Here is a 230,686-nt window from a genome sequence, read left to right as displayed (position 1 = left end):
TCATCGCATCAAAAAGCAAAACATTTTTTCCACGACGTTTCGCCGCTTCGGCGATTTCTACACCAATATACCCAGCACCAATAACCGCAACATTATTAATCCCGTCGGTGCTTAACAGCTGATCAACCGCTTGTCCATCCTGGAATCGTTTTAAGAAATGAATGTTCTCCAAATCTCGACCAGGAACCTTTGGAGAAATTGGCACAGAGCCCGTTGCCAAAATCAATTTATCATAAGCTTCGACAAAGTTTTCTCCTGCTTTTGTTGAACAATGAACTTCTTTTTTATCATAATCAATTCGATCAACGGTTGTTTCCATAAAGATTTTAGCGCCTTTAGCTTCAAAATCTTCTCGTTTTGTATAAAATAAATTTTCATAAGAATCGATTTGTCTCCCTACCCACAAGGCAGTTCCGCAGCCTAAATAGCTGAGATTATTATTGCGATCAATCATTACTACTTCTTGGTCCTCAAAATTGTCCAAAAGTGTGTTTGCCGCAGCGATCCCAGCATGGTTTGTTCCTACTATTACCGTTTTTGTCATACATTTTCCCCCTTGAGTTTGCAATCGTTTTCAATACATAATAATTGTAGCATACTTCACATGGAGATTTCATCAAAAGAAAAATCCTTTTTATTTATCTCTCGGACATTTATTGAAAGGTTTTGCTAATTTGATCGTTACTTAACACAACAAATACTCATATATAGTAGAATAAAGAAGAGAACACTTCCAAAGAAAGCGAAGGAGAACAAATGACCCCACAATTAAAACAGCATCATCTTGATTTACTCAATAAGTATGGCTTGTTGGATCACCAATCGGTCTGCGAAGTCCAACAATTCAAATCTGGTGAGACGATTTTTTCTCAAGGCGTCGAATATAAATATATTATGATCGTTGTATCTGGTAAAGCCAAAGTTTGTACAAGTGCCCCCAGCGGAAAAGATTTAGTGTTGGCCTATTACCTATCTAGTGGGTTGATTGGTGATGTTGAATTAATGTCCAACACGACTTATGCCACTGCTTCGGTCATTACCCTTTCCCCTTTCGAAGTCATTATCGTTCCATTTCAAGATGATCAAGATTCGATTTTTAAAAATTTGACATTTATGACCACGTTAGCCAAAGGGCTGTCAGAAAACTTAATTAACAGCTCGCATAACTATACGTCGAACGCCTTATATTCCGGTGAACAGCGATTATGTACCTATATCTTACAAGGCTCCTATAAGAATTATTTTTTCGATAATCTGACAGATGTGGCCGCTACGATTGGGATTAGCTATCGGCATTTGCTGCGCTTACTGAATAAGTTATGTGATGATGGTATTTTAAAACGGGAAAAACGGAAATTTCAGATTACTGACATGGAACAACTTAAATACCGATCTTCTGAAGCAGAGTATTTCAAAATAAATCATTGATAAAATACCCATCCGGCGCAAGCTGAAAAAGCGTCAGATGGGTATTTACTATTAAAAAGCGCGACCTTCAGTGACGTGTTGAACAATACTTAAAGAAATACTCAGAGTTTCCAGCCTTAAAAACTTTCTTGTAGATATTTAGTCAAATCGTTTACATACGTTTTCTGTTGCTTTTTTAGATAGCTTTTAACAAACGGTCTCAGGTAAATTTTTTTAGCCTGAATCGCTTCAGTAAAATGGATTTTTGTTTTGTGATCACTTAAGGAGAAAAATTCACCTGTCCATTTTCCTTTCATATTTACATTCTCCATCTCAAATGCGTAAAACTTCATGGGTTCAAAACCTGTGATTGTGAAGGTCGTGGGGAAATCTTGAGTAGTGTACTCAACGAAAACCTTCTGATCTTCGAGAACTTCAACTTTATTCAGATCACTTCGCCACTTTGTGTTTGTCATTGAAGTGACCACCTGCCAAACTTTTTCTATATCAGCATGAAAGATTGCTTCGATTCTTGCAGTAGTCAAAATTATCCAACCCCTTTATTATCATTTTACTGTACTGGACATAGTAAAACCTCTCAGTTTTGATACTAATTCTGCGTGTTTTAATAAGGGTGGATTGACCGTTCTTGGACTTACCAAACTTCATGAATAAATTTATTTCTTCGCTCGGCGTTTCTTTGATAGTTCTCCGGATTTCTTTGGTAGTAATCTTGGTGTTCAGCTTCAGCAGGATAAAAAGTTTTTGCAGCCTCGATGGTTGTTACGATCGGCTGATCAAACCTTCCACTTGCCTGCAAGCTGTCTCGACTTTTCTCAGCAATTCTTTTTTGTTCTTCATTAAAATAAAATATGACCGGACGATAACTGCTGCCACGATCTTCAAACTGACCAAAAGCATCTGTCGGATCTGTTTGCTGCCAATAAATTTCTACTAATTCTTGATATGAAATGAATTCTGGGTCGTAAATAATTTCTACCGCCTCAGTATGGCCTGTATCGCCGCTCTTTACTTCTAAATACGTTGGATTTTCTTTCTCACCGCCAGTATAACCAGAAATCACTGATTCAATTCCCGGCAATGAATCAAAGGGTTTGACCATACACCAAAAACAACCTCCTGCAAAAATTGCTCGCTCCATCTTTCTCACCTATCCTTTACATTTATTCATCCACAGGGACGATGGACCCGCCCCATTTCTTTTCAATCCATTGTTGAACCTTGGCTTCATGCAATGTTTCAACAATTGTTTTAATGTCTTTATTGTCCTTATTCGTCGTTTTCGTCGCGACAATATTCACATATGGCGAATCGTTTTGTTCGATCATCAAGGAATCCTTCACTGGATTCAACCCTTTTTCGTAAGCAAAATTAGAATTAATCGCGACTAAATCCCCTTCATTATTTTCATAGGCTGAAGTCAGTAATGTCGGATCCACACTATGATCAAAGACCAGATTTTTAGGATTTTCAGTAATATCCTCAAAAGTTGCCTGATCAATTTGTATCCCAGGTTTAATTTTGATCAACTTATTTTTTACAAAAATATTTAAGACTCGGCCCCATTCAGAGGGCACATTTGAAACAATCACTTTTGCCCCATCGGGAATAGCAGCAATTTTCTTTATTTTGTGTGAATAAATGCCCATTGGTTCAAGATGGATCGCCCCCACATTTGAAAATTGATACCCATTTTCTTTCTTTTGCAAATTGAAGTATGGAACCGTTGAAAAATAATTCGCATCGATGTCTCCATTCTCCAATGCCTTATTTGGCAAAACATAGTCATCGAACTTGACGATCTCTAATTCGATCCCCTTCTTCTTCAACTCCGGCTTAATATGCTCTAAGATTTCTGCGTGGGGCGTCGGTGAAGCACCAATCTTTACCTTATCCGTCTTCTCAGCTGAACCCGAGCCGCAGGCAGCTAATAAAGTCGCACAACCTAACACCAATAAAACCAAACCAATTTTTTTCATACAAACACTCTCCCAATTTTTTTGACAAATAAAAAAAATATTCATCCCTTTACCTATCAGCATCCTGATAAATAAAGGGACGAATATTTTCGCGTTACCACCCTTATTCGTATTATTCTCACAAATAATACCTCAACGGTACAAACATACCCGGCGATGTAACGGTCGCTTCCCGTCCAGCTTGCGTGAACAAACTAGAGGCTCAGAGCTCATCTTCATTGATTTTCCACGATCCCTCTTTTCACCTGCCGAGGGTCTCTTTAATCGTCTATTAGTCAATTACTCTTCTCTTCAATGCTTCATTATTGATTTACGTTATTCTAATATAAACAATCTTGCTTTGCAACAAAAAAAGAGCGAAAACTCCTCAACTTTTAAATTGAGGAGTTTCACCTCTATCGTGTTACCTGTGGCAAAGTCACAAGCTCTGTCAGCTCATTGATAATAATATCCGCTTTACTCTGATCCATAAAGAACCCTTGTTTCAAAGCAACCGTATAAATACCCGCCGCTTTAGCCGCAGCAATCCCTAATGTTGAATCTTCCACAGCTAGGCAATCATCACAGGCTAAGGCGTCGCGACTGATCAAATAGATTTCCGGATTAGGTTTGCTTTCCTTTAACTCTTCCCCACTAATAGTATATGAAAAATAGCGTTCCAATTTGCAGTCGGATAACATTTGATCAATTTCTTTGCGTGGGGATGACGAGGCCAATCCAATTGCGATATTTTCTACTCTCAATTGTTCTAATACTGAGGGCACGCTTTCTCGAATAGCCTTTGAAAAATCAATTCCGTGTTGCTGTTTGTAATGAAGGTACTCTCGATGAAGGCGATCACGTGTAATTTCATCATTAGGAATCAGCATTTCCCATGTTTGTTTTTCCGAGTTTCCTACATAATCTTCAAATTTATCAGAGCCTGGTTGAATGCCTTTAGACTTAAAAAAATCCATTCGACGTTTAAAATAGAAGGGTTCACTATCAATTAGCACACCGTCCATATCAAATATTACTGCTTTTCTCATTCTCTCACCTAGTCCTTCACAATATCATTTAGTAAGCGAAGCTCTAACAAAGGAAGCTCAATCGTATATTCCTTCTCAACCTCTTGAAATGCTTGATGGATCAACTCCATATTATGTCCCTCTTTTTGAACATATTCTTTGATATCTGCTTGTTCATCTACACTTTCTTTGCGTAAAATACGTTCGATCATTGAGCAGCAGTGCATGTAAAGCAAGAACAATTGATTGTTTGAAAATTCGATCCCCATTAGTTTTTCGAGTTCTTTGACAGCCTTTTGTACCAATCTCAAAACTTTCGTTGCATCAAGGATCGTTAAATTTTCTACGATCTTGTTAATTGAGAAATTAAAAATCAATTGACTCTTGAAGGCTTCACTATCAATGTCGACTTGTTCATGCAATAGTTCCGCAAATTCTGAAACGGCTTCTCCGTTGATTAATTGATCCAAACCAATGTATGGGACTTGATTGATTTTCGGGTTTTCTGTCCCAACGATCATCAAGACATCATACAGCTGAAATGGAGTCTCATACATTTTATTCTCAGCTAATTTTTTATAGTCATAAGGCAGGATGGTCAATTCCTTTGCAGAATCACCTAAGCACTTCTGTAGGATTTCTTGGATTTGAGTGGCGCTTCCTATTCCTGTATAACAGCAGGTAATGATCGCTTTTTTCTTATTTACCTCTGGGATGATCAGTTGCTTTTGTATACGGTTTTCGACAGTAATCGCCTCACAAACTTCGGTGACACTGTTGCCGTTAACAATATGTTCTCCGACTTCCAATACAAGCGGTGTACTGACATTATCAATAATAACCAAAGGACTCTTAATATGATTTGAAAGACGTTCCCCCAATTGATTGAAGGAACCCATATCTACTAGTAGGATCAATCCTGAATCTGTACGATAATCATTGATATAACGAATAATCTGTGTTTCAACCTTGTCTAAGGTGATATTGATGGGCATATCATAGGCCTGAAACACATTTTTCCCTAACATCCGATTCACGACATTCGCCAAACTGCTGGCCGTCGAATAGCCATGGGCTAGTACGATACATTTTACGTCATTCGGCAGGTCGCTGATCTGTAAACTATAAAAATAAAAGGTCACAAAAACAATATCTTCATCCAATAATCGCTGATCCAACTGCTGGGATAAATAGCTCAATAGCTTTTTAGCATACCAAAATGGCGTTTCTAAAAATGAATCCAGGAATTCCATCAGCTCATTTTTTTGTTCCTGCCAGCCATAATCACTATCTAAAATATCTGTATTATCCTTTAGATAAAGATAGCTTGCTAAAGAAACAACCCGATTGCCATCCTGTTCAAATCCATAGTTCTCATACATCATATCCAGTGTTTGTCGAATATGATAAGTCAGCACGGAATATAAAGACTCTTCCTTTTCATACGTTCCTTGAAAAATAAATTCGTCCATCATTCGTGTCACACGACTAACAGTATCCTCAATGAATTCTTGCGGCTGACTCTCTTTTTTCTGGACCTTTTTAAATTCTGATACGACTTCATCAAAAAAATTACGAAGCAGTTGTGTCTCTTTGCTTTCCAAGTGAATTTGCTGAGTCGTGTTGGGTAGGTATGTGCGATCTGACATTTTCTTCTTTGGTTTACTAAACTGTTCTTTGAATTTCAGATTGTACTCTAGTGGCAGATCCTTTAACCGAACAAAGATCGTCTGACTATTCTTCTGATGCACATAGGCATTTCCACAGGCGTATTTGATGATATTCTTGATTTTCCCGACATTTCCTTCTAAATCACTATTTAGCAAGAAATCAATCATTTGATAAGAAACCTGCAGCTCCTTATCCAAAATGCTGCTTTCTGAAATAAAGAAGGAATCGATCAAGCGCAGCCGCTCAGATTGCGGCCGATTTTGAAATTTGGGTAAGGTAACAATAACTGGTAAACGCCTCAAAAAGGTGGGTAAGAAAGCGGAATAAACGTTCTCCGTCGTTGCAAAAATCAAGCGGACATTCGCTTTTCTTCGAATACTGGTGTCTCCCATGGGTGAAAATTCGCCTGTATCCATGAAGGTAAACAGCTTCTCTTGCCCTTCTTCAGATAAGCGATGAACTTCATCTAAAAATAAGATGCCGCCATCTGCCTTTTCAATCAGTCCATTATGCTCATGGTCCGCTCCTGTGAAGGCTCCTTTTGTATGTCCAAACAACGCGGAGGATAATAGCTCTGGATTATTAAAGTATTGAGCACAATTATAGGCGATAAATGGAGCATTTGATTCTATCACCTGTTGTTCCTTGGCGTATTCATAAATTTTTTCTGCCAAAAAAGTTTTTCCTGAACCGCTTACACCCATCAATAGAATCGGTAATCCGTTATGAGGATACAAGACAGCCGTCTTGATTTGATCGATCGCTTCCTTCAAGCTGCCATTCGCACCGATGATTTCTTCAATGGCATTCCCACGATCTTGTGCAAATAATTCCTTGATCGATTCGTACTCCGCTTTGTCTATCTGAATAGAAGCGTTTTCTAATGCTCTTCTATGTAAAAACAAAACAGGATAGCTTTTTATCTTTATCAGTTCTCCCTCACGAAATGCTTGATTCAAATAACTGCTGATGGTACTACGATTGAGTTGCAGTGATTCAGCAATCTTATAAGCTGAAAACGCCTCTTCTGATCCTTCTTTGAGATTCATCGTTAACTCATATAAATAGTCATCCAGTTCCTTTTTCATTCTCATCACCTGCTTTTCATCGATTTTTGTACCCTCAACTTTATTTTATAGCATTTTCTTTATCTAAGGGATTCATTTTTTATAAAACGAAAAAACCGAGATAAAGTATCTCAGTTTTTTCGCAAAGTTTTTTTGCGACTAGTAAGAAAGTTTCCACATATAACGACGTTTTGTAAGAGGATGTTCTCTCGCATAGGACAGTTCTTCAGCATAGACTCTGAATACTGCTGTGATTACAAATGGGTTGAAGTAATCTAAAACTTCTTTTTCAACAAAAGCGGATAAGCCGTAATCTAATGCATCGACAACTTCTGTTTTTGCATCAAAACGATCTAAGAAGGCTAAGGCGCGTGAATCAATCGCCCGTGTCTTTCCGTCGTTCATCAATAGGATAAATGGAACGTCCTTATCAACGATCTCAAACGGGCCATGGAAGAATTCTCCTGCATGGAAAGTACCCGAATTGATCCATTGCATTTCCATCATCAAGCAAACGGAAGAAGAATACGCTACCTCATGAGTGGCTCCGCTACTCATGATATAAATAACTTTTTCGTCTTTAAAGCGTTGCGCAAATTGTTTTGCTGCTTTACGCGCTGATTCTGCACTTTCCTGAGCTAGATCATAAATCTTGGCAAAACCGTCCATCATTTTATCGTAGTGTTCATAGCCTTCCACCTGATTTAATAACTCAACCGCTAGTAGTAAGCAATAACCTGTTTTTTCAAGTTTCGTTGCATAGTTTTCAGCAAACCCATGATAAATAACATAATCTGCATCTTTTGTTAACGGTGCGTCAACGATTCGTGTTAAACTAATTACTGTAGCACCTTTATCTTTGGCAATTGCATTAGCTTCTACTGTTTCTGGAGTTGCACCTCCAAGTGAAGCTGAGATCACCACCGTGTTCTCATCGACCGAAGTTGGTGTCGCAAAGTTGAATTCGTTGGCTGTGTAGTGGCTAATGCGTAATTGTTTCGCATTTTGGTCTAAAAAGTATTTTGCTGGATACAAATCTGCTTTTGACGCCCCGCAGCCAACGAAAACAACGTGTTTCACTTCTGTTTTCCCTACTATTTCTTTGATAATTTCTTTTGCTTCCATCGTTGAATTCATTTTCTGAATTCCTCCTCAGTTTTCTTTTTTTATTTAGAGAAGCATCACTATGTTTTTCCTTTCCATAGCTTCGCTCCAACTACCTGATTTAAACGAAAATCCCTAAAGCGCTTAAAATTAATCCGCCGACAATACAAATCAGCAACATCACACTTGTGTTGACCTTCTTTTGCAGCAACCAATACATGAGCATCGTCAAAGCAAATGGCAGCATCTGCGGCATAATATTGTCTAGGACATCTTGCAATACAAACGTCTTCCCAAATTTAATTGGCGTAGTGATTCCGATCATGCTGGCGATCATTGCCCCAATAACCATCAAACCGATAATGGAACACACATACATCACGCGGTCCATTAAACCGCCTTCATATAATCTCGTTAAATACTTATTCCCCATATTGTACCCAAATTTCCCGCCATAATAAGTTACTAGAAAAGAAGGAACAAATGAAATGATCATCGCTAAGATCGGTCCTAAAATACTGCCTTGCTGCGCCAAATTAATTCCCAAGCCAAAGGCCAAGACACGAACGGTTCCTTGGAAGAAGGAATCCCCGATACCAGATAATGGACCCATTAATGACGTTTTAACCGAGTTGATCGTATCCGGATTAAATCCTTCTTGATCCTCATAGTATTGCTCTTCCATTGAAGCTGCTAATCCTAAGACAAAGGCACTTGTCTGCGGTGTACAGTTGTAATACAGCATATGACGTTGGTAAGCTTCCTTCTTCAAGTTTTCATCCTTTGGATCCTTGTAGATACGGTCCAATGTTGGTGCAATCCCGTATAAGAAGCCCATATTCATCGCACGTTCATAGTTCCAAGAGTCTTGAATGGCCCATGAGCGCCAGAAAAATTGCCAATATTTACGACCATTTTGATCCTTTTCTTTTGCCATTTTCTTAACCTCCTTTTATAGATCATCCAGTGCGTCAGGTTCCTCAGCGGTACCACCGCCGCCACTGCCACCAGATTTATTCGCTTCAATTTGATACATCACAAATGCGACAATTCCAGCAAATAGTGCCACGCCGGTAATTCCTAAGCCCGAATAAGCAGTAATCAGGAATCCTAAAACCAAAAACGGCATCATTTTTTTAGACAGCATCGTTTGCAACAGTAGAGCAAACCCGTAGGCTGGCAACAATTTACTTGCTAAGCTTAAGCCATCAGTGATCCACTGAGGAATCGCATCCACAATCGACTTAACTAAGTCCGTTCCAAAATAAATGGCTAGGAAGATCGGGACAAAATACATTAAGGAATACAGGATGGTTCCCCATACAATATGGATATGTTGCACCCTTTTGAACTTTCCTTCCTCAATTAACGAATCGGCTCGGTGGGTCAAACTAGCCAAAACCGTTCGCATCAAAATTCCCAATAATTGCCCTAAAATTGCGATCGGAATCGCAATGGTCAAAGCTGTCTCTGCATTTGAACCAGATAAAATTGCAAAAGCCGTTGCGATAACTGCACCCAATGTCATATCTGCAGGTACGGCAGCTCCGACCTGAACGACACCTAATGAAATCAATTCAATGGATGCCCCTACTAGCAACCCTTTCTCCAAATCCCCTAACGCCAGACCAACTAAGGTCCCAACAATTAACGGCCGTTCGAAGTTCAGTCGCCCCAACAAGCGGGAGTCTAACATGACAAACACACCAATCAATCCTAAAACTATTGATTGAACCAACATTTAAAGCCCTCCTTTTAAATTAATTTATTTAAATCCTCTGATTTAGAGGTTGGTATCTGCTGCATATATTGTTTCACACCCATCTCCTTCAATTTTCTAGCTTCCTGCTGCTCCTCTTCATTCAAGAAAATCGCACTGCCAAACTGCTTTCCATCATTGGTTTTTGGTATCCCGCCATAATTGATTTCCTTGATTTTAGGATAGGCCTCGCAAAAGGCTAATGTCTCCTTCGTATTTCCGAAAATCAGCATAATGTTTTCGTTCAATGTTTCTACTTTTGGCATTTTTGACAAGGCCTCTTCAACAGTAAAAATGTTCAATTTTACACCAGTCGGTTTTGCCAGATTTAGTGACATTTTCTTGAATTCATCCGTCGCTGCTTCTTTATTGATTACGATAATGCGGTTGATTCCCTGTGACTTGGTCCAAGAAAATACTACTTGACCATGTAATAAACGATAATCAATTCGTACAAGCTTAATCATAAATCGTCCCCTCCAATATTAATTTTTGTTGTTAATAGTTGTTTGCAATCAATCATTCCTTGTCGGCTTTCCTCAAGAATCGCTGCTAGCTGATTTGACTCAATCTTACCAGCTTGCGTCGCAATGGAAATTACCAAGGGTAAATTCATCCCTGCAAATAAATGAAGCTCTGGATGCTCCTGTTGAATCGTTAACAAATCATTATTGACACTTCCACCGAAAATATCCGTTAAAATGTACACATCTTCATAACCGATTGTTTGGAGTAGACGCTCTACTTGATTTTTGATCGGCTCATCCTCATCTCGAAACGCTGAAAGAGCAAAAATATTGCCTTCATCACCGATAATCATTGACGCAGTCTGCTTCAATCCTTGTGAAAACTCTCCGTGGCTTGCTAAAATAATCTTGTTCATTCCCTATCCTCCTTATAACTGTTCTCACTTTTATATAAAGCAAGTAGCGTGCCATTTTTTGATAGAAGCCACAAACCCTTTATTATCAACACTTTATCAAACGCTTTCAACACATTGTTTGATAGGACAAATAATGTGGGCAAGAGTGTTGGAAGGACTTCTATCTATAGAATCAGAAAACTTCTACAATACACTTCATTGCAAATATAAAGGAATGTGTTTTATTTCTTCTATAGTATAGTAGGAGAAAGAAGGCGCTCAGCAAATCGAATTTGATCTGCTGAGCGCCTTTTTGATTAGTTGTATTGTGCTTTCCACATATAAGTACGTGTCATATAGTCCTTTTTGATCTGGTAAGCCAATTCCCTCATAAATACATTGTTTAAGATTGGAGAGAAAAGCAAATGATTGAAATGCTCACTCACCTTCGGGTCAAAATGATTCAGACCAATGTCACGAGCATCCAATTGGAATACTTTGCTTCCGCCAAATTCTTCTAAGAAACGTGCAGCTCTCTCGTCATTTGATCGACTGCCCCCTTCACCGATAAGCAAGAAAACAGATGTTTCTTCATCAATCACTTCAAACGGTCCGTGGAAGAAATCACAGGAATTGACTGTTGGGGAATCAATTTGCAGCATCTCCATAATGTTGCATATAGAGAAAATATACGCTGCGCCAAAAGTTGCGCCGCTGCCCATGACATGGATAGATTTTGAGTCACGGTTTTTCATCGCCCACTTGATCGCTTTCGTACGAATATCTGCTGCCGCTTGTTTATAGATTTTATCCACCGCTTCAAAACTCTCCAATGCCAAACTCATATGTTCATATCCTTCAACGACATCCATCGCCAGCATCGCTATTTTTAACCCATACGCGGCATTCGTCTTCGAAAAATCGCTGCTGTCTACCGCGACAGAATCATAAGCAACTTTGTAATCACAAACCTCTGTTAATTCTGACTCATCGACATATAATGCCAAGGAGGCTGCCCCAAGTTCTTTCGCAAGTTTTGCCGCTTCGATCGTCTCCGGCGTGCCCCGCATTGAACAAACAACAGCTAAAGTATTTTCTCCAACAAAAGCTGGAGGGGCTTTAACAAATTCATTACTAGTAATATTTTTCGAGCGAAGCGTCGTTGCCTCTTGATCCAAAAAATAGTGTCCTGGATAGAATCCTCCATAGCTTCCACCTGCTGCCAACCAAATAACATTTTTGATGCCACCCGTTGCTTTCTTATTTTTTTCGATTTCCTCAATCATTTTTCTTAGTTCCATACTATCTCCTCACTTTCATTATTAATCCTATGCGTCTTATCAACAAGACAAGTTTAATACGTGTTACGAAATTTGTCAATACATGTTTATAATGTTTATTCAAACTTGTATTGAAGTTGATATATAGATCGCATTTGCGTATAATATAAGAAAAGGTGGTGTAGAAATGGCTCAAAAGATTATTAATGAAACAAAACCTCTTTATTTGCAGATAAAAGAAACCATCCTTAAACAAATCAAGGAAGGCGAATTGAAGCCCGGCGATAAATTACTTTCAGAAGCACAATTTCAGAAAAGCTTCGCTGTCAGCAGAATTACTGTACGAAAGGCGATTGACGAGTTAGTAGAAGAAAACTATTTGATGCGCCTTCAAGGAAAGGGGACATTTGTTAAAGAACAGGCTGAAACTCAACAAAAATCCTTATCACTAACGCAAGTTTGTCTAGAACAAGGGAAAAAGCTGACTTCTGAAGTGATTTCAGTTATCGAATGTCCTGTACCCACAGATTTCGCTGATTTATTCAACTCAAAAGAAGCTATTTTAGTTGAGCGTCTTCGTAAAATTGATGGGGTGCCGATTATGTTGGAAAAAAACTACCTCCCATTAGCTTTTACTTTTTTATTGGACACTGATTTGTCCGGATCGCTATACCAAGTACTTGCTTCTTTCAGTATTGATCCTCAATACAAAGGGCTAAATCAAGTAGCAATCAGTCAACTGACCGATCAAGAAGCCAAATTATTTAATGTACAAAGTGGGCTTTCTGTTATTCACCACAAAGGAACCGTTTATGATTCAAAAAACCAGTTAGTTCTCGCTTCAGAAGAGCTCGTTCGCGTGGATCTTCCTGATTTATTTAAATATTATCTATAAAAAAGTGGTGCGCTTCTTTTTATCAGAAGCGCACCACTTTTTTCAAATCAACTTTTGTTCCTTCTGAATCGTTACTATTCTTTGGATAAAGCATCTTCGACCGCTTTAATGATCGTCACACTACTTTGGGTAGCGCCGCTAATAGCATCCACTTTCAAACTCTGTTCGTCAATAATTTTGTTAACGATTTGTTCACCATCTTTGCCTAATCCGGTCATATGATCTTCAATTTTGATTGATGCTATCTTCCCTTCATTGACAAGCACATTCACTTTCGCTGAAACTGGGCTGATCTTAGCTGTTCCTTCATATTCTCCATTTGCTAGTTTCGCAACATCTACGTTCTGAATGGTTACTTTCTTTAATGTTTCTTTTGTTAAATACGAAGCGCCAACTTTCACACATAAAACAACGATCACAAGAATAAGTAATACAATAATTAATTTCTTTCCCATTTTCCGACTCACTCCTTTAAGGTATCCGTACCAACTCTGCTAAATCAATATAATCTGCTTTTCCTTCACTAACTACTGCTTCGATCGCTTTTTCAATATCCAATTTTTCCTCCTCTTCCTTCTTTGCGCTGCTTTTACTAATCATTTTTATGATTAGCTTTTCCGGTAGTTTCAATTGTTCTTTTACTATTCTTCCTCTTAAATGAACATGCTCCGCGTCTGGAAAAAATTTGACTATTCCTTGTTGAATTTCCTCCAGCTTTTCCTGATCGTAAATTGAAGTAAGCCCAACTGAGATAATTACGAGGGATTGGTTTTCTGTTACTTTCTTTTTCACTTCCTCCAAACCTAAAATATTTCCAGCATAAACGCTGCCAAAATAATAAACCCTATCTACAGATGCAAGTTCCATCGATGTGAGATCAGTATATTCTAGGATTGGGTAGTCATTTTCTTTGGCAAAAGCTTTTGCATAGATTTCTGAACTCCCCTTTTTTGTTCCATAAACGACTATATTTTTCATCGCAATTCCTCCTTTTTGCCTTCCATCGACTCTAACGCTTCTAGTTTCTCTACTCCTGCGTACATTTTCATAAAGATAGAGAAGAAAAGTTCCAACTCTTCATCTGAATATTCGGCAAAAATAGCGGTTAATGCGCTTTCATGCAGACGACTAACTGATTGAAAATAATCCTCACCTTTATCCGTCAAAAATAAATCCATTCGTCGTTTATCACGTTCACTGCGGGATAGTTTTAGCAGCTCTTTTTTTTCTAGAGCAACTGCTAATTTTTTTACATTTTGCCTTGAACAGCCTAAAAGCTCACCGCAACTTGTCAGATCCAAGGTTCGACCGGGTGCCTGCTTGATCATGATCAGGACCATAAATTGTTTAATTGTCACAAATGGATCTACCTTATCAAAGGAGGTTTGCAGGCGATTGCCAAGAATAAACATACTTGCAAAAATTGCTCGTTGCTGGTTATCACGTCCCTCCTTAAAGGCTTCGGTTAAACGTTCAATAGACATTACCCTTCCTCCCACTTCTCATAATTAAGTAACTTGTTACCTATATTCTACATTGAGTTGAAATGAGAATCTATAGTCCTTAGGTCTTATTTTAAGAATAAAAGAAAACAATCATAAGAAAGCCCTTTTATATGATTTTTTGATTTTTTTAAGATTTTATATATAATTATGCTCAATAAAAATGTATAATAAGATCATATAAAGCATTTTACTTCTTAGGAACGCCTGAAATTTTTTCCTTTAGGGGGAAGTTAATTGAAAAATTCAATCATTAATATCGATAAACGCCATAAAGATATTTTAGACATACTAGAAAAAAAGGAGCATATGACTACACTAGAACTATCTGAAGCTCTGGATGTCTCCCTTAGTACCATTCGTCGAGATCTGCATTTATTGGAAGAAAAAAATGATATCATTCGCAAGTTTGGCTATTGTATCTTTAATTACGAAAATAAACCGGACACAGAGCAATCCGGTCCGGTTCGCATCAAACAAGCCCTCGCTCAAGAAGCCAGCAAATACATACATGATTATGACACAGTCTTCATCAATTCTAGCTCCACCGCGATTAAAACTGTGGACTATTTACATTCTGAGCACTTAACAATCATTACGAATAATTTAAAAATCAATTATGCTACTCAAAATCCCGAGTACAATTTTGTCTTAACTGGAGGGGAAATGCGTTTTCCTAAAGAAGCTTTAGTTGGGGATGTGGTTATCAATCTTTTATCTTCCATCAATGCCGATACCTGTGTAGTGGGCTGTAGTGGAATCGATATTGAAAATGGGGTAACGACGAAATTCATGAATGAGGCAACCATCAATGAAATGATGGTTCAAAGAACAACTAGATGCAAGATTTTGGTTGCGGATCATCGCAAAGTAGGACAAACATCAAAATTTAAAATGGCAGATATTTCTGCCTTTGACTATTTGATTACAGATCAATTCAGTTCAGAAGAGGTTTTAACTAAGATTCAACATATGGGGGTCACTGTCGTTCAAGTCACTTAAAGGAGTGTCATTCTTTGGGAAAAACAAGACAAGTTTTGCTTTCCACTGATCTTATTTTCATTTTCTTATTCACTTATGGCTGTTCAATTACTCTTGCCGCTTTTTTTCTAGCTAGTCCGCAGGATTTGTTAGTGGGCATGCAGCATATTGTTCGCTCACCTAGTAATTTGATTACAGATTATGTCCACATCGCTGGTGTGGGTTCCGCATTTTTAAATAGCGGCTTATTGACATTAAGTAGTCTTTTTCTTTTACGGAAGCATAAGCACCATTTTTGTTCGTTAACTGTTTCTGTCATCATGATGCTATCCGGCTTTTCTTTTTTTGGAAAAAACATTGTCAATTCAGCCCCAATCATTCTAGGCTGCCTGATTTATTTGAAGATTCATCATTCAGGACGACAAGATTTATTGGTAATGGGCCTGTTAAGTACCTGTCTTTCACCTATTGTGAGCACGATCTATAGCGCACCAAATCATTCATTGCTTTTAAATATAGTCATTGCATTGATTACTGGTTTGTTGATTGGTTACACAATTCTTCCGATTTTTGAATTTTTGAAAGTCCACACTAAAGAGTTAAATCTTTATAATATGGGGTTCTCTGCTGGTTTTATCGGTGTCCTTGGAAACTTGATGACAAGAAATGTTTTAGCGATTAAAATTGTCCCACATGCGTTATCCTTCGAACATCATCAGCCGCTTCTTTGGTTTTTGATCGCCTTATTCACGTTTCCACTGCTCATTTTTCTTTCCTTCTACAGAAAAAATGCCGCACATTCGAAGCATCTGCTTCTGGATCTAAAAAAAATCGCGCGCTTTTCACTCTATGGCTATTTGGCCATTATTTTTACTCTTATGCTAAGAGTGCCATTAAGCGGAATCTTGGTGGGGGCTATTTTGACCTTTGCGGGCTTCAGCATGTACAACTTCAAATTTCGTTATTTCTTTTTTCCTGCGCTAGGTGTTTTTCTTACCGCTTTACTTCTATATCAAGACGCGGCCACGACCAACAACATCGTGATTATTCTTTTCGCCAGCACACTTTCACCAATGACGCGAAAGTACGGGCTGCTGACAGGTACACTTTCCGGCGGAATATTTTCCTTGATTACTAGAAATACCCAGTACTTGACTGCAGGCATCAACCTATACAATTGTGGATTTGCAGGTGGGATTACCGTTTTATTAATGGATTTTGTTCGTGTTCAATTTTATAAAAACAGTAAATTAAAAGTGTATTTTCAGTCTCTGCATTTAAGAATCATCCATGTCGAAAAACAACTGGTAACCAAGTGGATGAAAAAGACAGGAACGCTCTTTTTCAAGTCCAAGATTACAAGAGACGATCAATCTTAACGTTTGAACCCATTCTATAAAACTCTATTAAGTAGCTTAGTTAGCTGCTTTTTTTGAGTGAGGTATCAGGGAAATGGAAGAATCGAAAATCACCCGCGGAAATGAAATCGACTCTTATCAGCCTTGATTCATACTAAATATTCGTCTTCACCAGCGTTTTTTGAATCGGCCCAATCGTTGCCAAGACTTCCTAATAGCGCCAAAGGGTGATGCTTTATTCTTCTGATTTGCCTTTTCCTCAAACTTTATGAATAGTTCAATACACATTGGATCTGTTTCCTGATTGAGTTGGGCATCTAAGAGATGTCCCTTCTCAGGTATAACTGTTAAAACAAAAGAATGCAGCTGTTCTTGTGAAAAATCACGAATTGTCGTACCTGTTGGCAGACTCACTACTCGTTTTAATACACTTGGTTCAATCATTTTTTCTTCAACCATAGTCAATTTAGGCTCAGTCAAAGAGCTAACGCTAGTATCTTCTAATCCTTGATTGTACACTTGTGCTTCGATTTCATCCTCTTCTTCGTCACTGGAAAGTTGTTCCGTACTTTCATACGTGGCTTCTTCACTCGTAGTATCGAAAATAATGGTTTCTATCTCTTCGAAAAAGCTTGCTGTGACTAATTTATCAAAAAGACGAGCACCTTTTTTTCTGAAAAGTTTAATGGTCGTCAATTTCTCTAAAGAGGCTTTGATTTGCTCTGGCGGAAGCTCAGTATTTGCATCGTTCACTCGTACGATATGTTCTTTCCCAAAACTATTTTCAAATGTTGCGGCCAATTCTACCAAATCTTTCCTTCCCTTCTCGTTAGATTTTTGTGATATTCGCTCAAGAGCCTACTAGTCCTCTTAACGGTGTCATAATCACTTGGTTCATTACTTTTTCAACCTTTTCTTTGATAAATGATTTTGCTGCGAATAAGTGCAAGTAGACTAGTTTCCATTCTTTTGAAGAAAAATATTCCTTAAAATAAACATAATAGCGACGCAAAGTACGAGAAGTTTTGCTCTTTAGAAATATTCTGCGTACAAGTCCTTTCATAAAGAAGGAGAAGTCCTCTCCACCAAGCTCATCTCGAACTTGAAGCGCTACCAAAAATTGGATCGTCGACTTGGCATCACGAGTATCCTGATAATAATGATTCATACGTTTTTCAATCGTCTTTGGTTTAAGACTAAAAAGTTGTTCCGGGGTAAATAGCGGTTTTTTCATTATCGATAGCTCCTTTTTTCTCTTTTTTCAGTGATCACGCAATGACTATAATCCTAAAAAAACAGCCTTGTCAAATGACATTTTTCTAAAAAATGGTTTTTCACAAGCGGAGAAACTTGGGATACTAAGCATTCGAAACCAAAAAAACTCTTTTTTTAATTTGAAATAAACGAAAAAAGCATAAAGCGTTCAAGTGTGTTATTTATTCTTTTTACCCCTTTTTTGAGAAGGTTCATGCTTAGATATCAACTATACGTTCTTCTAGTCCTTCAAATTTATCTGTTTATCCTTTAACTATTTCTGGTATTTTACTTTTGTCATCATACTTCTAAAAATAAATCCGCACATAAAAAAGCATGACCCTTAAGAATCATGCTTTACTGGTTTAATAACATTATTTAGGCGACAAGCTCCCCAATTTGAGAATTTCCTTTTATTCCTGATTCAGCCAACTTATCATATACTCAAAATGATGTTGGTTTGGCTCGATGATGTCCTGATGAGCCATCTGAGGGAGAATAAGCAGTTCAATATTATTCTTACTTAACAAATTCTTTTTAAAATAATTCAAAGTGGTTTCCACGTCTACTCGTACATCGTCGCTCCCATGAATAATTAAGCATTTCTCTACTGTTAATGGTAGATGCTCTTGAGGAGAAGCCTCAAGGAGCTCTTCTGCACGCGCGCTATTTCCAAAATATTCCGTAACTGCATCATCACCTAGTTCATTTTCATTGGTGTAAATTAGATCGGTTACTGGTGCTAATGCAATCACCTTATGCTTCTTCTCTGCATTCAAAAGCGCCAATTGTCCACCAACAGAATGACCAATCAGAACAATATCATAAGCTGGATACAATAGTTCTATTTTTTGAATCGCAGTTTTCACATCATTTAGAGGGGTAGGCCATGGATTCTTTTTTCCGCGGCGATATTCAATATTGCAAACTAAATAGCCCTGCGCAACGAAAAAAGTTTGCATCTTGGTTAATGTCTCCAAACTTTTTTCCTGTCTCCAATACCCACCATGAATCAGAACAATTACTTGATTCTTCTCCATGACTTCAGGTTCAGCGATTTGAATAACGCAGTCTTCTTCCTTTTGATAGGGATATTTTTTCAACGTTCTCACCATCCTATTGATCGTTTTCGTATCTTAAGTAAATTGTACCATGCTTATTGGATTAAAGTGGCTTTCTCATAAAAAACTAGGTTACAGCCAAATGGACTTTTGACCATAACCTAGATGCTGAACGTTTACTTTATCCCTTTTTGTTTCTGATAAAGCCAACAAGTCGCGGCGATTGAATTTACTTTATTCTGTAAAGCATCGGTTCTTGAGGTCATAATAAAAGGTTCCTGAGTACCTACAATCATGGATGCCGTTTCAAATCCTGCGTAAAAGTGAAGTGCTTTGCTTAAAGTGTTGGCCTCTTGCAAAGAAGAACCTACAAGGATATCTGCTGCTCCAGCCACTGAGCTGTGGATTCCTTTAATGTCAGCTGCTTCTTTCGAAATCGCATTATCCAGTGAAAGCGGGCCATCAATCACACAATCTTTTATTTGTCCTCGGTTATTCATTTGGACTAGGATTGCTCCCAATGTTGTATCAGGCATTTTTTCGCTGACAGTCTCCACTGCGCTTAATAATGCGACCTTCGGGTGAGAAATACCGAACGAATGCCCCACAGAAACAGCGTTCTCAATGATATCCTTCTTCACCGATAAATTTTGCTCAATATTAATCGCGCAATCCGTTAAAAATTTTAAAGTATGGGTATGATCTTGAAAGATCGTTATTTGACTAATTCGTTTGATTCTTTCGAAACCTTCTGCTTTGTTTAGAATCGCTCCCATAAACTCAGAAGTATGCAGCAATCCCTTCATTGGAATATCCGCCTGCTGCTCCTTAACCATTTTTATTGCTAGCTTAGCAGCATGCTTCGACTTTGGTTCATTGATGATATCAAAGTTGGCAGATTCTATTCCTCTTTTTTTCAAAAGCTCTTGAATACGACTTTCGTTCCCGATTAAAGTAAAAGTTGCGATTCCCTCTTTTGTTGCTCGATCTGCCAATAAAACCTCTTCCTCATCTGCCATCGCAATGACGATTTTTAACGGATCTAGTTCTCGTATTTTTGCATGCAGTTCCTTGAATGTTTTTATTTGCATCGTATCACCTGCCTTATTTATACTCTTTTACTTCAATATCACCTGAATAAGCCGGTATACATACGGCGCTTAATGCGTCAAGCTCATCAATATCCGGTTTAACAAAAATCGGAGCCATCCACCAAACATGTTTCTTAACAAAATCGACAAAGCGTTCAGAATTTGCTAATCCTCCAGTGATACCAATCGCATCAGGCTGCTCCCTCATTGCGGCGGCAGCTGCACCGATAGCTTTAGATACTTGAAAGGCCATTGCCTCAAAAACCTCTTGCGCTTGAGTGTCTCCCTTCATTATCCTTCTTTCAATTTCTTCTCCATTGTTTGTACCTAGATGAGCCATTAAACCGCCACCGCCATTTAACATATAGTCTAATTCGTCATTGGTATATTTCTCTGACTGAATCATTTTTTTCCAATCTGCTGCTGGAAGTGTCCCACTACGATCCATTCCAAATGGCGCATCCCCATCTAAGCCATTTGTAATATCGATTACTTTGCCTTTTTTATGGGTTCCACAGGAGATACCCGATCCGAGATGGGTAATGACGATATTGATTTCCTCATACTTCTTATCCATCTTGGAAGCAATAAATCTGCCGAAAGCTTTATGACTTAATGCTTGAAAATAACTGTGACGAGCGATTTGTGGAAGTCCTGTATAGCGGGCAATCGGAATCATTTCATCTACACAAGGAGGGTCTGCAATCAGAGCCATTTTCCCATTTTCCTTCGCAAAATCCAAGGCAATCCCACAACCTAAATTGCATACATGCTGCCCATAATCTCCCGATCTCGCATCAGCTACCATCGCTTCATTCACTTCGTAGACGCCAGATTCCAGTGGCTTTACTGACGGCCCCCGAGAAATGAATAACTCAATATCATGAATCGAGAGTTGATGATTCTTTAGAAAATCAAGAATTCCTTGTTTTCGATAATCGTACTGCTCCCAAATCCTTTTGTATCCTTCAGTCTCTTTTGCAGGATGGCGAATCGTGTCGCTTAAAATCTTTTTATTTCCAACATAAATGGCAACTTTTGTAGAAGTTCCTCCTAAGTTCATTATCAATGCTTTCATCTCAAGCAGCCAACTTTCCTATTTATTGAAAATCTGCGACTAATTCTCTAAATTCTGCTTCATTTAATGTTCGATGGAGGGCAATTCCTTTGGCCTTCACAGCCATTAACAGATCCATTTTCTTGTCTTCTTCAACAGTCAGATCATAACGTTCTAACCAAACACGCAAATTGTCTTTTCCTGATTTCTTTCCTAAATCCAAGACTGGTTCTCGGTTACCTACAAGATCCCAACGATAAGGCAGCATAACAAGAGGATCCGACTTACGTGCATTTTCCCATAAGCTAGATGGCATTCCCGTTTCCCAACCAAAAATCGCATCACCGACTACTGGTGCCGTCGGATTGATAGGTTCGCGTGCCAAACGAGCCACTGTATCCGATAAATCTTTCAATTTAGATAAATCCAAGCCCGTGTCTTGTCCATATAATGCTTCCAATGACAAAGCTACTTGCTCAAGCTGTGCTGATCCAGCTCGTTCACCAATACCATTCACTGTAACGTGAACTGCCGAAGCACCTGCTGATAAACCAGCCAAGGAAGTAGCTGTTCCTAATCCGAAATCATCATGGAAGTGACACTCAATCGGGGTGCCTGGAAAACGCTCAATTAATTGTGAAATTCTCAAACGTGCACCTTCTGGTGATAATGCACCAAAGGTATCAACTAATGCCAGAGAATCCATATGACCACCGCCATCAACAATTGCTTGAACAGTGTCCATCAGAAAGTCCATGCTTGCACGTGAGCCATCTGCCGGGAAGAATAGTACCTTTAAGCCCAGTTCGTGTGCCTTTGCTGTTGCCTCGATCGCTGATTTTATCGCTTTTTCCGCGCCCCATTTGATTCCTTTAGCAAGTAAATGTTCACTTCCAGGAATTTCTGCAACTACACCATCTACTCCACATTCTTTGGCTAATTCCATATCCTTTACCATATTTCGAACAAAACAATAAATATCCGCCTTCAATCCCAAACTAGTGATTTCTTTGATAGCGTCCGCATCTTCTTGAGTTACAGCTGGGGTTCCCGCTTCAATCCGATGAACACCTACCGCATCCAATTTTTTGGCAATTTCAACTTTTTCTTCTTTGGTTAAAACAATCCCTGGTTGTTGCTCACCATCACGAAGCGTCGTATCTAAAAATTGGATCTGATCAACAAATTTGAATTGATTTGTCACCTTTTCATCATAATTTGAGGGACTTACCCACCATTTTCCTTCTTCTCTAAAACCCATCTACTTTTCCTCCTTAATTCTTTATAATAGTTTTATTCTGATAACTCAATTTCAGTAGAAATCTTATTTTTCTGATATTTGTATAATTGATAAGGTAATATAACTAAAAATGGAATTTCAAAAAGCGGAATATTGATTCGGCCAATAATTCCGTAGGCAGTTGTAACGATTTGCGGAATACCAGCTCGTCCAAAATAGAAAGCCAAAATCGTTAAAATGCCTACAAGTAAAATTCTTCGTGCATTATAGCTAGAATTTTTCCAAACTTTGTGAACAAGCAATTGATAACGTTCAATCATCCCATATAAGTATCCGGCTCCAGTAGATAAAACTGCTAGGTAAGCAATTGCCGTATACAACAAACGCACCGTAAAACCTGCTCCAATAATATGATTTAGACTCCATAGAGTAGGTAAATCTTCCCCTGCGACATTTGGCATCCCCGCCGCAAAAATAATATTCATGGCAATTGTTGAAATAAATACCATCAAACTCCCGAGAACCGCTGTTCCTATAGAGTGCTTTCTCGTTTTCACCTGTCCTTTGGAAGCAGGGATCACCGCATCTATAAAGGCGACCATAATGTTGATGTAGAGAACGATTTGCATGAGAACTTGTGACATTGGCGCATTCATCGTTCGATTAGCCACATAAGTACTTATCCCTTCCCAAGAAGCAGGGACACCTCGCACTGCGATATAACTAATCAAAAGGATCAATGCGATAGCAATGAAGGAAGCTGAACGTAAAACAATTTTCTGTCCAGCAAGAATCAACAGAATCACTATTCCAAAGGTCAAGAGCCCCATTGCCACAGCCGAAACCTTAAAAAAATCTGACAGTAAACGTCCTCCAGTAGCAAAGGTCAATGCAGAAATCGTAATACAAGCCAGTATTGCTGAAAATTCTTTGACATTAGCAAAAAAGAAATTGAACTTTCCAAAAACACGGTCATAAAAAGAACGGAAATCATAAAGTTCAAAGGTGCGACAGTACTCCAGCACAAGGTAGCAAATCACTCCTGCGATAGTTGTCGTAAAAAGCGGACCAATAAATACCCCTAGCCATGACTGTCCTACGAAGAAACTGACAAGCTGCGCTCCGCCTGAAAATCCCGGACCAATATAAATCCCGAACCAGACAGAGGCTAATCCAAAAGAAACGAGCAAACTTTGAAACGTGCTTTCTTTTTTTTCCATTTCGCTGCTCCTTATAAATTCAATGCCTTCTTATTCAAGATATTTGGTGGGTTCTTTCCTTCCAGTGCGTCTACTGCCGTTTGTGCTACCGAAGCAAAGAGTTCTTGATTTGCTTCAGCAGAATTATAGGCGATGTGGGGAGTAAGAATCACATTCTTCATTCCCACTAATGGGTTTGATACATCCTTCATTGGTTCTTCCGCCAGTGTATCTAATCCAGCACCTCCAACTTTTCCACTTTTTAGCGCGTCGATGAGATCATTGGTAACAATCAAACCACCACGAGCAGCGTTGATCAAAATAATGCCATCCTTCATCTTTTTGAATGCTTCAGCATTGATCATACCGGCTGTATCTTTCGTTTCAGGAAGATGCAGAGAGAGGATATCTGACTGTGCATACAAGGCATCAAGTTCAACCTGTTGGACCCCATTTTCTTTGAAGACTTCTGCTGAAACATATGGATCATAGGCGATTACGGTATAACCCAAACCTTGAAAATTACGAGAAATTTGTCTTGAGATATTTCCAAAGCCAACTAATCCAACTGTTTGAGCAGATGGACGACGCATTTTCTTCCCAAGTTCTTGATTCCAGACCCCTCGTCCAACAGCATCATCAAAATGTTTTAGTTGTCTAGTTAATGCTAGGGCCAATGCTGTCGAATGAATGGCAACTTCGGAGATACAATAGGTGGTTACGTTACAAATTCTGATTCCCATTTTATTTGCGGCATCCATATCAAACTCATTGACACCAATCCCGTAACGGATCATCACCTTACAGTTTGTTAACTGACCGATACTTTTTTCAGTCATTTTCGTCGCTATGTTTAAAATAGCGTCTGCATCACTATACTTTTCGATTACTTCGTCTTCACTTTGACAAGTTCCCATAACAAATTCAAACCCAGCATCCTCAACAATCTTTCGTTCAATGGCATAATCGTATCCACTAATCACCTGTGAATCCAACAGTACAACTTTCATAAAAAAGCCTCCCTTTTTTCGAAAAAGAATGATGAAATGATTCAATGAACTTTGCGCAAAGTATTTATGAATACGTTTTCAAAGACATCGTAAGGTATTTTCTTAACTTTGTAAACACCTTTTTACAAGTTAAGAAATTCACTAACAATAAATGGAATTCCTGATTTTAAAAAAATAACCTCTTCTCACTCATAACAATGACACAAAAAAGCTAACTAGATCGAGAGATATCATCTTTTCATCTCTTTGTGAAAGAACATCTCGAAAGACATTACATCCGGTAATAAAGAACAAAAAATAATTATCGTATTTCGCTTTTTTCTAGATGTTTCTTCCCGTTTATAAGGTTCGTTGACAACGATAGTCAAACTACTTTAAAATTAAGAGTGCCTTAGAACACAAAAAATCGTAACTATCTAAATGACTACCCGATAACTAAATTTGTTAGTTTGAATAAAGGAGCTCTTCGATGTTAACATCTAATAATATTTACTTTAAGATACAAGAAGTTGCCAAAATACTTGAGGTCGTCCCAGCTACTATTAGAAATTGGGAACAAAACGGTTTTTTTACTGCTAAACGAAGTGAAAATGGCTATCGAATCTTTGACCAACATGATATCGAAATGTTAATGAAAATAAAAAATTGGTCCGTAGACATGAAAATGGGAACACAGGCCGTGAAAATGATGGTAGATTCGTACAGCTTGAACGAAGCAAATCCTTCCGAAGAGAACGCCTTAACTAAAAGTTTTCTCAGTGAAAAATGGAAAGAAAGCCGCCAAGCTCAGAGTAAAACAATCAAGGAAGTTGCCGACGCGGTTGGAATCTCTACTTCCTATTTATCAAAAATCGAGAATATGCAGGTAAATCCCAGTATCGAGGTATTAAAAAAAATTGCTGATTATTACGGGGAAAATGTTCTTTATTATATTTCAACTGATCCTGAAGAAACCTCACAGTTGGTAAAAAAGGAGCATCGTGTTCAAATAATAGACGAAGAAGGCGGTCTATCCATTGAAAATCTGTTAAATCAAAATAATTCTCGACTCTCTTTTATGCTTTATACACTGCAGCCTGGATCGAAACGACCAACGCTTCAGCCCCACCCGGGAAATGAAATCGTATTCGTACTGTCTGGCAAAGTAACATTTACCATAGGAGAAAAGACCGTTTATTATCTAGAAGAAGGGGACTGCTTAAGTTACAGCTCAAAAGAAAATCACAGCTGGTGCAATGAAAGTCAGGAAGAAACCCAATTACTCTGGTTTTATGAAAGGATCGCTTGACATACTTTTGCTTTATATTTGTAAAAAAAGATCTATCTACGGTTATAACCGTTTAGATAGGTCTTTTTTCTTTCAATTTATTTCGGCCATTTCCTATATGAAATATCCAAAATTTGTAGATTAATTATAATTTCTAAATTTCTATTTTTATATTAACTATTTATTGATAGAATAATTGAAAGGAATATTGGAAAGGAGAAAATTATGCGTGGAACTATTTCTTCTGATCGTCGTGTTTATCACTTCGAGTCCCCCTTCTTTCTGCAGGGAGAAAATGGCTTAACGATTAGTCAGCTGCGAGCGCTCTTCATCAAAAATCTATTAAATAATCCGCGAGCAAAATACGTCACTGAGAACTATGCCCTTGAAAAGGATCATCGTCGAATCAGCATTTGGCGGAAAGATGGCAAAACTCTTTCTGAAGAAGAGTTGCTAAAAATCGATACCATCGTGCCTCAAATCTTTGAAACACATTAATAATGACTTTAAAATAATAGACTATTAAAAAGCATATGCGTGAAGTGTATCCTCATGCATGTGCTTTTTTGATCAACAAAAAAGCTCGACTCCTCAAAATGAAGATAATCGAGCATTACCAATTAATTTTCCTTTTTCAAAAGCGTCAAAAACTGTTCGCCATAGTTATCAAGTTTGCTCTTCCCTACCCCTTTAATCTGCAAGAATTCTAAGGAAGTTTGAGGCTGTTTTTCCGCCAATTCTGTTAGCGTTTTGTCTGAGAAAATAACGTATGGCGGTAGATTTTTTTCTTGTGCCAGTTGTGAACGCAGGCTTCGTAATTTTTCAAAAAGTTCATCATCCGCCACTAATTGCTTCACTGGTGCCTGCTTACGATAGACTTCTTTTTTGCCTAGCAGCACTGAGATTCCTTGTTCAGACACAGAGAGCAATGGGTATTGCCCTTTTGATGGGACCAGATACTGTTCTGCAGTGAGGTAATCGATCAAATTAGCTACTTCCTTTTGAGAATGCTCCTTCATCAATCCATATGTGGGCAACTCGTGAAACTTCCACTGATTTATTTTTTGATCATTTGATCCAGTCAAAACTTTGGCAACTAGCGCTTTGCCGAATTTCTCACCCATTCGCTTCACACAGGACAACACCTTCTGCGCTTCGATGGTAATATCGACCTGCTCCCGCTCATCCAGACAATTACTACATCTGCCACAATCCGGCTGATCTTCTCCAAAATACTTTAAAATATAACGCTGCAAACACAGCTGCGTGTGTGCATACTGATTCATCTCGCGTAGCTTAGTATATTCATTTTGCTGATACGTAATTTCCGATTGAGATTGCTCAATAAAGTAATGCTGAATTTGAATATCTTGAGGCGCATACAGTAAGACAGCCTCACTGGGTAAGCCATCCCTTCCGGCACGACCAGCCTCTTGATAATAAGACTCCAAATTACCAGGGATTTGTGCATGAATAACGAATCGTACATTGCTTTTATTTATTCCCATGCCAAAAGCATTTGTCGCGATCATTACTTCGATCCGATCAAATAGAAAATCTTCCTGATTCTTCAATCGCTCATCTGGAGTCAAGCCACCATGATACTTTCCTACAGCGAATTCTTGATGCTTCAATAAATGATATAAGCGATCAACTTCCTTACGAGTAGAAGCATAAATGATCCCAGATTGTCCTTTGTTCAATTTTAAATACTCTAGCAAATAGAGATCCTTTTGTTCCTTTACGACTTGAAAGGCCAGATTTTCACGAGCAAAACCTGTTTTCACTTCATTCTCTTTTGCAATATGCAGCAAACTAGAAATGTCCTCTGCTACCTGAGGTGTCGCCGTGGCAGTCAAAGCAATGATTGTTGGCTGCTGGTCAAAATTTTCAATCGTTTCTGCCAACTTTAAGTAGCTCGGCCGAAAGTCGTGTCCCCACTGTGAAATACAATGAGCTTCATCCACCGCTAACAGCTCAATGGGAACGTAACGTAATAACTCACGAAAGTCCGCTGATTCCAAACGTTCAGGCGCAACGTATAATAATTTGATCTCACCACGAGCCGCTTGCCGCAAGCGATCATTCATTTCTGAATTGGATAACGTACTATTGATAAAAGCCGCTGGAATTCCTATCTCATTCAAACTGTCTACCTGATCCTTCATCAAGGAAATCAAGGGAGAAATGACGAGCGTCAACCCTTCCAAAACCAATGCCGGCAGCTGATAGCAAATAGACTTCCCGCCACCAGTCGGCATGATGCCCAATACATTTTCCTTTTGCAGAACTTTTTGAATAATTTCTTTCTGGCCGCTTCTAAATTGCGTATAGCCAAATTTTTCTGCTAATAGTTCCTTCATTCGATCCATGCTGATATCCTCTCTCTAACTGTTGGTTCTACTTAAAAAATAATATGTACTGAAAAATGAGGCGACGGAGAGTCTCTTCCGCCGCCTCAAAAAATATGCACTATCGAATGTGAAAAATCTTTTTATTTCTTCTTCGGTTCATCCTCATCCATTTTCAGAACGGCCATGAAGGCTTCCTGAGGGACTTCGACTGAGCCGATTTGTTTCATTCGTTTTTTACCTTCTTTTTGTTTCTCTAGCAATTTACGCTTACGGGAAACATCCCCACCGTAACATTTCGCCAATACGTTTTTACGTAAAGCCTTGATATCAGTACGAGCAACAATTTTTGTTCCGATTGTCGCTTGGATAGGCACTTCGAATTGTTGACGCGGAATCAACGTTTTTAACTTATCAACGATTGCACGTCCGCGTTCTTGAGCAAATTCACGGTGAACGATAAAACTTAAAGCATCGACTTTTTCAGCGTTTAACAGAATATCCATTTTCACTAAGCGGCTCTCGCGGTAGTCCGCCATTTCGTAATCCAATGAAGCATACCCTTTAGTGCTTGATTTTAATTTATCAAAGAAATCAAAAACGATTTCTGACAATGGAATATTGTAGACTACGTTTACCCGATAATCATCTAAGTAATCCATCGTGATAAACTCTCCACGTTTACGCTGTGAAAGCTCCATTACCGCACCCACGTAGTCATTTGGAACCATGATATTTGCCTTAACAAAAGGTTCTTCCACGTTTTGAATTTTAGATGGATCAGGAAAATCAGACGGATTATCTACCACTAATTGTGTGCCATCTGTTAGGTTTACGTGATAAATAACTGATGGAGCAGTTGTGATCAATTCCAAATTGAATTCACGTTCCAAACGCTCCTGCACAACATCCATGTGCAACAAACCTAAGAAACCGCAACGGAAGCCGAATCCTAAAGCTTGAGAAGTCTCTGGTTCAAACTGCAACGCCGCATCATTTAATTGTAATTTTTCCAGTGCTTCCCGTAAATCATTGTAGCGAGACGTATCGATTGGGTACAATCCGCAGAATACCATCGGGTTCATTTTGCGATAACCATCAAGGGCTTTTTCCGCTGGATTATTGGCAAGGGTAACCGTATCCCCGACACGAGTATCTTGAACAGATTTGATGCTGGCGGTAATATAGCCAACATCCCCCACCATTAAGTAATCACGCTGGACTGCTTTTGGTGAGAAAACACCTACTTCGGTTACATCGAAGGTTTTTCCGTTACTCATCAATTGAATTTTATCACCCGGTCGAACAATACCGTCAGTGATCCGAACATTCAAAACGACACCACGGTAGCTGTCGTAGACCGAGTCAAAAATCAAGGCTTTAAGTGGTGCTTCTAAATCACCGCTTGGTGCAGGGACATTTGTTACGATTTGTTCTAAAATTTCGCTGATACCAATTCCCGTTTTCGCGCTGGCTAAAACAGCGTCTTCGGCATCAATCCCAATTACGTCCTCGATTTCTTTGCGCACGCGTTCTGGGTCAGCGGCTGGAAGGTCGATTTTGTTGATAACAGGCAAAATCTCCAGATCATTATCTAAAGCTAAATAAACATTTGCTAGTGTTTGTGCTTCGATTCCTTGCGCTGCATCAACAACTAAAACGGCTCCTTCACAGGCAGCTAAGCTTCGCGATACTTCATAAGTAAAATCGACGTGTCCTGGTGTGTCGATCAAATGGAAAATATAGGTTTGTCCATCATTAGCTGTATAATGCAACTCAACAGCATTTAACTTAATCGTAATTCCCCGCTCACGTTCAAGATCCATTGAGTCTAACAACTGCTCTTGCATTTCACGGGAACTTACAGTATTGGTTTGTTCTAAGATTCGGTCAGCCAGCGTAGATTTGCCGTGATCGATATGAGCAATGATCGAAAAGTTTCGAATCATTTCTTGGCGTTTCTTCATTTCTTCTATATTCATCAAAGTTCCTCATTTCTTTTAATCAGCACTGTCAATTATACCAACGTTTCTAGTAGAAAAAAAGTCTTTTCCCCTATTTCTCAAAGTCGGTAAGAGAAAAATAATCTTGCTTTTGCTATACTTAGAATGTAATCCAAAATCAGCATTCAATTCTACTTCATGCTTTAGCATGTTAGTAGAATGACATACGTGGTGAACATCAGATTTATTTTTCCTCAGAAAAATAATTACATTAATAGGAACTAGGAGATGAAAGAATGGATAGTGACTTTAAGAAAAACTTAGTCTTGAAGCCAGTGGGTGAAGAACATTTAGCGCAGTACGATGAATTACTCAGCTATGTTTTTCAAGTAACCGAAAGTGATATTGAAAACAGCGGCTATGAAAATAAACGGGAAATGGTTCGAGCGAAGAAGCCTGTATTGGAACAATCAAAGGTTTTTGGCTGGTTCCACGAGGAAAACTTGATTTCTCAGATCGCTATTTATCCCTGTGAAGTTAATATTCACGGAAAATTGTTTCAAATGGGTGGCGTGACTGGGGTCGGGACGTATCCTGAATATGCCAATCATGGATTGATGAAGGATTTGATCGAAAAAGCCTTGATCCAAATGCGGGAAGACCGCCAATGGATCTCCTATTTGTATCCATACAATATTCCCTATTATCGTCGCAAGGGCTGGGAAATTATGTCGGACAAACTCAGCTTCAAAATCAAGGATACTCAATTACCGAAACAAGTTGATCTGCCAGGCATCGTTGAACGCAAGGAAGTCGATGATCCAGATGTTTACCAGGTGTACCACGAGTTTGCTTTAAACAACCACGGGGCTATGATTCGCAAGGAGCTTAACTGGGAAGAATATTGGCGTTTCGAAAATGAGGAAGAACGGATCGCTGCGATTTATTATGATGCGGATAAAAAACCGACAGGGGTACTTTTTTACTGGATCTCAGATGAAGTTTTCCATATTAAAGAAATGTTTTATTTGAATCAAGAAGCACGAAACGGTCTGTGGAATTTTATCAGCGCTCACTTCTCCATGGTCTACTGGGTAAAGGGAGATATTTTTAAAAATGAACCGCTCTCCTTCCTGCTCGATGATAGCGAAATAACAGAAACGATTGCACCTTTCTTCATGGCGCGAATTGTCGATGTGAAGGAATTCTTGTTGGAATATCCTTTCGAAAAACCAGTAGAGCCCTTCTATTTTGTCGTCGATGATCCGATTGCGGAATGGAACAATGGGGTATTCGCTCTTAGCTGGGATAAGAACGGCAAATTGCATCTTTCAAATGAACCGAAAGGCAAGCGAGTTCGTTTGAACATTCAAACATTAACTTGCATGCTGATGAATTACCGTCGTGCTGCTTACCTTGCACGGATCGAACGGCTGGATGCCGACAAAAAGGCGATTGAATTATTAGAATCAACAATACCAGATATGGAGGCTTATTTTAGTGACTACTTCTAAACATATTTATTTTGCTGCACCTTTATTTGCGCAAAGTGACCTATTTTATAATCAATATTTAGTTAAAAAAATCCGAGAGCTTGATGACAACCTGACCATTTATTTGCCACAAGAAAACGAAGGAATCAATGACAAATCGGCTTATGCGGACAGCAAAATGATCGCTCTAGCTGATACTGATGAAGTATTAAAAAGTGATCTGATGGTGGCGTTATTAGATGGCTTAACAATTGATGCGGGTGTCGCTTCAGAAATTGGTGTCGCTTATACAAAAGGAATTCCTGTGATTGCTTTATATACGGATTCTCGGCAACAAGGCGCGGACAATCAGCAAAAAATTGACGCGCTAAGAACGCCAGCAGAGAATCAATTTCATTATTTAAATCTCTATACAGTGGGCTTGATTAAATTAAACGGTACAATCGTTAGCAACGAAGAGGCTCTATTAGAAGCCATCAAATCTTATTTAGAAGGTAGTGATTTCCGTGACTTATAAAAAATATCGGCTGGCTTTATTAATATTCGGTACCCTTTGTCTTATTTATAATATTTTTGAATTTGTTATTGGTAAATACTCCACGAAACAAGGAGTCATTTTTGTAATTGAATGTTTAGCAGGGATTGCACTGATCTTTTTACCTGAAATAATAGAAAAGCTTTTTAAAATTGTTTTACCTGAGAAAATCATTTATTTCTATTGGTTCTTTTTAGTGATCTCGGTCTTTCTAGGAACATCGCTGCACATGATTTCCATCATTTCTTTCTGGGATAAAATTTTGCATACGGTTAGTCCAATGGTCTTAACCGCGATGGGCTATGGACTGCTTGGTTTCTTTATGAAGGATGCGGACATCAGTAAAACTTCCCCTTGGTTGTTCTTGCTGTTTGGTTTTGCCTTTGCCGGTGTTTGTGGTGTCTTCTGGGAGTTTTGGGAATTTCTCTGCGATACTGTTGCGGATATGAATCTTCAGCGGTATGCAACTTCTGCAGGCGAACTATTGGTTGGCCGAGCTGCTTTGATGGATACGATGGGGGATCTTTTAACCAATACGATTGGTGCGGTTCTCATGGGTATCTATGCGAGGATTCAAAGTCGCGGCAAGGCGGCTTATTTTGAAGAATATCGCTTAAAGAAAATTAGTAAATAAAAAGGTTCAAAACCGAGCACTATCGGTTTTGAACCTTTTCTACTTTTCATCTGGATGAACGTTCTCTTTCATCGTATAGGAATCTAGCACTATTTTGATAATTCCAGTTCGTTTGAGCATGCTCTCTGGAATCTCGTCGAAAGCTGCTCCCTTTGCGGCATGATCCATTAAAACATGCAAGGCTTTTCTTTTCTCTTCCAAATCCTCCACTATTTCTGCTTTACCAAAGCCTATCAAGCTTTGATAAGCATAGGAATAGGTCGCTGCATTCATGGTTCCTTCCACAAGCCTATGATTCCCATCAAGCTCAACAGCTACTCTGGGGTCATTCTTAATCATCGACACCTTTTTCCCTTCAGTAGCACCATGAACAAAAAGTGTTAGTTGATCGTCCTCCCACTCATAACCATAGTTAACCGGTACAACATATGGATAGTCCTCTCCGTTCAACGCAATTCGCACAACCTGCGCTTCTTCTACTAAATTTTGGATTGAAGTCCTATCGGTTACTTGTCTTTTTTTTCTGCGCATAATCAGCCCTCCACCTTTTCCATTTCTTTAGTCTAATCATAATAGATTAGAAAATAAAAAGAAATCTTTTTTTTAGTTAAAAAAACTGAAAATTGATAGACTGGGGTTTGTCTTTTTTAGTAGGAAAAACCTTTTCTAATCAACGATTTTCCTCTTTTTTTGTGTGATTTTTTGTACTAAAATAGCTACTGTAATTATTTGAAAATTTGCTGAAAATGAAAGGCGTGTCGATTTTGATTGAAACTGTCGTGTTTGATATCGATGATACTATTTACGATCAACAAGAACCATTTCGCAAGGCGGTCCAAAAATTATTTCCTTTAGTAAGTGATGAGGATATGCTTCCCCTTTACACTCGTTTCCGTGTACACAGTGACGCAAACTTTAACAAGGTCATCACACAAGAATGGTCACTGGAATATATGCGGTCTCATCGAATTAGCCAATCCCTGAAAGATTTGGATTATCCTCATATTACAGAGGAGGAAGCACTTATGTTCCAAGAAGTCTATGAAGCTGAACTTGACGCGATTACCATGCATCAAGAAGTGGAAAAAACTCTCGATTATTTGAAAAATAAAAAAGTCCCCATCAGCATCATTACGAATGGCCCAACGGATCATCAATACAAAAAGATTTTACAGCTAGGACTATTAAATTGGGTAAACGAAGACAATATCATCATTTCTCAAGCGACGGGTTACGAAAAACCTGACGTGGAAATATTTGAGTTAGGGAAAAAACAATTTGACTTAAACCCTGAATGCTCTTTATATGTGGGGGATAATTTTAATAACGATGTCATTGGATCAAAGCGTGCGGGTTGGCAATCTCTTTGGCTAAACCATCGCAACCGCCAATTACCAAAGGGAACATCGCAAATTCACGATATTGAATTAACTTCTTTCGATCAATTGTTACCAACATTCCAACACATTTTTGCATAGAAAAAGGCACGGATGATTTCCGTGCCTTCATTTAACTTAAGTAAAGCGATTGACTACCCATTCTTTGATAAGTTTTTTCAAAGTCCTGTCGGTCAACGATTCGATTTTTATAACCATAAGGATCATTCACGTACACGTGATCTTCATCTACTCCGGTAACAACAACCGCATGACATAAAGGGGAAACACGCACCTCACCGCTAGTCGTCTGCCATGTCATAAAATCACTGGCTGTTGGTACCTCAAAGTCAACTGTTGTGACTACCCAAACAGGAGTGCCCGCTTGAATAAGGTTTACTAATTCAGAAAAAGACGTGTCACTGCTAGCAACAACTTCCTGATTCGTTCCAACGATTTCCTCTGCTACTTGAGCAATTGGTTCCACTGCTACACCCATTGCGTCGTAGCCTTCATAGATATTTCCCACAAACCCTTCGTGAGGATTGCCTCGAATGTCTTCTGCTTCATTTTCATAGACAGGGACATAGTTCAACAAGCCTGCCAGTTCGTTCTTATCCGTACCGTAATCGTAAAAATTCAACAACATAGATAATGCTGTGATTTCACAGCCATTTTCCAAAGGAATACTGCCTGTATTTTGGTTTTCTAAAGGAACGTCGATCAATGATTTGGTCGTACTTTGATTATCAGCAAGTAAAATTTCTGATGGCGCTGTCTTTTGTACGTCGCTACTGTCTGCTTGTGATTGCTTATCCTGATAAAAGAAGAACAAGCATCCAGACAGAAGAATACATAGAAGGCATATCCATTTAAATAAGCGTTTGATCTTACTCACCTCACTCTTTTATTTCTCTTGAAGTAAGTATCTCGAAACGAGCTTAAATGAAACTAAAAAAAGTTGTCAAAAACCATTCCTAGTTTTTGACAACTTTTTTATTGATGATCTTCATCGTATTCCATCTTACGGTATTTTTCCATCTTTTTACTGAACAATACACCGTTTGAAGGTGGCGTGTAAGTGATAGCATTGGCCCCCGCTTCAATCGTTGCTTCGATCGTTTCCTCATCTGGACCACCAGTCGCAATAATTGGCAGTTCTGGATAAGTTTTTCTGAAATGCTTAACAGCTTCTACAGTACCTTTACCAGCGCTGATATTAATAATCTCCACCCCAGCAGCAAGCTTTTCTTCAATTTTAGAATACTTTGAAGTGACCGTAGCGATTACCGGAACATCCACAACGTCATAAATTGCTTGAATCGTTTCCACCGGTGTCGGTCCATTGACTACCACACCTAAGCTTCCTTGTGATTCCGCAAACATTCCCATGTAGGCGGAGCGTGCTCCATGAGTCAGTCCACCCGCAACACCAGAAAACACTGGGATATCCGCTGCTTCAATAATACTTTTCGTTATTGCTGGATGCGGCGTAAAAGGATAAACAGCAATTACTGCATCCGCATCCGTGTTTCGAATAATCGCGATATCTGTCGTAAAAATGATCGAACGAATCAATTTGCCAAAGATACTGATCCCTGACGCATTTTTAATTACTTTCGGTACACGAACGATATCTTGACGTAATTCAGTCATAATTTCAGGTACATATTTATCTGCCATTCAAACTCATCTCCCAATCAACTTCATAAGTTAATTTTACTATGAATGATCGTACTGCTCCAAGTTATATGTTTCGATGACACTGATAATCTTACTCGCATAATCTGGATCGGTCGCATAGCCGGCAGATTGAAGCGCCTGAGCGGCTTGGCGATAATCCGTAGCCGTCAGTACACCGGCATAAAGTTTGGGATCCCAATTCGTTCCGTTAACAAAAAGCATCGTATGATCATCTAAGGATTCATTCCAAGAATTATACACCTTGAATTCTCCTTGAATGGTGATCCATTGCTCATTCACATATTCTTTTGTTTCTAAACTGACTTTTGGTTGATTCCCTGATGCTTTGATCCCAAAAAGATTTTTATATTGACTGGCAAGCTGAGATTGCCCCCAATTGGACTCTAGAATGGCTTGACCTAAAATAATACTAGGCAAAACACCATATCCCTGCTGCAGCTCTTTCGCATGTGGGACCAACTGATCAATGAAATCCTGACGGGACAAAGTTTCTTCCTGTTGCTCTTTCTCAACCCCAAAATCAGATAATGTATGTAAAGAAAAAACGAAAGCTAACCCAATAACTAAGATTCCCGCAAAAATTAGCGGGATCGAAGTTTTGGTCTTTCGTTTTTTGTAGGTTTTTTTAGGCATAGTAGCTCCTTACTTGGCTGACAACTGTTTCAAAAACTCTTCCAAAGTTAGGTCGTGCTTAGTGATATACTCTGCATTTTCCTTACCAACATAGCGAATATGCCAAGGTTCATAAGTAATGCCGGTAATATCTTGCCGATCCTTTGGATAACGAATGATAAAACCATATTTTGGTGCATTTTCAGCGATCCATTTAGCTCCTGGCTGATCCCCATAGGAAGCATCCAGTACCTGTGTTTGATAGGTATTGTACCAATCTTGATCAACGATATCGACAGCCAGTCCTGTATGATGCTCACTATAGCCAGGTTCTGTGATGGTTTCCTTAGTTTTAGCAATTGCCTCTTCTTCGGTCATTCCATTTCCACTCACTAAGCCATTCACATTCGTATCAAATACTTCTTTTTGAGATTCTACCGATCGGAAAGCAGAGATAATGACTAAGGGAAAACCAGCTTTCGTTGCAGCTTCGGAAAAGTCTTCGTAATCTGCGGCGATCCGACTGTCGACTTGATGACTATTATCTGACAGTGTAGCTAACTGACTTTCAGCGACTTCATTTTCAATTTTGTTTTTAGGACCTACCAAGACAAGATTCCAGTCCTTTGCATTCGAATCAGGCAATGCTTTTTGCACAGCATTTTTCTTTTTTGACGATGTCGTCTTTTTTTCGAATGAGTAAGTCGTGGCTGTCGCTTTTTTCGCATCCGTTTCTGCAGGTGCACTATAAAAAAGCGAATAGGCGGTCATTCCAAACATAATAATGACTGAAAGTAGTCCTACTGTTTTTTTCAATGTAAAAATCCTCTCGTTAATCGTCCAATGACGTATAGGTTTCCGTTAAGTTCTCATTGACCCAATCCAGCAGTGCGGTTTTCTTATGTGCACTGGCAATTTGATTTTGAATATGAGCGGGTAAACGAAAGCTTAGTATATCACTATAACCCCAATTATCATAATCAATCGTTACGCGCAAGTCGATAAAATCATGGTTCTCTTCTTCATTTTTATTTTTAAACGGAATCATCTCCACTTGGGCTAATCCGCTGGCAATCCATTTCTGTGCAACGATCGTTTTCATTTCACGATATTCTGCAACTGCAGTTGGACGTTTTTCGGGGAACAAAAAGGTTTGTCGAATGACCTTTTGACTTAACATCCATTCGTAATCACTAAAAAGATTTTTAATCTTTTGATTCGCCTCGGGAGATAGATTATTCTGTCCCGCTTTCCATTGCTGCCATTGAACCTCATTGACGCCTAAATAATCCTGATAAAAATCTTGTTCGCTATGAAATTGTTCAAAAATTGCACTCATCACTAAATCCAAATAAATTTGATTCACGAAAAATCCCTCCTCTCTTATTCTACTGAATTTTTAGAAAAAATACAGTCCTTTGGCAAATGGATTGAAATATTTTAATATTTACTGCTATACTTTGAACAAAGCTTGACGCTTGTTTCGATTTTTTTTAATTTTCAATAAAACCGAAATTAAAAGCTCAAAGCTCAAACGAATACTAGGAGGAGCATTATGACTGACTTACAATGGGGAATCATTGGACTTGGCGGCATCGCTCATGATTTCGCTGAAAACTTTAACCAAACGACCAGTAAATTAACTGCCTGTGCCTCACGTACTTTAGAAAAAGCCGAAGAATTTGCGAAACAATACGATTTGCCTAAAGCTTATGGCAGCTACGAAGAATTGTTAGCAGATGATGATATTTCTATTATATATATCGCGGTACCAAATCGCCAACATTATCAACACATTATACAAGCTCTGAAAGCGAAGAAGCATGTCCTTTGTGAGAAAGCGATCACCATGAATTTACAGGAATTACAAGAAGCCATCGAATTGGCTGAACAACAGCACGTGATCTTAGCAGAAGCGATGACCATCTTTAACATGCCCTTATATCAAGAGCTTCACGCATTGATGGATAGTGGACGATTAGGGAAACTAAAAATGATCCAAGCCCCCTTTGGCAGCTACAAAGAACCAGACCCCACCAATCGTTTCTTCAATCCCGATTTGGCTGGCGGCGCGTTGCTGGATATCGGCACCTACGCTGTATCCTTTGCTCGCTGGTTCTTATCAGAACAACCAGAGGTGATCGCTTCAACGATGATTCCCTTTTCAACAGGAGTGGACGAACAATCCGTGACGATCCTGCAAAACCAAAAAAATGAGTTAGCGACAATTAGCCTGACCTTCCAAGCGAAAATGCCTAAAAAAGGGATTGTTGCTTTTGAAAATGCCTATTTAACCGTGGATGAATATCCACGAGCTGATAAGGCAGAGCTCGTTTTTAATGACGGAACAAAAGAATTGATTGAATCTGGCTTTACAGGAAATGCCATGAACTACGAAATTGAAAACATGGTAAACATGATCAACGGTGATCTTCCGAATAAATCCCTCTTCTTTACGAAGGATGTTATCGATATTTTGGATCAGATGCAGCAAAAGTGGCAGCAAAAATAATTTTCTTCCAACAAAAGGTATTGCTTAGACGATGCCTTTTGTTTTTTTGTCAAACTTCCGCTAAACTATTCTATATAAAGAGAAGAAAGAGGGATAAAACGTGCAAATTGGTCGCTTTCGTTTAGGTATGCGAACGATAAAAACTGCTTTAGCGGTTATGCTGTGTATTCTTTTGTTCCATGTGACCGACCGCGGATCACCATTGATCGCTGCTTTGGCCGCGGTTTTCTCCTTGCGACAGGATTTGACTACAAGCATTTCCTTCGGTCGTTCGCGGGTACTAGGAAATTCGCTCGGCGGTTTATTGGCATTGATTTTTTATTATGTCCAAGCTTTTTTTAAAAATGATTTTTATGTTGAATTATTTTTACTCCCCCTGCTGGTGATTTTAGTCATCGTAATCTCGGATGGGCTCAATAATAATTCAGGAATTATTTCTGCGATCGCTACGATGCTTCTGATTGCTTTGAGTATTCCTCAAGGAGAATCGTTTATCTATGCGTTGAATCGTGTATTAGATACTTTTATTGGAACGATCATTGGGATCTCTCTAAACGGAGCGATCACACCTCAAACAGATGAAAAGGAAAAACAAATCAAAGAAGACCTCGTGGAGCTGCGAAAGAAAGAAGCCGATTTAAATAAGATGCTCTATGACGTTCGCAAACAAATAAAAGATCAGTCTCAACAAAAATGAGACTGATCTTTTATTATACTAGTCATTTGCCTTCAATGCTTCGATCATATCGATTTTCTTTAATCGGAAGTACATGATTACGCCTACCACTAATGTGAAAAATAGTGTAATCAAACTCGCGTAAATGTAACTCAACGGTTGAATGTCCGGCGAAAACATCGTCATGTCCAATTCAACTGTCTGCAAAATATAGCCATGTTCGATTTTTCCCAGCAATGAGCCAAAAACAATCCCCATGAACGTCAGCAAAATATTTTCACGATAAACGTACCGAACAACTTCATTATCGTAAAATCCCAAGACCTTGATCGTCGATAATTCACGAATACGCTCTGAAACATTGATATTCGTCAAATTATAGAGAACGATAAATGCCAATAACCCGGCTGATACAATCAATACCCACATGATGATATTTAGACTTTTCACTGTATCCTTCAGCGTATCACGAGATTTGGACATGAAGCTTACATTGGCGATTTCTGAACGCTCCATTAACTTCTTCGCCATCTGGTCTTCTTCCTGTTGACCAGGATTTTTAGTAAACAATAAAAGATCCGTATTATATACCGGCTTCTTGGCAAAAACTTTTTCATAATACGTTGGTGTCATATAAATAAAGTGTCCCACATAGTTTTCGGCTATCGCAGCTACTTTCACCGTATATTCTTTTCCCGCAATAGATTGAATCGTTAATGTATTCCCCTTTTTTATCTCAAACAGTTTGGCAAGCTTCTCATTAATAATGACTCCATTGTCTGTAAGGGCGTCGTTCTTTCCCGTTTTTCGTTCCCTAAAAGACACAAAATTTGAAAGCTGCTGCTTTTCTTTAGGGACGGATAGACTGATTTCTTGTTTTGAGACACCCTCTTTTTGCGCAGTAAACGTTTCTAATGAAACAAATAGATGATCTTGAAAATCAGAGAAAGTTTCTAGCTGTTTGACATAACTCTGTTCTTCTGATGCTGAAGGTTCCTCTTTAAAGACCGTGGTCCCTTGATAATGCCACAGCTTGTCAAATTGCAGTGTAACAATATCGCCGATTGAATCCCGTAAACCAAATCCCGTAATAATCATCGACATACAGCCAGCAATTCCTATTACGGTCATGAGCATTCGCTGCTTATAACGAAATAAATTACGTAAAGTAACCTTTTGACTAAAGGAGAGTCGACGCCAAATGAATGTTACACGCTCTAAAAAGATTCTTTTCCCCTTTTTAGGCGCTTTGGGCTGCATTAAAATTGCAGGAGTGGCCTTCAAATCATATCGTAAAACGATCCATGCCGATCCTACTGAACAAGCTAAAGCGACGGCAAAAGCAATCAATGTATACTCTAAGTACCAGGGGGTTACTACATTTTCCAAATTGTACAGCTGCCCATAGGCATTAAAGATAATTTTCGGCAATACATAAAAACCGATCCCCAGTCCTAACAGTGTACCCAATCCTCCAGCCAACAAAGCATAAAGCAGATATTTTTCTGCGATTTCTCCGTTTCGGTACCCTAACGCCTTAAATGTCCCCAATTCATTTCGCTTTTCCTCTACCATTCTAGTCATTGTCGTCAGTGTGACCAAAGCAGCAATTAAAAAGAAGATCCAAGGAAATACCGAAGCTAACGATGAAATGCGCTGGGCATTGTCTTCATATTCGCTATATCCCGGATTATCAGAACGAGCAAATAGATGGTACTCAGGTGCAGGCAAGGAGTCGATTCTTTGCTGTTGTTTCTCCAGCGAGTCCAACTGCTTTGGCAGCTCAGGATTTATTCTGGTCAATCCCAAGACTTGTTCCGGTGATAGCTCCTCTATGTTTATGCCTGTTTGTGCTTGAAAGTTTTCCTTTTCTTGATCTAACAGCTTTTGCTGCTGGTTCTTTCTCTCCTTCAAACTAGATGTGGCAATTGGTTTCAGCTGCTCTTTTAATCTCTTTTGTTCTGATTTGAATCGCTTCTCATACTGCTTTGAGTAAGCCGATTGATTTTTTAGATCCGTAAAGGCGACTAGCGCTTCTGAGAATACTGGTTGAGTAAAGTTTTCTGGCAAAATAAAGGCAAAACAATCGATCGACCCTTTTCCGACTGTTGTGTTTCCACGTGAGATATTCTCAATAAACTCTGGACTTTTAACAAAACCCACGACAGTATATTCCTGTCGTTTAAAGGCGTTAGATGGATCATCTGCAGCAAAATTGAATGTCTTATTAAGCTCGTAGCCTTTTTCTTTCGCAAAATCATCTAATACAATTTCATCTGCTTTTCTAGGTAAACGGCCTTCTGTCACAACTAAACGATTCAACGTTTGCTTAGAGTCATAGCTAAAAATTCGAAAAACCTGGTTTTCTTGGCTGAGATTAATATCTTGAAAATAACGCCCCTCTATGGTCGTGCCTTTTATTCCTTGTAATAAATTAATATCCTTATCTGTCAATCCCATTGAAGAGACGATACGTGTATCGGCCAAGTTCTGCTTTTTATAATAGTTAGCGGCTGTCTTCAGCATGTCTGGTCCTGTAGCACGCAGTCCAACATAAAAAGCGACACCTAAGAAAATAATCCCTAAAATTGAAAAAAAACGCGTTTTAGATTGTCCAATCTCACGCCAATTGGAACGTCGTATCGCTTTCCTCATGATCATCACCTCTTACCACTGAATATCTTCAATCGACTGAGGCTGTTCATTCAGTTCTTCACTTCGAACCCTAGCGTCATTGATTCGAATCACTCGATCAGCCATTGGTGCGATTGCCGAATTATGTGTGATGATTACGACCGTTGTACCGTTTTCACGTGCAGTATCCTGCAAAATTTTCAAAATTTGCTTCCCAGTTTCAAAATCCAATGCGCCGGTTGGTTCATCACATAAAAGCAGTTTTGGTCTTTTGGCTAGTGCTCGAGCAATTGTAACCCGTTGTTGTTCCCCGCCAGATAATTGGGCAGGAAAGTTATCCATCCGTTCTCCCAAGCCCACAGATTGTAGCACAGCTTCAGGCTCCATCGCGTCGGCTACGATTTGAGAAGCTAGTTCAACGTTTTCTTTTGCTGTTAAATTGGGAACCAAATTATAAAATTGAAAAACAAAACCAACATCATTTCGGCGGTAAGTGGTTAATTCCTTATCACTGAAAGCCGCAATATTTGTGCCATCTACCACCACTTTTCCCTCATCACAGCTATCCATGCCGCCTAAAATATTTAACACCGTAGACTTCCCTGCACCACTTGGTCCGAGAATCACCGCTACTTCGCCTTTTTCAATTGAAAAATTGATTTTCTCATTTGCTTTAATAACTGTTTCGCCCATTTTATAATGTTTGCTCTCATCAATTACATCTATATAAGCCATTCTATCTCCCCTTACTGACAAAGCTGATTGAAAAACTTTTTTCTTTTTAGTTTAACATAGCGAGAAAAAAAGCCAACGATAGATATCGTCAGCCTCTTAAATTTTTTAGTGATTGAAAATGACAGTTTTTGAATAGATAATAGAGAAAAGGAGGCGTCAACATGAAGGAATGTATCGAATGCTATTCAGCGAATAATCGTGCAACACCGATACTCGGAAAAAGAGAATGCTTAGAAAAACATGAACAGTATATTTGTGGTACTTGCGGCAGGTGTATTTGTCTACAAAAGGACCCGAAGCGTCAATTACGCAGAATAGATTTTCCATTTAAAAGTCTAGCGATTGCAAAATTGTATTTACGAGCGGCTGATTATCTGCAGCAAGCTCCTTGTGGAATTTACGAAGTGATCAGTGAATCCAAACGAAAATCCTATAAAATCTTTTTAGATGATGAGAGCTACACCACCTATTTAGCCAACCATAAGAAAAAATATACCGAGAATAAGCAGGCGCTCTATCGCCAAACTCACTTTAAAGCATTTGCCGGTACTGAAATAAGAAGACTGACCCAACAAGAAATCGATAGGTATTTAACGGAAGAATAATTCTTTTTTGTAAGCTGTCCTTGAAAAATCCTAATATCTTGATTGACTAAGAAGCTAGATTTATTTATCATTCTTCTTCGGCTAGAGGAAAAGCAGCATTTAGCTGTTTTAAATCCGCATAATCTACGTCTCTAAGCTCATAGCCGGTGTGAAAAAGTCTCTGTCCTTCAACTGAGACACATGGAATCAAACGATCTTCGAAAGTCCCTTGTGAGAACCACTCTGAGGCTAATTCAAAGAAACCACCCTCTGGATTTGCTTGCTTCATTGTTCCCGATTTGCTGATAATAAATGGGTGAATATCAATATAGCCATGGTTTGGATGATAAAGCTCTGCACGCACTGGTCGTTGATCCATTATTTGTTCATATCCTAAATCAATCAACTTTTGCACTAGCAGCTCCTCTTGGTCAGCATCAAAATCAACATCTATGTCTCTATGGGGCCTTGTTTGTTTACCAATAAGTACATCAATGCCCCATCCCCCTTCGATCCAGTAACGAATACCCATCTCGTTTAACAAATCAACAATCATAAGAAAACTGTCTTTGTCTGCGATAGAAAGCTCTTCTTTATCCGATGCCATTTTTTCCCTCCTACTTTTTTCTCAAGCAACTTTAACATGCTGAATAGAATGCTGCCATTAAAGCTTGATTTTCCGGTGTAGATGCATTGAAAAATTCTGGATGCCATTGCACCCCGTTAACAAATGCTGCCTCTTTTAACGAAATTCCTTCAATCACCCCATCTGTCGAAACGGCGGTGACTTCAAGGCCTTCGCCTAAATCTTTGATTGCTTGATGATGATAGCTGTTTACGCCCAACCTTGACCGTTGCCAGATGCGATGAAGCATCCCGCCCTCAATTAGAGATACTTTGTGTTGCTCCCTCGCATAAGGAACAACCATCTGATGATTAACAACTGTCGGATGGTCATTCGTCAAGTCCTGATAAAGCGTCCCTCCGAATAAAACATTTAACAACTGAGCGCCTCGACAAATTGCTAAAATTGGCTTCTTTTTAGCTATGGCTTCTTTCATAAGGAAACACTCCATTTCATCACGACGAAAAGATTGTTCTCCACAGACAGCTTGTTTTTTCTCTCCATAAAGACTTGGGTCTATATCCTGCCCACCTGTAAAAAGAAAGCCGTCGCAGATAGTAAAAAAAGAAGCTAAAATTTCTTTATCTGTTGTCAGCGGTAAAATCAACGGAATGCCACCATTTTTTTCGACTAGTTCCAAATAACCTGGCAGCATCCAAATACTTTTTCTTTCATTATCATATAAAGGCATTACACCAATCGTTGGTCTCATAGGCTCCTCCTGCTAAGTTCTTCTCTCTAAACAATAACTTTTGATGAAAATTTTACCAGATTAACAATGAAAGAACAAAAAAACTCGGCCAAAATGACCGAGTAAAGTGACCAAGTTTATATGAATGAATTAAGCGTGATAGCGTTCAACACCATCAAGGTACGTAGCGACTAAGTCCATAGTAGGTTCTAATACGATGAAGTCAGCTGCGCGTCCTTCAGCGATCATCCCGCATTTATCGTCAATCTTACAGCTAACTGCTGGAACATAACTTGCCATCATAATCGCTTGTTCCGGTGTTGCAATGTCCCAATCAACCACATTTTTAATCGCTTCTTTAAGTTTTAAAATACTTCCCGCTAAATTACCAGATTCAAGACGAGCAGTACCTTCTTTTACGACTACTGGAAATTCCCCTAGATTGTAGTTGCCATCAGGCATTCCGCCTGCCATCATACAATCAGTAATCAAGGCAACATGATCATGACCAGCTTTTTCCATTAATACTTCAGCCGCTTGAGGATGCACATGATGGCCATCACAAATCAACTCTGAAAAGACATGTTGCAAGGTTAGTAAAGCCCCAACCATACCAGGTTCGCGATGGTTTAGACCACGCATCCCGTTGTAGGCATGGACAAAGACACTGGCTCCTGCTTCTACGGCTTCTTGTGCTTCTTCTAAAGTAGCGTTTGAATGGCCAAGAGATACGACAACACCTTCATCAGTCACTGTTTTAACGAATTCTCTAACACCTTTGCGTTCAGGTGCTAGTGCAATTTTCTTGATCAACCCGCCTGACGCTTCTTGCCATTCATGGAATGTGTCCAAATCTGGATCACCGAAGTAGCTAGGGTTTTGTGCTCCCTTATGTTCTTCGGTAAAGAATGGACCTTCAAAGTAAATCCCTTGAATCTTCGCACCATCAACCTCTTGGTATACTTTACCAATGGTTTCTGCGACATCTTTTAGTCGTTCTTTTGAAGAAGTTAAGGTAGTTGGTAAGAAGCTGGTTACACCACATGATAGCAGCCCTTCAGACATTACTTTAATTCCTTCGGCATCATTATCCATTACATCATGATTTTTATATCCGTGAATGTGTGTATCCACTAACCCAGGAGCAATCCATTTTCCCGTTTGGTCAATAATTTCTGCTCCTTCAGGTTTTTCTTTCGTATATGTTCCAAAAATGCCATCAGTGACATCTAAATAACCTGCGCCTTTAACACCAGAGTTTAAAAAGAATTTGTCAGCATAAATAAATGTTTTCATTGTGAGCTCTCCCTTTTTGTCTTAGTACCTTAAAGTTACTCCTGAATGGCCAATAAGTCAAGAATGGTGTAGACCATTCTATAAATCTTTTAGCTTTTCGATGGCTCTCAGCATCTTTCTATAATTAATCACTGTGTGAAACTCATCTCGGGCCTCTAGCATCAAAATTTTTAATTCTAAGAGTTCTCTCAACTTGTAATAGCTACATTGCTGCCGATTCCACTTCAACCCCATATCAACGACTTTTTCAGCAAGGTCCAAGCGTTCGTGTTTCACTAAGAAAGTGCCATAGTTCACAAAAAGATTACTGAGCTCACTACGTTCAGAATAATCAGCCATCATCGTCTGGAATAACTCAAAGCTTTGATTGTAATAATTTTGCGCTTCGTTTACTCTGCCTAAAACAGAATTCATTTTACCAGCAAAACTCAAGAGTAAGATTCGACTATCAAAATAACCGTCATATTTTTTTGAGACGCAAATCGAAAGTCCTTGTATAATCTGTTCTAAAGCCGCTTCTGGTTCTTTATCAATAAAATACGCACAGACGCCTTTAAAAAAGCATGCTAGCTGTCTATCTTTATCTAAATGAGTAATTTGACGTTCATCCAAATACTCTAGTGTCGTTCGAATTTCTAAATATTTTCCGGTTCGCAAATACATAAACATTTTGTTAAAATACTTGCGCAGAAATAATTCTTCCGGTAAGAAATCTAGCATCAATTGATCAATCGTGATTCCTAGTCGATGACATAATTGTTGAATCACAAAAATATTCGGAATCTCTTCATTGTTTTCAATTCGACTCAAAACACTTTGGGAACAAATTCCTTCAGAAAGATCTTTTTGTGTCATGCCATGTTCTTTTCTGAACTCTTTTAAGACTTGACCAATCGCTTCCATTACTGTTTCCTCCAAAATATGCATATTCACATTTTAATAAGTTTATTTTATCTGATGACGAATTGACAAGCAACTCTTGCGATCGAAAAGCACCAAAGGTTTCTTCTAAAACGAACAGATGTAAACGGATTTTTTAAAATTAACATTAAAAAAAGGATGTACCATCATTGGTACACCCAAGTGCGGCGAATGGGACTCGAACCCACACGAGATTGCTCTCACATGATCCTTAGTCATGCTTGTCTGCCAATTCCAACACCACCGCAGAATTCCTTTTTATGATAGCGATACAAAATGAAAAAGTCAATACCTATACAATCGTTGTGTCGTAAACGTAAGTAATATTTCCCTTCAATCCCGCAATCCCTCTAAAAAATTTTTTATCCTCTTGCTTGATCCACGCTTCACGAAATAAGAAAAATTCATCACGTGTTACCTCGATTTTGTCAATCTCTCCAGCTCTTAATTGGCGAATTTTTTCCTCGAATGGGTTCATGTTTCTTGTTCTCTCCTATCTTCATAAAAACAACAGAAGGACGCCCATTGGCACCTTCTGCATTAATCGTGAAAATACTTGCTATTTTCGATATTAGAATTGTCCTCTTGCATAATCCCTCGTAACGAGCGATCCAAACGTTGCCGTGAATTCTTTCTATCTATTGCCGGTTGCTTTTCTTCATTATCTGGCGCAAATAGAATATACGACTGACGCGATTTTTCCATCCGCTGCATCAATTCTCTCGGTGAGATTGCATCAGCAGGCTCATCAGGAATCAAGGAAGAAGGAACAAATTTAGGCGAAAACGGTGTTGCGCTACGGCCATTTCTTGTATTAAACGTTGACTTAGGCTTTGTCGTCCCTTTTGGCTTTCGCTCTTCAAACAAATTAACTTTTTTGGATTCTTTTCGATCCCCTTGATACATCGGTAAGTGAGCTTTGTGATGATCCAGCTCTCTGCGTGGCTCTTCATCTAAATTTACACGTCGCGTCCGTTTGTTCTTTGGTAATTGTCGGTCAAAGATATCCTTTGCCTCTAAGCGATAACTTGTAATTAAGTCATCTTGTCCATCAAACAAGACACGTTGATTCGTCTGTACTAATTTCACACCTGCTTCATCGTCAAAGGCAGGAAAGCGGCTCTTTTTTCTGCTATACGTTTGCATACAATCATCCTCATCGTTCTGATATAGCATAGTTTAGCATAAATGCTGAAAAAATGCTTTTAAATTCCTAACCTATAAGAAAATCTCCCACTCATTAGATCAATTTGAGTCATACACAAACAAACTGCCATTTGGAGCCAATACCTCACCCTCTAAGATACGATCCAACACCTCATAATCCCCTTGATAGGCACGTGGACTTGATAACTCTCCAACATTTAGGCTTTGTTCCTCATCAGATAAATTGAGTGCGTAAATGACATAGGCCTGATCCGTATATCGAATGATCCCGAATATTTGCTGTGTTTGCGAATAGAATGGGAAAAATTGCCCTTGCTTCAGCACATCATATTTCTTTCTACGCTCAATCCATTTTTGACAATTTTTAAACAATCTAGGATCAATGCTATTCCACGGGAAAAACTTACGATTATCCGGATCCTTCCCGCCGGTCAGCCCGGCTTCGTCGCCGTAATAAACACAAGGAATGCCTGGCATCATGAACATTAATCCCCAAGCCTGATCCATCGCTTCGACCGAACCATCTAACATGGTCAAGATTCGTTCCGTATCGTGTGTGCCAATATTATTCAACTGATTGTAGTAAAAATCAGCCGGATAATTTTCTTGGTAACGAATCATCTCTTCGCAAATATCCTGCAATGATCGTGATTGATTTAGTAAATCTAAAATTTGTTGTCTGAGTGGATAATTCATTACGCCTTGTAAATGATCACCAAACACATACTTTCGTCGAGTGTCATAGGCAATTTTGTTCGATGCATCCTCCCAAACCTCACCGATTAGAATCTTTTCTTGATACGCCAAAAGATTTTTACGGATACCAGCAATAAAATCGTCAGTTAATTCATCTGCAACATCCAACCGCCAGCCATCAACGCCCATCGAGGTCCATTTAGATAGAACACTGTCTAAATCGCCATAAATGAATTCCTGATAACTTGGATTATCCTTACGTACCTCTGGCAGATCGGATACTCCCCACCAAGATTTATAATCATCCGGATAGTGGTTAAATGTGAACCAATCAAAGTAGCGACTCTTAGGATCGCGAGCTGCGCCAGTATCCTCGCCATATAAACCAGAAATATTGAAGTACCGACTGTCTTTTCCTACGTGAGAAAATACTCCGTCTAAAACAACCGCGATTCCCGCCGTATGTAAAGCAGCGATCAAACTACGAAAATCTTCCTCAGTTCCCAAGACACTATCCACCTTGAAATAGTCATTCGTATCATAGCGATGATTAGAGGTCGCCTCAAAGATTGGATTTAAATATAAAGCGGTGATCCCAAGTTCTTGTAAGTAAGGAATTTTTTCTTGAATTCCTTTAAAGTTCCCACCAAAAAAGTCCCATCGAGCAATCTCATTTTTCTGATTCTTAATATAAAAAGGTTCATCCTCTTCAGTTGCATAGATAAATGAATTTTTTTTTGGCTGATTGATTTTACGATCGGGATTGCCATTGGCAAATCGATCAGGAAAAATTTGATAAAAAACAGCGTTTCGATACCATTTTGGAGAAATCTCTGGTTTTTGGTAGCACGTCAGTTGATAAGGTACGACTTCGCGTTCAGAGCCATAGATTCTTCCTTCGCCGCCATGTCCTTTAAATCCGTAATACTGAATCGTTTCGTAGCCATCCGTTTCATGGATGACTTTAAAATAATAGAAATACAATCCCCAGCCCTGATCCATTGTCGTTTGAAAATGAAAGCGATCCTCAGAAGCCGGCTCCATTGGAAAAATTTTTTGTCCCACTGAGCTTCCTTCTTTACGCACAATCAAAAAGACCTTCGTATTTTGCTGTTCCGGAACCGACAGCCAAATTTTGACCGTCGTCCCTTCCTGAACAGCACCAAAAGGTTGTTTGTATCGTTCCAGCCATGGATTAAAGTAAATATGAGTCATGTTGTGTCACACCTCGATCATCTTCATGAGCAAAAACGGGTTCTATTTGCCAAATGTCATCTGCATAACGCTGAACGGTATTATCTGAAGAAAAGCGTCCTGCATTGGCTATATTTCGTAAGCTTATTTGTCGCCAACGACGTTTGTCTTGATAAGCCTGATTTACAGTTTCTTGTGCCAAACAATAATCTTCAAAGTCACGTAAAACAAAGAACTCATCATTGTACTTAATCAAGGAATCAAAGATTTCTTGACCCTCTGCAAAAATATTCGGAATCGTACCATCTATTAGAGTTTTTACCACTTTGTGTACCTGTGCGTTTTCTCGATAAATGTCTGCGGATGAATAATTTTTATTCTCGTAATATTGATAAACCTCAGACTCGGTCAAACCAAAAATAGCAATATTCTCATCTCCAACAGCATCTCGAATTTCAACATTTGCGCCATCCAATGTCGCGATTGTCACTGCGCCATTCAGCATAAGCTTCATATTTGAAGTTCCAGAAGCTTCTTTAGACGCCAAAGAAATTTGCTCACTGACATCTGCTGCTGGAATAATTCTTTCCGCCAAGCTTACGTTATAGTTTTCCAAAAAGATGACCTTTAATTTATCCTTGATTGTTGTATCTTGGTTGATTAAGCTCGCTGTTTCATTGATTACCTTAATAATAGATTTTGCATAATGGTAACTTGGAGCTGCCTTTGCACCAAAAATAAACACGCGAGGTTCAATCGGTAATTCAGGATTTTCTTTCAACTCTAAGTACAACTTAATGATATGCAGTAAGTTTAGTAATTGACGTTTATAAGCATGCAGTCGTTTGATTTGAACATCAAAAATCGCATGAGGATTGACTTCAACGCCGCAATGTTTTTGAATATAGTCTGCTAGACGTTGCTTGTTTTCCAATTTCGCTGCCGCAAGCTTATCAAGCACCTGGTCATCTTCCTCATAATTTAATAGCAAACGCAGGTCACTTGGCTGCTTTCTCCAAGTATTACCAATCGTTTCGTCTAATACTTTACTTAGCGAAGGATTTGCTAATTGCGTCCATCTTCGCATCGCAATCCCATTTGTCTTGTTATTAAATCGAGCTGGATATAATCGATAAAAATCATGCAAAACGACGGACTTTAGAAGATCGGAGTGTAATTTCGCCACACCATTCGTTGAATGCGAGCCTATGATTGCAAGATGGGCCATATGAACCTGGCCGCATTGAATGATTCTTGTTCGTTGTATCAAATCAAAATCATGCACGCCAGTCATTTCCTCAACGAAACGACGGTCGATCTCTTCAATGATCTGATAGATTCTTGGACACACGCTTTTCATCATATCAATCGACCATTTTTCTAAAGCCTCAGCCATGATCGTATGATTCGTGTAGCTCATCACCTCTTGAGTTAAGTTCCAAGCACGTTCCCAACCCATTTTTTCTTCATCAACTAGCAGTCGCATAAATTCCGCCACACACATAGCAGGATGTGTATCATTGATATGAATCGCAATGTATTGATTAATTTCGTCCATCGGTTTCTTCAATTGTTTGTAGTAACGCAAAATACTTTGAACACCTGCTGAGACAAAGAAGTACTCCTGTGACAATCGCAGCCTTCTTCCGGCTTCGCTAGAATCATCTGGATACAATACTGAAGTCAGATCCTCCACAGCACGACGATCCTTTATACTACGGTATCGATCCTCTTCTTCCGGCGATATTTCTACAGACCATAAACGCATGGTATTGACAATACCATTCTGATACCCAAGCATCCCGGTATCATAAGGGACCGCTCGAAGCATCATCCCACCTTGATAATTCGGAACTAGATTGCCGTATTCATCATGACTCATGTATACATCGCCACCGATACGCACATCTACCGCTTTACTCTCTTTTCGAACTTCCCACAAATTACCTTTGTGCAGCCATTCATCTGGCAACTCCACTTGATAATTGTCAACAAAGCGTTGTTTAAAAAGACCATACTCATAACGGATTCCATTCCCATTGCCAGGAAGCCCCATGGAGGCAATCGAATCCATAAAGCAAGAAGCCAGACGACCTAACCCGCCATTTCCTAACGCCATGTCCGGTTCAACCTCAGCTAAATCCTCTAAATCAATATTTAACTCAGCGAGCCCCTCCGTGACCATGTCTAACCAACCCATGTTTAAAAGATTACTTTTTAACATTTTTCCTGGTAAAAATTCAATAGAAAAATAATATGCTTGTTTTTGATCTGCTTCTCGATAATCTTTCCATGTTTGCTGCCAATTTTGTGAATATGCCGAAGTCATTAATGAACCCAATGTTTGGTAAAGTTCGTCTGGGGAAGCGTCCGCAACACCCATTGCAAATTTTTCAGCTAGACGGCGACTGAATGATTGTTTAAATTCTGTTTTATTCATATTCTCATCTCCAACCTACACTTTTTAAGCTATGTATTATACATACTACATATAATACATCATAAATGAAAATTTAATGATAAAAAAGCCAAAATCAATCGCCACAAGGCTTAGATTCTGGCTTTTCGAATCTTATATTCCTTCGTACAACTCTAAATATTGCTGACTAGATTCATCCCAACTGAAGTCCCGAGACATTGCCTCAGTCATCATTCCTTGCCAAACCGCTGGATGATCCTGATAAAGTTCAATGGCCTGTTTCAACGCATTCATTAAATAGAACGGTTCAAAAATGTTAAAACCAAAGCCTGTCCCTTCACCTGTAATCGGATTGTATGGTTGAACGGTGTCTTTCAGGCCGCCAATCTCGTGGACAATCGGCAATGTACCATAACGCATGGAAATCATTTGCGAAAGCCCGCAAGGTTCGAAGGCTGATGGCATCAAGAACATATCAACACCGGCATACACTTTCTGAGCCAATGTTACATCAAAGTCAATATGGATGCTTGCTTTATTCGGATATTTTCCGCCATAATAGTGGAACTGATTCTCAAAATTCGGATCCCCTGTTCCAATCAAAACCAACTGTACATCAAATTGCATTAAGTTCTCCATCTCTTCTAGAAGTAAATGAAACCCCTTTTGGTAAGTCAAACGACTGACAATCCCAATGACAGGAACATCCGGTCGAACAGGTAAATCCAAGGCTTTTTGTAACTGTACTTTATTTTCTATTTTTCTATCAAGATGTGCTGCATCGTAATTTGCGAAAATTGCAGGATCAGTTTTTGGATTAAAGGCATCATAATCAATCCCATTCAATATTCCATGCAACTTGCCGCTTTCCATTCGCAAAATGATATCCAAACCAGCACCAAACTCAGCCGTTTTTATTTCTTCAGCATAAGAAGGGCTAACTGTAGTCACGCGATCTGCGTACAGAATCCCAGCCTTCATAAAGTTTACGCAGTCATTGTAACGTATCGTGCCATCGTCGTAACGTTCACACCCCATGCCAAATAAATCATATAAAACTTCACGGTCATATTGTCCCTGAAATTCTATATTATGAATAGTCAAAACGGTACGAATTTGATCAAAATTTTTAATCCAACGATATTTTTCCTTTAATAAAAAGGGGATGAAGGAGGTATGATAATCATTCAAGTGCATAACATCAGGAATAAAATCGATTTTTTCAATTAGTTCAATGACCGCTTGCTGATAAAAAGCGAAACGTTCCCCATCATCATAATAACCATACAATTCTGGCCGATTGAAGTAATAGAGATTGTCTAAAAAGTAGTAATCAATCTCATTCATTCGGAGATGCTTTACTCCGCAATACTGTTTGCGCCAGCCAACATAGACATCGAAAGAAAATAAATCCTCTAACTGCTCCTTAAAACGGTCTGGCATCTTTGTGAAAAATGGTAGGACCACTCTTATATCTGTTCCCTTTTCCTTTAAGGCTTTAGGTAAAGCGCCCGCAACGTCACCCAATCCTCCAGTTTTAAAAAAGGGTGCACATTCTGCTGCTACAAATAATGTCTTCACCTTTATTCGCCTCCGTAAACATCACTGATCACATGTGTATTTTTCTTGATGACAACTGGTTGTTCAGCAGAGCCGATAATTTTAATTCCTGGTTCCACTACAACGTTTTTATCTAGGATCGCATTCTTGATATATGCGTTTTCGCGTATACTACAGCTTGCCATGATAATCGAATCCTCAACCTCAGCACCTTTTTCAATTATGACACTTCTTGAGAAAAGGGAACCATGAGCTTTCCCATCAACCAGACAGCCTGTAGCGAATTGACTATTCTTTACTTCAGAAGTTGGAGAATAATAGGTAGCCACTTCATTCTTCAATTTCGTATAAATCTTTTGTTTAGAATACAATAGAGAAGTAAACTTCTTAGGATCTAACATAGCCATATTTGCATCATAATATGACTTAATATCAAAAATGTTACTTAAGAAGCCAGTATATTCATACGCATTTGTCTTCACTTGATTCATTGCTAAAGTTAAGAAATCCACCAATGCTACCGGACCGCCTAGATTTTGCCCTTCCTGTAAGGCATTGATTAACCAATCTGTACGACAAATAAATATTTTCATGCCCAGGTTCAGCACTTCTTCGTTGGTTTTTTCTTCTAAAAAGTTATGATGGCCTGCAATTATGCCGTGTTCATCCACTTCTAAAATTTCATCCTGCCGATAAATTTGTTCCTTCGGCATTTTTTTATAAACAACAGTCATTATACTGTCGCTTTGTTGATGAATTTTTAAAACAGCCTCTAAATCAATATTACATAGCATACGATTTCCCATAAAGACTGTATATTCAGATTTTGATTTATTCAAATAGTCAATGACTGACTCAAAATAGGGCCGGCCTTCTGCTTTCTTTTTCAAGAAATCTTGATAAAAATGGATAAAGTAACGGCTGTCTACACTATCAAGATGCCACTCGCGTCCTCCGCCAATATGGTCAAAAACAGATTTGGTCGTTCCTTGGTTAAAAACCATGTATACAGATTTGATATTCGCATTGATTGCATTTGACAGATTAAAGTCAATCAGACGGTACTTACAATCAAAAGGCAATGTTGCCAACGGTCTCTTTTCAGTTAAAGGTAATAATTCTGGGCACTCATATACGTTCCCCAAAATGGCGCACATTTTATTCGCTCTCACTTGTCAACACTCCAATCACTTCTGAATAGCCTACTACAGCAATCTCTTCTGATCCATCAACGACCGCATCGTCACCAATGATGGCGTTCTCTCCAATAATCGCTTTAGTGATTTGCACATTTTTACCAATCGTTGCACCTGGCATGACGACACTGTCGACTACCTTTGCACCTTCTTTTACCTGAACATCATCAGATAAAATACTATGTTCTACGTGACCAGCGACATAACAGCCATCCACTACCAATGAATTTTTTACATCAGCATTTTCAGTTAAAAAATGTGGCGGTGAAATGGTATTTTTTGCTAAAATCCGCCAGTTTTTATCACGGATATTCAAGCTATGCTCAGGATCAATAAACTCCATACTAGCTTCCCAAAGAGAATCGATTGTACCAACATCTTTCCAGTAACCGTCAAAGCGATACGCAAAGACATTCTCTCCACTTTCTAAGTAGGCAGGAATTACATGCTTACCGAAGTCTAGCATTTGATCATCCTTTTTATAACTGTTTAGCAATACACTGCGCAAGCGACTCCAGTTAAAGATGTAAATGCCCATTGAAGCTAAGTTGCTCTTTGGTTCTTCTGGTTTTTCTTCAAACTCAATAATTCGATCATTTTCATCAGTATTCATGATTCCGAAACGAGAAGCTTCTTCAATAGGGACCTCAATTACCGCAACTGTTAGTGAAGCATTGTTCGCTTTATGGTCTTCAAGCATCGCTTCATAGTCCATCTTATAGATATGATCACCAGACAGGACTAAAACATACTGAGGATCCATTTGATCGATGTAGTCCATATTTTGGTAGATTGCATGAGCTGTTCCTTCAAACCATTTACTCCCATCATTGCTAGAATATGGCTGTAGAATTGTTACTCCTGAGTTTAGACCATCAAAGCCCCAGCTAGAACCATTCCCAATATGATTATTTAACGCTAAAGGCTGATACTGCGTTACTACTCCTACATTGTTGATACCTGAATTAATGCAATTACTCAACGTAAAATCAATAATTCGATAGCGACCGCCAAAAGGGACAGCAGGTTTTGCAATTTTTTGTGTTAGTTTACCTAGACGAGAACCCTTCCCGCCGGCTAAAATCATTGCTAAAATTTCTGTTTTCATTTTATTTGATGAAGGACTTTCCTCCATCGACCTCCCCTCTATTTCTTGCGTGTGTTGATTTTTTCTGGTTTCAATATGATGGCACCTAAAGCAGGGACAGTTGTTCTGATCAACTGGCCGTACTCCTTAAATTCAATTGGTTCGCTTTGACAATCCTCATTATGCTTTGTCCATGTTCCGCCAAATTCTTTCATCTCCGTGTTCCAAACCTCTTTATAAGTCCCCGGATAAGGCACACCTATATGAAAATCTCGGCGTTCTACTGGAGTCATATTTAAAATGACAATTAAGAAATCTTTTTTACGTTTTCCTTTTCGCATAAAGGACAAAATTGATTCTCCCGTATTATCCGCATCAATAATTTCGATCGTGTCATAGGAATCCTCTAGCTCCCATAAGGCTGTTTGATTTTTATAGAAATCATTCAATTCTGCAGTAAAATGCTGCATCGAATGGTTCATTGAATCATTCAAATCCCTCCATTCAAGTCCCTCATCAAACTTCCACTCTAGAAACTGACCCCATTCACTACCCATAAACAATAATTTTTTTCCTGGATGAGTCATAAAATAAGTGTACAGGTTTCTCAACTGCGCGAACTGTTTGTACCGATCTCCCCACATTTTATGCATAAGACTCTTTTTCCCGTGAACAACTTCATCATGTGACAGTGGCAAAATAAAATTCTCCTGCATCATATACATAAACGAAAAAGTGACCAAATTGAAATTGTCTTTCCGAAAAACAGGATCCATTTCATAAAAACGTAAGACATCGTTCATCCATCCCATATTCCATTTAAAATCAAAACCTAATGAGCCACTCTCGATCATACCGGTCACAGGTGTTTCAGATGAGCTCTCCTCTGCGATCATTAAGACATTCGGATGAGCCAATTTGATGACAGCATTCAGTTTTTGTAGGAAATAATACCCTTCAAAGTTTCGATTGCCTCCCTCATGGTTTGGTGTCCACGGTCCATCATCATAGTCGCGATAAATCATACTTGAAACGGCATCTACTCGGATACCATCAATATGGAACATTTCAATCCAAAACATCGCACTAGAAATCAAAAAGCTTTGAACTTGTGGTTTTCCCAAATCAAAATTTATGGACCCCCAACGATTGTTCTTCGCCCGATCAGGATCTTCATACTCAAACTGCGGTGTCCCATCATAATAAGGCAATGTATCATCATTAATACAATAATGACCCGGAACCCAATCAACAAAGACTCCGATATTATTCAAATGACAAGCTTCAACAAAATCCTGAAACTCCGCCGGCGTCCCATAATAAGAGCTCAGTGCAAAATAACCGATTAATTGATAGCCCCACGAACGACCTAATGGATGCTCCATCAACGGCATAAATTCAACATGGGTATAATTCATTTCTACTAGATAAGGGACTAATTCTTCTTTTAACTCAGCAAAACTGTAGGGCGTTCCATCTTCATGATGTTTCCATGAGCTAGCATGCATTTCATAGATATTTAATGGTCGCTTAAACGCATTTGTTCGTTTATTGCGTCCGCGCCATAAGCCATCTTTCCATTTTTTTTCAGGAAAGCTATATAATTCTGCGGCATCGCCAGGTCTTTTTTCAAATCGGACAGCGAAAGGATCTATTTTCAAGATTTCCCGACCATTGGCTTGCTTAACCTTAAATTTATAAAGGTCTCCTTCTTTTGCGGTATCCGATTGTACTTGCCAAATTCCGCTAACTTCATCCTTCTCCATTGGCAAATCCTGCCAATCATTGAAATCGCCAACGAGAGACACAGCAAGCGCATTGGGTGCCCAAACTCGGAAAACGAATCCTTCCTTTACTTGATGTGCACCCAATAAATGTTGTGCATAAAAATTTTCTCCAGACAAAAATGTTCTCTTCGCATCTTCAACTTGTTGCTTTGCCACTTGTTTAGTATTTTCCATGAGAACCACCTTTTTCGAATGAACGACAACGCGTCCCTATATTACATTTTAATGTGCAAAGTTTAATAATAAAAACACAGCTTGTTCTATTATAATAACACAAACCTTTTTAAAATAACGTATCAAGCGTTTTACATATTTTCCTTTACATTATTAAATGCCCCTACCTAACATTATATTATAATAAGAATTAAAATAGAAGGTAAAAATTTCATTTCTTTAAAATAAATCAGTTTTTCGTCAATAAATAACAATTATTATTTGTTTAATCTGTTTTTTTGACAAATAAACATGAAATCTTTTTATCCTTTTTTCCTTTTATTTGCCTTTTGACAAAATAATCGTTAGGCTGATGAGAATAGGACAAAACGCACACTAAAAACACCTATATGGGTAAAAATCACAGAAAGAAGGCGATTACATAATGATTGATATAAAAATGCTTGCGATGATCTTTCTTATCAATTTTTGTTACGTTACACTGAATACTCTCCGTTTTATGCTTACAATGAAAGGCTATCGCATTTTAGCGCCCTTAATGAGCATGGTTGAGATTACAATCTATATACTTGGACTTTCAATGGTATTGGATCGTTTAGATAATCCGATCAATCTCCTGACTTATGCTTTAGGTTACGCGATTGGGATTAGTGTTGGGATAAAAATTGAAGACAAATTGGCTCTTGGATATATGATGGTAACCGTGATATTACCAACAAATACAGATCAAGAAGCCAGTCTTCCTCGCATTCTGAGACAAAACGGCTATGGAGTCACCCAGTCATACGGCGAAGGTTTAGAGGGTGGACGAATGGTGTTAGAAATTTTATCTCCACGTAAAACTGAGCGCACACTTTACACCCTCATCAAGGAAATCGAAAGTCGAGCCTTCATTATTTCTTATGAACCCAAATATATATCTGGAGGATTTTGGACTAAAAAAGTACGAAAACGTCAAAAAAACAGCTTGAAGCCTTAGCGTCAAGCTGTTTCTTTCCAAAGAAATTGGATTAATTTTTCTTCTAATTTTGCACTTTTAGTGATTGAGGAGTGTCCACCGCTTTTTCCTTTAACGGTAAGCTCCTGATAGCCCTTAGCGTGCTTTTGAAACAATGTGCGTAAGGCAAAAGCGCTATGAGTCGATACGGACCCATCACTTTCTGTCCCGTCGTTTAAATCCCCGGCAACAGCCAAAACACGAATATTTGAGGGCAATTGATTCATTGCTCTATCAAAATACTGATAGATCGGTGTTTCACCGCTTGGCCCCTCTTCTGTTAACTCATAAGCAAAAATCTCTTCCGTGTCCTCAGCAATTTCTAAATCATTAAAGGGCGCAGCAACTGCGACAAACTTTTCAGTTGTTGGTGTTTTATTCCCTGTGTATTCCAGCAAATAACGTAACGAAGAAACACCGCCCATAGAATGGCTGACTAAATTAACCCGCGTGACGCCTTGTTCATACAAATAATGCATTACTTTGCTGATCCATTGACTTTGAGTGATTTCATCCGTAACATCTTTGGCAAAAAGCACCATAATAGTTGGATTGTCATTTCGGCTTTTTAGTTCACCTTCAACAGACAATTTACCATCTGCTTGAACTACGATCGTCATTTCACGTTTTGCAACATTCTCACGTTCAATTCGTCGCAGTAGCGGGCCAAAGGAAAATGAATTTCCTTCATACCCGTGGATAAAAACAGTAGGAACATTAGAATAATGAATAGCCTTTTGTTTCACTAGTGTCCCAGGACTGAAGTAGCGCACTTTTGCATAATAAACCCCTCCAAAAACTAATAAAAAACTAACCACCAATATGATCCCTTTGATTATTCGCTGCATGCTATTATGCCTTCTTTTTTATCATATACGTAAAACTTTCTTTTCCTTTTAATAGTTGTTCCGCCAGTTGTCGCCCGAAAAAGAATTGTTCTTTCTTATTCATCTCTATTTCAATATCTGCCAGCTGTGTTCGATCAACGCATGGAATTGCTACTTGCCATTCTGGCTCAGCGACAACTACTTTCGTCTCAACCAAGATATCTAAAAAAATCGATGTTCTCTTAGGCTTTTTCCTTAACAGCACTCGTTCAAGAACCAACTCAATTTGATTACTAAAAAATTCAGTATTCACATCACCAAGTAACGGCGCTAGTTTGGGAAACTTATCCGGTTGATCCACGTTGCTAAAATAGTTCGGTAACGTTTCCGATAACTTTTCTCGATGATTGATTGTCGCCAGTCGGAAGCTATCGGTTTCTAATCGATTCAGTGTCGGCAAATCATAGTTAATGGCGATTATCTCATTGATGTCGTCAAGCCAAAGCACCTCCCCTAGCCAAACCAGTAATTCTTCAATAGAGTATCTACCAGCCATCTTTTCTATGAACATTTCGACCTTTTCAGTGGTTGGATATTCTTTTAGTGGAGCTAATGACAATTGATACCGTCGATCTTCGCGAGAGATAATACTATTAGCAATCAAAAAATCTAAGTCCTTATCTAAACGCTTTGCACCAGAGAATTCTTTTCGAATGTCACGTAAGATTACAGGCTCTTGCAATTGTTGGAAATAGTTTAAGAGGTTTTGAATATCCTGACGTTTTAATTCTTGTTGAATTTTTTTATCCCGTGTATAGATGTTCATCGCACTGTCCTTTCTAGTTAGAGAATTTTTAAGATTTCAACAAATGGACTGCCTATTGCGATTGTTTTAGACCGAATTAAAGGAAAACAGTTCATGTCCCTTCGTATTATAATCCTTCTTAAAAAATCCCACAAAAAAGTGGACCTTCAAAAGTCCACTTTTTAATCATTCATATTATTTATCAAATGCTTCTGTCAATTGAGGAACAATTTGTTTCTTACGGGAAACAACTCCTGGTAGAAATGCTCGATCGTTTTCAAGTTTTACGTTAAATGCTTCTGTAACCTTTTCTCTTGGTTCGCCAGCAACTAATAATTCAGAATCAGAATCTAGCACATTCGTAACAAGCAACAAGAACAAGTCATAGCCATTTTTTACATTCTCAGATAGCATAGCATCACGCAACGCATCTTGACGAGCAAAAACTTCGTTCAAATCAACAGTATTAACTTGAGCGATTCGAACCGTTTTGTCAGCCATAGGAAATGATTTGGCATCTAAGTCTAACAATTCTGCTTCAGACTTATTACCCAAATTGGTTCCAGCTTTCAATAAATCTAACCCGTAGCTATCTAAGTCAACTCCTGCAATTTTAGCTAATTCTTTAGCTGCATCAATATCCTCTTGTGTACAAGTAGGTGATTTAAATAGTAACGTATCCGAAACGATCGCTGATAACATCATACCAGCAATTTTTGCAGGAACGGCAATATTATTTTCCTTGTATAACTTCAATACGATTGTTGAAGTACATCCAACAGGTTCTGCACGATAATAAAGTGGGTTCGCTGTTTGGAAGTTTGCTACTCGGTGATGGTCAACCACTGAAAGAATGTTTAATTCTTCAATATCTGCCACGCTTTGTTGGAATTCATTGTGATCAACTAGCATTACGTCATTCGTCTCAGCCGCGACCTTTTCTACTACACGCGGAGCTGTCAAACCAAAATGATCTAGAGCAAACTGTGTTTCTTCATTTGGTGTTCCCAATGCAACTGCTTCAGCATCCACACCTAACTCCTTTTGTAGGTTTGCGTATGCAATCGCTGCTCCAATCGCATCTGTATCAGGATTTTGATGTCCAAAAATTAAAACTTTTCCCATAGTTGATTCGCTCCTTTAAATAAGTTCTTCTTTATCATATCAAAAAAAAGGAAAAGAGCAACAACATACCGCCTTTTCCTTTTATAAATATTTAAACTTCTATCATTTTCAAAAAAATCGGACACCATCTGCCCGATTTTCATTTTTAGACTTTAGTTTTTAAATAGCCTTTATAATCTTCCGTATGCAACAATTTTTTCGCATTCTCCACTCGATCATCTGTCGGTGGTTCAATTCCTTCTAATGGATACTTCAGGCCCATTTCTTCCCATTTGTACTTACCCATTGTGTGATAAGGTAAAATCTCAACTTTATCTACGTTGTTCAACGTTTTAATAAATTTATCTAATCGAATTAAAAATTCGTCATAGTCACTTCTAAAAGGTACTAATACATGGCGAATCCAGACAGGCTTGTTGATATCTGACAGATATTTCGCCATCTCTAAAATATTATCGTTGCTTTGACCAGTCAATTCTTTGTGCTTTTGATTATCGATTTGTTTGATATCAAATAGTACTAGGTCGGTATATTGCATCAATTCTTCAAATTTTGAGAAAAATGGTTCTTCAAATGTAAAGGGTTTGCCGCAACTATCTAGCGTTGTATTGATTCCCATTTCTTTGGCTTTTTTGAACAAGTCAATCAAAAAATCAATTTGCAATAAAGGTTCTCCACCACTTACAGTGATTCCCCCTTTTTTTCCCCAATAGCTCCGATAGTTCAACGCCTCTTTTAAAATATCATCAGCCGTTCTTTTTTTTGCTTTCGGATCATTGATTTTCCAGGTGTCTGGATTGTGGCAAAATTGACAACGCATTCGACAGCCCTGCATAAAGACGATAAAACGTACACCAGGACCATCAACCGATCCAAAACTTTCGATTGAATGGACATTTCCGACAATAGGTTGTTCAGTCATAGTAGACATAAACAGTCCCTCCCTCAATATATGTAATTTTTTTAAGTGTTGTTTTTCACTATGTTTCTATGCCTTGTAGCTCATTAAATGTATAAGAGAAAATAACTTATACTAGTTACACTTTTTATCTATTTTGAATCTGATGCATTGTACCATTCAAATTTTTAAAACTCACATCATTCTTGATTAAAATGATGAAAAGTAAGGCGAATAGACTTCCGTCCATCCGCCCTTACTATACATTCAATTACTAAAGTCAGCAACCTACATTTTTGCGTGGAATGTACGGCTGATAACATCCTCTTGTTGTTCACGAGTCAAGTCGATAAATTTAACCGCGTAACCAGAAACCCGAATCGTAAAGTTTGCGTATTCTTCTTTTTCTGGATGTTCCATAGCATCGAGTAATTTTTCTTTACCAAAAACGTTTACGTTCAAGTGATGTGCTCCTTGATCAAAGTAGCCATCTAAAACGTTTGTTAAGTTTTCAATCCGTTCATCTTCATCATGACCTAATGCATCTGGGTTAATACTTTGAGTATTTGAAATACCATCTAAAGCATATTCGTAAGGCAATTTAGTCAATGAGTTAAGTGAAGCCAACAGACCGTTTTGTTCAGCGCCATAAGATGGGTTAGCCCCTGGAGCTAGCGGCTCACCTGCTTTACGTCCATCAGGTAGAGTACCTGTTGCTTTACCATAAACAACGTTAGAAGTAATCGTTAAGATTGAAGTTGTTGGTTCTGAATTACGGTAAGTATGATAATGCTCAAGTTTTTCCATAAATGTCTTCAACAACCATACAGCGATATCATCTGCGCGTTCGTCATCGTTTCCGTATTTAGGGAATTCGCCATCAATCTTGAAGTCTGTAACGATTCCGTCTTCATCGCGAATTGGATAAACTTTTGCGTATTTAATAGCAGCCAATGAATCAACCACGTGTGAGAATCCTGCGATCCCTGTTGCAAATGTACGTTTCAAGTCTGTATCCATCAACGCTAGTTCAGCTGCTTCGTAATAATACTTATCATGCATGAAGTGAATCGCGTTCAAAGTATTTACATACATTCCTGCTAACCATTCCAGCATATCATCATATTTCGCCATAACGACATCAAAGTCTAAAGCATCATCTGAATCAATTGGGCGGAAATCAGGTCCAACTTGTGCTTTTGATTTTTCATCAACCCCACCGTTGATCGCATATAACAATGCTTTCGCTAGGTTGGCACGAGCACCGAAGAATTGCATTTCTTTACCAGTTTGTGTAGCAGATACACAGCAGCAGATCGCATAGTCATCTAACCATACTGGACGCATTACATCATCGTTTTCGTATTGGATAGAAGATGTATCAATTGAGATTTTTGCTGCATAATCTTTGAATCCTTCTGGCAAACGAGAAGAATACAACACCGTCAAGTTTGGTTCTGGAGATGGTCCCATATTTTCTAATGTGTGTAAGAAGCGGAAATCATTTTTTGTTACTAAGGTACGTCCATCCATACCCATACCTGCAATAGACAAAGTAGCCCAAACTGGGTCTCCTGAGAACAATTCGTTGTATGAAGGGATACGTGCAAATTTAACCATACGTAATTTCATTACTAAGTGGTCAATCAATTCTTGTGCTTCTTCTTCTGTCAATGTGCCATTTTCAATATCGCGTTGAATATAGATATCTAAGAAAGTAGAGACACGTCCGATAGACATTGCCGCACCATTTTGTTCTTTAATCGCTGCAAGATAGCCAAAGTACGTCCATTGTACTGCTTCTTTCGCATTTTCTGCTGGACGTGAGATATCAAATCCATAGGCTTCTGCCATTTCTTTGATACGTTTTAAAGCTTTATATTGATCGCTGATCTCTTCACGAAGACGGATATCCTCTTCTGTAAATTGACCGTGACCGCAGTTTGCATGATCTTTTAATTTTTCTTGCATCAAGTAGTCAATACCATATAAAGCAATACGACGGTAGTCGCCCACGATACGTCCACGACCGTAAGTGTCAGGAAGACCAGTAATGATCTTCGCGCGACGAGCGGCACGAATCTCTGGTGTGTATACATCGAAAACAGCTTGGTTGTGTGTTTTATGGTAGTCATTAAAAATTTCTGTAAATTTAGGATTTGGAGTATAACCGTAACGTTCAAGTGATTCTTCGGCCATGCGGATCCCACCATAAGGCATAAACGCACGTTTTAAAGGCTTGTCTGTTTGGATACCAACGATTGCTTCTTTGTCCTTCAAGTTTTCGTCGATATATCCAGCACCATAAGCATTAGCTGCAGATACGACATCTGCTTCCATATCTAATACGCCGCCATTTTCACGTTCTTGTTTTTGAAGCTGCTGTAGTTTAGTCCATAATTCATTTGTTGCCTCAGTAGGCTCAGCCAAGAAATCAGCCGTACCTTCATAAGGTGTGTAGTTTGCTTGAATGAAATCCCGTGTATTGATTTCATTTTTCCACAGATGCCCCTTAAAACCTTGCCATGCAGGTTTTTCTGTGTTTTTCATTTTTTCTAGTTCATTTGTTGCAGTTCCCATTTCAAAAGGACCTCCTTAGAATATTAAAAACGTAATTACTACAGGTTTACGAACAAAGTATAACACATAAAATCTTTTATGCAAGCCTTTCCTTGTGAAAGATTAATTAGAAAATAAGATATTTTTGTAATCGTTCGCAAACCCTTGATTTAAAAGCAATTTCGCATTACTAAGCTTTAGTTAAAATTCATTATTCATTGTGTATAAGACGTATTTTGTGATAAAAAAAACGGGTATCTGTTTTAATACAGATACCCAACTGTTTTATTTTTTTGTAGCACAGAAGAACTAATCTTCTATCAATTCTTGAGGGTGCACAACAGAATAAAGTTCGCCTTCCTTTTTCTCATCAATCGTGAACGTACCATTGGAAATACGATCACTGATAGCTACATTTGAAATCTCTAATTCTTTTTCGATTCCTTTGCTCGTCGTAAGAAGAAGCTTTCCTTCAGTATCCGTCGTCATATAACTCAAGCGATGCGGATTTTTCTTTAATTCACGGAAAATCATCAGACCGCGTTTCGCACGTCCTAATTGCGGCAACTCTTGTGCAAGCATCCGTTTAGCCGCACCTCGTTGGCTCAATAATAGTATAGGTGAATCGCCCTCCGATGGTACCAGAGCACCAGCTACTACATAGTCACCGTCTTTCAGGTTGATTGCTTTTACACCAGCAGCTTTCGATCCGACTACTGGTACTTCATCTAATGGATAACGCAATCCAAAGGCACGATGAGAAGCAATAAATACATCCGCATTGCGAACTTCGTCGGTCAAAAATACGGAGACGATTTGATCTGTATCGCTTTTCATTTTCATAGCTGTCGTTGGTCGGCTGCGATAGGTCCGCCAAGGAGAAAATTCGGTCATTCGAGTTTGCTTGATCATTCCCTCTTTACTCATGAAGATAAAGAGTTTGTTTGCATCAATCTCTTTATATGGGAAAGCAGCAATAATCTCTTCGGTCATAGATAAATTAGTGATAGTCTGTGAAATGTGTTCACCAACATCTTTCCATTTCAGCTCAGTAATTTCGTGAACCGGACGATAAATCATATTTCCATGATTGGTTAAAATCAATAGATGATCAAGGGTATTCAGTTTATCAATGAAGATAATAGAGTCGCCATCTTTCATACCATGTTCATCTGGTCGAGACGCATTGTATGAACGCAAACTGCTGCGCTTTAAATACCCTTCTTTTGTTAAGGTAACAATAACTTCTTCTTGAGCGATTAGAACTTCCGTCTCAATCTTGATTTCGGTGATTTCGTCTTCAATTTTCGTCAAACGATCATTTCCGTAATTCTTTTTGATTTGACGTAGTTCTTGTTTCATCACTTTATGCAATTCTTTTTCGCTGTTTAAAATCAAATGCAATTCTTTGATTTCCTTGGCTAATTCAGAAGCTTCTTTTTCTAGTTGAGTGATGTCCGTATTCGTTAAGCGATACAATTGTAAAGTCACAATTGCCTCTGCCTGTTCTTCACTGAATTCAAAACGTTCGACTAAATTATTTTTAGCATCCTTTTTGTCTTTACTACCGCGAATCGTAGAGATTACTTCATCAAGGATTGATAAAGCCTTCATCAATCCTTCAACAATGTGTTGCCGTTTCTGTGCCTTAGCGAGTTCATATTGGCTACGTTTGGTGATCACTTCTTTACGGTGGCCGATGTAACTTACTAAAATATGCTTCAATCCAACTTGCTGCGGCGTCATGTTATCAATAGCAACCATGTTGAAATTATAATTGATCTGCAAATCAGTATTTTTGAATAAGTAATTCAAAATTCCTTCTGCATTTGCGTCTTTTTTCAACTCAACAACCACCTGCAAACCTGTCCGGTCAGATTCATCACGAACTTCGGCGATGCCGTCGATTTTTTTATTTAATCGGATTTCATCCATTTTTTTAACTAAAACCGCTTTGTTCACTTCATAAGGGATCTCATGAATAACAATCTGCTGTTTTCCGCCTTTTAATGGTTCGATTGACGTTTTAGAACGAAGAATTACTTTGCCTTTTCCCGTTTCGTAAGCCTTCTTGATTTCAGCCTTTCCTTGCAGAATTCCTCCAGTTGGAAAATCTGGCCCGGGAATATACTCCATAATCTTTTCTAATGAAGCGTTTGGATGGTCAATTAAATATATCGTTCCATCAATTACTTCCGATAAATTATGGGTAGGAATTTCAGTCGCATAACCTGCAGAGATCCCAGTTGACCCGTTAACCAATAAATTAGGATAAGCAGCTGGAAGAACAGTCGGTTCTTTTTCTGTATCATCAAAGTTCCAGACGAAATCAACCGTTTCTTTCTCAATGTCTTGTAGCATCTCGCCGCTCAGTTGTGACAAACGGGCTTCTGTATAACGCATAGCCGCAGGAGGGTCTCCATCCATCGACCCATTATTTCCGTGCATCTCAATCAGAACCTGCCGTAATTTCCAATCCTGACTTAGACGAACCATTGCTTCATAGATTGAACTATCTCCATGGGGATGATAGTTCCCCATGATATTCCCTACAGATTTCGCAGATTTACGAAATCCCTTATCATAGGTATTCCCATCTTTATTCATAGAGAATAGAATACGCCGTTGAACGGGTTTTAATCCATCTCTGATGTCAGGCAGCGCCCGTTCTTGGATAATATACTTCGAATAGCGGCCAAAACGGTCACCCATTACTTCTTCTAATGTTAATTCTTGAATCGAATGTTTTGCATCCATCTTTGACCACCTCCTACTCGTCGAACAAACTGATTATTTTTACTTGATCAGCTGTCTCATCTTTCTCGTGTTGTTCAGATACTGGCACAGTAGACGTTTCTTCCTTATTGTCCAGTAAGCTGCCATCCTCTTCCAAAGTAAATTGTACATGGTTTTCGATCCATTTACGACGTGGTTCCACTTTATCACCCATTAGGGTCGTTACTCGACGTTCAGCTTGTGCAGCATCGTCAATTCGAACTCGAACTAACGTACGATATTCAGGGTCCATCGTGGTTTCCCATAATTGCTCTGCATTCATTTCGCCGAGCCCTTTGTAACGTTGCAGCATATAGCCTTTCCCAACTTTTTTAGTCACATCTTGCAGCTCGTCGTCGGTCCATGCATACTCGATCACCTGCTTGCGTCCTGCACCTTTGGAAACTTTATATAGTGGTGGCAGAGCAATATAAACTTTCCCTGCTTCGATCAGGGGTTTCATATAGCGATAGAAGAAGGTTAATAGCAATACCTGAATGTGTGCACCGTCGGTATCCGCATCGGTCATAATTATTACCTTGTCGTAATTGCAGTCCTCAATTGAGAATTCAGGTCCAACTCCTGCGCCAATTGTATAAATCATGGTATTAATCTCTTCATTTTTCAAAATATCCTGCATTTTAGCCTTTTCGGTATTGATGACTTTTCCTCGTAATGGCAGAATTGCTTGGAACTTCCGATCACGGCCTTGCTTCGCTGAACCGCCGGCAGAATCCCCTTCGACTAAAAACAATTCATTTTTCGCCGCATTTCGCGATTGTGCTGGAGTCAGTTTCCCAGAAAGGAGAGATTCCCCTTTTTTCCGTTTTTTACCGTTACGGCTTTCTTCACGGGCTTTGCGTGCAGCTTCACGAGCTTCGCGAGCTTTAATGGCTTTACGAACCAGCATTTGGCTATTTTCACTATTTTCTTGTAAATAGAAGCCCATCTGTTCACCAATGACACTATCGACTGCTCCACGAGCAGCAGGCGTTCCTAACTTCTCTTTCGTCTGCCCTTCAAATTGCAGAAGATTTTCTGGAATTCGAACAGATAAAACCGCAGATAACCCTTCACGGAAATCTGAGCCTTCCAAGTTTTTATCTTTTTCTTTTAACAAACCTGATTTGCGCGCATATTCATTGAATGCTTTCGTCATGGAAGTCTTCATTCCAGATTCGTGAGTACCGCCATCTTTAGTTCGTACATTATTAACGAATGAAAGAAGGTTCTCTGAATAACCATCATTGTATTGATAGGAAAATTCAACTTCGATCCCTTCACGCTCGCCAGAAAAATAAACAACCGGCGTTAACGTGTCTTTATCTTCATTTAAATACTCAACAAATTCTTTGATTCCTTCTTCAAAATGAAAGACCTCTGTTACTTTTTCTTCTCCACGCAGATCCGTTAAAGTAATTTTAACGCCTCTTAACAAGAAGGCTGATTCCCGTAAACGTTCTGATAACGTTTCATAAGAAAAATTAAGTGTTGAGAAGATTTGCGCATCAGGCAAGAAGTGTACGGTCGTTCCGTTTGGTTTACGAGTCTTGCCAATTTTCTCTAAAGTCCCTTGAGGTTTTCCACCATCTTTGAACACTTCACGGTATTCCACCCCTTCACGGACGATCGTTACAGTCAACCATTCTGACAAGGCATTTACCACACTCGCACCAACGCCATGCAATCCGCCAGAAGTTTTATAGCCACCTTGACCAAACTTTCCGCCAGCATGAAGAATGGTGAAGATGACTTCGACTGTTGGGATGCCTGATGCATGCATACCAACTGGCATTCCTCGACCTTTATCACTTACTTCCACACTGTTGTCTGGATGCAGGGTCACTTCGATTTCACTACCATAGCCGGACAATGCCTCATCAACTGCATTGTCGACGATTTCATAAACCAAGTGATGCAGACCGCGACTATCTGTCGAGCCGATATACATCCCAGGTCGTTTTCTAACCGCTTCTAATCCCTCTAGTACTTGAATCGAAGCGTCATTGTATTCATTGTTCATCTTAGCCAAGCCTACAACTCCTCATTCCTATTTAACATAATTATTTTTCAAGAAGAAAAATAGATTGCTTGTTCGTACCGGATACCACAAAAACAAAGCTCCTCTAAAAATTATTTTTTACCTATAGATGAGCCCTACTAAGTTCAATGGATCCGTTTCTAAAAGTACATCATTTGTATGATACGCTAAAAAAGCTCAAAAAAAAAGCCTATCCTGTTTCTGAAAAGGCATTTTAAGCTTTTTTTTTAATAAAATCAACTCGAGCATTACGCTTTTTTGTTTAATTCGATCTTCACACACCGATCCATAACGATATCCATGCGTCCTTGATCCTGCAGCATTTTAGCTGCTTCTTCATTGCTTAGACCCAATTGCGCCCAAAAAACTTTCGCGTCGGTCTTCAAAAATTCTTCCGCAACAGCAGGCAAAAATTCGCTTCGTCTAAAAATATCCACGATATCAATCGTTTCCGGTACAGCAGTTAAGCTTTCGACGACTGGAATATCGTTGATTGTCTGACCAGCTAATTTCGGATTTACTCCATATAATTTATAGCCATGTGTTTTTAGAACTTCCGCAATTTGATAACTCGTCTTTTCTGGTTTGTCGCTAAATCCGACAACGGCGATCACTTGCGCTTCGTCTAAGTATTGAAAGATCTTTTCTTGACTAGGATTTTGAAAACTCATTTGATTTCCCTCGCTTAGTTCAATTTATTTACTCACAGTAGTCAGTATAGCATGTGATTAGAATTTGTTCACTCTTTTGAAATCTGATAAAATAGCCTTACTAACAGAGAAATGAGGATTCATATGAAAACCGCTATACTTTTTGTCCTAGCTTACCTTTTAGGCTCTATCCCATCCGGTATATGGATTGGAAAACTTTTTTTCAAGAAAGACATTCGAGAATTTGGTAGCGGCAATTCAGGAACCACCAATACCTTTCGTGTATTGGGAAGAACCGCTGGATTTGTTGTTTTTGCTATGGATTTATTAAAAGGCTCTTTAGCCACCTATCTGCCGATCCTTTTTCATTTGGATATTAATCCTTTATGGTTTGGTTTAGTTGCTGTAATAGGACATACACTACCTATTTTTGCCGGGTTCAAAGGTGGAAAGGCAGTTGCCACAAGCGCAGGAATGCTTCTAGCATTTGCTCCTTTATTCTTTTTCTATTCATTGGTTTTCTTTTTGATCATTCTTTACATAACTAGCATGGTCAGTGCATCGAGTATTGCTTCAGCTATTTTTGTCACACTTTCCTCCATTGCGTTGCCTTTTATTTGGCCCGCTATTTTACCTTCTTTTAACTGGTTATTGACGTTGGTCTGTTTTGCTTTGACCTGCTACATCATTTATCGTCACAGAGAAAATATCCAACGAATCAAGTCAGGAACTGAAAACAAAGTTTCTTTTGGACTGAATAAAAAGGAGAAGTAGATGGAAGAGCAGTTTTTAGATTGGGCAATTGAATTACAGGCTTTGTCACAGGCTGGTTTAACTTATACGAAAGATCCTTTTGATCAAGAACGTTTTGAACGTATTCGCACCATTGCAACTGAAATGTTGGCTGTTCAAACACCGATTCCAATGCCAAAATTACGAAAACTATTCGCCGAAGAAGTTGGGTATCCAACACCAAAATTAGATACTCGTGCCGCCATTTTTGAGAATAATAAGATTTTATTAGTTCAAGAAAAAGATAAGCAATGGGCACTGCCCGGCGGCTGGGTCGATTTCAACCAATCGATTAAAGAAAATGCGGTAAAGGAAACATTAGAGGAAACTGGTTTAACAGTTATACCGCAAAAAGTAATTGCCATTCAGGACCGCAACAAGCATAATTTACCACGCTATGCTTACAGTGTTTGTAAAATTTTTATTGAGTGCCGCGCAACCGGCGGCAGTTTTGTTGAAAATATAGAGACGTTAAAAACGGATTGGTTTGAAAAAGACTCTCTGCCTCGATTGGCGGAAGAGAAAAATACTAAAGAACAAATTGAACTTTGCTTTAAAGCACACAATGAGGAACATTGGCGTGTGCCTTTTGATTAAGAGAGAAAAAAAGAATGCTTCACCTGACAATCAAAATTGTCAGGCGAAGCATTTTTTTATACGTTAACTCACAGTAATTGAAAACTCTGTTTTAAAATTCCCCTTAGGCGCTAAACGATTCATTCCCTCTTTGTCTTCTAATCGCCCAGTACTATCTACCGTGTCCGCAAAGCCCCACCAAGGTTCAATACAAACAAAAGGTGCCTCATTCGGATATGGCGACCACAGTCCGACATAAGGGATGTTGTTATAAGCTAGAGTTACACTGTGGGGAGACTCTTCACTACCTAAAGTGTAGGCATTTAGACCACGAGTTTCATAAATCAAAGCATCCTCTTTAAATAGATTGTGACTCAATTGAATATTGGTATTGGTCTGTCCAATCGTTTTTTGATCCAAATTTGCAAAAGGACCTTCTAGAGGTATTTTTACACGCGACTTTTGTGGAGAGAAAGCAATGAAGTAATCTTCAAAACTTAAATCATCAGTCATTGGAATATTAAAGGCTGGATGACCTCCTAAAGCAAAAATCATTTCTTCCGTTCCCGTATTTTCAACATTGAAACGAATTCGAACGCCTTCGCCCCATATCTCATAGCTAATCGTCAAATTAAAATCAAAAGGATAAACTTTTTTTGTTTCTTCATCACTTTCTAAAAGAAACGTTGCCTTATCCTTTTTTTGTTCAATGACTTTAAACTCTTTATCACGAGCAAATCCGTGTTGTCCCATCGGATATGTTTGGCCTTTGTATGTGTATTGATTATCTTTTAAGCGTCCTACAAATGGAAATAAAAACGGTGCATGGCGATTCCAGTATTTTGGATCTGCTTGCCAAATATACTCAATATCATTGGCACGTAAACTGGTAAGTTCTGCCCCTTTTTCATTAATCGTTGCCTGTAAAAAATCATTGCTGATTGACACTGACATAAATACCCCACTCCTCGCTTTTCGTTAATTGTAATTGTTCCCATCGATATCATCCAACGATACATTACATTATCCGCTTACTGTATTGAAAACCTTATTCTCAAACAGAATGATTAGACTGACATTTTACTTATGACGGACTAATTCATCCTTGAACAATGGATTTAAAACTTTCAAATAGGTACCTTTCATACCAAGAGAGCGTGATTCAATGATACCTGCAGATTCTAACTTCCGCAAAGCATTAACAATCACTGAACGCGTGATACCAATTTTATCGGCTATATTTGAGGCAGTTAATCGTCCTTCATCGCCTTCTAAAGCATCGAAAATTGCTTTTACAGCCTTTAATTCACTGTAAGAAAGTGTACTGATTGCCATTTGTACAGCTGTTTGGCTACGAATTTTTTCTTCAACATTTAAAAACTGTTGATACAAAATTTCCATTCCAATAACTGTCGCACCGTATTCAGCTAAGACTAGATCATCATCATTGAATGCTCCTTCTGTTCTAGCTAATATAATGGTACCTAATCGTTCCCCTGAGCCAAAGATTGGAATGACCGTCGTCAATCCATTTGGATACAACTCCGCGCGCTCAGTCGGAAAGGCTGTTAGGCTATTAGCCACGGGAATATTCGCTTCCGTTTTAAAAACTTCCTTCATTTCCGAGACATAACTATCTGGAAATTGACGATCCACTAAAAACGACCGAACACGATCAGTGTTAATATCAATCTTTTCATTAAGTCCCAACAATTTTCCTTCTGCACCAATGATATACGTCAATGATCCCAAAATATCCCCTAAAATTCGCGCCATGTTGTTATAAGGTAATTCAGCAGTTGGCTCAAAGGCGTTCTTCTGCTGCATTAACTTATTGATTTGGCGTGTTTTCTCTAATAATGTTTCCACTTTTTCCCCTCCATTTTTTAAAGAATATAACGACTTAAATCTTTATTTTGAGCAATGGATGCTAACTTCTCATCCACATATGCTTCTGTAATTTTAATTTCACCCATTTGCATATCTGGTGCTTCAAATAGCAAGTCTTCTAATAATTTTTCTAAGATGGTGTGTAATCGACGGGCCCCGATATTATCCGTTTCTCGATTGACATCAAAAGCAATTTGAGCAATTCGTTCAATAGCTTCCTGCGTGAAAATAATTTTGACATTTTCAGTCCCAACAAGAGCGACATATTGTTTTATCAACGCATTGTTCGGTTCAGTCAGTATTCTGACAAAATCTTCAGCAGACAAATCACTTAATTCCACTCGAATTGGAAAACGTCCTTGCAATTCAGGGATCAAATCGCTTGGTTTTGAAAAACTAAATGCCCCACTAGCGATAAATAGAATATGGTCAGTTTGAATCGCACCATATTTGGTATTCACCTGTGATCCTTCTACAATTGGTAAAATATCTCTTTGAACGCCTTCACGAGAAACTTCACCTGAATTTTGTTGTGATTTAGAAGTGATTTTATCGATTTCATCAATAAAGATAATACCGGAACTTTCAGCCAACTTAATCGCTGCAGTAGAAATATCTCCTTCATTCACTAATTTGGCTTGTTCTTCTTTTACCAAAAGCTCTTGTGCTTCTTTAACTGTTACTGTACGCTGAACTTTTTTCTCAGGTGTCAATGCGCCTAATGTATCAGACAAGTCAATGCCCATTTGTTCTAAACCATTGTTCATTGGCATTGCCTTTTTCGGTTCAGCGACTTCGATCGTTACTTCTCTTTGATCCAGTAACCCTTTTTCAAGCTGCTCAAGGACGGTTTGACGATTCACTTTTATATCTTCGGTGACTTCTTCCTTCGGTTCAGTTTGCGCTTGATTAAAAATATTCATCATTTGCTCATAGGGATTGTTACTCTGTTTTTGCTCTTTTTTAATACCAGGAACCAATACCTTTACCAGACGCTTATTCGCTCTTTTTAGCGCTTGAGAATATACTCTTGAATATTGCTCTTTCTCTACAATAGTAATCGCGTTCTCAACCAAATCACGTACCATGGATTCTACATCACGTCCGACATAACCCACTTCCGTAAATTTTGTCGCTTCAACTTTGACAAAGGGTGCCTTGACGATCCGTGCTAAACGACGAGCGATTTCCGTTTTACCAACCCCAGTAGGTCCGATCATTAAAATGTTTTTCGGTGTGACCTCCTGCTGCATCGATTCTTCTAATTGCATTCGACGGTAACGATTACGCAATGCAATGGCTACTGATCGTTTCGCTTCATCTTGTCCAATAATGTATTCATCTAAGTCACTAACAATTTCCTTTGGTGTTTTATTGATTTCAGTCATCCTGATTCTCCTTACTCATATCATCTACTGATTTTTTTACTTACATCTCTTCAACGATAATATTATGGTTTGTGAAGACACAAATATCTGCGGCAATATTTAAGGCACTTTCTGCCATTTCCTTCGCGCTCATTTCAGAGTTATGTTTTTTCATCGCACGAGCAGCTGCCAAAGCATAGTTTCCTCCTGAACCGATCGCCAATATCCCATCATCAGGAGCGATTACTTCACCGTTTCCAGAAACCAACAGCATTTCCTCTTCGTTCATGACAATCAACAACGCTTCCAAATTCTTCATAGCCTGTTGTGTACGCCATTCTTGGGCCAATTCCACAGCAGCCCTTTGAAGATTTCCGTTGTATTCATTTAGCTTTCCTTCGAACTTTTCTTCTAGAGTAAAAGCATCGGCTACACTACCAGCAAAGCCCACAACGACTTTTCCATTGTAGATCCGACGAACTTTACGCGCCGTGCCTTTCATGATAACTTGTTCTCCCATTGTTACCTGACCGTCACCAGCCATGGCTAATTTCCCATCTTTTTCGATCGCACAAATCGTTGTTGAATGAAATTGTGATTCTGACATCTTATTCTCTCCTTCGTTGAAAATAACTTTTAAGCTCTTGGATGAAACGAGCGATAACTTTTCTGTAAGCTTTCTTTTGTAACATGTGTATAAATTTGCGTAGTGGATAAATTCGCGTGTCCTAATAATTCCTGCACCGTTCTTAGGTCCGCCCCATTATTCAATAAATGTGTGGCAAACGTATGGCGCAACATATGAGGATGAATGTCACTAGTTAAACTGCTTTTTTTGATTATTTGATTTAGCACGTATTCAATCCCAGTTGACGTAATCTGATCTCCACGATGATTAATAAAAAGATAGTTGTGATCTTTACCGAAACGTTCCATCAAACTTTTACGACCGTCATCAACATACGCTTGAATAGCATCCGACGCATAGGAACCTAACGGAACATACCGATCCTTATTGCCCTTACCATGGATCAGCATAACACTATTGTCAAAATCGATGACAGATAATGTGAGGTTTGCACATTCACTGACACGAAGTCCTGAACCATATAGCACCTCTAACAATGCTCGATTTCGTTGGTCCAAAGGTTTCGTCCCCTCAACACTATCAAAAAGGACTTCTATCTCCTTTTCGTAAAAGAAACGTGGCAACCTCGCATGCTTCTTTTTGAGGTGAACATAAGAAAAAGGGTTCTCTTTAATTTTTTCGTGTTTAAGGAGATATTGATAAAAAGAACGTAAACTAGCAATCTTTCGACTGATAGTATTGCGACTGTATTTTTGATCATTTAAAAACGCCAAATAAACACGAACATCTAAATGATCTACCGCAGTCAATGAGGGGTCTCCTGAATTTTCTAGAAACTGACAAAAATCGTTTAAATCACGTTCATACGCATCCTTCGTTTTCTCTGAATACCCACGTTCTGTTATTAAATAGCCCATGAACTCACGCATTGCTGCTTCATTTTCCAAATTTCATCTCACCTCACAAACATAACACAAATGTAGCATAAGACCTTTTTAAATACAATTGAATTGTCAGAATTTATTGACTTTTCACGAATATACTAACAATTCTTTACAGATATTTCATAATTCCTGTCGAATCAGACAGGAATCCGATTTATTTTGTCTAAATAAAAAATTCCATTGCCGAAGCAACGGAATTTCTTTAAAGATTCATTTCTGATAAAGCCGCTAATGCTCTCTCAGCTAACGTTTCATAGCGAAGTTTCTTATCACGAATTCGTTCTGGCAAACTAGGAAACAAACCAAAATTAGCATTCATCGGTTGGAAATGCTTTCCTTCAGCGTGAGTGATGTAATAGGCCATCGAGCCAATCGCTGTTTCACGAGGAAATTCAATCAATTCTTCCCCTTTTGCCAATCTAGCAGCATTCAGCCCCGCTACTAACCCACTACCAGCACTTTCAACATATCCTTCAACGCCGGTCATTTGACCAGCAAAAAATAAGTCTTCTCGTTTCTTGCTTTGATAGGTTGGCTTAAGTAACTCAGGTGAATTCATAAAACTGTTGCGATGCATAACTCCATAACGTAAAAACTCTGCATTTTCCAAACCAGGAATTAAGCGAAAGACACGTTTCTGTTCTCCCCACTTTAAATGCGTTTGAAAGCCAACAATATTGTACATAGAAGCTGCCGCGTTGTCTTGTCGCAATTGAATAACTGCATAAGGCCGTTTACCTGTTTTGGGATCTTCAAGACCAACCGGTTTCATTGGACCAAACAGCATCGTTTTAATGCCACGTTTAGCCATAACTTCAATTGGCATACATCCTTCAAAGAATTTTTCTTTCTCAAACTCCTTCTGGGGAGCTACTTCAGCTTCAATCAAAGCTTCATAAAAGCGCATGAATTCTTCTTCGGTCATCGGACAATTCAGATAGGCCGCTTCACCCTTGTCATATCGAGATTTTAAATAGACTTTTTCACGATCAATGGTAGCGCCATCTAGAATCGGTGCCGCGGCGTCATAGAAATAGAACCCATGAGAGCCATTATATTCAGCAATTTCTTCAGCCAATGCTTCCGAGGTCAATGGACCTGTAGCGATAATTGTAATCCCCTCTGGAATCTTAGTAATTTCCTCGGAGATAACAGTGACCATTGGATGATTTTTCACTTTTTGAGTGATCAGCTCCGAAAAATTATTGCGGTCCACTGCAAGTGCGCCCCCTGCTGGTACCGCCGTCTCATCAGCAGAAGAAATCACCACTGAATGTAGGCGCCGCATTTCTTCCTTTAGGACGCCGACGGCATTTGTTAAAGCATTTCCCCGCAATGAATTGCTACAAACCAATTCCGCAAAATTCCCGGTATGATGTGCTGGAGTTGATTTAATCGGTCGCATCTCATATAAATTCACAGGGACTCCCGCTTCTGCTAATTGCCAAGCAGCCTCACTGCCGGCTAATCCAGCCCCGATAACATTTACTGTCTTTACCATCTATTCCTCACTTAAATAATTTATTTTTGTACTGCTTCTTCGTAGTCACCATTCACACAGACAACTTGTTTGCCGCCTTTGACTTTCTTCTCAACTAAATAACCACCATCTTTCGGACAAGTCCGGCCAATTGGTTTATCCCAAGAAGTAAAGTCGCAGTCTGGATAGCGTGAGCACCCGTAAAATAAACGGTTCTTCTTCGATTTGCGCTCCACAACTTGTCCCTTATGACAAACCGGACATTCTACGCCAATTTCCTTGATGATCGGTTTGGTATTGCGACAGTCTGGGAAATTACTACATGCGTAGAATTTTCCGTATCGCCCAAGCTTAATGACCATTGGATGCCCGCAGACATCGCAATCAAAGCCAGCGGGTTCATCCTTGATTTGGATTTTCTCAATACCCTCTTCCGCTTTTTCCAGCTCAACGGCAAACGGTTTGTAGAAGCGATCGACTACCTTTGTCCATTCTTCTTTGCCTTCTTCAACCTTATCCAGATCATTTTCCATCTCTGCTGTGAAGTTGACATCCACTATTTGTGGGAAGAAATCGACAATCAAAGTATTAACAATTTCACCCAATTCTGTAGGTTCAAAACGTCGTTGGGTCAATTTCACATAATAACGACGTTGAATCGTATCTAACGTCGGCGCATAGGTTGATGGACGACCCACACCATTTTCTTCCAGTGTTTTGATTAATGTTGCTTCACTAAAACGAGCTGGCGGTTGAGTGAAATGTTGTTTGGGCTCAATATTCACAGATTGAACAACATCCCCAGTCTCAAGCTCTGGCAAGATATTTTCCTTATCCTCTTTGCCATCATCACGACCCTCAATATATACCTGCATGAACCCTTTGAATTTGATCTTTGAACCGTTAGCTATGAAGATAACGCCATTTTGGTTTAGTGTCACTTTCATGGTATCCAGGATTGCCGCAGTCATTTGACTTGCGACAAAACGTGACCAGATTAATGTATAAAGCTTTAATTGATCCTTATCCAAATACTGCTTCATTTCATCTGGTGTCCGCTGAACACTAGTAGGGCGAATTGCTTCATGGGCATCTTGAGAACCCTGAGGATTTTTTGCTTTGCGCGCATGATGCTGAGAATATTCTTTCCCGTAAGTTTTCTCGATAAACTCAGCCGCTTCCGTTTTGGCTGTATCCGAGATACGAGTGGAATCCGTACGCATATAGGTTATCAGCCCAACTGTTCCTTGTTTCCCCAAGGCAATCCCTTCATACAATTGCTGAGCAACCATCATCGTTTTTCTAGTACGGAAATTTAATTTACGAGCAGATTCCTGTTGCATATTACTTGTCGTAAACGGCAACGCTGGATTTCTTTTTCGTTCCTTCTTCTCAACCTTTGTAACTTCATAATCCTTACCATCGATTCGTGAAGTGATCTCTTTGACTGCTTCGGCGTTTGGTAATTTTTTCTTTTTACCGTCTACACCCCAGAAATTAGCTTTGAATTTTTTGGTTTTCTTCTTGAAGTTTCCATCAATACTCCAGTATTCTTCTGGTACAAACTCACGAATTTCTTGTTCACGATCAATAATCATCTTTAGAGCAATGGATTGAACACGCCCGGCACTTAAGCCCTTCTTGATTTTTTTCCAAAGAATAGGTGAAATGGAATAGCCAACTAAGCGATCCAACGCTCGACGGGCTTGTTGGGCATCCACCAAAGAAACATCAATTGAACGAGGCTCTTTAAATGCTGCCTTTACAGCATCTTTTGTAATTTCATTAAATACTACGCGGTTCTTATCCTTCAAATCTAGTCCCAATAAATAAGCGAGATGCCAGGCAATGGCTTCTCCTTCTCTATCCGGGTCACTTGCGAGATAAACTTTTTGCGCTTTTTTAGCCGCTTGTTTCAAGCTTTTAATTACGTCGCCCTTGCCGCGAATTGAAATATAGTGTGGCTCATAATTATTTTCAACGTCAATTCCCATCTTGCTTTTTGGCAAGTCACGAACGTGTCCAACGCTTGCTACCACCTTATAGTTTCTTCCCAAATATTTTTCAATGGTCTTTGCTTTTGCTGGTGATTCCACAATAACTAGGTATTTATAGGCCAAATGTTTTTGCCTCCTCAATTTTTTCTTCTATTATATATTGGTAACTACTGACAAATCGTAGCCTATAATACGCTATTCAAATTTTGTTTGTCAAGTCAGGTCTAACGAATTTTGTTCCACAAATCATACGAATCAAAAATATCTTGTGCTTTTTCTACACAGATAGCACCGTCCTGAATCAACTGATGGCACCCACTGGATCGTCCATCTAATATTGACCCTGGAACCACAAATACATCTTTTCCATAATCTAATGCTTGTTGTGCTGTAATGAGTGACCCGCTGCGCTTTTTCGCCTCTACCACCAATACTCCGCTGCTTAATCCAGCGATGATCCGATTACGCATGGGAAAGTGAAATTTCGCTGGCGTCGTACCATTAGGATATTCACTTAATACTAAATGATTCTGGCTCATTTCAATTTGCAAGTTTCCACTATTTTTAGGATAACAAATATCTAACCCTGTTCCAACCACTCCGATTGTTTTTCCTTGATTGCTGATGGCGAATTGATGGGCGAAGCTATCAATTCCCTTTGCTAGTCCACTAACGATCGTAAATCCGCGTTTCGTAATCTCAGGCATCAACTCCTGTAACACATGATACCCATAATTTGTTGCCTCGCGTGCACCTACAACTGCCAGCATCTTTCGTTTCAATAATGCTAAATCACCTTTATAAAATAATACAAGTGGTGGAGTCGGTACATGCCTCAAAGTCTCTGGATAAACTTCATCTTCAATCGTGATAAACTGGTGCGTTCTTTCTACTTGCTTCAATCGTTCTCCGGACCATTCATTCCAGTTGTTTGGCTTGGTTGATTGTGCTAATAGTCGGATTTCTAATCCATCAAATTGCCACCACTGATGCCGCTTCGCAAATTGATAAATGCGATGTTTCCCGAAAGCTCCAATGCCTTTAGTTAAACTTAAACGTAATAGAAAGTCATTTTTCAAAAAAATCCCTCTTTTCAGCTCTTTATCAAAAAGATACTTAAAAAAGAAGGATTTCATTTTATATATTTTTAATTGGTGCAAAAGTTTTTCGATGAATTGGTAAAATTCCCTGTTCATCAATAGCTTTTAGATGTTCTTTTGTTCCATAGCCAGCGTTTTTAGCAAAGCCATATGCCGGATACTGTTCGCCATACTTTGCCATCCACTCATCCCGATACACCTTCGCAATAATACTAGCCGCCGCGATTGAAACAGATCGGGCATCACCCTTGATGATTTTCTCCTGTGGTAAGCCATTATCCAATACCATTGCATCAATTAATAGGCAATCTGGTGCGATAGACAGTTGTTCAATCGCTCGTTGCATTGCGACCTTTGTTGCCTGATAGATGTTCAACTGATCGATCTCTTCAGCAGTCGCTTCGCCAATGCCGATTGCTCGCGCATTTCGTTTTATTTCCGTTACCAGCTCTTCTCGTTTATGTGCCGAAAGCTGTTTTGAATCATTCAAGCCTAAGATTTCATGCTCATCATTTAGAATCACCGCTGCAGCAACCACAGGGCCAGCTAACGGACCGCGACCGACTTCATCAATCCCACAGATTGCTCGAAACCCTTGAGCTTTCTTCTCGCGTTCAAAAATCGACATTTCTTTGTATTTTTCTACTAAGGCTGCTTGCTTATCCTGCTGCTTTTGCCATTGAGTTAATGCCAATTGAACGCCTTTACGCGTATCCAGACGAAACCCTGCTAAACGAGGATCGTCAGCCGATGTAATAACTTTTAGCTCTTCTTTGATGGCGCTGATTGATAATTTTTCCATTAAACACTTAGCTCCTCAAAACGATCCAGCGTGAATCGACCCAATTTTCCTTGACGAAGCTCAAGAATCAACATTTCACTGGCACGTTCATAATCATCTTTGAATCCTCGTTTTTCTGAAATCAGTAATAATAACTCAGGCAGTTCCATAAATAAATTATCTTCTGTTAATTTATAACGCTCTTTTAATTGTTCTGAATAAAAACGGCAAAAAACTTCTAGCAGATAAAGTGCTAGATCGTCTAGGTGTAGAAGATCATCCTTGATCGCTCCAGTTAATGCTAATTTTTTACCTACGCTTGGATCTTCAAACTTAGGCCACAAAATTCCAGGCGTATCCAACAGCTCTAATTGCGAACCAAAGCGGAGCCATTGCTGCCCTTTAGTAACGCCAGGACGATTCCCCGTACTAGCAATTTTCTTCCCAGCTAAATGATTCAACAAAGTAGATTTTCCTACATTAGGAATCCCTAAAACCATCGCTCGAATGGCCCGCGGCTTCAATCCTCTTTCTTTGTCACGTGCAATTTTATCAGCCAAAACTTTCTTGCTGGCAGGCACGATTTGTTTCACACTCTTATCGTCCTTAGCCGTCAAAGCCAGAACATGATGCCCCTGCTCACGAAAATAGTTTACCCATAAATTAGTTTGGTTTGGATCAGCCAAATCCGATTTATTTAATAAAATCAACCGCGGCTTTTGTTGAACAATCTGATCTAACATCGGATTACGTGAGGATAGCGGCAACCGAGCATCGATCAATTCAAACACAATATCAACAAACTTTAGTTTTTCAGAAACTTCCCGGCGAGCCTTAGCCATATGCCCAGGAAACCATTGAATCGTCATATGTAATTCCTCCTTAAAAATAATGTTCATTCGCTTTATACTTCTATTATATTTATCTTTTATATGGATGAAGAGGCACTATCTTTCATTTCATCTACATTCATTGCCTAGGCTTTTATGTCCACAGGCTATTGTATCATAACTATTTTTTTTTGCATTTATTTTAAGTAACAGACATTTAGAAAATTTTTTCATTGGACAAATAAAAGACGCAAAAGCTTCTAAAAACACTTTTACGCCCCTTAAGTTATTTAGTGTTAAGCTTAAAACGTGTATCCTCTTTAAACTTTTTCCGTGCAGGATTTCCTTCACAGCGAAATACTTGATTATTTTTCAAGTCATAAATTGAAGACCACACTGTATCTTTCCCTGTTTTACGATCATATTGACAGATGAACCCATATTTTCCACCTAATAATTGTTTAGCTTCTAAAAATTCTAGGCTTTGAAAGTTTTTAGACAAATAATTTTCTAATGTTTCGTACCTTTCCTCCGCAAACCAATCATCCTCTACTAACAGTTTCCGAGAAAAAAGTTCTGGTAAATGGAAACTATTTGTTGCACAGAGGTATCCATTATTCTTTAGAAACCGATAGGACAAGGTATCATTCGTGTACTCGACTAAGCAGGCCTCTCCAGAAAGATCGGCTAAAACCAAAGTTCCAGAAGTGCATCGAGGAAGAGTTTCTAATAGCTGCAATGCCTCTTTTACGCTACGACATTTTTCTAATAGAAGGCGTAAAATCATTCCGACATTCATCCCTGGCTTTACACTCTCAGGAAATACTGAAGTTAGAGCAATTGCTAGTCCCCATTGATTAACTCCATCCTCCATCTCAACAAAAGCAGTTGTATTTGCAGAAAAAGAGTAGGAATCTGATTCTTTAAAATCGTACAGGCAGTTCATATATAATTTTTCGATTTCAGTTAAAAAATCACTATTCCTTCCAAGTAAAAAGTTTTGATCATTTTTTACAATAAAGCTTGAACAGTTTGTCACTCGGACAAGTGCATACATTGAAAATAGTACCGCATATAAAAAGTTGGGATCCATTACTTGACCATTAGCTATCCCATCTATCTCGTCAACAATTTCTGGGAAATATTTTTTGTAATATGGCAAGCATTGTTTAGAAAACTCCCTCATTTCATCAGTTATTTCAAAGGGGATATTATCTGCTAAACTTTTATGGTTCTTCTTCAATAATTGCCCCCATTTTTTCCCTATCTCAAAGTGAGTACCTTTGAACCTCCCATGATACATGTGCTTTTGTCTCCTTTATATTCAGATTAGGAGTCGACTTCCTACCTCAAGGATAACTGAATAAAAATTTAACTTCAATGAAATAAAATGAGAACTTTTTTCAATTTTAATTGATTGGTAGACAGAAAAAAAGATGGCGTTCAGCCATCTTTTACGAAATTATTTTAATGTGTGTCAATGGGTAATAAACTGCTTGTGCTTTCCCCAATATATCTTTGCCTTGAACTGTCCCGAAAGACCGACTGTCTTTTGAAATTCGTCGATTATCCCCCAGAACAAAATATTCATTATTCGGCAACTTTTTTTCACCGATTAATTCATTTAATTGAAAATCTGTGGTGTAAGGAGAAACTTGATGATCGTGACTTCGATTATTCGTTAAGAATGACTCCGACATTTTATGACCATTGACATAAAGTTGATCTTTCTCATATCGGATTTCATCTCCAGGCAGACCAATTACGCGCTTGATATAAATCGTTCCATCTGTTTGTTGAAAAACAATGACGTCGAAACGTTTTACTTTACTGAATTTTTCCATTAACACCATATCCCCTTGAGACAAGGTTTGGTCCATTGAGTTCCCAGTAACAGGAACAGGAATTAATAGAAAACCACGGACAATTACGCCAATAAAAAGGGAGATCAAGAAGTATTTAACGCCTAACCACAGGTGGTTTTTTGTCAATAAATTTTTCACTTGCTCCCCTCCCTCGTAACAAAAAATAGTTACTACTCGTTATTTATTTTTTTAACGTTTCTATAGCTTTAGAATAAGCAACATCATTTGCTTTGACAAGTTTAAACACTTTTTCCTGTAAGACATCCACTGTTTTATCATCTAAGGCTCCTGTTGCTGATAAATTATTTTCTGTTTGAATTTCAGCTACAGCATTTTTAGTAGCTTCATTAAACAAATTACCTTCTGTTGGATAGCCTAGTGCCTTAAGCATCGTATTAATATTTTTGATTGCATCACCAGAATCACCGATTCGCCAATTGGACTGCTTCGAAATCGGTGGCAGTTTAGCATATTCAGGATAATCCGCTTCGATGGTTGGGGACACTCCTTTACCTTCTACAGAGGAGCCATCAGGAGCAAACCATTTCATAATCGTTAATTGAACATAGTTGTCCTTTCCAATCGGACTAAGACTTTGAACACTCCCTTTGCCAAAAGTATTCACACCAATAATGGGGTAGTTTTTATTTTTTACAGCTGCCGCTAATAATTCAGCACCATAAGAACTCTCTTGATCGACTAAAAACACTGTAGGTTCTTTGACCTTGAAGCCTTGATCAATTTTCTTGCCAGCTTTATCAATAGAAATAACCTTCTTATTATTCGAAAACTGTGCAATGGTGTCGCCATTTTCTAGAAAATAGCTCGCGACACGTTCAGCCTCGGCGATTAAACCACCAGAATTTTGCCGTAAATCAATAATGAAGGATTTAGCCCCTTCTTTTCGTAGTTCCTCAATAATCGTACGAAATTCCAGCGCTGTCGTTTCTCGAAAATTATCTATTTGAATGGAACCAATTGATTTGTCATTTTTATCGATTGTCCCTTTAACTGTATCCTCCGGGATAACATCTCGTTCAAGGACCACCTCAAATTTCTCTTCCCCTCGTTGAATCAGTAATTTGACCTGCGTTCCTTTTTTTCCACGAATCATACTAGATAATTGGTCTAATGATTTATCCTGCGTTTTTTTGCCGTCGACTTCCAGAATAATATCTTGAGCTTTCAGCTTTGCTTTCTCAGCGGGGGAGTTTTTTACTGGCACTCGATCAATCACTGGTAATCGATTTTCAAGTTGTAGATTTGCACCAATTCCTTCAAAGCTGCCAGCTACTTTGGCGTTCAATTCTTTTGTTTCTTTTGCTGTTAAAAATTCAGACTCTGGATCTTGCAGAGAATCTGTCATTCCCTTTAAGGCCCCCTGAATAAGCTGTTCTTTGTCAACCTTATCAACATAATTCGTGCTGATCAAATCATACAAATCTTGAACATCGTCTAAATCATTTCGTGTAATCTTTACAACGGAATCATTGTCCATTGCTTGTTTTTGGTCAATAAAATGTGTAACTACCGCAGTAATTACGATAGTACAGATGATTGATATTAAAAAAATCGATACTGGTAATGTTTTTTTCTGCAAGGCGCATTTTCCTTTCACCCTTTTTTTCATGATAGCATGCTAGAAAAAAAAGGAAAAGCCTTCCACAACTTTTCCTTCATAATTATTTATTGTTTTCTAAATATTTATCCCAAACCTGATCAAAAAGATCCATCGAGTCTAAATAATCGACGTTAAGTTCTAAATAATCTGTCACCTCATGATAATCTTCTGATTGTTTTGGAAACATGATGTCTTTTGCGACGGCGCCAGCAAATGTTTCAACAGGATCATTTGGATTATGGCCTCTCTGGGTCAAGATATAATGATAAAAACTTCTTCTCATTTGTTTCACCTCGATGACTGTTCTTGATCAATCATTGGCTTTCTTTTCTTTTGGTAAATACAAGCTAAACTGAATATCATCACCTACAAGATCGATATGGTTTGCTTTGATAAACATGCCATTGTTCAGTTTGAATTCATTCAACTTCAAAACGATTGTTTGTTCATCTGGATCTATTGCGACCCATTTAGGAAATTTATACCCACGCTTTACTGTAGCCATTACTTGACTGACAGGCAGGTTCAATGAGCCGATGGATAAATCTCTCGCTTTTAATTGAACATTGCCATTATCCATAACATATGGATCAAAGTAAAGATAAAAATCGACACTGGCTCCCAATATTTTAAATTCGCCCTTTAACATAGCTTGATTTTCTAAATAAAATTCATATTTCACATCTGAACCTTTTTGCAAATCATTCAAAAAGTATTCCATAACGGTATTTAACTTTTTCTTGTTTGTGTTCATCGATAAAACAGGTGACCCTTTAGGTACCGTTGTTTCGCTGCTTGGTGGCAAATTTGTTTCTCTGGCGGTAAACACTCTCACCGTAGAGAAAAGAATGCCTCCTAAAATGATGCCAATTAAAACAAGAAAAGCAATTTTCCAACCATTGATTTTTTTCTTCGATTCTTCCATTAATTGCTCTCCTTTAATAACCACAAATCTTTCGTATCTACTATTTTATCCTTAATCGCCGTTGCCATTAGTTGATAACCTAAATTGTTCGGATGAAAATTATCCTCATCATAAAGTGCATTATTTTTAACTTCAGAACTTGAGCTTGCACTGGTTTCTTCAGTATCTTTTGTTGCGATTCCTTTATAGAGCAGATCGTTTACTGGTACGAAAAAGCAATTTGAAGTTTCTTTTGTTAATCGTTGTGTTTCATCATTCCAGTTATCTACTACTGTCTGCATCGCCTTGATATCTGGGAAATTCAAGTAATAAGGATTATAAATTCCGACAATATAAATTGGTGCTTTTGGGTTTAGTTCCCGCATCTCAACTAAAATTTCGTCCACTTGTTTGCCATTTTTTTTTATGGAGCGATCAAATTGTTTTGCCGTTTTGGCCGTTAGATTTTTTTGAAACGCTTGAAAAAGATCGTTTCCTCCTACAGTCATCGTGATAATATCTGCACTGGCCAAACTATTTCGCAAATCAGAATCCTTCTTCACACGCTTCAGGATTTGGTCACTCCGTTCTCCGGAGACACCATAATTATCCTTTTCGATAGAGGTCAATTCATATTTTTGCTGCAAAGCGTCTGCGACTAATGGAACATAGCCTCCACGTTTCGTCTCATCCCCGACTCCTTCAGTTAAAGAATCTCCCACTGCTACAAAGTGAACAGATTTTTTATAATTCTGATTTTCGTCCCGGACGACATGGAGCCTCGGCTCAGCCTTAGGAATTGTCAAAAAAAGAACCAACAATGTAACTACGGCTGCCGCTAATGGGATCAATATTGTTGAAAATCGTTTCATTTATCTACTCCTCTGTAAAAAAACGCCTCTATTGCTAGAGGCAGGTTCAACTAATCTGTGTAATACATGATCGCAAAAGCTCCAGGACCCGTATGTGTAGCAACAATCGGGTTGGTATGCAGAACGGGAATATGCATATCAGGGAACATTTCCTGTAGTGCCTGTTTGGCTTCATCGATAAAATCTAACTTTCCAGCGTATGAAATTCCTATTTGCTTGACATTGACTTTCGCTAATTCATCCATAAACGCTGCGAACCATTTACTGAATGTCTTCTTGCCTCGGCCTTTTGTGATTGGCAATAACTCACCATTTTCGAGTTCCATGACCACACGCATGTTCAGTACACTGGAAATGACGCCTGCTACTCGACTAATACGTCCGCCCTTCACCAAATTATCTAATGAAGAAATTCCGATAAACAATTTACTGTGGTTCTTTACTCGCTCAACACCGGCTAAAACTTCTTCTAGACTAGCACCTGATTCTGCCAATTTAGCCGCTTCAATCACTTGGAATGCTTGAGATTGATCGATAAATCCACAATCAATTACCGTTACGTTGCTGCTGCTTAAAAAGGTCGCTTGTCGTGCTGCCTCAGCTGTCCCGCTCAATGTGTGGGACATATGAATAGACACGATGGGGCTCCCATCTTTTCCTAATTCATCATACAGCTCTGCAAAATAACCAATCGGAGGTTGACTCGTTTTAGGAAGATTTTTAGCCTGAGCCATCATCTCCATAAATTTCTCTCCAGTTAACTTATCGTCATCTGGATAAACCACATCATCAATCATCACTGATAATGGGATAACTGTAATATTTAATTCATCTCGAACTGATTTTTCAATCGTACAAGAGGAGTCCGTTACAATTTTAACATTTGGCATTCTGATCCTTCTTTCCACACCTAGTTTCAAATTAATTTTAGTATATCAAACCTTATGAAATAAATCATCGTTGAGGCTATTTCTTTATAAATCTTGAAAGAACCGTGTCACTAAGACCCGGCTCTTTCGTAGGTTTCAAAATAATAAAGGTAAGGATTTTTTTCATCTCTCACGCCTTGTTTTCGTTCTGTTAATTGCCATTTATTCCAAAGCATCATTGGAAAATAAGCATCCCCTTCAAAACTAGCCTCAATAAAGGTCCGATAAATCTTCTTACAATAAGGTAAAAATTCTGTATAAATAGCGGATCCTCCAGCAATAAATGTTTCGCCCTCATGATTCTGATCATAGGTAATCACTTCTTCTAACGAATGCATGACGATGACATCTTCAGCTCGATACTCCTTATCCCGCGTTAATACGATTGTTTGTCGGTTCGGTAATGGCCGACCACCCATCCCTTCAAAGGTTTTCCGTCCCATCACTAATGTGTGGTTGATCGTGGTCTCCTTAAAAAAGCGCAAATCATTCGGCAGATGCCACGGCAAATGATTTTCCTTACCGATTAAGCCATTTTTATCCTGTGCCCAAATTGCAATCAGCATAGTGTTCCCCCTAATTTATACCATTTTTTCTTTATTATCCTTCAATGATCTCACTTAAATATTCCCAACGAGTCATCTTTTCTTCTAGTGCCTGTTCAGTCTGCTCTATTTCTTTTTGCAGCTCTTGCAATTTGGTAAAATCATCTCCTTGATGATTCATTTCTTCCGTCAATTGATTTATCTTAGTTTCAAGTAACGCGATATCGTCTTCAATCGTTTCCCATTCTTTCTGCTCGTTATAAGAAAGTTTCTTTTTCCGTTCTTTGATTTGCGGCTTGGCTTTAACGGTTCTTTCTTCCTTAACTGGGGCTTGCTGTGCTAAATAATCCATGATAGAGCCAAAGTAAGAGGTGATTTCACCTTCCCCTTCAAAAATCAGCAATCGTTCAGCAACTTTATCCAAGAAATAGCGGTCATGCGAAACCGTGATTACTGCTCCAGGAAACTCCTCAAGATAATCCTCTAAAACGGTTAATGTTGCAATGTCCAAATCATTGGTTGGTTCATCTAACAGCAGTACATTAGGTTGCTGAATCAATAGTTTTAGCAAATAGAGGCGTCTTTTTTCGCCCCCTGAAAGTTTGCCTATCAATGTACCGTGCATAAATCGTGGAAATAGAAAACGCTCTAAAATCTCTGCCACACTGATTTGTGAACCATCTCTCTGCTTCACTTCTTCTGCGGCTTCCTGTAGATAAGCAATCATTCGCATATTAGGATCTAACGTCTCATTCTGCTGTGTATAATAGGCTAAGCGGACAGTTTCACCAACCTCGACGATTCCATCATCAAGTGGGATTCTTCCAGCTAAAATATTTAAGAGCGTGGATTTTCCGGCGCCATTTTTTCCAGTAATACCCAGTCTTTCCTTTGTTTGAATCAAAAGATCGAAATGGTCTAGGATCGTCTTATTTTCTATTGTGAAAGAAGCTTGTTTCAACTCTAGAACTTTTTTTCCAAGCCGAGTTGTTGCGATATTCATCTCAAGCTGACCATCATTTTTTACTTGATGTAAATTTTCCTTTAAATCTTCAAAACGATTGATCCGGGCTTGTTGTTTTGTCGTACGTGCCTTTGCACCAGCTCTCATCCAAGCTAGTTCCTGTTTGTATAACTGCTTTCTTTTACCTTCTTGTTCCACAGCTACTCGATCTCGTTCCGCCTTTGCAACTAAATAAGATTCGTAATTTCCTTGATACTCATACAGTTGACCGAAAGACAGTTCAAAAATACGGTTTGTCACACGATCTAAAAAATAGCGATCATGTGTAACCATTAAGAGTGAACCAGGATAGCTCTTCAAATAACCTTCCAACCATTGAATCGCATCATAGTCCAAATGGTTCGTAGGCTCATCCAGCAATAACAGATCTGGGGCATCGATTAACACTTGGGCTAATGCCACACGTTTAATTTGTCCCCCTGAAAGTTCACTGATTTTTTTGTCTAATGTCTCTATACCAAGTTTGTTTAATATCGCTTTTGCTTCGCTATCCGCAGTCCAAGCGTCTTGCTTGTTCATTGCTTCTTCAGCCAAAGTAAATGATCGCTGTGCTGATTCACTATTTTCATTTGATAAAGCCAACAATGCTTTCTCGTATGAGCGAACTGTTTGCATTAAAGGATTATCCCCTTGAAAGACTGCATCTAAAACAAGGGTATCTACAGAAAAATTCTGTTCCTGTGCTAAATAACCAATTCGATAATCACTCGCTTTTTCTATCGCTGAAATGTCTCCGTCTCCGCTATCTTTTCCTGCCAAAATGGTTAGCAAACTAGATTTGCCGGTTCCGTTAACGCCAATCAGTCCTATACGATCCTTCTCATGTATCAAAAATGAAATACGATCAAACAGTGTTTTGTCACCAAATGTTTTATACAACTCTGTAACTTTCAATTCTTTCATCTTGAACCATCCTCAAATTTCTCCTCGTTATTGTATCAAAAAAAAGCCGTAAAGGAAATTTTTCCCATACGACTTTTCACGATTATACATATATACGTTTACTTTTTACTGATTACCAGTCAAAATCTTCAAATTGACAAAAGTGATGGTGTCTAATAGGACCTTTGCCGTGGGGACCGCCAAAACCATGTGGACCATGCTCATGAGGAGGCCGAGGCCCATCAAATTCTCTTCCTCCACCAAAATAGTCTTCTGAATCCTCTTCACCTAATTGATTTTTCAATGTCTCGCTTAATTTCTCTACTAAACGTGTCCATTCAGCTTTTTCTTCTTCACTGAAATCTGCAAATAATTCTTCGCCAAAATCAGGTGCCTTTGAAATTTTTTCCGTTTCTTCTTGACCAAGCGTCGTTAATCGAATAATCATAACGCGACGATCCTCTTCCGAGGGTTCTCGAGTAATCAATTCTTTATCTTCTAATTTTTGTAATAATTCACCAACGGATTGAGGCCGCATGCCTAAAACAAAAGTTAGATCTTTTTGACTGATTTCTGGATTCATTTTTAATAATGCAAGAACTCTTCCTTGTCCACGATGAACGCCAAGTCCAGGATTTTTAGCCATTTGGCGATGATAGTAACGTCTCAAATCATGTTGCAATTTCATGAATTGTTCATTCATTTGGTTTTCCATAATTGTTCTCTCCTTTTTATTCAGGTACCTTATATTTATATAATACAGGTACCTGAACAAATAAGCAAGGCTTTTCTTAAAAATATTCTGGTACCTTAATAATTTCTTTGACTATAGATTTCTCGGATCGACAATTTTATCCATAAAAAAAACAAGTACCCGGTTATTGGGCACTTGTCCATTCATTGATTAGAAGTTATCTCCATAGACATCATCCACATTTTTGGTTGGATCAATTACAATGTATAAGCTTTTTGTTTTCTCTGAAACTTTTGTCGATTGATAAACATTGTCCAAGCCTTCATTGTCTTTGTCCTTGTATGGGAAATAGACTGAATCAGGATGTCCAGCTCGATAAATGATTTCCATTCGTTCGATGTCCTCAAACTTACGTGCTCGCTCAAACATGCCTAATTCTAAACCGCCTAAATTAATATCTGTTGTTTGAACATGATCGCCTTCTTGATAAATCTCAATCTTAAAACCTGCACAAGGATGAATTTCTACAAACTCGCTGCCATTAATTCTTCCGAAACTTGTCGTAATTTGTTTGATCCACAAATCGCCAATATAACGGCGATCGATCGTCCATGTTTCACCATTACGAAAATAGAATTTTAACGCTGTCATTTCTCTTGCCATTCTGCATTCTCCTCACTAATGATCTAAAATTAAGTTTAGCATACCTTGAGTAAACGGTCACATGTTGTGCTTCTACTTCACTTTTTTAAGGAAAGCTGCTGTTTCGACAATCACTCGTTGATGCGTTGCTTCGCCAACTAGCTGCTCATCAACAAAGGCCTTGATCGAAAAAGAAACTTTATTCGTATCGATCCTTTCTGACTCTGCTTCCACCTTTACATCTGCTCCAATTGCTGTTGGTGCTATATGCTTAAGGTTCATTGTAAAACCAACACTTGTATAATTAGATGAAAGCTCTGGTGCCAATAGTCGTTTCGCACAATTCTCCATCATCGCTACTAAAGCTGGAGTTGCTAAAACCTCCAAATCGCCTGATCCCATTGATAGCGCCGTTTGTTCCTTTGTGACCTGATAGTATTCCGTTAATTTTTTCATGGCATCTCCTTTTTCAAAAATTCTTCTGCAAAATTCAACAATCGCTCTTTTTCATTCTTTAAATTTCCTTCGACTACCTCACGCTCTAATGTATTTAACGTCATACTAATCCATGGGCCCTTAGGATAATCAAAGTGGTCCATTATTTCATTTCCCTTCACCGATAGATCCTTCAATGAATAAAGGGGCAAATATTGATAAAGTAAGCGTATTTTAGCCAAATTGGGTTCGCGATCAAAATAATAAAGCAAGTATTCAACTGAAAGAGCCAATTCTCGTCCCAATTGATACAAGGTCCAATTGTCCCACTCATATTTTAAACGAAATTGAAGTGCTGGTACCATCTGTGTCACTTCACGAATTAATTGATTCGAACATTTCCATTCTTTCATGAAATGGCGAATATCGGTAATGTTCATGTCCAGCATTGTCATTAGCAAAGTCCATGCCTGCCGTTCAGTCGGAATTGCCGGCCCTCGTAGTTCTGAGAAGTTTAATAGTGCTTCTCCATAGTTTCTTAGACCTGGACAGTAAATGTAGCATTCTGACTCCACAAAAGAACGTAAACCGGCTTCACGAAACGAACCCATCATTAATTTTACAAATTCTACATTGATACGCTCCACCGATATTTTTGCCAACAAAGAGTGGTATTCTTGAATCGCTTGAAATGTTTCAGGTTCTAAAGTAAAACCCAAATGACTAACAAAACGTAATGCACGCATCATTCGTAAAGCATCCTCATGAAAACGCTCGTAAGGATTGCCTACTGCCCGCAATATCTTATTGCGCAGATCGTCCAACCCATCAAAAAGATCAATCACAGTGCCATCAATACCAACTGCTAATGCATTGATCGTAAAGTCTCTTCGTTTTAAATCTTCCTTTAATGAACGGACGAATTCCACATGGTCTGGTCGACGATAGTCTTGATACGTGGATTCTGTTCGAAACGTTGTTACCTCATAGGTCGCTTCTTTAGTAATCACCATGACGGTCCCATGATCAATGCCGACATCAATGGTTCGATGAAAAAGCTCCTTCACTTCAGCTGGAAAGGCACTTGTTGCAATATCCACATCATGAATTGGCTTATTCAATAAGATATCTCTAACGCTTCCCCCGACATAATAGGCCTCGTATCCAGCATTCTGTAATTTACGTAAAATGGGCATTGCTCCTTGAAATTCTAAAGGAAATGCTTCTAATCTCATTTTGACTCACCTTCTGTCAATCCATCTTTACGTTCGAATCTAAAGCGATCCCGCCGATTGAACTTCTTCATATTCTGATCGAAAACTTCTGTTAGATCAATTCCTAGAGAATTCGCCATAATAATTGTGACAAATAATACATCCCCTAACTCTTCTTCAACTGTATTTGGTCTCTCAGAATCCTTTTTCGTTTTTTCTCCATAATGATGATTCACTTCGCGAGCCAGTTCACCCACTTCTTCTGTTAAACGAGCCATTTGACCCAGTGGGGAAAAATAACCTGTTTTAAATTGTTGTATATAATCATCAACTTCTTGTTGCATGATTCTCATTGTCTTTTCATTCATCAAACCACCTCAAACCTATCTTATCAAAAAACAGATTTGTTTCCTATCATGTTGTTGTAACTATCTGAAATTCATGCTATGTTGATTGAGGACTGAAATTGTGTGCCGGATGAGTACACAGCATTTGTTTAAAATCGATTTATACATTCAAAATCAGGAGGTGTCGTATGGAAACGACTATGTCTACACGAATCAAAGAAATTCTATTTATTGTGGTGGGAACAGCCATATATGCCTTTGGTCTAGTGTATTTGAATATTGCAAATCACTTGGCAGAAGGCGGCGTCACTGGTATTACTTTGATTATTCGAGCCCTTTTTGGCATCGATCCTGCTTATACTACCTTGCTTATTAATATCCCATTGATTTTAATTGGTGGGAAAATTTTGGGAAAACGGTCGTTCTATTACACCATCTTGGGTACCGTTTGCCTTTCCGTTTTCTTATGGATTTGGCAAAGAATACCGCTTCAGATTAATTTGGACCATGATCTTTTTATTGTATCCATCTTAGCTGGGCTATTTGCCGGATTCGGTAGCGGGCTGGTTTATCGAAATGGTGGAACCACTGGCGGTGCGGATGTTATCGCACGAATTTTGGAGCAAAAAATCGGGTTTACAATGGGAAAATCTCTATTGGTTTTTGATATTATTGTTTTGATTTGTTCACTGACTTATTTAGATTTGAAACGAATGATGTATACTTTGATCGTCTCATTTGTATTTAGTAAAGTAGTAGATATGCTTTCATCTGGTGGATATGCGGCTAAAGGTGTGATGATTATCTCTAACGAAAGTAATGTAATCGCTGAATTACTGATGGCTCATTTAGAGCGTGGGGTGACTTACTTACACGGTGAAGGTGGTTTTTCATCAGAATTGAAACGCATCGTCTACATTGTCGTATCACAGCAAGAAATCAATGAAGTGAAAAAAATCGTGCACTCTGTCGATGAGAAGGCCTTTATTTTAATTAGCAATGTTCACGATGTCGAAGGAGAGGGCTTCACCTATTTAAAACCTCAACGTCGAAGATTCACTCTGAAGCGAAGCAATTAAAAAGATATCGCAGACAGTGAGCCGACCCCCAAAAGTTAGACCAAAATCTAACTCTTGGAGGTCGGTATTTTTATGGCTAAATATAGTTTTGAATTCAAATTGAAAGTAGTTCAAGAATACTTAGATGGGAAAGGTGGTTATAGCTATTTAGCAAAGATACATTCGGTTGCGGTATCTTTTTATTCGTGTATGGTTAATTTAAGCCTGTTTAGTTCATCTGATAAGATGAGAAAAGCTTCCTTGTCGCCATCTTCTAAGGCCATATCAATTTGCTTTTTCAATAAGTCTACTTGTGCTTCCTGTTCTTGAAATTTCAAATAGTTTTCCACTTCCGTTACGATCTCTTCACTAACATTATCATTCCAAGAAAGTGCGGGATTGTCCTCAAGAACGGATAAATATTGTGCATTTTGCCATGAATTTGGAAAAATGCATTCTAGGTATAAAGGTTGTTGCCAATGCAGACGAATTTCATGAAAAATCTGATCACTATTCGAAAACTGATGTCCCTCAATTGAAAACACCATCGGTTCCTCACGTTGGGTAATGTCTCGAAAAACTAATCCACGTTTTGTTTCTAGCGCCTGCTCGACAATGTGGACATTTCGTAGAATTGCTTCATGATTAATTAAGTAATTCAAAATCCAAATCACTTCTCGACGTTGAAAACTTACATTATTGATCAACCACACGAGAAATTCACGTTTTTCACCTACATCGATCATTTTTCTCACCTCTCTACTCTTCTAATAATGATTGTACTTCTAAATCACCAGGTTCTTGTTGCAAGTAGCTCATTAAAACAACTCGTGCCTGTTCTAATTGACCATCCTCACGTAAAAAGACTCCGTATGCCTTCAAAAAGTCCGGCTCATGAGACAGATCTTCATACGCTTGCTTATAATAGGTGCGAGCCGCATCGAAATCTTCTAGTTCGTTATAGGCCTGCGCTAAATTCCATGCAGCGTAAGGATTATCCTCCTCATCCATCTGGGAAATCATCTCGATCGCTTTATCAGGCTGGTCTTCATTTAGATAAAGGTTACTTAATGTCAACAAAGTTTCATCCATTTTATCGCCTGTTTCAATTGCCTGAATTAACAACTCTTCAGCTTTTTTACTATCACGCAATCGATAAGCGATTTCAGAGGCTAAATGCAGTAGTTCCACTTGATAAGGATTTTCTTTGATTCCTTCCTCTGCAGCAAGCAACGCTTCTTCCAGTAATTCTTCTTCTTTCAAACTATCAGCAAGATAGTAATAGCCACTTTGGTATTGAGGATCAAGTGTAATTAACTCCTGTAAGTAATTAATGGCTTTTTGGTGATCATGCAACTGATAGTAGGTAAACCCTAGTTGGAATAACCGATCAGAAGTATGTTCTTTTTCCAATGCCCGTTCTAAAAATGGGATTGCCTCTTCAAATCCGCCCATCATACTATAGGCTGAACCGATTCTTTCATCAATTGAAACATTCGCAATCTCATCAATGCCCTGCTTTTGAAGCTGTCCATAGTCATTGATGGCCTCTCCTAATTGATTCGCAGAAAAATGTAACTCTGCAAGAGCAAATGTAATCAAAGGTTCTTCTGGTGCAATCGTTTTGGCTTGCAAAAGCTTTGCTTCGCTAACCTCAGGAATACCTAGAACCTGATACAAGTCGGCTGTCACTAACAGACTTTCTAGATAATTTTCACTGTCAGGTTCAATTTTTTCTAAGTACGAGAAGGCTCCATCAATATCATCATTTTCAATCGCAATTTCTGCTAAAGAAAGATAAAAAACATCTTCTTGAGGAAAATCAGTCACTAATTTTTCTAATACTTTTTTTGCTTCTTCTAAAAAACCTAACGCTTGTAATTCTTCAGCTAAACTAGCTAAAATTTCTGGATCATCTTTTTTTAATGCCTCTTCAAACATTAGATTTGCTTCTGTTAAATCTTCATTTTTTAATGCTGCAAGCATTTTTTCACTATAACTTGACATCTATTCTCCCCTGATCTCTGTTACGATTTTTTGATATACTTCAAATGTTTGAAGCAACTCTTTTTGGGTCGGGACTTTTTCCATACCGACTTCACCGATTTGAATTAATCCTGCTAAGGGCTTTTCCTGCGCTAAGGCAATGACTTGCTGCCCGTAATCAGCCAAGGAGATTCCTTCTGGCATCATAATAGGAAATCCTAATCGCACCAACCATATCATAAAATTTTTAAAATTGAAATGAAGATTGCTTGTTGTGACATTCCATGCAACCTCAAATAACAAGCCAAACATCGTCTTCATACTATTGGATAATAATGACCCATTCTCTGTTTGAAAAAAAGCTTTCTCAAATATTTTACCAAAATTACGCAGTTCCTCGCTATTGTCCTGATAGTAATAGATCAGCGTCTCGCTGAAAGCAGAAAAAGAGTGCTGAAAAAGGGCTTCCCGCGTAGGAAAATTCTTGTATAAACTTTGTAAAAAGGGATAATCACAGACTATACCACAACGAATCAAGGTCAAAAGGTCTACCATTTTCCCAGTTTTTTGTTGATCAGCCAAAGTATGATCAAACAGAATGCTTTTTGGTACCTCTTCGATTTCCATAACTGTCATCAAATTTTTATCTGAAACTATCTGATCAATAAAGGACAGACTTTGAGCAAAGGATCTAAGTGATACAGGAAAAAAGCACAGCTCTGCTGAGAGATTGGTAACATGATGAGTAAAACCCAAAAGCTCAATAACCCCTTCGTTTCCGATCCCAAGAAAGATTGTTTCCTTTTGTCGGCTAAAGCGTTCTAAAAAATGAATCAATTCTTGAAAACTTTCCATTGTATTGCAGTACCGATTGTTAGGCGTGATAAACCAGTCATGAGTACTTGTTTTAGGGATAAATTGTCGTAGTTTTTCAGCATACAGATCATAGTATCGTTGATTTCCACAAAATAGAATTTGTTTATTTTGTAAATCTTTTTCACGCATCATTGAAGCGACGGTCTCTCCATAAATAATCTGTGTTTCCTTCTTTTTATTTTGATAGGTTATTTCCATCCCGCTCACCCCGTTTTCTTTATTTTATACTACAAAAAAACCTCCCGCAACAAAACTGCGAAAGGCTATGAGACATTTCATCTCTATTTATTACAGGAATAAAAAAGTATCTGGATTATACCTACAAAAAAATACAGTTCACGTAAGAATAATAGTACTTAGTTATTGACTTTGTGGTGTGTTTTGCTGATTTTGTGTAGTGCCACCGTCCTGATTTGAAGGCGTCTGTTGCCCATTGGATTGACTTGGCTGTACACCTTGTTGATTATCTTGAGGTGTTTGTTGCTGATTATTTTGATCCTGTTGCGGCTGTTGCTGATAGCTTTGCCCTTGTTGGGGTTGTTGCTGATAGTTTTGTCCCTGTTGTGGTTGTTGGTAAGGTTGTTGAACCCCTTGATTTGCTTTTTCTTCCACTTCTGACAGCTCTTCAAAGGTTAACAAGCCATCTCCATTTAAATCTGATGGGGAGTAGCCTTCTTTGATCACACGTTCTCCATTGGATAGAATTCTCAATACGGTTACCTGTTCGCCCCAAGGAGTTGTTAGCACCTGACCAACACTGGAAGTATCAATTGTCTTTGATTCATCTGTCGCCACTGTGGAAACAGATGTCGAATCGTTCAAACTTACTTCTCGTTTGGGAATTGCCTCTTCATCCGAAGATCCATAGAAATACAGTCCGACTAAAACAAGAATCAATAATAGCGGAACAGATACTAGCAATATAATAAAGTTGCGACGCTTTCTTTTCTTATCTTCTTGTTCCAGTAATGCATCTGCTTCTAAAAAAGCTTGTCGCCACTTAGGATCATTTTTTCTTTGTGCAAGAAACTCATACGAATGCCAAGAGTCGTTTTTCTCAACATAAAATAGACGCTCCTTTGACATCGCTTCACCCTCTTTCTTCCCTTATTTTTTCTCCCATTATTGAGTAGTATATCATTTTCTAAAAAGCCATTGAGCTACTCCAAAGAAAAAATAAAAATCTTTTCTTCATTTTATCGTATGTAAAGCCTTTCGTAAAACAAAAAATAAGTTACAAACAGAATGAAATAACGACATCAATAAGAAATAAGTATCAATTAATTTTGTACTCATTTCAGACAAAAAACCGCTGTGACTGTTAAAGTCACAACGGTTTTAGCAGCAAAAATTATTTAACTGCATCTTTTAGCGCTTTACCTGGTTTGAACGCAGGTACTTTGCTTGCTGGAATTTCGATTTCTTCACCAGTTTGTGGGTTACGTCCTTTACGGGCCGCACGTTCACGTACTTCAAAGTTACCGAAGCCGATCAACTGAACTTTTTCACCTTCAGCTAATGCGTCTTGGATAGTTGAAAATACAGCATCGACAGCAGCTGTAGCGTCTTTCTTAGTTAAGTCAGTAGCTGCTGCAACTTTTTCGATCAATTCTGCTTTGTTTGCCATGAATGAATTCACCTCCTGAGAAATGAGTAGTGATGTCTAAACATCAACTGATAACTGAGTGGTCCAGCCATCAGCAAAGAAATATTGATTTGGTCAATATTCTGTTATAACGATAGCATAAGAACCTTATGTTAGCAAGGTTTTTAACGATTAATGGCACAAAATTCATGGTTGTTTTATCATTCAGAGAAATCTGTTGTCACCAAAATAAAAGTATGATAAAATACCTTATTTTCTTCTCCGAGCGATTATTTTTATCGGTGTTCCTTCAAACTCAAATGCCTTTCGAATTTGATTTTCTAAAAACCGTGCATAAGAAAAATGCATAAGTTCTTCTTCATTTACAAAAACCACAAATGTCGGAGGCTTTACCGCTACTTGAGTCGCATAAAAAATCTTTAATCGCTTGCCTTTATCTGTCGGTGTTGGATTAATTGCAACAGCGTCCATAATGATGTCGTTCAATACAGAAGATGGGATACGCAAGTTCTGATTCATGCTGACCTCTTCTATCATCGTTGGAATTCTATTCAAACGTTGCTTGGTCATTGCTGAGACAAAAACAATTGGTGCATAATCCAGATAAGCAAACTCATCACGAATTTCTTCCTCGAATTTTTTCATGGTATTGGTATCTTTTTTGACCAGATCCCATTTATTGACCACGATAATCACACCTCGACCCGCCTCATGGGCATAACCGGCGATTCGCTTATCTTGTTCACGAATCCCTTCTTCCCCATTTAAAACGACAAGAACAACATCCGAGCGGTCAATCGCGCGCATCGCACGCATAACAGAATACTTTTCTGTATTTTCATAAACTTTGCCGCGTTTCCGCATTCCAGCTGTATCAATCATTGTAAATTCTTGACCGTTTTCACCAACAAATTTTGTATCAATTGCATCCCTTGTTGTTCCTTCAATATCTGAAACGATTACTCGGTCTTCGCCTAAAATAGCATTGATTAGTGAAGATTTTCCAACATTCGGACGACCAATTAAACTAAATTTGATAGATTGATCTTCATCATCTTCATTTTCTGCTGGGAAATGTTTGACTGCTTCATCTAGTACATCTCCTAAACCAAGCCCATGGCTTCCAGAAACAGGATACGGTTCTCCTAATCCCAATGAATAGAATTCGTAAATGTCGTTACGCATTTCAGGATTATCTACTTTATTCACCATTAAGATGATTGGTTTTTTACTACGATACAAAATTTTTGCTACTGCTTCATCCGCATCAGTGACGCCTTCTTTTCCACTTGCCACAAGTAAAATCACATCTGCTTCATCAATCGCAATTTGAGCCTGTTGTTTAATTTGTTCCATAAAAGGTTCATCACCAATATCGATTCCACCGGTATCAATGATTGAGAATTCATGATCCAGCCATTCACCTTTTGCATAGATTCGATCACGTGTTACGCCAGGCGTATCCTCCACGATTGAAATGCGTTCCCCAGCGATTCGATTAAATAATGTTGATTTACCGACGTTCGGACGGCCAACGATGGCAATTGTAGGATTTGACATAATTTAATTCCTCGTTCCTAATTACTGTATTAAATTTTTTAAAAAATGAGCCTAATGCTCATAGTATCTACTTTTGTGATAAGTATGTCCTGTTCCAATCCATAGCAGCAACTGAGTTTACTAGGACAAAAACATACTATAAAACTTAGAGCATACTCAAATTGCTAGAATAAATTTCCACAAAATCTATTATCGATTCAACTACATTCTCTTCTACTAATGAACTACTTAGTAGAGCTAGCAACGGCGTTCTTTTTTTCAAATTCTCTTTAGTTTAACCAAGAAAGCTCCTTCTTGCAAGAGAAGGAATCATTTTCACGGATGAATTAATAAGAAAATTAAGTTGTTTCCGTTTGAAGAATTTTCAGATTCTATGCGCATTCAATGATTTTTGCATAAAAAAGAGGCGTGCTTAAACACGCCTCAAAATAGCTAATATTTATTCGTTGTCCTCTGAGTCTTCATTTAAAGCATCGCCTAAGATGTCTCCCATTGTGAAGCCAGTATTTTCCTCAGGCAACTCATAAGATTCTTCTTCTACAGGTTCTGCTTTAGCCTCTTCAGGCTTTTCTTCCAATGCTTTAATTGAAAGTGCTACACGATGCTCTTCAGGATGTACTTCAAGAACTTTTACTTGTACTTGATCCCCTTCATGTAAGACTTCGTGCGGTGTCGCAATATGCTTGTGAGAAATTTGAGAAATATGAACAAGTCCCTCTACACCAGGGAAAATTTCAACAAAAGCACCGAAGCTGGTTAAGCGTTTCACTGTTCCTTCAAGGATTGAACCAGGTGCTGCTTTTTCTTCGATATCTGTCCAAGGACCAGGCAGATTCGCTTTAATTGATAAAGAGATACGCTCTTTCTCTGGATCTACAGAAAGCACTTGAACTTCAACTTCATCGCCTACATTCAAGACATCCGCAGGTTTTGCCACATGGCTGTGAGAAATTTCTGATACGTGAACCAATCCATCAATACCGCCAAGATCAATAAATGCGCCGAAATCTGTAAGACGAGCAACTTGACCCTTAATGACTTGACCTTCATATAGATCTGCTAAAATTTCCTTTTTCTTCTCTGCTTTTTCAGCTTCCACCACTGCTTTATGAGATAGAATCAAACGATTCTCAGAAGGCTCGATTTCAATAATTTTGAATTTCAATGTTTTTCCAGTATACGCTGAAAAATCATCCACAAAGTGATCGTCAATCATTGATGCTGGTACAAAACCACGTACACCTACATCAACTACTAAACCACCTTTGACGCTGCTAGTTACCGGTGCTTCGATAATTTTTCCATCTTGGAATTCTTTTTCGATATCTTCCCAAACCTTTTTCGCATCTAAGCGTCGTTTAGAAAGAAGATAACTACCATTTTCTTTGTCTTTTCCGATAGAAGAGATAACGACTAAATCAAGAATATCGCCAACCTTGACTTCTTCATTGATATCTTCAACAGGTAATGTTGAAAGTTCTTTAGCAGGAACTACACCTTCTACCCCTGCACCTTCAATACCAACGATAACTTGTTTATCTTCTAAGGCGAGCACCTCACCTTTAACAATATCGCCAACTTGAACTTCATGCACACTTTCCATTGCTGCTTCCATGGAAACATTTTCGTTTTCCATCGAATTTTGTTCTAATTCTGTCATGTCGTTTGTCCTCCTTACCAACAATTCTGCGTAAAATACACTACATGTTCTATTTTAGAATAATCCACATGAAAAATAAAGCGATTTCTTCTTTTTTTCTAAAAATTTGAAAGAATTTCGCTTTATTTATCGATTTTATCCAAAATTTAGAAACCTTTTGAGTAAATGACCTCTTTAATCTTCGTTACTACCTGTTCGATCGACATTCCAGTTGTATCGACCAATTCAGCATCTGCTGCTTGAACTAATGGCGAGACTTCTCTATGAGAATCTAAATAATCGCGTTTTGCGATGGCTTCTTTGATTGCCTCAAAGTCCATTTTTATACCCTTTTCCTGATTCTCTTTGTAGCGACGCTGCGCGCGTTCTTCAACACTTGCCACTAAAAAAATCTTTACCTCCGCTTTAGGTAAGACGGTCGTTCCAATATCGCGACCGTCCATTACGACGCCGCCTTTTTGTGCTAATTGACGTTGCGCCTCTACTAACTCTTCTCGAACTTTGCCATGAGCAGATACTTCTGATACCGCAGCAGTAACATCGGGCTGACGAATTGCTTGAGTAATCTCTTCATCATCTGCAAAAACCAATTGTCCATGATTAGATTGTTTAAAAGTAATAGGGTACTGCCTTGTCAAATCAGCTAAAGCAGATTCATCTGAAAAAGCTATTTGATGTTTAATTGCTAAATAAGTAATCGCTCGATACATGGCACCTGTATCTACATATATAAATTTAAAATCATTCGCTAAAATTTTTGCTACTGTACTTTTTCCAGAGGATGCTGGACCGTCAATTGCAATTGAAATATTTTCCATGGTTTGCCTCTTTTCAATAAATAAGCCGTAATCGCTAACGATTACGGCAAGATATTCAAATTATTTAATACGTACCTGTTGACCTGGATCAAAATAGAAGTTGCTTCTGTCCATTCCATTCAACCGAAGAAATTCATCAACAGAAAGACCATATCTTCCAGCAATTTGTTGAGGGCCTTCGCCTGATTGGACTGTACCATATTGGGCATTCGGATCATCAGCTACACTTGAAGATGGCGTTGTTTGTTGTGCCGCTTGAGCTGCTGCCGCCTCTGCTGCTGCCTGAGATTGAGATGCTGCGGCTTGTGCTGCTTGTTGTTCTGCATCGGCTTGTTGTTGAGATTCTTGTGCAGCCTGTGTATCTGTTGAAGCTGTACTTTCTTCAGTACTGCTTTCTTCGGTGCTAGACTTTTCTGTCGAAGATACTTTAGACACCTGCGTTGTACTCTCAGGAGAGGCCGCTGGCTTGTCATTATCACGAGTAATCCAGAAAAAGGCACCGGCTGGAATCAAAATAAGGGCTAACAATAATGCGACTAGAATCGTTAAGAATTTCGTATTTCCGCCACCTTTATTACCACCACCACTACGACGAGACTGGCTGCGTGAATAAGTTTCTTCTTCACTATCAGATTCGTAAATATGTTGATCCCACGGTTCATTATTCGTATCGTTATAGCGATCTTTTCTACTCAATTTCTCTAACCTCCTAAATGCTATCGCCATGTATTATACCATAGCTCAAAAAAAATATGCGTCAATTTTCAATCTTTCATATCATTTTTAAAAATTTTTTGAAATATTTTTTTCCATGGTAACACTGTCGCAATATTTTCCACTTCACTCTTTTTAGTAGATAAAGTAGCTCCGTCATTATCACAACAAATGGGATTTTTTTCATGGAGCGTTTCGTCAAAATAGGTAACTAAAAACTCACGGCGACAAGTGGATAATGAAATGTACTCCAGCATTTTTTGTAATTGGAGTCGTTTTGTCATTCCACGTTGACTCAATAGAGCCAATAATTCGTCACTCTCTTCAGGAAAAAAGTGTTCCCATTTTTTAATTAATGGGTCTTCAAAAACAAGATCACTCATTGTTTGTTTGATTTCAAAAAGCTTTTTTGATTGATTGGTTTGTTCCTGTAAAAAATGATGAATATGTTCGTCCCCTGCTTCATAAAGGAGTGTCGCCTGACTCGCTTGTCCATCTCTACCAGCACGTCCAACCTCCTGTAAATAATTTTCAGGTGAATCTGGTAGATCATAGTGGATAACATATCGAATATTATCCTTGTTAATCCCCATGCCAAATGCATTGGTTGCAATGAGCAATTGCAAATCGCCGGCGATAAACTGTTGTTGAAGTATCCGCCTTTCTTGCCCGCTAAGACCGCCGTGATAATAGGCTACCGAGTGGTTTGACTTAAGTAATTGGTAAAGCTCTTCTACCTTTTTTCTAGTCGCGCAGTAAACGATTCCCGCACCACGCAAAGATTCAACCAATTCTTGTAACTTTTTTAATTTATCTTCCTGATAGACAAAAAAACTTATATTGGGACGATCTACAGAATAAATGTATTCTTCTGCTGCTTTACGAGTGAAGAGCAAACGCTGAATATCTTGTCGCACAGCTTTCGTAGCAGTTGCAGTTAACGCTAAAACCAGGGAAGCCTCTACGAATTTTATTCCATCAGCAAGCTTTAAATATTCTGGTCGAAAATCAATTCCCCATTGTGAAATACAATGGGCTTCATCAACAACTACTAAGGAAAGTTTTATTTCCTGCAACTTCTTTTGAACGTTAGGGGTCAAAAACATCTCTGGACTCATAAAAATAAACTTATAATTATGCGCTTCGCTCAAAACCCATTGCTTTTCCCATCCAGACAGTAAACTGTTCAGCGCGACTGCTCTTTTTTCTCCTATACGTTGGAGTTGCGTTACTTGATCCTCCATTAGAGAGATCAAAGGAGAAATCACAATTACTGTACCTTCTAACAAATACCCTGGTAATTGGTAACACAAAGATTTTCCTGTTCCTGTAGGCAGCATGCCCAATACAGACTTTCCAGCTAAAAGAGTCTGAATGATTTCCTTTTGTCCGGGACGAAATTGCTCGTAATTGAATTTTGCTTTTAAAACTTCTGTTAACTCCATTATTTCTCCCTCATACGATAAATTTGTGATAAACGGAACGTTAAATATGAACTATCGTATTCTTGAAACCGTGCATTGACGATTCGATTCTTATCTAGCTCATTGAAATTGATGAGCTCAAAACTTTTAAAAGGAAAATTTTCATCTATTAATGCCCATTCAATAAAATGATCATTGACAGTCCCTTGTTTTAAATGACGTAATTTTAGTATTTCATCTATTGATTTTCCCGCCAAAAAAAATTGCTTTGTTATTAGCATGCTTTGATTCAGATTTTGTTGATCCAAATTAGAGAGTAACCTAAATATTTCCCCACTATTATCCTGCATGACTTGCGCCAGAAAAAGATCAATTGCATTTTGCTGGTAGAGACTGCTCCATGGTTCTTCCAGCCATTTTTCTGGCAATAACTGATACGCTGTTTTCCCTTGAAACTCTACGCCAGAAAATTGATTCGCCAAAAAATCTGCTTCATTTACTGGTAATTTTTGAAAAATCAGCTCCAATTCCTGTTTAAATTTTACAATCACATCTGCTTTAGAATGAGCCAACCATTTTTTTATTTGCTGTAAATAGTATGGACGGTTTTCAATTGGGAGATAATTTTTTTCATTAAAAGATAAATGACTGATTACTTGTACTGAGAAAAGAATCATGTGCCACATATTCTCCCTCATACGACCATAGCGCAGGTTATTCAGCCCGTAAAAGGGATAGGATTTTTTTTCTAATAGTCTCTGTCCCTCAACGGTTAGTTCTCCGAAACCATCATTTACTAAAATCAATTGTTTTTCAATCAGCCGCTGCAGTTCTTTTTGAAATACTTCTTCTTTTAGATTCGGCAATGCTCCTAAATAAGGCAAATTTTCGTGAAAAAAACCATGGAGTAATACAGAACTGGTTCTTTTACCCACTAATAAATGATATAAGGTAGAGGTTCTTAACTTGTAGCCTGCCTTAAATAACGTTAAAATAAAAAAAGTCATAATATAATCTCCTGTGGAAGGTGAAGTAATGAAATGTGAAATCATTCCTGAGCGCTGCATCGCCTGTGGGTTATGCCAAACAATCGCGCCAGAAATCTTTGATTATACTGATGATGGTCTTGTCCTTTTTATCGGAGAGCCAGAAGCAACTCACGAATTTATACCTGAAGATCAGCAAGCAGCTGTCATTCAATCTGCTAAACGCTGTCCTTCCCATGCCATCCTTTATCAAAAATCATAATAACATAGATAGACAAAAAAAATCTCAGACATTTCATCTGAGATTTTTTTGTATCTTTCTATACGGAATGGTGTTGTGAGGTTAATGTTTTCTTCGATAACCATGGCAACAATTTTGCATGGAGTACTAAGAAAACAGCGCTCACGATAATTCCTTTAAGCACGTTGAAGGGAACGATTCCTACTAAAATATATCGGCCTAACCCCATACCCAGCATTTGTCCTGCTGAAAGTCCAAATGCTTTTAAATAAAGTGGAGTAATAATAAAATAGTTGGCAACACTCATAAAAAGAGTCATCGCTAAAATTCCTAGGCCAAGCCCTAATACTCGTTTTGACGTTGTTTTTTTCCTGAACATTAAGAAAATTGGCAAAGTATACAGCGTTGAGGCAAAGAAGCTAGCAAAGTCTCCGATCATATTATCAACAGAAAAACCAGTCATGGTCAAATGTAATAATGATCGAATAAACGCAGTTACAATCCCAGTTAATGGTCCAAAGATAAACATATTAATCAAAACTGGAATATCACTAAAATCCAGTTTTAGAAATGGAAACATTGGAACAATTGGAAATGCGATGAACTGCAAAATCAACCCCATTGCCGCTGCTACTGCTACTGCTGTCATTTTTTGTAACCTTAAGTTCTTCATCTGAAATCCTCCGTTTCGGAATCATCTTCAACGAACCATTTGAGTGTTCTTTACCACAAAAAAAACTCTATGCTTCAGAAAAAGCATAGAGTTACTTGAATTTAGACTCACCCAAATAAGCTCTATCTTCTTTATCCAGACTGTACTGTCGGTATCGGAATCACACCGATTCGGCTGCTTTCGCAGTTCGCGGACTATTACCGCCGGTCGGGATTTTCACCCTGCCCCTGAAGACGAACCTTAAATTATTTTTTATTGTAAATTCACTATAACAATTTTACTATCAAAAAACAAGTAAATGATTTTGACTATTTCGATTGATTTAATAGTGTGTTGATTTCTTTCGTATTTAAACGTCGATATTCGCCTGGACGTAGTCCCTGCAAAGTTAAGTCCCCATAGCGTTCACGTTTTAATTTTTGAACTGGCAGCCCAACAGCAGCAAGCATATTTTTCACTTGATGATTACGACCTTCATGAATCGTTAATTCAATAATACTTGTCTCCGCTTTTTTATCCGTTGAAAGAATTTCAAATCGAGCTGGTGCTGTCTTCTTACCTTCGATACGAATCCCTTTTGTTAAAGGAAGCAAGTTTCTTTTTTCGGCATATCCTTTCACTTTAGCAACATAAACTTTATCAATTTGATGCTTCGGATGGGCCAATTTCTGGGAAAAATCACCATCATTAGTTAAAAGTAAAATTCCAGAGGTATCATAGTCTAAACGTCCTACAGGATAAATTCTTTCAGGTACGGATGAAAAATAATCTGTCACTACCTTACGATTCTTATCATCTGTGACAGCGGATATCACACCACGTGGCTTGTAAAATAAATAATACACGGGCTCTTCTTGATAAATTGGAACGCCGTCTACTTCAACGATGTCCTTCTTGCCAACTTTTGTTCCTAATTCCTTGATAACCTCGCCATTTACTTTCACTCGGCCATCAGTAATATACGCCTCCGCCTTACGACGCGAGGCAATTCCTGCATGGGCAATAACTTTTTGTAATCTCTCCATTATCATTCATCCTCTTCTTTGAAGCGGTCATAAAATAAATCTAAAGGTTCATTTTCATCCGCTAAATCTTCTTCCATCTTTTGAACATCTGGTAACTCTTCAATATCTTTCAAGCCAAAATAGTCCATGAAATACGCACTGGTCCCATATAGTATTGCCCGACCAGGACCATCAACACGTCCCTTTTCTTCAATTAATTGCCGTGCAACTAGTGTTTGAACTGCCCCGCTTGATTGGACTCCACGTAGTTCATCAATTTCCGATCGTGTAACAGGTTGCTTGTAAGCAATAATCGATAATGTTTCCAAGGCTGCCTGGCTTAGTCGATTGGCCATTGGAGAGCGCGCAAATTCTTTTAACAAAGGCGCAAACTCTTTTTTAGTGCTTAAAACAAAATGGTTCCCAACTTCTAAAAGAGTGAGTGCGGAAGTTTTGCTACTCTCATAAGATTCCTTCAGATCGATAATATTTTGATAGATTTCAGGCATTGGGCGTTTCAAAGTGAAAGCCAACTCTTCCAGACTTATCCCTTCTTCCCCTACTACGAAAAGCATCGCTTCGATTTGACTCAATTGATTCATGCTGCTACTCCTTTAAAGACCAAAATTGGTGCATAAGTTTCTTCTTGAGTTGCTAAGGCTTGGCCCTTTTTCATTAATTCCAATAAGGCCATAAAAGTAGTAATCATCTCATCTTTAGTAAATTGCACAAAAAAAGACTCTAAGGGCAAGCCTTCAGACTCAGATAATTTTGCCAACCTTAGTCCTATTTCATTCACCTTTTGATCAACAGTAATTGTTTCTGTAGACACTGTTGTTTCGATGGGCTGATTTCTCTTCTTACGTTGCAAAACGTCATGCAAAGCTAAAAAGAGGTCAATTGTGTTCAACTGATTCTTTGGTAAAGGCAGAAGTTCCTCTTCATATTCAGAGAGATCCATTGGTGCCTTCGTATAAAATTGACTTCTTTCTTGTTCTTTTTCAGATAATACAGAAGCAGCATATTTATATTTACGGTATTCTAAAAGTTGTTGAACCAAAGCTTCTCGAGGATCTTCGCCTTCCTCATCATCGTAATCAAACGCCAACTCGGGTTTGGGAAGCAGCATTTGACTTTTAATTGACATCAGTGTTGCTGCCATAACCAAATATTCACCAGCAACCTCTAACTCCAGAGTTTTCATTGCATGAATAAAATTCATGTATTGTTCCGTCACTTCCGCAATTGGAATATCGTATACATCAATTTCTAACTGTTGGATTAAATGTAATAACAAATCTAACGGTCCTTCAAAGACGTCTAATTTTAAACTAATCGTTTCCATATTATCCTCGCTTATGCTCTTGCCACTTTGCTAAAAATTCAGAAGTGGCTGGTGTTCCAATAATTCTTTGATCTGGATACATCGCTTGCAGTTCATCCATCATGAGAATTCCCACTCCCTCACCACGATAAGAAGGATTTAGGCTGATATCATGGAGAACAATTTCTTCATCCTCCAATTGACTTACACCAATTACTCCTTGAACATTGTCAGAGTTTTCATCGTAATAACAATAGAGCTGGTAACGATCTTCACCTTCGTATGTATCGATTTCTTTTAGTAAATGTTGTTGATCTTTTAAACTCTCATGAAAACTTAAAAGTCCCATTGCAATCTTGCGTTGATTTTTTCGGTATTGAGTAAGCATTCTTTCTCCTCCTGTTAAGCACGTGGGAAAAACTCTTTATACACTTCGGTCATTCTCCGTTTAGTGATATGAGTGTAAATTTGTGTTGTCGATATGTCGGCATGTCCTAAAAGTTCCTGAACCGTCCGCAAGTCAGCGCCATTTTCAAGTAAATGTGTAGCAAAGCTGTGTCTCAATGTATGTGGTGTAACATCTTTTGTAATCTCTGCTTTAATGACATATTGCTTCAAATTCTTCCATATTCCTTGACGACTCATTCCATGGCCATGGTTATTGACAAACAAGAACATTTCGTTTGGCGTTTTTTTAGTTATTAAGGGTCTAACCTCAGAAAGATAGCGTTCTAACCAGTGAATCGCGTAATCGCCTAGCGGAACTATTCTCTCTTTATCTCCCTTACCGATGGTCTGAAGTAAGCCCATCTCCAAATGAATATCGCCAAGTCTTAGTCCAATCAGTTCACTAACTCGAAGCCCCGTCGCATACATAACCTCCAAGATAGCACGATCTCGAATCCCTAAATCAGTAGTAGTATCCGGTGCTGCAATTAAACGTTCTACTTCTGTCAGCGAAAGAGTTTGTGGAAGCTTTTGCGCTTTTTTGGGGCTATCAATGTGCTGCATTGGATCATGATCGGTATACCGTTCTTGACGCAGAAATTGATGGAACCGACGCAAACTAGAAATCATTCGCGTTATCGTAGTTGACGCCTTTCCCGCTTCAGTCAAGCTCGTTAAAAAGGCCACAACTGTATATCGATCTACTGCTTGCCAATCTGTCACACCTTGATCATTCAAGAAAGATAAGTATTGGTGTAAGTCTCTTTGATAGCTTATCCGAGTATTGTCTGAAAGACCGCGTTCGATCGATAAATAATGCAAATATTCTGTTATTTGTTCATCCATGTTCTCACCACTTTCGCTTTATCATAACAAAAAGTCCCTTGAAATGATAGCACGTATCTTTGCAAGGGACTATATAAATTAATTATAACTTAATCCATTTTCACTAAAATGTCTATGCGTCCTTCTTTTCCTGACAGCTTTGGCAAATACCATGAAAAGTCAAACGATGATCTTTAACAAGAAAATGGTAACGGGATTCTACTACGCGTTCCACATCTCCCAAAAGATCCTCCTCGATCTCCTCTATATTGCCACATTCAAGGCATAATAGGTGATGATGAAAATGCTCCGCTCCCTCTTTTCGAAGGTCATACCGAGCCAATCCGTCATCAAAACTAATTTTATTAACGATGTGCAATTCTGTTAAAATTTCCAATGTACGATAAACTGTCGCCAAACCAATTTCTGGACTCTTTTTTTTGACCAAAAAATAAATTTCTTCGGCAGATAAATGATCTTTTTCATTTTCCAATAAAACGAGAACGGTCGCTTCACGCTGAGGTGTTAACTTGAATCCAGAATCATGAAGTTGTTTTTTTGTTTTCTGTAAAGCCAGGATAGCGTTCAAGAGAACCCTCCTCTATCTAATTTATAATTATTATAAACAATCAGCTATGCTACTACTGTTTTTCTTAGAATTATTATAGTTTATCGCCTTTATTTATGCAAGGACATTCTCAATTAGCTTTTTAAATGAATTTCGCCATCTTTTTGTTCAATCAGTTTTTCCTTTAATAAATGGCCAATCGCACGTTTGAATTGTCCCTTACTTATGCCAAAAGCTTCTTTGATTTCTTCTGGAGCAGATTTGTCCCAAAAAGGTAATTTATGATCCGAGTTTCTTTGCAACATCGTTAAAATCATTGCGGCATCATCATTGATCATTTCATAGCTACGAGGCTTTAAAGACATATTTAAGACACCATCTGGTCTCACACCGATAACCCGTGCCTCCACTACTTCACCTAAACGTGGTTCTTGATACCGCTCAGATGGATGAACAAAACCAATATAGAAATCCTCAGTAATAAGATAAGAACCTGTCACCTTTAATCGATAAACCGTTCCTTTTTTATTTTCGTTTTGCATCTCAGCATTCCCAGAACGACTTAAAGAGTGAAAAATAGTTTCGTCAGCTAATACGCCCCACATCCGATTTTTTTCATCAACCCGTAAGCTAATCATCAAGCGATCACCTTTTTTCGGCCACAATTCTTTCATACTTGGCATTTCATCTAGAGAAACTACCATATCTTTATCTGCTAAGCCAATATTTACAAATACACCTAAATCACGACGGACGTCTGTTACCTCACCAAAAGCGTAATGGCCAATTCTAACCTGTGGAATCTGAGTTGTGAAAATGGCTTCTTTACTCTGGTTTATATAACCGAATCCTTCAATTGTTTCGCCGATTTCATGGGTGCCTTCCTCCTTTAAAAGCTGGAAAGTTACACCATTTTTTTGTACAAGATATTTTTTCTCATTCTCATCAATGATTAATCCGGTAAAAACTTGTCCTAATAGTTCGTTCATATTTATTACTCCTCGCAAAAAATGTCTTATATCATTATTAAAGCTGGGAAGACAGTGTCTCCCCAGCCTATAAATCTTCATCTAATTTGGCCCGTCACCTTTAAACCATCCTGTTTTGCAATTAATTGTCACTAAGTACATGGGCAAGTCAGAGCTGGTATATCCTTGTGTTAACGATGCTCGATTTGAAGTGGCATATAAGTTGTAATACCCTTCGCCGTTTTCAATTTTAACTGGTTCTAAACTATACCCGCCTTCTACGATGTAACCGCGAGAGATACAGGTTTGAATGACTTTTTCTTTGACACCCGGAGCCCACGCATAAGCATCACTGCTGGTATCTCCTGCTTGACTACTATCCGTTGAAGTCGTCTTCTGTGCTTCTTGTGCTGCTCTTTCTTGTTCCTCTTTTTCTCGAGCAGCTTTATCTGCTGCCGCTTTTTCTTCAGCGGCTTTTTTCTCTTTTTCTTTCAACGCTTGATCCACTTTAGTTAGTTCATCTTTTTGTGTTTTAACTAATTCTTGATTCGCCACCGCTTTGATAGCATTATTTGCTGCATTGTATTGATCACGATTTACAGTTTCAATCACATTGCCGTCTTTTAGTAATCCATCCGTCGCTTTTTTCGCACTTTCAATTTTCGTGTACTGATCTTTGGCTTTATTTATAGCTTGATTCATTAATTCATCAAACTCTTTATCGCCTGTGCTGATAGATAAATCAACTGGTTCAGCCGTTTTTAATAAAGGATTGTCTACAATTTTATCTCCGTTAATCGCAGCACTTGTAAACAATTGATTGACTGATTGTTCAGCTTTTTGCTTTGCCACAAGCTGATCATACGCTTTTTTGGTTTCATCATATCGTTTGTTTTCTTTATAGCGAGATAACTCTTCATCAATTTTACTAGTATTGAGAGCTACTTTGTCGTTCGCAAGAAAAACTTGCTTGTCATCTGTATAATAACTTGATATGCTCTCGCCAATTGAATCCAAAGCTTCATTTTCTTTTTTCACAGTCGCAATACGCTGAGCTTCAACTTCTTTTTCGTGGTAGTAATAGTAACCGCCACCAATGCCTAAAACTGCTATCGCAGCTAAAGTAATGTAAAGACTTTTACGGTTCTTTTTAGGGGGTTCACTAACAGACGAAGCATTATCTGGCGGAATAATTCCTTCATTATTAGAATCATCCTCTTGGGTTATATCTGATGCTTCGTAGCCATCGTTCGAGTTGATCGAATCCTCTGAAATGACATCCTCACTAACCGGCAACGTCTCAGTTTCTTCAGATTCGTCATTCACTTCAGAAGATTCATCCGCTGAATCTTGAATGACAGGTTCATCAGCATTTTTTGATATATCAACCTCTTCACTCTCGTTATCAAGTATTGAATCGTTTTCTGTTTTTGTGTTTGTTTCCACATCATCAGATTCCGTCTCATTTACCTTCTCAGTATTTTCAGTCTCAGTGTCTTCTATTTTGTCTTGGTCATCCTTATGTTCACGAATGTATTGTGCCAAAATCGGATTCATCTCAGGAATTTCTTCAGAGTTATTTTTTGAATTTTCTTCTTTCATTTTATCCTCGTTATCCTTAAACATTTTTTGCACAGATTCAATCGGCATATCAGCAAGTTCTGACCATTCTATCGTATCATTTTTGTCATTATTACTGTCTTTAATTTCTTCTTGATCGTTTAACTGTAATGAAAAGCCACACTTCGGACAAGTCGTGCATCCTTCGACTGGTTCAAAACCACAGTTAGGGCATTTTTGCAATGAAATCGGCTCCTTTTTTCAATCATATGCTTTAATCTATCATATGTTTAGGGATGTTCCAAGCAATTTTCGAGTGAATTAATCAAAAATAATAAATTTCAACGCTCGTTTGGATCGCCTATCTTTATTAACATTCGATTTCTTGATAACTTGGATTTCGTGCAACTACCATGGTATTGCAAAAAAATACTCCTCAAGTAATACTTGAGGAGTGCGTCTGAAATTATTCTAAAAAGTCTTTCAATTGTTTTGAGCGTGAAGGATGACGTAATTTACGTAAAGCTTTCGCCTCGATTTGACGAATTCGTTCACGAGTTACACCAAAGACACGGCCGACCTCTTCCAAAGTCCGAGTTCTTCCATCATCTAAACCAAAACGTAAGCGCAGAACATTCTCTTCACGATCAGTCAACGTATCTAGCACATCTTCCAATTGTTCTTTCAACATTTCTGATGCAGCATGTTCAGCAGGACTAGTCGCTTCTTGATCCTCAATGAAATCACCTAAATGCGAATCGTCCTCTTCACCAATTGGCGTTTCCAAAGAAACGGGCTCTTGAGCAATCTTCAAAATCTCACGAACTTTTTCTGTCGGCAAGTCCATTTCAGCACCAATTTCCTCTGGTGTTGGTTCGCGCCCTAAATCTTGTAGTAATTGACGTTGTACGCGAATCAATTTATTAATAGTCTCGACCATATGAACTGGAATTCGAATCGTCCTTGCTTGGTCAGCGATGGCGCGAGTGATTGCTTGACGGATCCACCATGTTGCATAGGTTGAAAATTTGAATCCTTTACGATAATCAAATTTTTCAACAGCTTTCATCAAACCCATGTTTCCTTCTTGAATCAAATCCAAGAATTGCATGCCGCGTCCAACATAACGCTTTGCGATACTTACAACTAGACGCAAGTTTGCTTCAGCTAAACGTTGTTTAGCTTCTTGATCACCTTGTTCAATTAGCAAAGCGAGTTCCACTTCTTCTTCAGCAGTTAGTAATGAAACTCGTCCGATTTCTTTTAAATACATACGAACTGGGTCATTGATCTTAACGCCAGTTGGGGCCGATAAATCTTCTTTTTGTGCGGCTTTCGCAGTTTCTTCATTTTGTTTCAAACTAGCTTTAGAAGGTTCACCATTTTCATCGACGACACTGACACCCGCGTCCTCGACTTTTTGGATCAACTCATCCATTGCATCTGCGCCTAATTCATAAGGAGTCGCCAAACGATTGGTAAGCTCATCATAAACAACCTGTCCCATTGGTTTCTTTTCCTTGATGAAGGCCGCTACAGCTTTTTCATACTCTTTTTTGTTTTTTACATCTGCCATAAAATAAATGCCCCTTTCACTTCTAGGCTTGTTTCAAGCGTTTCGTCAATTCAATAATCTGAACGGTCAATTCCAATTCCCGCTGCTGGTTTCCGTTTTTTCTGGCTTCGAGCTGCTCTTTTTGTCGTTGTTTTATTTCTTCAGCAATGCCAGACTTAGAGATAACCTGCATCAAATCATAGATTTCTCGTTCATTACTATCTTCTGACATGGATATCATAGAGATGTCGATGGCTAACTGCTTCATCTCATTCTCCTTTAAATAGTTCAGGAAGTCCGCTAAAACAAAATTTCCATGAACCATCATATAACTATCTAAGTAAAGAAGCAATTCTTGATACTGATCATGAATGAATTGAAAATCTGTTTGAACCAATTGCTCTCGGATCGAACGCTCATTCATACTACGATATAGTAGCATTCGTTCCGCTTTTTCCTCTTTAGTTAGTACTTTTTTGATTGGTTGGATAGGTACTTGTGAAATTGTCGATTGTTGTTGACGTCTTTCTGTTCGTTGTGTTTGACGAACCATCTGCAACTGTTGTTTCAAACTTTCCCTTGTTAAATGAAACTCATTTGCTAATTGGCCTAAGTACAAGTCCTGCTCAACTGGCGATTGTACTTTTGCCAAATCTTGCATTACGACCTCTATATAGCCTAGACGGTCTGCTTCGTTCTCCAGATTCAATCCTTTTTTACGATACTGCATTTTGAATGCAAAAGGTGTTTGACGACCGTGCTGCAATAAATTCTGCAATTCAGTTACGCCGTATTTTCGCAAATATTCGTCAGGATCAAGTTTTTCAGGAACCGTAACAGTGGCCAAGTTTAGTCGACTGTGTGCGTCTAAAATAGTCAGTGCACGATCAGTAGCAGCTTGTCCAGGATCATCACCGTCATAAGCAATTACTACTTGACCGGTAATCCGTTCAATCGCTGCTATTTGCTGCTCTGTCAAACTAGTTCCCATCGAAGCTAAGCCAATCTTAATATCTGCCTGCCATGCAGCCAATACATCCATAAAGCCTTCAAACAAAATCGCTTCGCCTTGTTTCCGTATTTCATTCCGTGCTTTGTCAAAATTGAAAAGAACCTGCCGTTTGTTGAATAACTCAGTCTCTGGCGAATTCAAATATTTTGGTTGATCATCACCAGGAAAATCTTCTGTTTTAAGTAAACGACCCGAAAAACCAATTGGCTTTCCACGAAAATCATTCAAGGGAAACATGACTCGATGGTAAAATCGATCACTAAAGCTGCCATCTTCACGTCGAATAAATAACCCGCTACGTTCCATTAAATCAGCAGTCACTTTATCTTGCTTAGCTACCTGAACTAAAAATTCTCTCTGATTAGGAGCAAAACCAATTTTAAATTCATTGATCAATTCATCGCTTAATCCACGTTCGTGAAGATACTCTAATGCCGTTTCTCCAACTTTTGTGTTCACTAAGAGATGATGATACAAATCACGCGTCCGCTCATGCAAAGCGATTAATTGCTGCTGTCCCGTTGAAGTTTGACTGATAGGCTCACTGGAGATTTCGATAGCTAAAGGAATTTGCTCTATATCAGCAACCTTTTTTACCGCCTCTGGAAAACTAATCCCCTCTAGCTCTTGTAAAAATGTATAGACATTGCCTCCCTTTCCGCAACCAAAACAATGAAAAATCTGCTTGTCTTCTGCAACTGAAAACGATGGGGTCTTCTCTTCGTGAAATGGACACAATCCTAAATAATTTTTACCAGATTTTTTCAACTGGACATATTGTCCGATAACTTCAACAATATTTGTTTTTTCACGAACCTCATCAATAACTTGTTGGGGAATTCTCTGCACCAAAACTCTCACCCCAATTCCCAAAAAAATATGATAACAGCCGTAAAAAATCGCCCCAATTCATCTTCCGATCAGCGCGATTTTTTTTGACAAACTTATACGTCTACCATTTTAGCATATTTCTTTATTATTACAAGCTTTCTGCTCATTATTTTAACCATTTTGAAACCTTTGAAATAATGTAATGAACCGCTTGTTCATTTGGACAATTTCAGCATAAAACATATTGCCGCCATTTTGGTATAAATAACCACCGTTGTATAAAACTGACTGCATCTGCATATAACGATAAGTATGTTGCTGATCATTTCCATAGCCTGGTGACAAAATATCGCGGGAGTATTCTTCTGCTAACTCTACACTATTTTTTCCTCCATGATCTTGCACGTATTGAATATACTTTGTGCCAAAGTTATATGCTTGAATAGCAGTTTCAAGATCACAGCCAGCTGCTTTAGTCTGTTTATAGCTCTCGGCAAAATGCTTAACACCACTCTCAATACTTTCTTGTTGACTGATAATCTTACCGCGGCTGCCATAAGCACTCTCAGAGCTTTGCATTAAGTCCGTACCTTTTCCTTTTGACTCCGTATACATAATAGCTAAAATAACATCGGTATATTCCCCGACACCTTCCTGATCAGCCAACGTCTGTACCTGGTTCCGATAACTATTCACTGTTTTAGTATTCTTATATGTACGAACTGCAAAAATCCCGCCTATTATAACCGTTAGCAAGATTGCAAGCGTAATAATTATTTTTAAAAATTTTCCAATTATTTTCAACATAAAATCTGCCCAACTATCTTCTTTTTTCTTTATCCATACTACAAGAATTTACTTAACTTTTAAAAGCATAATTTCACAGCTTTATATTTAATTAATCATTCTAAAGATTTCGTTTGGTCTTACAATTAAATTAATGTGCAAGAGTCGAAAAAATCGGTATACTTAATCTTGGTAGGTGATGTTGTGAAAAATGAAAAAAAAATCGCTCAAATGAGTGATGGAACAGAAATTTATTATGAAAAATATGGGCAAGGCCCAGCACTGTTTTTGCTGCATGGTAATGGTGGAAGCGGTAGATACTTTTCGAAACAGTTAAATAGTTTCAGCAAACATTTTAATGTGTATGTCGTTGACAGCCGCGGACATGGACGTTCGACCAACACACAGAAAGAAACAAGCTTTCAATTGATGGCAGAAGATTTAGCTACTATCATGGGGCAAGAAAATATTGAACACGCAGATCTATTAGGGTTTAGTGATGGCGCTAATTTAGCTATGGTTTTTGCACGGCTTTATCCTAATAAGGTTGATCATTTGGTTTTAAATGCAGGCAATACTACTCCGAATGGCGTTCGGATGATCCCTCATCTTCTTAGCTATGTGCAGTATGCTATTGTTTGGGTTGGCGCATTTGTTGATACTGGGATGCGGAATTTCCTTCCTATATTGCGGTTGCTTTTTCGTGATATTGGTTTGTCAACAGAAGATTTAAACCAGATCGTAGCCCCAACGTTAGTAATAGTAGGAAAGCATGACTCCATTAAAACACAGCACTCAATGTATCTTGCTCGTTCAATCCCTAATGCAAATTTCGCCATCGTCTCAGGACAAGGTCATATGTTTGCCCGCAGAAATCCAAAACGCTTCAACCAAGAAGTCTTACAATTTTTAATTGAAAAGGAGTAATTTGGTGAAAACTTTAGCAGAATGGTTCAAAACACATTTAAGCAAGCTAAAATTAATTTTTTTAATTTCAGTTATTATTATTGTCATATTCGAATTATCAAACATCGTGAAGAACATTTCTTTTTCTCGACTATCGACTATCTTTAGCACAATCAGTCCTTGGAATATCCTACTCATGGCACTGATTGGTTTAGTTTCCGTCATTCCAATGATCGGCTATGATTTTACCTTGAATAATATTTTAGGACAGAAACCCAAAAAACTTTATGTTTTTGAAACAAGCTGGTTGGTGAATACCTTAAATAATATTGCAGGTTTTGGTGGTTTTGTTAGCGCTGGTTTGCGATCTGAATTTTATGGCAAAAAAACTTCAGGAAAAAAAGTAGTACAAGCTCTATCCAAAATTTTAGTTTTTACTATGTCTGGATTGTCTATCTATGCCTTGCTCTCTTTTTTCCTTGTTATGTTTGATGATCACAATCAATATTTGCGTCAATATTGGATTTGGTTGATCGGGGGCGGATTATATTTCCCAATTGTCTTCTGTCTTAGTATTTTTGGTAAAGGAGAATATTTAGGGGATCTGAAGAACTCCCATCGTTTAGAATTGATCGGGACATCCTTTTTAGAATGGACTGGTGTCCTCGTCAGTTTTATTTCTACAGGTCTCTTAATGGGCATAGAAGTTAGTATTCGTGATGTTGTCCCTTTGTTTATTGCTGCTACAGTAATCGGAATTGTCTCTATGATTCCTGGAGAACTCGGCAGCTTTGATTTAATGATGATCATCGGCCTTTCTGCTCTAGGCACTCCAAGAGAAACTGTCTTTGCTTGGCTTTTATTATTTCGGTTATTCTACTACTTAGTACCTTTTGCGATTGGGTTAATATTATTTTTCAAAAACTTAGGCACAACAATCAATACGCGATACAAAGGCATTCCTGTTAGTTTACTAAAAGAATTGGCACATAAACTTGAAGGTTTTCTTCTTTATTTTACAGGAATTATGTTAGTTCTATCGGCTACGATTCCCGAAGCATTCATTCGATTGCCTTTTCTGCAACGATTAAATCCGATCCACTCTCGGGTAATCGTCGTTTTCCCAGCAATTTTATTGGGCTTTTTATTAATTGTTTTAGGTAGAGGAGTTTCAGCACGAGTTAAGCGTGCATATATTCCTACAATTATGATTGTTACGTTAACCTTTCTTTACTCATTATTAGCTGGATTTCGTATTTCAACTGGTATTTTTCTCGCCTTGCTTTTGTTATTTGTTATTTTCTCTAAGAATGAGCTATTTAGAGAACAACTGGTTTATTCTGCCGAATGGATAACGATTGATGGCATCATCATGGGTGGGTTAACGATTTTATACATCATTATCGGTGTTTACAACAGCCCTAAAATCCATCATCGTCATCGGTTGCCAGAATTTTTCCTATTTCCTAGTGAACGAATATGGGGTGTAGGCTTTGTTGCAATTTTGATCGTCGCCTTCATTATTTTGTTACTGATTCGTTTTTTAAAAAACAAACGAAGACAAATTGGCGAGCCATTAGATGAACAACGGGTCCAACATATTTTGGAAACCTACGGTGGAAATCCAGATAGTCAACTCGTTTTTCTTAAAGATAAAAAAGTGTTTTATTACAATAATGGCGAGGAAGATACTGTTTTCTTCCAGCTATCAACTTTTAACAACAAAATCTTAATAATGGGCGATCCCTCTGGAAAAACAAGTGATTTCGAAGCTGCTACTGAAGCTCTGATCAATGAAGTAGATCGTTATAACTACTTGCCGGTTTTTTATGAAAATAGCGAAGAAATGGTTATGATCCTTCATGAGTTTGGCTATGATTTTATCAAATTCGGCGAGCGAGCACATGTTTATTTACCAGACTTTACTTTAAGTGGGAAGAAAATGAAGGGACAGCGCTCAAGTTTCAACAAAGTTATTAAAGAAGGCTATCAATTCGATGTGATTCATCCTCCTTTCACAAATGAAACAATCAAACAGTTACGATCCGTCTCAGATGAATGGTTAAATGGACGAAAGGAAAAGGGCTTTTCTCTCGGATTCTTTTCAGAAGATTACTTACAACGTGCGCCAATCGCAGTAATAAAAAACACTGAGCAAGAAATTGTCGCTTTCGCGAACTTTATGCCGACTTATACCAAGAATATCGGAACCATTGATTTGATGCGTCACAGCCCTGAAAAAGCTCCCGGAGGAACCATGGATTTTCTTTTCATCAATTTATTTCAATATATGCGTGATGAAATGGGGATCGAATATTTCGACCTGGGAATGGCGCCTTTGGCCAATGTGGGAACCTCAAGAAAAAGTTTTACTCAAGAGCGAATCGCTTACTTAGTTTATAATTTTGGTTCTCGTTTTTATTCTTTTGGCGGGTTAAAGGAATATAAAGATAAGTATGCGAATAAATGGTTGCCAGAATATGTCTTATATTCGCGAGATAGCTGGATTGGATACGTGATGATAGCGTTACTTATTACTGATAACGCACCTGTTCAGGAAGAAAAAAAATATCGCGGTTTGCGCCGTTTTATTCTCAGAGATTAGCAGCTTCGTAAATGAAGTTGCTTTTTTGTCTTGACAAGCCCGAACAATCTGTCTAGAATAAGTCACAACATAAATTAAATCAGTTTGGGGCGTTTATTATGACTCAATTACTTTCTGCACAACTGAATAATTTTTACTTTAGCTATTTTAGATAAGTTTGTATTCATTTTTCATGGATACAGACGTCCTTGTTTGTATCTATGATGGCTAATGCTTTTAACGCTGACCTATTGCCGCATAGATGAAAATCTATTGTGGCTTTTTATTTTTTTCAAGAAGCTCATTGTAGATTTTCAAATCTATAATGAGCTTTTCTTTTTGCATTGCTCGTCAAAAACCAATATTGGAGGAATTATTATGAACACTGGATCAAAAATTATGATGAAACCAGACGCTATTCAATCAATCGGTAGTTACACTGCTTCTTTATGGACAAATAAAAAAATTGTACTCCTATGCGACCAGAAAGCATTCGATGCTTATGGCTCAGAAATTCTCCAATACTTAACCATTTTTGGTTTTGACGTTCATTCATGTATTTTAAACGAAGTGATTTATACCTCCGATACTGCAAATCTAGTTTATGACTTTCTGACAGAGCAAAACATGACTAAAGCAGATGGAATAATCGGACTAGGTGACGAAGCACTTTGTCAGCTTAGTGGATACGTAGCTTCAACTTATAGCGGCGGAATGTCCATTATTCAAATTCCAACTACTTTGATTGGACAGATTCTTATTTCCAATCAAAGGCAGGCATTTTTACCGAATCTTAAAGCCAAATACTTACAAACGGCGCCCACCAATCCAGATGGTATCGTGATTCATACTGATTTGGGAAATATTGTAGCAAAAGATGAATTAAAGATTGCTCAGAATTTGCTACTACAGTTAGGCGTACCTCAGGATCACGCTTGTCGTCATGAGCTAAGAAAAAAAGCACAGATAATGGACTACCGACTAGATTATAAACAGTTGCTTGTTGAATTACCTATTCCCCTTTCAAATAGTAAACAACTTAGATTTATTATGAATAAAAAAAATATTTTTTCTCAATCAACCTCAAATTTGGATATTGAAAACAATAAAAGAAAAAGAGTCTAGATGGATATATCTAGACTCCTGGAAATAGGACAATCAAAAAATTATTCTTTCTTCAGTTGTTTATTTATTCTTGTTATATCATACGGTTTCCATAGGTCTTCACCACGAGAATCTTCAAGTGGCGTTTCCCCTCTTGCTTTCAAACAGACTGCATGATTAAACTGCGGCGAAGATTGATCAATCTCTTTCTCTACCATAATTTGATGGGACCAATCACAGCCGAAATCATAGATATATTCAAGCTTGACACCTTCATGAAAATCCATATCGATCATACGTTTTGCTTCATCAAACTGTATCATCTCTAGTTCATTGGGACCAATCATTGTCGTTCGATCAACAAAAAAGCTGTGTAGATGACTGTCTTCCCAGCCAAAAGCAACTTGTAAAATCCGATGCAATTGTTGATAAGATAGTTTTGCAGGAATCTGAAGTCTTCGCCAAATCGGCGGTTTGAATCCTTTTAAATCTACACGAATCACGTAGTTTAATGTTTGTTTTTCAGCACGTTTATTCTGAGTAGGAAAGGTTAAAATATTATCTGGCATATGTTTCTTTACCGGGTCTTTAAGGTCGTAATGTTCAATATTATAAGGGTCTTCAACTTCGAAATTGCCTTCACGCCACTCGTCCATAATTGCTAATTTAGTTTTTGACCAATAATTTGGATTGCTCATACGGGTCAAAAAAGCCGTTTTGTTGAGATAGAGAAAATACTGCATGTCTTTGCATTCTTCTTCGGTAATAATTTTTTCATGAAATAAGGCGCTGTAAAGATCAAGTAAGATTTGGTAGGCATAAAAGCTTTCATCAATAAATAGCGGCATATGTTTAGGCATATGGTGAATTAATGCATCTTTGACGATTTCCTCATCCAGCAGTTTATCACTAAGCTTTCCCTTATCAACAAAGCTCAAAAAAAATTCTACCGTGCGAACAAGTCCATCCGGTTCAGCAAGTCCTCCAGCAATAAAATAATGCATCATGTCTCTCGTCATTCGGTCAAATAACTTGTCCAGCTTGTCCATACAAACCTCCTTCAACACTTATTCTCTTATTAATAATAGTAAAAGAAAAAAGAGGTTCAATCAATAGCGAATTGATTGAACCTCTAAGTTTATTCAGTTTATTTCTTTCCGCCAAAGGCATCTTTCACCTTACCAAAGAAACCCTCTTCTTTTTGTTCGCTAACTGTTTGACCGCCAGCTTCTGCAAACGCTCGTAAAGCCTCTCGCTGTTTATCGTTCAAATTCTTAGGAGTAATGATTTTAACCGTTACTTGTTGGTCACCATTCGTGTTCCCTCGAAGTCTGGGTGCTCCTTTTCCACGAAGTCTAAACTTAGCACCTGTTTGTGTTCCAGCAGGGACTTTTAGTTTCACGTCACCGTGAACTGTTGGTACGTTAATTTCATCACCTAAAGCCGCCTGTACAAAACTCAAAGGCAACGTATAATAAATTTCAGCACCATCACGATCAAAGATGTCACTTTGTTTTACTTTAAAGACTACATAGAGGTCTCCATAAGGCCCTCCATTAATCCCAGCTTCGCCTTGATCCGCTAAACGCATTTGTTGTCCATCTTCCACACCAGCTGGAACTTTTACCTTAACAGTATGCGGACGTTTTTCATGTCCAGATCCATGACAAGTTGGACAAGGGTCTTTAATTTCTTTCCCTGTTCCATGACAAACATCACAGGTTTGTCGGCTCATCACACGACCTAGAGGTGTTTGATGTTCTACATTAATTGAACCCGAACCATGACACTTATGACACACTTCTGGTTGGGTTCCAGGTTTTGCACCATTTCCGTGACAGGTATGACATGTTTCTTCACGATTGTATTTGATATCTTTTTCTACACCAAAAATCGCTTCTTCAAATTCCAAATTAATTGAGTATTGAAGGTCAGCACCTTGTCTCGGCGCTTTAGGATCGGCTTGACGAGAACCGCCTCCACCGAAGAACGATTCAAAAATATCTTCAAATCCAAATCCACCCGCTCCGCCAAAACCACCAGCGCCACCGAATCCACCTGCTCCGCCAGCTCCAAAGTTTGGATCTGTTCCAGCATGTCCATATTGATCGTAAGCAGCACGCTTCTGCGGGTCGCTCAGGATCTCATAAGCTTCTGAAATTTCTTTAAACTTTTCTTCAGCATCGGCCTCTTTGTTAATATCCGGATGGTATTGTTTGGAAAGCTTGCGGTATGCCTTTTTGATTTCATCATCCGAAGCCCCTTTTTGTACCCCAAGGACTTCGTAATAATCCCGTTTTGTAGCCATTGGCTTCCCTCCATAATTTCATAGAATCGTTAGTATTGTATCACACTCAAATTCGATACGATACTTTTCTTAGATTTTTTCTAAAGGAATGGCTAATCTTGAAAGAAAAAAGGCCAAAGCGATGACTTTGGCCTTTATCAACGAATCAATTATTTGTCGTCATCGTTAACTTCTTCAAAATCAGCATCCACGACATCATCCGCGCCGCCTTGAGCTGCGTTTGGATCAGCCTCAGCTTGTTGTTGTGCTGCTTGTTCATAAAGTTTAACTGTTAAGTTTTGTACGATTTCGTTCAATGCGTCACGTTTTTCCTTCATTTGTTCGATATCGTTTGCTTCAACTGCCGCTTTTAATTCGTCACGAGCATCTTCCGCTTTCTTAACTTCGTCAGCATCCACTTTGCCTTCTAATTCTTTCAATGTTTTATCAACAGAGAATAGCAAAGCATCTACATCATTACGTAAATCTACTTCTTCTTTACGAGCTTTATCTGCATCAGCATTTGCTTCAGCATCTTTCACCATACGTTCGATTTCATCATCTGATAAACCTGATGAAGATTTAATTGTGATTTTTTGTTCCTTTTGTGTACCCAAGTCTTTCGCAGAAACATTTACAATCCCGTTTTTATCAATATCGAAGGATACTTCGATTTGAGGAATTCCACGTGGTGCCGCAGGAATATCAGTCAATTGGAAACGACCTAATGTTTTATTGTCTGCTGCCATTGGACGTTCACCTTGTAAAACATGAATGTCTACGGCTGGTTGATTGTCAGCGGCCGTTGAGAATACTTGTGATTTGCTTGTTGGGATTGTTGTGTTACGATCAATTAGTTTCGTGAACACACCACCCATAGTTTCAATACCTAATGATAATGGTGTTACATCTAGCAATACTACGTCTTTGACATCACCAGTGATAACCCCACCTTGAATGGCTGCACCCATAGCTACAACTTCATCTGGGTTAACTGATTTGTTTGGTTCTTTTCCAGTTTCTTTACGTACCGCTTCAACAACAGCTGGAATACGAGTAGAACCACCAACTAGAATAACTTCGTCAATATCAGATTGACTTAATCCAGCATCTTTCAAAGCTTGACGAACAGGGGCTTTTGTACGTTCTACTAAATCAGCCGTGATTTCGTCAAATTTTGCACGTGAAAGAGTTGTTTCTAAATGCAATGGACCAGCATCTCCAGCAGTGATAAATGGTAAGCTAATTTGAGTTGAGCTAACGCCAGACAAATCTTTTTTAGCTTTTTCAGCAGCATCTTTCAAACGTTGCATTGCCATTTTGTCTTTAGATAAATCAATACCGTTTGCTTGTTTGAAATCAGCAACTAAATAATCAATGATCTTGTTATCAAAGTCATCCCCACCTAGACTGTTATCACCAGCAGTTGACAATACATCAAAGACGCCATCGCCTAATTCTAGGATAGATACGTCGAAAGTACCACCACCAAGGTCAAATACTAGGATTTTTTCGTCTTTATCTGTTTTATCTAACCCATATGCTAAAGCTGCTGCAGTTGGTTCGTTGACGATACGTTCAACTTCTAATCCAGCAATTTTACCAGCATCTTTTGTTGCTTGACGTTGTGAATCATTGAAATAAGCTGGAACAGTGATAACTGCTTTTTCAACTTTTTCACCTAAATAGTCTTCAGCAAAACCTTTAATGTATTGTAGAACCATTGCAGAAATTTCTTGTGGTGTATAAGATTTTCCGTCTGCTTCTACTTTATAGCCAGCTTCACCCATATGACGTTTAATTGAAGAAATCGTGTTTGGGTTTGTTACTGCTTGACGTTTCGCTACTTCACCAACTTGAATTTCACCATTTTTAAATGAAACGACTGAAGGTGTTGTACGATTTCCCTCAGGATTAGTGATGATTTTAGCTTCTCCGCCTTCTAAAACAGCAACTGCTGAATTTGTAGTACCTAAGTCAATACCAATAATTTTACTCATAATTGAAAATCTCCTTTTCTATTATATGTTTAATTTAGTAGTCTCTATATTTATTGTGCTACGATCACCATTGCTGGACGCAACACGCGATCATGTAGCTGATACCCTTTTTGCAAAACATTAACAACCGTATCAGGTTCAACATCACCCTCCGCAGGAACAGTTTGGACTGCCTGATGCAGATTTGGATCAAAAGCTTTACCTTCAGCTTCGATTTCCGTAATGCCTTCTTCTTTTAAAGCAACTGTTAAACTTTCAAGAACCATTTCAACACCTTTTTTTAAGCTTGCTCCTTGATCATCCGTAACTTCAGTTGCTAGGGCTCTCTCTAAATTATCGATCGCAGGTAATAATTTTTTCCCGAGATCTTGTGAACGATATCGAACTAATTGTTCGCGTTCGTTTTTGTTGCGGTTAGACATATTCGCAATTTCAGCACGAGCTCTTAGGAATTTGTCTTCCATTTCGTTAAACTTGCTTGTTAGTTCCTCAACTTCAGAAACTTCAGGAATATCTATCTCTTCCGCTTCTTTTTCGTTCGAATCATTTTCAGTTGTTTCAACTTCATCTAATTCTTCTTCAACTTCTTGTTTCTTTTCTTCTGCCACTACGCCTACTCCCTTTCTTTTTAGGAATCGTTTCTAGTGATATAAATCCAAAGAACGATAATAATCGTCCAATGCATTTGTCAACTCGTATCGGAATACTTCCAATAAACCGAAAATTTTGGAATATGGCATGGACGTAGGTCCTAACAATGCAATGGTTCCTCGACCATGACCACGTATTTCATAATTAGCCTGAATCATGCTTAGATGATCAAACAAGTCATTCCCCATTTCAGTTCCGATCCGGACATGAATATTATTATCAGAAGGTAATAATAGTTGGGTCAGCTCATCAGAATTCTGCATCAAGGAATACATCGACTTCACGTGGCTGAGATCTTGGTCTGGATTAAAATTCAAAATATTCATCCGCCCACTCACAAACACTTTGTCCTCAAAAGCATCATTCAATACCACATCAAATAGATGACTAATTCCTTCAGTTGTTTGGAAATAACGATGTAAGATCATTGGAATTTCGGTTCTCAACTTTTGATAAACACTTACCAAAGGCTGTCCAACTAAACGATCGTTAATTATTCGAACCATTTTTTCCAAGTCTTGACTATCAACATTTTCAGGTATGCGAAAAACTTGGCTTTCAACATTCCCCTTATCCGTAACGATGATCGCCAAAATCTGCCGGTCATTCAATGGAACGATTCTGAAACCAGTCAATGTTCGATCTTTCATTTCAGGACCTAACGAAAACGCCGTATAGCTTGTAACTTGTGAAAGTATTTTGGCAGATTGTTGAATGATATCATCAATTTCATGGATATCTTTCTTTAACGATCTGCGTATCTGATCTACTTCTTGATTACTCACCTTTGCTGGCGTCAGTAAATGATCCACATAATAACGATAGCCTAATGCAGAAGGAATTCTTCCAGAAGAAGAATGAGTTTTTTCTAGTAGACCCAATTCTTCTAAAGCTTTCATATCATTTCGGATAGTCGCGGAACTTGCTTTTACGCCTTCTTCCATCAAACTTTTTGATCCAACCGGCTGCCCTGTGTTGGTAAAGTCTTGGATGATTAAGCTGAGAATCAGTTTCTGTCTTTCCGTTAACATTCTTCTCATCCTTTAGTTAGCACTCTTTCTTTTTAAGTGCTAACTCGATTATTAATATACCACATCTGCTTTATAAGTCAAGAAAAAAATACAAAAAATTAGCACTCGATATGCGAGAGTGCTAATTGGGTTTGCTCAATAAAAACTTCTCGAAAACGTCATTTCCTCTAAATAAGCCTTGTCGTGTTAAAAAGACGCGTGAATCCGTCTCTACTAAAAGGTTTTGCTCCTTCAAATCGTTAATAACTTCACCATAAATCTCTGACATACTATGGCCGAAACGCTCGAAAAAAACAGCCTTTTCTACACCTAAAATTTTTCTTAAGCCTAAAAACATCTCTTCTTCAATCTGCTCATAAAGAGAGACCTGTTCTTCTTCAAGCACTGGTAATTTTTCTTCATTCAATGATCTCAAATAATGCTGAATAGGTCCGCGATTTTTATAGCGCCGATTTCCAATATACCCGCTGGCACCTGCACCAAGCCCAAAATAATTCTGATTGTTCCAATATACAAGATTGTGTTGACTTTCAAATCCTGGTTTGGCAAAATTACTGATTTCATATTGCTTTCGCCCTGCTTTTTCCATCGCTTCAATCGTTTCCGCATACATTTGTGCTTCTAATTCTTGCTCCGGCAGATGCATTTTTCCGCGCCGTACCCAATTCATAAACATTGTCTGGTTTTCTAAAATTAATGAGTACAATGCGTAATGTGGTAAATCTAATTCCAACGCGCGGGTCACAGTATCCCGAAAACTTTCCAAACTTTGGCCTGGCAGAGCATAGATTAGATCAATTGTCACATTCTGAAACTCTTTTTCCTCTAACAATTGAATGGTTTGATAGACATCCTGTGCTGTATGTTTACGGCCTATTTTTTTTAATAAACGATCATCAAAGGTTTGAACACCCATCGACACTCGATTAACCTCATAATTTTTCATTACATCCAATTTATCAGCGGAAAGATCACCGGGGTTTGCTTCAATTGTGAATTCACCTTCTGTATATGGGAGTATTTCTCGCAAGCCACTTAATAATCGATCTAGCTGTAGAGCGTTCAATGAAGTTGGTGTTCCACCTCCAATGTAGAGTGTCTTCATATTATCGATTGGATTTTGTTCAAGGGTGAAACGCGCTTCCTTTAATAAAGCGTCAATATATTCATCTACAGGCTGACCTTCAAGAAAAACCTTATTGAAATCACAGTAATAACAGATGTGTTCACAAAAAGGAATGTGAATATAAGCTGAAGTTGATTGTGTCATTGTATTCCTCTTTCTTCTATTAAATAGTAACAGAAGTATTCTATCATAATTAGTGTTTTTATTAGTGAACTATAGGATTTAATAATGAATAAGAGGCCGTGACATAAGTCATAGTCTTTAATAGGAAAAAATTGGCGTCCATAAATCAGTAAATGATTTATGGACGCCAATTTCTATGTACCCAAGGTGCCCAGCCGTTTCATTGCCGCTAACTTTCTCATATTCAATGCCATGATAAGGATGCCCGTTTCCTTTTTCACCTTTTCCATGCCTCGAACATGGTACCGAGTGAAATGCAAACAAGCCTTCATCCATCCAAAAACAGGTTCTACGTCAATTTTTCTTTGTGCGTAGATTTTTCCATTTTCAGGTTCTGAAAGCAAGGTGCGTTGTTTGGCTTTAAAATATTCTAACGAAGGATTGACCTTAATGATGCGTGTATTTCCCCCTTGGGTCAACGCTTCTTGAATCACTTCTTTGTTTTCTGTGTATTTCTCTGCTTTGTATTCTTTAAAATCTCGGACAAACCCATCGACTTTATCCGTCTCTGTTCTGTACGCATTGAAATTAAAACGAACACCTTTTGGATCAAGATAATAATCCTCTTGTTCGTTGTACGTCCAATTCATCACTTTTCGTTCGTCCGATTGCCACTTCTTACTCTGTTCTTTCAACATCGTTGAGTAAGGGATCAATGCAGTGTGGTTCGGTAGTTCATCTTCAAGGTACCGATAATTTTGTTCTGAACCATACCCTGCATCCGCGACAATATGCATTGGGAGGCGATTCGCCACGTTCAATTTTTTTATAAACGTGGGAAAGGTTTTGGTATCCGTTGGATTTTGATAGACATCATAACCCAAAATGAACTGATTACTGGTGGCTATTTGAAGATTGAACGCAGGTTTTAATTGCCCATTGCGCATAGGATCTTCTTTGACACGCATAAATGTGGCATCGTTATCTGTTTTTGAATAGCTATTGCGGGCACCACAAATAACTAAGCGCTGTTGATGATCGACCATTTTTTCACGCCGTTCATTTAGTTTTCGTGTTTGTGCTTTTAATAAACGGCGCTGCTGTTTGGCTGGATTTGGTGAAACCTTTCTGGTTTCAAGTACTTCTTGTTCCAATTCTTCTAGCCGTATTTCCAACCTCGTCAGTACTTCATCTATCATATCTAATGTGAGTGAGGTTCCTTCAGGAACGTGACTCGCTAAATGTGCCTCTTTCAGTTCAGACATCAAAGAGACGATCTGCTCACGATTCATTTTGTCATAGTTGAGCGTGGTCTTTTTCCAAACAAAACTGTATTTATTGGCATCTGCGAGGAGCTTCGTTCCATCGATAAAAATCGAATCATTAATCAATTGTCGCTCTCTTAAATAATGGACCAACGAATCCAACCCTTTTTCGATCAATGTTTCTAACTCATTGGAAACACGAAAGCGGGCAATGGTTCGATAGGTAGGCATCTGTTCTTGGGTCAACCAACGAGCCGGTAGGCTTTCTTCTGCCAACTGTTCAATTTTCCGACTGCTAAACACACTACGGGTATAGGCAAAAAGAACCAGTTTTAACATCGCACTCAAATCATAGTTCCGGGGACGACCAAAAAGATAGGAATCCGTGATTTCAAGAGATTCAACGAGTTCATTAATAAACCAAGCAGTGCTGTCTTTTTTTGGAATATAAGAAGTTGTGATATCTAAAGTGAGTTGATTCATGTTATAATTTGTATGCATGATTTTGATCCTTTCGGGGATTGAATGATTTAGAGTACGGGTGCTACCGTACTCTTTTATTTTACCCAAAAAGCACTAGAAAAGGACGTTTTTACGTCGTTTCTAGTGCTTTTTTTTGAGACTTATGTCACAGCCTCCGATTGTAAAAAGCTTACTCCGTCAGAAATTTATTAATCGCTTTCGCATTTACCTCAGAATCAATTTCCAACACACTTCCACTAGGCGTGTCATTATTAAACTCCCACGACTTATCGATTGGAATAGATAGTGTTTCGACTTTTTTAGTGTTTCCAAGAGCAAAGTCTTTTCCAACACTCAAAATCGTACTTTCAGGTAAATTTGTGTCAACATAGCCTAATAATTTTCCAGTAGTTTGCGGTAATTTACTTAATGAAGTTACGCTTGTAACTTGTTGAGAAATAGCGGATAGAACTTGCTGCTGTCTACGAATACGACCAAAATCGCCTTCTTCATCCTCACGGAAGCGAGAATATTGCAACAAAGTATTGCCATCCATTTTTTGTTTTCCGGATTTAATATAGACTTGATCCAAATCTAAATCCTTTTCTGCATCTATAGTTACCCCTTTTGGAAATAAACTATCAATTGCATCCTTAAAATGATCGAAATCAATCGTGACGTAATACTCAATTGGTATATCAAAATTTTCCTTTAATGTTTTTCTCACTAATTCAATTCCACCATATGAATATGCTGCATTTATTTTATCCTTGCCATGATCAGGAATATCTACATAACTATCTCTCATGATTGAAACCAACTTAGGTTGTTCCTTCTTTTGATCATAGTGGGCAATCATTAGTGAGTCAGAACGTCCACGATCTTCTCCACGAGAATCTGTCCCTATAATCAAGATGTTTAAATCATTTTGATCAGGGGCTTCTTCTCCATTAAAGGCAATTGTTTGTTTTGATTGGGCATGTTTTGTTGATTCATATCCCTGCAAAAATGAAAAAATGAGATAGCACTCAAAAACAAGCAAAATTCCTAACACAATTAAGATAACACGTTTGAAAATTTTCATACTAAAATCCTCTCTGCAACACCAAAGAAGTCAAATAATTCTAAACTTCAACTAGATTGATGACCATTCAATTATTCTTCACTCAGTTTATATTAAAATTCTATTCGTTTCTGGATATATTGTTTTTTTTAAGAATTTTTTGATAAAAAAAGACCGTTCGCAAAGAAACGATCTTCAATCATACTCATATATTCCATTTTATAAAAGTGAAAGTACCGTTTTCTACTTCTATCAATGAATAATTTCCCTGATCCACATTTATTTCCCAAAAGTCAAACTCTGGAAAGTATTCCATTAAAATAGTCCGTAGTACGCCAAGATGTCCAACAATAGCGAAGTCTTTCTTTTGGTTCAACAATATTTCAAAAATAGTCAACACACGCCGTTGAAAATCCGAAAATTTTTCAGCATTTTTAGGTGTATATTCAAAGGGTGACGATAACCATTGCTCCCATTCAAGAGGAAAAGCTGAATTAATTTGGTCCGCTGACATTCCTTCCCATATGCCAAAATCCTTCTCGTTTAAATTCCTTAAAGAAAGGATTTTCTTATCTGGAAAAACTATTTGTGCCGTTTCGATTGTTCGCCTTAACGTACTCGTATAAACATTCAAATTATTATTCATTCTTTCGAACTTTTTTGCTAGTAATTTCGCTTGTTCAATTCCTTGATCGTTCAATGATATATCTGTTTTTCCATAAAACAAATGACGTCGATTAAATTCTGTTTCTCCATGCCGCATTAAATATATTTTCATAAGAATCCTCGCATTAAGACCAGTGTTAGCATATACACGCATTGTGAAATTGGGGAAGAAGCTCCCAGTGTGTCTCCGTTGAAGCCGCCAACTTTACTTATCACCAACTTACGATAAAAAAAAGTCATTAGTACAGTTGTCACATAACAGACAATACCAACCTTTCCTAAAAAAAGAACCAATGTTAAGAAAGACAAGAGTTGACATAAGCCTATTTCATGATTTTTTACATTTAGAAAGGTTGTTCCTAATCCTTCTGTGTTACTTCCCGTATAGCTCATTTGATAAAATAGAAGACTGATGCTATTTTTTCCAATAAGATTCAACAGCAAAACAATGACTGCTTGCTGTGTATATTGAAGGTGTGGCACTAGTGTAAAAAAACTGAATAACAAAAATAAATAATAAAAAACAATGGCTAAGACGCCATTACTTCCTACTCTGCTGTCTTTCATGATCTCAAGCATCCGCTCTTTTTGTCGTGATGAAAAAAGTCCATCTGCCATATCTGATAGGGCATCTAAGTGAAAACCACCTGTCAGCATAACATCGAAAAAAAGGATAATAATCCATGAAATACTTGCTCCAAAAAAGTGCTGAATTCCCCAATAGACTATTGCTTCAAGAAATCCAAGCATTAATCCGAACAGCGAAAAAAAACGAACCCCAGAACGCATTTTCATTTCAGGCTCGTCAATTACTACAGGTATAGGTATTCGAGTAAAAAATTGAAAATAGAGAATTATGCTATCTATCATTTGATCTTCATGGGAATACCGGCTATCACTAAGTATGCCTTATCCGCTTCCTTTCCTAAGATTTGATTGACATGCCCTAAAACATCTCTAAACCAACGAGAAAAAGAATTTTCTGGTACAATGCCTAAGCCAACTTCATTAGTTACCACAATTAGATGCGAGGAACTATGTTTTGCTGCGACTAGAATTTTTTCCCATTGAATTAAAAGTTTTGCTTCAATATCTTCCTTCTCTTTTTCAGAAAGCCTAGCAATTTCTTTATCAATGACTTCATAATCTTCACCAAATTGTTCCTTCATTAAGTGAAAGAAGAAATTCGTAGTTAACATCGTCGCACAATCAAGCAAATGAGCCGAAACAGTCTTTTCTTCAATGACATCGGCAACATTCAAATAAGTTTCGCTAGTTGACCAATTTTTAGACCGTCTTTTTTTATGGTGTAGAATACGAATTCTCATTTCCTCGTCCTGTGCTATACAGTTCGTAGCAATGTAGTTGACGTTTGCTTTTGTATCAAGCAAACTTTCGGCAAAAGCTGACTTTCCACTCCGCGCGCCACCGGTCACTAGCGTAATTTCTCCCACAATCGTTCACTCCTTTATGAATTCACCGATTTTCTTTAATTCAGGGTAGCGAGTTAAGATATCTATTTCATCTTTCGATCTTACAGCCAGCAATACGACTGTTGCTGGTCCGGCAGAACAATCAAGCTCTTTTTCTTCTATAAATTCTACATAAAAATCTGATACTTCAGTCATTAGTTCGGCCTCGAAACGAATTCCCTTTGACCCCACAGGAAGCATGTCTAAAACACCACGTTCTGCCTTAAGTGCTTTTACTAAAGGGTAAGAAAAGATATTTTGAGTATTTATTCTTACCATTTCTCCAACAAAGGGTTGCCCTAGTTGTAAAAGACTGCAGGCTTCACTCATTCTGAACGTTTCTTTTTCTGAAGTCGTCTCAGCAATAACTGTAATTCCTAGACTCGTAGTTTTTGTCTCTATGTTTTCCTCCGTACTTCCATTTAGCGGTAAATGGGTAAGATCTGCTTTTTCTAATTCCTTTTTGATCCCTTTGAGCATACGATTCCCAGTTGTTTCATACTCATTACCGACCAAATCAATCACAGCTATTGGTTCTGCTCCAAAACAAAACAATTCCATCAAAGGAACGCGTAAACAATATGCTGCTGTAATTGCCGGATCAATCTCAACGAGATCTTGTTGCTTCTCGCCTATACCCGCAGTTGAATCACAAGCGATCACTAATTTTTTTTCACCGGAAATAGGAATAATAGATAAATCACGATATTTGCTTGCTGGCACGGCTTTCTCACCCTCTTTCCTTAATGTATTGCAATAGACACTCATATAAATGCTGCATATCATATATTTGGGGTTGGACGTTAACAGAATGATGTTCCATTTCTATAACTTTCGCCGTCACAGGTCCAATAGCAGCAATTTTTATACGCTTCCAAAAATTATCCGGTAATTGTTGAAAATCCTTAATTATCTTTGAAAAAGAATTCCATGCTGAAGGACTAGCAAATAGAACATAATCAAGTGTTTCACTCAACAATAACTCTTTCAAGCGTTCTTGATCCCTTACTAAAAATTCATTTTTATAAGTTACCTGTTCGAATACGATATGCCCTCGATTTGTTAATGCATTATAAATTACACGTCTGGCATTAAATGAATGAGGCCAAAAAACACGTTGCTTTGTCTTCACCAAGCTAAGCCATTCTTCAACTAGACCTTCTGAAAATCCCTCTTTTGGTTGAAAGTCTACATTAACATTTAACTCATTCAGCACTTTTTTTGTCTGATTGCCAATCGCGAGCACTTTAGCTTGTTTGTTTAGTTGAGCAAAATCAAAATACTTTACTGCGTTCGCACTGGTAAAAAAAATCCACTCATAGTTTTTCTCTAGACGCTGATGAGGCAAAGGTATTGTTCTATTCAATGGAATAGAAATTATTTCAGTATCTTCTTGCGCAAATTTTTGTCGAATAGCTTCTGGCATCGGTGATTCTCTAGTGTATAAAAGTTTCTTTTTGATCGTTTTTACACTCCTCAATCAATGAAATTGCACCTTGCTGGATCATTTTGTCCGCTACAGCTTTCCCCAAAATTACTGGATCATTCCCCTGCATCGTTTCTTTTAGAATAATTTCCCCATTTTCACTACCGATCATTCCTGTTAATTCATACGTGTTGGCTTTTGGAAGGCTGTAGGCTCCTACAGGAAAAGTACAACTGCCGTCCATGCTATTTAAAAAAGCTCGCTCTGCTGTTACTGCTATAGCTGTTTCTTTGTGCTCCATTTTTTTGAGCATGGTTAGTACTTCTTTGTTATCTTTGCGACATTCCAAAGCTATGGCCCCTTGTCCAATGGCTGGCAGCATAATTTTAGGCGAAAGTTCTTGGTGATAAACACTTTGATCCAAGCCCAGTCTTTCTAATCCTGCTAAGGCCAACACAATGGCATCATATTGACCCTCATTCATTTTGCGAATTCTAGTATCTATATTTCCTCTTATTGGTTGAATGTTAAAATCTGGACGAGCATGTAATAGCTGTGCCTTTCTGCGTAGACTGCTTGTACCAACGACGGCATTTCTAGGCAAAGAGTTCAAGGTATATCCGACTTCCTTGATAATAAGAGCATCCGTTGGTGAATGACGCTTCATCACACAAGCGAGAATCAGTTCATCATGTATCGTCGTAGGAATATCCTTCAAACTATGTATAGCAAAATCAATATTTCCAACACGAAGTTGATATTCCAATTCTCTAACAAAACAGCCCTGCCCACCAATCGCTTGCAAGTTGTGGGTAGCCAAATGATCCCCTTTTGTTTTGATCTTTACAAGTTCTACCTCTACATTCGGGTTATACTTTTTAAAAATAGCTAGAGCTTGTTTTGTTTGTGTCGTCGCTAACTTACTACCTCGCGTTCCTACTTTCAGCTTCTTCATTCTCATCCTTCTTTCATTCAGATAGCTCTTTTCTGAATCATTTTTTTCTATTAAACACAGAGACACTATTTTCATAAAAAATTTCTGATTGCCCAGCCTGATTATTGACCCATCGAGCCAATACAAAAAAGTAATCAGACAAACGGTTCAAAAATTTCAACGCCTCCATGTTTACAGCTTCCTGATGCTCGAATAAATCTACAGCATTCCGCTCAGCCTCGCGAGTGAAACAACGACAAAGATGTAAATTTGCGGCTGCAACAGTTCCTCCCGGCAAAATAAATTGATTAATCTTTGGCAATTTACTCCAATATAAATCAATCTTCTCTTCAAGCCATTTGATTAGTTTTGCTTCAACTTTGTATGGACGTTTTTCCTCAGGAGTGGCAAAATCGCTACCACAATCAAAAATCCATTGTTGAACTTGGACTAGTTCAGCATATAATAAATCTTCTTTCTCTAAGCCCGCAATCGTCAATCCAACTTGAGCATTCAGCGTATCAATAGCCCCATATGTCTGAACACGAGGAGCATTCTTTTTTGCCCTGCCACCACCAACTAGCCGAGTAAAGCCTTGATCTCCGTATCGCGTATAAATACTCATACGGACACCTCCTCCTGACTAATAATTTGATAAATTTTTTCTAAATCTACATTTTCGCGAATCAAATCTGCTAATCTGTCATACTGTTGATTCTTATACTCATCGTAAGGTACAGCAATTTCCTTGATTGCTTGTAATCCTTTCACTTCTCGAGCTTGATTCAACAGTGAACGTCTCCAAGCAGTATTATCAAATACTCCATGAAGATACGTTCCGACAACAAGCTTATCCGAGCTGATAGCGCCATCATATTTTGAAGTCTTCTTACCATTTTCAGAGAAAACGTGGGCGAAGTACTGCTGTTCATAATTTTCTGTTCTGCCCATATGAATTTCGTAGCCGTTAATTATTGTTTCTCCAATTTTGGCCTCTACTCTAGTGGTCGTTTTTTTGGATTCAAAATAAGTCTCTGTATCTAACAATCCAAGTCCTTGGAGACTACCATGAGTAGACTCAATTTGCTGAGGGTCATGCAGCATCTTCCCTAATAATTGAAACCCGCCACAAATACCGAAAATCATCTTACCTTCCGTACGAACACGTTGTATTTCTTTTGCTAATCCTGATTCCTTCAAGTACAAACAATCCTCAAGAGTATTTTTACTTCCCGGCAAAATAACTATGTCAGGGTTGCCCAACTTATCTCCAGGAAAAACATATCGAACAGAGACATCTGGTTCACTTTCTAAGCTCTTAAAATCTGTAAAATTAGACATTTTAGATAGTCCGATTACTGCAATATCTAATTCTTTTTGAGTGTTGTATGAACGATTTACTTTTGATAAAGCAACACTATCTTCATCTTCAATATTTAATTGCGCATAAGGAATAACTCCTACCACCGGAATATCTGTTAAATCCTCGATCATTTTTAGTCCAGGATCTAACAAGGCAATGTCCCCGCGAAATTTATTAATAATGATCCCTTTAATCCTTGCTCTATCTTCTGGTTCTAATAAATGAACTGTTCCGTAAATAGAAGCAAAAACACCACCTTTGTCAATATCTGCCACTAAAAGAACAGGGGCATCCGCAATTTTAGCCATGCCCATATTAGCGATATCACGACTATTTAAATTGATTTCGGCAGGACTACCGGCGCCTTCAAGCACAATCACATCATTTTCCCTTACTAACTCTTGATATAAGTCAGAAATTTTCTCGATTAGTCGTGGTTTGTATTCATGATATTCAACTGCATCCATATCACAGAGAACTTTACCCTTGAAAATAACTTGTGATTTACGATCTGAAGTTGGTTTCAATAAGACAGGATTCATTCGTACATCTGGTTCAACTCCGGCTGCTTCTGCTTGGAAAACTTGTGCACGTCCCATTTCTTTGCCTTGTAGAGTAATGTAAGAGTTAAGCGCCATATTTTGAGATTTAAATGGCATCACCTTTAATCCATCTTGATGAAAGATTCTACACAAGCCAGCAACCAAAATACTCTTGCCAGAATCAGAGGCCGTCCCTTGAATCATTAAACTTTTACCCATTATTTCACCTCGCCTTCAAGTTTTATCTGCATGAATTCTTGTTGATTTTTGACAAGTGGAAACCCTAGTTGCTGATGTACTTTTACTAACCAAGGTTGCTCCAGACCAGCCTGCTTTAATAATTCTCCATCTAAAAAAACTTGATCAGAATTTCCCTCTTGAATAATTGTTCCTTTATCAATCACATATAGGTAATCGCAAACCTCGTACATTAAATCCATGTCATGACTAGATAAAATGATTCTGGTTCCTTGCTGTATTAGTTGAGAAATAATTTCTATCATTTGCTGCTTTCCAGCCGGATCTAGTCCCGAAGTCGGTTCGTCTAGCAGTAGCCACTTTGTTTTAAGCATCAGGACACTTGCAATCGCTACTTTCTTCTTTTGACCGTAGCTCAAGTACTGAACAGGTTTCTTCTTTAAATGTTCAATATTCAGCAGCGAAAAAACTTCCTTCATTCTACTTTCTATCTGAGCCTGCTTAATCCCAAGGTTTTTCAAAGCAAAAGACACATCATCCTCTACGATAGAGTAAAAGATTTGATGTTCAGGTTCCTGAAATACAATCCCAACTTCTTGACGATATTGATATAATGCTGATTTATTATAATTTAATGGACGATTCTCATAGATAATCTCACCTTGATTCGGACGCAACAGACCAACAATTGCCGCAAATAAAGTCGATTTTCCAGAACCATTTGCACCTAAAACCCCTACAGCTTTATGATCGCTAAAATTCAGAGAAAGATGATGCAATACATCTGTTTGATTTTCGTAACTGATACATAAATCGGTTACTTTAAACATTTTGGTTCCTTCTTTCATTTTGAGTATTACAGTGGAAAGTCACCGTCAAAAAATTTCATTTCCAAGGACAAAATCATTTTGTTAAAACGATCAAATGTCTGGAAGAACAACATCTTTATCAAAACGCCCAATGATTGATAGCTGTTTTTCAATCCCTTGAATCCAAACCGCATGTCTTGTGCTCGCTTAATAACTAAAAATTCATTCGCAAAAATGAAAATAAATCGATACATAAGCATCGTCAATTCAATTAACAGCGCTGGAAAGTGCGCTCTTTTCATTACTATTAACAATTGACTAAAAGGGACAGTGAGAATAAAGAAATACGTACAAACTAAACAACTAAAAGATCGGAAGAAAAGTTTTAATCCTATTAAAAGTGAAGAATGCGTTACTCCTAAAAAGTGATTAAACAATGGGATTTCGAAAACGAATCCTTTTGAACTTGAACTAAACGAAAATAAAACAGTCAAAATACTTATCACTAAAAAAGGAGCGGGAACAAGTAACCATTTAAGGTACCTTTTTAGAGTTATCTTAGTAACATAGATAGTAATTGCTCCAATAACGATACTTAATCCTCCTTGAACGATTGGCCGAGTTAAAAAACAGGTAATCAGTAAAAATAAATACAAAATACTTTTTGATGTGGGAGAAATCTCAATCATTCTGTTTTCGTAAGCAATTTTATCAATTAACAGCATTTTTCTTTTTTCCTTTGTAATACCCTAAAATATAGGTAATGATTCCTACGCCTAAGCTCCCCTGCAGAGTAAATAACAAGCTTTCAATCTCACCACTTTTCGGCTCCAATAGCGAATCAAACCATGGGGTATAATTTGGATCAATTTCTGTGATAACCGATTCTGCTTCCCCATCAGAACCGCCAAATTCTCCATTTTTATTGATTAATAGAGCTCCGATCATTAATATGGCAACCGCTACCAAAAGAATAATATTCAAACTCGTTTTAGATTTATTTTTTTCCATTATTCAAAATACCTCCCTCTTGAAAAGGAAAATTTGCTGAAATCAAATTGTAGGCAACAACTGTTAATAGACCTTCGGCAATAGCTATTGGAATCTGTGTTAACATGAAGACTCCTACAAATTTCATAATTGCTCCTACAACACCTGAAGAAGGATCTGGAAAAACAAGACCCAATTGGAGCGACGTGGTAAAATAAGTTGCTAAATCAGCGATGAATGCACATAAAAATAGACTGATTGAATGTGAAACATTGATTTTTTTTAGAATAAGATAAACACCATAGCCTACGAAAGGACCTACTACCGCCATTGAAAAAGCATTAGCCCCCAAAGTTGTTATGCCACCGTGCGCAAGAAGTAAGGCTTGAAAAAGTAGACAAATCGTGCCAAGTACACTGATTACTCCGGGGCCAAATAGAGCCGTTCCAATACCGACTCCTGTCGGATGCGAGGTAGAGCCGGTTACTGAAGGGATTTTTAATGCCGATAGGATAAAAATAAATGCCCCGCTAAAAGCTAACAGAACTTTGTTTTGTGGATTATCTGAGACAGTTCTTCGAATGCTGATCAAACCGTAGATAAAAAAGGGAATGAACGCCGCATACCAGAACAAACACCACCCTAGCGGTAAGAATCCCTCCATAATATGCATAGCATGAGCCTTTTGAGGCCATATTAAAATCATGAGAAGCACTGCAAGAAATAGTCTTTCCATCGTTTTACGGTTCCACTTCATTTTTTTCATCCTTTCAACGTTCTGTTTTTGTAAACAATCATCGTGCTGAAATATGATAAATCATCTTCTGGATTCAACTCGCTTAGACCAATTACTATTTTTTCTGATTCCATTGAAGAATCGCTGACTAGTATTGTTTGTTCCAAAAGATCCAATCTTGTTAAGATTTTTAATACTTTAGGTAAGGCAATGGACACTTTCATCAATACTACTGTTGAAAGTTGCTCTAAAGCCATTTGTAGAGTTGTTTCTTCTGCTGTTGCTGGTAATACGGCGTAACTTTCTTCATCAATGACTAGAGGAATCTGTAAGTGATTTGAAATTTGGCTAAAAGATGAAATTCCTGGTATTGTTTCTGTTTCAACGTGATCTGCTATTCGTTCCAATAAATAACTGTATGTGCTATAAACCATTGGATCTCCAAGTGTAATAAAGGCGACATTTAAACCACTTTTAACATCATTAATAATTTCTTTAGCAATTTCATTCCAAGCCTTTTGCTTTTCATCCCAATCTTTAACCATTGGAAAGTATCGTTGCTTAATTATCGTTCTTTCTCTTACATAAGGAGTCACGATTTGTAAAGCAAGACTCTTTCCTCCTTTTTTGGGTTCTGGAGTGTAAAGACAATCCACCCGTTCAATGACTTCTTTCCCGCGAATTGTCAATAAATCCGATGCGCCAGGGCCAGTACCAACACCGTAGAATTTAGCCATTAGATTTTCCTTTCATTATCATCGCCGCATGTTCAATAAACAGTTCCTGAATTTCAGTTGCTTCACCCATTCCCTTAAGAAATGTCTCAACATGAAATCCAGCTCGTTCTAATTGAGATTTCCAAGAATTTTCGTCATCAGAAGCCATATCATTTGTTGCGTGATCTCCTGCTACTAGCATTAACGGATATAACTTGATTTTTTTATAGCTGCTTTTTTTCAGTCGCTCAATCAATGAAGAGATTTCAGGATAGCTTTCCACTGCGCAAACAAAAATAGGTTTTTCCATTAACATATGATCTAAACAGGCATAAACTGTGAAGGAGGAATGTTGACTTCCATGCCCCATAAGAACCAAAGCCTCGTCTTCATCAAGATTCTTCGCTAATAAATCCAACCAGGCAATAACCTTTTGATAATCTTCTATACCACTTAATAACGGTCGCCCAACTTCTAATTTTTTAAAGTCATTCTTGTATCTCATTGCTTGGTGAAGTGCTTTAGAATATTCACTTCCAGGAATGATGTGTAGTGGTTGAACATATACCTCTTCGTAACCTTTATCAATTAATTGTTGCATTTGTTGATCTACTGTCAAAATGGTTGTCTTTTCTTGTTCTTTGATTTTTTTGATTACTTTATTAGAAGTAAAAGCTCGAAAAACATCACAACTCGGATACGTTTGACTTAGTTTTTTCTCTACAGCCTCAATCGTTTTTTTTCTCGTTTCTGGATAACTTGTACCAAAGCTTACGGCCACTAATGCAGGCTTCATTGCTACATCTCCTCTATTAATTTATCGATCACACTTTTATAACTAGGCTCATTTGTCACAATTACTGGAAGATGGTAGTCTTCAAAAATCGCTTTTGTCTTATTTCCCATCACTACAACTTTTTTCTTCCGAACAATCGCTAATTCTTCCGTAGACAAAGCCGTTAAAAATAATCGAGCGGATTTTGAATTAGGAAAGTACATAAAATCTGTTTCTTGCCACAGCTTAGGTATCTCTGCTGTAATTTTTTCCTCATGACTTATCACCTTTTTGCCTGGAATTCTTTGTTCATTCAGACGCGCTATCTCAAAGGAATCTCCTAAAAATAGTGTATTAGAAGTAACTTGAAACTCTTGCAAACACTGTGGTATACCTTTAAACTCATGATCCGGACGAATCCCTATTCTTTTCAAAGCTGCCCCCGTATGATGGCCTACTGTGACAAAGCGCCAATCCATCAAATTACGCCAATCGATACCACTTATTTTCATGGCTCGAATGAACATCTCAATACTAAGTTGATCTGTAAAAACGATATTTTTAGGCTCAGAAAATTCCATTTTTTCATCAAATATTTGAATACTACTTGCTGGCAGTTCAACAATTTCTGCCCCTAAATCTGATAAACGATTTGTCATATTTCTTTTTTTTGAATAGGGGACTGTAATACTTAATGAAAATAGTGGACGCTCTTCGAAAAAATTCAAGTCTTGTCGGCGGTTTACAACGTTCCCAATCACAATTAAACTCGGTGGTTCCAGCTTTGCATTTTGAGCTTGTTCAAAAATTGTCGCAAGTGTACCTGTTACTGTTTTCTGTTGTTTGCGACTTGCCCACTGAATCACTGCTGCTGGAGTCGTTTCATCCCTCCCATGACTTATCAGTTGATTTGTAATTTCTTGTAAACTAGACATCCCCATCAAAAAAACCAATGTTCCGTCTGCCGCCGCAGCTGTTTTCCAATCCACTTGTTGATCTGATTTATTTAGATGTCCTGTATAGACATGGAAACTTGCAGCTAAATCTCTGTGTGTAATTGGAATTCCAGCATAAGCGAGCCCACCAATAGATGAGGTAATCCCAGGAATCGTCTCAAACGGAATTCCAGCTTTCTTTAGAGATGCCCCCTCTTCACCACCACGACCAAAAACATAAGGATCTCCGCTTTTAAGTCGGACGACATTAAGGTCCAACTTCGCTTTTTCAATCATGATCTCCTCAATCTTATCTTGTGGAACTGGATGATAGTTTGGCTTTTTGCCAACGTAAATCTTCTCACAAGCAATTTTACAGGCATTTAAAATCGCAGGATTGATCAAGCGATCATATACAATCACATCTGCCTGTTCTATTTTTCTTAATCCTTTGACCGTTAGCAACTCTGGATCTCCTAGTCCCGCACCAACTAATGAAATTTTTCCGACCATTTCATTACTCCTTTACTTGATGAACAAGCTCTTCAATAGTTGAAAGCTTATTCGGATAGTTTATCTTTTTACGTCTCAGCACAATACACGGAATATTCAAATCATGACAGGCCTCGACTTTTTCTAGAAAACCACCTGCGTTGCCACTTTCTTTTGTAATCATCACGCCCGCTTTATTGTGAAGTAATAATTCACGATTCAACGTTCTAGAAAAGGGTCCCTTTATTGCTTCTACTTGACTAGTTGTTAATCCCAACTTTTCAATAGCATTCATGACTTCGGTTGTTGGTAATACTCTGGCAATTATCGCCTTTTTAGGTAGATATTTTAAAAACTCTCCTAACGTTTTACTTCCTGTCGTTAAATAAATGTTTCCTGAATATTCTTGAGCCTTCTGGCAAGCCTCTTTTACTGAGTCTACCTCGAGTACTCCCTCAGCACTAAATGAAGGACGCTCAAAACGAAAATAAGGAGTGGCTGTTGCTTCACAAGCAGAGATCGCATTTTTCGAAACTTCCTCTGCAAATGGATGTGTTGCATCAACAATTTTATTTACTTGATGATTTTGAATAAATTCCACCATCTCTGCTTTAGTTAAACGGCCTTTAATAATATTTTCCGCAACGGATTTTGCAAGACTTTCACCATAATCTGAAACGACGGACAGATAGAAGTTTATATCATTCTTATTGAATGCTTTTGCAATATTTTGGCTATCAGAGGTACCTCCCAAAAGTAAAATCATAATTGGTACCCTCGGGGAGTGATCATCCGTTCATTGTGAATATAGGTTTCCTTGTTTCCTACTAAAACAACGGTTGTCATATCCACCATTGTTTCATCTAATTGTGCAATTGTTGTAAGAATTGTCTTTTCTTTTTTTCGTCCAATATCTTTCGCTAATCCAAGAATGGTCTCTTTTGGTTTGTATTGTTGAATGATCTCTAATGCCTTGGTTAAATGATTAGGTCTACCTTTACTTCTAGGGTTGTATAAACAAATGACAAAATCCGCACTAGCGGCAGCATGCAGTCGTTTTTCAATCATTTCCCAAGGCGTCATCAAATCGCTAAGACTGATATGACAAAAGTCATTCATTAAAGGAGCGCCTAATAACGCTGCACCTGCAATACTAGCGGTAATTCCTGGAACAATTTTGACATTAATTTCATCATTCGTTTGACTTAAAAGTTCTAAGATCAAACCTGCCATCCCATACACACCTGCATCACCACTTGAAATTACAGCAACATTTTTTCCTTCTTTTGCTACCTCAATCGCTTTTTTACATCGATCGATTTCTTGTTTCATTCCGGTACTGATTATTTTTTTTCCACTGACTAATTCGTGAATTAATCGGACATATGTGGTGTACCCCACAATTACTTCTACTTTACGGATGACCTCCATCGCTTCAAGCGACATCTTTCCTTTTTCACCTGGCCCTAATCCCACCACGTACAACATGTGTCGTCCTCATTCCTTCCCAATGCAAAGGTGACGCCTTGGCCGGCATAACGTTTCGTCACCACTTGTCCATTACTTGCTAAATCTGCTGCTGCCAAACTCACACTACCTACACCAGTTATTTTTTTTACGAAATCTGATTGAGCATATTTTTTTGAAACAGCTGATAATTCTTTTGAAGTATAAGTTGTAAACGGTACGTTAAGCCATTCGGCCAGTTGGCATATGCCTGCTTCACTTTTTTTCAATTCAATACTGACAATTTCTTTTATACTTCGATAATGAACATTGTTTAATTCACAAAAATTAAGATACTCTTGCTTAATAATTGGAAAAGCAAGTGCTTTTCTTGCCCCAATCCCTAATACATATCTTCGAGGAACTACTTGAATAATTTTTTCAGAAAAAAGTTGCTCCTTTTTATCTGAAATAAGCAGTACAGCTTGAAAGTCGTCCACTGAGTCACTAGCCTCAATTAGAGTTAACCCTCGAAAATCTTTGCTCCATTCTTCATGTTGTATTAAGCCTACCTTTTGATGGTCGGCTAGAAGGCCGTTAACTTTTTTTGTTGTCTCCTCAAAATTGTCATACCAGCCATTAATTTCTTTACTCAGTAAATCCAAAGCCGTTACTTCTTGCACATCTGTCGCTGTAGTTATTACTGGACAGCTATTTAATTTTTCGGCAATTTCAAGGGTCAGTTGATTCCCTCCTCCAATATGCCCAGATAATAGGCTGATTGTATGTCTGCCTTTCTCATCAATAACTATTACTGCAGGATCTTTTCGCTTGTCCTCTAACACACCAGCAACGCTGCGAACTACAATTCCCGTTGCCATGATGCAAATCAGTGCCTCGTATTGTGAAAAAAGAGCGTGAATACCTGATAAAACTTTCCCTGTAGGAAGAACCAATAGATCCGTTTCAGCTTTATTCTCAGGTACAAAAATAGGCGCACTTTTATCCCAACTATCCCGTAATTCTCGAGCTAATTTAATTCCCGATGAAGTGATGGCTATAATTGCTCGCTTATTCATCGCTTTTCTCATTTCGATATTCATGCGCAAATGATGCATCATAGAGTTTAGAGTAATAAAACTCATTTCCTAAGAAATCCCCCACCATAATCAACGCCGTTTTCGTAATATCTGTCTCTTCAATTTTTTTGGTAATATTTTCTAATGTGCCATAAATTTTCTTTTCTTCGGGCCAGGTCGCTTTATAAATAACTGCTACAGGGGTTTTCATTTGATAGCCCCCAGCAAGCAGCTCCTCAACTACTCTCTCTATCCCTTGAATCGAGAGAAAAATGACCATTGAAGTTTGATGTTGCGCAAAAGAACGTAAACTCTCTCTTTCTGGCACAGGCGTCCTTCCCGCCATTCGTGTGATAATTACACTTTGAGAAATTTCTGGAACGGTATATTCTACACCTAAACTTGACGCCGCACCTAAAAATGAACTAACACCTGGCGTACAAGTAAATTCAATTTTGCGTTTTTTTAATTCTTCGATTTGCTCTCGAATTGATCCATAGATGGAAAAATCTCCCGTTTGCAATCGGACAACTTCTTTATTCGCCTTTACACCTCGTTCCATTTCATCAATAATCTCCGTTAAGTTCATGGTGGCACTATTGAATAGTTGACAATCGGAGGAACAATAATTTAGAAGCTCCGGATTTACTAATGAACCTGCATAAATGACACAGTCGGCTGATTTAAGCAACTGGTATCCTTTAAATGTAATCAATTCCGGATCTCCTGGTCCGGCACCCACGAAATGTACTTTTGCCATATGGTTATCCCTCTTTTCTCGATTCAATAATAATCACTGGGTTTTGCCCTTTAAAATAATGGCCTTGACCTAATTTCGTATAATGACCGACTTGCAGCTGAATGGCTTGATATAAATGATTATTGTTCTCCAGCCACTTAGTCGCTTCGATCGCGTGTTCGATTAAAATAAAATTTAGTACTAAACGTCCTCCCGTTTGTAGTCGTCGAAAACTCCATTCTAAAATTTCCGACAAGTTTCCTCCTGTTCCACCAACAAAAATAGCATCGAATCTCTCAGTTAAATTAATAGGAGCCTTCCCTAGGACACGCTTTATATTAGTCAGTTGAAATTTATTTTGATTTTTCTTCAATATATCAAGAGCAGCTTGATTTGAATCAATTGTCGTAACCTTTAAGTTAGGGTATGAATAAGCAGCTTCAATCGCCATTGTGCCTGTTCCTGTGCCTATATCTAAAAAGGTCTCTGCTTCTCCCAACTGTAACTTTGCTAAACTAACTGTTCGTATCTCTTCTTTTGTCATTGGAACACTTCCGCGAATGAAACAATCATCCTTCATTAATTATCACCACTGCATTCATTTGATAGTCTTCATCTGGCACATCAGAAGCCTTGTAGCATCTGATTTTTTCATCGGTATAACTAAGATTCTCACCTATATAGAAGATTGAGTGTTTAGGATACTTTATTGATTCCTGGGCTAATTGATAAGGTCCTATTGTTTTATCGGTTACAATTCCGACTTTAGGTAAGTTGAAAATCATCGAATAGTCAGGGATTCTGCCATGACTGCTAGTAATTAAGCAATCTTCCATGGGAATATCTATGCGATTGAACAAGTACTGTAAAGAACTAATTCCGGGAAGAATTGTTAATTTTTCTGCTGGAAATCGCTGAATCAGCCATTTTCCAATTCCGTAAGTTAGTGGATCTCCCGAAGCCAATAGCACGAGATTGTCCTCTTGGTAATCATTTAAAAGTATCAATAGATCCTCTAATTTACTTGGGAGTAACTGACAATTTTTCTTTTTATTAATCGGAACAAGCTTCAATTGCCGTTTGCTTCCAATAATTTGGTCTGCTGCCTCAATTGCAGATTGAGCTTTGTTAAAGAGGTAATCTTGCGTTCCGCCCGGACCAATTCCGACGACAGTGATCATTTCCATTCCTCCTTCAACAGTTCTAATGATTTGGTTGACGCTAAGTATCCTCGTTGAGAAGAAAATAAAACGACTTCAATGGATGGTTCAGGTTTACGATATTTTAATAGTCCTTCAGAACGTTTTTTCACTTTTTGTGCAATAATTTGATAAACTGCCTCATACCCTGCTTGAGCAATAATTTCTCCAGCCGCCTCAGTCGTTAAACATTGTTCAATTTGTTGCAGCTGAGTCACAGGCATCCCTAATAGCGCAAGATTGGCCACTAAAATTTCTGCTCGTGCATCGGCATCCCTGCTATGTGTTGAAAAGATTCCCGCAGAAACTTTGATCAATTTCCCTAGATGTCCAACCATCAGTACTTTTTCAAATTTTAGTCGTTGTATTTCCTTTAATACGTATCCGACAAAATTACTCATAGATACAATGCGTGCTTCATTTAGCTTTAATGTCTTTAAAGCAAAGGTTTCACCATAATTACCTGGACATAAGATTACAGAGTTATACCCTTGACTTTTTTTCATCTCTAATTCTAGGGAGATTGATTGTTTCCAGCCTTCTTCAGACATAGGAGTGACAATACCTGTCGTACCTAAAATTGAAATTCCACCTTTAATACCTAACCGACGATTCATCGTTTGTTTTGCAATCTCTTCTCCCTCTGGGGCAAAAACAGTGATTTTTGCTCCAGTGTTCGAGCCAATTATTTTTCGTACTGATCTTTCAATCATCCTTCTTGGAACCGAGTTAATTGCGGCTTCACCAACAGGTAATTGCAATCCAATTTCTGTTACTCGACCGATCCCTACTCCCCCATCAATGATTAGTTGATTGGTCGTATTACGAGTGACTTCTACACCAATGAGCATGCCATCAGTAGCATCCACATCATCCCCGCCATCTTTCACAACAAACGCTTGACAGCTATCCTTCTTCATTTCTATGGAATGAATTGGAATCATTATCTTTTCTTTATTTGGAAGCTCAATTTTGATTTCTTCGTAAGCTTTATCATGAAAAAGAAAATAGGCTGCTGCACTTGCTGCCGCAGTTGCACATGATCCTGTCGTATAGCCCTTACGTAACTTTTTCCCGTTATAAAAGACAAACTCCTCCATTAGTTTTCCCTTTCTACTAACTGATACAATAGGGCATTGATAATGGCAGCCGCAACATTACTGCCACCTTTTCGTCCTCTAGCTACTATCGCTGGAACATCACTTTCAAATAATGCCTCCTTTGATTCAGCAGCACCGACAAAACCAACAGGAACACCAATTACCGCCGCGGCATCTAACTCTCCTTTTTCGATGAGCTCTAATAATTTAAAAATGGCTGTTGGTGCATTCCCGATAACAAATAGTTTTGGCCCGTCTTTTTTTGCGGCGTGTTCGATTCCTGCCATTGAACGAGTCATTCCTTTGCTTTTAGCCTGCTCAGATATTTTAGGATCGGCTATGTAACATTCATAACGAATAGTTAACTTGTCTAATACACGCTTATTTATTCCACTTAACGCCATTGTTGTGTCAGTAAAAATTGTCCCGTTTCCTGTTAAGAAAAAATCTTTCAGCTCTTTGATAACATCATTGGTAAAAACGAGACTTTTTAAATAGTCAAAATCAGCACTCGTATGAATGACGCGTTTTATAATCATTTCCTCCTCTGGGCAAGAGTAAACAAAGTCAGGAAAATCTTGATCAATTATTCCTTGAATGATCGTAAAGCTCTTTGATTCAATTAACTGAGGATCTCTTATATAGTCCACACGTTTCCCTCTTCTCAAAATAAGTAATAGGTAAAGAAAATTGCTATACTGCTGAAAATGCTTAGACTTAAAATTGACGTTACATATAGCAACGTATTTGTAATCAAAATATCCCTAGGTTCTGCTGAACGAAGTGTTACACCAATGGTTGGTTTATAAATTTCGACGCCATGATAACAATGTGTTCCACCTAGCTGTATTCCTAAAGCACCAGCAACAATAGATTCAGGAAAACCACTGTTTGGGCTTTTATGCTTGCGGCAATCCTTTTTACCAACTGCCCAAGCATTCGCCACATTTAAGTTCAGCAATTTGGCCGAAGCTAATAAAAATAGCCAGGTTAATCGGGCAGGGATAAAATTCCATAAATCATCCATTTTTGCTGAGAACCAACCAATTGCTTGGTACTTTGGAGTCACATAGCCAACCATTGAATCGAGTGTATTGACAGCTTTGTACATCATTGCTAATACTGGTCCCCCAATAAATAGATAGAGTAACGGCGCTACGACCCCGTCACTGGTGTTTTCAGCAACTGTTTCGATTGTCGCTTTTGTGATTTCTTCTTCCGTTAACTCACTAGTATCTCTACCTACAATCATCGCAACTTGTTTTCGGGCGCTATTTAAAGTATCTAATGTCAATTTCTGATACACTTTTTTCCCTTCCAAAGACAAACTTTTAGTTGCCAATGTTGTGTAGGCTAAATATACATAGCAAAATGTCCCGAAAAAAGGATGAATTAGAAAACTTATTTTGAGAATGATATAAGTGATCAAACCCGTACCGAAAACCGTAACAAAAAACAATAGGATGCCCCAGCGATATTTTTCATTTTCACTTTTTGTTTGCGTATATCTTCGCTGAAACCAATCAATGAAATTGCCGATACACTTAATTGGATGGGGCCAATTATAAGGATCACCGATCAACAGATCTAACAGAAATGCAGTAACAATCCAAATAGTCATAGATCATTCCTCACTTGTTGTAATAAATTCTGTAGAAAGGTCTCGTTTTGATAGAAATGGAGATGTAGATAACTCCCAAAAGTATTTTTCTTTTGATAGCCACCTGCCCATTCTTTGATGACTTCTCCATCTCTTTTTTTGGTCATTTTCAAGACAGTAGGTTCCTGACTATTGAAGACAGAATGGTGAAATTCGTGTCCAACAACAACCGTCCCCTTTTTCCCGATCAGAGTATCTCTTTCAATTTCTCCGTAACAATAGCCAAATTTTCTGAGTCCAGAAGACATCTCACTGACGCCTTCAAAAATCCCCACCATCGGATAGAACTCATTTCCACTTTTAAATGAAGAACCTAAGTACATCAGCCCCCCACACTCAGCTAGGATAAATGCTTCCTGCTCATGCTTATCCTTAATACTTTGTCGCATCGAAGAATTTTCAGCGAGTCGTTCCGCAAACTCTTCAGGATATCCACCACCAAAATAGTACAAGTCTGCACTTGGCAACTCACGATCTCTGATTGGGCTAAAGGAAATCAATTCTACTCCATATTCAGACAGCAATTCGAGATTATCTTGATAATAAAAATGGAATGCCTCATCTAGCGCATAAGCGAGTGTAATTTTAGGATAGTGAGGATATTTCGGTGCCTTATATGAAAGTTCTTCTTCCGGCAAGGATTCTACTAATCGTTTAAAATCAAAAGTTTTTTCTAATGATTCAGATATTTTTTGTATTTTTTGGGTAGCATCCTTACTTTCTCTATCAGGGATCAGTCCGAGTTGTCTAGAAGGAAGTTCTGCTCCTTTCTCACGCTTTAAATAGCCGAAAACGGGAATATCCGTATATTTTTCAACCGCTTTTCTTATCAATTGATAGTGTGTTTCGGAAGCCACCTTATTAATTAACACTCCACAAATATTGACCTCAGGATCAAAATTTGCAAAGCCCTTTACAACAGCTGCTACAGATGTTGAGGCCGATTGACCATCCACTACTAACAGTACTGGACAATTCAACAATTTCGCTATTCCTGCACTTGAACAATAGTCCTTATCAACACCTAAACCGTCAAAAAGACCCATCACCCCTTCTATTACACATATATCTGCTTGATGCGCTTCTTTTTCAAATAGCGATCGTAAACAATCGGTATTTGGGACTAAAAACATGTCCAGATTTCGTGAATGTTTTCCTGTGATACGAGTATGGTATTCTGTATCTACATAATCAGGGCCAACCTTATAGGGTTGAATTTTGTACCCCTGCTTTTGCAAGAGGTTCATCAATCCAAGTGCTATCGTCGTTTTCCCCGACCCGCTGGATACTGCGGCAACCATTAATTTTTTCATTGTTTCTCCCCACCTCCAACAGCTGTACTCCTCCATAAAAGCTATGATGTACACTTATCCTTGAATACCATTCGCTGAGCTTAGACCGTTGAATCACTCGTATTGCCTCTTTTATTTCTTCAACTGTTTCCAGCATGATTCCAACGACGGAACCACTATGTGCGACATTAATACCCAGCCATTTAAAATATTGCTGAAACTTTAATAATTCAGAGAAATATGGTTTGGGTAAGATATTTTGATTCAAAACAGCGCTTTGAGTTGCTGCCTCACCAAGAAATTTTAAAGATTGTATTTTTACCGCATGTTGATAATGTTGGTGGACCTCAAGAAATTGCTTGCGTTGTTGATAGAACAATCGGTCGGTTTCAGTAGAATGAAAGGCCTCTGTTGTTAGAGTTTCATCCGGTTCAAGTACAAGCACGTAGAACAAAGGAGCCCAGCCGCTTTGTTCCCTAATGGAACCCGTTCTTTGCTCAAATAAGGTAAGCGTTGGAAAAAGAATACTGTCTGTTCGTTCGATTGCCAAACAAATCTCTATTATCTGATCTCTTGAAATCTGCTTTCCAAAAAACGCCGCAACAGCTTGACAGGTTGCAGCAATATCAGCTGTACTGCTTGCCATTCCTTTGGCAACTGGTAAATCTGAATTTATTGTAAGTGAAAGTCTCGAGCTTACTTCGCTCGGAAGATCAAAACAAGTCAATGTCCGTCGCAAAGCTTCTTCGGCTTTTAAATGACCAGATTTGGAAGTTTCTTTTAAACTTACTTCAGCCATGGAAAAACGATTAATTCCATAACTGACTAATTTTTGTGAATCATCCAACCATCCTTGAATGAGTTCCCCACAGGAGCCTGGACAAGAAGCAACCGCTTTCATAAAATCCCCTCCAATGCATTCAAAAGCACTTGATTCTCCGTTCTGGATTTAACTGCAATGCGATAGTACTTTTTAGTTAATCCTTTAAAATCACTGCAATCCCGAATCACTATGTTTTTATGAATCAAGCTTTCATACAGACATCCGCTGCCTAGATAACGAAAGAATAAAAAATTTGTTTGACTTGGAAAAAGTTCTATCTCTTCAAAAGCAGATAACCCTTTTTCTAAAAAAAGACGCTCTTTCTGAATATATCGCTGACTCTCCTCAATAAAGCTATGTTCTTTTAGCGCTTGCCTGCCTGCTAAATCCGCAAATGTATTAATATGCCAAGGAATTGACCTCTTTTTAATTGCATGTAAAGTGGATAAATTGCTCGTCAATAAATACCCTAAACGTAATCCAGGAATCGCAAACATTTTAGTTAGTGAACGTAAAATATATAAATTGGGATAATCATTGATTGACGAAATGAGCGAGTTTTCCTCTTTTGTAAAATCTACAAAGGCTTCATCTAGAATAAGTACCACTTCATTTTTACAACAAAATTCGAATAATTTATCAAGTTCCCTTTTAGAAAGAATTTGTCCGACTGGATTATTGGGGTTACAAAGGCAAATACCATCAACCTTCTGCGCTTCTGCTACCTGAATCAGTTCCTTAACCGACCATTCAAAATTTCGCTCTTCTAAATAGAAATAACAAAATTCTGTCCCTGATTGACTAAACGCTGCCTCGTATTCTCCAAAAGTCGGCGCCAACAAAAGAAGTTTATTCACCTTTAATGTGCTTCCCAGCATAAAAATAGCTTCAGCCGCTCCGTTAGATGGGTAGATAAACGCTTCTGAAATTTCATGAAAATTGGCAATTGATCGAATCAGTGTTTGGTAACGAATATCGGGATAATGTATCAATTGTGTAATACTATTCGCGATCACTCGTTCAACGCCTTCGGGAATACCCAAGGGATTGATATTTGCACTAAAATCAATTAACCGTTCCATACCTTTTTGATAAACTTCACTAATTTCCTGAATATTCCCACCATGTTTGACCGTCATAATTATGGCTCCGCTTCTTCTTTATTTTAGAAAAATTGCTTCTTTATATTTTTGTGGAATGCCTAAAATAACAACCTCGGATAAGCACAAGTTAACTACTGTGGCAAGTGTTAAAGGGACAAAAAGCATAAAAACAACCGGACCCATTAGTGGGTAAAGTAATAACAAATCAAGGGGTACGTTGATCGTATAACCTACTAACATAGAAACAATCGATGCAACCACTTTATTTTTTGACAATTTTTTACGCGTCCAGCTATAGAAAAACATACAGACTGCCATCAAGACCGCAATAATCAAATGGATCGGCAACGTATTTGGAAAACCAGATAGTAAGGCAGAAATCATGTGTCCGAAAAATCCTAAAAATGCGCCTGCTGCAGGTCCAAGTATAATCGCACCGATAAAGGCTGGAAAAGAATCCAGGGCAATGGAACCTAGAATTTTGATATTTGCACCGATCACACAGAGAGCCAAGAGTATTGCTAATGTTGCTAATTTCTTTGTAGAGTACTTCATCATAATTCCCTCCTTAAAAATAAACACGGCGAGACCGAAAGTGGTCTCGCCGTGTTTTATTTGTCCAAAAAAGATACAGACAACCAGCAAAATAACCTTCCCAATCCAATTATTTCTTAATCTCTATATAAGGTATCCTGACTTTGCATCTCCTTACTATCTCGCCTTCCCGAAGAGTGGCTGCTGAGAGTTCATCCGCATATACAGTAGAAAGGGGCTGTTGAGGATTCTCACCTCATTCCCTTACACAGTGATTACTTTATTTAGTTTTCATTTATTATAGCAAACGTTTACATAGATACTGGTTCTTTCAAGGGAACTCAGCCGCATTGTGCTATTTTTTGTAGCGAATGGGCAAAATATTATAATAAAATACCAGCCTAATCCCTACTACATCATCCTTTAGTTCCTTTTATTGAACGGAATTTATTAAAGTCTCATTTACAAATTAACAAAATTCAATTTGATCAAGTAAGTTGAGCCAAAATTTGTTATTTCTCGTAAAAACAAAGCAAGATATTGTTATTGACTCTACCAGATGAATGATAAATGTTGATTTAACAAGCTTTTAGTCAATTTCCATTCTCTCATTTTTATGAACAAACAATTTTTTACCATCCTAAGTCATCTTGTCTTTTTTTTTGAAAGAAAATAAGATAGGAGAAAAGGACGCTAGGAGCAGATGATGAAAAAAAAGAACGCTTCTCAGAATTTAATTTTGATCATTACCACTACTGTGTATTCATTTTCCAGCATGATCTCTGCTTTCTTTATGCTGGGAAGCCAATCACTTATTTGGTTTTTTATCAGCGCGTTATTTTACTTTATCCCTTATGCGCTGATTGTTGCTCAATATACAAAAAAATATGCTCATCGTTCGGGAGCAATATATGATTGGTTAAAAGAGTCTCTTTCTCCTAAATCAGCCTTCACCACTGTCTTCCTGTGGTATAGTAGTTACTTTATTTGGATGATCAGCCTATTTATGAAACTGTTGATTCCAATTTCTATCCTTATTTTCGGAAAAGATATTACTGGCACAATCGATTGGCTAGGAATTTCGCCACAAATTTGGCTAGCCGTGTTTTCAATTTTTTCGGTACTATTTATTACCTGGATGAACAAACGAGGATTTCAAGTTATCTTCAGATTTCTACACATTAGCGGGTATGCCATGGTAGGGCTTTTACTCCTTTCGACTATTGGTAACTTAATGCTAATTACTAAAAATCCTGAACAAGTAATTGGAAATATCAATCATAGCCTATCTGTTACTAGCTTTTTTCAAGGTTCTTCAAACCGACTATTATCTCAACTGCCCTTCTTTATTTTTTCGATCACAGCTTTCGGCGGACTGGATACTATTGCTAGTCTTGCTGATAAGACAAAAAAAAGCCGCAAGAGGTTTCCTCGAGCAGTTATCATCAGTTCATTTGTTGTATTGATACTCTATGTCAGTGGTATTATCCTGTGGAGTTGTGCAAATAACATTGGCGCCATTCGAGATACAACTTCTTTACATCTTGGAAATCTAATGTATGGCGTCATGGAGCAGCTGGCTCTATCATTAGGCAACGTCTTTAAGCTATCCGCAGGTCACACGCATTTATTGGTCCAACTTTTTATTCGCTACACTGCACTGACTATGGGACTTGCCTATTTGAGTCTACTTAGTTCCATCAGTTATGGTCCATTAAAGAGTTTGATCAAAAGTACGCCTAAGTTCTTTTGGCCAAGGTTCTCTGCTTTAAATGAGAATGATATGCCAGAAAATGCATTGTGGATTCAGGCAATCCTTATCTCACTGTTTATCGGACTACTCTCATTCAGCAATACTTTTCTGTCTGAATTATTTAATCAATTGACCTATATGACAAACGTTTCCCGAGCAATCCCTTACTTTATTGTTGCTGCCAGCTTTCCTTTTTCTTTAAAAAAGAAAATTATTTCAAAGGAAACTTTATTGATTAAAAATAGCGGTCTTAATTACTCGCTTTCTATCAGTGTCTGCATATGTATATTTGTAGCCATTGCTTTTCAAATTTATGAACCTCTTAAATTAGGGAATTACGTGAATTTTTCTACTTTACTGTTGGGGCCTGTCTTCTTTGGTCTTCTTTCAAATTTTATTTATTTTCGCTTGGAGCAAAAGAAACGTCTGACGACTCTCTCTCAACAAAATAACGATAAGCACTCACTATAATTAGATTGCTAAGGAGCTAGAAGAATGTATCCAATTTTAGTTGATATTAAACAATTCTCAATTCTCGTTGTTGGCGGTGGGAAAATAGCCACTAGAAAAGTGTCTGCATTGATCGAGGCGGGAGCGAAACCAACAGTTATTTCACCAAGCTTCTCAGACACCTTATTAAATGAAAAAAAGAACGGTACAGTCTTATTGCGCGAACGATCTTTTCAATACGGAGATACTAGTAATTTTCAAGTTATTTTTATTTGTACAGATAATGAAGCGGTTAATCATGCGATTTTAAATGAAACCACCCCACGTCAACTCGTAAACGATACAACGAATCAAGACAACAGCAATTTTTTTAATATGGCATTCATGAAGGAAAGAGATTTCGGGATCGCCATAACAACAAATGGAAATAATCCTAAAAAAGCGAAGATTCTATTGAAAACTTTGCGTAAATATTTAAAAGGAATCAAAATGGATTAAAAAGCACCTGAATGATTGTCCTTATTTCATAAAAGGATGATTACTCAGGTGTTCTTTCAATTTAACCCATTAATAAAGGGCATCAAATGAATTAATTGCCTGTCCACCAGGATAAGCAAAACATACCTCAACATTCTCTTGGATAAATGCTTTTACAACCATTTCTGCTTCCGAAACCATTGTTAGTCCCTCGTAATAATGCAAGTGTTAATTTTTGTTTTATAGAACACAAAGAATGTCTGTCAATCGTTTTCAAACAAAAAAGACCGTTCACTATGAACGATCCCGAGTTTTGTTATCACCATTTTTCTAAAGTGAGAGCCATTTCCCAAAAATCATACTCCATTTTACTGCTAATAACGAATGCTTCCATCATTTTTCGCTGCTCATCTTTTTCGCTTTCTTGATATAAACGATCTAACAGTGCACGCTCCTTTTCAATTCCTTGCGCAGCTTCTTCCCCTGCATATGTCTCAATCCATCGCTGATATAACGGGTTGGGAGAACCCATCTCAATTAAGCGTACACCAATCTCCTGATATAGCCATGCGCAAGGTAACATTCCAGCAATAGCTGTCTTCGGTGTCCCATCAATCAGCTGTCGGTACATATGTGAAACGTAATTATACGTTGTTGGAGCTATCGGCGTTTCGGCTATCTCCTTTTCAGTAATGGCTAATTCAGTGAAAAATTCAGATCGGATTGCTAGCTCACCCAATTCAAGATTCTTGGCATTTTCGTTTAACTGAGCCTGAATTTCTTTATCATCAGTTTGCTCAGCAATATAATGGTAAAGCTTACTGAAATGTTCGAGATAGTACCGATCTTGCAGTAAATAATAGCGAAAAATCTCTGGGGCTAAATCTCCTGCTGCTAACGATTGAATAAACGGATGCGAAAAGCTTCCATCCCAAAATACTGCCGCTTCTTCTCTTGCTAACTTCGTAAACGTCATTTAATTTCTCCTTTTCAAAAAATGATTAAACAGCATCCAACTTAAACTATAAAAGTGACATTTTTTCTCTAACGCAACAAAAAACCTCCTTTATCCCTATTTAGAATGAAAAGGAGGCTTCTATGTTTGGAAATTCATACATAAGAAAACCCAACCACAAAAAAGCGATCGGGTACAAATTTATAAACCATTACACATTCCCTGCGTCAGTCCTAACTGCTTCAGGTTCAATGGGTATAATCTCAGCTTCAGAAGCACCCCTAGTGTCATTCAATTACTAAAAGTATAGCATACTCTTCTTGTAAAAAATGCCGACTAAATTAAACTTCTGTGTATTTAATAAAGCATCCTACTTTCTTTATAAAACTTGGTATACTAAAAAAAGATAGTTACCGAAAGGAATGATTCCTCATGAGAAGCGAAAAAGAAATGTACCACATTATCCTCGAAACAGCAAAAAAAGACGATCGCATTCGCGCGGTATTTTTAAATGGTTCTCGTGCCAATAAGAACGTCCCAACAGATATCTATCAAGATTATGATATTGTCTATGTAGTAACAGAACTCGAATCCTTCAAAAGGGATCCTGAATGGATCGATAGTTTCGGAGAACGTTTGATGCTGCAAACGCCTGAAACAATGCGCTCCCCCAGTGGATTAGGACACTTTAATTGGATGATGCTCTTTTCTGATGGCAATCGACTTGATTTGACTCTTATTCCGATTCCACTACTTGAATCCTTTAGTAAGGATAGTCTGACAGTACCTTTGCTTGATAAGGATGATCTGCTACCAGCCTTTCCACCCGCCTCAGACAAGGACTACCTCATAATACCTCCAACCAAAATTGAATTTGAATCGTGTTGTAATAATTTTTGGTGGTGTTTACAAAATGTTGCCAAAGGAATTGCTCGCGACCAACTTCCTTACGCTCTGATGATGTATAATACTGTCGTTCGAAAAGAGCTTCATGACATGATTGATTGGTTTATCGGCATTAAAAATAGTTTTAGTGTGTCCTCTGGAAAAATGGGTAAATACTATAAACGTTTTTTACCGAAAGATTTGTATGAACAGTATTGTGCCACTTATTCAAATACCGAGACGGAGAATCTTTGGTGTGCTACGTTTGTTGCGTGTGAGTTATTCCATACTTTGGCAGTATTTACTGCAAACCATTGTGGCTATTCTTATCAACAAGAGGATGAAAATGGCATTCGTGAATACTTAATAAAAACCCAAAACAATGATTATTAGAAAAGCATATTATTAGTCTATAAGCCCAAGAAAAATGGGCTTATTTGATTCTATTCAAATATTTTTGATTCTTTAACAAGCGTTCGGCTCGGAGTTAATGTCGCCTCCGCAATTGATTTCCCAGTATTTTTCAAATAGGCCTTTACGAGATGGTATCCAACTGTGTATCCAGCATTTCTTGAAAGTCCAACAGGCGCGTATCCCTGCTCCTTAGCGACTTCATCCCCATACATATAAGCCGAAACTTGATCAAAACCACGTGCTTCACGACCATCCTTCATTACTTCAATCGTATAATCCATCTCCTCCTTATCGTACTCTTGTACCCAAGGGCCACGGGATTCAACTCCATATAATTCCTCAGCGAAAACTTCTGCTAATCCCTCAATCACCAAATAATCCTCAACACTTACATCACCATGATTAAATGGTTCATAAGTAAATCGCACATTATGATTAAACTCATGTGCTAATGCAGATTTTAAACGCGTTCGATTAAACTCATTTGGTACAACAATCAAAAACATAAAATCTGGTATCCCACCAAAGCCACTGTATCCTTCACTCGCCATCAATACACTATTGTCTGAATCTCCCAATAAAACAGCGACAGTAAAATCATTCACAGGAATATCATAACCAATGTCACTAAAAAGTTGCGCACCATTAGCAATCACTTGCTTATACTCGGAAAAAATCTTCGTCTTCTCTAACAGATCTATTTTTGTTTGAATTTGATCAACACTTTTTCGCGGAGTCCAAATGCCTAACATCTCCGAAGCCATCACTACATCATATCCACCAGGTGTTTTTGGAGTAAGCGGTGCGTTTAAGTACCGCCACATTGGTTCAAACGGCTGCATGATTTCATACCGAAAAGCATTTTCATCTACCTTTTCTTTCAGACATCTTTTGTAAAAAGACAACGAATCAATCATCGTAACATTTATCTTATTCATGATCTAACCTCCTTGCTTATATGATAATGGTTGACGTTGCGTGAAGGTCAAGAAAAAGTGAAGCATAGACCAGTAGCAACAATTTTAAATTTGCAACCAAATTTGCAAACGTTTTTTAATTATGTTAGCATATATACAGGAGGGAGATCGTATGGAGAGTGAATTAACAATCAAGGAAATAAAAAAAGGCTATGCCAAAAAAGGGGAATTTCTTTTTCAGTGTCTGTATTGTGATCAAACGTTTGACGATCGTTTCGTCTACCCCATCAGCGAATCAAACAGCCAATTAGCACGAGCGGAAGGCGCGATGATCTATCATTTAAAACACGAACACAATGGGCCTTTTGATGCACTGCTGACTCTTGATAAGAATCAAACCGGCTTAAGCGAGACACAAAAGAACTTTTTGACTCTGTTTTCCAAAGGATTCGAGGATCAGGAAATAGCCAATCAACTGAACATTACGACATCTGCAGTAAGAAATCATCGTTTCAAATTTAAAGAAAAGAAACGTCAGGCAAAAATTCTTTTGGCCTTATTGGAATTGATCGACGAAAAGGAACAAAGTGATTTTATCGCAAACTCCTTAATCGATTCCGATGAACGGTTTGTATCCAGCAAAAAAGAAAGAGACAAAGTCTTCAGCGTTTTTCTTGATGCTAACGGGAAAGCCACTCAAATCCCGAAAAAAGAAAAAAAGCGGATTATTCTGATTCAAAAACTGGCAGAAAACTTTGTTCCTGAAAAACAATATACAGAAAAAGAAATCAATACGATTATTTCGGAAATGTTCGATGATTATGTAACGATTAGACGCTACCTCATTGAATATGGAATTTTAGGTCGTACGGTGGATGGCACTACTTACTGGAAAATATAACTGGTTTTACTAGAATGGGGGAAGAGTGATGGCATTACCAATGAAAGTCGATCATTTGCAGGTAACGGTGAAAGATGTTAATAAAGTAGAAGCCTTTTACGATGGATTAATGGAAGCTTTGGGTTTTGATTTAAACAAAAAAATCAATGTTTATTTGGAAGAGCTGGATTTGCAGGTCATTGAATATCTCGACAGTTCCTATGATTTTGGTATTTGTTCAGCATTAAGTCAATTTGAAGATCAAACTGTGCACAGAAGAAAGCCCGGTGCGGTTCATCATATTGCTTTTAGAGCCTCCTCTAGAAACGAAGTCGATCGAATGTATCAAATAGTGCGTGGTCTTGGCGCTGAAATCTTAGATAAGCCGCAAATTTTCCCACAACACGGGCCAAACTATTATGCTCTCTTCTTTAACGATCCAGATGGAATTAAGTATGAGATCGTCAATAATGATGATCATTGTTGAGGATGGTTACAACGTTTCAAACAGCCAGCACCTGCTGACTGTTTTTTCTATTCCCTAAATATTTCCATACTCGCGAATGCATTCCGCAAGTTAATCGTATCCCACGGTAGATGTTCCCAAATGCTAAATCCAACGATTTCAGCCTTTTCAGAAACATCGTGAATGATTCGCGTGATTTGATCTAGTGTCATTGTGCCCACTGGTGCAGGAAATTTATCAATAGCTAGATGAGGTTTCCCTGGATGAGTCGAACGAAAATCCTGCGGGGACAGGACATCCAAATCAAAATGAATCGCTAACTGTTTAATGTGGTTCTGATTGATCAAACCGACCAATGCTCGACTATCGCCTGCCAATTTGTCGGGTGTCCGGTAATTCATCTGTAACTCATCGACTTGATGGTCGCAGGGTCGAAGTTCTTCATATTTCAAACCAACTAGCATCACTTGCTCTATTTTAAAGGGATGCTGAACTTTTTCTGCAAATTGTGGTGCGCCATGTCCTAATAAATTACCTAGGACCATCATATGTTCACGATTGCTGTCATTGATCGTGGACATATCAGAATGAGCATCTATCCAAAGAATCCCTAATGTATCTGGATATTTTCCATGGAGATAGTCAAACGGTGCCTGTGATATCGAACAATCTCCGCCTAGTGTGATAACTTTTTCCGGTGCTTTTTCTTCCAAAATCCTAGCCGCTTCTGCCAGTTGTTTCAACAATCCGCTTTCACCGATTACGCCATGTTCAAGCGGTAGTTCTTGTGGAAGCTCCTTGTCAACGGAGACTTGCACCATTTCGGCTTGATTGCCTTGCGGGACGATATGACTCAATAACTCAGAGCCAAAAAATAATTTGGATTGTTTCCTCCCTGCCACTGGGGAAAGAGCAATCTGAGCGTTTTACTCATAAAAATTTCCTCCTTTAATCGGGGCATAAGCAACATCAAAACTTTTCATTATCTATAATATACTCATATTTATCTTCCGAAAAAAATCAAAAAAAAGGACTAGCAATCTAGTCCTAATTCTTCATGTACATATAAAGACATTTCAGCATTTTCATCAATCAATTTGTAAAAGTATTGTAGCTGATCATCTTTTCTGGCTGCAACGAATGCCTCACGCAAATCCATGCATTTTTGGATAGCGAATATCCATATATCGGCAATAAACTCATCACACATCTTTTGATGAACGATACTTAAGTTAAACGTATTCACTGACATAATCTTCCACCCCCTGCCCCTCTTGCTCTGGCTTGAAGATAATGACTAATCCTTTAGTATCAGCCGTCAACACCATATCAGTACCTTCAATCTCACTACCGTGTTTCAATGCATGATAATATAACTGGTCCACACTCCAGCCTTTTGCCGCTAATGTGACCATTTCTAAACATAACTTACCTACCTTTGCTTCTACTTCTGGTGTTGCATACACCATCATGGGTGCATAGCAACAGATGTTTTTTAATCGATCCATCACAATCATCCCCCTTTAAGTATAACAAAAAATCCCGTCATTTAGACGACTAGACCTATCCAACAACTTTTAAAAAAATGAAAGAAAAGTCAGCGAGCCTACTCTCTGTTGAGCTTTTAGCCTTTAAATAATAATTAATCTAAACAATTCTTTTTATTAATATTTTCTACTATAAATTAATCTAACGTCCTTCATATTTTGAAAATCTCCAGGTGAGATGGCATTAAAAAATCTCCTGCTGAATTAGCAGGAGATCGCATGCTCGATTCGTTCACTACTTTTCTTCAAATACTCACCAGTGATCGTTCCGCTTTCTAATAAATCTTCAGGAACACCGCTGAAAACAACGTTGCCGCCCTTCACACCGCCCTCTGGTCCGATATCAATAATCCAATCGGCTTGCTTAATGATCTCACTATGATGTTCAATGATAATCAATGTGTTTCCTTTATCCACCATCCGTTGAAACAGCCCGTTTAACTTTTTGATGTCTGATAGATGCAGTCCTGTCGTCGGTTCATCAAGAATGAAAACAGTTTCATTTTGCGTGATCGCCTTAGTTAATTTTAGTCTTTGTCGTTCCCCGCCAGAGAGTGTGGTCAAGGTACGTCCGATCGGTAGATATGTTAACCCAGTATCAATCATCGCCTGCAGCTTATCGTTCATTTTTTTACTACCGATACCGCAATAGAAGTCTTGCAGCTCTTTGGGTGTCATTGCCAACACGTCTAAAATTGTGGATCCTTTCAAGCGATAACTCAATGCTTCATCAGAGAAGCGCGTCCCGCCACAAGCTTCACATTCATTCACGATTGGATCCATGAATACCAGTTCCACTGTCGTCTCTCCTTTTCCGTGACAAGTCGGACAAGCCCCCGTTGAATTGAAACTGAACATACCAACTGGAACATGATTCGCTTTAGCAAAGGTTCGGCGAATCTCATCATAGATTCCAAGATATGTCGCTGGTGTCGCTCGGTTGGTTGCTTTGATTGGCGCTTGATTAATGATAGATAGTTCATTTGGAAATTGTTCTGGCAGAACTTTTGTAATCAGCGTTGACTTTCCAGAGCCGGCTACGCCAGTCACCACTGTTAGAACGTGTTTAGGAATATCTACAGTCACATTCTTTAGATTGTGCAAGTTGGCCTCCTTGATGGTCATTTTCTCATGCCACTTACGGGGATGAGTATTGATTGGTAGGCTCTGGCAGATTTCCTTCCCAGTTAAACTTTCTGACTGAAGAAGCGCTGGATACTCTCCTCGAAAAACGATTTCCCCACCTTGTTTTCCAGCTAGTGGTCCGATATCAATCACTTCGTCAGCGACCGCGATCACATCAGGGTCGTGTTCCACGACAAATACTGTATTTTCCTTATCTCGCAAATCTTGCAGAAGTCGATTGATGCGTGAAACGTCGCGAGCATGCATTCCAGTACTCGGTTCATCAAAAATGTAAAACAGCCCATTCAAGGCACTACCCATATACTTCACTAATTTTACTCGCTGTGCTTCCCCACCTGATAAGCTTGGTGTCTGCCGATCCAACTGGAGATAATCCAATCCGATATCAATCAGACGTTGAACTTGACGCTTAAGTTCATCAATTACTTCGTTTACTCCTGGGTAATATAGCTCGTCTAGAAAATGAAGCAGATCGTTCATATCCATCGCTACACAATCAGCAATCGAACAGTCGTTGATTTTTACTGATAACGTTTCTTTGTTTAATCGTTGCCCTTCACAGTCAGGACAAGGTGCTTCAAAAAGTAATTCTTTCAACTTATCCTCATACATTTTACTGTGGCCAGATAAATCGCGCTTCAAAATAATCCGTTCGTAATTCCGACAGATTCCTTCTAGTTTTGGATTCACCGGTGTTGGCTCTTGATCTGGATGCCCATAGATTAATTGATTCCACTGAGCAGTAGTCAATTCTTTTAATGGTTGATCATTGTCAAAAAAATCAGCGGCAGCATACTGTTTCCAGTACCAATTGCCGACTGCATATCTGGTATCCATAACAGCACCCTGGTTCCAAGATTTTTCCCGATCAATCAATTTGTCCAAGTTGATTTGATTAACACGTCCTAATCCAGAACATTTTAAACACATGCCTTGAGGATGATTAAAAGAAAATTGACTGGCAGATCCAATGTGAGGCTGACCGATTCGCGAGTATAATAAACGAAGCAACGAATAGGTTTCAGTAATCGTTCCAACCGTAGAACGTTGATTTCCGCCAAGCGGAGTTTGATCAATCACGATCGCTGGATTCAGATTTTCGATTCGCTCCGCTTTCGGTTTGAGGAACTTGGGCATCCGGTTCCGTACAAATGCAGAGTAGTTGGCATTCATTTGTCGCTGCGCTTCAGCAGCAATCGTGTCAAAGACCAAACTGGACTTTCCTGAACCTGACACGCCTGTAAACACAATCAGCTGGTTCTTTTTGATCTCCAATGAGAGATCCTGCAAATTGTTTTGTGTGAGACCGATTAATCTTAGTGGTTTCATCTGATTTCCCCCTTACCTTTCTAGTCTAAAGTCTTCCGCAACTGGAGAGTCAAGGAGAATTCAACTTTTTTTACGAAAAGTAATTCTTTAGAATCATTTACATCTTTATCGTCTAATTGTGGTTGCAACCCATCGCTTCGAAATGTTGTGAGATTTTTTGATTCGACAAAAAAGAAATAGCCGCTTCTTAGTAAATGTGCTGAAATTCCGCAAAAATTCGAGAAGTAATTTTGGCAAATTCCTCCTTGTTTTTTTAAGCAGACTACTTCTTTCACAGTCTCACTTCAGGTTTCCGATATTTTTATGCTTTGACTTTGGTTCTTCGACCATTGTTTCTCGCATTGAGCAACAAAAAAGCCAGCCCATTGATTGAACTGGCATCCGTTTATAAATAATTCGCTTTTTTTAATTCATCCTGTGCAGCTTGTACATTTTTTTCATTGACTAACACGATTGGACCAGTACAGCCCATTCCACTTTCGGCATAAATATTAGCAGCCCACAGAGCCTTCACTGCATCGTCTAATTCCATGATCTCGATTCCTGCAATCTCACTCGTTACGATTTCTTTAGCCGGCGATTCAACTTCTTGCTTTTCCGTTGCTGGTGTCGCAGTTAAGTCTGCACAAATTTGTTTCAAGCCTGCTTGATCCGCTTTTTGATACTCTCTATAACTGATTTTTGCAAGCTTGCCTTTGGCCAACTCATAAGTATATTCCAATGCATTAGCAATCACCGGTGCCCCACTAGCACGAGAAATGATACAAATATTGCGATCATAATTACGACCTATTCCTGGACCATAACCTGCTCCCAAAGTTTCATAATTTCCACCGCTCGAGTAAGCTGAGAAAAGCTTCATCAAAATATTTCCAGTCAAACTATCACAAACAACAACATCGACACTCCCCAACAGTAAATCATTGCCACGTAGAACTTTTCCGCCATCTTCTCGTTGGCTTTCGCCAAAAGTAAGTTCGTAGCCATTTTCTTGCAGTTCATTTAATGAACGTTCAACCGTTTTCGCACCTTCAATATTCAAAATACCGATTGAAGGTTGCTTGATACCGCAAGCTTTCGCTACAGCGATACCATTAATTGCATTCAACACCATCGCTTCATTTCGATTGCCACTTGTTGTCCCGGTTGTGGTCGCGATAAAAAGTTCACGTCCCAATGCAGGCGTGACTACTTTCCCAACCGTAGAAACGCCGATCGGAAAATTATAATGCAACGTTACACAGCCTTGGAGTTCCCCGCTATCTAACAGTTCCTCCATTAAATCAGCCGCTTCTTTTTGACAATCAGCGGTCGAATAATGGTCAAAATCAGTTGCCCAATCAACATTGCTGCCAATCAAGACTAAATCAAAGAGATTCTTTTTCTTGATAGCTAACGCTGCCTGCTTCATTACATCCATGCCAAGTTCGCTGCCATCGATGGTCAAACCAATCTTGATTCTCGATTCCATTCGACCGGTTTCTAAACTAGTCGCTAAATCCTCAAAAACTTTTTTTACTGTTTGTTTTACTTGATCAGACATTGACTCACCTCTATTCTACTGAAAGATTGGCAGCAAAACTTCTCAATGCCTGCGCAACTTCACGTTTCACCAGTTCTTCTAGATCTTGCTGATTTTCTTCTGAATGCTTACCGTTGTTTCGCTCGAGTAAAATCGATACGCCATCAAATAAATTCGTCATCCGTCCTAAAAAAAGTGAACCTTTCCCAACAATCATCGCACGATTTTTGTCGCCGCTGGCTAAGTCCTCTGCCGCAAAACCCAAATACGGAATGCCGCTTGGAATATGACCTTGGGTTGGTGCCCAACCGACAAGGGCTTTTTCGTTAACAAAGGCTATCAGTTCTTTTTTCTCAATATCTTTACGTAACACCCCGATTGCCCCAATCATTTTCAGATTGGCCAACGGGACATCGCCGGCACCAGCCGGTTTAGTGATATCGGGATTTTGCATTTCAACAGAATAGACATCAATATCCTTGATCGTTAACTGCGCTTTTTCTAAAACACTAGCGATCAAGGCAGTGGTGACCGCTTGCGGACTCGATCCGCTGCCAACTTCATGTTTTCCAGTCAAATCATGACGCAAAATCGGATGGATTCCATCATTTTCGCTGATTAAAGCCGCAAAACCGCCTAGAACATCTTCTAAAATGGGAAATCCTTTCCCAACATGGGATTTTCCGTTCATTCCTAATTTGGCAGTCGCTCCGCCAGCCACTAAAACTACATTTTTATGCGTTCCTGCCGCAACAAGAGAAGCAGCTGTAATTAAGGCATGGGTTGGTCCAGCACAAAAACTTCGTATATCTGAACCGGTCGCATGTTCACATCCGCATAATTCGGCGATTGATTTGGCGAAGTTTCCGCCGCCTCGCTGATTCATATCTCCGCAAGCTTCCTCACTACATTCGATCACATAATCAATTTCTTTTGGATCAAGCTGGTGCTTGTCGATTAATTGACGTAACGCGAACACACCACTTGCTTTGACTACCAAATTTTCCAGCATTACATGGGCATTGAGATTCACATCAATTTGATGAGCAGGACTTACGCAGCCAACCAATTCACGCTCATAATACAAGCCTTCTCCATGATTTTCGGCTATATCCTTTTCAATCCATTCAAGAGTTTTTCCTTCTTTAATTTTTTCCACATCCTGTTTAAACAAAGGATGACTGCTTAACGCCTCACGAACCTTTAATGCAAAGTTTTCTTCCAAATGGACTAACTCAAACACATCAACAATCTGCAACAAGCCGTAAAATTCCAATTCCGGCATAATCTCGCCGAATTTGCCTTCACGCGTGCCTTCAATTGGTTGATTGACCCATGGTTGTGGAATTTCTTTTAATTCTTGATAACTCATGTTTCCGATAAATGTCTGATTCGGTGCATAATTGACCACTTCATCAAAACGGCGCAGGTGATCATAAAGGTTCGCCAAATATGGACTATCTGGTGTCGTGATCTTTTCAGTTGTTTGGGTCGTGCCATTATGTTCGATCATATCTGGTGTATGAACCAAAATATAGCTCGCCCCACGTAAAGTCGAATAGTTCATGGGCATTCTCCCTAAATGTATTTCTGAATCATTGCTTCAATAGATTCTTTGGTACAGTCATCTTTCGCTACTTCATCAACTTTCTCGCCATTTTGATAAATCGAGATAACCGGCAGACCAAGTATTTTATGTTGGATACAAAAACGGCGAACTTTTTTCTGTGACGTATTAAATTTGGTGAAACGAATGCTATCCTTGTATTGTGCATAAAGTTCTTCTACATCTGGCATAAGGGCTAAGCAGTTTTCACAGGTTTCTCCCCACCAATCTACTAATACGGGTGATTCTTGCTCTAATAGCTCTGCGCTGAAATTATCGACAGTTAGTTCGATCATGTCGTTGGTACCTCCCTTTTGATTTTTTCTACATATTTTTGCGCTGAGAAGGCAGCGATTGCCCCATCCCCGGTAGCCGTTACGACTTGACGCAATACTTTGGGACGCATATCCCCTGCCGCAAAAACGCCTGGTACTTTCGTACACATTGCATCATCGGTAATCATATAGCCATACTCATTTAATGGAATTTTTCCTTCATAAAGTTTCGTACTTGGTACGTTTCCGATAAAGACGAAAATACCAAATAAACCATCGTCTTCATCCGCTTCAAAGCGTGTTACTTCATCGGTTTTCGTATTTCGGATCGTCATAGCTTCTACCATGCCATCGCCTTCAATACTTTCTACAACCGAGTCAAAAATATAATCAATCTTGTCATTGGCTTTCACCTGTTCAACAGCAATCGCATCAGCAGTCAGATCGCTCAAGTTTTGAATGATCGTCACTTTACGAGCAAATGTCGTAATGAACATCGCTTCTTCCACCGCTGAGTTTCCGCCACCAATGACAAATACTTCCATATCTTCGAAAAAGGCGCCATCACATGTTGCACAGTAAGAAACACCTTTACCAGCTAATTCCCGCTCACCCGCACAACCAATTTCTCTTGGAAATGCACCATTTGCACAAATAACTGCATGAGACTCGTAAACGCTACCATCCTTACACATAATTTTTTTTACGCTGCCTTCAAGATCCAAATCAGTTACTTCTTTGCGCAATTGGATTTCGGCACCAAACTGCTGGGCTTGATCCGCCATGCGTTTAATCAATTCTGGTCCTGAAGTTTCTTCTTCCGTGGTTTTAATTGATCCTGGGAAGTTCGCAATTTCATGCGTAGAAACAATTTGTCCGCCTAATTTTGTTTTTTCTAAAAGTAAAACTTTAAGTCGTGCCCTTGCATTATATAAAGCAGCTGTTAATCCAGCAGGACCGCCTCCAATAATAATCACATCGTACATCTCTTTAAGCTCCTCTCACAAATATGAAAACAATTTCTTGAGCTTTGATATTCTTCTGTTCTAAGTTGCCTGAGTGAAACCTCACCCAGGCAACCATCAATTATTCAAAGACTGTTTGTTCGTCTACAGGGGTCGTCATTGCCTTTAAGGCTTTCTCGACAATTCCGTGGCGAAGTTTTTTCTCTTCCTTCAAGCTTAGGCTTGGATTGCCTAATGGGTGAGGGATTGCAATGGCTGGAACGATACGATTCGCTCCAACTGTTTGCGAGATAGGAACGACTGTACAGATGTGAACCACAGGCAATCCTGTTTTTTCAATTTCTTTTACCATCGTTGCACCGCAACGCGTACAGGTTCCTCAGGTGGATGTCAGAATGACTGCATCAACACCATCAGCGACTAATTTTTGTGCGATTTCAGCCGCATATTTCTTAGCATTAGCAACAGCAGTTCCATTTCCAACTGTCGTATAGAAATAATCATGCAGGCTGCCGATCACACCTTCTTTTTCCATTTCTCTCACTATATCTAATGGCAATACTCGGTTTGGATCTTGATTTGCATAAACAGGGTCATACCCACCGTGAGCCGTTTCATAAGAATCGGCGCTCAAAGTATCCACATTTTCAATTGAATACGTTCCATACTTTGAAGCACTACTGGATTCAATACGGTCTGGATTGCCTTTAGGAACAATTCCACCAGAAGTCACAAGAGCTATTCTTGCTTTAGACAGATCACTTATCGCGGTGGCTGGCGCGACGCTATCAAATTCAGGCATCGGATATTCAGTCGTAAACGCTTCGTCCTTCAACTTACGAACTAGCATATCCACGGCTCGAGCTGAACCGCGCTTTTCATCCTGAAAATTCTTTCGATAACGAATAAAGTAACTGTCCGCTTCTGGTGAAACTTGTTCATTCTTCAACAATTTCAACGCAAGATTCGCAATAACAGGAACCGCTTTTCTCATACCCGCCGCACTATTTCTAGTTGGCACAATATAAGCACCCTTTTTATACATTTCAACACCAGGGTTTTCCTCGTACATTCCGGTCACTGCTGGAACACCCAACTCAGTCATCACTGCTTGTGCTACTTCTCCACAGGCGATTCCATATCTGCCAGCATTAAACGCAGGTCCTGCAATAACGATATCTGGTTCAAATTGTTTGATACGATCTAATACATCCTTTTTGGCACTATCCAAGTTCTCATTAAAGAAACTATCGCCACACACAACGGTGCCGATGATTTCTGCTTCATCACCAAATGAATTCATAAAAGCAAGTCCTGGACCAACTACTTTTGCTTCTGAGAATGGTTGGATATCCGCCTTTTCTTCACCACCAATCCCAGCATAAAACTGATTGATGTAGTGAACAACTTTAAACTTAGTCATAAGACGCTCCTTTACTAGTTAGTATTTAGCGTATTGATTCCTCATTTCCGATACTTCTTCTATGATGTCATCAACATCTAAAACCATTTCCATCATGCCGATTTGCTCTTCAAAAACATCTGGGTCGACAACCTCTTTAAATTCTGGCTCTACAGCGTGATATACAGCTAAACCTAGCTGTTCATTGGTCAATGGACCGGCATACGTAGGGTCACCATTTGTGACAGTTTCAGCAGCCAAACCAGCTGCCTCTCCTTCAGCAGCACCGATTAGAACAACAACATTTTCTGCTCCGAAGTTTTCTGCTGCTTCTTTTACTCTACGTTGATTTTCTAAGTCCATTGCCCCAGCGGCCGTTCAGACGAAACATTCTGTAGATGAGAATATTACGTCAGCTCCGGTACCTTCAATACAAGCTTCAATAGCTTGTCCTGGGATACCGTCGCGGTCGCCGATCACTAAGACTTTTTTGTTTTTGAAATCTAAAGTCATTAGTATTTCCTCCCTATTATGATTTAAACGCCTTTTGCAGACATTTTGTTAAAACCAAGTTCGTTCGTTGCACCGGTAATAGCCTGGATTTCAACTTCAATCGTGCCATCGTCCTTCAAGCTGCCGTCAAAGCCGCCTGCGATCACATCGACATAATCTAATTGTCCGATTAAACGATCCATTTTTGGTAATTGAATCGTTTCATTTGCATTTCCGCCAGTAACCACTGCAGTCGCCAATTTGTCTGCATCTGCTAATGACTGGCTAGCACCATCTCTTCCTGCATATTCATCTGTAACAATAACTGTTTTTATTCCTTTTTGTTCGACTTTCTTACAGTTCATAATCAAGTCCGTATCAGGATTTCCAAAGCCTTCCTGCGAGATAATGACACCGTCTAAGCCAATATACTCAGTCAGTTTTGCGACAAAATCACTGGAACGGTGTTTATCTTTCAAATAAACTGTTTCATTAGTGACGATTACACCTACAAAGTTGATTTCCTTTCCATGTTGCTTATACAAATCTTTGATCACTGGATTATTCAAGTGATGGTAAGTTGTGTTCTTATCACATGCAGACACACAGTTTCCACTGATGATTGCCCCATCCATGACTTCTGTCGGATAGAGGATCGTAGGAATGATGTGTTTCGCATCTGTCCCATAAACGTAGGTGTCATGCAATAAGCCCTGTGTTTGAAGCATGTAAACGTATCCAACTTTTGGCAAATTTGGATATTGTTGGATTTGTTCTAATAACGGCAATGTTTCAAATGTCTCAATGTTGTCGGGCTCGACCTTTTTCCCCAGCTTTCCGATGTAATCAGCAGCCTTTAGTCCAGCTAAACGAGCCGCTTCTTCATATAAATGAGGATCTAACTCTGCTTGTGGTTTCAAAACTAAACAAATTTCGATTAATTGTGAAAATGGGGTCAGTTCAGAACCAGGTCCTTGCATATCCACGATGCCTTCTTGGAAGCCGACGATTTTCCCCACCGTCATAACGCCGCAACCTTTCAATACATGTGTGCGGCCGCTGCCGACAACATCCACTTTATTGATGACTCCCGGAAAAATCCCTGTTTCTGAATCAACTTTGCATCTTGGTTCGATCACATCTTTTACTGGTGTGATACGAACACTCTCACCCGGTTTGGCGATTTCGATTTCACAGTCCGCTAAACGATCGTCTTCTAAAACCAATTCTTTGATTTTCGTCGGATCAAGGGTTAACGTGCCATTTTCAATTTTCTCTTCTTCGCCTAAAATTACTTCTTTGATTTCAATGTTTCCAATTTCGAGTTTCATTTATTCACCTCAGTTCTAATTGGTTGCAAGCCGTTGAACTACTCGATCGACACCCCCATTCTGTCCAACGTACTTTGCGCGATATAAAAATCTACAAAAGAAAAATCCTGCAGCACTGCTAAGGACCAGTTAGGCCGCTGCTTATTCTTGATAAATTTTTCGTAGACCTCGATCGCTGATTCAATATATTCTAAACTCTCAATATCAATATATTGAGAAGTGGTCTCTGAAACAAAAATCGTCTTATAGTAAGTCTCATTGGGTTTGATACTGCCGCTTAATGGATGAGAGAGTAAGCAAATGTGTTCTTCAATAATCTGTCTTTTTACCTCATCTAACACATCTCTGTATTCGCCTTTCACAAAATGAATAGAAGACTTTTTACCAATTTTTTCTTTTACTTTTGGATTATTGGTTATTACATTCATTAACTCATCCCTTCCTTTTGTTCTGTTAATCACAAATGTTTTATTTATCCTATTCTTCGATCTACTTTTCTAGACATAAAAAAGAAGACAACAACACCTTGTGCTGTTGTCCCCTGTTCCTAGCCTGAGAGATTCCCCCCTTTCAGGGGTTGCTCCTTCGGCGCATTTCTGCTCTCCAGAGTTTTATCCAATTACGGTCCATTTACCTGAGATGTTCACTACAAAAATCAGCAAATCTTGCAGCTTATACCTTCGGTGACAGTCTGTTCTGCACTCTCCCGCAATTTTTCATTTATTGTAACCGCTTTCTTAAATCACATGTTAACAACTTCACTAAAGAAAAACAAGTAGTAATTTCGTGCCCTATTTAAATAAATGACAGTTCAACATTCATTTAGACATAAAAACAACTGTTGATATCTTGCCAAACCTAAACTAGTAGCTTTTAAAAACAAGGAATCATGAATGAGAAATCTTAGAATAACAAGGATTGAAAAAGAGAAAATTCAAAACTTATTATTTTCTCATTTTTAATGAGTCTCGTGCCCTATTAAATGATATGTGATCCAAAGTATTAAGCTACCTGTTTCCGTCTGTATTTTTCTGCTTTACTAAACATACGCAAATTAATTGGTTCTTTTGTTTACTTTTACTCATGTATTTCTATTTCGACTATAGACTAATCAAATTAGAACTGTCAAACGATATTTTTTTACAGAAATTTTCTTTTCACAAATGAACAATCCACTTATAGCACACAATCTAGCTCGTTAAAAGGAAACTTTTTTTATTTTTTACTCCCATTATAAAAAAATATGAAAATACCAAGTTATGCTGTTATAAAATTCGACATATCAAAGAAAAATCCATAGAGTTTGAAAAAGTAATCTATTCATGGAATACAGTTTTACTTTTTCTGCCAATATTCTATTGTCGTCACATTCAATGTCGTTTCTTTTTTATTATTTAAGCATCTTGGAAATAGATCATACTACTTAGTGCTATGATTAAAAGAAAAGCAGGTGATTCTTTTGTCGAATAAACATTCTGATCAAGTTTTTCAAATTTCTAGTCTAGATATCGAACTTCAAGAATTCATTTTACAGATGGATAGCAAATTAACTACTCACTCCACTATTTCTCGAATGACACTGCTAAATTTTCGTATTCTATATATGAATCAACTATTAAGTAAAGAATATTCTACTTCAAAGCAGTTTAATCAAGAGCTGAAGCATAGAATACGATCAGAAGAAGTTCATATAAAAAATGTTAATGACAAACTGAAACACAAAGAAACATTTGGTCAAAAAGTTGCGGATGACATTGCGAAATTTGGTGGAAGCTGGACCTTTATTATATTCTTCATTCTTGTCTTAGCGGCTTGGATTACTTTAAATACATTTCCGTTATTTTTTGAACCTTTTGATAAATTTCCATACATTTTGCTAAACTTAGCCTTATCTTGTCTAGCTGCTATTCAAGCACCCATAATTTTGATGAGTCAAAATCGCCAGACAGAGCGTGATCGAGTCGAAGCAGACAACGATTATGAAGTAAATGTTAAATCTGAAGTGGAAATCCATCTTCTTCATGAAAAACTTGACTACTTGATGGAATCAAAATGGCAACTTCTTATTGAACTTCAGCAACTGCAAATTGAGCTTTTACAAGAAATAACAAAACATTCTGATCAAGAAAAAAACTAAAACAATACTTAAACCGCTAAACGAGTGACAATGTTTAGCGGTTTAAGTATTGTTATTTAATCGGTAGCACCTCTTTGAATCAAAAAAAATGACACGTCAGAAATAATATTATCTCTAGTAGTTGTTTACTAGAGGTAATATTTCGTTTTATCTTCTCTCAAAATATTCTCTTCATATCCTTCTATGCCCTTTTGAATGCTATGAATACTTTCGTCTAATAGTTCCTTCATCTCGAATTCTTTTCCTAAATAGATATTTTCAAGTTGATTATAAAAACCAGTAAAATTGAACTTGTTGATCAGACTTGCAGAATCAACTCCATAGTAATCTATCAACTTTTGAACAAACTCTTGATCGAATCCTTCTTCGTAATCATACATCAAACAAACGAATTCCATATCACGATCATAAATCGCACTATCACCGAAATCAATTACACCATTAATCTCATTGGTTGATAAGTCGTAGTATACATTACTAGCGCCAAAATCATTGTGAATCAAGCAATTCTTATCATGAAATTCCTGATTTAGTAATCTTTGATAAACTTTATCAATTTGATTTTTAACAGAATTCTTCAAAAAAGGATATGCATTTTCCTTAATTACTTTATATTCATGTTTTGCTTTATTCTTCTTCTCTACCTTAAGTCCCTCGATCGTAATTGACAGATCAATTCCATGAAGTGCTTTGAAAAAAGCAGCAAGCTCCTTGGCCAATTTATCCTTCCGTTCTTTCGTTAATGTCGCTAAAATCTCTGCATCTAGAGGAACACCCTCAATTTTTTCATACCCTACAAATTGTAGTTCGTTTAATGCATCTGATTCTCCAACAAAGCAAATGTCGGGAACCTTCAACGGTACCTGACCTTTTATTTCCTTCAATATCAAAGCTTCCTTATAAAGATTTTTGGCCGCTTTTTGATGGCGAGGAAACTTAAAAACATAAATCTGATTTATTAGAAAAGCTTCACTATCAAAGCCTGATCCCAGAAACTCTATTTTCTCAATAAAAAAATCAGGGTATTCAAGATTAATTTGATTGACCGCACTCTGCTTGTCCATTATCCATCTCCTCTATTATATCTAATTGTAAATACAATACTTCAAACGGTAAGTGGGAGAAATTCTCACTACAAACAATTTGATAGCCGTTTCTTTGGTACCACTCTTTTAATCGATTATTTTCTTTAATGATTCCAATGTTTATCTGTTTCATTTGGTCGTTTTGGGCAATCCTTCGAGCGTTGTTTAATATAAATTCACCGTACTTATTTCCTCTTTCTACCGGGATAATCCCTACTTTTTCTAAGAATGCTTGTTGATTTTCTTTATAAACCAGTTCAAAAAAACCAATCATTTTCCTTCCCAAAAAGACACCAAACAGCTGATTCCCATTTCCTAAATCGCTTCTCAAATGCTTTGCCTCAGTAAAGGCGCCATTGGTCGGACAGTTATCGCAAGTCAGTCCAAATTCATCCGCTACAGTAGCAAAACTTTCTCGAATTACGCGGGCTGCTTCTACTAATTCATCCATCTTCAAGCGCCTGACTTCTATTTTTTTTGAGAATACCTGACCACTATTAAACAAAAGTAATCCAGATAAAATAATCAAACCGCCAAAAACCGTAGATAAATTTAACGATTCTTTTGCAATAGCTAGTCCCAATATTGTGGTCAATAAGGGCGTTATATACATATAATTGCTAACGGATGCTGCATTTTCTGCTACTTCAAAGGCCTTTGTCCATGAAACGTACGCGACAGCGCTCGAAAAGATCCCCATTATCAATATAAGTAGTATTGAATTGAGCGTAAGAGCGGGAATTTCATTGATCGTCTTTGGTAGAAAAATGGCCAGCATCATGGTTCCAGAAAAAATACTCATCATCGTACTTTGAATCGCGGAGTATTTTTTAAGCAGTTTCTTTTGCAATAAATTATAGAATGCCAGTAATACTGCCGCAAAAAAAAGCCAATTGAGTCCATTACTGATGGTGAATCCTTTACTAAAAACCGTAATAATCACTACTCCTATAAAGGAAACCCCAGTCGCAAACCACTGCCTTATGGTTATTTTTTCTTTATAGATAAATCGAGACAATAGTGCTGTAATCATTGGAACAGTGGCAATGATTACACTGCTAGTAGCAGCATTTACCTCCTTAACCCCTTTATTAAAAGCGATCATGTAAAGAAAAAAACCGGTTGCGCCAGTTAAGAAGATCAGTCCTAAATCTTTATAATCCACCTTACGTAAGTGTAAAAAGGGAATCAAACAAAGTAACACAAGCGATGCAATCAAATAGCGTAAAAATCCTAAAGACTCTGAGGATATCTCTCGCATCACTAATCGCGACAATACAAAAGCCAAAGACCAGCACGCAATCGTAATCATGGCATATAAATGGAAACTAAAGTTCTTTTTCATTTTTCCCCCTTTCTAGTGATATACTTTTTAAGACAATCATACAGGGAAAAGGCTCGAACTACTAGAGACAAAGGAAAGCCCACAAAAATTTTCGTGGGCTTTCCTTTTATTCTACATTCCCCAACTAATTGGAAATTAGAGAAATTTTTTCCATAAACTTTTGATAGGACATCTTTCCAAGCGCAAAATCTCGACTTAATAGATAGATTTTTTCATTTTTAGTCGTTTCTCGCCCATAAATTCGACCAAGTTTTTCATCTTCATCTCCTAAAGCATCTGTAACATCGCTTTTTTTTCTGAATGCTTCATAATAGCGAATACCAAATTGTCTTTGTGATTCGGCGTTGAGATGAATACCATCAGGATTGGCCGATAAATTCTTCGCACTAACTAAAAAACAGTTTTCGTCTTCACTTGCCACCCTAGCCATTTCAAGATTGATTGCTTCGAATTCAGTTGCATTTAACCCAAAGCCCCTCTTACCCAGAAAATCGGGTAATTCTCCAATGATAATAGGTAAAGTAGGACGTGCAAGTTCCTGTCGCATATGATTGAAAAGAGCTTTCAATTTTACTCCATAATCTTTATAGCGACCATCTAAACTATCGTTTTCGCCCTGGTGCCACAAAATCCCTATCAGATCACTGGTTTCCAGCGCAAATTTTACTTCAGACAGAGCGTGTCGAGTCAGCGTTTGGTCAGGCGCCCATTCATCAATCGAACTACCTCCTTCTGCACAAGGAATCAAACCGATTTTCTCTCCTGGATGGTCTTGTGACCAAGCTGCTGCAAAGGAAGCAGCAGGGCCAACTCCTGATACCTCTCGATCGTTATGAATAGGTTCTGCCATCATTTGCCATCTACCGTTACGCAACATTTCAATTGATTCATTATAGATTGCGGGAACCTCGTTTAAGTATCCTCGTCCAGCCATATTTGACTGTCCAATTAGCAATATTGATTTCATTCGACTACACCACTTTCTTTCGCATACTATAATTTAGTTAGAACCTAGTGTCAATCACCGAGTCGTTTATGGCCTTTCTTATAAATCATTACTCCAAAAATGCAATGAGCTATTAAGATTAAAATATTTTTGAGTGTCGATCCGCTTCTTCCATTCATTATATCCATTAAGCCATAAAAGGTCGCACTTGATGGTAAAATGTATGAGAATGCTCGAGCTAAACTAGTTTCTGCGGTTAGTAAATAGAGGAGGATTGGTGGTGCAATAAACAGAACCATAATTCCTTTGATATAAAGTATTCCTACCATCATATTATTTGCAATTTTTCCAATTAGTAATCCTAAAAAAGCAGCAATAAAGGAAGATAGAATGATTAAAAGAAGCAATAAAATGAATCCCTTTATTTCAATACGTATACAAATAAAAGCAGTGATGATGGTTGAAAGGATCGCGCCGGAAAATCCCAAGAATATTTTTTGTAAAACATAGTCCTTCTGAGTCATCGGTAGAATATCATTGATAAAAGTTATCCCATCCTCTTTTTCTCCTATTATACTCATGGCATTAAACGTACAACCCATGAACATTGCTGTTACCATGGTAATTGCAATCAACAAGGACCTTAAACCATTTTGTTTTTTTTCTGTTTTCTGAATGCTTGTATCGACTGCATCTATCTGTCCTCTTTCCTCATACATTTGAGGCAATCGTCCTGCCAATTTCTTGTACAGCGACCACTCATCACCAGAAAGAATCGGCCTGAGCTGTCCTGCTTCATTTGTTACACCAATAATCTGAGTTGAGGGGTTATTCACAGCCGTGTTCAACATGTTTTGATTTTGATAAATACTAACATTTCCATTCTCTTCTAGCCATTTTGACATATCTTGTGTCAAATCACTTTTGACAATTCCAAATGAAATTTCTTCTATCGTATCAATCTCAACACTTGAAAGAACATTAACAAAAATACCAAAAATGAGTGGTAACAAAAATGTTAGCATACATAACTTGTCTCTAAAACTATTTTTTAATTGATAACTCAACCCTTTCATATTAACCCTCCTTTGCTATTTCATTTGCCAAGACATTTCTTGCAACTTTGAAAAGAAGAAGAACAACGATCAAACATATGAAGTAGTATAGACCACTAGCAGCAGGTACTTGAAAAAAAGCACGTTTCATTGATTGAAACATGTGATACAACGGATGAAAGTTTATCCACTCCCAAGTCACTTCAGTCTGTCCCGCTAAAAAAACAGGAGTAGTAACAAAAACTGCCAATACTAAATAAAGTAAAGAAAATTGCTTAAAATCAGATAATCGAACTGCACAGATGAATCCTATTAAGGTCATGATTAGTGACATAATTATTGTTTGAAACAATACGGCTGGCAAGGCATTCAAACTATCCATTCCACCCAGATTAATAATTGTCAGTAAAGCTGAAAATAGAATATCTGCCAAAAGAAACGAAGTTAATTTAGAGGCGATAAACATATTTTTGATCATCGGTATCACTCCATGCACCCGTATCACTCCCATATGCTTTTCTTTAAAAAGTGTTGAAGCGACCCCTAAAAAACCTACTGCTACTAATTCAAAAAAAAGAAATTCACAGGTAATTTCTCGTATATTCTTTTGTTTTTTATTGTAGTTACCAATTTGTGTTACGTCAGATTCTCCATTAGTTAATAGAGAAAGAGCATATGCTGATCGTATCTTGTCCGTTGCTTTACTATTGGAGGAAGTCATTATTAGTTTAGTTTTTTGGTTTGTTGCGTCTATTCCGATAGCGTAATCATTTTTACTGCGTTGTAAAAGTTCATCTTTATTTTTGACCTTAATAACGTCCTTAGATACCAAAGAAAATTGTTGATCTGGATCATAGAGATAGACTGGATAAATTGATTGGTCAATATTTACATAAACCAATTGAATATAGCTAGAATATAGAATGAGTGATCCAAATACCAACAAAAAAAATTTACTAGAGATCAGCATTTTAAAATCTTTTTTTAAAAGTGAGAAAAAAATATTCAACATCAGGACAATCCCCTTCCCGTGTATTGTATGAAGACTTCCTCCAATGTTGGCTCTTGAGAATGGATACTCAGTATTTCATCATGGGGGAACGTTAACCAACGATCAAAATCGAATGTCGTTAATGTCTTACTTATTCTCTCATCATTTAGTAGATACTCTATTACTAATTCTTGATTGCTGTCTTTTTCTTTCAGTTTCTTAGGTGTATCTAAAGCTGCAATAGTGCCATCTACTATAAACGCTACACGATCACAAAGAAGCTCGGCATCCACCATATTATGAGTTGTGAGAAAAACCGTGGTCCCTTTTGAACGTTCTTCTTCAATAATTTTTCGAAAAAGTACAGCGCCAGAAGGGTCCAAGCCACTTGTTGGTTCATCTAAGAAAAGGAGTTCCGGATTCGTCATTAATGCTCGTGCCATGCTTACCCGCTGTCTCATCCCTTTTGAATAGGATGAAATAGGCTTGTTTAGAAAGTCCTTTTTTACTTCTAAACGCTTCAATAAATCAGGAATATTCTGTAATTGATTCTCTGGATAAAAGGAGGCAAAATAGTTCAGATTATCTAAAGCACTTAAATTGGCATATAGGTAGGGAAATTCAAAAAGAACACCAATTTTTTGATAAAATGTCCGATCAGTTTTGCGAGAAACCTCTTGACCCATAACAGAAACCTCGCCACCAAAATTTCTCATGACACCTGTCAGTATTTTTTGAGTGGTAGATTTTCCAGAGCCGTTAGGTCCTAAAAAACCAAATATTTCTCCCTTTTCGACATTAAAATCTATTCCGTGAATTGTTTGTTTATTTTTTTTATACGAATAAGTTAGATTCTTTACCCCAATCATTTTTCATTCCCCCATTTATCACGATGAGTATTCTTTCCATTCTTTTTCATTGACCATCTGTTCATAAATTTGATTTTTAAAGGAAGCGAGAGAACGAATAGCAGCACAAAAACTACCCACCAATACCAATCTAATCCTAGAAACATTACAATCACCTCAATGCTTTTTTATTTTCTAAAATTTTAGCCTTTTCTTGTAAAGACAGTGTAAAGACACCATGAAGAGCATGTAAAAAAGTCATGCCTAAAGCGGGAGCCACTGATAAAGTACCCTAGTTTCTACAAAAACTCAGATTAATGAACGGAAAAAGCCCGATGATCAGCCTACAAAGTTGATCATCGGGCGTTCTTTATTATTTTTCTTCCGCTTTTTCATCAATCAGCTTAACGATTCGTTTTAAATTAGTGACAAAGAGCGTACTGGCTCCTTGAAGCATCATGCCCTCAATGTCTTTAGACCAAGAAACATTGTAGCCATGTCTGTTTTTGATTTCACTATTCTTTCCTTCAATCATATAACGCATACGGTAACGTTTTTGGAACGCTTCCGTTTCCTGAAATGTCTGTTGGTCGCTATGTGCTTGGGATTGAATCGTCACACTGTACGTTTTACTTTTTGCCCCTTCTTTATAACAGTCCTCATTCAATGGACAAGCTTGGCACTTTTTTACATCAAAATAGAAGGTCAATCGTTGGTTTTCTCCTTGATTTTTCTTTCCTTGAACAGCTTTTCGAAAGGCCAATTGTCCATTGGGACAGACGTACATTCCAGCGTCCTTATTATATTCCCACTCCTGTTCGGGATCTCGTGTGCCATTTGAAATCACTGGATGAAGTTTTGAATAAAGTTTAATTTTTTCTTCTGCTGTAAAAAGTAAGTTGGCTTTTCCTGAATACGCTGTATCACCGATAACTTCCTTCACATCAATTCCGTTCGCACGTGATTTTTCAACTAATTCTTTTAAATATGGGCCGTCTCCAACATCCCCACCAGTCACACTTGCGGCTGCGATAATTCGTTCTTCGGTGATAGCCAGATGGGTTTTATAGCCGAAAAATTCTGTTTCTGCGGTTTTATGTCCAACCTTTGCGGACGTATCGTGAGAATAGACTTCATATTCTTGGCAATCTTCAACCGTTTCTTTTAACTGATTGACTGACTCCGCGACTGCAGGTATGACGGACCATTCTGGATGTTCCTCAATTGCTTTTAAGAGCGTCTTTACATAGTCTTTTTCTGCTTGGTACTCGTTTTTTTGATTTTTTTCAGGCATGATCTGTTTCGCTTCAGGTTTTACTGTATAAATCGCTTTGCGCACCTTTTTTGAATAAGAACGTAAGAGCTCTATTGCGGATTTTTTATTAAATCTAGAAGCGGTATGTGTGGCATCTACGATAATTCCTTTGCTTTTGATAATCTCTTTTTCGATCGCGAGCTGAACGGTTTTGTTCAATAAGAGATCTAGTAAATTTGAATCGTTCAAGCGTTGTCGTCTGAATTTCGTCAGTAGACTTGGATCAATGACCTCGTCTTCTGGAGCTAAGCCAAGAAAATATTTGTAGGCCATGTCTGTTTTACTGCGAGCAACGAGATCCACATCAGACGCGGGAAACATCGCTTTTAACATCAAATATTTGAATAACTTAATCGGATCATAGGCATTGCGACCATCGTTTAAACAATATTTATTTTCTAGTTCCTCGTAAACAAAAGAAAAGTCAACTAACTCATTGAACCGACGCAAAATATGATCGGCTGGGATGAGTAAATCATAAAGATCACTATATGGACTAAGTTTGGTTTGAACCATTTGTTTAAGCATGAAATCGCCCCCTAGATACTTCTAATTATAAAGATATCTGGACAACGAATCACTATCTAAAAGAAAAAATTGTCGAAAGAAAATGCCTGCATTCTCTTTCGACAATTTTTGTTATTGAACTTTATCAGTGGCTCCCTAAAGCGCGGCATGACTTTTTTACAAGATTAGCTTATTGGGAAAATAAAATAAAAGGAAACACCAGTATCCTGATTTATAAAACCAAAATCAACTTGATGCATAGTCAAAATTTGAGAAGCAATCGTAAGTCCTAATCCTGAACCATTTTTATTTTCACTGCCTCTCGTTCTATGAAATCTCTTCCAAACTTCATCCACGACAAAAGGACCATCATTATAAATTGAAAAGCGAACAAATCCATCCAACTCGATCATTTCTATAGATATTTCACCATTTTTAGTCACAATTTTTTTAGCATTGCTCATAAAATTATGAAGCACTTGCTGAATTCGATTGCAGTCAGCAACAATATATATCGGAGTATCTGGTAGTGAATAGTTTAAGTGAAAGGACTTAGATGAACTGTCAATGAACTCTCTTCCTGCTACTATTTCTACTAGTTCAACTAAGTCAAATGATTCAGTTGTTAATTGTGCTGCTCCCGCCTCTAAAGCAGATAAGTCTAAAAGCGTGTTCACTAATTCTGACATTTTTTTTGTCTCTTCAATAATTGTTTGGCGATACATCACTTCTTGTTCTGGATCAGCAGATTCAAGTCCTTCTGCATAAGCCCGGATTACCCCTAGAGGTGTCTTTAACTCATGTGACAACGAATCCGTTAGGTCCTTTCGCTGCGCAAGAGAACGTTCAAGATTCGCCGCAGTTGTATTTAAATCATTCGCTAGTTTCCCAAGTTCATCCTTTGTATTAATCGGACATGGTTCCGAAAAATCTAAATTTGCCATCCGATGGGCAGCTTTACTGATTTCTAGAATCGGCTGTGAGATAATTTTTTTCAAGATAGCATCCCAAACTAAAATTAAGGCTACTAATAAAAAAAGGAAGAAACCGTCTCTCAGCCAGCCAGTAAATGCTGAAGAAATAATATAAGCCATCAAACATCCTACTATCACAAATTTAGAAAGAAAGAAAACTTTTTTATTTGTGAGATAGATTGAATACCACTTCATTGAGTTAACTGGTTTGCTCATCTGACTTCACCTCAAATTTATAACCTGATCGAATTAATGTGACAATGGATTTCCCTTCGTCTCCAAGTTTTTGACGGAGGTTTTTTACATGAACATCTACCGTTCTTGTCGTTCCTTCAAAATCATATCCCCATACTTTATTAAGTAATTGTTCTCTGGAAAAGACCTGTTTTGGATGACGCAGAAATAGCAGCAGAAGTTCATACTCAGTATGGGTCAAGTCAATAGGTTGATTTTCAACAAACACTTCTCTAGATATCGGATTAAGAATAATTTGACCAGCTTCAATATCGTTTTCTATTTTCGGCTTGTTATCAGCCCTTTTTAAAAGTGCCTTTACTTTAGCCATAAGGAGGTTTGGACTGAACGGCTTTGTAATATAATCATCTGCTCCTAAATGGTAACCATATAGTTTATCTGTCTCATCGCTTTTCGCAGTTAAAAAAATAATAGGTAAATTACTGATCATTCGTGCTTGTTCACAAACAGAATATCCATCAATGGTTGGCATCATAATATCTAGTATTAATAAGTCAATTGGATTATTCTTTAATATTGCTAATGCTTCTTCACCATCATCTGCCAGTTGCACGGAGTACCCCTCTTTTTTCGCATAGTTAGCAATAATTGTTTGTATTTGCTTCTCATCTTCTGCAATTAGTATTACCGCCATGATTCGTTATCCTCCAATGAACGCTGTATCTTTCCTCTCATTTTATCATAAAGAATCTATGAACTTACAGACGACCAGTATCAATACATTTTTGATTCCTTAAAAAGAAATGGCAGACAGAAAAAAAGAACTTTCAACCAAGAAAGTTCTTCTGAGTTATTCATTACAACTTCATCTTACTTCAGCAGCTACTTCACCGACCTGTTTCTCCCCAACAATCACCATTACTTCTTTATCTGTTATTTCGGGAAAAACCACAATCACACTAGCATCTTTATTATTTTCCGCTAAAAAAGCAAGGTCAACTTGAATTAATGGTTCTCCTACTTTGACCTGTTGTCCTTTCTGAATCATCGAGCTAAAGCCGTCGCCATTTAATTCTACAGTGTCCAGTCCAATATGGATTAAAACATCCAAGCCATCTTCAGCCTCTATGGTAAGTGCGTGCAGTGTTGGAAATAAGGATTTGATCGTTCCTTTAACAGGTGCGCAGATCTTTCCATTTTTAGGTTCAACTGCAAAACCCTCACCCATCATTTTTTCACTAAAAACGGGATCACTAACTTCTTTCAAATTAAAGACTCTTCCGTCAACAGGGGTATCTATTTTCATCCCTTTACTTTTAAATAAATTAAACATCTATCGTTCTCCTTTCTATCTCATCTTTTTACTAAAAGCGATAGTGTATAATACAAATAATCAGTACATTTAGGAGGGCAAATATGGACCTAGAATTGGTAACCAAAGGTAAGCAATTGTCTGAAAATGACCAAGCAATCTTAACTTACTTAGCCACACATATAAATGAGTTAGAAGGGGTATCATTAAGAAAGATCGCAACAACGCTTTACACATCACCCGCAACGATTGTTCGTTTAGCACAAAAATTAGATTTCTCTGGTTATTTAGAGCTGTTTTATTTTTTGAAAAATCAATACCAGCCACAAAATCAACTTGTTGAAGCGACAGTCGATATTTCTATTCCCACTGAAAAAATTGCTCCCTCGATCCAAAATATGAAACAAATCTATCAAGAGAATCAAGACAAATTCATTACGATTTATGCGACGGGCTTTTCGAGTATTATCGCTGAGTACCTTTACAAGAAATTATTGGTCAATGGGATTAAGACACTCTTCGTCAATGCAGCTGATTCATCTGGAATTATCAATAACAACGCCGGAAATATCAGTATGCTGATTGTCATTTCAAAATCAGGCGAGACTCAAAAAGTCATTGAAAAAATGCAGTTTTCGCAAGAACGCAGCATTCCAACGATTCTCTTTACAGGAAACAGTCAGTCTCGTGCTACAAAGGCAGCAACCATTATTTTTGAGGTTGCTGATGAACGACCCTTGGATAGTCAAAACATTAAGTATAATGGCTTCTTCGGTAAATTATTGTTATTGATGGAGTACATTGTCCAAGAATTTACGCGCGAATAATTACTCGAAATAGTTTTTCGCGATTTTCTCATAAGCGGTACTGTTACCTAGGTTAGGTAGAAAAATTTGTTGACTTTCTTCAATCATCCGTGTTGGCTGTTCCAAGAGATAATACAACCCAAAAATGGGTTCATTTTCCTGTGCGTAGTAGCATTTTGTAGCAAAGATATCCGCCGCCAATTGTCCCAACGCAGTCGTCTGAAAGAAACCACCGCTAATAGAGAGCTCTTCATTTTCTGCTACGAGTTTTACTAGCTGGCGGATGTTTAAAAGAATTCCCTCTAAGACACTCCTCAGCATATCGTTTCTGGTATGCTGCAGGGTAAGGTCTCGAAACCCGCCTTTTATCTTATTGTTCCAATAGGGCGCGCGTTCTCCGTTCAAATAAGGCCAGAAACGCAGACCATTAGCTCCTACTGCTGTTTGAGCTAACAAATCGGGCAGTCTTTCATAAAAAGTCGCTGGATTCTCCGCCAGTTGTTCTGCCGCCCAGGCCAAAATCACTCCGCCATTGTTTGACGGTGCACCGCATACAAGCAGTTCCTTTTTTAAGTAGTAGCAGAAATTTTGCTTTTCCTGATCCAAATGAATATTTTTACTTATTTGACGAACCGCGGCACTTGTTCCAATTGTTAAACTAGCTGTTCTTCCGGTAGAGTAGTAGCTAGCGTAAGCTGCCAGCGTCCCATCGCTGGCCCCTACAACGACTTGAATAGTGTCGGGAAAACCAAAGAAACGCCTCTTTTCTGGCAACATTTCAAAAACCTGATCAGTATCTGCTAATGGTGCCAGCTGTTCTTCCTTAATCCTTAGATAATCAAGAATTTCACTACTCCATTGTTTTTTTCGCAAATCAAACAAACCTGTTGCAGATGCCGTTGCATAATCAACAACTGCCTCTCCGGTAAAATAGTCCATAACCAATTCCTTAATACCGTACCATCGAGTATCTGTCGGATATTTTTCTGATGTTTGAAAATACAGCAGCTTTGCAAATGGAGACATCGCATGGATAGGCGTCCCTGAAATCAGATAAAAGTGTTCGGCTAAATCAGACTGCTTAAATGTATCAATGAGACTAGCCGCCTGAAGATCTGACCATAGAAAAATTTGCTTTTTGCCATCATCCGGCATCAAGCTGTGCATCGCCGTACTGAAACTAATCCTTGTAATTTCGTTACGCAGCCACGCAGGAATGGCTAAAATACCTAATTTTAAACTTGCTAATAGTTCTGTCCCATTTTGATATTTGATGCGGTCATCTCCATAGGTTTGAAGTGGCAGCTCACTGGAATAAAGCAACTCGTTTTCCTGGATGATTCCCAATTTGATTGCTGTTGTTCCAATATCTATTCCTAAAAATACTGACAAAATCATTCATCCTTTACAAAGGCGTGTCCGCCAAACTGATTGCGCAATAATGCGACAAGCTTCTCGCTTATTTTATCATAATCCTCTGATGCAAAGCGCGTCATAAGTGATTGCGTAATCACAGGAAGGTTCACTTTTAAACGTAAAGCTTCCTCTACAGTCCATTTCCCTTCACCTGAAGAAGGAATGACTCCTGCGATTTCAGTCAGATCAAGCTGGTCTTGATAAACCTTTTCAGTTAACTCCATCAGCCATGAGCGGATTACCGATCCATGATTAAAGACTTGGGCAACCTCAGCCATCGAATAATCGTAAGGACTGTGATGTAATAAATTGAACCCTTCTCCAATTGCCTGCATCATGCCATATTCAATCCCGTTATGGACCATTTTAAGGTAATGACCACTCCCAGCCGGGCCACTATAAATACATCCTTTTTCCACACATAGTTTTTGGAACAATGGGGCTAACTCATCATAAATAAATCGTTCACCCCCGACCATCATACAAGCTCCATTTCTAGCGCCAAAAACTCCGCCGGACGTCCCAACATCTATAAAATGGATACCTTTAGTTTGACAATAGGCAGCGTTCGTCAAGCTATCCTGATAATGAGAGTTTCCAGCATCAATTATAATATCGTCTTTACCCATGCGATCAGCCGCTGCTGTCAACGTGTCATTTGTTAAAGCACCTGCCGGCAGCATCAGCCAAACAATTTGACGTTGTGATCGATCTGACAACAGACTCACGATATCTGAATAAAATGTTCCGCCCAGTTCAATCAAGCGTTTCCCGCTATCAAGATTGATATCATACCCTTTTACTTGGTAGTGATGGGTCAATAAATTCTCGGCAATCCCCATTCCCATTTTCCCTAAACCGATCATCGTGATCTTCATTATTGTTCCTCCTGAAATTTTTTAAAAAAGGGATCATAACAACAGCGAACTCATTGGCTCGCTGCTGTTACATCCCTTAAAAAATTAATGTAATTCTGGCCAAGTATCGCCATTTTCGACAATTAAATCGTCTAATAGTTCTTTGGCAACCTGTGCACTTGGAACTGTTTTAGACAAGGTCAAGGCCTGCCACATTTTTTGATAGCTGTTTTCAACATAAGCTTCGACTACTAATTTTTCAACAGTGACCTGCTGGAACATCAACGCTTGCTGGAATGCCGGGATTTGACCTTGAGCTAAGGCTTCTGGTCCATCAGTACCGACAATACAAGGAACTTCCACCATCGCATCATCAGGGAAATTGGCGATGGCGCCATTATTTTCAACAATCATTACCATACGCTCGTGAGTATTAAAAGCAATCGCACGTGCTAAATCAACGATGAACGTTGCATGCGCATCAATATCAAAAGCAATTCCCTTCGCTGAACCATTCGCGATGATTTGACGGGCATGATCAAAAACATTTTTTTCTCGACCTTGCATGACTTCATTGGCACGCGTAAATTCTGGATGATCCTTCATATGTTCAAAAACGTAATCAGGATACAGGTAATACTTCAAGTAAGTATTCGGCAAATAATCGGGGGTTACCGCTAAAATATCCTTCGCCTTTTTATGGGTCTCCTGCCAACTTGGGTCTGTGTGCTGAGTGTCTACTTCTATTTGTGTCAAGTAGCCATGTACGGAAACGTAATTACGAATTTGATCAATGTATTCATGGCCTTCTTTGTCTTTGACACTAGTCCACCAGCCAAAATGATTCAAGCCAAAGTAACGGACTTCTAGTTCTTCGGGCTTCTTACCAACAATTTGAGACATCCGACGTAAGGTTCCAACAGGCATGTCACAAATGTTTAACACCTTTGAATCTGGTCGTAATACTCGACAAGCTTCTGCTACAATTGCCGCCGGATTAGAATAATTCAGCATCCAGCAATCTGGTGAATACTTTTCCATATAATCGATGATTTCTAGCATGCCTGTGATACTGCGCATCCCATATGCAATTCCCCCAGGTCCACAGGTCTCCTGCCCAAAAACTCCATGACGCAACGGAACTTTTTCATCTTTTTCCCGCATCGCATATTTTCCGACGCGAATATGTGCCATACAGAAATCAACATCTGTAAAAGCCGTTTCTGGATCTGTTGTATAGATAAACTCAATCTCTGGTGCTTGTTCTCTCAATAATATCTCTAAGGCTTCTCCAAGCACTCCTTGGCGGTCACCGTCATTGTCGTATAGTTTCAACGTTCGCAATGGAAACCGCTCCAAATTGTCTAACATCATCATGACGATTCCCGGAGTAAACGTACTCCCGCCGCCGGCAATTACTACTGAAAATTTCTTCATAACTATTCGTCTCCTCCACTATCTCTACCTAAATATTTTTCAAGTTTTTCCCGAACTTGCGGGACAGTCAATCCATAGACCACATGGACATTTTCTCCGTTACTGATGACACCCTTTGCTTGAGTCTCATTTTTCAATAATCCTTCATCAACCAAAGCTGGATTTGCCAACTTCAACCGCAAACGGGTATAACAATTGTCGATTGTTTTGATATTCTCCGCACCACCTAAGCCTTCAACAATTATTCCAGATACTTCGTCCTCAGACGTAGGCACAGCTAATACGCCATTATCTGGTACAGACCCCTTCTTATCGTTATATTCTTTTTTCGAGTAAAGTTTCGTTTCCTGATCACTGTCTTCTCGTCCAACTGTTTTGAAATTGAACTTAACGATTAAGAAGCGGAAGATAAAGTAATAAATAAAGAAGAAGGCCACACCGACTAGAAGATAAATCGGCCAACGGGTCTTTTCTGTCCCCAACGGTATGTTGTATAGCAGAAAATCAATAAAGCCATTTGGTCCAATCGCCCGTGAACCAAAGATATTCAAAGCCACCATGCTCAATCCGCTTAATGCAGAATGAATGACAAACAATGCTGGTGCTACAAACATAAAAGAAAATTCAATCGGTTCAGTCACTCCAGCCACAAAAGATGTCACAACTGCCGGAATCAAAATAGCTTTTACTTTAAATTTATTTTCTGGTTTAGCCGTTTGATACATCGCTAGACAAGCACCGATCAAGCCAAACATTTTTGAAATTCCCCGTGCATCCCAAATCACACTTTGTGATAGAACTCTAACCGCAGGATCTGCGATTTCAGCAAAGTAAATATTTCGCGCCCCTTCAAATACTTGCCCACCAACTTCCGCCACGCCGCCAAGTGACGTGTATAGGAACGGTGTATAGATCAAATGGTGCAAACCAGTTGGGATCAATAGCCGTTCCAACGACCCATAGAGAAAAATCCCAAAATTCCCTGTCTTCTGAATGACACCGCCCAATCCGTCAATTCCTTGCTGAATAACCGGCCAGATAAATGAAAGTGCAATCGCTGCTAATACTAATACTGGAATCAAAACGATAAAGACAAATCGCGCTCCGCCATAAACCTGAAAAGCGTTATTAAATGTCGTATCGATGAAGCGATTATGAATTAATGCCACCACAATTCCAAGAATAATTCCTAAGAAAACTCCCATATCCAATACTTGAACACCTAAGACTAACGCTTGTCCCGATCCCTGAAGCTGATCTGGCGCTACCAGCATGTCTCTAAGTTCCATAAACTTGTTCATCGCATATAAGAAGACTAAGTAGCCAAGTAAAGCAGTAAATGCTGCTTCAGCTTTCTTTTTGTTTGCCAATCCTAAAGCAATGCCGACACAGAAAATTACTCCTAGGTTTGTTAAAACTGGCAACAGTGCAGCCGATAAAATACTCCCGAATCCCATTGTGATAGGATTATCTAAAAATCCAAACATTTCAATTAACCTTGGATTCGTAAAAACGTTTCCAATCGCGATCAAAATACCAGCAATTGGTAAGATCAGCACTGGAACAAACATTGCTTTCGAAAATTTTTGCATGCTATCCATGATTTTCGCTTTCATCATTTTATCTCCTTCTTTTTATGATGTGTTCAGTATACGGGGCAGCAGTACAAAAAGGAACCGATACCGCTTACAACTCAATGTGTTTCACGATATGAAATACGTTTCATCATGAGAAGCACAAAAAAGAACCCCTATTAAGGAGCTCTCGATAAACAGAAATTAGACAATCAAAAAAGACTACTCATGATCCTTTTTCGTAAGTAACTCTTCAATGTTCAATTGAATGACATGATCCACCAATACGGGGTTTCTTGTGCGATACGGCCATGCGCCACCTTCGAAAACAGCAAAAAGCTGATCACCGCCCACGGATACCTGTTCAATATATGGCGGTGTGTCAATCTCAAAGGCGGCGTCTTTTACTGAGAAAAAGTTATTGACTTTATCAAGATCAAAAAAGTAGAGTTTGCCAGAGCGCTCCGGTCCCCACGACTGAGACATAATCAAGTAATCTTTATAAAAAGCAATGCCTTGAATCATATCCAGTGTTTTCCATGAACCAAGAGAACGAGCAAATTGAGAGGATGGAACAGAAGTTAATCCAGCTTTTTTCTGCTCTCCTTGGTCAAAACTAGAGATTTTTTCCTGAGAACTGATTCTTAGTTCTCCTTGATCATTCAAACGATAAGTCGCCATACGCCCATACTCATTCAGTGTAAAATAACCAACGACCAGCACACCAGATGTGTAGGTTAGCGCCGAAGCATGAGAAACTTCTTTTAAAGAAATCTGCTGATGATAAGAAACGACCCGATCCGTTTTTAGCTGATAATCCTCGAGCTCTTTCAAATCAATCGACGATAAACCAGCGAAAAGTCCGCCCGTCGTGATCCAAATACGCTGATGCTTCGGATCATAGGCGATACCGCCGAGATGCGGACGACCAGGCAACACAACAGTTTTTATAAAGCGATGTGTCTCACGATCCAGCATGTAGATGACCGAATGATTTTCATGATCATGACTATAGGCCGAAATCAAAAGATACTTCTCCGTCAGCGTGATTCCCTGTGGCGTCATCGTAGAACTATCAGCAATCGCGTTCGTTTCCAGGCTGAGGGTCTTCGCTCTATAGAGTCCCGGAATTTTGTACATTCCGAAATCTTTGTTCTCATCCTGATTCGAAAAAGCTGCTTGATAAAAATGGCTATAGGGCTTCAATGCCTCCTGTTGCTGTTTAACATTTAGCCCATAGTGGGATGCTTCTGCAGTGGATGGAAAAAGGAAAAATAGAAGAAAAAAGAAAAGACTCCCATACCATTTCTTATACATAGTAAAGACTCCTAATTTTAGTTTTAAAATCATTTTTTACTATCAAAACCATAGCAGATAGTTTCAGAAACAACAATCAAAGCGCTTCTTTGTAAACAGCAAAAAACGAACGCCGCTAAAATAGGAAGTTCGTTGTTCATTGTTTACCTAATCCTGGTTAGACAGAAGTTCTCTAATCCTCTATCTGATCGAATCGAAATAAGTCAGCCGAATTGCACCAATCAAAATCGGCTCTTAATACCAACTATCACTCATCATCAGCGTCATCTTTCCAGTCTCTACTCCCAGTTCAATCTGGTCTCGTATTTCTGGCATAGCCGATTCCTTCACTTCACCTGCCGCAATCAAAAACTGATAGAATTTTTTTATCGCTGTACCAGCCTTTTTGACTGCATTTTCACTGATCCAAACATTTTTACTTGCTCCCCAACCAAAAAAGTCGCTAATGACATCGAAAGTCGTTACCGCTGAGTCAAAACCATAAAAAATCAAATAATTGCTTAGATAATCTTCAACATTGGCTAAGTGATGATTCACGGTTTTCTTTGTCAGCTTTTCAGACTTTTCAAGGTACTCTTTAAACGCATTTAAGATTAAGCGATTGTTAGCCAACGCTTTTTCGACCTCTTTTCCAGAAAATCCATCAACTTTATAATCGGTTAGACTTTCCCAGTCCTTCTTCACCACATAACTTTCCTCCGTTAATTCTTGTGAAAGTTCATGAATTAACAAAGGCTCCTTAAACGCTTCACGCAACTTATCAATGGGATATTGCTCTTTGAAAATGTCCTCTGCCAAATCAAGACTATTTTCAACATCCACGAGCGTATTAAAATCATATCGCTCATGATACTCCAATGAAAAAATCATATTCTTCATAATGCCAGTAACAACACGATTATAGCCCCCATTCACCTCCACTTCACCAGCTAGATCAAGATATTTTTCAATCTGCTTTTTTGGGATTCCTGCCGCTTGGAACACTTCCATAATAGCTTGTTGGAAAGTCTCGCTTAACTGCCCCTTATTCTTAGCATCGATTCCTACGAAAATAAGCGGGAAGTAGGTCAAGTCATTGACCACCAATAAAATCTTCTTTCTATTGACATTGAAATAATTCGCATGCCAAGAAAACAGCGGATTAAACTCAGAGAATCTTCGCGCCAATTGCTTGTCAGCAACGCTTGGTATTTTGTTAAAAAGTGGTAATGCTTTTTTTGTTGGATTAATAATCATTTGAATCCCTCATTTATCAATATTTCTTACAGTCGTTTCCTACGTCATTTCGCGTATAATTCAATTCTACAGTTAGTATATCAAAATTGGTACAACCTTTTTTAATTTTGAAATAAAAAAAGACCACATCCGAAAATGTAGTCTGTAAAACGTTGATAACTCAATGTTTTTATTTTTCCTCTGCGTTGGCGTCTTTGAGACCGTATTTTTTGTTGAAACGATCGACACGTCCATCTGCTTGAGTGAATTTTTGACGTCCAGTGTAGAATGGATGAGAATCTGAAGTAACTTCGACACGGATTACTGGGTAAGTATTTCCGTCTTCCCATTCAACTGTTTCTTGTGAAGTTTTAGTAGAACCTGACAAGAATTTGAAACCTGTTGTTGAGTCCATGAACACAACTGGATGATATTCTGGATGAATTCCTTGTTTCATAGTTTTTTCGCTCCTTTGCCCTGAATCATTTGCTGGTTCAGAGTTATTTTTGCAATTTGCAACATGAATATACTATCATGAATGAATCGACAATGCAATTATCTTTTTTGATTTCTACGGGTTGTTTTACCACCGAATGAAACGTCCTTGAAAGCTTTGAAAACATCATCGTTATTCTTCGTCTTTTTCAGGAAGTTCACGAATTGCGAAGTATATTCCAATGAATCTCCCGTCATGTTATTGCGAAGCTTGAAGATTTCTTCTAGACGTGAAGGAGCCATCAGCAATTCTTCTTTACGTGTACCAGATTTTTTAATGTCGATTGCTGGGAAGATCCGACGCTCAGACAATTCACGGGATAATTGTAATTCTAAGTTCCCTGTTCCTTTAAACTCTTCATAAATTACATCATCCATCCGACTACCAGTATCAACTAGTGCCGTCGCCAAAATAGTTAAGCTGCCACCTTCTTCAATGTTTCGAGCAGCACCAAAGAATTTCTTTGGCTTGTATAACGCTGCAGGATCGATCCCACCACTCAATGTCCGTCCGCTTGGCGGAACCACTAAATTGTATGCACGTGCAAGACGAGTGATGCTATCCATCAAAATCACCACATCTCGTTTGTCTTCCACTAAACGCATTGCGCGTTCCAAGACCAGTTCAGATACACGGGTGTGGTTCTGTGGTTGCTGATCAAATGTCGAATAAACCACATCACCTTTAACACTGCGTTCTAAATCTGTCACTTCTTCTGGACGCTCATCAATGAGTAACACAATCAATTCGACATCGGGATAATTATCAGTAATACCATTAGCAATCTCTTTAAGAATGGTTGTCTTCCCTGCTTTTGGAGGAGCAACGATCAATCCACGCTGACCGAAGCCTACTGGGGAGAAGATGTCGATCATTCGCGTAGACAAACGACCAGGTGTTGTTTCTAAAACGAGTTGTTTATCAGGATAAAGAGCAGTTAATGCAGGAAAATGCGGGCGTTCCTTCGCATCTTCTGGATCTTTACCATTGACACTTTCTACATGCATCAGCCCATAATAACGTTCAGATTCTTTGGGTGGACGAGCTTTGCCGGCCACTTTATCCCCATTTCTTAAACCAAAACGACGAATCTGTGAAGAGGAAATATAAATATCCTCCGCACTCGATCCATAGTTAATTGGACGTAAAAAGCCGTAGCCATCCTGTCCAATAATATCCAAGACTCCTTCCATATAAAAGAAGCCTTGTTTTTCTGCCTGTGCACGAATTACAGCCAGAGACAATTCCTTTTTATTCATTTGACTATAATAAGGAATTTTAAAATCTTTTGCATAAGCATAAATTTCTTTTAGCGTCTTGTTCTCAAGCTCCGCCATTGTTAAATAATCGCTCATTATTCCGCCTCTTCCTCGTCGATCATTTCGATAGTAGCACCAAGAGCCGTCAGTTTCTCAATAATATGATCATATCCTCGTAAAATATATTCCACGTTAAAAATTGTTGTTTTCCCTTCAGCCATTAATCCAGCAATAACTAAACAAGCACCCGCCCGCAAATCAGAAGCGACCACCTCGGCTCCATGCAATTTGCTTGGACCGTTTAATACAATTAAGTTGCCTTCAACACGAGCATCTGCCCCCATACGGACTAACTCAGGGATGTGATTTACTCGTTTTGAGTAAATCGTGTCAATAATTTCGGCCGTTCCCTGCGCTTTAAGCAATAGCGGTGTTAATGGTTGTTGTAGATCTGTCGCAAAACCTGGGTAAGGCGATGTTGTAACATCTACAGTCTTCAGATTCCTTGAAGGCAATACTTCGATGCTGTCTTCTGAAATATTCATTTCTACACCGATTTCTTCTAATTTCGCAATAAAGCTTTCAATGTGTTCATAGATGACATTATGCACGGTTACACCTTCACCCATAGCTGCAGCTAAAGCCAAATAAGTCCCCGCTTCAATGCGATCAGGAATAATTGAGTGGACACAGCCATGTAATTCCTCTACACCTTCAATCCGAATTTCATCCGTACCTGCACCACGAATTTTCGCACCCATATTATTTAATAACGTTGCAACATCAATAATTTCTGGTTCCTTTGCAGCATTCTCAATGATTGTCTTTCCTTTAGCTTTTACTGCTGCCAACATCACGTTAATCGTCGCGCCAATAGAAACCACATCCATAAAGATACGATCTCCCGTTAAGCTTTCTTCTTCTGTCCGCAAATAAATCACACCGTGTTCATTAGAAACATCGGCACCTAAACTTTCAAAGCCTTTAATGTGCAAGTCAATTGGACGAGGGCCTAAGAAACAGCCGCCAGGCAAACCAACCACCGCTTCACCAAATTTTCCTAACAAAGCTCCCATAAAATAGTAGGAAGCGCGTAACGAATTGATTTTTCCGCTTGGCATCGGAATCGATACAACATTACTTGGATCAATGACCATCCGATTATCTTCAAAGGAAACTTTCGCTCCCATGATTTCTAAAATTTCGATTAATGAATGCACATCTTGAATATCCGGCACTCCTTCTAATGTCACTGGCGAATCCGCCATGATTGCTGCTGGGATCAATGCAACGGCACTATTTTTTGCGCCGCTGATTGTAATATTACCTGATAATGGCTTTCCGCCATGGATTTCGATTTTTCTCATTTATTTTCACCTAATTAATTATTTTGAAGTTTATAGACCATTATCCATTCTAGCATATTATTGCTTGTATAAAAAGGAAGCATTCTCAAATCACGTGAGAAAATAAGCAAGTTCTTTTCACTCAAGGATGTTTTTGATTAGTAGAGGACTATTTTTCATCTTCATCCCAAATGCTTGGGATAATTTATTAGATTTATTCAAATATTTTATTGAGAAATACCGTTTTCAAGTTTAATTGAAGATTTTTTTCTAATTAGGAACAGCAATAGTATCGTAAGATTAATCGGACGATTAAAAACCTGTAGATAGTTCTTTTTTTGCGGAAACGATGCTAACTTTAATCGGTGATTTCAAAGAATAACCATCATAAATTCAGCCGAAAATCCACCTACCTTCACAGAAAGAAGGCCTATTTTCTCTTGTTCCTCTTTCTATTCTTTTTCCCATTTATAGTATTCATCAGAGTTTTCTTTTTTTCCTCTTCAAGATACTTTTTATTTTTCGTTTTGCGACCTTGGGACTTCTTTGGAAATAGGGAGCGGAAAGTTTTCTTCTCTTTTGTCTCAGTTGCTTCTTTTGTAAGGGCTGGTATTGATACTGCTTGATTCAAAGACTGATTGACAGAATCCAAAAGAGCTTCTTGTTCGGAGTCCTCCTCTTGAAGCAGCCGCAGGTTCGTCAATGTCGCTCCTTCTGGTAATTGCTCTTCGACAATCTTTCGCAGCTCCTCTGGGCTCAAATCCTTCAAGTCAACATCTGGCGGCAGAGAAATCCCTATTTCCTGTTCATTTTCATTTTGTTCAAGCTGCACAGCATCCGTCCATTGATGATCAGTACTATTTTCTTTTGATGATGCCTTTTTTGTTGCTCTCTTTTTCTCCCAAAGTGAGCGGCGAGTACAATTCATTAAATCAGAGTTTACTAGTTCCACAAAAAGACGAGTACCATCCTTTTCAAAAACTGTCAAAGTAGTCAAAAGCTCCAAGATAGCCTGCCACTTCATATCAGATATTTTTGGATCAGCATCGCGTAAGCTCCAAGTATGGGATTTCCCATCTCCTTTTAAGAAAATGGATATAAATTTATATTGCTTATTTTCTAGCTCATCGATTGGTGTGGTCTTTTCCAATAAAAACTTTTTATACTGATGGAGAGCCTCATCAACGGAAAGATAATCCTTCTTACGCTTGTACACTCGTTCGATTACTCTCTCCCAATCACTGCTTTTGAAATAATTCTTAAAAAAGGGAGCAAGCCTTCGAATAGTATCATTCGGGTCAGATCGTAGCAGAATCTCATGAATAACAGCTTCCAGCATTCCCGAAAAATCATTTACAGATAATGCGTTACGCAACAAAAGTGCAAACGCGTATTGTATTACCACTGTCGCATCCTTAGTCTCATCATAGTATTTTTCAATTCTAGCTTCCACTGTTGCTCTCTTCATTCCAAATATCTGGCGACTTGTTAATTTTACCATTGACATGCTGCATGCTCCTCACTATCCACAAATTATTTAACCGCTTTCAAAAAGCTTTTCTAAAACTAATATACACTAAAAGTAACTGAGATTTAGTGGCACTTCGCAAAACAATAACTCATTCTTTTTACTATTAATTTTAGAAAAGAGTTTGAAACTCATACCTTTTTTCTCCTTTATTCATTGTTTGCTTCTACCTATCATAAAGATCGCAAAGTCTTCATTTACAGAAAAAAAGCCGTCTTCTCATGCAACTTTGATAGTAAGTTCACCAATTCTTATTACTGAACGAACAATCGAGTTTAGACTCCTCGGCTTTTTTGTAACCATTTTCAAGGCAATGAGACTAAATAAAAGTGTTCAAAGATTGTTTTTATCAGGTTTCATAAGCCACTATCTTCTTTCCTTTTAAGGTAAAAAAAAAGACTGCCACAATTGACAGTCTTCAATCAAAATGTATGAATCAAATTAAGCTTTGTTTGCTGAACCGAACCAGTCAATGTGTTCTTCAGCATCTTTAACGATTGCAGCAACACCTGGTGCCAACAATTTACGAGGGTCAAAGCCTTTTCCTTCTTTATCTTTGCCAGCTTCGATATATTCACGAGTAGCTTTAGCAAATGATAATTGGAATTCAGTGTTAACGTTAACTTTAGAAACACCCATTGAGATTGCTTTTTGGATTTGTTCTTGAGGAATACCTGATCCACCGTGTAATACTAAAGGCACATCATTACCTACAGCATCAGCAATCGCTTGTAAGTGGTCAAATGCTAAACCTTTCCAGTTTTCAGGGTATACACCATGAATGTTACCGATACCGCATGCTAAGTAGTCAATACCTGTAGCAACCATTTGTACACATTCGTCGATGTCAGCTAATTCACCAGCACCGATGATTCCGTCTTCTTCACCACCGATTGAACCAACTTCACACTCTACTGAGATACCTTTAGCGTGAGCTTTTTCAACAACGTCTTTAGCCAATTTCAAGTTTTCTTCAAATGGAAGATGAGAACCATCAAACATGATTGAAGTGTAGCCAACTTCGATACATTCTAAAGCAGCTTCGTAGTCACCATGGTCTAAATGGATTGCAACTGGTACAGTGATACCCATTGAGTCTACTAAATCAGTGATGATATCTTTAGCAACTTTGTATCCGCCCATGTATTTCGCTGCACCCATTGAAGTTTGGATAAGAACTGGTGCTTTTTTAGCTTCTGCAGCTTTTAGAATAGCTTGAGTCCATTCTAAGTTGTTTGTGTTGAATCCACCTACTGCATATCCGCCTTTACGTGCAGCTTTTAAGAATTCTGCTCCTGATACTACTGGCATAAAAAATTCCTCCTAAGGTTTTTTACTATTTGGTTAAGCCATGCTTAACTAACGTGTTAATTCTATCAAAGTTTCGGCATCTTTGCTACTCCAAACCTTCCGATAAAACCTTTACATTTCAACTTTTTTGCTTTTCTTGTAAAAAAACTGAAAGGCGACTAGGCCTTTCAGTCAAATTTACTATTTTGCTTCTTTACTTTCTAATGACGCACCTACGAAAGCTTTGATCAATGGTTGAGGACGGTTTGGACGAGAAATTAATTCTGGATGGAATTGACAGCCCACAAAGAATTTATTTTCAGGAATCTCAACGATCTCAACTAAACGATTATCTGGAGACACCCCTGAGAAAACCAAGCCTTTGTCTTCAAATAATTGACGGTATTGATTGTTGAATTCATAGCGATGACGATGACGTTCTTGGATGACGTCTTCGTTTCCATAGGCTGCAGCCGTTTTGCTGCCTTTTTTCAGCTTACATGGATACAATCCAAGACGTAATGTACCACCCAAGTTCTCAACATTTTCTTGATCTGCCATTAAATCAATGATGTTGTTTGCAGTGTCCGGTACTGTTTCAGCTGAATTAGCATCTTCTAGCCCAGCAACATTACGAGCAAATTCTACACAGGCCATTTGCATTCCTAAACAAATACCTAAGAACGGTACATCGTTCTCACGTGCATAACGAATCGCCTCGATCTTCCCTTCGATCCCGCGATCACCAAAACCACCAGGAACTAAAATACCATCCGCATCTCCAAGCATTTCTTCCACATTCTCACGTGTAACTTCTTGAGATTGAATCCACTCGATTTCAATATCAGAATCGTAAGCAAAACCAGAATGTTTCAAGGCTTCCACTACAGAAATATAGGCATCTGGCAATTCTACATATTTTCCTACCAATGCAATTTTTACTTTCTTTTTAAGATTCAAGACTTTTTCTTCAAGCGCTCGCCACTCTGTCATATCCGCAACAGGTACGTCAAGTTTCAAATGCTCACAAACAATTTGATCCATTCCTTGTGCTTGTAATGCCAAAGGAATTGAATAAAGTGTTTCAACATCACGAGACTCGATAACTGCCTCTGGTGCAACATCACAGAATTGAGCCAATTTGTTTTTTGTACTTTGTGAAATAGGTTGTTCTGTACGAACCACTAAAATATTTGGCTGAATCCCTAGACCACGTAATTCTTTTACGCTGTGTTGTGTTGGCTTTGTTTTCATTTCTCCAGCAGCTTTTAAGAAAGGAATCAATGTTGTATGGATATACATAACATTATCCGCACCCACTTCAGCCTTCATTTGACGCAATGCTTCTAAAAATGGCAATGATTCAATATCACCAACAGTTCCACCAACCTCTGTAATAATAACATCAGAATCTGTCATTTTTGCAGCACGCATGATTTTTGATTTGATTTCATTCGTGATGTGAGGGATAACTTGGACTGTTGCCCCTAAGTATTCGCCTTTACGTTCTTTGCGAATAACTTCTGAATAGATTTTTCCTGTCGTTACGTTGGAGTATTGATTCAAGTTAATGTCGATAAAACGTTCATAGTGACCTAAGTCCAAATCCGTTTCAGCACCATCATCTGTTACAAAAACTTCTCCGTGTTGGTAAGGACTCATCGTACCTGGATCGACATTAATATATGGATCGAATTTTTGGATGGTAACTTTCAATCCCCGATTTTTAAGCAAACGACCCAATGATGCTGCCACGATCCCTTTGCCAATTGATGAAACTACGCCGCCAGTTACAAAAATATACTTTGTCATAAATGAAAAAACTCCTTCATACTAATTTGCAGGAAACGTCTAGAAAAAACAAAGAAAGCTCCCTATCCAATTTGAATAGGGAGCTGTGATTTCACTAAACACTTGACCCTTACTAAAAGGGTGCCCAAGCAGTATAATACCGACACTTTGGAAAAATGTCAACCGTAATTATTCGTTGCTTAATTTTCTTTAATCAAATAAACGACCAAAAAAGCTTTTCTTTTTCTCCGAAGGCTCTTTGCTATCTGAATTAGTTGAAGGATATTTTTCTTCAATATCAATAATCTCTTCATTGACAGCATGGTCTGTAACCAATAATAACCCGATACTATCTTCTGATTCAACTGTTGCATCATTTACGATCGTAAAATCGACTGAATTTTTAGACGCTAGTGTGATGAAATCCGCTTGTACTTTTTCATCTACAGCGCCATTGATCAATAATTTACCTTCTGGGTATTTTTTAATCTCAGTAATTAGATTTTTTTGGTCTTGCTGATTTTTCATCTCTCGTACCGTCATACTTGCAAAACAACGCTCACGAAAGGTTCCCAAATATTTTCGCTGTTCATCTGGATTGATTCGTGCTGCCCCAAAACGTCCTTTATCTAGATGTTGCTGCAATTCATCTTTTGCCATCTCTCTCACTTCCCTATAATAAAATTTCCTTTGGCTCCAGTATATCAAAATCGTCAAAAAAATGCTGAATCTCAGCCAAAAGTAATCAAAAACCAAAAGTTGGCTTGAAAACATAAGAAAACCATTGTACTTTTATTCTTACTCTTTTATAGTTAAAGATGGTTTTAAAAATTTTGTTAAAAGCCCGTTCATTTACGGGCTTTTGTGGTATTTTCAAAAAAAGGAGTGTTTTGTGATCAAGCGTTATACGAATTTGTTACAACAGGAGTTTCGCCATTACTCTAAGAGAAAACTTCAAAAGGATTTATTATCAGGTCTGACTGTTGCTGCTGTGGCATTACCCTTAGCTTTGGCTTTTGGTGTATCCAGTGGAGCCGATGCAGCAGCAGGAATGATTACGGCTATTATTGCAGGCCTCGTTATTGGCACTCTTTCAGGCGGATTTTATCAGATTTCTGGTCCAACTGGTGCAATGGCTGCCATCTTAACTGGAATTATCGCTTCGCAAGGGTTAGCGGGTGTCTTAGTCGCCACCTTCATCGCAGGCATCCTATTACTGATAGCTGGATTGTTTAAGCTTGGAAGTCTCACTTCCTTCATTCCATCACCTGTAATTACAGGGTTTACTTCCGGGATCGCCATCATCATTGCTTTAGGACAGATTGATAACTTCTTCGGCACAACATCTAGTGGCGAGAGTGCTCTAGCAAAACTGATCAGCTACCGATCCGGTTTTTCCCCAGATTTTCCTACACTGATTTTGGGTATAATCGTTTTATTATTGTTGATCTTTTATCCCAAAAAATGGAATCAGGTCCTACCAGCTTCACTGGTCGCAATTATTCTAGCAACTTTTGCTTCTATTATTTTTAATTTGCCAGTCGCAAAAGTTGGCAAAATTCCCACGTCACTACTTACTAGCGAACGTCTTCATCTAGCAACTCTTAATCTCTCATTAGTAAAGCAATTATTTTTACCTGCGATTAGCATTGCAATGCTGGGTATGATAGAAAGCTTACTCTGCGGAGCCTCTGCCGGACGCATGACCGGAAAAGATCTCGACAGCAATCAAGAATTGATCGCTCAAGGAATCGGAAACATGCTTCTGCCTTTCTTTGGAGGGATCCCAGCAACCGCTGCGATCGCAAGAACCAGTGTGGCAATAAAATCGGGTGCGCAGACACGGTTAGCCGGAATTTTTCATGCACTCTTCCTATTTTTGTCGATGATTATTTTTGCACCGATCATGTCGCAAATCCCAATGGCTGCTCTTGCCAGTGTTCTACTTATTACAAGCTGGCGGATGCACGAATGGACGACCATTAGAACAATGTCCAAGCAGAAAAATCGGTCAGCGATTCTTCTATTCGTTGTAACTATGCTAAGCACGATCATTTTCGATTTGAGCATTGCAATCGTCATCGGTGTCATCTGCGGCTGTATTTTCTTTATCGCCAAAAGTTCGCGTATTTCTATTATCTCCGAAGAAATTGATTGGACAAGAATGGACCTGCCGCATTCTGAGGTTGGCTCTAATTGGGCAGTCATCTACATCACCGGTCCATTGTTCTTTATGTCAGCGAATCAGCTGAAAAGAGAACTGGATCAAGCCGTCGACAAGGAAGGGATCATCTTTTCACTTCGCGGTGTTCCAAGCATCGATTTGACTGCACGAGACACCTTTGCCGATTATTTCTCAGTTGCTGCATTAAACAATCAAAAATTGATTTTTACTTCGATGCAGCCTGAGGTGGAAAAACAGTTCCAGCAATTATGGGATAAACAAGTCCATCGTCCCATCCAGCATCCTACCGTTGCACATGCACTTCATGCATTGCATCAAGCATACTAAAACAGTCAAAAGAGCTGCGAGAAAGTTTCTCGCAGCTCTTTTGACTAATTTGATCCGTCACTATTCCATTTCTTCTAGTTGTTTGCGTCTTATTTCTTCTGTTTGCCTATTTAAATCATTCTCAGCCTGAGACAACTCTTCAAACGTCAAGATTCCATCGTTATTCAGATCTGCTTGAGAAGTTTCTTCGCTAATCACTCGTTCACCGTTTGGCAAGACGCGAAGAACCGTGACAGCTGCTCCGCTAGGGCTTACCAACACCTTACCAACCTGATCATCCTTTTGAGGCTGTTCAGCTGACGCCTCCGGAGTTGCCGGTGCTGCCGACTGATTCGTTTCACTAGACGGTTGTGGTACCGCCACTTCACTGGAAGTCGAGGATTCTTCAGAGCGTAAATAACTCTTAGACGGCTCTATCTTAATCTTCTTTTCCGCCTCTACGCCGTTTACTTTCGAAGTCAACGTTAGTTCTTTCGTTTTTGGTTCGGTCAATTGGTACTCGATACGAAACAGACCATGTTCATCCGCAGTTTCCTTTTGATCATCCACAGAAACTGTCGCATTTGGATCAGTCGTACCAGTGATAATTGCTTTACCTAGTTCATCGGTTTCGAACGTTTTGAAACTAATAATTTCAAGTTTCTTTTTTTCTTCAGAAGAAGACTCTGAAATACTAGACACTCTCTTTTGCTCTTTATCTGTATTACACCCCGCCAACAAAAAAATACTCGCAGTAACAACCGCTAACCCAACAATCTTTTTCATAAATCCCTCCAAAGCTTAGTGTAGAATAACTCTCTTATCTCTTTTGCATCATTAAATTGATTATTTCTATTCTCCTTAGTAATTCAATTATAACAAAAGAAAACTTACTAAGAAATATATTCTTGGTTTTGTTACTCAGTAATAAGAATCTCATATAAAGAATAACGCAAAGGAGTCTGTCTCACTATTTTTAGAAATCTCTTCGAAAAAAAAGGCCGTGGTACAAAAGCACCACAGCCTTAATTCTTTATTCGTTTGTTCAACGCTAATTATTTACCGATGAATGGGTTGTTTTTTAAGTTGTAGAAAGATTTGATTCCTTTGTATTCTGCAACATCACCCAATTGGTCTTCGATACGTAATAATTGATTGTATTTAGCAATACGGTCAGTACGTGAAAGAGAACCAGTTTTGATTTGACCAGCGTTTGTTGCAACAGCGATATCAGAGATTGTTGAATCTTCTGTTTCACCAGAACGGTGAGATACAACTGCAGTGTAGCCAGCTTCTTTAGCCATTTCGATAGCATTGAAAGTTTCTGTTAAAGTACCGATTTGGTTAACTTTGATAAGGATTGAGTTAGCAACACCTAAATCAATTGCTTTAGCTAATTTTTCAGTGTTTGTAACGAACAAGTCATCACCAACTAATTGAACTTTATCGCCTAAAGCTTCAGTTAATTTCTTAGTACCTTCCCAGTCGTTTTCGTCTAAGCCGTCTTCGATTGAGATGATTGGGTATTTCGCAACTAATTCTTCGTAAAATGCGATCATTTCTTCAGTTGTTTTTTCGCCTTCGCCTGAATCAGCTAAAACGTAAACACCTTTTTCTTTATCGTAGAATTCTGAAGAAGCAGCGTCCATAGCAAGAACGATATCTTTACCAGGTACATAGCCAGCTTTTTCAATAGCTTCGATAATTACTTCAAAACCTTCTTCATTAGAACCAAGGTTAGGAGCGAATCCACCTTCGTCACCAACTGAAGTAGCAAGACCTTTAGCTTTTAAGATTGAAGCTAAAGCGTGGAATACTTCTGCACCATAACGTAAAGCTTCTTTGAATGTAGGAGCGCCAACAGGCATGATCATAAATTCTTGGAAGTCGATAGAGTTATCAGCATGTGATCCACCATTGATGATATTCATCATAGGAGTAGGCAAAACTTTTGTATTGAATCCGCCAAGGTAGTTGTACAATGGGATTTCTAAGAAGTCAGCAGCTGCACGAGCAACAGCGATAGAAACACCAAGAATAGCATTTGCACCTAGTTTACCTTTGTTAGGAGTGCCATCTAGTTCGATCATAGCAGCATCGATTGCAGCTTGGTCGCGTACGTCGTAGCCAATGATTGCTTCAGCAATAATGTTGTTTACATTATCAACTGCTTTAGTAACACCTTTACCGCCGTAACGAGCTTTGTCGCCATCACGTAATTCAACGGCTTCGTATTCACCTGTTGAAGCACCTGAAGGAACCATACCGCGGCCGAATGCGCCGTCTTCTGTATAAACTTCTACTTCGATTGTTGGGTTACCACGTGAGTCTAGGACTTCGCGTGCGTAAACGTCTGAGATAATTGACATGTTTTGTCTCTCCTTTAAAATTTGTTTTTGTAAATAGGGGTTATAAAACCCTTATAACCAATATTAGTGAAAATCGCGGTCAGTTGCAAACAAAAGCTGCAATTTTCGTTAAAAAATTATTTTGCGCCTTCAAGTAAAGCTAAGAATGAATCAGCTTTTAAGCTGGCTCCACCGACCAAAGCGCCGTCAACGTTTTCTTTTGCCATATATTCAGCAATGTTTTCTGGTTTTACAGAACCGCCGTATTGGATACGAACAGCTTCAGAAACTTCTTTGCCATAAATACCTTCAACTGTTGAACGAACAACGCCGCAGATTTCGTCAGCGATTTGTGCATCAGCAGATTTACCAGTACCAATAGCCCAAATTGGTTCATAAGCAATAACCATGCTTGAAACTTGTTCAGCAGAAAGATCTGCTAATCCAGCTTTGATTTGTCCTTCGATCCATTCAGCTGTTTTACCAGCTTCATATGTTTCTAAAGATTCACCACAGCAAAGAATTGGCAACATACCGTTAGCAAAGATTGCTTTGGCTTTTTTGTTGATTTCTTCGTCTGTTTCATGGAAGTATTCACGGCGTTCTGAATGGCCGATGATTACATAGTCCACACCAAGATCCGCTAAAGCTGCAGGTGAAGTTTCACCAGTGAATGCTCCAGCATTTTCCCAGTAGCAGTTTTGAGCAGAGATTTTTAAATCAGTGCCTTTTGCTGCTTCAACTAATTCTTGTAAAAACAAAGCAGGTGATCCAATCACTGAATCTACTTTATCATTTGCAGGAATGTTGTTTTTTACTGCTTCTGCAAAATCTTTTGCTTCTGAGGCAGTTAAATTCATTTTCCAGTTACCAGCAATAATTGGTTTACGCATTTAGAATAGCTCCTTTTTTCTTTTTGTCTAGCTTTATGAGCTAGCTCTTCTCAGTAATAAGTAAAAATTTTAAGAAACTTGAAAAGCAGTTTATCAAAATTTTAGACTTATTGATCGAGAGCTGAACGAGCTCGTACCGCTTTCCTGACTATTTATCGTTGATTGCTGCAAGACCAGGTAATTCTTTACCTTCTAGTAATTCAAGACTTGCGCCGCCACCAGTTGAAATGTGAGTGAATTTGTCAGCAAAGCCAAGTTGTTCAGCTGCAGCTGCAGAGTCTCCACCACCGATGATTGTAGTAGCATCTGTTAAGTTAGCGATTGCTTCGCAAACACCGATTGTTCCGCGAGCAAAGTTGCTCATTTCAAACACACCCATAGGTCCGTTCCAGACAACTGTTTTTGCACCTTCTAAAGTTTGTGCAAATAAAGCAATTGATTCAGGCCCAATGTCAAGTCCCATTTGTCCTTCAGGAACATCACCCGTATGTTCTTCTGTAGGAACGTCGTTTGAAAATTCAGCTGCTGTGATTGAGTCAACTGGTAAAACTAATTTGTCGCCAGCTGCTTCGATCAATTCCTTAGCCAAGTCTACTTTATCAGCTTCTACTAATGAGTTACCGATTTCCATCCCTTTAGCTTTATAGAATGTATACGTCATTCCGCCGCCGATCAAAATTTTGTCTGCTTTAGGAATCAAGTTTTTAATTACGCCGATTTTATCAGAAACTTTTGCTCCACCTAAAATAGCGATCATAGGACGTTTAGGTTCTTCAACCGCTTCGCCGATGAATTTGATTTCTTTTTCCATTAAGAATCCAGCAACAGTTGGAATTCCAGTAGAAGCAATACCTACGTTAGAAGCATGAGCACGGTGAGCAGTACCGAATGCATCATTTACGAAAACATCGCCTAATGAAGCCCAGTATTTACCAAGTTCAGCGTCATTTCCGCTTTCTTTTTTACCGTCAATATCTTCGAAACGAGTGTTTTCAAAAACAACTACGTCGCCGTCTTTCATGTCTGCAATTGCCGCTTCCAATTCAGAACCACGAGTTTCAGGTACAAATGTTACATTTTTGCCTAATAATTCGCTTAAACGTTCAGCTACAGGTTTTAATGATTTGCCTGCTTTATCTTCTTCTGTTTTCACACGACCTAGGTGAGAGAACAAAATTGCTTTACCGCCTTGTTCTAAAATGTAGTTGATTGTTGGCAACGCCGCTTTAATACGAGTGTCATCCGTAATCACGCCATCTTTAACAGGAACGTTGAAGTCCACACGAACTAAAACTTTCTTGTCTTTCAAGTCAAGATCTTTAACTGTCATTTTTGCCATGAAAGAAAACCTCCAAATAGTTTTTTTAAATCTTTTCTATTATACAACTCTTTTCGAGAAAAGAGCCAATGATAAACTTACGAAAAAAACGGAGAAGCGCGTTGCTTCCCCGCCTTTTTTCAGACAATGTTGTTGTTTAAAATAATTCTTATAGTTTAGCGAAATATTCTAAAGTACGAACCAATTGAGCAGTGTATGACATTTCATTGTCATACCAAGCAACAGTTTTAACTAATTGTTGGTCGCCAACTGTCATAACTTTAGTTTGAGTTTCGTCAAACAATGATCCGTAAGTCATACCTACGATATCTGAAGAAACGATTTCGTCAGTGTTGTAACCGAATGATTCGTTAGATGCTGCTTTCATCGCTGCATTTACTTCATCAACAGTCACTTTTTTGTTAAGAACAGTCACTAATTCAGTTAATGAACCAGTTGCAACAGGAACACGTTGAGCAGCTCCGTCTAATTTACCGTTCAAGTCAGGAATAACTAAACCGATCGCTTTAGCAGCACCAGTTGAGTTAGGCACGATGTTTGCTGCAGCAGCACGTGCACGACGGAAGTCACCTTTAGGATGAGGTCCATCAAGAGTCATTTGGTCACCTGTGTAAGCATGGATAGTTGTCATTAATCCTTCAACAACACCAAATTCGTCATTTAAAGTTTTAGCCATAGGAGCTAAACAGTTAGTAGTACATGAAGCACCAGAGATAACTGTTTCGTCACCAGTTAAAGTTTCGTGGTTAGTGTTGTAAACGATTGTTGGAACATCGTTACCACCAGGAGCTGAGATAACAACACGTTTAGCACCAGCTGTTAAGTGTTTTTCAGCAGCAGATTTTGAAGTGAAGAATCCAGTACATTCTAATACGATATCTACTCCTAGTTCTCCCCAAGGTAATTCTTCTGGGTTGCGGTTAGCAAGAACTTTAACTTCTTTTCCGTTCACGTTGAATGAACCTTCATGAACTTCAACAGTTCCGTTAAAGCGACCTTGAGTTGTATCATATTTTAACAAGTGAGCCAACATTTTAGCGTCTGTTAAATCGTTGATAGCTACAACTTCCAATCCTTCTACATCTTGGATACGGCGGAATGCTAAGCGTCCGATACGTCCAAATCCGTTAATTCCAACTTTTACTGTCATTTAAGATTTCCTCCTTATGGAATCAAAAAATATATTTATTTTAAAGGGGGGATCCCTTTTAAAATCTCGTTTGCAGCAGCTTCATCAGTGATGAGCCACGTTTGTTTCGGAGCATTTTTCATATATGCTGTAATGGCTTTTACTTTGCTTTTTCCACCAGCAACTGCGAGAATCGTCGGCATCTTCTGAATATCTTCTAAAGATAAGCCAATGCGCGGAACTTTATGGACGATCTCTCCATTTTCGTCAAAAAAGTATCCAAAAGATTCTGCAACAGCATTTTTTTGTTTTAGACGAACGATCTCATCTTCTGACATTTTTCGTCTAGCCGCCATATGAACAGCTCGACCAATACTGTGTACAACACAATTAGCCTCTTTAATCATCGCCAGGACACTTCTGATAGAGGGTTCTTTCAGCAATGTGTGGTAGGCTTCCTCACTTAATTGTTCCGGTACATATAACGCGCGATGCTCTCCATGAGCATTCGCTGCCATTAATGCGCTGACTGAGTTAGCTTGGATTGACACTGCCTCCCCAATACCTCCTCGAGCTGGAACAAAAAGATTATGGCGCTTTGTTGTTTCTAATGGACTGACGTGTCTGGCTACTTCTGCCATCGTCGTTCCGCCCATCACTGCAATAATGTTTCGACCGTCTGGTAATTGACGCTGCAATGCCTCATCTACCAACTCGCCAAATTCACCGATTACTTTTTCTTGTTCATCACTGTTTCCAGAAACAATCAGGCAACGTTCGATCTTGAATAGTGTAGCAAGTTGCTTTTCTAACTGATCCATGCCGGTAAACTGTTCCATCAATAGTTCCAGATGTTGCAGTAAGCCTTCGCCTTTTTCAGTTAGCAACATACCACTCTTTGTTGCATCAATCAAACGCTGATCTCTAAGATAATCTGTCTCACTTCGCAATACCCGTTCAGTAAGTCCTAATGAATCAGCTAAGTTTCTTCGACCGATTGGTTGCATCCAAAAAATATTCTGCATAATACGATATCTTTTTTTTACAACCTCTAGCACATCAGGGGCGATTGCTTCAAGCACTCTTAATTCACTTAACAAAGGAATTCCTCCGTTGGACTTAAGTAGTCCCTCATAGACTTTTAGCGACCCATGAATGATAAAAAAAATGAAAGAAAGTCAAATTATTCATTTGAAATTGTTGATTTCTTACATGACAAAGTGTAACAGTTTTGAGGCGTCTACGCAAGGAAAAAGCCAAGTTTTTTTACTTGGCTTAATCAAAACGTTTTCTTTTGGATGAGCTTGGGATATTCAAAGCATCTCGATATTTGGCAACCGTACGCCGAGAGATTTTCTGGTCCTTTTCAGCAAGCAATTCTACAATTTTTTGGTCAGATAATGGTTTGCGTTTATCTTCTTGTTCAACAAATGAAGCAATCAACTGTTTGACTTCATCTGCAGAAGTATCTTCATCATTTACTTTATTGACAAAAAAGCTTCGCAGTTCAAATACACCGAAATCTGTTTCGATATATTTCCCGTTCACTGCGCGGCTAATCGTTGATTCGTGAACATCTAATTCTTTCGCAACATCTTTCAGCATTAATGGTTTTAATGCTCCTTGTTTATCTTCAAAAAAATGTGCTTGATGCTGAACGATGATTTTACCGACTTCCAAGATGGTATCTTTCCGTTGCCCAAGTGTCTTATTTAACCATTCAAACTGTTGGAGCTTTTCTTTTAAATAAGCTTTTGTTTCATCATCCGCTTGTTCTTTCAAACGATTAAAATAATTTTCTTGAAAGTTCAGACGTAGTTGGCCACGCTTATTCGATAAAACAACTAGCTGATTCTCTCTTCTCACCAATGTCAAATCTGGAATAATGAAATTTGAATCCTGTCCACCGAAACTTGCGCCTGGAAATGGATTTAACGTTCGAATATAATCAAGAATTTTCTGTACCTGCGTTAAACTAATCTGATAAGACTTAGCAATTTGTTCAAACTTTCTTTTAGCAATTGCATCAAACGATTCCTCTAAAAGAAGATATGCTAAATCTGGTGCGTAATCATCCTGCTCTGTCTGAAGCATCAGGCATTCTTGCAAGTTCCTAGCACCTACACCTGGAGGATCTAGCTGCTGCAACAGTGTCAATGCATCAAGGTATTGAAGATCGGTGGCTTTTAATTCTTCTTTCACTCGCTCTTCGTCAACTTTCAAATAGCCATTTACGTCAATGAACTCGACTAGAACTAACATAATTTCACGAATAAAGGTATCTCGATAATTTAGATGGATTTGGTTGATCAAATGTTCAAACAGAGAAACAGGATGATCGGCAATTTGTATGAATGATTCTTCCTTAACTGCTCCTCCATGCATCTGCATCAAGTCACTTTGAATTTTTGGTGCGACCACGTCAAATAGCGGATTCTCCAAAGAGACCGTTTCAACATAGTCTTGCAACTCCTCAGTATTAAATTGTAAAATTTGAATCGCTTGCTGCAATTCTTGCGTCATCGCCAATTTTTGAGTTTGTTGTTGCTTTTGCGAATAACCTTGTTGAAACTTCATAGACTTTCCCCTTGTTTTTTTAAAATTATATGCTAAACTAATATTCGTGCTTGCGCCCTTAGTGTAGTGGATATCACGTAAGATTCCGGTTCTTGAGACGGGGGTTCGATTCCCTCAGGGCGCGTACATTTACGACACTTCTCTTTTTGAGACGTGTCGTTTCTTTTTTTCGAATGCATTAGTATCTCTCCGTAAAGACCATTATACTTTTTTAACGGATACTTATCAATTTTGATTCTATTAATGCCTTAAACGAACGAAATAATTAAAATGAACCACTCAAATAAGAATTCTATTTGAGCGGTTTTATTGATCAGTTCTTGATTAGTAAGGCCTTGCTTTTGGGAAAAGTTGGAAATTGATTCATTGGAATTTCCCAATCCTGTTCTGGTACAGAAAATTGATACTTATTCACTAATTGATCAGAAAAGACCCGCAGTGTATGCAGTGTTATCCATTCTCCTGCGCAACGATGCATGGCTTCAAATTTTCCTCCACCTTGGGCAATCATCTCATATTCTTCATCATAGGAAATATGTTTTTCCTTACCAAGATAACGAGAGATACGAAATGCTTCAGGTGTTTCAATCGTTCGCTTATCATGGTTTGTTCCATAAAGATCCAAAACTACCCAGCTTCCTGTAGGAATCAAATAGCCGTCAATTTCAACATCCTGTTTAGCAAAGGCAGGGAGCATTGGGAAGAAAGGATAATAACGACGCATCTCTTGAATAAATGAATCTTGCAATTTATTAAACTCTGCATGAAGCCTTTGGTAAATATCTGGTCTGCTAAATAAGGCATGACCCATTAATGCTACCCATACGGTCAAAGCCACAGTCGGACGAATCACGTTTAATAGTTCAACGGCAGCTACATCAATAGGTAATAGGTTGCCATTATCATCCTTTGCATTCGCAAAGGCATAAAGTGCTACACCCTCTTTTCCGGCAACTGGCGTTGTCCTTGCTTGTTCAATCAGTGACTGTGCCCATTTCTCTGATTTTTTGCGATTTTCTATTCCTTTAATATGCGTTGCAGGATTAGTTACAGCAGAACTAATCATTGAAATTTGATATTCAGCGAGTTGATCGATTTCTTCTTTGCTCATTTTGGATAAATCAATGCCTGCCCATTCACAGATTGATCGGAATAATACATCCTTAGATAGGTCAAACAATTCAAATTCACCTTGCTGACGATCTAATTTTTCAGATAAATTCTTATCCAAAATCCGATGGTACTCCTCCATTCTTTTTGGTGTCATTAAATCCATAAAGACAGTTTTTCTATTTTTGTGTGTCTCACCATCTAAGGTTTGAACCCCATCTTCTCCAAATAATGTTTTCAAAACAACCTTTGGCATTGCACCTTCACGCTTAAAATTACTTGGATCATAAAATTTTCGAGCAGCTTCATTTCCATATACGGCAATGACTTCTTTGTTCAATAATTTTGCCTTGACAACCGGCGCACCAGCTTCTTTCCGCAATTCTGATAATAATAAATAGCCTTCATCCAATCGTTCTGTGACATCCGTTAATTTGATTTTAATTTCAGGTACTTTTTCCATGACGATCACCTTCCAATTTTCTTTCTAGTTTTATACTATCGTTTTTCTTAAAAAAGAACCAAAGGAAGCGCTTGTGAAAAATAAACTGAAAAAAATACAAAAAAAGAATAGATCAAAATGATCTATTCTTCGTCTTCCTCGTCATCATCAAATTCATCGTCGTCATCATCGATCACGCTTAAATCATCTTCGATACCGCCTGGAACAACTTCTTCATCATCTTCGCTTGCATCAGCCCCAATTTCTTGTAAATCAGAGTTGTATGCTGCGATCTCGTCATCGTCGTCATCATCGTCATCGTCGATTTCATCATCGTCGTCATCAACCAATAGATCCGTGTCTTCAGGATCATCATCGTTGTAGTCAATTGCATCTTCATCATCATTAATGAACGCATTAACCTTCTTACGTTTTTTGCGACGTGGTTTATCTTCTTCTTCATCTTCTAAGCCATGGTTCACTTCTTCATCGATTGAATCGATTGCATACCATGAGCGTAATCCCCAGCGGTTATCCCCTAGAGAAATAAAACTTCCATCAATATTCAAATCGGTATAAAATTGGGCTAATGCATCACGAATTTCACTGTCTGATTTGCCAAGATAGTTTTGGATTTGATTCACTAAATCCGAAAAATCCATTACATCGGCGCGTTCTTCCAGAATTGCGTGTGCCACTTCAATCATTGATAATTCATCTTTGTTCAAACCATCAAAAATACTAAGTTCCAAGTATGACACGTCCTTTCAAAGTCTACTCCTTATCATACAAAATCGACAGCTAAAAAGCAAACCTTTCTTACGCTCAAGTAGTAAATTCTAGTACTAAGTGATAGTCCCCAACTTTTTCCTCTTTCATATACAATGCGTAATCAATTGTAATAATTCCTGAGAACGGTCGATCCTTTAAACTCACATGTAAATTTTTTGCATAAGTCGAAATCATAAAGATTCCAAAGGGCGTTTTATACGTTGTATCCATTTTCTCACGATAAGCAAAACGCATCCGCATCCTTGCCTCGCCAGAGCGAATCAATTGTACTTGCGAATCGGGGGTAACTTTTACCGTAACGGGAATTTCTTGTCCATCTGGTTGAATTTCCTTATAACGAATGTACAAGGTATCCCCCATTTTTACCACTTGACCAGGGAGGTCGAATACGAAATCTTCCGTCTCATTATTTTGAGTGACTTTCGTTTGAACGTTTATTTTTGCGGGAATGCCTTCATTAATTTTCACAGAGCTTCCACTCCTTCCACTATTTATTTTTGTCGGTTTTACTTTTTTTGTCAACTACTTCTGCTTTTTGAGTGGCTAAATTACTTGTTTTCACTTTTTTGTTTATAATAGAGAAGAAAAGATAGAACGAGAGGAAGATTCGATGAAAAAAGCATTGCTATTTGATCAAGGGATGCTTTCAAAAGATAATTTATTTACCCCCTTTGCCCTAACAGACGTGTTTACTGAATTCAGCGGCGAGCAAGATCAGCCAATCATCCATTTTTGGCAGTTGCCTCAGACGTTAATCTTAGGGATGAAAGATAGTCGCGTGACTCATTTTAACGAAGCGTTAAAAACGGTTCATAAAAAAAAATATCATCTACTGTTGCGCAATGCAGGAGGATTAGGTGTAGTCAGTGATTCTGGAATTTTGAATGTTTCATTCATTTTGCCAAAAGATACGGTTACCTCTTTATCAATCGAGGATGGCTACGAAGCAATGGTAGACTGGCTGAGACAGACCCGTTTTGGAAGCTTAGGGATAGAAGTTGGTGAAGTTACAGATTCATATTGTCCAGGAAAATATGATCTCTCAATTAATGGAAAAAAAATTGCGGGCATTGCCCAAAGGCGTGTAAAAGATGGCGTGGCAATAATGATGTATCTCAGTGTAGATGGCGACCAAAACATCAGAGGCGAGCTGGTGCGCGATTATTATAGAAGTGGATTACAGGAGCAGTTTGGCGCTCTCGGCTATCCACCCGTTAAGCCTGAAAGCATGACAACATTAAATGACTCAGCAGCATTTGATGTATCGATCGATCTAGTAAAGAAAGAATTATTACAAGCAATGCCTTATAGTGACCAAACAAGTTTCCTATCAGAATTTTACCAATTAGAAGAATATCAACGTCGTATTGAAAATATGCGGCAACGCAACATGATTATTCAGGAGGTACTCAATGACTTATAAATATCAAATGCTCCCATTGGAAAAAGTATTTCGTGATCCGGTGCATAATTATATTCATGTACAGCATCAAGTAATACTAGACTTGATCAATTCAAAAGAGGTACAAAGATTACGACGTATTAAGCAGTTAGGAACAACGTCCTACACTTTTCATGGTGCAGAGCACAGCCGCTTTTCTCATTCACTAGGAGTCTACGATATCACGCGTAGAATCTGTGATATTTTCCAGCGAAACTACTCTAAAGAAAAATATGGTAAAGATGGCTGGGACGATTCCCATCGGTTAGTCGCGCTATGTGCTGCATTGCTGCATGATGTTGGTCATGGTCCTTATTCTCATACATTTGAGCATATTTTTCATACCGATCACGAAGCATTAACCGTCGCCATCATTACTTCACCTGAAACAGAAGTATTTCAAATTTTAAATAATGTTGAAGAAGGTTTCCCAGAAAAAGTTGCAAGTGTGATCACTAAAACTTACGAGAATCCTCAAGTTGTTCAAATGATCTCTAGTCAAATTGACGCCGACCGAATGGACTATTTATTAAGAGACGCCTATTATACAGGAACTGAATATGGAACATTTGATTTAACTCGAATTTTGCGTGTCATTCGTCCTTATGAAGGTGGTATTGCTTTTTCCATGAATGGGATGCATGCTGTTGAGGACTATATCGTCAGCCGCTATCAAATGTATGTCCAAGTATATTTTCACTCAGTCTCACGCGCGATGGAGGTGCTATTAGAGCATCTACTTGACCGCGCACACGAATTGTATCAAGAAGATGCGGAGATTTTTTCCTTCCATTCGCAATTTCTGATTCCTTTTTTAAGGCAAGATTTTTCTTTAGAGGACTATTTAAAATTGGATGATGGTGTCTTGAACACCTACTTTGCTCAATGGATGGATGAACAAGACTTAATTTTAAGTGACCTAGCTTACCGGTTTTTAAATCGTAAACCTTTAAAATCGATTACCGTTGATTCTAGTGCTAATCCCTTACTGACTGAAATGAAAGGTTTAGTCGAAAAAGCTGGCTTTAACCCTCGTTATTATACGGCGATCAATTCAAGCTATGACCTGCCTTATGATCTTTACCACCCAGAAAAAGGTAGTCATCGAACACAAATTGAATTGATGCAAAAAGATGGATCCTTAATTGAATTATCAAAAGCAAGCCAATTAGTCTCAGCGTTAACTGGCCAGGGACAAGGCGACGTTCGTTTCTATTATCCAAAAGAAATGACACAACAAGATAGTAAAAATTCTGATTTATTCGATGATTACTATCAAGCATTTGCTAACCACATTCGGAATGGCGCGTTAATAGAATAAATAGAAAAAAACTTTCTGATCACTCAGAAAGTTTTTTTCTTCAACCATTCTTTCACGGCCCATTTGTGACTTCCGCGTTTTAGTAGTTCAATGGCTGTTTGCGGAGACTCCCAACTACTGTTATTTCCTTCTTCTAAAGGTGAAGAAACTTGCTTCCAATTTTTTGTAGCATAGAAATAACCTGGATTATAAAAAAAGGTTCCACGATGGCGAGAATAAAAGTATTCATCTGCCTGTCCTAAATAATCTGACAGATCCACTTCAAAACCTAGTTCCTCCATCATTTCACGCTCGATAGCTTCTTCTTTTGTTTCGTTTCCTTCGATTTCTCCTCCAGGTAAAAAGTATGCACCATTAGGAGCTTGTATAAGTGCGATTTTTTCATCCTCATTCATTAAAATCGCATAAGCTGCATAACGAGCTTGGTAGTCCTTTTCGGCTTCTTTTACGCCAAACACTGGGATCATTCGTGTCCTCCTGCAAAATGTATTTACTTGTTAGTTTACATTAAAAAAAACTCATAAACAACCACTGAGCATAATTACTGGCAAATTGATTTTTTATGTTATCATAAACTTACTAATTAATAGGAGGATACTTATCTATGAAAATGGCACATACTTGTGTTCGAGTAAAAGACTTAGACGCATCAGTAAAATTCTATCAAGAAGCATTCGGTTTTGAAGAATCCCGCCGTCGTGATTTTCCAGATTCAAAATTTACTTTGGTTTATCTAACATTACCAAGGGATGACTACGAGTTGGAGCTTACCTATAATTATGATCATGCCGCTTATGATTTAGGTGATGGCTATGGACATATCGCAATTCGCTCAGAAGATATTGAAAAACTTCATCAAGAACAAAAAGCGAAAGGCTTCAATGTAACTGACATGAAAGGCTTACCTGGAACCGATCCTTCTTATTACTTCATTACAGATCCAGATGGCTATAAAATCGAAGTTATTCGTTAACACAACAAGAGAGTCCACTGTTAAAAGAGTGGACTCTTTTTGATTTTCTTTAATATGAAAAAAAACGTTCACTGGAAAATTCCAATGAACGATTTTTTAGCCAATTATGACACTCTCTTCTGGAAGTTTATAATGTCCACCATTCGCTTTCTTCATTAAACGCATAGTCAGTGAGAAGCCCACTGTTAAAATACCGACTCTACCAATATACATTAAGGCAATAATTAAAAGTTTTCCCATTAAACTTAAACTCGGGGTCAAGCCCATTGTAAGACCAACTGTGCCAAAAGCAGAGAAGGTCTCAAATAGTAAATACTCAATCCCCCGAAAACGTGGAAGTACTTCTGTAACCGACATGACCATTGTTACCGCAATACATAAGGTCAACGTAATGAAAAAAAGTGTAAGTGCTCGTGAAACAACTGACGGTCTAATCGTGCGATGAAACGCTTCTGCATGTACCCGTCCCTTCAACATAGAAATTGTTTGAATGAGCAATACACCAAATGTTGTTGTTTTTAGCCCTCCTGCTGTTGATCCAGAAGTTCCTCCAATGAACATCAAAACAATTGTAAATAAGATCCCCGCTTGACTGACATTCCCATAATCAACAGAAAAATATCCCGCGGTCCGAGCGGTTACTGACATGAAAAGCATATTCGCAAAACGATTGATTGGCGATGTATCATTAACAATAAAACGTCCCCCTGATTCAGAAATGTAAAAGACAATGGTTCCGAAAATTAACAAACTAATTGACACCGTTAAAGCCAACTTACTATGAAGACTTAATTTCTTAGTTTTACGAAAGGCCATCAAATCCTGCCAAACAATAAACCCTAGTCCACCAGCAATGATTAATCCCGAAATTACCAATAACACGTACGCATTTCCTTGAAAACCAACCAGGCTATCACCAAATAAATCAAATCCAGCATTACAAAATGCCGAGATAGAATGAAAAATAGCATACCAAATACCTTTTCCAATTCCATAAGTAGGAATAAAATCAACTGCCAATAAGATTGCTCCTAGCAGTTGAAAACCGATTGCAAAACGTAAAATATAGTACATCAGCTTAATCACACCAGATAGACCATCTAGGTTCAAGGACTCACTAATAATAATCCGTGTCATCAAGCCAACTTTTCTTTTCATAACTGCAAAGAAAATGAAAGGCATCATCATAAACCCTAGTCCACCAACTTCAATCAGACCCAAAATGATTAGCTGCCCACCCATATTCCAATGTTCACTGGTTGTCAACGTCGTTAGTCCAGTAACACAAGTTGCCGAAGTTGCTGTAAATAAGGCATCTATAAACGGAGTACCTTCTCCTGAGTTTGTGAACATAGGTAAGGTTAACAATACACTCCCAAATAAAATGATTCCTCCGAAACCCAAAGCAATAAATTGAATAGGGTGGATTTTAAACGGCCAACGTTTTTCTTTATTCATAGATTCCTACCTTCAAAAAAAGGCACTACTTTCTCAAGTAGTACCCATATTTTTAACTTTAATCATGCGAGTCACTTCAGCACGTTCATTTTCTTCCAGCTTCATTTGGATAAAGTAGATGGTTTCTTCTAACTGTGGAATCGTCATATATTCCAGTGCATTCACACGACGACGCGTCTTCTCAATTTCTTTTGCCATTAATTGACACGTTTTTTCAATTTCAGTTAACTCTAATAACTTTGGTAAAACTTCGGTGAATTTTTGTATACTCTGATCGAGGTCATCATTGGAATTCAAGAAACCATATTCCAATGGTCCATCTGATAATTCAGATTCGTGCTGAAAATTCATTATCGGCACCTTCACGCTCATCACATCTTTTTCGATCACATCAAGAGATACACGCTCTTTAGGAACAGCTAACAATTCTTCAATATACTTATCATTTAATAATGCATCTGCTACTGAGAAACTCTTCATTGCCTGCTGCAGTTCTTCTTCAACTTCCGCACGCATTTTGTTATTCTTTTTGACCAAGAGGATAAAACGCCGCATCAGCTCATCCTGCTTGTCCTTTAAGAGTTTATGTCCACGGCTCGCAGTTGTCAACTGCTTTTTTAAACGTGTTAGCTCCATCCGGGTTGGATTGACATTTAATTTCACCATAGGATCAAGCTCCCTCTGTTAAATATTCGTCCAACATGTCATCTTTGATCCGTTTCAACTCAGTACGCGGCAGCATGGCTAATAGCTCCCAGCCAAGATCTAAGGTTTCTTCAATCGAACGATTTTCATAGAACCCTTGATTGACGTATTCTTCTTCAAATCGTTCCGCAAATTTTGCGTAGATTTTGTCAACATCTGACAAAGCAGAATCACCTAAAACGACCGCTAACTCTTTTGCTTGCTTTCCTTGTGCATAGGCTGCAAAGAGCTGATTCATCGTCGGAGCATGATCCTTACGAGTTTTACCTTCCCCTGTCCCTTTGTCTTTTAGTCGAGAAAGAGAGGGCAAAACATCAATTGGTGGTTGAATTCCATTTTTATCTAATTCACGCGACAAAATAATTTGTCCTTCTGTAATGTAACCAGTTAAATCGGGAATCGGATGAGTCTTATCATCTTCAGGCATCGTAAGAATAGGAATCTGAGTAACCGAACCTTTTAAACCCCGAATACGTCCAGCACGTTCATAAAGCGTAGCTAAGTTCGTATAAAGGTAACCTGGATAACCACGACGACCAGGAACTTCTCTTCGTGCGGCGGATATTTCACGCAAAGCTTCACAATAGTTAGTCATATCCGTCATAATAACCAATACGTGCATTCCTTTTTCATACGCTAAATACTCTGCAGCCGTCAATGCCATTCGAGGTGTTGCGATCCGCTCAATTGCCGGATCATTTGCCAAATTCATGAACACAACTGACCGGTCGATTGCTCCAGTCTGACGAAAATCTTCCATAAAGAATTCAGCCTCTTCAAAAGTAATACCTATCCCAGCAAAAACTACCGCGAAATCATCTTCTTTATTTAAAACGGTTGCCTGACGAGCGATTTGAGCCGCTAGCTCCTTGTGAGGCAAACCAAATCCTGAGAAAACTGGTAATTTCTGACCGCGAACCAACGTGTTTAAATGGTCAATAGCAGAAATTCCCGTTTGAATAAATTCATCAGGATAATCACGAGAAACTGGATTAATTACTTCACCATTAATATCAACATTTTTTTCTGCCAATATTTCTGGTCCACCATCTTTCGGTCGACCCAAACCGTCAAAAACGCGGCCAACCATATCTTCTGATACACCTAGCTCTAATGGATGTCCTAAAAAACGTGCGGTTGATTCTTTCAAATTAATACCGCTAGTCCCCTCGAATATCTGGACTAATGCTTTGTCCTCATGAATTTCTAGCACTTGTCCTCGACGTAATTCTCCATTATTCAATCGAATTTCTAGTAGCTCTTCATATTTGATGCCTTCCACTTTATCAATTGCCATCAAAGGTCCGACCACTTCATTGATGGTTCTGTATTCCTTAATCATTGGTCATTCCTCCTTCTGCAATAATCGCTTGAATTTCTGAAACGATATCTAAATGAATTTGATCCAGCTTCTCTAACTCATTCTCAGGGATATACTTACTTCGAGCAATTCTATCTCTTAATGTAACTGTCCCATCCATGATTTCTTTCAAATAGGTACCCAGCTCCAAAGCACGTTGCCCTTCTTTATTAAAGGTTAAAATGTTTTGAATCATCTTGAATTGTTTTTCTCTCGAAGTAAACGTATCTATATCGTCAAAAGCATTTTGCTGCAAATAATCTTCACGCAATGATTTTGCAACTTCCAATGTCAAACGATCTTTTTCTGATAGCGAATCAATTCCGACTAAACGAACGATCTCATTCAATTCAGATTCCTTTTGTAGCATTCTCATACCATCTGCTACCATTTGTGACCAATTCGCCTGTAAATCATTGTCTAGATACTTACCAACCTCTGAAGAATACAAAGAATAGCTTTGTAGCCAGTCAATTGATGGGAAATGGCGTTGTTGCGCTAATGTAGCACTTAATCCCCAAAAGACTTTTACTACTCGTAATGTATTTTGAGTTACAGGCTCAGATGTATCCCCACCAGATGGAGATACGGCACTAATAGCTGTGATCGAACCTTCACGTCCATCATTTCCTAAAGCGATGACACGACCAGAGCGTTCATAATATTCCGCCAGACGACTACCTAAATAAGCTGGATATCCTTCGTCCCCAGGCATTTCTTCTAAACGTCCACTCATTTCTCGTAACGCTTCTGCCCAGCGAGAAGTTGAATCGGCCATGATCGCAATATTGTAGCCCATATCACGGAAATATTCAGCAATGGTGATTCCCGTGTAGATTGAAGCTTCACGGGCAGCAACCGGCATGTTTGACGTATTAGCAATCAAGATTGTACGTTCCATCAAGGATTCGCCTGTAGTAGGATCAATCAATTCAGGAAATTCATTCAACACATCAGTCATTTCATTTCCACGTTCACCACAGCCTACATACACCACAAGGTCCACATCGGCCCATTTTGCGATCTGATGCTGAACAACTGTTTTCCCGGCACCGAATGGCCCAGGAACTGCTGCTGCGCCTCCCTTTACAACTGGGAAAAAGGTATCAATAACTCTTTGCCCAGTAATCATTGGCGCTTCTGGATTCAATTTCTCAGAAACAGGGCGTCCACGTCGAACGGGCCACTTTTGAAGCATTGAAAATTCTTGAATACCATTTGGCGTTTCAATCACATACACAGGATCATCAATTGTGAACTCACCTGATGTGATTTTTTTCAAGGTACCTTTAATTCCGTTTGGAACCATGATTTTATGTGTAATGATTTTAGTCTCTTTGACTGTTCCTACTATGTCTCCGGCAGATACAGTGACCCCTTCTTCAACAGAAGCTTCAAACCACCATTTTTTTGTATGATCTAAAGCTGGAATTTGGATTCCACGACTTAAAAAATTACTGTCAGTTTGATCTTTAAAAGTATCTAATGGTCGTTGAATCCCATCAAACATTTGAGAAACGATCCCTGGTCCTAATTCAACTGAAAGCGCCTCTCCTGTTGTCCTAACTGGTTCGCCTGGTCCGATTCCTGCGGTTTCTTCATAAACCTGGATGGAAGCAACATCCCCGCGCATCTCAATGATTTCACCGATAACCCCAAGGTCACCTACGTAACAAATATCTTGAATGGCTGCTTGCTCCATATGTTCTGCCAATACTAATGGACCAGAAACTTTTATTATTCTACCTTCTTGCAAGTTATTAGCTCCTTTATAAAATATTCTGTCCGACTGCCCGCTCTACTTGTCCTTGTATCATGGACTTGCCGATTCCTAACGTTCCTTCATGATTAGGAATCAGAACGATTGCCGGAATCATCTTTTCTTCATAACGTTTAATTGTTTCGGGAACAAGCTGAGCAAACTCTTCCGTAATATAAATGATTCCATAATCATTTTTGGCCATTTCTTCAATTTGCTGACGAATGACCTGTTTATCCTTTATCGTTCGAGTATCAAAATCAAAGAGTTTAAAAGGCAAGACAGAATCTTTGTCACCAATCGCACCAATTTTATGTGCCATATGTCTCACGCATCCTCTCTCTCATTTGTTCTTCCGTCAACCCAATTCGTTTGCCAGTAATAATTAGACGAAGATTTTTTGTTTCGATCGACTTTGCATTCAAAAGAGCAAGTACTGGCAGAGGACCAAAAGCGTGTGTCTGCGCAGTTTCATAAAAACTTGTTAAATAGTCGTCACAAAGTCTTTCCAATTGACTTAAATCAATTGTGCTTCCTTCAATACTTGGTTCAATGATTTCACCGTAAGAGGTTGTCCTAAGATAATTAATCAATTGATCTGATCCAAGCTCAACACAATCCAATAATTCTTCTTTTGGAATACTTCCATGGCTGGACAAAGCTGTCGACATGAAATTACGACTTCTTTTTTGTTTAATCCCACGAGCAACCATCAAAATATTTATGAAGTCAATGAAGCTGATAACTTCCTTCAATAGTTCCGGCTCGTTTATCTTATCAGCTACTTTTCGCTGGCAATATAAATATTTACGATCCAAAATAATATCGATCCCCTGTAAGCTATTAGATTCTTCAAAATGCTCACGGACTTCCTGAATACTTTCCAGTAAAATTGCCGGCAATCCACTCGCCATTCCAGTACGAATAGCGGTCTTGATTTGCTCTAATGAATAAAAACCATCATAAATGTAAAGTTCATCAAAATTTTGATCTAATAAATCAGCTTTGATCAATGCTTTAAGATTATGGAAAGTAAAACGCATTGTGTAAATCCAAATAACGTCCGGATCAGGAACAATTTTAACCAACTCTGTCAATAAATCTTCTTGCGCCTGACCTAAAGCTACTTCGAAGCTATCAAAAAAATTATCAGTTAGATATTCACCATAAATAGTCCCTCTGAAAAGAGCCTCAATTTCCGATAAATCATCTGCTTTGATCATTCGAGTCATTAGCTCAGGTGTCAATAGTTCTAATTCTTTCAAACGAACCAGTGGATTCAATTCATGATACGTAGATTGCTTCATTCAATGCCTCCTAATTCGTATTTTTTAACCGACTCTATAAATAAAGTCTACATTTTACTAGTCAAAAAGTGATTCGGCCACTTGGAAACTCTCACGCTGTTGAATCTCTCCAACCAGACTTTGATAAAGAAAGTTGTATTGCACACCCTCTTTATCTAGAATAAATCCTGCTTGACCTTCAATAGTTCCTTCTCCAAAATCTAGATGATAAGAGAGTCTTCTATTTTGCTCGATAAGCCACTCATTTGAAAATACAGTTTGTGATTTTTCTCCGGGAATAAACGTCAAGTCCCCTTGTAATTGCATCTTTTCTAAAGCATGATGAGCAAATTTTTGCTGTTCTTCGGTAGACCAGTCTTCCATCTGAATAACAGCATCAGCGAAGACACGTTCTAATATCGCTTGTTTTTGATTTAAAATCATTTGTTTTTGAGCAATCTGCTGCCGATTTGTAGCCTGCTTGTAGTTGTTTTCTAGATTTTTCAAGCTTTTTTCCAAGCGTTTTTGATGTTCTATTTCTATTTCTGATAGTTCCGCTTGAAACTCTTGATCAATCCGATTCGTCTCTTTTTCTTTCAACTGAAGCTGTTCTAATTCAGCCTGCTGATTCAATTGCTCGACTATCTTTTCGATTGCTTCCATTAAAAAACTCCTTATTCGTACTAAGGTATTTATCTTTTCTGTAAGAAAAAATAATTCCGATTCTTCTGACGTAAATTATTCTTATCTTTTATAGTTTTAACGTGTTTATATCTTTCCTAAACAGTCATCTGTTAAATAAGGATTAATCTTCTTACACTTGTCCTACTAATAAGAACGAGATAACGAAACCTAAAATTGCATACGTTTCAACCATAGCAGCATAGATGATCCCTTTAGTTGAATGTTCAGGTTTTTTCGCTAAAATTTGAATACCTGCTGCAGCAACTTTCCCCTGTGCCATACCTGAGAATAATCCTGTGAAAGCAATCGGTAATGATGCGCCAAAATAGCCTAACCCTTGAACAACTGTTAAATCACCAGACAGATTTGTAAAGATCAAGAATGCTATAACGAAACCATACAGCCCTTGTGTACCTGGTAATAATTGTAAAATCAATGCTTGACCAAATTTTTCCGGTTGGCTAGTTGTTAATGCTGCAGCCGCTTCACCGGTCATACCTACACCTTTTGAAGAACCGATCCCTGAAAAAATTGTTGCTGTCGCCATTCCTAAAATCGCAAAAATAATACCGCCACTGTTGTTAATCAAATACTCCATCATTGTTTAAAATTCCTCCAATTATTTTTCTTGTTCTATATTTACATATTTTTCTTCTGTTTTTAATGGATTAAAAGCTCGTCCGCCGCCTTCATAAAACTTTCCAAAAAATTCTACATATTGTAAACGAGCCCCATGAACATAAGCTGACAATAAAGATAAAAATATATTCAACCCATGAAGCGCCAGCATCAACAATATTCCAACACTAAAACGTGCTACTGGTGGCATATAACCCACTAACATATTAAATGCTGCAGCAATACTTCCCCCTGAAATACCCAAGGCCATTAACCGTGTGTAACTAACTAAATCGCCTATATAACTAGTAATTCCATAAAG

General features: G+C 38.4%; 224 protein-coding genes, 2 tRNA genes, 2 pseudogenes, 5 riboswitches and 1 other annotated feature (2 of these 234 running past the window's edge). Of the genes and pseudogenes, 34 read left to right on the top strand and 194 right to left on the bottom strand.

The genetic code is table 11. The features are described from left to right. Positions 1 to 544: the 5' portion of a H2O-forming NADH oxidase gene (nox, locus tag J9537_RS07090; protein ID WP_218257240.1), read on the bottom strand. The gene continues 788 nt to the left of window position 1, outside the view; only the first 544 of its 1,332 coding nucleotides appear in the window; it begins with the start codon at positions 542 to 544; the stop codon falls past the left edge of the window. A 212-nt stretch (positions 545 to 756) separates the two neighbouring features. Between nox and J9537_RS07085 the strand changes: the two genes are divergently transcribed. Next, positions 757 to 1,428, top strand: a complete 672-nt coding sequence (locus J9537_RS07085; protein WP_218257239.1) for a Crp/Fnr family transcriptional regulator — start codon at positions 757 to 759, stop codon at positions 1,426 to 1,428. A 116-nt stretch (positions 1,429 to 1,544) separates the two neighbouring features. Here J9537_RS07085 and J9537_RS07080 read toward each other — a convergent pair whose 3' ends face one another. The 11 genes from J9537_RS07080 to J9537_RS07030 all read right to left on the bottom strand — a co-directional run bounded on the left by J9537_RS07080 (position 1,545) and on the right by J9537_RS07030 (position 12,178). Then, positions 1,545 to 1,952 carry an SRPBCC family protein gene (locus tag J9537_RS07080; protein WP_218257238.1) on the bottom strand — a complete coding sequence of 136 codons (408 nt, stop codon included), beginning with the start codon at positions 1,950 to 1,952 and terminating at the stop codon, positions 1,545 to 1,547. Between the two features lie 110 nt (positions 1,953 to 2,062). Beyond that, on the bottom strand, positions 2,063 to 2,569 hold the full coding sequence (gene msrA / locus J9537_RS07075) for a peptide-methionine (S)-S-oxide reductase MsrA (RefSeq protein WP_002334638.1): 507 nt from the start codon (positions 2,567 to 2,569) through the stop codon (positions 2,063 to 2,065). Between the two features lie 22 nt (positions 2,570 to 2,591). After that, complete coding sequence (locus J9537_RS07070; RefSeq protein ID WP_218257237.1) at positions 2,592 to 3,407, bottom strand: MetQ/NlpA family ABC transporter substrate-binding protein; 816 nt, start codon at positions 3,405 to 3,407, stop codon at positions 2,592 to 2,594. 72 nt (positions 3,408 to 3,479) lie between these two features. Further along, positions 3,480 to 3,711 (bottom strand) — a binding site (T-box leader). Positions 3,712 to 3,802: 91 nt separating this feature from the next. Beyond that, a complete protein-coding gene (locus J9537_RS07065) occupies positions 3,803 to 4,435 on the bottom strand; it encodes an HAD family hydrolase (protein WP_010744710.1) in 633 nt (210 codons plus the stop codon). Positions 4,436 to 4,443: 8 nt separating this feature from the next. Further along, on the bottom strand, positions 4,444 to 7,173 hold the full coding sequence (locus J9537_RS07060; protein ID WP_218257236.1) for a sigma 54-interacting transcriptional regulator: 2,730 nt from the start codon (positions 7,171 to 7,173) through the stop codon (positions 4,444 to 4,446). A 138-nt stretch (positions 7,174 to 7,311) separates the two neighbouring features. Next, positions 7,312 to 8,289, bottom strand: a complete 978-nt coding sequence (locus tag J9537_RS07055) for an SIS domain-containing protein (RefSeq protein ID WP_114526078.1) — start codon at positions 8,287 to 8,289, stop codon at positions 7,312 to 7,314. Positions 8,290 to 8,377: 88 nt separating this feature from the next. Then, positions 8,378 to 9,193: a PTS system mannose/fructose/sorbose family transporter subunit IID gene (locus J9537_RS07050; RefSeq protein ID WP_218257235.1), complete on the bottom strand. Its 816-nt coding sequence runs from the start codon at positions 9,191 to 9,193 to the stop codon at positions 8,378 to 8,380. Between the two features lie 15 nt (positions 9,194 to 9,208). Next, positions 9,209 to 9,997, bottom strand: coding sequence for a PTS mannose/fructose/sorbose/N-acetylgalactosamine transporter subunit IIC (locus J9537_RS07045; protein WP_218257234.1), 789 nt, complete (start codon positions 9,995 to 9,997; stop codon positions 9,209 to 9,211). Positions 9,998 to 10,011: 14 nt separating this feature from the next. Next, complete coding sequence (locus tag J9537_RS07040) at positions 10,012 to 10,482, bottom strand: PTS sugar transporter subunit IIB (RefSeq protein WP_010744705.1); 471 nt, start codon at positions 10,480 to 10,482, stop codon at positions 10,012 to 10,014. Then, positions 10,479 to 10,898, bottom strand: a complete 420-nt coding sequence (locus tag J9537_RS07035; protein ID WP_010744704.1) for a PTS sugar transporter subunit IIA — start codon at positions 10,896 to 10,898, stop codon at positions 10,479 to 10,481. Before J9537_RS07035 ends, J9537_RS07040 begins: the two co-directional genes overlap by 4 nt. Before the next feature lie 296 nt (positions 10,899 to 11,194). After that, positions 11,195 to 12,178 carry a sugar isomerase gene (locus tag J9537_RS07030; protein ID WP_218257233.1) on the bottom strand — a complete coding sequence of 328 codons (984 nt, stop codon included), beginning with the start codon at positions 12,176 to 12,178 and terminating at the stop codon, positions 11,195 to 11,197. A gap of 166 nt (positions 12,179 to 12,344) precedes the next feature. Here J9537_RS07030 and J9537_RS07025 point away from each other — a divergent pair, with 166 nt between their 5' ends. Continuing rightward, complete coding sequence (locus J9537_RS07025; RefSeq protein WP_114526073.1) at positions 12,345 to 13,052, top strand: GntR family transcriptional regulator; 708 nt, start codon at positions 12,345 to 12,347, stop codon at positions 13,050 to 13,052. 74 nt (positions 13,053 to 13,126) lie between these two features. Here the strand turns inward: J9537_RS07025 and J9537_RS07020 are convergent, their stop codons facing one another. The 3 genes from J9537_RS07020 to J9537_RS07010 are packed head-to-tail and all read right to left on the bottom strand — an operon-like array spanning position 13,127 to position 14,536. After that, entirely contained in the window at positions 13,127 to 13,507 is a 381-nt protein-coding gene (locus J9537_RS07020) for an FMN-binding protein (RefSeq protein ID WP_218257232.1), read from the bottom strand. Positions 13,508 to 13,523: 16 nt separating this feature from the next. Next, positions 13,524 to 14,030, bottom strand: a complete 507-nt coding sequence (locus tag J9537_RS07015; protein WP_218257231.1) for a flavodoxin domain-containing protein — start codon at positions 14,028 to 14,030, stop codon at positions 13,524 to 13,526. Next, positions 14,027 to 14,536, bottom strand: a complete 510-nt coding sequence (locus tag J9537_RS07010) for a MarR family winged helix-turn-helix transcriptional regulator (RefSeq protein WP_218257230.1) — start codon at positions 14,534 to 14,536, stop codon at positions 14,027 to 14,029. Before J9537_RS07010 ends, J9537_RS07015 begins: the two co-directional genes overlap by 4 nt. A gap of 255 nt (positions 14,537 to 14,791) precedes the next feature. Between J9537_RS07010 and J9537_RS07005 the strand changes: the two genes are divergently transcribed. Further along, positions 14,792 to 15,556, top strand: a complete 765-nt coding sequence (locus J9537_RS07005; protein WP_218257229.1) for a DeoR/GlpR family DNA-binding transcription regulator — start codon at positions 14,792 to 14,794, stop codon at positions 15,554 to 15,556. Positions 15,557 to 15,570: 14 nt separating this feature from the next. Beyond that, positions 15,571 to 16,914 (top strand): DUF1576 domain-containing protein, encoded by a 1,344-nt coding sequence (locus J9537_RS07000; RefSeq protein ID WP_218257228.1) that lies wholly within the window; start codon positions 15,571 to 15,573, stop codon positions 16,912 to 16,914. 147 nt (positions 16,915 to 17,061) lie between these two features. Here the strand turns inward: J9537_RS07000 and J9537_RS06995 are convergent, their stop codons facing one another. The 8 genes from J9537_RS06995 to J9537_RS06960 all read right to left on the bottom strand — a co-directional run bounded on the left by J9537_RS06995 (position 17,062) and on the right by J9537_RS06960 (position 24,805). Further along, entirely contained in the window at positions 17,062 to 17,703 is a 642-nt protein-coding gene (locus J9537_RS06995) for a DUF2922 domain-containing protein (protein ID WP_218257227.1), read from the bottom strand. Between the two features lie 40 nt (positions 17,704 to 17,743). Further along, positions 17,744 to 18,127: a hypothetical protein gene (locus tag J9537_RS06990; RefSeq protein ID WP_218257226.1), complete on the bottom strand. Its 384-nt coding sequence runs from the start codon at positions 18,125 to 18,127 to the stop codon at positions 17,744 to 17,746. Positions 18,128 to 18,560: 433 nt separating this feature from the next. Next, positions 18,561 to 19,250, bottom strand: a complete 690-nt coding sequence (locus J9537_RS06985; RefSeq protein ID WP_218257225.1) for an alpha/beta hydrolase family protein — start codon at positions 19,248 to 19,250, stop codon at positions 18,561 to 18,563. A 134-nt stretch (positions 19,251 to 19,384) separates the two neighbouring features. Next, the gene (locus tag J9537_RS06980) at positions 19,385 to 20,299 is read right to left on the bottom strand and encodes a phosphate acyltransferase (RefSeq protein WP_218257224.1); all 915 of its coding nucleotides are present in this window, start codon (positions 20,297 to 20,299) and stop codon (positions 19,385 to 19,387) included. 13 nt (positions 20,300 to 20,312) lie between these two features. Continuing rightward, positions 20,313 to 21,377 (bottom strand): butyrate kinase, encoded by a 1,065-nt coding sequence (gene buk / locus J9537_RS06975; RefSeq protein ID WP_218257223.1) that lies wholly within the window; start codon positions 21,375 to 21,377, stop codon positions 20,313 to 20,315. 22 nt (positions 21,378 to 21,399) lie between these two features. Next, positions 21,400 to 22,617, bottom strand: a complete 1,218-nt coding sequence (locus J9537_RS06970; protein ID WP_218257222.1) for a LeuA family protein — start codon at positions 22,615 to 22,617, stop codon at positions 21,400 to 21,402. 32 nt (positions 22,618 to 22,649) lie between these two features. After that, positions 22,650 to 23,816, bottom strand: coding sequence for a hypothetical protein (locus J9537_RS06965; protein ID WP_218257221.1), 1,167 nt, complete (start codon positions 23,814 to 23,816; stop codon positions 22,650 to 22,652). Positions 23,817 to 23,827: 11 nt separating this feature from the next. Next, positions 23,828 to 24,805 carry a C-terminal binding protein gene (locus J9537_RS06960; RefSeq protein WP_218257220.1) on the bottom strand — a complete coding sequence of 326 codons (978 nt, stop codon included), beginning with the start codon at positions 24,803 to 24,805 and terminating at the stop codon, positions 23,828 to 23,830. Between the two features lie 469 nt (positions 24,806 to 25,274). Between J9537_RS06960 and J9537_RS06955 the strand changes: the two genes are divergently transcribed. Both J9537_RS06955 and J9537_RS06950 read left to right on the top strand, forming a co-directional pair. Beyond that, positions 25,275 to 26,093 carry a helix-turn-helix domain-containing protein gene (locus tag J9537_RS06955; RefSeq protein ID WP_218257219.1) on the top strand — a complete coding sequence of 273 codons (819 nt, stop codon included), beginning with the start codon at positions 25,275 to 25,277 and terminating at the stop codon, positions 26,091 to 26,093. A gap of 204 nt (positions 26,094 to 26,297) precedes the next feature. Next, on the top strand, positions 26,298 to 26,570 hold the full coding sequence (locus J9537_RS06950; RefSeq protein WP_010744694.1) for a hypothetical protein: 273 nt from the start codon (positions 26,298 to 26,300) through the stop codon (positions 26,568 to 26,570). A 122-nt stretch (positions 26,571 to 26,692) separates the two neighbouring features. Here the strand turns inward: J9537_RS06950 and recQ are convergent, their stop codons facing one another. Both recQ and lepA read right to left on the bottom strand, forming a co-directional pair. Then, on the bottom strand, positions 26,693 to 28,444 hold the full coding sequence (gene recQ, locus J9537_RS06945) for a DNA helicase RecQ (RefSeq protein ID WP_218257218.1): 1,752 nt from the start codon (positions 28,442 to 28,444) through the stop codon (positions 26,693 to 26,695). 122 nt (positions 28,445 to 28,566) lie between these two features. Next, positions 28,567 to 30,405 carry a translation elongation factor 4 gene (gene lepA, locus J9537_RS06940; protein WP_010744692.1) on the bottom strand — a complete coding sequence of 613 codons (1,839 nt, stop codon included), beginning with the start codon at positions 30,403 to 30,405 and terminating at the stop codon, positions 28,567 to 28,569. A gap of 257 nt (positions 30,406 to 30,662) precedes the next feature. On the opposite strand from lepA, the gene J9537_RS06935 reads away from it, so the two are divergent. Genes J9537_RS06935 through J9537_RS06925 form a run of 3 tightly spaced genes read left to right on the top strand, consistent with a single transcriptional unit; the run spans position 30,663 to position 33,028 of the window. Next, positions 30,663 to 31,880 carry a GNAT family N-acetyltransferase gene (locus tag J9537_RS06935; RefSeq protein WP_218257217.1) on the top strand — a complete coding sequence of 406 codons (1,218 nt, stop codon included), beginning with the start codon at positions 30,663 to 30,665 and terminating at the stop codon, positions 31,878 to 31,880. Then, complete coding sequence (locus J9537_RS06930) at positions 31,867 to 32,376, top strand: nucleoside 2-deoxyribosyltransferase (RefSeq protein WP_218257216.1); 510 nt, start codon at positions 31,867 to 31,869, stop codon at positions 32,374 to 32,376. Before J9537_RS06935 ends, J9537_RS06930 begins: the two co-directional genes overlap by 14 nt. After that, on the top strand, positions 32,366 to 33,028 hold the full coding sequence (locus tag J9537_RS06925; protein ID WP_218257215.1) for a DUF2238 domain-containing protein: 663 nt from the start codon (positions 32,366 to 32,368) through the stop codon (positions 33,026 to 33,028). Before J9537_RS06930 ends, J9537_RS06925 begins: the two co-directional genes overlap by 11 nt. 39 nt (positions 33,029 to 33,067) lie before the next feature. Here J9537_RS06925 and J9537_RS06920 read toward each other — a convergent pair whose 3' ends face one another. Then, positions 33,068 to 33,559 (bottom strand): pyridoxamine 5'-phosphate oxidase family protein, encoded by a 492-nt coding sequence (locus J9537_RS06920; RefSeq protein WP_218257214.1) that lies wholly within the window; start codon positions 33,557 to 33,559, stop codon positions 33,068 to 33,070. A gap of 215 nt (positions 33,560 to 33,774) precedes the next feature. Here J9537_RS06920 and J9537_RS06915 point away from each other — a divergent pair, with 215 nt between their 5' ends. Continuing rightward, positions 33,775 to 34,506 carry an HAD family hydrolase gene (locus J9537_RS06915; protein WP_218257344.1) on the top strand — a complete coding sequence of 244 codons (732 nt, stop codon included), beginning with the start codon at positions 33,775 to 33,777 and terminating at the stop codon, positions 34,504 to 34,506. Between the two features lie 31 nt (positions 34,507 to 34,537). Here the strand turns inward: J9537_RS06915 and J9537_RS06910 are convergent, their stop codons facing one another. The 5 genes from J9537_RS06910 to J9537_RS06890 all read right to left on the bottom strand — a co-directional run bounded on the left by J9537_RS06910 (position 34,538) and on the right by J9537_RS06890 (position 38,086). Continuing rightward, positions 34,538 to 35,302, bottom strand: coding sequence for a C39 family peptidase (locus J9537_RS06910; protein WP_245001303.1), 765 nt, complete (start codon positions 35,300 to 35,302; stop codon positions 34,538 to 34,540). A 98-nt stretch (positions 35,303 to 35,400) separates the two neighbouring features. Beyond that, positions 35,401 to 36,087: a beta/alpha barrel domain-containing protein gene (locus J9537_RS06905; protein ID WP_218257213.1), complete on the bottom strand. Its 687-nt coding sequence runs from the start codon at positions 36,085 to 36,087 to the stop codon at positions 35,401 to 35,403. Positions 36,088 to 36,126: 39 nt separating this feature from the next. Then, a complete protein-coding gene (locus J9537_RS06900) occupies positions 36,127 to 36,741 on the bottom strand; it encodes a glycoside hydrolase family 73 protein (protein ID WP_218257212.1) in 615 nt (204 codons plus the stop codon). A gap of 9 nt (positions 36,742 to 36,750) precedes the next feature. Beyond that, positions 36,751 to 37,536: a M15 family metallopeptidase gene (locus J9537_RS06895; protein ID WP_010744683.1), complete on the bottom strand. Its 786-nt coding sequence runs from the start codon at positions 37,534 to 37,536 to the stop codon at positions 36,751 to 36,753. Positions 37,537 to 37,552: 16 nt separating this feature from the next. Beyond that, the gene (locus J9537_RS06890; protein WP_218257211.1) at positions 37,553 to 38,086 is read right to left on the bottom strand and encodes a hypothetical protein; all 534 of its coding nucleotides are present in this window, start codon (positions 38,084 to 38,086) and stop codon (positions 37,553 to 37,555) included. A 189-nt stretch (positions 38,087 to 38,275) separates the two neighbouring features. Between J9537_RS06890 and J9537_RS06885 the strand changes: the two genes are divergently transcribed. Next, a complete protein-coding gene (locus J9537_RS06885; RefSeq protein ID WP_218257210.1) occupies positions 38,276 to 39,232 on the top strand; it encodes a Gfo/Idh/MocA family protein in 957 nt (318 codons plus the stop codon). Positions 39,233 to 39,332: 100 nt separating this feature from the next. Further along, the gene (locus J9537_RS06880; RefSeq protein WP_218257209.1) at positions 39,333 to 39,929 is read left to right on the top strand and encodes an FUSC family protein; all 597 of its coding nucleotides are present in this window, start codon (positions 39,333 to 39,335) and stop codon (positions 39,927 to 39,929) included. 18 nt (positions 39,930 to 39,947) lie between these two features. Here the strand turns inward: J9537_RS06880 and J9537_RS06875 are convergent, their stop codons facing one another. Together J9537_RS06875 and J9537_RS06870 are read right to left on the bottom strand one after the other, a co-directional pair. Further along, positions 39,948 to 42,563 carry an ABC transporter permease gene (locus J9537_RS06875; RefSeq protein WP_218257208.1) on the bottom strand — a complete coding sequence of 872 codons (2,616 nt, stop codon included), beginning with the start codon at positions 42,561 to 42,563 and terminating at the stop codon, positions 39,948 to 39,950. Between the two features lie 12 nt (positions 42,564 to 42,575). Further along, positions 42,576 to 43,277 carry an ABC transporter ATP-binding protein gene (locus J9537_RS06870; RefSeq protein ID WP_218257207.1) on the bottom strand — a complete coding sequence of 234 codons (702 nt, stop codon included), beginning with the start codon at positions 43,275 to 43,277 and terminating at the stop codon, positions 42,576 to 42,578. Positions 43,278 to 43,438: 161 nt separating this feature from the next. On the opposite strand from J9537_RS06870, the gene J9537_RS06865 reads away from it, so the two are divergent. Further along, complete coding sequence (locus tag J9537_RS06865) at positions 43,439 to 43,882, top strand: hypothetical protein (RefSeq protein ID WP_218257206.1); 444 nt, start codon at positions 43,439 to 43,441, stop codon at positions 43,880 to 43,882. Between the two features lie 67 nt (positions 43,883 to 43,949). On the opposite strand, the gene J9537_RS06860 is transcribed toward J9537_RS06865, so the two are convergent. The 13 genes from J9537_RS06860 to glgB form a co-directional block, all read right to left on the bottom strand. Next, on the bottom strand, positions 43,950 to 44,468 hold the full coding sequence (locus J9537_RS06860; RefSeq protein ID WP_218257205.1) for a nucleotidyltransferase domain-containing protein: 519 nt from the start codon (positions 44,466 to 44,468) through the stop codon (positions 43,950 to 43,952). A 31-nt stretch (positions 44,469 to 44,499) separates the two neighbouring features. After that, a complete protein-coding gene (locus J9537_RS06855; protein WP_218257204.1) occupies positions 44,500 to 45,198 on the bottom strand; it encodes a gamma-glutamyl-gamma-aminobutyrate hydrolase family protein in 699 nt (232 codons plus the stop codon). Positions 45,199 to 45,327: 129 nt separating this feature from the next. Then, complete coding sequence (gene nagA, locus J9537_RS06850; protein ID WP_218257203.1) at positions 45,328 to 46,473, bottom strand: N-acetylglucosamine-6-phosphate deacetylase; 1,146 nt, start codon at positions 46,471 to 46,473, stop codon at positions 45,328 to 45,330. A 78-nt stretch (positions 46,474 to 46,551) separates the two neighbouring features. After that, positions 46,552 to 47,376: a helix-turn-helix domain-containing protein gene (locus tag J9537_RS06845; protein ID WP_010744673.1), complete on the bottom strand. Its 825-nt coding sequence runs from the start codon at positions 47,374 to 47,376 to the stop codon at positions 46,552 to 46,554. Positions 47,377 to 47,557: 181 nt separating this feature from the next. Then, positions 47,558 to 47,641: transfer RNA gene (locus J9537_RS06840), tRNA-Leu, on the bottom strand. A gap of 45 nt (positions 47,642 to 47,686) precedes the next feature. After that, positions 47,687 to 47,872, bottom strand: coding sequence for a hypothetical protein (locus tag J9537_RS06835; RefSeq protein WP_010744672.1), 186 nt, complete (start codon positions 47,870 to 47,872; stop codon positions 47,687 to 47,689). 62 nt (positions 47,873 to 47,934) lie between these two features. Beyond that, positions 47,935 to 48,540 (bottom strand): hypothetical protein, encoded by a 606-nt coding sequence (locus tag J9537_RS06830; protein WP_218257202.1) that lies wholly within the window; start codon positions 48,538 to 48,540, stop codon positions 47,935 to 47,937. 99 nt (positions 48,541 to 48,639) lie between these two features. Further along, on the bottom strand, positions 48,640 to 50,472 hold the full coding sequence (locus tag J9537_RS06825) for a glycoside hydrolase family 13 protein (RefSeq protein WP_218257201.1): 1,833 nt from the start codon (positions 50,470 to 50,472) through the stop codon (positions 48,640 to 48,642). Continuing rightward, the gene (locus tag J9537_RS06820; protein WP_218257200.1) at positions 50,453 to 52,891 is read right to left on the bottom strand and encodes a glycogen/starch/alpha-glucan phosphorylase; all 2,439 of its coding nucleotides are present in this window, start codon (positions 52,889 to 52,891) and stop codon (positions 50,453 to 50,455) included. Before J9537_RS06820 ends, J9537_RS06825 begins: the two co-directional genes overlap by 20 nt. A 132-nt stretch (positions 52,892 to 53,023) precedes the next feature. Then, positions 53,024 to 54,451: a glycogen synthase GlgA gene (glgA, locus tag J9537_RS06815; RefSeq protein WP_218257199.1), complete on the bottom strand. Its 1,428-nt coding sequence runs from the start codon at positions 54,449 to 54,451 to the stop codon at positions 53,024 to 53,026. A gap of 2 nt (positions 54,452 to 54,453) precedes the next feature. Beyond that, positions 54,454 to 55,602 carry a glucose-1-phosphate adenylyltransferase subunit GlgD gene (gene glgD, locus J9537_RS06810; protein WP_218257198.1) on the bottom strand — a complete coding sequence of 383 codons (1,149 nt, stop codon included), beginning with the start codon at positions 55,600 to 55,602 and terminating at the stop codon, positions 54,454 to 54,456. Further along, positions 55,589 to 56,734, bottom strand: coding sequence for a glucose-1-phosphate adenylyltransferase (locus tag J9537_RS06805; protein WP_035016523.1), 1,146 nt, complete (start codon positions 56,732 to 56,734; stop codon positions 55,589 to 55,591). Before J9537_RS06805 ends, glgD begins: the two co-directional genes overlap by 14 nt. Positions 56,735 to 56,772: 38 nt before the next feature. Continuing rightward, positions 56,773 to 58,674: a 1,4-alpha-glucan branching protein GlgB gene (glgB, locus tag J9537_RS06800; RefSeq protein ID WP_218257197.1), complete on the bottom strand. Its 1,902-nt coding sequence runs from the start codon at positions 58,672 to 58,674 to the stop codon at positions 56,773 to 56,775. 424 nt (positions 58,675 to 59,098) lie between these two features. Here glgB and J9537_RS06795 point away from each other — a divergent pair, with 424 nt between their 5' ends. Next, entirely contained in the window at positions 59,099 to 59,653 is a 555-nt protein-coding gene (locus J9537_RS06795) for a DUF2179 domain-containing protein (RefSeq protein WP_010744664.1), read from the top strand. Positions 59,654 to 59,655: 2 nt separating this feature from the next. Here the strand turns inward: J9537_RS06795 and J9537_RS06790 are convergent, their stop codons facing one another. From J9537_RS06790 to J9537_RS06755, 8 genes are all read right to left on the bottom strand, one after another. Beyond that, on the bottom strand, positions 59,656 to 60,519 hold the full coding sequence (locus tag J9537_RS06790; protein WP_218257196.1) for an alpha/beta hydrolase: 864 nt from the start codon (positions 60,517 to 60,519) through the stop codon (positions 59,656 to 59,658). 4 nt (positions 60,520 to 60,523) lie between these two features. Then, entirely contained in the window at positions 60,524 to 61,324 is an 801-nt protein-coding gene (locus tag J9537_RS06785; RefSeq protein ID WP_218257195.1) for a DUF1803 domain-containing protein, read from the bottom strand. 174 nt (positions 61,325 to 61,498) lie between these two features. Next, a complete protein-coding gene (locus J9537_RS06780; RefSeq protein ID WP_010744661.1) occupies positions 61,499 to 62,428 on the bottom strand; it encodes a manganese-dependent inorganic pyrophosphatase in 930 nt (309 codons plus the stop codon). A 145-nt stretch (positions 62,429 to 62,573) separates the two neighbouring features. Continuing rightward, positions 62,574 to 63,359, bottom strand: coding sequence for a pyruvate formate-lyase-activating protein (gene pflA, locus J9537_RS06775; protein ID WP_010744660.1), 786 nt, complete (start codon positions 63,357 to 63,359; stop codon positions 62,574 to 62,576). Between the two features lie 255 nt (positions 63,360 to 63,614). After that, complete coding sequence (pflB, locus tag J9537_RS06770; protein WP_218257194.1) at positions 63,615 to 65,906, bottom strand: formate C-acetyltransferase; 2,292 nt, start codon at positions 65,904 to 65,906, stop codon at positions 63,615 to 63,617. Between the two features lie 288 nt (positions 65,907 to 66,194). Next, on the bottom strand, positions 66,195 to 68,642 hold the full coding sequence (gene parC, locus J9537_RS06765; RefSeq protein ID WP_218257193.1) for a DNA topoisomerase IV subunit A: 2,448 nt from the start codon (positions 68,640 to 68,642) through the stop codon (positions 66,195 to 66,197). Positions 68,643 to 68,655: 13 nt separating this feature from the next. After that, positions 68,656 to 70,683: a DNA topoisomerase IV subunit B gene (gene parE, locus J9537_RS06760; RefSeq protein ID WP_218257342.1), complete on the bottom strand. Its 2,028-nt coding sequence runs from the start codon at positions 70,681 to 70,683 to the stop codon at positions 68,656 to 68,658. Positions 70,684 to 70,949: 266 nt separating this feature from the next. Next, positions 70,950 to 71,372: a CoA-binding protein gene (locus tag J9537_RS06755; RefSeq protein ID WP_218257192.1), complete on the bottom strand. Its 423-nt coding sequence runs from the start codon at positions 71,370 to 71,372 to the stop codon at positions 70,950 to 70,952. Positions 71,373 to 71,495: 123 nt separating this feature from the next. Between J9537_RS06755 and plsY the strand changes: the two genes are divergently transcribed. Both plsY and J9537_RS06745 read left to right on the top strand, forming a co-directional pair. Beyond that, positions 71,496 to 72,125, top strand: a complete 630-nt coding sequence (gene plsY, locus J9537_RS06750; protein ID WP_218257191.1) for a glycerol-3-phosphate 1-O-acyltransferase PlsY — start codon at positions 71,496 to 71,498, stop codon at positions 72,123 to 72,125. After that, positions 72,126 to 72,740, top strand: coding sequence for an NUDIX hydrolase N-terminal domain-containing protein (locus tag J9537_RS06745; RefSeq protein WP_218257190.1), 615 nt, complete (start codon positions 72,126 to 72,128; stop codon positions 72,738 to 72,740). Between the two features lie 63 nt (positions 72,741 to 72,803). Here the strand turns inward: J9537_RS06745 and J9537_RS06740 are convergent, their stop codons facing one another. The 24 genes from J9537_RS06740 to J9537_RS06625 form a co-directional block, all read right to left on the bottom strand. After that, on the bottom strand, positions 72,804 to 73,673 hold the full coding sequence (locus J9537_RS06740) for an aldose 1-epimerase family protein (protein ID WP_218257189.1): 870 nt from the start codon (positions 73,671 to 73,673) through the stop codon (positions 72,804 to 72,806). Between the two features lie 126 nt (positions 73,674 to 73,799). Further along, positions 73,800 to 74,588: a GTP-sensing pleiotropic transcriptional regulator CodY gene (gene codY, locus J9537_RS06735; RefSeq protein WP_010744652.1), complete on the bottom strand. Its 789-nt coding sequence runs from the start codon at positions 74,586 to 74,588 to the stop codon at positions 73,800 to 73,802. Positions 74,589 to 74,605: 17 nt separating this feature from the next. Next, positions 74,606 to 75,997, bottom strand: coding sequence for an ATP-dependent protease ATPase subunit HslU (hslU, locus tag J9537_RS06730; protein WP_010744651.1), 1,392 nt, complete (start codon positions 75,995 to 75,997; stop codon positions 74,606 to 74,608). A 40-nt stretch (positions 75,998 to 76,037) separates the two neighbouring features. Next, positions 76,038 to 76,583 (bottom strand): ATP-dependent protease subunit HslV, encoded by a 546-nt coding sequence (hslV, locus tag J9537_RS06725; protein ID WP_010744650.1) that lies wholly within the window; start codon positions 76,581 to 76,583, stop codon positions 76,038 to 76,040. Between the two features lie 29 nt (positions 76,584 to 76,612). Then, a complete protein-coding gene (gene xerC / locus J9537_RS06720; protein ID WP_218257341.1) occupies positions 76,613 to 77,494 on the bottom strand; it encodes a tyrosine recombinase XerC in 882 nt (293 codons plus the stop codon). A 217-nt stretch (positions 77,495 to 77,711) separates the two neighbouring features. Next, the gene (gene trmFO, locus J9537_RS06715) at positions 77,712 to 79,010 is read right to left on the bottom strand and encodes an FADH(2)-oxidizing methylenetetrahydrofolate--tRNA-(uracil(54)-C(5))-methyltransferase TrmFO (protein WP_218257188.1); all 1,299 of its coding nucleotides are present in this window, start codon (positions 79,008 to 79,010) and stop codon (positions 77,712 to 77,714) included. 20 nt (positions 79,011 to 79,030) lie between these two features. Further along, complete coding sequence (gene topA / locus J9537_RS06710; RefSeq protein WP_010744647.1) at positions 79,031 to 81,109, bottom strand: type I DNA topoisomerase; 2,079 nt, start codon at positions 81,107 to 81,109, stop codon at positions 79,031 to 79,033. 101 nt (positions 81,110 to 81,210) lie between these two features. Then, on the bottom strand, positions 81,211 to 82,065 hold the full coding sequence (gene dprA, locus J9537_RS06705) for a DNA-processing protein DprA (protein ID WP_010744646.1): 855 nt from the start codon (positions 82,063 to 82,065) through the stop codon (positions 81,211 to 81,213). A gap of 58 nt (positions 82,066 to 82,123) precedes the next feature. Next, positions 82,124 to 82,888: a ribonuclease HII gene (locus J9537_RS06700; protein WP_218257187.1), complete on the bottom strand. Its 765-nt coding sequence runs from the start codon at positions 82,886 to 82,888 to the stop codon at positions 82,124 to 82,126. Next, positions 82,888 to 83,736, bottom strand: a complete 849-nt coding sequence (gene ylqF, locus J9537_RS06695) for a ribosome biogenesis GTPase YlqF (RefSeq protein WP_218257186.1) — start codon at positions 83,734 to 83,736, stop codon at positions 82,888 to 82,890. The genes J9537_RS06700 and ylqF overlap by 1 nt, the downstream gene beginning before the upstream one ends. Positions 83,737 to 83,983: 247 nt before the next feature. Next, positions 83,984 to 85,000: a C45 family autoproteolytic acyltransferase/hydrolase gene (locus J9537_RS06690; protein ID WP_218257185.1), complete on the bottom strand. Its 1,017-nt coding sequence runs from the start codon at positions 84,998 to 85,000 to the stop codon at positions 83,984 to 83,986. A 151-nt stretch (positions 85,001 to 85,151) separates the two neighbouring features. After that, the gene (gene lepB, locus J9537_RS06685; RefSeq protein WP_010744642.1) at positions 85,152 to 85,700 is read right to left on the bottom strand and encodes a signal peptidase I; all 549 of its coding nucleotides are present in this window, start codon (positions 85,698 to 85,700) and stop codon (positions 85,152 to 85,154) included. A 43-nt stretch (positions 85,701 to 85,743) separates the two neighbouring features. Next, positions 85,744 to 87,162, bottom strand: a complete 1,419-nt coding sequence (locus J9537_RS06680; protein WP_010744641.1) for a S41 family peptidase — start codon at positions 87,160 to 87,162, stop codon at positions 85,744 to 85,746. Between the two features lie 82 nt (positions 87,163 to 87,244). Then, positions 87,245 to 87,466 carry a YozE family protein gene (locus J9537_RS06675; protein ID WP_010744640.1) on the bottom strand — a complete coding sequence of 74 codons (222 nt, stop codon included), beginning with the start codon at positions 87,464 to 87,466 and terminating at the stop codon, positions 87,245 to 87,247. Positions 87,467 to 87,493: 27 nt separating this feature from the next. After that, complete coding sequence (locus tag J9537_RS06670) at positions 87,494 to 88,108, bottom strand: YpmS family protein (RefSeq protein WP_010744639.1); 615 nt, start codon at positions 88,106 to 88,108, stop codon at positions 87,494 to 87,496. After that, positions 88,108 to 88,959: an SGNH/GDSL hydrolase family protein gene (locus J9537_RS06665; RefSeq protein WP_218257184.1), complete on the bottom strand. Its 852-nt coding sequence runs from the start codon at positions 88,957 to 88,959 to the stop codon at positions 88,108 to 88,110. Before J9537_RS06665 ends, J9537_RS06670 begins: the two co-directional genes overlap by 1 nt. Before the next feature lie 50 nt (positions 88,960 to 89,009). Then, the gene (locus tag J9537_RS06660) at positions 89,010 to 89,849 is read right to left on the bottom strand and encodes a DegV family protein (RefSeq protein ID WP_010744637.1); all 840 of its coding nucleotides are present in this window, start codon (positions 89,847 to 89,849) and stop codon (positions 89,010 to 89,012) included. 110 nt (positions 89,850 to 89,959) lie between these two features. Continuing rightward, a complete protein-coding gene (locus J9537_RS06655) occupies positions 89,960 to 90,454 on the bottom strand; it encodes a dihydrofolate reductase (protein ID WP_218257183.1) in 495 nt (164 codons plus the stop codon). Between the two features lie 34 nt (positions 90,455 to 90,488). Then, positions 90,489 to 92,360: an ABC-F family ATP-binding cassette domain-containing protein gene (locus J9537_RS06650; RefSeq protein WP_218257182.1), complete on the bottom strand. Its 1,872-nt coding sequence runs from the start codon at positions 92,358 to 92,360 to the stop codon at positions 90,489 to 90,491. A 112-nt stretch (positions 92,361 to 92,472) separates the two neighbouring features. After that, a complete protein-coding gene (locus tag J9537_RS06645; RefSeq protein ID WP_218257181.1) occupies positions 92,473 to 93,054 on the bottom strand; it encodes a MarR family winged helix-turn-helix transcriptional regulator in 582 nt (193 codons plus the stop codon). 189 nt (positions 93,055 to 93,243) lie between these two features. Continuing rightward, the gene (locus tag J9537_RS06640) at positions 93,244 to 93,696 is read right to left on the bottom strand and encodes a hypothetical protein (protein ID WP_218257180.1); all 453 of its coding nucleotides are present in this window, start codon (positions 93,694 to 93,696) and stop codon (positions 93,244 to 93,246) included. A 72-nt stretch (positions 93,697 to 93,768) separates the two neighbouring features. Next, entirely contained in the window at positions 93,769 to 94,131 is a 363-nt protein-coding gene (locus tag J9537_RS06635; RefSeq protein ID WP_218257179.1) for a thioesterase family protein, read from the bottom strand. After that, positions 94,128 to 95,345, bottom strand: coding sequence for a CCA tRNA nucleotidyltransferase (locus tag J9537_RS06630; protein ID WP_218257178.1), 1,218 nt, complete (start codon positions 95,343 to 95,345; stop codon positions 94,128 to 94,130). Before J9537_RS06630 ends, J9537_RS06635 begins: the two co-directional genes overlap by 4 nt. Then, complete coding sequence (locus J9537_RS06625; RefSeq protein WP_218257177.1) at positions 95,342 to 95,692, bottom strand: nucleotide pyrophosphohydrolase; 351 nt, start codon at positions 95,690 to 95,692, stop codon at positions 95,342 to 95,344. Before J9537_RS06625 ends, J9537_RS06630 begins: the two co-directional genes overlap by 4 nt. A 167-nt stretch (positions 95,693 to 95,859) precedes the next feature. Between J9537_RS06625 and J9537_RS06620 the strand changes: the two genes are divergently transcribed. Both J9537_RS06620 and J9537_RS20870 read left to right on the top strand, forming a co-directional pair. Beyond that, positions 95,860 to 96,750, top strand: a complete 891-nt coding sequence (locus J9537_RS06620) for a YitT family protein (protein ID WP_010744629.1) — start codon at positions 95,860 to 95,862, stop codon at positions 96,748 to 96,750. A gap of 72 nt (positions 96,751 to 96,822) precedes the next feature. Continuing rightward, a pseudogene (locus J9537_RS20870) lies at positions 96,823 to 96,918 on the top strand (IS3 family transposase); the annotation flags it as partial. A gap of 11 nt (positions 96,919 to 96,929) precedes the next feature. On the opposite strand, the gene J9537_RS06615 reads toward J9537_RS20870, so the two are convergent. From J9537_RS06615 to J9537_RS06565, 11 genes are all read right to left on the bottom strand, one after another. Further along, positions 96,930 to 97,475 (bottom strand): YpiB family protein, encoded by a 546-nt coding sequence (locus tag J9537_RS06615; protein ID WP_010744627.1) that lies wholly within the window; start codon positions 97,473 to 97,475, stop codon positions 96,930 to 96,932. A 13-nt stretch (positions 97,476 to 97,488) separates the two neighbouring features. Beyond that, entirely contained in the window at positions 97,489 to 98,736 is a 1,248-nt protein-coding gene (locus tag J9537_RS06610) for a tetratricopeptide repeat protein (RefSeq protein WP_218257176.1), read from the bottom strand. Then, complete coding sequence (locus tag J9537_RS06605; RefSeq protein WP_218257175.1) at positions 98,737 to 99,789, bottom strand: hypothetical protein; 1,053 nt, start codon at positions 99,787 to 99,789, stop codon at positions 98,737 to 98,739. Positions 99,790 to 99,951: 162 nt separating this feature from the next. Continuing rightward, positions 99,952 to 100,677, bottom strand: a complete 726-nt coding sequence (locus tag J9537_RS06600; RefSeq protein WP_010744624.1) for a hypothetical protein — start codon at positions 100,675 to 100,677, stop codon at positions 99,952 to 99,954. Positions 100,678 to 100,942: 265 nt separating this feature from the next. Then, on the bottom strand, positions 100,943 to 101,218 hold the full coding sequence (locus tag J9537_RS06595) for an HU family DNA-binding protein (RefSeq protein WP_010744623.1): 276 nt from the start codon (positions 101,216 to 101,218) through the stop codon (positions 100,943 to 100,945). A gap of 228 nt (positions 101,219 to 101,446) precedes the next feature. Next, entirely contained in the window at positions 101,447 to 102,757 is a 1,311-nt protein-coding gene (gene der / locus J9537_RS06590) for a ribosome biogenesis GTPase Der (RefSeq protein ID WP_010744622.1), read from the bottom strand. Between the two features lie 439 nt (positions 102,758 to 103,196). After that, positions 103,197 to 104,417, bottom strand: coding sequence for a 30S ribosomal protein S1 (gene rpsA, locus J9537_RS06585; RefSeq protein ID WP_010744621.1), 1,221 nt, complete (start codon positions 104,415 to 104,417; stop codon positions 103,197 to 103,199). A gap of 146 nt (positions 104,418 to 104,563) precedes the next feature. Further along, entirely contained in the window at positions 104,564 to 105,235 is a 672-nt protein-coding gene (cmk, locus tag J9537_RS06580; RefSeq protein WP_218257174.1) for a (d)CMP kinase, read from the bottom strand. Between the two features lie 60 nt (positions 105,236 to 105,295). Continuing rightward, positions 105,296 to 105,931, bottom strand: a complete 636-nt coding sequence (locus tag J9537_RS06575) for a LysM peptidoglycan-binding domain-containing protein (protein ID WP_218257173.1) — start codon at positions 105,929 to 105,931, stop codon at positions 105,296 to 105,298. A gap of 68 nt (positions 105,932 to 105,999) precedes the next feature. Next, positions 106,000 to 107,394 (bottom strand): RecQ family ATP-dependent DNA helicase, encoded by a 1,395-nt coding sequence (locus J9537_RS06570; RefSeq protein ID WP_218257172.1) that lies wholly within the window; start codon positions 107,392 to 107,394, stop codon positions 106,000 to 106,002. Then, a complete protein-coding gene (locus J9537_RS06565) occupies positions 107,394 to 108,380 on the bottom strand; it encodes a helix-turn-helix domain-containing protein (protein WP_218257171.1) in 987 nt (328 codons plus the stop codon). Before J9537_RS06565 ends, J9537_RS06570 begins: the two co-directional genes overlap by 1 nt. Before the next feature lie 28 nt (positions 108,381 to 108,408). Between J9537_RS06565 and J9537_RS06560 the strand changes: the two genes are divergently transcribed. Next, the gene (locus J9537_RS06560; RefSeq protein WP_010744616.1) at positions 108,409 to 108,621 is read left to right on the top strand and encodes a ferredoxin; all 213 of its coding nucleotides are present in this window, start codon (positions 108,409 to 108,411) and stop codon (positions 108,619 to 108,621) included. 58 nt (positions 108,622 to 108,679) lie between these two features. On the opposite strand, the gene J9537_RS06555 is transcribed toward J9537_RS06560, so the two are convergent. The 12 genes from J9537_RS06555 to J9537_RS06500 all read right to left on the bottom strand — a co-directional run bounded on the left by J9537_RS06555 (position 108,680) and on the right by J9537_RS06500 (position 120,174). Continuing rightward, positions 108,680 to 109,273: an ECF transporter S component gene (locus J9537_RS06555; protein WP_218257170.1), complete on the bottom strand. Its 594-nt coding sequence runs from the start codon at positions 109,271 to 109,273 to the stop codon at positions 108,680 to 108,682. Positions 109,274 to 109,393: 120 nt separating this feature from the next. Then, positions 109,394 to 109,512: riboswitch (FMN riboswitch) on the bottom strand. 69 nt (positions 109,513 to 109,581) lie between these two features. Further along, positions 109,582 to 110,298 carry a pseudouridine synthase gene (locus J9537_RS06550; protein ID WP_010744614.1) on the bottom strand — a complete coding sequence of 239 codons (717 nt, stop codon included), beginning with the start codon at positions 110,296 to 110,298 and terminating at the stop codon, positions 109,582 to 109,584. A 2-nt stretch (positions 110,299 to 110,300) separates the two neighbouring features. Next, on the bottom strand, positions 110,301 to 110,879 hold the full coding sequence (scpB, locus tag J9537_RS06545) for an SMC-Scp complex subunit ScpB (RefSeq protein WP_218257169.1): 579 nt from the start codon (positions 110,877 to 110,879) through the stop codon (positions 110,301 to 110,303). Next, entirely contained in the window at positions 110,876 to 111,622 is a 747-nt protein-coding gene (locus J9537_RS06540; protein WP_218257168.1) for a segregation/condensation protein A, read from the bottom strand. The genes scpB and J9537_RS06540 overlap by 4 nt, the downstream gene beginning before the upstream one ends. 1 nt (position 111,623) lies before the next feature. Further along, complete coding sequence (locus J9537_RS06535; RefSeq protein ID WP_218257167.1) at positions 111,624 to 111,989, bottom strand: GNAT family N-acetyltransferase; 366 nt, start codon at positions 111,987 to 111,989, stop codon at positions 111,624 to 111,626. A 14-nt stretch (positions 111,990 to 112,003) separates the two neighbouring features. Next, positions 112,004 to 112,894, bottom strand: a complete 891-nt coding sequence (gene xerD, locus J9537_RS06530) for a site-specific tyrosine recombinase XerD (RefSeq protein ID WP_218257166.1) — start codon at positions 112,892 to 112,894, stop codon at positions 112,004 to 112,006. 112 nt (positions 112,895 to 113,006) lie between these two features. Further along, on the bottom strand, positions 113,007 to 113,462 hold the full coding sequence (fur, locus tag J9537_RS06525) for a ferric iron uptake transcriptional regulator (RefSeq protein WP_010744609.1): 456 nt from the start codon (positions 113,460 to 113,462) through the stop codon (positions 113,007 to 113,009). 113 nt (positions 113,463 to 113,575) lie between these two features. Beyond that, positions 113,576 to 114,430 (bottom strand): CvfB family protein, encoded by an 855-nt coding sequence (locus J9537_RS06520; RefSeq protein WP_218257165.1) that lies wholly within the window; start codon positions 114,428 to 114,430, stop codon positions 113,576 to 113,578. A gap of 81 nt (positions 114,431 to 114,511) precedes the next feature. After that, complete coding sequence (locus J9537_RS06515; RefSeq protein ID WP_218257164.1) at positions 114,512 to 116,212, bottom strand: cell division site-positioning protein MapZ family protein; 1,701 nt, start codon at positions 116,210 to 116,212, stop codon at positions 114,512 to 114,514. Positions 116,213 to 116,435: 223 nt separating this feature from the next. Continuing rightward, positions 116,436 to 117,545, bottom strand: coding sequence for an RNA polymerase sigma factor RpoD (gene rpoD, locus J9537_RS06510; RefSeq protein ID WP_010744606.1), 1,110 nt, complete (start codon positions 117,543 to 117,545; stop codon positions 116,436 to 116,438). A gap of 22 nt (positions 117,546 to 117,567) precedes the next feature. Continuing rightward, complete coding sequence (gene dnaG, locus J9537_RS06505; protein ID WP_218257163.1) at positions 117,568 to 119,388, bottom strand: DNA primase; 1,821 nt, start codon at positions 119,386 to 119,388, stop codon at positions 117,568 to 117,570. A 150-nt stretch (positions 119,389 to 119,538) separates the two neighbouring features. Beyond that, positions 119,539 to 120,174 carry a lysozyme family protein gene (locus J9537_RS06500; protein ID WP_010744604.1) on the bottom strand — a complete coding sequence of 212 codons (636 nt, stop codon included), beginning with the start codon at positions 120,172 to 120,174 and terminating at the stop codon, positions 119,539 to 119,541. A 183-nt stretch (positions 120,175 to 120,357) separates the two neighbouring features. Here J9537_RS06500 and J9537_RS06495 point away from each other — a divergent pair, with 183 nt between their 5' ends. From J9537_RS06495 to J9537_RS06485, 3 genes are all read left to right on the top strand, one after another. Continuing rightward, positions 120,358 to 121,080, top strand: a complete 723-nt coding sequence (locus J9537_RS06495; RefSeq protein WP_218257162.1) for an alpha/beta fold hydrolase — start codon at positions 120,358 to 120,360, stop codon at positions 121,078 to 121,080. A gap of 1 nt (position 121,081) precedes the next feature. Beyond that, positions 121,082 to 123,664, top strand: coding sequence for a bifunctional lysylphosphatidylglycerol flippase/synthetase MprF (gene mprF / locus J9537_RS06490; RefSeq protein ID WP_425333178.1), 2,583 nt, complete (start codon positions 121,082 to 121,084; stop codon positions 123,662 to 123,664). 357 nt (positions 123,665 to 124,021) lie between these two features. After that, positions 124,022 to 124,768, top strand: a complete 747-nt coding sequence (locus J9537_RS06485; protein WP_218257160.1) for a hypothetical protein — start codon at positions 124,022 to 124,024, stop codon at positions 124,766 to 124,768. Between the two features lie 41 nt (positions 124,769 to 124,809). Here J9537_RS06485 and J9537_RS06480 read toward each other — a convergent pair whose 3' ends face one another. From J9537_RS06480 to J9537_RS06305, 36 genes and pseudogenes are all read right to left on the bottom strand, one after another. Beyond that, positions 124,810 to 125,796: a plasmid pRiA4b ORF-3 family protein gene (locus tag J9537_RS06480; protein WP_218257159.1), complete on the bottom strand. Its 987-nt coding sequence runs from the start codon at positions 125,794 to 125,796 to the stop codon at positions 124,810 to 124,812. 98 nt (positions 125,797 to 125,894) lie between these two features. Continuing rightward, positions 125,895 to 127,055, bottom strand: coding sequence for a molecular chaperone DnaJ (gene dnaJ / locus J9537_RS06475; RefSeq protein WP_010744599.1), 1,161 nt, complete (start codon positions 127,053 to 127,055; stop codon positions 125,895 to 125,897). A gap of 149 nt (positions 127,056 to 127,204) precedes the next feature. Beyond that, positions 127,205 to 129,034, bottom strand: a complete 1,830-nt coding sequence (gene dnaK, locus J9537_RS06470) for a molecular chaperone DnaK (protein ID WP_010744598.1) — start codon at positions 129,032 to 129,034, stop codon at positions 127,205 to 127,207. A 50-nt stretch (positions 129,035 to 129,084) separates the two neighbouring features. Further along, on the bottom strand, positions 129,085 to 129,642 hold the full coding sequence (gene grpE / locus J9537_RS06465) for a nucleotide exchange factor GrpE (RefSeq protein ID WP_218257158.1): 558 nt from the start codon (positions 129,640 to 129,642) through the stop codon (positions 129,085 to 129,087). Positions 129,643 to 129,675: 33 nt separating this feature from the next. Beyond that, positions 129,676 to 130,716 (bottom strand): heat-inducible transcriptional repressor HrcA, encoded by a 1,041-nt coding sequence (gene hrcA / locus J9537_RS06460; protein WP_010744596.1) that lies wholly within the window; start codon positions 130,714 to 130,716, stop codon positions 129,676 to 129,678. Between the two features lie 121 nt (positions 130,717 to 130,837). Next, positions 130,838 to 131,986, bottom strand: a complete 1,149-nt coding sequence (gene hemW, locus J9537_RS06455) for a radical SAM family heme chaperone HemW (RefSeq protein WP_218257157.1) — start codon at positions 131,984 to 131,986, stop codon at positions 130,838 to 130,840. A gap of 200 nt (positions 131,987 to 132,186) precedes the next feature. Beyond that, positions 132,187 to 133,731, bottom strand: a pseudogene (locus J9537_RS06450) (IS1182 family transposase); the annotation flags it as partial. Positions 133,732 to 133,882: 151 nt separating this feature from the next. Further along, the gene (locus J9537_RS06445; RefSeq protein WP_010744594.1) at positions 133,883 to 134,776 is read right to left on the bottom strand and encodes an LCP family protein; all 894 of its coding nucleotides are present in this window, start codon (positions 134,774 to 134,776) and stop codon (positions 133,883 to 133,885) included. 184 nt (positions 134,777 to 134,960) lie between these two features. Beyond that, the gene (locus tag J9537_RS06440) at positions 134,961 to 135,533 is read right to left on the bottom strand and encodes a histidine phosphatase family protein (RefSeq protein ID WP_218257156.1); all 573 of its coding nucleotides are present in this window, start codon (positions 135,531 to 135,533) and stop codon (positions 134,961 to 134,963) included. Then, a complete protein-coding gene (gene cobS / locus J9537_RS06435) occupies positions 135,530 to 136,291 on the bottom strand; it encodes an adenosylcobinamide-GDP ribazoletransferase (protein ID WP_218257155.1) in 762 nt (253 codons plus the stop codon). The genes J9537_RS06440 and cobS overlap by 4 nt, the downstream gene beginning before the upstream one ends. After that, entirely contained in the window at positions 136,288 to 136,875 is a 588-nt protein-coding gene (cobU, locus tag J9537_RS06430; RefSeq protein ID WP_218257154.1) for a bifunctional adenosylcobinamide kinase/adenosylcobinamide-phosphate guanylyltransferase, read from the bottom strand. Before cobU ends, cobS begins: the two co-directional genes overlap by 4 nt. A gap of 6 nt (positions 136,876 to 136,881) precedes the next feature. Then, entirely contained in the window at positions 136,882 to 137,616 is a 735-nt protein-coding gene (locus J9537_RS06425; RefSeq protein ID WP_245001302.1) for a hypothetical protein, read from the bottom strand. A gap of 7 nt (positions 137,617 to 137,623) precedes the next feature. After that, positions 137,624 to 138,319 (bottom strand): uroporphyrinogen-III synthase, encoded by a 696-nt coding sequence (locus J9537_RS06420; protein ID WP_218257152.1) that lies wholly within the window; start codon positions 138,317 to 138,319, stop codon positions 137,624 to 137,626. Positions 138,320 to 138,329: 10 nt separating this feature from the next. Then, on the bottom strand, positions 138,330 to 139,274 hold the full coding sequence (gene hemC / locus J9537_RS06415) for a hydroxymethylbilane synthase (RefSeq protein WP_218257151.1): 945 nt from the start codon (positions 139,272 to 139,274) through the stop codon (positions 138,330 to 138,332). A 37-nt stretch (positions 139,275 to 139,311) separates the two neighbouring features. Next, on the bottom strand, positions 139,312 to 139,878 hold the full coding sequence (locus J9537_RS06410; RefSeq protein WP_218257150.1) for a cob(I)yrinic acid a,c-diamide adenosyltransferase: 567 nt from the start codon (positions 139,876 to 139,878) through the stop codon (positions 139,312 to 139,314). Then, positions 139,875 to 141,377 (bottom strand): cobyric acid synthase, encoded by a 1,503-nt coding sequence (locus tag J9537_RS06405; RefSeq protein WP_218257149.1) that lies wholly within the window; start codon positions 141,375 to 141,377, stop codon positions 139,875 to 139,877. The genes J9537_RS06410 and J9537_RS06405 overlap by 4 nt, the downstream gene beginning before the upstream one ends. Continuing rightward, the gene (locus J9537_RS06400) at positions 141,377 to 142,186 is read right to left on the bottom strand and encodes an ATP-binding cassette domain-containing protein (protein ID WP_218257148.1); all 810 of its coding nucleotides are present in this window, start codon (positions 142,184 to 142,186) and stop codon (positions 141,377 to 141,379) included. Before J9537_RS06400 ends, J9537_RS06405 begins: the two co-directional genes overlap by 1 nt. 26 nt (positions 142,187 to 142,212) lie before the next feature. Further along, the gene (gene cbiQ, locus J9537_RS06395; protein WP_218257147.1) at positions 142,213 to 142,890 is read right to left on the bottom strand and encodes a cobalt ECF transporter T component CbiQ; all 678 of its coding nucleotides are present in this window, start codon (positions 142,888 to 142,890) and stop codon (positions 142,213 to 142,215) included. Next, the gene (locus J9537_RS06390) at positions 142,877 to 143,176 is read right to left on the bottom strand and encodes an energy-coupling factor ABC transporter substrate-binding protein (protein WP_218257146.1); all 300 of its coding nucleotides are present in this window, start codon (positions 143,174 to 143,176) and stop codon (positions 142,877 to 142,879) included. The genes cbiQ and J9537_RS06390 overlap by 14 nt, the downstream gene beginning before the upstream one ends. Then, positions 143,163 to 143,921: an energy-coupling factor ABC transporter permease gene (locus tag J9537_RS06385; protein WP_425333177.1), complete on the bottom strand. Its 759-nt coding sequence runs from the start codon at positions 143,919 to 143,921 to the stop codon at positions 143,163 to 143,165. Before J9537_RS06385 ends, J9537_RS06390 begins: the two co-directional genes overlap by 14 nt. Beyond that, positions 143,918 to 144,628 carry a cobalt-factor II C(20)-methyltransferase gene (locus J9537_RS06380; protein ID WP_218257144.1) on the bottom strand — a complete coding sequence of 237 codons (711 nt, stop codon included), beginning with the start codon at positions 144,626 to 144,628 and terminating at the stop codon, positions 143,918 to 143,920. The genes J9537_RS06385 and J9537_RS06380 overlap by 4 nt, the downstream gene beginning before the upstream one ends. Further along, the gene (locus J9537_RS06375) at positions 144,621 to 145,403 is read right to left on the bottom strand and encodes a sirohydrochlorin cobaltochelatase (protein WP_218257143.1); all 783 of its coding nucleotides are present in this window, start codon (positions 145,401 to 145,403) and stop codon (positions 144,621 to 144,623) included. The genes J9537_RS06380 and J9537_RS06375 overlap by 8 nt, the downstream gene beginning before the upstream one ends. Positions 145,404 to 145,405: 2 nt before the next feature. After that, a complete protein-coding gene (cobA, locus tag J9537_RS06370; RefSeq protein ID WP_218257142.1) occupies positions 145,406 to 146,830 on the bottom strand; it encodes a uroporphyrinogen-III C-methyltransferase in 1,425 nt (474 codons plus the stop codon). A 4-nt stretch (positions 146,831 to 146,834) separates the two neighbouring features. Beyond that, complete coding sequence (gene cobK / locus J9537_RS06365) at positions 146,835 to 147,575, bottom strand: precorrin-6A reductase (RefSeq protein ID WP_218257141.1); 741 nt, start codon at positions 147,573 to 147,575, stop codon at positions 146,835 to 146,837. Beyond that, the gene (cobJ, locus tag J9537_RS06360) at positions 147,572 to 148,297 is read right to left on the bottom strand and encodes a precorrin-3B C(17)-methyltransferase (RefSeq protein WP_218257140.1); all 726 of its coding nucleotides are present in this window, start codon (positions 148,295 to 148,297) and stop codon (positions 147,572 to 147,574) included. The genes cobK and cobJ overlap by 4 nt, the downstream gene beginning before the upstream one ends. Then, a complete protein-coding gene (locus J9537_RS06355) occupies positions 148,276 to 149,334 on the bottom strand; it encodes a cobalt-precorrin 5A hydrolase (RefSeq protein WP_218257139.1) in 1,059 nt (352 codons plus the stop codon). Before J9537_RS06355 ends, cobJ begins: the two co-directional genes overlap by 22 nt. After that, positions 149,327 to 150,094 carry a cobalt-precorrin-4 methyltransferase gene (locus tag J9537_RS06350; protein WP_218257138.1) on the bottom strand — a complete coding sequence of 256 codons (768 nt, stop codon included), beginning with the start codon at positions 150,092 to 150,094 and terminating at the stop codon, positions 149,327 to 149,329. The genes J9537_RS06355 and J9537_RS06350 overlap by 8 nt, the downstream gene beginning before the upstream one ends. A gap of 4 nt (positions 150,095 to 150,098) precedes the next feature. Continuing rightward, the gene (locus J9537_RS06345; protein WP_218257137.1) at positions 150,099 to 150,653 is read right to left on the bottom strand and encodes a decarboxylating cobalt-precorrin-6B (C(15))-methyltransferase; all 555 of its coding nucleotides are present in this window, start codon (positions 150,651 to 150,653) and stop codon (positions 150,099 to 150,101) included. After that, positions 150,643 to 151,254, bottom strand: coding sequence for a precorrin-6y C5,15-methyltransferase (decarboxylating) subunit CbiE (gene cbiE, locus J9537_RS06340; RefSeq protein WP_218257136.1), 612 nt, complete (start codon positions 151,252 to 151,254; stop codon positions 150,643 to 150,645). Before cbiE ends, J9537_RS06345 begins: the two co-directional genes overlap by 11 nt. After that, positions 151,251 to 152,372: a cobalt-precorrin-5B (C(1))-methyltransferase CbiD gene (gene cbiD / locus J9537_RS06335; RefSeq protein WP_218257135.1), complete on the bottom strand. Its 1,122-nt coding sequence runs from the start codon at positions 152,370 to 152,372 to the stop codon at positions 151,251 to 151,253. Before cbiD ends, cbiE begins: the two co-directional genes overlap by 4 nt. Continuing rightward, entirely contained in the window at positions 152,372 to 153,022 is a 651-nt protein-coding gene (locus J9537_RS06330; protein WP_218257134.1) for a cobalt-precorrin-8 methylmutase, read from the bottom strand. The genes cbiD and J9537_RS06330 overlap by 1 nt, the downstream gene beginning before the upstream one ends. 14 nt (positions 153,023 to 153,036) lie before the next feature. Further along, positions 153,037 to 153,993 (bottom strand): adenosylcobinamide-phosphate synthase CbiB, encoded by a 957-nt coding sequence (gene cbiB, locus J9537_RS06325; RefSeq protein ID WP_218257133.1) that lies wholly within the window; start codon positions 153,991 to 153,993, stop codon positions 153,037 to 153,039. Then, positions 153,990 to 155,345 (bottom strand): cobyrinic acid a,c-diamide synthase CobB, encoded by a 1,356-nt coding sequence (locus J9537_RS06320; RefSeq protein WP_218257132.1) that lies wholly within the window; start codon positions 155,343 to 155,345, stop codon positions 153,990 to 153,992. Before J9537_RS06320 ends, cbiB begins: the two co-directional genes overlap by 4 nt. Beyond that, positions 155,236 to 156,225, bottom strand: coding sequence for a GHMP family kinase ATP-binding protein (locus J9537_RS06315; protein WP_218257131.1), 990 nt, complete (start codon positions 156,223 to 156,225; stop codon positions 155,236 to 155,238). The genes J9537_RS06320 and J9537_RS06315 overlap by 110 nt, the downstream gene beginning before the upstream one ends. After that, positions 156,222 to 157,286: a threonine-phosphate decarboxylase CobD gene (gene cobD / locus J9537_RS06310; RefSeq protein ID WP_218257130.1), complete on the bottom strand. Its 1,065-nt coding sequence runs from the start codon at positions 157,284 to 157,286 to the stop codon at positions 156,222 to 156,224. The genes J9537_RS06315 and cobD overlap by 4 nt, the downstream gene beginning before the upstream one ends. 21 nt (positions 157,287 to 157,307) lie before the next feature. Then, the gene (locus J9537_RS06305) at positions 157,308 to 157,808 is read right to left on the bottom strand and encodes an ECF transporter S component (protein ID WP_218257129.1); all 501 of its coding nucleotides are present in this window, start codon (positions 157,806 to 157,808) and stop codon (positions 157,308 to 157,310) included. A 107-nt stretch (positions 157,809 to 157,915) separates the two neighbouring features. Then, positions 157,916 to 158,086, bottom strand: a riboswitch (cobalamin riboswitch). A gap of 401 nt (positions 158,087 to 158,487) precedes the next feature. Between J9537_RS06305 and J9537_RS06300 the strand changes: the two genes are divergently transcribed. Beyond that, positions 158,488 to 160,008, top strand: a complete 1,521-nt coding sequence (locus J9537_RS06300; protein ID WP_245001301.1) for an amino acid permease — start codon at positions 158,488 to 158,490, stop codon at positions 160,006 to 160,008. A 24-nt stretch (positions 160,009 to 160,032) separates the two neighbouring features. Next, positions 160,033 to 160,485, top strand: a complete 453-nt coding sequence (locus tag J9537_RS06295) for a precorrin-2 dehydrogenase/sirohydrochlorin ferrochelatase family protein (RefSeq protein WP_218257128.1) — start codon at positions 160,033 to 160,035, stop codon at positions 160,483 to 160,485. Positions 160,486 to 160,783: 298 nt separating this feature from the next. Here J9537_RS06295 and tenA read toward each other — a convergent pair whose 3' ends face one another. After that, positions 160,784 to 161,440, bottom strand: a complete 657-nt coding sequence (gene tenA / locus J9537_RS06290) for a thiaminase II (protein WP_218257127.1) — start codon at positions 161,438 to 161,440, stop codon at positions 160,784 to 160,786. 180 nt (positions 161,441 to 161,620) lie between these two features. Continuing rightward, positions 161,621 to 161,712, bottom strand: a riboswitch (TPP riboswitch). 139 nt (positions 161,713 to 161,851) lie between these two features. Between tenA and J9537_RS06285 the strand changes: the two genes are divergently transcribed. Further along, positions 161,852 to 162,697: an aminoglycoside 6-adenylyltransferase gene (locus J9537_RS06285; RefSeq protein ID WP_218257126.1), complete on the top strand. Its 846-nt coding sequence runs from the start codon at positions 161,852 to 161,854 to the stop codon at positions 162,695 to 162,697. A 50-nt stretch (positions 162,698 to 162,747) separates the two neighbouring features. Here J9537_RS06285 and J9537_RS06280 read toward each other — a convergent pair whose 3' ends face one another. Next, positions 162,748 to 163,656, bottom strand: a complete 909-nt coding sequence (locus tag J9537_RS06280) for a DUF2268 domain-containing putative Zn-dependent protease (protein ID WP_218257125.1) — start codon at positions 163,654 to 163,656, stop codon at positions 162,748 to 162,750. Positions 163,657 to 163,807: 151 nt separating this feature from the next. Here J9537_RS06280 and J9537_RS06275 point away from each other — a divergent pair, with 151 nt between their 5' ends. Then, the gene (locus tag J9537_RS06275; protein ID WP_218257124.1) at positions 163,808 to 164,536 is read left to right on the top strand and encodes a DUF2087 domain-containing protein; all 729 of its coding nucleotides are present in this window, start codon (positions 163,808 to 163,810) and stop codon (positions 164,534 to 164,536) included. Positions 164,537 to 164,564: 28 nt separating this feature from the next. Beyond that, the gene (locus J9537_RS06270) at positions 164,565 to 165,002 is read left to right on the top strand and encodes a VOC family protein (protein ID WP_218257123.1); all 438 of its coding nucleotides are present in this window, start codon (positions 164,565 to 164,567) and stop codon (positions 165,000 to 165,002) included. Between the two features lie 47 nt (positions 165,003 to 165,049). Here the strand turns inward: J9537_RS06270 and J9537_RS06265 are convergent, their stop codons facing one another. The 12 genes from J9537_RS06265 to J9537_RS06200 all read right to left on the bottom strand — a co-directional run bounded on the left by J9537_RS06265 (position 165,050) and on the right by J9537_RS06200 (position 177,024). Next, the gene (locus J9537_RS06265) at positions 165,050 to 165,838 is read right to left on the bottom strand and encodes an arginase family protein (protein WP_245001300.1); all 789 of its coding nucleotides are present in this window, start codon (positions 165,836 to 165,838) and stop codon (positions 165,050 to 165,052) included. Between the two features lie 176 nt (positions 165,839 to 166,014). Beyond that, a complete protein-coding gene (locus J9537_RS06260; RefSeq protein WP_218257122.1) occupies positions 166,015 to 166,233 on the bottom strand; it encodes a hypothetical protein in 219 nt (72 codons plus the stop codon). Then, positions 166,214 to 166,489: a hypothetical protein gene (locus J9537_RS06255; protein WP_218257121.1), complete on the bottom strand. Its 276-nt coding sequence runs from the start codon at positions 166,487 to 166,489 to the stop codon at positions 166,214 to 166,216. The genes J9537_RS06260 and J9537_RS06255 overlap by 20 nt, the downstream gene beginning before the upstream one ends. Before the next feature lie 243 nt (positions 166,490 to 166,732). Further along, positions 166,733 to 169,003, bottom strand: coding sequence for an ATP-binding cassette domain-containing protein (locus J9537_RS06250; protein WP_218257120.1), 2,271 nt, complete (start codon positions 169,001 to 169,003; stop codon positions 166,733 to 166,735). A gap of 385 nt (positions 169,004 to 169,388) precedes the next feature. Then, a complete protein-coding gene (gene grdD / locus J9537_RS06245; protein WP_218257119.1) occupies positions 169,389 to 170,546 on the bottom strand; it encodes a glycine/sarcosine/betaine reductase complex component C subunit alpha in 1,158 nt (385 codons plus the stop codon). A 10-nt stretch (positions 170,547 to 170,556) separates the two neighbouring features. Further along, positions 170,557 to 172,092: a glycine/sarcosine/betaine reductase complex component C subunit beta gene (grdC, locus tag J9537_RS06240; RefSeq protein WP_218257118.1), complete on the bottom strand. Its 1,536-nt coding sequence runs from the start codon at positions 172,090 to 172,092 to the stop codon at positions 170,557 to 170,559. A gap of 11 nt (positions 172,093 to 172,103) precedes the next feature. Continuing rightward, positions 172,104 to 172,427 (bottom strand): thioredoxin TrxA, encoded by a 324-nt coding sequence (gene trxA / locus J9537_RS06235; protein WP_218257117.1) that lies wholly within the window; start codon positions 172,425 to 172,427, stop codon positions 172,104 to 172,106. Next, positions 172,424 to 173,392 (bottom strand): NAD(P)/FAD-dependent oxidoreductase, encoded by a 969-nt coding sequence (locus J9537_RS06230; RefSeq protein WP_218257116.1) that lies wholly within the window; start codon positions 173,390 to 173,392, stop codon positions 172,424 to 172,426. Before J9537_RS06230 ends, trxA begins: the two co-directional genes overlap by 4 nt. 100 nt (positions 173,393 to 173,492) lie before the next feature. Beyond that, positions 173,493 to 174,794, bottom strand: a complete 1,302-nt coding sequence (gene grdB / locus J9537_RS06220; RefSeq protein ID WP_245001299.1) for a glycine reductase complex selenoprotein B — start codon at positions 174,792 to 174,794, stop codon at positions 173,493 to 173,495. Positions 174,795 to 174,812: 18 nt separating this feature from the next. Then, positions 174,813 to 175,286 carry a glycine/sarcosine/betaine reductase complex selenoprotein A gene (grdA, locus tag J9537_RS06215; protein WP_081630575.1) on the bottom strand — a complete coding sequence of 158 codons (474 nt, stop codon included), beginning with the start codon at positions 175,284 to 175,286 and terminating at the stop codon, positions 174,813 to 174,815. Positions 175,287 to 175,309: 23 nt separating this feature from the next. Continuing rightward, positions 175,310 to 176,596, bottom strand: coding sequence for a glycine/sarcosine/betaine reductase component B subunit (locus tag J9537_RS06205; protein WP_010744546.1), 1,287 nt, complete (start codon positions 176,594 to 176,596; stop codon positions 175,310 to 175,312). 38 nt (positions 176,597 to 176,634) lie between these two features. Continuing rightward, a complete protein-coding gene (locus J9537_RS06200) occupies positions 176,635 to 177,024 on the bottom strand; it encodes a GrdX family protein (protein WP_218257113.1) in 390 nt (129 codons plus the stop codon). 111 nt (positions 177,025 to 177,135) lie between these two features. Further along, positions 177,136 to 177,205, bottom strand: a riboswitch (glycine riboswitch). Between the two features lie 3 nt (positions 177,206 to 177,208). Next, positions 177,209 to 177,315, bottom strand: a riboswitch (glycine riboswitch). A 740-nt stretch (positions 177,316 to 178,055) separates the two neighbouring features. On the opposite strand from J9537_RS06200, the gene J9537_RS06195 reads away from it, so the two are divergent. Next, positions 178,056 to 178,733, top strand: coding sequence for a DUF1003 domain-containing protein (locus J9537_RS06195; RefSeq protein ID WP_218257112.1), 678 nt, complete (start codon positions 178,056 to 178,058; stop codon positions 178,731 to 178,733). A 128-nt stretch (positions 178,734 to 178,861) separates the two neighbouring features. Here J9537_RS06195 and J9537_RS06190 read toward each other — a convergent pair whose 3' ends face one another. The 10 genes from J9537_RS06190 to J9537_RS06145 form a co-directional block, all read right to left on the bottom strand. Further along, entirely contained in the window at positions 178,862 to 179,797 is a 936-nt protein-coding gene (locus J9537_RS06190; RefSeq protein ID WP_218257111.1) for a phosphotransferase family protein, read from the bottom strand. Continuing rightward, the gene (locus J9537_RS06185; RefSeq protein ID WP_218257110.1) at positions 179,766 to 181,163 is read right to left on the bottom strand and encodes a DMT family transporter; all 1,398 of its coding nucleotides are present in this window, start codon (positions 181,161 to 181,163) and stop codon (positions 179,766 to 179,768) included. The genes J9537_RS06190 and J9537_RS06185 overlap by 32 nt, the downstream gene beginning before the upstream one ends. 124 nt (positions 181,164 to 181,287) lie before the next feature. Next, on the bottom strand, positions 181,288 to 182,130 hold the full coding sequence (locus J9537_RS06180) for a sialate O-acetylesterase (RefSeq protein ID WP_218257109.1): 843 nt from the start codon (positions 182,128 to 182,130) through the stop codon (positions 181,288 to 181,290). 50 nt (positions 182,131 to 182,180) lie between these two features. Further along, entirely contained in the window at positions 182,181 to 183,185 is a 1,005-nt protein-coding gene (locus J9537_RS06175; protein WP_218257108.1) for an ABC transporter permease, read from the bottom strand. Position 183,186: 1 nt separating this feature from the next. Further along, positions 183,187 to 184,176, bottom strand: coding sequence for an ABC transporter permease (locus J9537_RS06170; protein ID WP_218257107.1), 990 nt, complete (start codon positions 184,174 to 184,176; stop codon positions 183,187 to 183,189). Further along, on the bottom strand, positions 184,176 to 185,024 hold the full coding sequence (locus J9537_RS06165) for an ABC transporter ATP-binding protein (protein WP_218257106.1): 849 nt from the start codon (positions 185,022 to 185,024) through the stop codon (positions 184,176 to 184,178). Before J9537_RS06165 ends, J9537_RS06170 begins: the two co-directional genes overlap by 1 nt. A 352-nt stretch (positions 185,025 to 185,376) precedes the next feature. Further along, positions 185,377 to 186,846, bottom strand: a complete 1,470-nt coding sequence (locus J9537_RS06160; RefSeq protein WP_218255920.1) for an IS1182 family transposase — start codon at positions 186,844 to 186,846, stop codon at positions 185,377 to 185,379. Positions 186,847 to 187,010: 164 nt separating this feature from the next. Continuing rightward, a complete protein-coding gene (locus J9537_RS06155) occupies positions 187,011 to 187,919 on the bottom strand; it encodes a HAMP domain-containing sensor histidine kinase (protein ID WP_218257105.1) in 909 nt (302 codons plus the stop codon). A gap of 79 nt (positions 187,920 to 187,998) precedes the next feature. Then, the gene (locus J9537_RS06150) at positions 187,999 to 188,688 is read right to left on the bottom strand and encodes a response regulator transcription factor (protein WP_218257104.1); all 690 of its coding nucleotides are present in this window, start codon (positions 188,686 to 188,688) and stop codon (positions 187,999 to 188,001) included. A gap of 171 nt (positions 188,689 to 188,859) precedes the next feature. Beyond that, a complete protein-coding gene (locus tag J9537_RS06145; RefSeq protein WP_218257103.1) occupies positions 188,860 to 189,327 on the bottom strand; it encodes a PTS sugar transporter subunit IIA in 468 nt (155 codons plus the stop codon). A gap of 83 nt (positions 189,328 to 189,410) precedes the next feature. On the opposite strand from J9537_RS06145, the gene J9537_RS06140 reads away from it, so the two are divergent. Beyond that, positions 189,411 to 190,133: a MurR/RpiR family transcriptional regulator gene (locus J9537_RS06140; protein ID WP_010744539.1), complete on the top strand. Its 723-nt coding sequence runs from the start codon at positions 189,411 to 189,413 to the stop codon at positions 190,131 to 190,133. On the opposite strand, the gene J9537_RS06135 is transcribed toward J9537_RS06140, so the two are convergent. From J9537_RS06135 to J9537_RS06075, 13 genes are all read right to left on the bottom strand, one after another. Further along, complete coding sequence (locus J9537_RS06135; protein WP_218257102.1) at positions 190,134 to 191,510, bottom strand: gluconokinase; 1,377 nt, start codon at positions 191,508 to 191,510, stop codon at positions 190,134 to 190,136. Beyond that, positions 191,507 to 192,406, bottom strand: coding sequence for a phosphogluconate dehydrogenase (NAD(+)-dependent, decarboxylating) (gnd, locus tag J9537_RS06130; protein WP_218257101.1), 900 nt, complete (start codon positions 192,404 to 192,406; stop codon positions 191,507 to 191,509). The genes J9537_RS06135 and gnd overlap by 4 nt, the downstream gene beginning before the upstream one ends. A gap of 84 nt (positions 192,407 to 192,490) precedes the next feature. Then, a complete protein-coding gene (locus J9537_RS06125) occupies positions 192,491 to 193,822 on the bottom strand; it encodes a 6-phospho-alpha-glucosidase (RefSeq protein ID WP_218257100.1) in 1,332 nt (443 codons plus the stop codon). 2 nt (positions 193,823 to 193,824) lie between these two features. Further along, complete coding sequence (locus tag J9537_RS06120) at positions 193,825 to 195,438, bottom strand: PTS transporter subunit EIIC (protein ID WP_218257339.1); 1,614 nt, start codon at positions 195,436 to 195,438, stop codon at positions 193,825 to 193,827. Positions 195,439 to 195,618: 180 nt separating this feature from the next. Beyond that, positions 195,619 to 196,713: a YncE family protein gene (locus J9537_RS06115; protein ID WP_218257099.1), complete on the bottom strand. Its 1,095-nt coding sequence runs from the start codon at positions 196,711 to 196,713 to the stop codon at positions 195,619 to 195,621. Between the two features lie 234 nt (positions 196,714 to 196,947). After that, entirely contained in the window at positions 196,948 to 197,949 is a 1,002-nt protein-coding gene (locus J9537_RS06110; protein WP_218257098.1) for a DUF6933 domain-containing protein, read from the bottom strand. Positions 197,950 to 198,118: 169 nt separating this feature from the next. Continuing rightward, complete coding sequence (locus J9537_RS06105; protein ID WP_010744532.1) at positions 198,119 to 198,385, bottom strand: type B 50S ribosomal protein L31; 267 nt, start codon at positions 198,383 to 198,385, stop codon at positions 198,119 to 198,121. Between the two features lie 98 nt (positions 198,386 to 198,483). After that, positions 198,484 to 199,779, bottom strand: a complete 1,296-nt coding sequence (rho, locus tag J9537_RS06100) for a transcription termination factor Rho (protein WP_010744531.1) — start codon at positions 199,777 to 199,779, stop codon at positions 198,484 to 198,486. Continuing rightward, complete coding sequence (locus J9537_RS06095) at positions 199,779 to 201,050, bottom strand: UDP-N-acetylglucosamine 1-carboxyvinyltransferase (RefSeq protein WP_218257097.1); 1,272 nt, start codon at positions 201,048 to 201,050, stop codon at positions 199,779 to 199,781. Before J9537_RS06095 ends, rho begins: the two co-directional genes overlap by 1 nt. Positions 201,051 to 201,459: 409 nt before the next feature. Further along, entirely contained in the window at positions 201,460 to 202,536 is a 1,077-nt protein-coding gene (locus tag J9537_RS06090) for a hypothetical protein (RefSeq protein WP_218257096.1), read from the bottom strand. Positions 202,537 to 202,998: 462 nt separating this feature from the next. Next, positions 202,999 to 203,868, bottom strand: coding sequence for a class II fructose-bisphosphate aldolase (locus J9537_RS06085; protein ID WP_010744528.1), 870 nt, complete (start codon positions 203,866 to 203,868; stop codon positions 202,999 to 203,001). Between the two features lie 180 nt (positions 203,869 to 204,048). Further along, positions 204,049 to 205,659: a CTP synthase gene (locus J9537_RS06080; RefSeq protein ID WP_010744527.1), complete on the bottom strand. Its 1,611-nt coding sequence runs from the start codon at positions 205,657 to 205,659 to the stop codon at positions 204,049 to 204,051. A gap of 189 nt (positions 205,660 to 205,848) precedes the next feature. Then, positions 205,849 to 206,298, bottom strand: coding sequence for a YueI family protein (locus J9537_RS06075; protein WP_218257095.1), 450 nt, complete (start codon positions 206,296 to 206,298; stop codon positions 205,849 to 205,851). Between the two features lie 232 nt (positions 206,299 to 206,530). On the opposite strand from J9537_RS06075, the gene J9537_RS06070 reads away from it, so the two are divergent. Then, the gene (locus J9537_RS06070) at positions 206,531 to 208,150 is read left to right on the top strand and encodes a SulP family inorganic anion transporter (protein ID WP_218257094.1); all 1,620 of its coding nucleotides are present in this window, start codon (positions 206,531 to 206,533) and stop codon (positions 208,148 to 208,150) included. A 60-nt stretch (positions 208,151 to 208,210) separates the two neighbouring features. On the opposite strand, the gene J9537_RS06065 is transcribed toward J9537_RS06070, so the two are convergent. The 7 genes from J9537_RS06065 to rpoN form a co-directional block, all read right to left on the bottom strand. Further along, the gene (locus J9537_RS06065) at positions 208,211 to 208,915 is read right to left on the bottom strand and encodes a hypothetical protein (RefSeq protein ID WP_218257093.1); all 705 of its coding nucleotides are present in this window, start codon (positions 208,913 to 208,915) and stop codon (positions 208,211 to 208,213) included. 269 nt (positions 208,916 to 209,184) lie between these two features. Next, the gene (gene eno, locus J9537_RS06060) at positions 209,185 to 210,498 is read right to left on the bottom strand and encodes a phosphopyruvate hydratase (RefSeq protein ID WP_010744523.1); all 1,314 of its coding nucleotides are present in this window, start codon (positions 210,496 to 210,498) and stop codon (positions 209,185 to 209,187) included. Positions 210,499 to 210,614: 116 nt separating this feature from the next. After that, complete coding sequence (tpiA, locus tag J9537_RS06055; protein ID WP_010744522.1) at positions 210,615 to 211,370, bottom strand: triose-phosphate isomerase; 756 nt, start codon at positions 211,368 to 211,370, stop codon at positions 210,615 to 210,617. 148 nt (positions 211,371 to 211,518) lie between these two features. Further along, on the bottom strand, positions 211,519 to 212,709 hold the full coding sequence (locus tag J9537_RS06050; protein WP_010744521.1) for a phosphoglycerate kinase: 1,191 nt from the start codon (positions 212,707 to 212,709) through the stop codon (positions 211,519 to 211,521). Between the two features lie 148 nt (positions 212,710 to 212,857). After that, positions 212,858 to 213,859: a type I glyceraldehyde-3-phosphate dehydrogenase gene (gene gap / locus J9537_RS06045; RefSeq protein WP_010744520.1), complete on the bottom strand. Its 1,002-nt coding sequence runs from the start codon at positions 213,857 to 213,859 to the stop codon at positions 212,858 to 212,860. 35 nt (positions 213,860 to 213,894) lie between these two features. Continuing rightward, positions 213,895 to 214,938 carry a sugar-binding transcriptional regulator gene (locus J9537_RS06040; protein WP_218257092.1) on the bottom strand — a complete coding sequence of 348 codons (1,044 nt, stop codon included), beginning with the start codon at positions 214,936 to 214,938 and terminating at the stop codon, positions 213,895 to 213,897. Positions 214,939 to 215,113: 175 nt separating this feature from the next. Continuing rightward, entirely contained in the window at positions 215,114 to 216,415 is a 1,302-nt protein-coding gene (rpoN, locus tag J9537_RS06035) for an RNA polymerase factor sigma-54 (protein ID WP_218257091.1), read from the bottom strand. A gap of 52 nt (positions 216,416 to 216,467) precedes the next feature. On the opposite strand from rpoN, the gene J9537_RS06030 reads away from it, so the two are divergent. Continuing rightward, positions 216,468 to 216,539, top strand: a tRNA-Arg gene (locus J9537_RS06030). Between the two features lie 189 nt (positions 216,540 to 216,728). On the opposite strand, the gene J9537_RS06025 is transcribed toward J9537_RS06030, so the two are convergent. From J9537_RS06025 to J9537_RS06015, 3 genes are all read right to left on the bottom strand, one after another. Continuing rightward, positions 216,729 to 217,988 (bottom strand): cytochrome P450, encoded by a 1,260-nt coding sequence (locus tag J9537_RS06025; RefSeq protein ID WP_218257090.1) that lies wholly within the window; start codon positions 217,986 to 217,988, stop codon positions 216,729 to 216,731. Between the two features lie 122 nt (positions 217,989 to 218,110). Further along, complete coding sequence (rpoE, locus tag J9537_RS06020; RefSeq protein ID WP_010744516.1) at positions 218,111 to 218,719, bottom strand: DNA-directed RNA polymerase subunit delta; 609 nt, start codon at positions 218,717 to 218,719, stop codon at positions 218,111 to 218,113. A 73-nt stretch (positions 218,720 to 218,792) separates the two neighbouring features. Next, positions 218,793 to 219,227 carry a YwiB family protein gene (locus J9537_RS06015; protein WP_010744515.1) on the bottom strand — a complete coding sequence of 145 codons (435 nt, stop codon included), beginning with the start codon at positions 219,225 to 219,227 and terminating at the stop codon, positions 218,793 to 218,795. Between the two features lie 142 nt (positions 219,228 to 219,369). Between J9537_RS06015 and J9537_RS06010 the strand changes: the two genes are divergently transcribed. Then, positions 219,370 to 220,182, top strand: coding sequence for a lipoate--protein ligase family protein (locus tag J9537_RS06010; protein WP_218257089.1), 813 nt, complete (start codon positions 219,370 to 219,372; stop codon positions 220,180 to 220,182). Further along, the gene (locus J9537_RS06005) at positions 220,172 to 221,521 is read left to right on the top strand and encodes an HD domain-containing protein (protein ID WP_218257088.1); all 1,350 of its coding nucleotides are present in this window, start codon (positions 220,172 to 220,174) and stop codon (positions 221,519 to 221,521) included. Before J9537_RS06010 ends, J9537_RS06005 begins: the two co-directional genes overlap by 11 nt. Positions 221,522 to 221,544: 23 nt before the next feature. On the opposite strand, the gene J9537_RS06000 is transcribed toward J9537_RS06005, so the two are convergent. Further along, positions 221,545 to 221,988, bottom strand: a complete 444-nt coding sequence (locus tag J9537_RS06000; RefSeq protein ID WP_218257087.1) for an NUDIX hydrolase — start codon at positions 221,986 to 221,988, stop codon at positions 221,545 to 221,547. 137 nt (positions 221,989 to 222,125) lie between these two features. On the opposite strand from J9537_RS06000, the gene gloA reads away from it, so the two are divergent. Further along, the gene (gene gloA / locus J9537_RS05995) at positions 222,126 to 222,494 is read left to right on the top strand and encodes a lactoylglutathione lyase (RefSeq protein ID WP_218257086.1); all 369 of its coding nucleotides are present in this window, start codon (positions 222,126 to 222,128) and stop codon (positions 222,492 to 222,494) included. 96 nt (positions 222,495 to 222,590) lie between these two features. On the opposite strand, the gene J9537_RS05990 is transcribed toward gloA, so the two are convergent. The 9 genes from J9537_RS05990 to J9537_RS05950 all read right to left on the bottom strand — a co-directional run. Then, the gene (locus J9537_RS05990) at positions 222,591 to 223,952 is read right to left on the bottom strand and encodes a TrkH family potassium uptake protein (protein WP_218257085.1); all 1,362 of its coding nucleotides are present in this window, start codon (positions 223,950 to 223,952) and stop codon (positions 222,591 to 222,593) included. A 33-nt stretch (positions 223,953 to 223,985) separates the two neighbouring features. Further along, positions 223,986 to 224,618: a V-type ATP synthase subunit D gene (locus J9537_RS05985; RefSeq protein ID WP_218257084.1), complete on the bottom strand. Its 633-nt coding sequence runs from the start codon at positions 224,616 to 224,618 to the stop codon at positions 223,986 to 223,988. Positions 224,619 to 224,622: 4 nt separating this feature from the next. Further along, positions 224,623 to 225,999 (bottom strand): V-type ATP synthase subunit B, encoded by a 1,377-nt coding sequence (locus J9537_RS05980; protein WP_010744508.1) that lies wholly within the window; start codon positions 225,997 to 225,999, stop codon positions 224,623 to 224,625. Continuing rightward, positions 225,992 to 227,773 (bottom strand): V-type ATP synthase subunit A, encoded by a 1,782-nt coding sequence (locus tag J9537_RS05975; RefSeq protein WP_218257083.1) that lies wholly within the window; start codon positions 227,771 to 227,773, stop codon positions 225,992 to 225,994. Before J9537_RS05975 ends, J9537_RS05980 begins: the two co-directional genes overlap by 8 nt. A gap of 13 nt (positions 227,774 to 227,786) precedes the next feature. After that, a complete protein-coding gene (locus J9537_RS05970; RefSeq protein ID WP_218257082.1) occupies positions 227,787 to 228,098 on the bottom strand; it encodes a V-type ATP synthase subunit F in 312 nt (103 codons plus the stop codon). Next, entirely contained in the window at positions 228,088 to 229,083 is a 996-nt protein-coding gene (locus tag J9537_RS05965; protein WP_218257081.1) for a V-type ATPase subunit, read from the bottom strand. Before J9537_RS05965 ends, J9537_RS05970 begins: the two co-directional genes overlap by 11 nt. Positions 229,084 to 229,140: 57 nt before the next feature. Continuing rightward, positions 229,141 to 229,725 (bottom strand): hypothetical protein, encoded by a 585-nt coding sequence (locus J9537_RS05960; protein ID WP_218257080.1) that lies wholly within the window; start codon positions 229,723 to 229,725, stop codon positions 229,141 to 229,143. Positions 229,726 to 229,876: 151 nt separating this feature from the next. Further along, the gene (locus J9537_RS05955; protein ID WP_218257079.1) at positions 229,877 to 230,347 is read right to left on the bottom strand and encodes a V-type ATP synthase subunit K; all 471 of its coding nucleotides are present in this window, start codon (positions 230,345 to 230,347) and stop codon (positions 229,877 to 229,879) included. A gap of 18 nt (positions 230,348 to 230,365) precedes the next feature. Beyond that, on the bottom strand, positions 230,366 to 230,686 hold the end of the coding sequence (locus J9537_RS05950; protein WP_218257078.1) for a V-type ATP synthase subunit I. Its footprint extends 1,641 nt past the window's final position; 321 of the gene's 1,962 nt are visible here — the last part of the coding sequence; its start codon lies off the right edge, out of view; the stop codon is at positions 230,366 to 230,368.

The organism is Enterococcus raffinosus, assembly GCF_019175485.1.
Classification (GTDB): domain Bacteria; phylum Bacillota; class Bacilli; order Lactobacillales; family Enterococcaceae; genus Enterococcus_A; species Enterococcus_A raffinosus.
This window is presented reverse-complemented; position numbering and strand designations above follow the sequence as displayed.

Excerpts from the sequence above, each read along its gene's own strand:
- gnd (WP_218257101.1), bottom strand. The coding sequence starts at position 192,406 with ATGAAGATCACGATGATCGGTTTAGGGAAAATGGGAATGGGGATTGCC.
- J9537_RS06865 (WP_218257206.1), top strand. The coding sequence starts at position 43,439 with ATGAAGGAATGTATCGAATGCTATTCAGCGAATAATCGTGCAACACCG.
- J9537_RS07085 (WP_218257239.1), top strand. The coding sequence starts at position 757 with ATGACCCCACAATTAAAACAGCATCATCTTGATTTACTCAATAAGTAT.
- J9537_RS06230 (WP_218257116.1), bottom strand. The coding sequence starts at position 173,392 with ATGTACGATGTGATTATTATTGGAGGCGGTCCTGCTGGATTAACAGCT.
- J9537_RS06350 (WP_218257138.1), bottom strand. The coding sequence starts at position 150,094 with ATGGCAAAAGTACATTTCGTGGGTGCCGGACCAGGAGATCCGGAATTG.
- J9537_RS07055 (WP_114526078.1), bottom strand. The coding sequence starts at position 8,289 with ATGAATTCAACGATGGAAGCAAAAGAAATTATCAAAGAAATAGTAGGG.
- J9537_RS06780 (WP_010744661.1), bottom strand. The coding sequence starts at position 62,428 with ATGGGAAAAGTTTTAATTTTTGGACATCAAAATCCTGATACAGATGCG.
- J9537_RS06440 (WP_218257156.1), bottom strand. The coding sequence starts at position 135,533 with ATGAAAATATATTTAATGCGGCATGGAGAAACAGAATTTAATCGACGT.
- J9537_RS06480 (WP_218257159.1), bottom strand. The coding sequence starts at position 125,796 with ATGGACAAGCTGGACAAGTTATTTGACCGAATGACGAGAGACATGATG.
- J9537_RS06285 (WP_218257126.1), top strand. The coding sequence starts at position 161,852 with ATGAGAAGCGAAAAAGAAATGTACCACATTATCCTCGAAACAGCAAAA.
- J9537_RS06610 (WP_218257176.1), bottom strand. The coding sequence starts at position 98,736 with ATGTCAAGTTATAGTGAAAAAATGCTTGCAGCATTAAAAAATGAAGAT.
- J9537_RS06640 (WP_218257180.1), bottom strand. The coding sequence starts at position 93,696 with ATGGCAAGAGAAATGACAGCGTTAAAATTCTATTTTCGTAATGGTGAA.
- J9537_RS06595 (WP_010744623.1), bottom strand. The coding sequence starts at position 101,218 with ATGGCAAACAAAGCAGAATTGATCGAAAAAGTTGCAGCAGCTACTGAC.
- J9537_RS06150 (WP_218257104.1), bottom strand. The coding sequence starts at position 188,688 with ATGGCGGTAATACTAATTGCAGAAGATGAGAAGCAAATACAAACAATT.
- J9537_RS06905 (WP_218257213.1), bottom strand. The coding sequence starts at position 36,087 with ATGGCAGATAAATATGTACCTGAAATTATGACTGAATTACGTCAAGAT.
- J9537_RS05985 (WP_218257084.1), bottom strand. The coding sequence starts at position 224,618 with ATGGTGAAATTAAATGTCAATCCAACCCGGATGGAGCTAACACGTTTA.
- cobK (WP_218257141.1), bottom strand. The coding sequence starts at position 147,575 with ATGATTTTACTTTTGGGAGGTACCTCTGATAGCCAAAATATTGCAAAA.
- J9537_RS06095 (WP_218257097.1), bottom strand. The coding sequence starts at position 201,050 with ATGAGAAAAATCGAAATCCATGGCGGAAAGCCATTATCAGGTAATATT.
- J9537_RS06675 (WP_010744640.1), bottom strand. The coding sequence starts at position 87,466 with ATGAGAAGAAGTTTTTATCATTATATCTTGACCCAGAGAGGCCATAAT.
- gap (WP_010744520.1), bottom strand. The coding sequence starts at position 213,859 with ATGACAGTAAAAGTTGGAATTAACGGATTTGGACGTATCGGACGCTTA.
- J9537_RS06270 (WP_218257123.1), top strand. The coding sequence starts at position 164,565 with ATGGCATTACCAATGAAAGTCGATCATTTGCAGGTAACGGTGAAAGAT.
- J9537_RS06410 (WP_218257150.1), bottom strand. The coding sequence starts at position 139,878 with ATGAGTATTTATACGCGATACGGAGATCAAGGCTTTACTCGGCTAGTT.
- J9537_RS06125 (WP_218257100.1), bottom strand. The coding sequence starts at position 193,822 with ATGAAGAAATTTTCAGTAGTAATTGCCGGCGGCGGGAGTACGTTTACT.
- J9537_RS06790 (WP_218257196.1), bottom strand. The coding sequence starts at position 60,519 with ATGCAGCGAATAATCAAAGGGATCATATTGGTGGTTAGTTTTTTATTA.
- J9537_RS06860 (WP_218257205.1), bottom strand. The coding sequence starts at position 44,468 with ATGGCATCGGATAAAGAAGAGCTTTCTATCGCAGACAAAGACAGTTTT.
- J9537_RS06160 (WP_218255920.1), bottom strand. The coding sequence starts at position 186,846 with ATGCTTAAACAAATGGTTCAAACCAAACTTAGTCCATATAGTGATCTT.
- J9537_RS06105 (WP_010744532.1), bottom strand. The coding sequence starts at position 198,385 with ATGAAACAAGGAATTCATCCAGAATATCATCCAGTTGTGTTCATGGAC.
- J9537_RS06630 (WP_218257178.1), bottom strand. The coding sequence starts at position 95,345 with ATGAGATTAGAAGCATTTCCTTTAGAATTTCAAGGAGCAATGCCCATT.
- nagA (WP_218257203.1), bottom strand. The coding sequence starts at position 46,473 with ATGAAAACATTTATTTATGCTGACAAATTCTTTTTAAACTCTGGTGTT.
- J9537_RS06845 (WP_010744673.1), bottom strand. The coding sequence starts at position 47,376 with ATGGAAGCGATTGGTCAAGTCTTAAAAGAGTTCAGAAAAGAACATGGC.
- J9537_RS06535 (WP_218257167.1), bottom strand. The coding sequence starts at position 111,989 with ATGCTTACTCAATACCGAAAAAATCAACGCAAGATTGCAATGGGACTT.
- J9537_RS06485 (WP_218257160.1), top strand. The coding sequence starts at position 124,022 with ATGAACACTGGATCAAAAATTATGATGAAACCAGACGCTATTCAATCA.
- J9537_RS05955 (WP_218257079.1), bottom strand. The coding sequence starts at position 230,347 with ATGATGGAGTATTTGATTAACAACAGTGGCGGTATTATTTTTGCGATT.
- recQ (WP_218257218.1), bottom strand. The coding sequence starts at position 28,444 with ATGGATCGAATGAAGGAACTATTAGCAGAAAAATTTGGCTATACGCAA.
- hemC (WP_218257151.1), bottom strand. The coding sequence starts at position 139,274 with ATGAAGAAGCTGAAAGTAGGAACGCGAGGTAGTAAGTTAGCGACGACA.
- J9537_RS06320 (WP_218257132.1), bottom strand. The coding sequence starts at position 155,345 with ATGAAAAAATTAATGGTTGCCGCAGTATCCAGCGGGTCGGGGAAAACG.
- msrA (WP_002334638.1), bottom strand. The coding sequence starts at position 2,569 with ATGGAGCGAGCAATTTTTGCAGGAGGTTGTTTTTGGTGTATGGTCAAA.
- J9537_RS06785 (WP_218257195.1), bottom strand. The coding sequence starts at position 61,324 with ATGAACATCTATACACGGGATAAAAAAATTCAACAAGAATTAAAACGT.
- J9537_RS06345 (WP_218257137.1), bottom strand. The coding sequence starts at position 150,653 with ATGAAGGATGATTGTTTCATTCGCGGAAGTGTTCCAATGACAAAAGAA.
- J9537_RS07020 (WP_218257232.1), bottom strand. The coding sequence starts at position 13,507 with ATGGGAAAGAAATTAATTATTGTATTACTTATTCTTGTGATCGTTGTT.
- rho (WP_010744531.1), bottom strand. The coding sequence starts at position 199,779 with ATGAGCGATTATTTAACAATGGCGGAGCTTGAGAACAAGACGCTAAAA.
- J9537_RS07045 (WP_218257234.1), bottom strand. The coding sequence starts at position 9,997 with ATGTTGGTTCAATCAATAGTTTTAGGATTGATTGGTGTGTTTGTCATG.
- J9537_RS06935 (WP_218257217.1), top strand. The coding sequence starts at position 30,663 with ATGGATAGTGACTTTAAGAAAAACTTAGTCTTGAAGCCAGTGGGTGAA.
- J9537_RS07050 (WP_218257235.1), bottom strand. The coding sequence starts at position 9,193 with ATGGCAAAAGAAAAGGATCAAAATGGTCGTAAATATTGGCAATTTTTC.
- pflA (WP_010744660.1), bottom strand. The coding sequence starts at position 63,359 with ATGTCTACTATGACTGAACAACCTATTGTCGGAAATGTCCATTCAATC.
- J9537_RS06690 (WP_218257185.1), bottom strand. The coding sequence starts at position 85,000 with ATGTATCATGGGAGGTTCAAAGGTACTCACTTTGAGATAGGGAAAAAA.
- lepA (WP_010744692.1), bottom strand. The coding sequence starts at position 30,405 with ATGAATATAGAAGAAATGAAGAAACGCCAAGAAATGATTCGAAACTTT.
- J9537_RS06260 (WP_218257122.1), bottom strand. The coding sequence starts at position 166,233 with ATGTCAGTGAATACGTTTAACTTAAGTATCGTTCATCAAAAGATGTGT.
- eno (WP_010744523.1), bottom strand. The coding sequence starts at position 210,498 with ATGTCAATTATCTCAGACGTTTACGCACGCGAAGTCCTAGACTCACGT.
- J9537_RS06280 (WP_218257125.1), bottom strand. The coding sequence starts at position 163,656 with ATGAATAAGATAAATGTTACGATGATTGATTCGTTGTCTTTTTACAAA.
- J9537_RS06140 (WP_010744539.1), top strand. The coding sequence starts at position 189,411 with ATGGACCTAGAATTGGTAACCAAAGGTAAGCAATTGTCTGAAAATGAC.
- J9537_RS05990 (WP_218257085.1), bottom strand. The coding sequence starts at position 223,952 with ATGAATAAAGAAAAACGTTGGCCGTTTAAAATCCACCCTATTCAATTT.
- J9537_RS06275 (WP_218257124.1), top strand. The coding sequence starts at position 163,808 with ATGGAGAGTGAATTAACAATCAAGGAAATAAAAAAAGGCTATGCCAAA.
- tenA (WP_218257127.1), bottom strand. The coding sequence starts at position 161,440 with ATGACGTTTACGAAGTTAGCAAGAGAAGAAGCGGCAGTATTTTGGGAT.
- parE (WP_218257342.1), bottom strand. The coding sequence starts at position 70,683 with ATGAACAATGAATACAATGACGCTTCGATTCAAGTACTAGAGGGATTA.
- J9537_RS06010 (WP_218257089.1), top strand. The coding sequence starts at position 219,370 with ATGAAAAAAGCATTGCTATTTGATCAAGGGATGCTTTCAAAAGATAAT.
- hslV (WP_010744650.1), bottom strand. The coding sequence starts at position 76,583 with ATGTCAGAATCACAATTTCATTCAACAACGATTTGTGCGATCGAAAAA.
- J9537_RS05980 (WP_010744508.1), bottom strand. The coding sequence starts at position 225,999 with ATGATTAAGGAATACAGAACCATCAATGAAGTGGTCGGACCTTTGATG.
- J9537_RS06120 (WP_218257339.1), bottom strand. The coding sequence starts at position 195,438 with ATGAAAGCGAAAATCATGGATAGCATGCAAAAATTTTCGAAAGCAATG.
- glgB (WP_218257197.1), bottom strand. The coding sequence starts at position 58,674 with ATGGAAAATACTAAACAAGTGGCAAAGCAACAAGTTGAAGATGCGAAG.
- J9537_RS06820 (WP_218257200.1), bottom strand. The coding sequence starts at position 52,891 with ATGAATAAAACAGAATTTAAACAATCATTCAGTCGCCGTCTAGCTGAA.
- J9537_RS07025 (WP_114526073.1), top strand. The coding sequence starts at position 12,345 with ATGGCTCAAAAGATTATTAATGAAACAAAACCTCTTTATTTGCAGATA.
- J9537_RS06795 (WP_010744664.1), top strand. The coding sequence starts at position 59,099 with ATGATTGATATAAAAATGCTTGCGATGATCTTTCTTATCAATTTTTGT.
- der (WP_010744622.1), bottom strand. The coding sequence starts at position 102,757 with ATGTCAAATCCTACAATTGCCATCGTTGGCCGTCCGAACGTCGGTAAA.
- J9537_RS06980 (WP_218257224.1), bottom strand. The coding sequence starts at position 20,299 with ATGCAAATAAAAACATTCAAGGAACTGCATGCAAAAATACGAGAACTA.
- J9537_RS06540 (WP_218257168.1), bottom strand. The coding sequence starts at position 111,622 with ATGGAAACGATTAGTTTAAAATTAGACGTCTTTGAAGGACCGTTAGAT.
- J9537_RS06135 (WP_218257102.1), bottom strand. The coding sequence starts at position 191,510 with ATGATTTTGTCAGTATTTTTAGGAATAGATATTGGAACAACAGCAATC.
- J9537_RS06110 (WP_218257098.1), bottom strand. The coding sequence starts at position 197,949 with ATGATTATTAATCCAACAAAAAAAGCATTACCACTTTTTAACAAAATA.
- J9537_RS06625 (WP_218257177.1), bottom strand. The coding sequence starts at position 95,692 with ATGAATGAAAAGACAATGAGAATCATGCAACAAGAAGTTGATGATTAT.
- cobA (WP_218257142.1), bottom strand. The coding sequence starts at position 146,830 with ATGGTCGGAAAAATTTCATTAGTTGGTGCGGGACTAGGAGATCCAGAG.
- J9537_RS06990 (WP_218257226.1), bottom strand. The coding sequence starts at position 18,127 with ATGAAAAAACCGCTATTTACCCCGGAACAACTTTTTAGTCTTAAACCA.
- J9537_RS06955 (WP_218257219.1), top strand. The coding sequence starts at position 25,275 with ATGTTAACATCTAATAATATTTACTTTAAGATACAAGAAGTTGCCAAA.
- dnaJ (WP_010744599.1), bottom strand. The coding sequence starts at position 127,055 with ATGGCTACAAAACGGGATTATTACGAAGTCCTTGGGGTACAAAAAGGG.
- plsY (WP_218257191.1), top strand. The coding sequence starts at position 71,496 with ATGAAAACCGCTATACTTTTTGTCCTAGCTTACCTTTTAGGCTCTATC.
- J9537_RS06200 (WP_218257113.1), bottom strand. The coding sequence starts at position 177,024 with ATGAATGTAATAACCAATAATCCAAAAGTAAAAGAAAAAATTGGTAAA.
- J9537_RS06420 (WP_218257152.1), bottom strand. The coding sequence starts at position 138,319 with ATGCCAGAAGCTATTCGACAAAAATTTGCGCAAGAAGATACTGAAATA.
- J9537_RS07065 (WP_010744710.1), bottom strand. The coding sequence starts at position 4,435 with ATGAGAAAAGCAGTAATATTTGATATGGACGGTGTGCTAATTGATAGT.
- J9537_RS06900 (WP_218257212.1), bottom strand. The coding sequence starts at position 36,741 with ATGCCTAAAAAAACCTACAAAAAACGAAAGACCAAAACTTCGATCCCG.
- cobS (WP_218257155.1), bottom strand. The coding sequence starts at position 136,291 with ATGATAGATAGCATAATTCTCTATTTTCAATTTTTTACTCGAATACCT.
- J9537_RS06960 (WP_218257220.1), bottom strand. The coding sequence starts at position 24,805 with ATGAAAGTTGTACTGTTGGATTCACAGGTGATTAGTGGATACGATTAT.
- dnaK (WP_010744598.1), bottom strand. The coding sequence starts at position 129,034 with ATGAGTAAAATTATTGGTATTGACTTAGGTACTACAAATTCAGCAGTT.
- J9537_RS06700 (WP_218257187.1), bottom strand. The coding sequence starts at position 82,888 with ATGGAAAAATTATCAATCAGCGCCATCAAAGAAGAGCTAAAAGTTATT.
- J9537_RS07035 (WP_010744704.1), bottom strand. The coding sequence starts at position 10,898 with ATGAACAAGATTATTTTAGCAAGCCACGGAGAGTTTTCACAAGGATTG.
- J9537_RS06090 (WP_218257096.1), bottom strand. The coding sequence starts at position 202,536 with ATGTCAATGGTAAAATTAACAAGTCGCCAGATATTTGGAATGAAGAGA.
- buk (WP_218257223.1), bottom strand. The coding sequence starts at position 21,377 with ATGAAAGCATTGATAATGAACTTAGGAGGAACTTCTACAAAAGTTGCC.
- J9537_RS06250 (WP_218257120.1), bottom strand. The coding sequence starts at position 169,003 with ATGAAACCACTAAGATTAATCGGTCTCACACAAAACAATTTGCAGGAT.
- J9537_RS06075 (WP_218257095.1), bottom strand. The coding sequence starts at position 206,298 with ATGGCAAAAGATGAATTGCAGCAACATCTAGATAAAGGACGTTTTGGG.
- cbiQ (WP_218257147.1), bottom strand. The coding sequence starts at position 142,890 with ATGCTGTTAATTGATAAAATTGCTTACGAAAACAGAATGATTGAGATT.
- J9537_RS06550 (WP_010744614.1), bottom strand. The coding sequence starts at position 110,298 with ATGGAGAGATTACAAAAAGTTATTGCCCATGCAGGAATTGCCTCGCGT.
- J9537_RS06180 (WP_218257109.1), bottom strand. The coding sequence starts at position 182,130 with ATGAAATCAATATTGCTAATTGGACAGTCAAATATGGCTGGACGAGGA.
- grdC (WP_218257118.1), bottom strand. The coding sequence starts at position 172,092 with ATGAACTATTCGACTTTACGTGGGGCGAGCTATATTTTGGTTCATACA.
- J9537_RS05970 (WP_218257082.1), bottom strand. The coding sequence starts at position 228,098 with ATGGCACATAAAATTGGTGCGATTGGTGACAAAGATTCTGTCTTGCCT.
- scpB (WP_218257169.1), bottom strand. The coding sequence starts at position 110,879 with ATGAATCAATTGAGTCAAATCGAAGCGATGCTTTTCGTAGTAGGGGAA.
- J9537_RS06560 (WP_010744616.1), top strand. The coding sequence starts at position 108,409 with ATGAAATGTGAAATCATTCCTGAGCGCTGCATCGCCTGTGGGTTATGC.
- tpiA (WP_010744522.1), bottom strand. The coding sequence starts at position 211,370 with ATGCGTAAACCAATTATTGCTGGTAACTGGAAAATGAATTTAACTGCC.
- J9537_RS06375 (WP_218257143.1), bottom strand. The coding sequence starts at position 145,403 with ATGAAGCCTGCATTAGTGGCCGTAAGCTTTGGTACAAGTTATCCAGAA.
- hrcA (WP_010744596.1), bottom strand. The coding sequence starts at position 130,716 with ATGTTAACGGAAAGACAGAAACTGATTCTCAGCTTAATCATCCAAGAC.
- J9537_RS06115 (WP_218257099.1), bottom strand. The coding sequence starts at position 196,713 with ATGTATAAGAAATGGTATGGGAGTCTTTTCTTTTTTCTTCTATTTTTC.
- J9537_RS06970 (WP_218257222.1), bottom strand. The coding sequence starts at position 22,617 with ATGGGTTTTAGAGAAGAAGGAAAATGGTGGGTAAGTCCCTCAAATTAT.
- J9537_RS06500 (WP_010744604.1), bottom strand. The coding sequence starts at position 120,174 with ATGTTGAAAATAATTGGAAAATTTTTAAAAATAATTATTACGCTTGCA.
- J9537_RS06665 (WP_218257184.1), bottom strand. The coding sequence starts at position 88,959 with ATGAAACGATTTTCAACAATATTGATCCCATTAGCGGCAGCCGTAGTT.
- J9537_RS07040 (WP_010744705.1), bottom strand. The coding sequence starts at position 10,482 with ATGATTAAGCTTGTACGAATTGATTATCGTTTATTACATGGTCAAGTA.
- J9537_RS06005 (WP_218257088.1), top strand. The coding sequence starts at position 220,172 with ATGACTTATAAATATCAAATGCTCCCATTGGAAAAAGTATTTCGTGAT.
- J9537_RS06380 (WP_218257144.1), bottom strand. The coding sequence starts at position 144,628 with ATGGCTAAATTCTACGGTGTTGGTACTGGCCCTGGCGCATCGGATTTA.
- J9537_RS06645 (WP_218257181.1), bottom strand. The coding sequence starts at position 93,054 with ATGGAAAACCAAATGAATGAACAATTCATGAAATTGCAACATGATTTG.
- trxA (WP_218257117.1), bottom strand. The coding sequence starts at position 172,427 with ATGATCGAACTAACTGTCGATAATTTCAGCGCAGAGCTATTAGAGCAA.
- J9537_RS06190 (WP_218257111.1), bottom strand. The coding sequence starts at position 179,797 with ATGGACAAGCAGAGTGCGGTCAATCAAATTAATCTTGAATACCCTGAT.
- J9537_RS06555 (WP_218257170.1), bottom strand. The coding sequence starts at position 109,273 with ATGAAGAACTTAAGGTTACAAAAAATGACAGCAGTAGCAGTAGCAGCG.
- J9537_RS06165 (WP_218257106.1), bottom strand. The coding sequence starts at position 185,024 with ATGATTGGGGTAAAGAATCTAACTTATTCGTATAAAAAAAATAAACAA.
- J9537_RS06660 (WP_010744637.1), bottom strand. The coding sequence starts at position 89,849 with ATGCCAAATGTTAAAATTGTAACGGACTCCTCTTGTACGATTGAAAAA.
- J9537_RS07015 (WP_218257231.1), bottom strand. The coding sequence starts at position 14,030 with ATGAAAAATATAGTCGTTTATGGAACAAAAAAGGGGAGTTCAGAAATC.
- ylqF (WP_218257186.1), bottom strand. The coding sequence starts at position 83,736 with ATGACGATTCAATGGTTTCCTGGGCATATGGCTAAGGCTCGCCGGGAA.
- cobD (WP_218257130.1), bottom strand. The coding sequence starts at position 157,286 with ATGACGGTCAAACATGGTGGGAATATTCAGGAAATTAGTGAAGTTTAT.
- J9537_RS06385 (WP_425333177.1), bottom strand. The coding sequence starts at position 143,921 with ATGAAAAAAATGAAGTGGAACCGTAAAACGATGGAAAGACTATTTCTT.
- J9537_RS06950 (WP_010744694.1), top strand. The coding sequence starts at position 26,298 with ATGCGTGGAACTATTTCTTCTGATCGTCGTGTTTATCACTTCGAGTCC.
- J9537_RS06315 (WP_218257131.1), bottom strand. The coding sequence starts at position 156,225 with ATGAAAGCGGTTGCTTCTTGTCCAGGCTCCTGTGGGGAACTCATTCAA.
- J9537_RS06520 (WP_218257165.1), bottom strand. The coding sequence starts at position 114,430 with ATGAACGAACTATTAGGACAAGTTTTTACCGGATTAATCATTGATGAG.
- J9537_RS06835 (WP_010744672.1), bottom strand. The coding sequence starts at position 47,872 with ATGAACCCATTCGAGGAAAAAATTCGCCAATTAAGAGCTGGAGAGATT.
- trmFO (WP_218257188.1), bottom strand. The coding sequence starts at position 79,010 with ATGGTAAAGACAGTAAATGTTATCGGGGCTGGATTAGCCGGCAGTGAG.
- J9537_RS06655 (WP_218257183.1), bottom strand. The coding sequence starts at position 90,454 with ATGCTGATTGCAATTTGGGCACAGGATAAAAATGGCTTAATCGGTAAG.
- J9537_RS06920 (WP_218257214.1), bottom strand. The coding sequence starts at position 33,559 with ATGCGCAGAAAAAAAAGACAAGTAACCGATAGGACTTCAATCCAAAAT.
- J9537_RS06295 (WP_218257128.1), top strand. The coding sequence starts at position 160,033 with ATGTATCCAATTTTAGTTGATATTAAACAATTCTCAATTCTCGTTGTT.
- J9537_RS06870 (WP_218257207.1), bottom strand. The coding sequence starts at position 43,277 with ATGGCTTATATAGATGTAATTGATGAGAGCAAACATTATAAAATGGGC.
- J9537_RS06565 (WP_218257171.1), bottom strand. The coding sequence starts at position 108,380 with ATGACTTTTTTTATTTTAACGTTATTTAAGGCAGGCTACAAGTTAAGA.
- J9537_RS06205 (WP_010744546.1), bottom strand. The coding sequence starts at position 176,596 with ATGAAACTCGAAATTGGAAACATTGAAATCAAAGAAGTAATTTTAGGC.
- cobJ (WP_218257140.1), bottom strand. The coding sequence starts at position 148,297 with ATGTTGTACGTGGTGGGATTAGGGCCAGGTGAAAAAGGAAAGATGTCG.
- J9537_RS06390 (WP_218257146.1), bottom strand. The coding sequence starts at position 143,176 with ATGGAAAAAAATAAATCTAAAACGAGTTTGAATATTATTCTTTTGGTA.
- J9537_RS06175 (WP_218257108.1), bottom strand. The coding sequence starts at position 183,185 with ATGAAAGGGTTGAGTTATCAATTAAAAAATAGTTTTAGAGACAAGTTA.
- J9537_RS06255 (WP_218257121.1), bottom strand. The coding sequence starts at position 166,489 with ATGGATCGATTAAAAAACATCTGTTGCTATGCACCCATGATGGTGTAT.
- J9537_RS06025 (WP_218257090.1), bottom strand. The coding sequence starts at position 217,988 with ATGGAAAAAGTACCTGAAATTAAAATCAAATTAACGGATGTCACAGAA.
- J9537_RS06170 (WP_218257107.1), bottom strand. The coding sequence starts at position 184,176 with ATGTTGAATATTTTTTTCTCACTTTTAAAAAAAGATTTTAAAATGCTG.
- rpoD (WP_010744606.1), bottom strand. The coding sequence starts at position 117,545 with ATGGCAGATGTAAAAAACAAAAAAGAGTATGAAAAAGCTGTAGCGGCC.
- pflB (WP_218257194.1), bottom strand. The coding sequence starts at position 65,906 with ATGGGAACTGCAACAAATGAACTAGAAAAAATGAAAAACACAGAAAAA.
- J9537_RS07070 (WP_218257237.1), bottom strand. The coding sequence starts at position 3,407 with ATGAAAAAAATTGGTTTGGTTTTATTGGTGTTAGGTTGTGCGACTTTA.
- J9537_RS06050 (WP_010744521.1), bottom strand. The coding sequence starts at position 212,709 with ATGGCAAAAATGACAGTTAAAGATCTTGACTTGAAAGACAAGAAAGTT.
- J9537_RS06605 (WP_218257175.1), bottom strand. The coding sequence starts at position 99,789 with ATGGAAATAACCTATCAAAATAAAAAGAAGGAAACACAGATTATTTAT.
- J9537_RS06185 (WP_218257110.1), bottom strand. The coding sequence starts at position 181,163 with ATGAAAAAGAACTTTAGTTTCCATTTATATGCCATGATTACGATTGCG.
- J9537_RS06830 (WP_218257202.1), bottom strand. The coding sequence starts at position 48,540 with ATGCAAACGTATAGCAGAAAAAAGAGCCGCTTTCCTGCCTTTGACGAT.
- J9537_RS06445 (WP_010744594.1), bottom strand. The coding sequence starts at position 134,776 with ATGAAAATTTTCAAACGTGTTATCTTAATTGTGTTAGGAATTTTGCTT.
- J9537_RS06155 (WP_218257105.1), bottom strand. The coding sequence starts at position 187,919 with ATGGCTTATATTATTTCTTCAGCATTTACTGGCTGGCTGAGAGACGGT.
- rpoN (WP_218257091.1), bottom strand. The coding sequence starts at position 216,415 with ATGAAGTTTCAACAAGGTTATTCGCAAAAGCAACAACAAACTCAAAAA.
- J9537_RS06600 (WP_010744624.1), bottom strand. The coding sequence starts at position 100,677 with ATGTCAAAGGAGCGTCTATTTTATGTTGAGAAAAACGACTCTTGGCAT.
- grdD (WP_218257119.1), bottom strand. The coding sequence starts at position 170,546 with ATGTCTGATCAAGTAAAACAAACAGTAAAAAAAGTTTTTGAGGATTTA.
- parC (WP_218257193.1), bottom strand. The coding sequence starts at position 68,642 with ATGGATGCAAAACATTCGATTCAAGAATTAACATTAGAAGAAGTAATG.
- gloA (WP_218257086.1), top strand. The coding sequence starts at position 222,126 with ATGAAAATGGCACATACTTGTGTTCGAGTAAAAGACTTAGACGCATCA.
- J9537_RS06755 (WP_218257192.1), bottom strand. The coding sequence starts at position 71,372 with ATGAGTTTTCAAAATCCTAGTCAAGAAAAGATCTTTCAATACTTAGAC.
- J9537_RS06745 (WP_218257190.1), top strand. The coding sequence starts at position 72,126 with ATGGAAGAGCAGTTTTTAGATTGGGCAATTGAATTACAGGCTTTGTCA.
- J9537_RS07010 (WP_218257230.1), bottom strand. The coding sequence starts at position 14,536 with ATGTCTATTGAACGTTTAACCGAAGCCTTTAAGGAGGGACGTGATAAC.
- xerD (WP_218257166.1), bottom strand. The coding sequence starts at position 112,894 with ATGGATGAACAAATAACAGAATATTTGCATTATTTATCGATCGAACGC.
- J9537_RS06915 (WP_218257344.1), top strand. The coding sequence starts at position 33,775 with ATGAAAGGCGTGTCGATTTTGATTGAAACTGTCGTGTTTGATATCGAT.
- cbiE (WP_218257136.1), bottom strand. The coding sequence starts at position 151,254 with ATGATCACTGTCGTCGGAATTGGTCCGGGCGGAACGCAAGATTACCTC.
- J9537_RS06825 (WP_218257201.1), bottom strand. The coding sequence starts at position 50,472 with ATGACTCATATTTACTTTAATCCATGGCTGGAACGATACAAACAACCT.
- cbiD (WP_218257135.1), bottom strand. The coding sequence starts at position 152,372 with ATGGAGGAGTTTGTCTTTTATAACGGGAAAAAGTTACGTAAGGGCTAT.
- J9537_RS06355 (WP_218257139.1), bottom strand. The coding sequence starts at position 149,334 with ATGAATAAGCGAGCAATTATAGCCATCACTTCATCGGGAATTAAATTA.
- J9537_RS06885 (WP_218257210.1), top strand. The coding sequence starts at position 38,276 with ATGACTGACTTACAATGGGGAATCATTGGACTTGGCGGCATCGCTCAT.
- J9537_RS06740 (WP_218257189.1), bottom strand. The coding sequence starts at position 73,673 with ATGTCAGTGTCAATCAGCAATGATTTTTTACAGGCAACGATTAATGAA.
- cmk (WP_218257174.1), bottom strand. The coding sequence starts at position 105,235 with ATGGAAAATATTTCAATTGCAATTGACGGTCCAGCATCCTCTGGAAAA.
- J9537_RS06650 (WP_218257182.1), bottom strand. The coding sequence starts at position 92,360 with ATGAAAGAATTGAAAGTTACAGAGTTGTATAAAACATTTGGTGACAAA.
- J9537_RS07060 (WP_218257236.1), bottom strand. The coding sequence starts at position 7,173 with ATGAAAAAGGAACTGGATGACTATTTATATGAGTTAACGATGAATCTC.
- J9537_RS06400 (WP_218257148.1), bottom strand. The coding sequence starts at position 142,186 with ATGTTTAAAGTAACCGATTTATGTATCAGTTACGAAAATCAAACAGAT.
- J9537_RS06085 (WP_010744528.1), bottom strand. The coding sequence starts at position 203,868 with ATGCCAGTAGTATCAGGAGCAGAATTCTTAAAAGCTGCACGTAAAGGC.
- J9537_RS06145 (WP_218257103.1), bottom strand. The coding sequence starts at position 189,327 with ATGTTTAATTTATTTAAAAGTAAAGGGATGAAAATAGATACCCCTGTT.
- J9537_RS06635 (WP_218257179.1), bottom strand. The coding sequence starts at position 94,131 with ATGAAAAAATTAACGGAATACTATCAGGTCACAAAGGAACAAACGGCG.
- J9537_RS06080 (WP_010744527.1), bottom strand. The coding sequence starts at position 205,659 with ATGACAAAGTATATTTTTGTAACTGGCGGCGTAGTTTCATCAATTGGC.
- J9537_RS06670 (WP_010744639.1), bottom strand. The coding sequence starts at position 88,108 with ATGGAAGAATCGAAGAAAAAAATCAATGGTTGGAAAATTGCTTTTCTT.
- J9537_RS06965 (WP_218257221.1), bottom strand. The coding sequence starts at position 23,816 with ATGGAAAAAAAAGAAAGCACGTTTCAAAGTTTGCTCGTTTCTTTTGGA.
- J9537_RS07030 (WP_218257233.1), bottom strand. The coding sequence starts at position 12,178 with ATGGAACTAAGAAAAATGATTGAGGAAATCGAAAAAAATAAGAAAGCA.
- J9537_RS06620 (WP_010744629.1), top strand. The coding sequence starts at position 95,860 with ATGGAAACGACTATGTCTACACGAATCAAAGAAATTCTATTTATTGTG.
- hslU (WP_010744651.1), bottom strand. The coding sequence starts at position 75,997 with ATGACTGAAATCAATAAAACACCAAAGGAAATTGTTAGTGACTTAGAT.
- J9537_RS05960 (WP_218257080.1), bottom strand. The coding sequence starts at position 229,725 with ATGGAAGCAATCGAAAAGATAGTCGAGCAATTGAATCAGCAGGCTGAA.
- J9537_RS06805 (WP_035016523.1), bottom strand. The coding sequence starts at position 56,734 with ATGAAAACAGAAATTTTAGCAATGATTTTAGCCGGCGGGAAGGGTTCT.
- xerC (WP_218257341.1), bottom strand. The coding sequence starts at position 77,494 with ATGCGTGAGTTCATGGGCTATTTAATAACAGAACGTGGGTATTCAGAG.
- J9537_RS06305 (WP_218257129.1), bottom strand. The coding sequence starts at position 157,808 with ATGATGAAGTACTCTACAAAGAAATTAGCAACATTAGCAATACTCTTG.
- J9537_RS06875 (WP_218257208.1), bottom strand. The coding sequence starts at position 42,563 with ATGAGGAAAGCGATACGACGTTCCAATTGGCGTGAGATTGGACAATCT.
- J9537_RS06405 (WP_218257149.1), bottom strand. The coding sequence starts at position 141,377 with ATGGGTAAAAGTTTAATGATTCAAGGGACGGCCTCTGATTCTGGCAAG.
- J9537_RS06065 (WP_218257093.1), bottom strand. The coding sequence starts at position 208,915 with ATGAAAAAGATTGTTGGGTTAGCGGTTGTTACTGCGAGTATTTTTTTG.
- J9537_RS06570 (WP_218257172.1), bottom strand. The coding sequence starts at position 107,394 with ATGGAGTTAACAGAAGTTTTAAAAGCAAAATTCAATTACGAGCAATTT.
- hemW (WP_218257157.1), bottom strand. The coding sequence starts at position 131,986 with ATGACACAATCAACTTCAGCTTATATTCACATTCCTTTTTGTGAACAC.
- rpsA (WP_010744621.1), bottom strand. The coding sequence starts at position 104,417 with ATGACAGAATTAGAACAAAATTCGATGGAAAACGAAAATGTTTCCATG.
- J9537_RS05965 (WP_218257081.1), bottom strand. The coding sequence starts at position 229,083 with ATGAAGCAATCTACGTATCATGAATTGAATCCACTGGTTCGTTTGAAA.
- J9537_RS06615 (WP_010744627.1), bottom strand. The coding sequence starts at position 97,475 with ATGATCGATGTAGGTGAAAAACGTGAATTTCTCGTGTGGTTGATCAAT.
- J9537_RS06300 (WP_245001301.1), top strand. The coding sequence starts at position 158,488 with ATGATGAAAAAAAAGAACGCTTCTCAGAATTTAATTTTGATCATTACC.
- cbiB (WP_218257133.1), bottom strand. The coding sequence starts at position 153,993 with ATGACTATTTGGATTGTTACTGCATTTCTGTTAGATCTGTTGATCGGT.
- J9537_RS06855 (WP_218257204.1), bottom strand. The coding sequence starts at position 45,198 with ATGAGACCAACGATTGGTGTAATGCCTTTATATGATAATGAAAGAAAA.
- J9537_RS06000 (WP_218257087.1), bottom strand. The coding sequence starts at position 221,988 with ATGATCCCAGTGTTTGGCGTAAAAGAAGCCGAAAAGGACTACCAAGCT.